The sequence below is a fragment of the Mycobacterium shottsii genome (assembly GCF_010728525.1).
In the GTDB taxonomy this organism is placed as follows: domain Bacteria; phylum Actinomycetota; class Actinomycetes; order Mycobacteriales; family Mycobacteriaceae; genus Mycobacterium; species Mycobacterium marinum.
Genome location: NZ_AP022572.1, coordinates 5,302,252 through 5,532,937, shown reverse-complemented (window position 1 = coordinate 5,532,937; position 230,686 = coordinate 5,302,252). Strand labels below are relative to the sequence as shown.

The 230,686-nt window shown below is 65.8% G+C and carries 195 protein-coding genes, 3 tRNA genes and 27 pseudogenes (3 of these 225 only partly in view); 129 read left to right on the top strand and 96 right to left on the bottom strand.

The genetic code is table 11. From position 1 onward, the window contains the following. Positions 1 to 2 carry a 2-nt sliver of a glutathione S-transferase family protein gene (locus G6N41_RS25580; protein ID WP_198966028.1) on the top strand. 1,003 nt of this gene lie to the left of the window's left edge, so only 2 of the gene's 1,005 nt are visible here; its start codon lies beyond the left edge, outside the window; the stop codon is cut by the window's left edge — 2 of its three bases fall inside, at positions 1 to 2. Here G6N41_RS25580 and G6N41_RS25575 read toward each other — a convergent pair. From G6N41_RS25575 to G6N41_RS25565, 3 genes and pseudogenes are all read right to left on the bottom strand, one after another. Further along, a pseudogene (locus G6N41_RS25575) lies at positions 1 to 853 on the bottom strand (hypothetical protein) (it extends 2 nt beyond the left edge of the window). The gene G6N41_RS25580 and the pseudogene G6N41_RS25575 overlap by 4 nt on opposite strands. A gap of 108 nt (positions 854 to 961) precedes the next feature. Beyond that, complete coding sequence (locus G6N41_RS25570; RefSeq protein WP_020729587.1) at positions 962 to 1,438, bottom strand: DUF2771 domain-containing protein; 477 nt, start codon at positions 1,436 to 1,438, stop codon at positions 962 to 964. Positions 1,439 to 1,446: 8 nt separating this feature from the next. Next, positions 1,447 to 3,123 carry an MFS transporter gene (locus G6N41_RS25565; protein WP_198966027.1) on the bottom strand — a complete coding sequence of 559 codons (1,677 nt, stop codon included), beginning with the start codon at positions 3,121 to 3,123 and terminating at the stop codon, positions 1,447 to 1,449. A 136-nt stretch (positions 3,124 to 3,259) separates the two neighbouring features. Here G6N41_RS25565 and G6N41_RS25560 point away from each other — a divergent pair, with 136 nt between their 5' ends. Then, complete coding sequence (locus G6N41_RS25560) at positions 3,260 to 4,063, top strand: DUF3027 domain-containing protein (protein WP_012396196.1); 804 nt, start codon at positions 3,260 to 3,262, stop codon at positions 4,061 to 4,063. Here G6N41_RS25560 and G6N41_RS25555 read toward each other — a convergent pair. After that, entirely contained in the window at positions 4,060 to 4,515 is a 456-nt protein-coding gene (locus G6N41_RS25555) for an SRPBCC family protein (RefSeq protein WP_198966026.1), read from the bottom strand. The genes G6N41_RS25560 and G6N41_RS25555 overlap by 4 nt on opposite strands. A gap of 20 nt (positions 4,516 to 4,535) precedes the next feature. Next, entirely contained in the window at positions 4,536 to 4,823 is a 288-nt protein-coding gene (locus tag G6N41_RS25550) for a DUF2530 domain-containing protein (RefSeq protein WP_020729592.1), read from the bottom strand. A gap of 258 nt (positions 4,824 to 5,081) precedes the next feature. Between G6N41_RS25550 and G6N41_RS25545 the strand changes: the two genes are divergently transcribed. From G6N41_RS25545 to G6N41_RS25535, 3 genes are read left to right on the top strand one after another with little or no spacing between them, the layout of a single operon-like run. Continuing rightward, entirely contained in the window at positions 5,082 to 5,513 is a 432-nt protein-coding gene (locus tag G6N41_RS25545; RefSeq protein WP_036450529.1) for an Rv0880 family HTH-type transcriptional regulator, read from the top strand. Then, positions 5,510 to 6,349: a TrmH family RNA methyltransferase gene (locus tag G6N41_RS25540; protein ID WP_198966025.1), complete on the top strand. Its 840-nt coding sequence runs from the start codon at positions 5,510 to 5,512 to the stop codon at positions 6,347 to 6,349. The genes G6N41_RS25545 and G6N41_RS25540 overlap by 4 nt, the downstream gene beginning before the upstream one ends. Continuing rightward, positions 6,346 to 6,633: a DUF2537 domain-containing protein gene (locus G6N41_RS25535; protein WP_198966024.1), complete on the top strand. Its 288-nt coding sequence runs from the start codon at positions 6,346 to 6,348 to the stop codon at positions 6,631 to 6,633. Before G6N41_RS25540 ends, G6N41_RS25535 begins: the two co-directional genes overlap by 4 nt. Here the strand turns inward: G6N41_RS25535 and sepH are convergent. The 6 genes from sepH to G6N41_RS25505 all read right to left on the bottom strand — a co-directional run bounded on the left by sepH (position 6,630) and on the right by G6N41_RS25505 (position 10,138). Then, the gene (sepH, locus tag G6N41_RS25530; RefSeq protein ID WP_198966023.1) at positions 6,630 to 7,421 is read right to left on the bottom strand and encodes a septation protein SepH; all 792 of its coding nucleotides are present in this window, start codon (positions 7,419 to 7,421) and stop codon (positions 6,630 to 6,632) included. The two genes, G6N41_RS25535 and sepH, sit on opposite strands and share 4 nt — an antisense overlap. 121 nt (positions 7,422 to 7,542) lie before the next feature. Next, a complete protein-coding gene (serC, locus tag G6N41_RS25525; RefSeq protein WP_198966022.1) occupies positions 7,543 to 8,673 on the bottom strand; it encodes a phosphoserine transaminase in 1,131 nt (376 codons plus the stop codon). Between the two features lie 205 nt (positions 8,674 to 8,878). Further along, positions 8,879 to 9,427, bottom strand: a complete 549-nt coding sequence (locus G6N41_RS25520) for a hypothetical protein (RefSeq protein WP_231608575.1) — start codon at positions 9,425 to 9,427, stop codon at positions 8,879 to 8,881. 10 nt (positions 9,428 to 9,437) lie between these two features. Continuing rightward, entirely contained in the window at positions 9,438 to 9,593 is a 156-nt protein-coding gene (locus G6N41_RS25515; RefSeq protein WP_198965232.1) for a hypothetical protein, read from the bottom strand. Beyond that, complete coding sequence (locus G6N41_RS25510) at positions 9,569 to 9,850, bottom strand: hypothetical protein (protein ID WP_198965176.1); 282 nt, start codon at positions 9,848 to 9,850, stop codon at positions 9,569 to 9,571. Before G6N41_RS25510 ends, G6N41_RS25515 begins: the two co-directional genes overlap by 25 nt. 72 nt (positions 9,851 to 9,922) lie before the next feature. After that, on the bottom strand, positions 9,923 to 10,138 hold the full coding sequence (locus G6N41_RS25505) for a hypothetical protein (protein WP_198965403.1): 216 nt from the start codon (positions 10,136 to 10,138) through the stop codon (positions 9,923 to 9,925). Between the two features lie 363 nt (positions 10,139 to 10,501). On the opposite strand from G6N41_RS25505, the gene G6N41_RS25500 reads away from it, so the two are divergent. After that, positions 10,502 to 12,043 carry an Ig-like domain-containing protein gene (locus G6N41_RS25500; protein WP_198966021.1) on the top strand — a complete coding sequence of 514 codons (1,542 nt, stop codon included), beginning with the start codon at positions 10,502 to 10,504 and terminating at the stop codon, positions 12,041 to 12,043. 58 nt (positions 12,044 to 12,101) lie between these two features. On the opposite strand, the gene G6N41_RS25495 is transcribed toward G6N41_RS25500, so the two are convergent. After that, positions 12,102 to 13,223: a citrate synthase 2 gene (locus G6N41_RS25495; RefSeq protein WP_012396184.1), complete on the bottom strand. Its 1,122-nt coding sequence runs from the start codon at positions 13,221 to 13,223 to the stop codon at positions 12,102 to 12,104. Between the two features lie 70 nt (positions 13,224 to 13,293). Here G6N41_RS25495 and pdxH point away from each other — a divergent pair, with 70 nt between their 5' ends. The 3 genes from pdxH (at position 13,294) to G6N41_RS25480 (ending at position 17,369) form a co-directional block, all read left to right on the top strand. Then, positions 13,294 to 13,953, top strand: a complete 660-nt coding sequence (gene pdxH / locus G6N41_RS25490; RefSeq protein WP_198966020.1) for a pyridoxamine 5'-phosphate oxidase — start codon at positions 13,294 to 13,296, stop codon at positions 13,951 to 13,953. A gap of 263 nt (positions 13,954 to 14,216) precedes the next feature. After that, entirely contained in the window at positions 14,217 to 15,686 is a 1,470-nt protein-coding gene (locus tag G6N41_RS25485; RefSeq protein ID WP_198966019.1) for a flavin-containing monooxygenase, read from the top strand. 387 nt (positions 15,687 to 16,073) lie between these two features. Next, a complete protein-coding gene (locus G6N41_RS25480) occupies positions 16,074 to 17,369 on the top strand; it encodes a citrate synthase (protein ID WP_012396181.1) in 1,296 nt (431 codons plus the stop codon). A 4-nt stretch (positions 17,370 to 17,373) separates the two neighbouring features. Here the strand turns inward: G6N41_RS25480 and G6N41_RS25475 are convergent, their stop codons facing one another. Beyond that, the gene (locus tag G6N41_RS25475; protein ID WP_198966018.1) at positions 17,374 to 18,948 is read right to left on the bottom strand and encodes a phytoene desaturase family protein; all 1,575 of its coding nucleotides are present in this window, start codon (positions 18,946 to 18,948) and stop codon (positions 17,374 to 17,376) included. Positions 18,949 to 18,971: 23 nt separating this feature from the next. Then, the gene (locus tag G6N41_RS25470) at positions 18,972 to 19,235 is read right to left on the bottom strand and encodes a DUF2630 family protein (RefSeq protein WP_011738616.1); all 264 of its coding nucleotides are present in this window, start codon (positions 19,233 to 19,235) and stop codon (positions 18,972 to 18,974) included. A gap of 189 nt (positions 19,236 to 19,424) precedes the next feature. Between G6N41_RS25470 and arfA the strand changes: the two are divergent. The 3 genes and pseudogenes from arfA (at position 19,425) to arfC (ending at position 21,220) form a co-directional block, all read left to right on the top strand. After that, a pseudogene (gene arfA, locus G6N41_RS25465) lies at positions 19,425 to 20,345 on the top strand (channel-forming protein ArfA/OmpATb). Positions 20,346 to 20,357: 12 nt separating this feature from the next. Beyond that, positions 20,358 to 20,582, top strand: coding sequence for a channel accessory protein ArfB (arfB, locus tag G6N41_RS25460; protein ID WP_198966017.1), 225 nt, complete (start codon positions 20,358 to 20,360; stop codon positions 20,580 to 20,582). Continuing rightward, positions 20,582 to 21,220 carry a channel accessory protein ArfC, sunset domain variant gene (gene arfC / locus G6N41_RS25455; protein ID WP_198966016.1) on the top strand — a complete coding sequence of 213 codons (639 nt, stop codon included), beginning with the start codon at positions 20,582 to 20,584 and terminating at the stop codon, positions 21,218 to 21,220. The genes arfB and arfC overlap by 1 nt, the downstream gene beginning before the upstream one ends. A 33-nt stretch (positions 21,221 to 21,253) precedes the next feature. Here arfC and G6N41_RS25450 read toward each other — a convergent pair. The 4 genes and pseudogenes from G6N41_RS25450 to G6N41_RS25435 all read right to left on the bottom strand — a co-directional run bounded on the left by G6N41_RS25450 (position 21,254) and on the right by G6N41_RS25435 (position 26,058). Then, a pseudogene (locus tag G6N41_RS25450) lies at positions 21,254 to 22,125 on the bottom strand (IS5 family transposase). Between the two features lie 46 nt (positions 22,126 to 22,171). Further along, positions 22,172 to 23,512, bottom strand: coding sequence for a two-component system sensor histidine kinase PrrB (gene prrB, locus G6N41_RS25445; protein ID WP_198968024.1), 1,341 nt, complete (start codon positions 23,510 to 23,512; stop codon positions 22,172 to 22,174). Between the two features lie 14 nt (positions 23,513 to 23,526). After that, entirely contained in the window at positions 23,527 to 24,237 is a 711-nt protein-coding gene (gene prrA, locus G6N41_RS25440; protein WP_012396175.1) for a two-component system response regulator PrrA, read from the bottom strand. A gap of 150 nt (positions 24,238 to 24,387) precedes the next feature. Continuing rightward, positions 24,388 to 26,058, bottom strand: coding sequence for an FAD-binding dehydrogenase (locus G6N41_RS25435; protein ID WP_198966015.1), 1,671 nt, complete (start codon positions 26,056 to 26,058; stop codon positions 24,388 to 24,390). Positions 26,059 to 26,156: 98 nt separating this feature from the next. Between G6N41_RS25435 and G6N41_RS25430 the strand changes: the two genes are divergently transcribed. Next, positions 26,157 to 26,768 carry a TetR/AcrR family transcriptional regulator gene (locus tag G6N41_RS25430; protein ID WP_116268150.1) on the top strand — a complete coding sequence of 204 codons (612 nt, stop codon included), beginning with the start codon at positions 26,157 to 26,159 and terminating at the stop codon, positions 26,766 to 26,768. Positions 26,769 to 26,826: 58 nt separating this feature from the next. On the opposite strand, the pseudogene G6N41_RS25425 reads toward G6N41_RS25430, so the two are convergent. The 7 genes and pseudogenes from G6N41_RS25425 to G6N41_RS25395 all read right to left on the bottom strand — a co-directional run. After that, a pseudogene (locus G6N41_RS25425) lies at positions 26,827 to 27,102 on the bottom strand (sterol desaturase family protein); the annotation flags it as partial. A 67-nt stretch (positions 27,103 to 27,169) separates the two neighbouring features. Then, positions 27,170 to 27,981, bottom strand: a pseudogene (istB, locus tag G6N41_RS25420) (IS21-like element helper ATPase IstB). Further along, a pseudogene (locus G6N41_RS25415) lies at positions 27,978 to 28,238 on the bottom strand (IS21 family transposase); the annotation flags it as partial. The pseudogenes istB and G6N41_RS25415, both read right to left, overlap by 4 nt. A 10-nt stretch (positions 28,239 to 28,248) precedes the next feature. Further along, positions 28,249 to 29,122 (bottom strand): annotated as a pseudogene (locus tag G6N41_RS25410) (IS5 family transposase). 47 nt (positions 29,123 to 29,169) lie between these two features. After that, a pseudogene (gene istA, locus G6N41_RS25405) lies at positions 29,170 to 30,430 on the bottom strand (IS21 family transposase); the annotation flags it as partial. Between the two features lie 164 nt (positions 30,431 to 30,594). Continuing rightward, positions 30,595 to 30,687 (bottom strand): annotated as a pseudogene (locus G6N41_RS25400) (PPE domain-containing protein); the annotation flags it as partial. A gap of 328 nt (positions 30,688 to 31,015) precedes the next feature. Further along, the gene (locus G6N41_RS25395; RefSeq protein ID WP_198966013.1) at positions 31,016 to 31,879 is read right to left on the bottom strand and encodes a phytanoyl-CoA dioxygenase family protein; all 864 of its coding nucleotides are present in this window, start codon (positions 31,877 to 31,879) and stop codon (positions 31,016 to 31,018) included. Between the two features lie 140 nt (positions 31,880 to 32,019). Here G6N41_RS25395 and G6N41_RS25390 point away from each other — a divergent pair, with 140 nt between their 5' ends. Both G6N41_RS25390 and G6N41_RS25385 read left to right on the top strand, forming a co-directional pair. Then, a complete protein-coding gene (locus G6N41_RS25390) occupies positions 32,020 to 32,334 on the top strand; it encodes a hypothetical protein (RefSeq protein ID WP_198966012.1) in 315 nt (104 codons plus the stop codon). A 251-nt stretch (positions 32,335 to 32,585) separates the two neighbouring features. Then, positions 32,586 to 33,029: an LppP/LprE family lipoprotein gene (locus G6N41_RS25385; protein ID WP_231608712.1), complete on the top strand. Its 444-nt coding sequence runs from the start codon at positions 32,586 to 32,588 to the stop codon at positions 33,027 to 33,029. Between the two features lie 13 nt (positions 33,030 to 33,042). Here the strand turns inward: G6N41_RS25385 and G6N41_RS25380 are convergent, their stop codons facing one another. Both G6N41_RS25380 and G6N41_RS25375 read right to left on the bottom strand, forming a co-directional pair. Continuing rightward, positions 33,043 to 34,179 (bottom strand): cellulase family glycosylhydrolase, encoded by a 1,137-nt coding sequence (locus G6N41_RS25380; RefSeq protein WP_198968023.1) that lies wholly within the window; start codon positions 34,177 to 34,179, stop codon positions 33,043 to 33,045. Positions 34,180 to 34,439: 260 nt separating this feature from the next. Next, a complete protein-coding gene (locus G6N41_RS25375; protein WP_012393391.1) occupies positions 34,440 to 34,916 on the bottom strand; it encodes a winged helix-turn-helix transcriptional regulator in 477 nt (158 codons plus the stop codon). Positions 34,917 to 34,995: 79 nt separating this feature from the next. Between G6N41_RS25375 and G6N41_RS25370 the strand changes: the two genes are divergently transcribed. Genes G6N41_RS25370 through G6N41_RS25360 form a run of 3 tightly spaced genes read left to right on the top strand, consistent with a single transcriptional unit; the run spans position 34,996 to position 38,134 of the window. Next, positions 34,996 to 36,156 carry an acyl-CoA dehydrogenase family protein gene (locus tag G6N41_RS25370; protein WP_407663693.1) on the top strand — a complete coding sequence of 387 codons (1,161 nt, stop codon included), beginning with the start codon at positions 34,996 to 34,998 and terminating at the stop codon, positions 36,154 to 36,156. Next, on the top strand, positions 36,153 to 37,130 hold the full coding sequence (locus G6N41_RS25365; RefSeq protein WP_198966011.1) for an LLM class F420-dependent oxidoreductase: 978 nt from the start codon (positions 36,153 to 36,155) through the stop codon (positions 37,128 to 37,130). Before G6N41_RS25370 ends, G6N41_RS25365 begins: the two co-directional genes overlap by 4 nt. Next, the gene (locus G6N41_RS25360) at positions 37,127 to 38,134 is read left to right on the top strand and encodes an NADP-dependent oxidoreductase (protein ID WP_198966010.1); all 1,008 of its coding nucleotides are present in this window, start codon (positions 37,127 to 37,129) and stop codon (positions 38,132 to 38,134) included. The genes G6N41_RS25365 and G6N41_RS25360 overlap by 4 nt, the downstream gene beginning before the upstream one ends. Before the next feature lie 21 nt (positions 38,135 to 38,155). On the opposite strand, the gene G6N41_RS29280 is transcribed toward G6N41_RS25360, so the two are convergent. From G6N41_RS29280 to miaB, 11 genes and pseudogenes are all read right to left on the bottom strand, one after another. Further along, entirely contained in the window at positions 38,156 to 38,557 is a 402-nt protein-coding gene (locus tag G6N41_RS29280) for a hypothetical protein (RefSeq protein WP_231608711.1), read from the bottom strand. Beyond that, on the bottom strand, positions 38,535 to 39,341 hold the full coding sequence (locus tag G6N41_RS29275; protein ID WP_231608710.1) for a hypothetical protein: 807 nt from the start codon (positions 39,339 to 39,341) through the stop codon (positions 38,535 to 38,537). Before G6N41_RS29275 ends, G6N41_RS29280 begins: the two co-directional genes overlap by 23 nt. A gap of 8 nt (positions 39,342 to 39,349) precedes the next feature. Beyond that, the gene (locus tag G6N41_RS29270) at positions 39,350 to 39,631 is read right to left on the bottom strand and encodes a hypothetical protein (protein ID WP_231608709.1); all 282 of its coding nucleotides are present in this window, start codon (positions 39,629 to 39,631) and stop codon (positions 39,350 to 39,352) included. 65 nt (positions 39,632 to 39,696) lie between these two features. Then, a complete protein-coding gene (locus G6N41_RS25350) occupies positions 39,697 to 40,677 on the bottom strand; it encodes a nucleoside triphosphate pyrophosphohydrolase (RefSeq protein WP_198968021.1) in 981 nt (326 codons plus the stop codon). An 86-nt stretch (positions 40,678 to 40,763) separates the two neighbouring features. Beyond that, complete coding sequence (miaA, locus tag G6N41_RS25345; RefSeq protein ID WP_198966009.1) at positions 40,764 to 41,708, bottom strand: tRNA (adenosine(37)-N6)-dimethylallyltransferase MiaA; 945 nt, start codon at positions 41,706 to 41,708, stop codon at positions 40,764 to 40,766. Between the two features lie 168 nt (positions 41,709 to 41,876). Next, positions 41,877 to 42,467, bottom strand: coding sequence for an LOG family protein (locus tag G6N41_RS25340; RefSeq protein ID WP_231609051.1), 591 nt, complete (start codon positions 42,465 to 42,467; stop codon positions 41,877 to 41,879). A gap of 173 nt (positions 42,468 to 42,640) precedes the next feature. Continuing rightward, the gene (locus G6N41_RS25335) at positions 42,641 to 43,102 is read right to left on the bottom strand and encodes a nuclear transport factor 2 family protein (RefSeq protein ID WP_198966007.1); all 462 of its coding nucleotides are present in this window, start codon (positions 43,100 to 43,102) and stop codon (positions 42,641 to 42,643) included. After that, the gene (locus G6N41_RS29265) at positions 43,099 to 43,857 is read right to left on the bottom strand and encodes a cytochrome P450 (protein ID WP_231608707.1); all 759 of its coding nucleotides are present in this window, start codon (positions 43,855 to 43,857) and stop codon (positions 43,099 to 43,101) included. The genes G6N41_RS25335 and G6N41_RS29265 overlap by 4 nt, the downstream gene beginning before the upstream one ends. Positions 43,858 to 43,866: 9 nt before the next feature. Beyond that, the gene (locus tag G6N41_RS29260) at positions 43,867 to 44,319 is read right to left on the bottom strand and encodes a cytochrome P450 (protein WP_231608706.1); all 453 of its coding nucleotides are present in this window, start codon (positions 44,317 to 44,319) and stop codon (positions 43,867 to 43,869) included. A 277-nt stretch (positions 44,320 to 44,596) separates the two neighbouring features. Then, positions 44,597 to 45,289 carry an SAM-dependent methyltransferase gene (locus G6N41_RS25325; RefSeq protein WP_231608705.1) on the bottom strand — a complete coding sequence of 231 codons (693 nt, stop codon included), beginning with the start codon at positions 45,287 to 45,289 and terminating at the stop codon, positions 44,597 to 44,599. Between the two features lie 180 nt (positions 45,290 to 45,469). Continuing rightward, positions 45,470 to 46,954: pseudogene (miaB, locus tag G6N41_RS25320) on the bottom strand (tRNA (N6-isopentenyl adenosine(37)-C2)-methylthiotransferase MiaB). A gap of 575 nt (positions 46,955 to 47,529) precedes the next feature. On the opposite strand from miaB, the gene G6N41_RS29255 reads away from it, so the two are divergent. The 8 genes and pseudogenes from G6N41_RS29255 to G6N41_RS25285 all read left to right on the top strand — a co-directional run bounded on the left by G6N41_RS29255 (position 47,530) and on the right by G6N41_RS25285 (position 54,547). Further along, positions 47,530 to 47,745: a hypothetical protein gene (locus tag G6N41_RS29255; RefSeq protein WP_198968097.1), complete on the top strand. Its 216-nt coding sequence runs from the start codon at positions 47,530 to 47,532 to the stop codon at positions 47,743 to 47,745. A 72-nt stretch (positions 47,746 to 47,817) separates the two neighbouring features. Beyond that, positions 47,818 to 48,822: an integrase catalytic domain-containing protein gene (locus tag G6N41_RS25315; protein ID WP_231608704.1), complete on the top strand. Its 1,005-nt coding sequence runs from the start codon at positions 47,818 to 47,820 to the stop codon at positions 48,820 to 48,822. A 47-nt stretch (positions 48,823 to 48,869) separates the two neighbouring features. Continuing rightward, a pseudogene (locus tag G6N41_RS25310) lies at positions 48,870 to 49,193 on the top strand (DUF3556 domain-containing protein); the annotation flags it as partial. Next, the gene (locus G6N41_RS25305; RefSeq protein ID WP_198966006.1) at positions 49,190 to 50,614 is read left to right on the top strand and encodes a phytoene desaturase family protein; all 1,425 of its coding nucleotides are present in this window, start codon (positions 49,190 to 49,192) and stop codon (positions 50,612 to 50,614) included. The pseudogene G6N41_RS25310 and the gene G6N41_RS25305, both read left to right, overlap by 4 nt. A gap of 63 nt (positions 50,615 to 50,677) precedes the next feature. Beyond that, positions 50,678 to 52,351, top strand: a complete 1,674-nt coding sequence (locus G6N41_RS25300; RefSeq protein WP_198966005.1) for an amidohydrolase — start codon at positions 50,678 to 50,680, stop codon at positions 52,349 to 52,351. 113 nt (positions 52,352 to 52,464) lie between these two features. After that, entirely contained in the window at positions 52,465 to 52,914 is a 450-nt protein-coding gene (locus tag G6N41_RS25295) for an SRPBCC family protein (protein WP_020727104.1), read from the top strand. After that, positions 52,907 to 53,629: pseudogene (locus G6N41_RS25290) on the top strand (sulfatase-like hydrolase/transferase); the annotation flags it as partial. The gene G6N41_RS25295 and the pseudogene G6N41_RS25290, both read left to right, overlap by 8 nt. Positions 53,630 to 53,676: 47 nt before the next feature. Beyond that, a pseudogene (locus tag G6N41_RS25285) lies at positions 53,677 to 54,547 on the top strand (IS5 family transposase). A 12-nt stretch (positions 54,548 to 54,559) separates the two neighbouring features. Here G6N41_RS25285 and G6N41_RS25280 read toward each other — a convergent pair. Then, positions 54,560 to 55,159 (bottom strand): annotated as a pseudogene (locus tag G6N41_RS25280) (LLM class F420-dependent oxidoreductase); the annotation flags it as partial. An 8-nt stretch (positions 55,160 to 55,167) separates the two neighbouring features. Next, on the bottom strand, positions 55,168 to 55,566 hold the full coding sequence (locus G6N41_RS25275) for a DUF4267 domain-containing protein (protein WP_020732319.1): 399 nt from the start codon (positions 55,564 to 55,566) through the stop codon (positions 55,168 to 55,170). Between the two features lie 79 nt (positions 55,567 to 55,645). On the opposite strand from G6N41_RS25275, the gene G6N41_RS25270 reads away from it, so the two are divergent. The 6 genes from G6N41_RS25270 (at position 55,646) to G6N41_RS25245 (ending at position 62,240) form a co-directional block, all read left to right on the top strand. Continuing rightward, positions 55,646 to 57,109: a protein adenylyltransferase SelO gene (locus tag G6N41_RS25270; RefSeq protein WP_198966004.1), complete on the top strand. Its 1,464-nt coding sequence runs from the start codon at positions 55,646 to 55,648 to the stop codon at positions 57,107 to 57,109. A gap of 160 nt (positions 57,110 to 57,269) precedes the next feature. Further along, on the top strand, positions 57,270 to 58,160 hold the full coding sequence (locus tag G6N41_RS25265) for an Rv3090 family protease (RefSeq protein ID WP_020732317.1): 891 nt from the start codon (positions 57,270 to 57,272) through the stop codon (positions 58,158 to 58,160). 36 nt (positions 58,161 to 58,196) lie between these two features. Then, positions 58,197 to 59,888, top strand: a complete 1,692-nt coding sequence (locus tag G6N41_RS25260; protein WP_198966003.1) for a patatin-like phospholipase family protein — start codon at positions 58,197 to 58,199, stop codon at positions 59,886 to 59,888. A gap of 59 nt (positions 59,889 to 59,947) precedes the next feature. Then, positions 59,948 to 60,583, top strand: a complete 636-nt coding sequence (locus G6N41_RS25255; protein ID WP_231608703.1) for a DUF732 domain-containing protein — start codon at positions 59,948 to 59,950, stop codon at positions 60,581 to 60,583. A gap of 53 nt (positions 60,584 to 60,636) precedes the next feature. Continuing rightward, a complete protein-coding gene (locus tag G6N41_RS25250; protein WP_038579115.1) occupies positions 60,637 to 61,404 on the top strand; it encodes a TetR/AcrR family transcriptional regulator in 768 nt (255 codons plus the stop codon). Between the two features lie 32 nt (positions 61,405 to 61,436). Continuing rightward, the gene (locus tag G6N41_RS25245; RefSeq protein WP_198966002.1) at positions 61,437 to 62,240 is read left to right on the top strand and encodes an SDR family NAD(P)-dependent oxidoreductase; all 804 of its coding nucleotides are present in this window, start codon (positions 61,437 to 61,439) and stop codon (positions 62,238 to 62,240) included. 16 nt (positions 62,241 to 62,256) lie between these two features. Here the strand turns inward: G6N41_RS25245 and G6N41_RS25240 are convergent, their stop codons facing one another. The 4 genes from G6N41_RS25240 to G6N41_RS25225 all read right to left on the bottom strand — a co-directional run bounded on the left by G6N41_RS25240 (position 62,257) and on the right by G6N41_RS25225 (position 64,698). After that, entirely contained in the window at positions 62,257 to 63,174 is a 918-nt protein-coding gene (locus G6N41_RS25240) for a DUF808 domain-containing protein (protein WP_198966001.1), read from the bottom strand. A 263-nt stretch (positions 63,175 to 63,437) separates the two neighbouring features. Then, positions 63,438 to 63,986 (bottom strand): hypothetical protein, encoded by a 549-nt coding sequence (locus G6N41_RS25235; RefSeq protein WP_231608476.1) that lies wholly within the window; start codon positions 63,984 to 63,986, stop codon positions 63,438 to 63,440. Positions 63,987 to 63,991: 5 nt separating this feature from the next. Beyond that, the gene (locus G6N41_RS25230; protein ID WP_198913147.1) at positions 63,992 to 64,411 is read right to left on the bottom strand and encodes a hypothetical protein; all 420 of its coding nucleotides are present in this window, start codon (positions 64,409 to 64,411) and stop codon (positions 63,992 to 63,994) included. Beyond that, positions 64,387 to 64,698: a hypothetical protein gene (locus tag G6N41_RS25225; protein WP_198968078.1), complete on the bottom strand. Its 312-nt coding sequence runs from the start codon at positions 64,696 to 64,698 to the stop codon at positions 64,387 to 64,389. Before G6N41_RS25225 ends, G6N41_RS25230 begins: the two co-directional genes overlap by 25 nt. 103 nt (positions 64,699 to 64,801) lie before the next feature. Between G6N41_RS25225 and G6N41_RS25220 the strand changes: the two are divergent. Further along, positions 64,802 to 65,152: pseudogene (locus G6N41_RS25220) on the top strand (GNAT family N-acetyltransferase); the annotation flags it as partial. A 10-nt stretch (positions 65,153 to 65,162) separates the two neighbouring features. Here the strand turns inward: G6N41_RS25220 and G6N41_RS25215 are convergent. The 3 genes from G6N41_RS25215 to crcB (G6N41_RS25205) are packed head-to-tail and all read right to left on the bottom strand — an operon-like array spanning position 65,163 to position 67,035. Then, entirely contained in the window at positions 65,163 to 66,269 is a 1,107-nt protein-coding gene (locus G6N41_RS25215) for a DUF190 domain-containing protein (RefSeq protein ID WP_198966000.1), read from the bottom strand. Next, entirely contained in the window at positions 66,266 to 66,640 is a 375-nt protein-coding gene (gene crcB, locus G6N41_RS25210) for a fluoride efflux transporter CrcB (protein ID WP_198965999.1), read from the bottom strand. The genes G6N41_RS25215 and crcB (G6N41_RS25210) overlap by 4 nt, the downstream gene beginning before the upstream one ends. Next, the gene (gene crcB, locus G6N41_RS25205; protein ID WP_198965998.1) at positions 66,640 to 67,035 is read right to left on the bottom strand and encodes a fluoride efflux transporter CrcB; all 396 of its coding nucleotides are present in this window, start codon (positions 67,033 to 67,035) and stop codon (positions 66,640 to 66,642) included. Before crcB (G6N41_RS25205) ends, crcB (G6N41_RS25210) begins: the two co-directional genes overlap by 1 nt. Before the next feature lie 94 nt (positions 67,036 to 67,129). Between crcB (G6N41_RS25205) and G6N41_RS25200 the strand changes: the two are divergent. From G6N41_RS25200 to G6N41_RS25190, 3 genes and pseudogenes are all read left to right on the top strand, one after another. Beyond that, positions 67,130 to 68,001, top strand: a pseudogene (locus G6N41_RS25200) (IS5 family transposase). A 93-nt stretch (positions 68,002 to 68,094) separates the two neighbouring features. Continuing rightward, positions 68,095 to 69,726 (top strand): phosphoglucomutase (alpha-D-glucose-1,6-bisphosphate-dependent), encoded by a 1,632-nt coding sequence (gene pgm, locus G6N41_RS25195; protein ID WP_198968019.1) that lies wholly within the window; start codon positions 68,095 to 68,097, stop codon positions 69,724 to 69,726. 65 nt (positions 69,727 to 69,791) lie between these two features. Continuing rightward, positions 69,792 to 69,864: transfer RNA gene (locus G6N41_RS25190), tRNA-Ala, on the top strand. 356 nt (positions 69,865 to 70,220) lie between these two features. Here the strand turns inward: G6N41_RS25190 and G6N41_RS25185 are convergent. The 6 genes from G6N41_RS25185 to G6N41_RS25165 all read right to left on the bottom strand — a co-directional run bounded on the left by G6N41_RS25185 (position 70,221) and on the right by G6N41_RS25165 (position 77,989). Further along, positions 70,221 to 70,373 (bottom strand): hypothetical protein, encoded by a 153-nt coding sequence (locus G6N41_RS25185; RefSeq protein WP_020732333.1) that lies wholly within the window; start codon positions 70,371 to 70,373, stop codon positions 70,221 to 70,223. A gap of 109 nt (positions 70,374 to 70,482) precedes the next feature. Then, positions 70,483 to 75,858, bottom strand: a complete 5,376-nt coding sequence (locus tag G6N41_RS29665; RefSeq protein ID WP_407663690.1) for a PE family protein — start codon at positions 75,856 to 75,858, stop codon at positions 70,483 to 70,485. Then, positions 75,858 to 76,931, bottom strand: coding sequence for a PE family protein (locus tag G6N41_RS30205; RefSeq protein WP_407663689.1), 1,074 nt, complete (start codon positions 76,929 to 76,931; stop codon positions 75,858 to 75,860). Before G6N41_RS30205 ends, G6N41_RS29665 begins: the two co-directional genes overlap by 1 nt. Positions 76,932 to 77,060: 129 nt before the next feature. After that, positions 77,061 to 77,609, bottom strand: a complete 549-nt coding sequence (locus tag G6N41_RS25175; RefSeq protein WP_231608575.1) for a hypothetical protein — start codon at positions 77,607 to 77,609, stop codon at positions 77,061 to 77,063. 10 nt (positions 77,610 to 77,619) lie between these two features. Next, positions 77,620 to 77,775, bottom strand: coding sequence for a hypothetical protein (locus G6N41_RS25170; RefSeq protein WP_198965232.1), 156 nt, complete (start codon positions 77,773 to 77,775; stop codon positions 77,620 to 77,622). Beyond that, the gene (locus G6N41_RS25165; RefSeq protein WP_198965727.1) at positions 77,744 to 77,989 is read right to left on the bottom strand and encodes a hypothetical protein; all 246 of its coding nucleotides are present in this window, start codon (positions 77,987 to 77,989) and stop codon (positions 77,744 to 77,746) included. Before G6N41_RS25165 ends, G6N41_RS25170 begins: the two co-directional genes overlap by 32 nt. A gap of 67 nt (positions 77,990 to 78,056) precedes the next feature. Between G6N41_RS25165 and G6N41_RS25160 the strand changes: the two genes are divergently transcribed. Beyond that, complete coding sequence (locus tag G6N41_RS25160; protein WP_198968018.1) at positions 78,057 to 78,926, top strand: IS5 family transposase; 870 nt, start codon at positions 78,057 to 78,059, stop codon at positions 78,924 to 78,926. Between the two features lie 10 nt (positions 78,927 to 78,936). Here G6N41_RS25160 and G6N41_RS25155 read toward each other — a convergent pair whose 3' ends face one another. Beyond that, positions 78,937 to 79,248, bottom strand: coding sequence for a hypothetical protein (locus G6N41_RS25155; RefSeq protein WP_198968063.1), 312 nt, complete (start codon positions 79,246 to 79,248; stop codon positions 78,937 to 78,939). A 270-nt stretch (positions 79,249 to 79,518) separates the two neighbouring features. On the opposite strand from G6N41_RS25155, the gene G6N41_RS25150 reads away from it, so the two are divergent. Beyond that, positions 79,519 to 80,049 (top strand): 2-isopropylmalate synthase, encoded by a 531-nt coding sequence (locus tag G6N41_RS25150; RefSeq protein ID WP_020728117.1) that lies wholly within the window; start codon positions 79,519 to 79,521, stop codon positions 80,047 to 80,049. A 27-nt stretch (positions 80,050 to 80,076) separates the two neighbouring features. On the opposite strand, the gene G6N41_RS25145 is transcribed toward G6N41_RS25150, so the two are convergent. Continuing rightward, complete coding sequence (locus G6N41_RS25145; RefSeq protein WP_198965997.1) at positions 80,077 to 81,555, bottom strand: cytochrome P450; 1,479 nt, start codon at positions 81,553 to 81,555, stop codon at positions 80,077 to 80,079. A 113-nt stretch (positions 81,556 to 81,668) separates the two neighbouring features. Between G6N41_RS25145 and G6N41_RS25140 the strand changes: the two genes are divergently transcribed. Then, complete coding sequence (locus G6N41_RS25140; RefSeq protein WP_085979879.1) at positions 81,669 to 82,319, top strand: TetR/AcrR family transcriptional regulator; 651 nt, start codon at positions 81,669 to 81,671, stop codon at positions 82,317 to 82,319. A gap of 72 nt (positions 82,320 to 82,391) precedes the next feature. Then, positions 82,392 to 83,267 (top strand): SDR family oxidoreductase, encoded by an 876-nt coding sequence (locus G6N41_RS25135; RefSeq protein WP_198965996.1) that lies wholly within the window; start codon positions 82,392 to 82,394, stop codon positions 83,265 to 83,267. 40 nt (positions 83,268 to 83,307) lie between these two features. Here G6N41_RS25135 and G6N41_RS25130 read toward each other — a convergent pair whose 3' ends face one another. Further along, positions 83,308 to 83,910, bottom strand: coding sequence for a TetR/AcrR family transcriptional regulator (locus tag G6N41_RS25130; RefSeq protein ID WP_020728120.1), 603 nt, complete (start codon positions 83,908 to 83,910; stop codon positions 83,308 to 83,310). A gap of 90 nt (positions 83,911 to 84,000) precedes the next feature. On the opposite strand from G6N41_RS25130, the gene G6N41_RS25125 reads away from it, so the two are divergent. The 7 genes from G6N41_RS25125 to G6N41_RS25095 all read left to right on the top strand — a co-directional run bounded on the left by G6N41_RS25125 (position 84,001) and on the right by G6N41_RS25095 (position 94,044). After that, positions 84,001 to 84,558, top strand: a complete 558-nt coding sequence (locus G6N41_RS25125; protein ID WP_198965995.1) for an NAD(P)H-dependent oxidoreductase — start codon at positions 84,001 to 84,003, stop codon at positions 84,556 to 84,558. A 483-nt stretch (positions 84,559 to 85,041) separates the two neighbouring features. Then, positions 85,042 to 88,128, top strand: a complete 3,087-nt coding sequence (locus G6N41_RS25120; RefSeq protein ID WP_198965994.1) for a PPE family protein — start codon at positions 85,042 to 85,044, stop codon at positions 88,126 to 88,128. Between the two features lie 518 nt (positions 88,129 to 88,646). Further along, on the top strand, positions 88,647 to 88,886 hold the full coding sequence (locus tag G6N41_RS25115; protein ID WP_012393468.1) for a redoxin NrdH: 240 nt from the start codon (positions 88,647 to 88,649) through the stop codon (positions 88,884 to 88,886). 46 nt (positions 88,887 to 88,932) lie between these two features. After that, on the top strand, positions 88,933 to 89,391 hold the full coding sequence (nrdI, locus tag G6N41_RS25110) for a class Ib ribonucleoside-diphosphate reductase assembly flavoprotein NrdI (RefSeq protein ID WP_198965993.1): 459 nt from the start codon (positions 88,933 to 88,935) through the stop codon (positions 89,389 to 89,391). Further along, a complete protein-coding gene (nrdE, locus tag G6N41_RS25105; protein WP_231608702.1) occupies positions 89,361 to 91,526 on the top strand; it encodes a class 1b ribonucleoside-diphosphate reductase subunit alpha in 2,166 nt (721 codons plus the stop codon). The genes nrdI and nrdE overlap by 31 nt, the downstream gene beginning before the upstream one ends. Before the next feature lie 105 nt (positions 91,527 to 91,631). Beyond that, positions 91,632 to 92,375, top strand: coding sequence for a TetR/AcrR family transcriptional regulator (locus G6N41_RS25100; RefSeq protein WP_198965992.1), 744 nt, complete (start codon positions 91,632 to 91,634; stop codon positions 92,373 to 92,375). Positions 92,376 to 92,493: 118 nt separating this feature from the next. Then, positions 92,494 to 94,044 (top strand): flavin-containing monooxygenase, encoded by a 1,551-nt coding sequence (locus tag G6N41_RS25095; protein WP_020728125.1) that lies wholly within the window; start codon positions 92,494 to 92,496, stop codon positions 94,042 to 94,044. Here the strand turns inward: G6N41_RS25095 and G6N41_RS25090 are convergent. Then, positions 94,034 to 94,573 carry a TetR/AcrR family transcriptional regulator gene (locus G6N41_RS25090; RefSeq protein ID WP_198965991.1) on the bottom strand — a complete coding sequence of 180 codons (540 nt, stop codon included), beginning with the start codon at positions 94,571 to 94,573 and terminating at the stop codon, positions 94,034 to 94,036. The two genes, G6N41_RS25095 and G6N41_RS25090, sit on opposite strands and share 11 nt — an antisense overlap. Continuing rightward, a complete protein-coding gene (locus tag G6N41_RS25085; protein ID WP_198965990.1) occupies positions 94,557 to 95,003 on the bottom strand; it encodes an SRPBCC family protein in 447 nt (148 codons plus the stop codon). The genes G6N41_RS25090 and G6N41_RS25085 overlap by 17 nt, the downstream gene beginning before the upstream one ends. Positions 95,004 to 95,203: 200 nt before the next feature. Between G6N41_RS25085 and nrdF the strand changes: the two genes are divergently transcribed. Then, entirely contained in the window at positions 95,204 to 96,178 is a 975-nt protein-coding gene (gene nrdF, locus G6N41_RS25080) for a class 1b ribonucleoside-diphosphate reductase subunit beta (protein ID WP_012393475.1), read from the top strand. Positions 96,179 to 96,304: 126 nt separating this feature from the next. Then, positions 96,305 to 96,688, top strand: a complete 384-nt coding sequence (locus G6N41_RS25075) for a DUF3349 domain-containing protein (protein WP_036449685.1) — start codon at positions 96,305 to 96,307, stop codon at positions 96,686 to 96,688. On the opposite strand, the gene G6N41_RS25070 is transcribed toward G6N41_RS25075, so the two are convergent. Both G6N41_RS25070 and G6N41_RS25065 read right to left on the bottom strand, forming a co-directional pair. After that, complete coding sequence (locus tag G6N41_RS25070) at positions 96,677 to 97,717, bottom strand: NAD(P)-dependent alcohol dehydrogenase (RefSeq protein ID WP_198965989.1); 1,041 nt, start codon at positions 97,715 to 97,717, stop codon at positions 96,677 to 96,679. The two genes, G6N41_RS25075 and G6N41_RS25070, sit on opposite strands and share 12 nt — an antisense overlap. Positions 97,718 to 97,850: 133 nt before the next feature. Further along, complete coding sequence (locus G6N41_RS25065) at positions 97,851 to 98,930, bottom strand: iron-siderophore ABC transporter substrate-binding protein (RefSeq protein ID WP_198968016.1); 1,080 nt, start codon at positions 98,928 to 98,930, stop codon at positions 97,851 to 97,853. Positions 98,931 to 99,123: 193 nt separating this feature from the next. Between G6N41_RS25065 and ctaD the strand changes: the two genes are divergently transcribed. The 15 genes and pseudogenes from ctaD to G6N41_RS24990 all read left to right on the top strand — a co-directional run bounded on the left by ctaD (position 99,124) and on the right by G6N41_RS24990 (position 115,216). Continuing rightward, positions 99,124 to 100,845 carry an aa3-type cytochrome oxidase subunit I gene (ctaD, locus tag G6N41_RS25060; protein ID WP_198965988.1) on the top strand — a complete coding sequence of 574 codons (1,722 nt, stop codon included), beginning with the start codon at positions 99,124 to 99,126 and terminating at the stop codon, positions 100,843 to 100,845. A 59-nt stretch (positions 100,846 to 100,904) separates the two neighbouring features. Next, a complete protein-coding gene (serB, locus tag G6N41_RS25055) occupies positions 100,905 to 102,134 on the top strand; it encodes a phosphoserine phosphatase SerB (RefSeq protein ID WP_015355083.1) in 1,230 nt (409 codons plus the stop codon). Between the two features lie 181 nt (positions 102,135 to 102,315). Then, positions 102,316 to 102,660: an ArsR/SmtB family transcription factor gene (locus G6N41_RS25050; protein ID WP_198965987.1), complete on the top strand. Its 345-nt coding sequence runs from the start codon at positions 102,316 to 102,318 to the stop codon at positions 102,658 to 102,660. 14 nt (positions 102,661 to 102,674) lie between these two features. Next, positions 102,675 to 103,154, top strand: a complete 480-nt coding sequence (locus G6N41_RS25045; protein ID WP_198965986.1) for an NADH-quinone oxidoreductase subunit B family protein — start codon at positions 102,675 to 102,677, stop codon at positions 103,152 to 103,154. Then, complete coding sequence (locus G6N41_RS25040) at positions 103,151 to 105,127, top strand: proton-conducting transporter transmembrane domain-containing protein (RefSeq protein WP_198965985.1); 1,977 nt, start codon at positions 103,151 to 103,153, stop codon at positions 105,125 to 105,127. Before G6N41_RS25045 ends, G6N41_RS25040 begins: the two co-directional genes overlap by 4 nt. 5 nt (positions 105,128 to 105,132) lie before the next feature. Further along, positions 105,133 to 106,083, top strand: coding sequence for a respiratory chain complex I subunit 1 family protein (locus tag G6N41_RS25035; protein ID WP_198968015.1), 951 nt, complete (start codon positions 105,133 to 105,135; stop codon positions 106,081 to 106,083). 4 nt (positions 106,084 to 106,087) lie between these two features. Beyond that, positions 106,088 to 106,750, top strand: a pseudogene (locus G6N41_RS25030) (hypothetical protein). Beyond that, on the top strand, positions 106,750 to 108,216 hold the full coding sequence (locus G6N41_RS25025) for a proton-conducting transporter transmembrane domain-containing protein (protein WP_198965984.1): 1,467 nt from the start codon (positions 106,750 to 106,752) through the stop codon (positions 108,214 to 108,216). Before G6N41_RS25030 ends, G6N41_RS25025 begins: the two are co-directional and overlap by 1 nt. After that, on the top strand, positions 108,216 to 109,712 hold the full coding sequence (locus G6N41_RS25020) for a hydrogenase large subunit (RefSeq protein ID WP_198965983.1): 1,497 nt from the start codon (positions 108,216 to 108,218) through the stop codon (positions 109,710 to 109,712). The genes G6N41_RS25025 and G6N41_RS25020 overlap by 1 nt, the downstream gene beginning before the upstream one ends. A gap of 98 nt (positions 109,713 to 109,810) precedes the next feature. After that, entirely contained in the window at positions 109,811 to 110,653 is an 843-nt protein-coding gene (locus tag G6N41_RS25015) for an ABC transporter ATP-binding protein (RefSeq protein ID WP_198965982.1), read from the top strand. Beyond that, positions 110,650 to 111,492 carry an NUDIX hydrolase gene (locus G6N41_RS25010; protein WP_116267753.1) on the top strand — a complete coding sequence of 281 codons (843 nt, stop codon included), beginning with the start codon at positions 110,650 to 110,652 and terminating at the stop codon, positions 111,490 to 111,492. Before G6N41_RS25015 ends, G6N41_RS25010 begins: the two co-directional genes overlap by 4 nt. After that, positions 111,489 to 112,262, top strand: coding sequence for an enoyl-CoA hydratase (locus G6N41_RS25005; protein ID WP_198968014.1), 774 nt, complete (start codon positions 111,489 to 111,491; stop codon positions 112,260 to 112,262). The genes G6N41_RS25010 and G6N41_RS25005 overlap by 4 nt, the downstream gene beginning before the upstream one ends. 10 nt (positions 112,263 to 112,272) lie before the next feature. Beyond that, on the top strand, positions 112,273 to 113,256 hold the full coding sequence (locus G6N41_RS25000; RefSeq protein WP_198965981.1) for a class I SAM-dependent methyltransferase: 984 nt from the start codon (positions 112,273 to 112,275) through the stop codon (positions 113,254 to 113,256). Further along, positions 113,253 to 114,458, top strand: coding sequence for a THUMP-like domain-containing protein (locus G6N41_RS24995; protein ID WP_198968013.1), 1,206 nt, complete (start codon positions 113,253 to 113,255; stop codon positions 114,456 to 114,458). The genes G6N41_RS25000 and G6N41_RS24995 overlap by 4 nt, the downstream gene beginning before the upstream one ends. A gap of 74 nt (positions 114,459 to 114,532) precedes the next feature. After that, on the top strand, positions 114,533 to 115,216 hold the full coding sequence (locus G6N41_RS24990) for an esterase (protein WP_116267756.1): 684 nt from the start codon (positions 114,533 to 114,535) through the stop codon (positions 115,214 to 115,216). Between the two features lie 3 nt (positions 115,217 to 115,219). Here G6N41_RS24990 and G6N41_RS24985 read toward each other — a convergent pair whose 3' ends face one another. Beyond that, positions 115,220 to 115,609: a DUF6264 family protein gene (locus G6N41_RS24985; protein ID WP_198965980.1), complete on the bottom strand. Its 390-nt coding sequence runs from the start codon at positions 115,607 to 115,609 to the stop codon at positions 115,220 to 115,222. A 16-nt stretch (positions 115,610 to 115,625) separates the two neighbouring features. Further along, positions 115,626 to 116,942 (bottom strand): PQQ-binding-like beta-propeller repeat protein, encoded by a 1,317-nt coding sequence (locus G6N41_RS24980; RefSeq protein ID WP_198965979.1) that lies wholly within the window; start codon positions 116,940 to 116,942, stop codon positions 115,626 to 115,628. Between the two features lie 176 nt (positions 116,943 to 117,118). On the opposite strand from G6N41_RS24980, the gene G6N41_RS24975 reads away from it, so the two are divergent. After that, positions 117,119 to 117,856, top strand: coding sequence for an acyltransferase (locus G6N41_RS24975; RefSeq protein WP_011739985.1), 738 nt, complete (start codon positions 117,119 to 117,121; stop codon positions 117,854 to 117,856). 20 nt (positions 117,857 to 117,876) lie between these two features. On the opposite strand, the gene G6N41_RS24970 is transcribed toward G6N41_RS24975, so the two are convergent. The 5 genes from G6N41_RS24970 to G6N41_RS24950 form a co-directional block, all read right to left on the bottom strand. Beyond that, complete coding sequence (locus G6N41_RS24970; RefSeq protein ID WP_020728141.1) at positions 117,877 to 118,656, bottom strand: alpha/beta hydrolase; 780 nt, start codon at positions 118,654 to 118,656, stop codon at positions 117,877 to 117,879. A 76-nt stretch (positions 118,657 to 118,732) separates the two neighbouring features. After that, positions 118,733 to 119,278 carry an anti-apoptotic protein gene (locus G6N41_RS24965; RefSeq protein ID WP_198965978.1) on the bottom strand — a complete coding sequence of 182 codons (546 nt, stop codon included), beginning with the start codon at positions 119,276 to 119,278 and terminating at the stop codon, positions 118,733 to 118,735. A gap of 126 nt (positions 119,279 to 119,404) precedes the next feature. Beyond that, the gene (locus G6N41_RS24960; RefSeq protein ID WP_198965977.1) at positions 119,405 to 120,748 is read right to left on the bottom strand and encodes a cryptochrome/photolyase family protein; all 1,344 of its coding nucleotides are present in this window, start codon (positions 120,746 to 120,748) and stop codon (positions 119,405 to 119,407) included. Positions 120,749 to 120,756: 8 nt separating this feature from the next. Then, positions 120,757 to 121,236 carry a TspO/MBR family protein gene (locus G6N41_RS24955; RefSeq protein WP_036455324.1) on the bottom strand — a complete coding sequence of 160 codons (480 nt, stop codon included), beginning with the start codon at positions 121,234 to 121,236 and terminating at the stop codon, positions 120,757 to 120,759. After that, a complete protein-coding gene (locus tag G6N41_RS24950; RefSeq protein ID WP_198965976.1) occupies positions 121,233 to 123,347 on the bottom strand; it encodes an MMPL family transporter in 2,115 nt (704 codons plus the stop codon). Before G6N41_RS24950 ends, G6N41_RS24955 begins: the two co-directional genes overlap by 4 nt. Positions 123,348 to 123,600: 253 nt before the next feature. On the opposite strand from G6N41_RS24950, the pseudogene ampC reads away from it, so the two are divergent. Continuing rightward, positions 123,601 to 124,768: pseudogene (ampC, locus tag G6N41_RS24945) on the top strand (class C beta-lactamase). A 110-nt stretch (positions 124,769 to 124,878) separates the two neighbouring features. After that, entirely contained in the window at positions 124,879 to 125,382 is a 504-nt protein-coding gene (locus G6N41_RS24940) for a MarR family winged helix-turn-helix transcriptional regulator (protein ID WP_198965975.1), read from the top strand. A gap of 2 nt (positions 125,383 to 125,384) precedes the next feature. On the opposite strand, the gene G6N41_RS24935 is transcribed toward G6N41_RS24940, so the two are convergent. Then, positions 125,385 to 125,792: a hypothetical protein gene (locus G6N41_RS24935; protein WP_011739992.1), complete on the bottom strand. Its 408-nt coding sequence runs from the start codon at positions 125,790 to 125,792 to the stop codon at positions 125,385 to 125,387. A 173-nt stretch (positions 125,793 to 125,965) separates the two neighbouring features. On the opposite strand from G6N41_RS24935, the gene G6N41_RS24930 reads away from it, so the two are divergent. Both G6N41_RS24930 and G6N41_RS24925 read left to right on the top strand, forming a co-directional pair. After that, complete coding sequence (locus G6N41_RS24930) at positions 125,966 to 126,607, top strand: SOUL family heme-binding protein (RefSeq protein ID WP_198965974.1); 642 nt, start codon at positions 125,966 to 125,968, stop codon at positions 126,605 to 126,607. Positions 126,608 to 126,837: 230 nt separating this feature from the next. Then, a complete protein-coding gene (locus G6N41_RS24925) occupies positions 126,838 to 127,491 on the top strand; it encodes an Rv1815 family serine proteinase (RefSeq protein ID WP_231608700.1) in 654 nt (217 codons plus the stop codon). Between the two features lie 4 nt (positions 127,492 to 127,495). On the opposite strand, the gene G6N41_RS24920 is transcribed toward G6N41_RS24925, so the two are convergent. Beyond that, a complete protein-coding gene (locus G6N41_RS24920) occupies positions 127,496 to 128,851 on the bottom strand; it encodes a TIGR01777 family oxidoreductase (RefSeq protein ID WP_198965972.1) in 1,356 nt (451 codons plus the stop codon). 66 nt (positions 128,852 to 128,917) lie between these two features. On the opposite strand from G6N41_RS24920, the gene G6N41_RS24915 reads away from it, so the two are divergent. After that, positions 128,918 to 129,895, top strand: coding sequence for an SDR family NAD(P)-dependent oxidoreductase (locus tag G6N41_RS24915; RefSeq protein WP_198965971.1), 978 nt, complete (start codon positions 128,918 to 128,920; stop codon positions 129,893 to 129,895). Here the strand turns inward: G6N41_RS24915 and G6N41_RS24910 are convergent. From G6N41_RS24910 to G6N41_RS24900, 3 genes are read right to left on the bottom strand one after another with little or no spacing between them, the layout of a single operon-like run. Next, positions 129,892 to 131,136 (bottom strand): glycosyltransferase family 4 protein, encoded by a 1,245-nt coding sequence (locus tag G6N41_RS24910; protein ID WP_198965970.1) that lies wholly within the window; start codon positions 131,134 to 131,136, stop codon positions 129,892 to 129,894. The two genes, G6N41_RS24915 and G6N41_RS24910, sit on opposite strands and share 4 nt — an antisense overlap. A 52-nt stretch (positions 131,137 to 131,188) precedes the next feature. Next, positions 131,189 to 132,784, bottom strand: coding sequence for a 1,4-alpha-glucan branching protein domain-containing protein (locus G6N41_RS24905; RefSeq protein WP_407663684.1), 1,596 nt, complete (start codon positions 132,782 to 132,784; stop codon positions 131,189 to 131,191). Next, positions 132,781 to 133,599: a class I SAM-dependent methyltransferase gene (locus tag G6N41_RS24900; protein WP_020728153.1), complete on the bottom strand. Its 819-nt coding sequence runs from the start codon at positions 133,597 to 133,599 to the stop codon at positions 132,781 to 132,783. Before G6N41_RS24900 ends, G6N41_RS24905 begins: the two co-directional genes overlap by 4 nt. Before the next feature lie 272 nt (positions 133,600 to 133,871). Here G6N41_RS24900 and G6N41_RS24895 point away from each other — a divergent pair, with 272 nt between their 5' ends. The 7 genes from G6N41_RS24895 to mnmA all read left to right on the top strand — a co-directional run bounded on the left by G6N41_RS24895 (position 133,872) and on the right by mnmA (position 140,416). Next, positions 133,872 to 134,663 (top strand): electron transfer flavoprotein subunit beta/FixA family protein, encoded by a 792-nt coding sequence (locus G6N41_RS24895; RefSeq protein WP_198968011.1) that lies wholly within the window; start codon positions 133,872 to 133,874, stop codon positions 134,661 to 134,663. Positions 134,664 to 134,710: 47 nt separating this feature from the next. After that, a complete protein-coding gene (locus G6N41_RS24890) occupies positions 134,711 to 135,667 on the top strand; it encodes an electron transfer flavoprotein subunit alpha/FixB family protein (RefSeq protein ID WP_198965969.1) in 957 nt (318 codons plus the stop codon). Between the two features lie 143 nt (positions 135,668 to 135,810). Beyond that, positions 135,811 to 136,671, top strand: a complete 861-nt coding sequence (locus tag G6N41_RS24885; RefSeq protein WP_198965968.1) for a GNAT family N-acetyltransferase — start codon at positions 135,811 to 135,813, stop codon at positions 136,669 to 136,671. After that, a complete protein-coding gene (locus tag G6N41_RS24880) occupies positions 136,671 to 137,507 on the top strand; it encodes a lysophospholipid acyltransferase family protein (RefSeq protein ID WP_038579171.1) in 837 nt (278 codons plus the stop codon). The genes G6N41_RS24885 and G6N41_RS24880 overlap by 1 nt, the downstream gene beginning before the upstream one ends. A gap of 78 nt (positions 137,508 to 137,585) precedes the next feature. Then, complete coding sequence (locus G6N41_RS24875) at positions 137,586 to 138,086, top strand: DUF427 domain-containing protein (protein ID WP_198968010.1); 501 nt, start codon at positions 137,586 to 137,588, stop codon at positions 138,084 to 138,086. A gap of 60 nt (positions 138,087 to 138,146) precedes the next feature. After that, positions 138,147 to 139,328 (top strand): cysteine desulfurase family protein, encoded by a 1,182-nt coding sequence (locus G6N41_RS24870; RefSeq protein ID WP_198965967.1) that lies wholly within the window; start codon positions 138,147 to 138,149, stop codon positions 139,326 to 139,328. Next, positions 139,325 to 140,416, top strand: a complete 1,092-nt coding sequence (gene mnmA / locus G6N41_RS24865; protein WP_198965966.1) for a tRNA 2-thiouridine(34) synthase MnmA — start codon at positions 139,325 to 139,327, stop codon at positions 140,414 to 140,416. Before G6N41_RS24870 ends, mnmA begins: the two co-directional genes overlap by 4 nt. Here mnmA and G6N41_RS24860 read toward each other — a convergent pair. After that, a complete protein-coding gene (locus G6N41_RS24860; RefSeq protein ID WP_198965965.1) occupies positions 140,413 to 141,042 on the bottom strand; it encodes a sensor domain-containing protein in 630 nt (209 codons plus the stop codon). The two genes, mnmA and G6N41_RS24860, sit on opposite strands and share 4 nt — an antisense overlap. A 95-nt stretch (positions 141,043 to 141,137) precedes the next feature. On the opposite strand from G6N41_RS24860, the gene G6N41_RS24855 reads away from it, so the two are divergent. From G6N41_RS24855 to G6N41_RS24830, 7 genes and pseudogenes are all read left to right on the top strand, one after another. Beyond that, positions 141,138 to 142,151 carry a uroporphyrinogen decarboxylase/cobalamine-independent methonine synthase family protein gene (locus tag G6N41_RS24855; RefSeq protein ID WP_012393513.1) on the top strand — a complete coding sequence of 338 codons (1,014 nt, stop codon included), beginning with the start codon at positions 141,138 to 141,140 and terminating at the stop codon, positions 142,149 to 142,151. A gap of 379 nt (positions 142,152 to 142,530) precedes the next feature. After that, the gene (locus G6N41_RS29240; protein WP_231608699.1) at positions 142,531 to 143,124 is read left to right on the top strand and encodes a B12-binding domain-containing radical SAM protein; all 594 of its coding nucleotides are present in this window, start codon (positions 142,531 to 142,533) and stop codon (positions 143,122 to 143,124) included. A gap of 12 nt (positions 143,125 to 143,136) precedes the next feature. Then, positions 143,137 to 143,973, top strand: a pseudogene (locus G6N41_RS29235) (B12-binding domain-containing radical SAM protein); the annotation flags it as partial. A 289-nt stretch (positions 143,974 to 144,262) separates the two neighbouring features. Further along, positions 144,263 to 146,326, top strand: coding sequence for an NAD-dependent DNA ligase LigA (gene ligA / locus G6N41_RS24845; protein WP_198965964.1), 2,064 nt, complete (start codon positions 144,263 to 144,265; stop codon positions 146,324 to 146,326). 57 nt (positions 146,327 to 146,383) lie between these two features. After that, complete coding sequence (locus G6N41_RS24840; protein WP_198968009.1) at positions 146,384 to 146,992, top strand: TetR/AcrR family transcriptional regulator; 609 nt, start codon at positions 146,384 to 146,386, stop codon at positions 146,990 to 146,992. A gap of 172 nt (positions 146,993 to 147,164) precedes the next feature. Continuing rightward, a pseudogene (locus G6N41_RS24835) lies at positions 147,165 to 147,598 on the top strand (MmpS family transport accessory protein). After that, positions 147,595 to 150,505, top strand: a pseudogene (locus G6N41_RS24830) (MMPL/RND family transporter). Before G6N41_RS24835 ends, G6N41_RS24830 begins: the two co-directional pseudogenes overlap by 4 nt. A 10-nt stretch (positions 150,506 to 150,515) precedes the next feature. Here the strand turns inward: G6N41_RS24830 and G6N41_RS24825 are convergent. Both G6N41_RS24825 and G6N41_RS24820 read right to left on the bottom strand, forming a co-directional pair. Continuing rightward, a pseudogene (locus G6N41_RS24825) lies at positions 150,516 to 151,387 on the bottom strand (IS5 family transposase). Between the two features lie 60 nt (positions 151,388 to 151,447). After that, on the bottom strand, positions 151,448 to 152,104 hold the full coding sequence (locus G6N41_RS24820) for an ACT domain-containing protein (RefSeq protein ID WP_094358040.1): 657 nt from the start codon (positions 152,102 to 152,104) through the stop codon (positions 151,448 to 151,450). 157 nt (positions 152,105 to 152,261) lie between these two features. On the opposite strand from G6N41_RS24820, the gene gatC reads away from it, so the two are divergent. From gatC to G6N41_RS24795, 5 genes are all read left to right on the top strand, one after another. Further along, a complete protein-coding gene (gene gatC, locus G6N41_RS24815) occupies positions 152,262 to 152,561 on the top strand; it encodes an Asp-tRNA(Asn)/Glu-tRNA(Gln) amidotransferase subunit GatC (RefSeq protein WP_011740011.1) in 300 nt (99 codons plus the stop codon). Next, the gene (gene gatA / locus G6N41_RS24810) at positions 152,558 to 154,039 is read left to right on the top strand and encodes an Asp-tRNA(Asn)/Glu-tRNA(Gln) amidotransferase subunit GatA (protein ID WP_198965963.1); all 1,482 of its coding nucleotides are present in this window, start codon (positions 152,558 to 152,560) and stop codon (positions 154,037 to 154,039) included. Before gatC ends, gatA begins: the two co-directional genes overlap by 4 nt. Before the next feature lie 99 nt (positions 154,040 to 154,138). Further along, on the top strand, positions 154,139 to 155,170 hold the full coding sequence (locus tag G6N41_RS24805) for an ATP-dependent 6-phosphofructokinase (protein WP_198965962.1): 1,032 nt from the start codon (positions 154,139 to 154,141) through the stop codon (positions 155,168 to 155,170). 58 nt (positions 155,171 to 155,228) lie between these two features. After that, a complete protein-coding gene (gene gatB / locus G6N41_RS24800) occupies positions 155,229 to 156,737 on the top strand; it encodes an Asp-tRNA(Asn)/Glu-tRNA(Gln) amidotransferase subunit GatB (protein ID WP_198965961.1) in 1,509 nt (502 codons plus the stop codon). A 36-nt stretch (positions 156,738 to 156,773) separates the two neighbouring features. Beyond that, positions 156,774 to 157,373, top strand: a complete 600-nt coding sequence (locus tag G6N41_RS24795; RefSeq protein ID WP_407663681.1) for a flavin reductase family protein — start codon at positions 156,774 to 156,776, stop codon at positions 157,371 to 157,373. Between the two features lie 21 nt (positions 157,374 to 157,394). Here the strand turns inward: G6N41_RS24795 and G6N41_RS24790 are convergent. After that, positions 157,395 to 158,266 (bottom strand): annotated as a pseudogene (locus G6N41_RS24790) (IS5 family transposase). A gap of 64 nt (positions 158,267 to 158,330) precedes the next feature. Next, positions 158,331 to 159,452 carry a PQQ-dependent sugar dehydrogenase gene (locus G6N41_RS24785; RefSeq protein ID WP_198965959.1) on the bottom strand — a complete coding sequence of 374 codons (1,122 nt, stop codon included), beginning with the start codon at positions 159,450 to 159,452 and terminating at the stop codon, positions 158,331 to 158,333. A 230-nt stretch (positions 159,453 to 159,682) separates the two neighbouring features. On the opposite strand from G6N41_RS24785, the gene G6N41_RS24780 reads away from it, so the two are divergent. Beyond that, positions 159,683 to 160,531 (top strand): DoxX family protein, encoded by an 849-nt coding sequence (locus G6N41_RS24780; RefSeq protein WP_198965958.1) that lies wholly within the window; start codon positions 159,683 to 159,685, stop codon positions 160,529 to 160,531. Positions 160,532 to 160,539: 8 nt separating this feature from the next. On the opposite strand, the gene G6N41_RS24775 is transcribed toward G6N41_RS24780, so the two are convergent. After that, on the bottom strand, positions 160,540 to 160,899 hold the full coding sequence (locus G6N41_RS24775) for a PH domain-containing protein (RefSeq protein WP_407663847.1): 360 nt from the start codon (positions 160,897 to 160,899) through the stop codon (positions 160,540 to 160,542). A gap of 80 nt (positions 160,900 to 160,979) precedes the next feature. On the opposite strand from G6N41_RS24775, the gene G6N41_RS29660 reads away from it, so the two are divergent. The 4 genes from G6N41_RS29660 to ilvC all read left to right on the top strand — a co-directional run bounded on the left by G6N41_RS29660 (position 160,980) and on the right by ilvC (position 164,685). Then, the gene (locus G6N41_RS29660) at positions 160,980 to 161,102 is read left to right on the top strand and encodes a hypothetical protein (protein WP_020728169.1); all 123 of its coding nucleotides are present in this window, start codon (positions 160,980 to 160,982) and stop codon (positions 161,100 to 161,102) included. A gap of 143 nt (positions 161,103 to 161,245) precedes the next feature. After that, positions 161,246 to 163,102: an acetolactate synthase large subunit gene (locus tag G6N41_RS24770; RefSeq protein WP_198965956.1), complete on the top strand. Its 1,857-nt coding sequence runs from the start codon at positions 161,246 to 161,248 to the stop codon at positions 163,100 to 163,102. Continuing rightward, positions 163,102 to 163,611: an acetolactate synthase small subunit gene (ilvN, locus tag G6N41_RS24765; protein WP_011740020.1), complete on the top strand. Its 510-nt coding sequence runs from the start codon at positions 163,102 to 163,104 to the stop codon at positions 163,609 to 163,611. Before G6N41_RS24770 ends, ilvN begins: the two co-directional genes overlap by 1 nt. A gap of 72 nt (positions 163,612 to 163,683) precedes the next feature. Further along, entirely contained in the window at positions 163,684 to 164,685 is a 1,002-nt protein-coding gene (gene ilvC, locus G6N41_RS24760; protein WP_198968008.1) for a ketol-acid reductoisomerase, read from the top strand. Between the two features lie 86 nt (positions 164,686 to 164,771). Here the strand turns inward: ilvC and wrbA are convergent, their stop codons facing one another. Both wrbA and G6N41_RS24750 read right to left on the bottom strand, forming a co-directional pair. Then, the gene (gene wrbA / locus G6N41_RS24755; RefSeq protein ID WP_198965955.1) at positions 164,772 to 165,374 is read right to left on the bottom strand and encodes an NAD(P)H:quinone oxidoreductase; all 603 of its coding nucleotides are present in this window, start codon (positions 165,372 to 165,374) and stop codon (positions 164,772 to 164,774) included. Next, a complete protein-coding gene (locus tag G6N41_RS24750) occupies positions 165,371 to 166,801 on the bottom strand; it encodes a phytoene desaturase family protein (protein ID WP_020728173.1) in 1,431 nt (476 codons plus the stop codon). Before G6N41_RS24750 ends, wrbA begins: the two co-directional genes overlap by 4 nt. A 30-nt stretch (positions 166,802 to 166,831) precedes the next feature. Between G6N41_RS24750 and serA the strand changes: the two genes are divergently transcribed. Next, positions 166,832 to 168,418: a phosphoglycerate dehydrogenase gene (gene serA, locus G6N41_RS24745; protein ID WP_198965954.1), complete on the top strand. Its 1,587-nt coding sequence runs from the start codon at positions 166,832 to 166,834 to the stop codon at positions 168,416 to 168,418. A gap of 55 nt (positions 168,419 to 168,473) precedes the next feature. Further along, positions 168,474 to 169,493 (top strand): 3-isopropylmalate dehydrogenase, encoded by a 1,020-nt coding sequence (locus tag G6N41_RS24740; protein ID WP_198965953.1) that lies wholly within the window; start codon positions 168,474 to 168,476, stop codon positions 169,491 to 169,493. Here the strand turns inward: G6N41_RS24740 and G6N41_RS24735 are convergent. After that, positions 169,393 to 170,667, bottom strand: coding sequence for an MFS transporter (locus G6N41_RS24735; RefSeq protein ID WP_198968007.1), 1,275 nt, complete (start codon positions 170,665 to 170,667; stop codon positions 169,393 to 169,395). The two genes, G6N41_RS24740 and G6N41_RS24735, sit on opposite strands and share 101 nt — an antisense overlap. A 439-nt stretch (positions 170,668 to 171,106) precedes the next feature. Here G6N41_RS24735 and G6N41_RS24730 point away from each other — a divergent pair, with 439 nt between their 5' ends. From G6N41_RS24730 to G6N41_RS24715, 4 genes are all read left to right on the top strand, one after another. After that, complete coding sequence (locus G6N41_RS24730) at positions 171,107 to 171,904, top strand: fumarylacetoacetate hydrolase family protein (protein WP_198965952.1); 798 nt, start codon at positions 171,107 to 171,109, stop codon at positions 171,902 to 171,904. After that, positions 171,901 to 173,370 carry a glutamate--tRNA ligase gene (gltX, locus tag G6N41_RS24725; RefSeq protein ID WP_198965951.1) on the top strand — a complete coding sequence of 490 codons (1,470 nt, stop codon included), beginning with the start codon at positions 171,901 to 171,903 and terminating at the stop codon, positions 173,368 to 173,370. Before G6N41_RS24730 ends, gltX begins: the two co-directional genes overlap by 4 nt. Before the next feature lie 143 nt (positions 173,371 to 173,513). Further along, positions 173,514 to 173,585: transfer RNA gene (locus G6N41_RS24720), tRNA-Gln, on the top strand. Between the two features lie 72 nt (positions 173,586 to 173,657). Further along, positions 173,658 to 173,730: transfer RNA gene (locus G6N41_RS24715), tRNA-Glu, on the top strand. Here G6N41_RS24715 and G6N41_RS24710 read toward each other — a convergent pair. Further along, complete coding sequence (locus G6N41_RS24710) at positions 173,693 to 174,268, bottom strand: pyridoxamine 5'-phosphate oxidase family protein (RefSeq protein ID WP_198968006.1); 576 nt, start codon at positions 174,266 to 174,268, stop codon at positions 173,693 to 173,695. The genes G6N41_RS24715 and G6N41_RS24710 overlap by 38 nt on opposite strands. A 152-nt stretch (positions 174,269 to 174,420) precedes the next feature. Here G6N41_RS24710 and G6N41_RS24705 point away from each other — a divergent pair, with 152 nt between their 5' ends. After that, the gene (locus G6N41_RS24705; RefSeq protein WP_198965950.1) at positions 174,421 to 175,386 is read left to right on the top strand and encodes an NAD(P)H-dependent flavin oxidoreductase; all 966 of its coding nucleotides are present in this window, start codon (positions 174,421 to 174,423) and stop codon (positions 175,384 to 175,386) included. A gap of 25 nt (positions 175,387 to 175,411) precedes the next feature. On the opposite strand, the gene G6N41_RS24700 is transcribed toward G6N41_RS24705, so the two are convergent. The 4 genes and pseudogenes from G6N41_RS24700 to G6N41_RS24685 all read right to left on the bottom strand — a co-directional run bounded on the left by G6N41_RS24700 (position 175,412) and on the right by G6N41_RS24685 (position 181,419). Next, the gene (locus G6N41_RS24700) at positions 175,412 to 178,273 is read right to left on the bottom strand and encodes an MMPL/RND family transporter (protein WP_198965949.1); all 2,862 of its coding nucleotides are present in this window, start codon (positions 178,271 to 178,273) and stop codon (positions 175,412 to 175,414) included. Then, positions 178,270 to 178,698: pseudogene (locus tag G6N41_RS24695) on the bottom strand (MmpS family transport accessory protein). Before G6N41_RS24695 ends, G6N41_RS24700 begins: the two are co-directional and overlap by 4 nt. Before the next feature lie 251 nt (positions 178,699 to 178,949). Then, a complete protein-coding gene (locus G6N41_RS24690) occupies positions 178,950 to 180,167 on the bottom strand; it encodes an aminotransferase class I/II-fold pyridoxal phosphate-dependent enzyme (RefSeq protein WP_198965948.1) in 1,218 nt (405 codons plus the stop codon). Between the two features lie 550 nt (positions 180,168 to 180,717). Continuing rightward, on the bottom strand, positions 180,718 to 181,419 hold the full coding sequence (locus G6N41_RS24685; RefSeq protein WP_038579190.1) for an IclR family transcriptional regulator: 702 nt from the start codon (positions 181,417 to 181,419) through the stop codon (positions 180,718 to 180,720). Between the two features lie 82 nt (positions 181,420 to 181,501). Between G6N41_RS24685 and leuC the strand changes: the two genes are divergently transcribed. The 3 genes from leuC to G6N41_RS24670 all read left to right on the top strand — a co-directional run bounded on the left by leuC (position 181,502) and on the right by G6N41_RS24670 (position 184,404). Continuing rightward, positions 181,502 to 182,923, top strand: a complete 1,422-nt coding sequence (leuC, locus tag G6N41_RS24680) for a 3-isopropylmalate dehydratase large subunit (protein ID WP_198965947.1) — start codon at positions 181,502 to 181,504, stop codon at positions 182,921 to 182,923. Between the two features lie 24 nt (positions 182,924 to 182,947). Then, entirely contained in the window at positions 182,948 to 183,544 is a 597-nt protein-coding gene (gene leuD, locus G6N41_RS24675; RefSeq protein ID WP_198965946.1) for a 3-isopropylmalate dehydratase small subunit, read from the top strand. Between the two features lie 224 nt (positions 183,545 to 183,768). Then, positions 183,769 to 184,404 carry an HU family DNA-binding protein gene (locus tag G6N41_RS24670; protein WP_198965945.1) on the top strand — a complete coding sequence of 212 codons (636 nt, stop codon included), beginning with the start codon at positions 183,769 to 183,771 and terminating at the stop codon, positions 184,402 to 184,404. 61 nt (positions 184,405 to 184,465) lie between these two features. Here G6N41_RS24670 and mutT1 read toward each other — a convergent pair whose 3' ends face one another. The 3 genes from mutT1 to cofC form a co-directional block, all read right to left on the bottom strand. After that, a complete protein-coding gene (gene mutT1, locus G6N41_RS24665; RefSeq protein WP_198965944.1) occupies positions 184,466 to 185,404 on the bottom strand; it encodes an 8-oxo-(d)GTP phosphatase MutT1 in 939 nt (312 codons plus the stop codon). A gap of 79 nt (positions 185,405 to 185,483) precedes the next feature. Next, positions 185,484 to 187,700 carry an RNA degradosome polyphosphate kinase gene (locus tag G6N41_RS24660; protein ID WP_198968005.1) on the bottom strand — a complete coding sequence of 739 codons (2,217 nt, stop codon included), beginning with the start codon at positions 187,698 to 187,700 and terminating at the stop codon, positions 185,484 to 185,486. A 78-nt stretch (positions 187,701 to 187,778) separates the two neighbouring features. Further along, positions 187,779 to 188,432, bottom strand: coding sequence for a 2-phospho-L-lactate guanylyltransferase (gene cofC, locus G6N41_RS24655; protein WP_036455779.1), 654 nt, complete (start codon positions 188,430 to 188,432; stop codon positions 187,779 to 187,781). A 191-nt stretch (positions 188,433 to 188,623) separates the two neighbouring features. Between cofC and G6N41_RS24650 the strand changes: the two genes are divergently transcribed. After that, positions 188,624 to 189,631, top strand: a complete 1,008-nt coding sequence (locus G6N41_RS24650) for an NAD(P)H-dependent glycerol-3-phosphate dehydrogenase (protein WP_198965943.1) — start codon at positions 188,624 to 188,626, stop codon at positions 189,629 to 189,631. Positions 189,632 to 189,720: 89 nt separating this feature from the next. Then, positions 189,721 to 190,842 carry a D-alanine--D-alanine ligase family protein gene (locus tag G6N41_RS24645; protein WP_198965942.1) on the top strand — a complete coding sequence of 374 codons (1,122 nt, stop codon included), beginning with the start codon at positions 189,721 to 189,723 and terminating at the stop codon, positions 190,840 to 190,842. Here the strand turns inward: G6N41_RS24645 and G6N41_RS24640 are convergent. Beyond that, the gene (locus G6N41_RS24640) at positions 190,839 to 191,423 is read right to left on the bottom strand and encodes a DUF3515 domain-containing protein (RefSeq protein ID WP_198965941.1); all 585 of its coding nucleotides are present in this window, start codon (positions 191,421 to 191,423) and stop codon (positions 190,839 to 190,841) included. The two genes, G6N41_RS24645 and G6N41_RS24640, sit on opposite strands and share 4 nt — an antisense overlap. Positions 191,424 to 191,630: 207 nt before the next feature. Between G6N41_RS24640 and G6N41_RS24635 the strand changes: the two genes are divergently transcribed. From G6N41_RS24635 to G6N41_RS24615, 5 genes are read left to right on the top strand one after another with little or no spacing between them, the layout of a single operon-like run. Beyond that, complete coding sequence (locus tag G6N41_RS24635; protein ID WP_198965940.1) at positions 191,631 to 192,596, top strand: thiamine-phosphate kinase; 966 nt, start codon at positions 191,631 to 191,633, stop codon at positions 192,594 to 192,596. 25 nt (positions 192,597 to 192,621) lie between these two features. Continuing rightward, positions 192,622 to 192,912: a DUF1330 domain-containing protein gene (locus G6N41_RS24630; protein WP_198965939.1), complete on the top strand. Its 291-nt coding sequence runs from the start codon at positions 192,622 to 192,624 to the stop codon at positions 192,910 to 192,912. Next, entirely contained in the window at positions 192,909 to 193,592 is a 684-nt protein-coding gene (locus G6N41_RS24625; RefSeq protein ID WP_198965938.1) for a uracil-DNA glycosylase, read from the top strand. Before G6N41_RS24630 ends, G6N41_RS24625 begins: the two co-directional genes overlap by 4 nt. Before the next feature lie 5 nt (positions 193,593 to 193,597). Further along, positions 193,598 to 194,530, top strand: a complete 933-nt coding sequence (locus G6N41_RS24620) for an NADP-dependent oxidoreductase (protein WP_198965937.1) — start codon at positions 193,598 to 193,600, stop codon at positions 194,528 to 194,530. 49 nt (positions 194,531 to 194,579) lie between these two features. Further along, positions 194,580 to 195,230 (top strand): nitroreductase, encoded by a 651-nt coding sequence (locus G6N41_RS24615; protein ID WP_198965936.1) that lies wholly within the window; start codon positions 194,580 to 194,582, stop codon positions 195,228 to 195,230. Positions 195,231 to 195,385: 155 nt separating this feature from the next. Here the strand turns inward: G6N41_RS24615 and rpmB are convergent, their stop codons facing one another. After that, positions 195,386 to 195,580: a 50S ribosomal protein L28 gene (gene rpmB, locus G6N41_RS24610; RefSeq protein WP_011740047.1), complete on the bottom strand. Its 195-nt coding sequence runs from the start codon at positions 195,578 to 195,580 to the stop codon at positions 195,386 to 195,388. Between the two features lie 282 nt (positions 195,581 to 195,862). Between rpmB and G6N41_RS24605 the strand changes: the two genes are divergently transcribed. The 3 genes from G6N41_RS24605 to G6N41_RS24595 are packed head-to-tail and all read left to right on the top strand — an operon-like array spanning position 195,863 to position 200,509. Then, positions 195,863 to 197,557 carry a DAK2 domain-containing protein gene (locus G6N41_RS24605; protein WP_198965935.1) on the top strand — a complete coding sequence of 565 codons (1,695 nt, stop codon included), beginning with the start codon at positions 195,863 to 195,865 and terminating at the stop codon, positions 197,555 to 197,557. A gap of 2 nt (positions 197,558 to 197,559) precedes the next feature. Further along, positions 197,560 to 199,791: an ATP-dependent DNA helicase RecG gene (gene recG / locus G6N41_RS24600; protein WP_198965934.1), complete on the top strand. Its 2,232-nt coding sequence runs from the start codon at positions 197,560 to 197,562 to the stop codon at positions 199,789 to 199,791. Positions 199,792 to 199,795: 4 nt separating this feature from the next. Continuing rightward, complete coding sequence (locus tag G6N41_RS24595) at positions 199,796 to 200,509, top strand: HNH endonuclease family protein (RefSeq protein WP_198965933.1); 714 nt, start codon at positions 199,796 to 199,798, stop codon at positions 200,507 to 200,509. 4 nt (positions 200,510 to 200,513) lie between these two features. Here the strand turns inward: G6N41_RS24595 and G6N41_RS24590 are convergent, their stop codons facing one another. Beyond that, positions 200,514 to 201,362, bottom strand: coding sequence for an aldo/keto reductase (locus G6N41_RS24590; RefSeq protein WP_198965932.1), 849 nt, complete (start codon positions 201,360 to 201,362; stop codon positions 200,514 to 200,516). Between the two features lie 623 nt (positions 201,363 to 201,985). On the opposite strand from G6N41_RS24590, the gene G6N41_RS24585 reads away from it, so the two are divergent. The 6 genes from G6N41_RS24585 (at position 201,986) to coaD (ending at position 209,181) form a co-directional block, all read left to right on the top strand. Beyond that, entirely contained in the window at positions 201,986 to 203,047 is a 1,062-nt protein-coding gene (locus G6N41_RS24585; RefSeq protein ID WP_269469323.1) for an alpha/beta hydrolase, read from the top strand. Between the two features lie 186 nt (positions 203,048 to 203,233). Beyond that, the gene (locus G6N41_RS24580; RefSeq protein ID WP_198965930.1) at positions 203,234 to 204,001 is read left to right on the top strand and encodes a DsbA family protein; all 768 of its coding nucleotides are present in this window, start codon (positions 203,234 to 203,236) and stop codon (positions 203,999 to 204,001) included. 5 nt (positions 204,002 to 204,006) lie between these two features. Further along, the gene (locus tag G6N41_RS24575) at positions 204,007 to 204,645 is read left to right on the top strand and encodes a vitamin K epoxide reductase family protein (RefSeq protein WP_081650985.1); all 639 of its coding nucleotides are present in this window, start codon (positions 204,007 to 204,009) and stop codon (positions 204,643 to 204,645) included. Between the two features lie 42 nt (positions 204,646 to 204,687). Continuing rightward, entirely contained in the window at positions 204,688 to 208,083 is a 3,396-nt protein-coding gene (locus tag G6N41_RS24570) for a pyruvate carboxylase (protein WP_198965929.1), read from the top strand. Then, positions 208,080 to 208,634: a 16S rRNA (guanine(966)-N(2))-methyltransferase RsmD gene (gene rsmD, locus G6N41_RS24565; protein WP_198968004.1), complete on the top strand. Its 555-nt coding sequence runs from the start codon at positions 208,080 to 208,082 to the stop codon at positions 208,632 to 208,634. The genes G6N41_RS24570 and rsmD overlap by 4 nt, the downstream gene beginning before the upstream one ends. Positions 208,635 to 208,707: 73 nt before the next feature. Next, positions 208,708 to 209,181 (top strand): pantetheine-phosphate adenylyltransferase, encoded by a 474-nt coding sequence (gene coaD / locus G6N41_RS24560; protein WP_020728202.1) that lies wholly within the window; start codon positions 208,708 to 208,710, stop codon positions 209,179 to 209,181. Between the two features lie 73 nt (positions 209,182 to 209,254). Here the strand turns inward: coaD and G6N41_RS24555 are convergent, their stop codons facing one another. Both G6N41_RS24555 and purU read right to left on the bottom strand, forming a co-directional pair. Beyond that, complete coding sequence (locus G6N41_RS24555; protein WP_011740056.1) at positions 209,255 to 209,437, bottom strand: hypothetical protein; 183 nt, start codon at positions 209,435 to 209,437, stop codon at positions 209,255 to 209,257. 156 nt (positions 209,438 to 209,593) lie between these two features. Further along, a complete protein-coding gene (purU, locus tag G6N41_RS24550) occupies positions 209,594 to 210,490 on the bottom strand; it encodes a formyltetrahydrofolate deformylase (protein ID WP_198965928.1) in 897 nt (298 codons plus the stop codon). Positions 210,491 to 210,573: 83 nt separating this feature from the next. On the opposite strand from purU, the pseudogene G6N41_RS24545 reads away from it, so the two are divergent. Next, positions 210,574 to 211,445: pseudogene (locus G6N41_RS24545) on the top strand (IS5 family transposase). A gap of 10 nt (positions 211,446 to 211,455) precedes the next feature. Here the strand turns inward: G6N41_RS24545 and G6N41_RS24540 are convergent. After that, positions 211,456 to 212,637: a permease gene (locus G6N41_RS24540; protein ID WP_198965927.1), complete on the bottom strand. Its 1,182-nt coding sequence runs from the start codon at positions 212,635 to 212,637 to the stop codon at positions 211,456 to 211,458. Between the two features lie 497 nt (positions 212,638 to 213,134). Between G6N41_RS24540 and G6N41_RS24535 the strand changes: the two are divergent. Continuing rightward, positions 213,135 to 214,367: pseudogene (locus G6N41_RS24535) on the top strand (glycosyltransferase); the annotation flags it as partial. Between the two features lie 190 nt (positions 214,368 to 214,557). Next, entirely contained in the window at positions 214,558 to 215,355 is a 798-nt protein-coding gene (locus G6N41_RS24530) for a class I SAM-dependent methyltransferase (RefSeq protein WP_020728204.1), read from the top strand. Positions 215,356 to 215,405: 50 nt separating this feature from the next. Here the strand turns inward: G6N41_RS24530 and G6N41_RS24525 are convergent, their stop codons facing one another. Continuing rightward, positions 215,406 to 216,662 (bottom strand): saccharopine dehydrogenase family protein, encoded by a 1,257-nt coding sequence (locus G6N41_RS24525; RefSeq protein WP_020724656.1) that lies wholly within the window; start codon positions 216,660 to 216,662, stop codon positions 215,406 to 215,408. A 281-nt stretch (positions 216,663 to 216,943) separates the two neighbouring features. On the opposite strand from G6N41_RS24525, the gene G6N41_RS24520 reads away from it, so the two are divergent. The 6 genes and pseudogenes from G6N41_RS24520 to G6N41_RS24495 form a co-directional block, all read left to right on the top strand. Beyond that, positions 216,944 to 218,032 carry an LLM class flavin-dependent oxidoreductase gene (locus G6N41_RS24520; RefSeq protein WP_198965926.1) on the top strand — a complete coding sequence of 363 codons (1,089 nt, stop codon included), beginning with the start codon at positions 216,944 to 216,946 and terminating at the stop codon, positions 218,030 to 218,032. A gap of 948 nt (positions 218,033 to 218,980) precedes the next feature. Beyond that, a complete protein-coding gene (locus G6N41_RS24515; RefSeq protein WP_198968003.1) occupies positions 218,981 to 220,729 on the top strand; it encodes an AMP-binding protein in 1,749 nt (582 codons plus the stop codon). Positions 220,730 to 220,763: 34 nt separating this feature from the next. Beyond that, a pseudogene (locus G6N41_RS24510) lies at positions 220,764 to 221,403 on the top strand (chorismate--pyruvate lyase family protein). A gap of 87 nt (positions 221,404 to 221,490) precedes the next feature. Continuing rightward, complete coding sequence (locus tag G6N41_RS24505; RefSeq protein WP_198965925.1) at positions 221,491 to 223,599, top strand: p-hydroxybenzoic acid--AMP ligase FadD22; 2,109 nt, start codon at positions 221,491 to 221,493, stop codon at positions 223,597 to 223,599. A 16-nt stretch (positions 223,600 to 223,615) separates the two neighbouring features. Then, positions 223,616 to 229,930, top strand: a complete 6,315-nt coding sequence (locus G6N41_RS24500; protein WP_198965924.1) for a type I polyketide synthase — start codon at positions 223,616 to 223,618, stop codon at positions 229,928 to 229,930. A 418-nt stretch (positions 229,931 to 230,348) separates the two neighbouring features. Then, positions 230,349 to 230,686, top strand: partial view of an LppX_LprAFG lipoprotein gene (locus G6N41_RS24495; protein ID WP_198965923.1) — the 5' portion only. The gene runs 352 nt beyond the window's last position; only the first 338 of its 690 coding nucleotides appear in the window; its start codon is at positions 230,349 to 230,351; its stop codon lies off the right edge, out of view.

The window sequence follows — 230,686 nt, the reverse complement described above, 5'->3', positions numbered from 1 at the left end:
AGGTTCTGCGCACGAGCGCGTGTCGAACCTGCGCCACGACGATGTCAGGCCGGTTTTTCAGTGTCTGCGCGTTGACTCGAACAATCGTCCACCCGCGCGCTTCGAGTTCGGCCGATCGATCGACAGCGTCGCTGCTCGCCGCGTTATTCCACTGACCTGCGCTGTCAAATTCGACGCCGACTTTGCATTCCGGCCAGCCCATGCCGATCCGGGCCGCCACCGCGCCCCAATCGTCGAGTACCTTGATCTCGGTTTGGGGCGCTGGCAGGCCAGATCGAATGACTAGCAAGCGAATTCGCGTCTAATAGGGCGAATCGGCGCCGGCGTCGACCAGTGGTAGTGCCTGACGTAGCTGGATCAACCCACGAGCACCGCGATGTCGCTCGGCGAGCATCTCGACGTCGGCCACCTTCGGCTCGGTGGCACGCGTCAGTGCATCGAGCCGAATCACCGCTGTGGTCAGTACTTTTCGCCTTCCGAGGTCGGATGCCGTGCGCGCCGGAGTGGTCAGGGCGATGCCGTCGCGCACGCATACCTCGTCCTCATCGAGGCAGGCGCAGTGGGAAATGATGCCGCGCGCCTTGTCCCGGCCCCGTCGGTTGAGTTCGGCCGGTAGCCAATCGTCGATCCATCCCGTGCGGTGCAACGCCGCGGCGGACAGGCCCACCGCCGTTGCGGACCGCCCCGACCACAACCACGCGGCGATGGCCCGCGCCACCGCCGTCAGCTTCTTCCCGCGGGGGATGTACACGTTGCGGTGAACCATCTCGAAGTGGGTCCGCAACCGGTGTGGTGTGACGGCTCCGGCGGCTAGTGCTTCAGTGCCCCGGAACGGCCAGTCCAAAATCTCCATGGCGACACGGTGCCTGGCCGTACCGACACGTCCGAGCGAATGTCGAGTTGTTGAGGGATCCCGCGAAGATCTGCCGACGGCGCGACGCCCGGTGAGCCGATGAGGTGGCTAGAAGACCACGCGCACCGACCATTCCGCGTGCGGTGCCTCCCGCAGTTCACCGGAGGGATCGACCACCAACGTCAGCAACTGCACGACCACCCCGGTGAGCCGTCCGCGTTGCGGGTCGACGGTGGGGATGGTGACAGCCAACCGACTGTTCGGCCGGAAGATGACGGCGGTGGTATTGGTCGGGTCGTCGTAGAGCTGCAGCAGCCGCCACGGTGCCCGGGAAATGGCCTGCGGGACCGACAGCTGGACCGGATAGCGTTCGGTCACCGGCAGTTCGCCCTGAGTCTGCGGCGTCTGGCACTCGTCGAGCCTGAGCACGTCGCAGTACATGTATGGACCTACCCGGGTCAGGTGCCCGTGCGAGTACAGGCTGATCTCGGGCCGTTGTGGACCGGAATTGCGTGCCAGTAGCCAGGCGCCGACGCCCGCGCTCGCCGACAACCCCAGCACCACGACTGCGATCAGCGCAGTCATCCAGCGTTTCACTGCGGTCCCACTCCCGCCGTTGCGGTCCCCCGGCGCGTGGTCTCCTGCTCGGCCATGACGGGACGGTTGCCCCCGAGGCCGGGTATCAGCGAGTCGCCCCGAAAGCTGACAATTGTTTGTGCCAGACCCAGGATCAGCAGCGCGCTGACCGTGGTGAAGCCGATCCACAGGTCGGTGTAGATCAGCACGCCGACCGCCCCGCCCAGGACCCATGCCAGCTGCAGGGTCGACTCCGAGCGGCCAAAGCCCGATGCCCGCGATTCCTCCGGGAGGTCGTGTTGCAACGACGCATCCAGTGAGGCCTTGGCGATCGCACTCGAGCCCGACGTGACCAAGGTGGCGATGGCGGCAGTCACGAGGTTGCCGGCCACCGCGGCCGCCAGCGCGAAAGCGGTGACCACCACGGTGCAGCGCACAACCAGCACCGCCGGCCTACCCAGCTGTAGGCGAGCGCTGGCGAAGTTTCCGGCGAAATTGCCGATTGCGGCCGCCGCGCCGATCAAGCCCAGCATCCCCAGCTGAACCCACCCGTTGGCATCGTGGGACTTGGCGACAAACGCCGGGTACAAGAACAGGAAGCCGACCATCACCTTGATGGTGCAGTTACCCCACAGCGAGGTAATGATGTTGCGGCCCAAGGGTTGTCGCAATGCTCCGCTGAGATTCTTGACTTCTTCGGGCCAGCTTCGGCGTTGCCTGCCACGGTCGCGGTGGTAGCTCAGTGTCGCGGGCACCTCGCCCGCGGTCACCTCGACCCAGCGCGGAATGCGCATGGACAGCAGCGCACCGGCCACGGTGACCGCGACAACGACGAACAGCGCTCCCGGCGACTCGAACAGGCGGGTGCAGGCGAACTCGACCCCCGCCGCGACGGCACCGCCGACCATGGTCCCGCCGAGCAGGCCGAATACCGTCAGGCGGGAGTTGACTCGCACCAAGTCGATGGACGGCGGCATCACCCGGGGCGTCATGGCACTGCGCAGCACGCTGAAGGACTTCGACAACACCATCATGGCCAGTGCGCAGGGATAGAGCACCCAGGACGGGAAGCTTCCGCTGGCCCCGTCGTAGTTCATGATCAGCACCAAGGCCAACACCGTGCGAAGTCCGAACGAGAGCGCCAACGCGACGCGCCGGCCGTGCTGCAGTTTGTCCAGCGCGGGACCGATCAACGGGGCGACCACGGCGAACGGAGCAATCGTGATCAGCAGGTAGAGGGCCACCTTGGATTTGCTCTCGCCGCTGGCCGCCGCGAAGAACAAGGTGTTGGCCAGTGCCACAGCCATCGAGGAGTCGACCGCGAAGTTAGCCATCGTCGGCCACGTCAGCGCGGTCAACCCCGACTTGTCGGCGCCGTCGGCGGTCGCGGCGCGCTGGACCATCCAGTACATCCGCGAACCCATCTCCCGGCTGCGCATTGCCGCGGCGCGGGTGACGGTGATCCGTTCACCGCTGCTTAGACCGCGCGGGGGTGGTGGGGGCGCCTCGTTCCCCTCCGCGTCGTCTTCGGATTCCGGCTCCCGGTCCAGCGGCGGGAGGTAGCGGTTGGCGCTTGGCATGGGCGGTGGACGGCGCGTGCGACGGTTGCCGGGGCCGTCGGTGGGGTAGTTCGCCATCCCCGGGTGCTCACTGACCGATCCGTTTCGGGTCCGGCGGCCCGGGGACGCGGCCATTCGGCCTTGGTGATCACGCCGCCATCCACACACAAATCAATTCTGTCCTATCTCGCCGCCCCGTGTAGGCAACCGGGTGTGGCTCGCCCCCGTGTCTTCCGGCAGTATGGAGTCGCTTGCAGAAAGGAAAGGGAATGTGACCGGACCCTTTGAGGACTCGACGGAATCCTCCGCGACGGCCGTGGCCGAGTGGCCCGAAGAGCTGGCGCCGACGCTCACGGGTGCGGTTGCGCTTGCCAGGGAGGCTGTCGAGGAGTTCAGCGGCCCCGAGGCTGTCGGAGATTACCTGGGCGTCAGCTACGAAGATCCCAATGCCGCCACCCACCGATTCCTGGCGCATCTGCCCGGCTACCAGGGCTGGCAGTGGGCCGCAGTGGTGGCCAGCTACGTCGGTGCCGATCGGGTCACCGTCAGTGAGGTGGTGCTGGTCCCGGGCCCAACCGCGCTGCTGGCGCCGGCCTGGGTGCCGTGGGAGCAGCGGGTACGGCCGGGGGATCTAAGCCCGGGAGACCTGCTGGCGCCGGCGAAGGACGATCCACGGCTGGTGCCGGGTTACGCCGCCAGCGGTGACGCTCAGGTCGATGAGACCGCGGCAGAGGTCGGGCTCGGCCGGCGCTGGGTGATGAGCGGTTGGGGCCGTGCCGAGGCGGCCCAACGATGGCATGACGGAGACTGCGGCCCCGATTCGCCGATGGCGCGATCGACCAAGCGAGTGTGTCGAGACTGTGGGTTCTTCCTACCGCTGGCCGGATCGCTGGGTGCGATGTTCGGGGTATGCGGTAACGAACTGGCGGCCGACGGACGCGTTGTCGACAAGCAGTACGGTTGCGGCGCGCACTCGGATACCCCCGCTCCGGCGGGCACCGGCTCACCGATGTACGAGCCGTATGACGACGGAGTGCTCGATGTGGTGGAGAAGCCGGCCGAGTCGTCGGACTAGCCTGCTTCGGCGGCAGCCTTGATCCTGGCCAGCGAGGTGTTCATGCCTTCGACCAGCTCACGTTCAAAGTTCGTGTTGTCGCCGAGCAGGGCATTCACCGACATGCTCGAGAATGCGCTGACGCCGTTTTCGGCGTGACGGCTCTCGGTCAGCCGGGTTCCCGCGCCGTGCGGCTCCAGCTCATAGCTCCAGATCGTGCGGTTGGTATCGACCCGGAATGCCAGCTTCTGCTCGGGGATGACCTCCACGATTCGGGAGCTGGTGGGCCAGAACAGGCGGTTGCGGCGGTTGAAGTTCAGGGTGCGGGTGCCCTGGCGCAACGGGCCGAATTGGTGCATCCAGCGGCACTGCGGGCTCCACTCGGGCATTCGTCGCAGATCGGATATCAACGCCCAGACCTTCGAGGGTGGCGCGTCGATATCAATGTGCGTTTGCAACAGCGGAGATGCCATGGGTCCTCCCGGGTAGGCAATTACCGATCGATTTGCTGCTGGTCGAGGTAGGTCTCGAGTCCGGCCTGAGCGCCGCGCGCACCGCGGCGGGCAGCGGCAAGCTGCCAGACGAAAAGGCAGGTACCGAACAATCCCACCCCCAGTCCGGCCACCGTCACTGGACGCCAGCCCTGCAGGCTGGGGACCAGGAACGCCGCCATGGCCGCGCCCAACCAGGCGAGCGCTCCGACCAAGATGACCGGCCACACCTCGAGCAGGACCGCCGGTAGCGGAGGCGGTTCGGGGCTTTGGTCGGGCTCGATACTCATCGTGTCTCCAAGATAGCCAAGTCGTCATCCGGGCGGCCGTGCGGATGCAGGTGGGTTTGCCGTCGCGCCGACGGCGGGGTCGTTCTCGTGTCCGCGAGCGACCCATCGGCCCAGGCCGCCCCGGGCGCGGCCAGGCTTCGGTAAGCGGTGTGCCAATGCGGGCGCGGGCGGTCGTGCCGAATCCTGGCCGTCGGACACGGCGGGCATGGGTTTGCCGTTCTGAACCCGCGCCATTGCGTTCCGATGTAACCTCGCGCTGTGCCTGACAGCGATGGGCGGCTGGCTAGCGACTTGTCGTTGGCAGTTATGCGGTTGGCCCGCCAACTTCGATTTCGGAACCCCTCGTCGCCGGTGTCGTTGTCTCAGTTGTCGGCATTGACCACGTTGGCCAATGAGGGCGCGATGACACCCGGCGCGTTGGCGATCCGCGAGCGGGTCCGCCCACCGTCGATGACTCGGGTGATCGCTTCGCTGGCCGACATGGGTCTGGTGGATCGCACGCCGCACCCCGTTGACGGCCGCCAGGTGCTGGTCTCGGTGTCCGAAGCGGGTGCTGAGCTGGTCAAAGCGGCGCGGCGGGCCCGCCAGGAATGGCTGGCCGAGCGCTTGGCGACGCTGGACGGCGACAAGCGCGAGATTCTGCGCAACGCCGCCGACATCATGATGGCGCTGGTCGACGAAAGCCCGTGACCGCGCACAGCCATGTTCGCGACGTCGATGTGCGAGATGTCAGCGATCCCGACGACCCGTGCCTCGATGATTTCCGCGACCTCAACAGCATCGACCGCCGGCCCGACCTGCCGTCGGGCAAAGGGTTGGTGATCGCCGAGGGTGTGTTGGTGGTCCAGCGCATGCTGGCGTCGCGGTTTTCGCCGCGCGCGTTGCTTGGGACCGATCGCAGATTGCTCGAGCTGAAAGACGATCTGGCCGGCGTTGGGGCACCTTACTACCGGGTCTCCCCGGACGTCATGGCGCAGGTGGTCGGGTTTCACCTCAATCGTGGCGTGTTAGCCGCCGCGAGCCGGGTGGTCGAGCCCAGCGTTGGGCAAGTCGTGGATGGCGCCCGCACCATCGCTGTTCTCGAAGGTGTCAATGACCACGAGAATCTGGGCTCGATCTTTCGCAACGCGGCCGGCCTGGGCGTGGACGCGGTGATTTTCGGCAGCGGCTGCGCGGATCCGCTGTACCGCCGCGCGGTGCGCGTGTCCATGGGGCACGCGTTGCTGGTGCCCTACGCGCGCGCAACCGATTGGCCCGCGGAGCTTGTCGCACTGAAAGAACGCGGATTTCGGCTCTTGGCGCTGACACCCAAGGGCGACGCTGGTGCGCTGCCCGAGGCGATGGACGCCGTGGGCGATCAACCGGTTGCCTTGCTGGTAGGCGCGGAGGGACCGGGACTGACGGCGGCTGCGCTGCGGATCAGCGACCTGCGGGTGCGCATCCCAATGTCGCGGGGCACCGACTCGCTCAACGTGGCGACGGCGGCCGCTTTGGCCTTCTATGAGCGGGCTAGGCTCGGCCAGTGACTGACGAACGCGGTGAATCTGTCCCCTGGGCTGCGGGTTTGGCGGTGGCCGCCTTTGTCGCAGCGGTGGTAGGGGTTGGCGATGCGGTGCTCAGCATCGGGCTCATTCGCGTGCATCCGCTGCTGGCGGTCGGTCTCAACATCGTGGCGGGCGGCGGGCTGGCACCGTCGCTCTGGGGCTGGCGGAACACCCCGGTGCTGCGCTGGTTTGTGCTGGGAGCGGGGGTGGGCGTGGCCGTGGCGTGGTTGGCGCTGATCGGCCTCGCCGGATTGGGCAGCCGCTAGCGCTGGCCGCTCGAACGCACCCCGAGCAGCACGTCCTCCCAGGCCGGGATGGCCGGCTTGCCACGGCGGCTGCTGGCGGGTTGTTCGGCCGGAGCGGGCGGGGTCTGCTTCGCCGGTTTGGCGGGCTTTGCCTGCTTGGCCGGCTTTGCGGGTTCGTCGAAGGCCAGGTGCGAGACCGGCGCCAGGGGCCGTAGCGGTGCCTTGTACTCCGGGTCGATTAGTTCGCTGGCCGCGTCGTCGATCGCGGTGACCGTGCCGCCGTGGGCTCCCGGGGCGAAACGGAAATGCGCAAGGTTGTCCGAGCGGCCGGCCTTCCAGGCAAGCTGTACCGTCCAGCGGCCGTCTTCGTTGCGCCAGGCGTCCCAGTCGAGCCGTTCGGGGTTGAGGCCACGGGTCACCAGCGCTGCGGTGATGGTTTCAAGCAGCGTCAGAACCGCGGGGCCGTCGGCGAGCATGGGGTGCGCGGCCGTCGCCAGTTCGGCGGCGCGCGAGCGTTCCAGCAACACCGGGTGGGCAAAGCGTTGGATGCGCGCGATGTCTGAGCCTGACGCGGTGGCGACCTGTTCGACAGATGCCCCGGCGCGGATGCGAGCCTGAATTTCCTTGGGACTGAGCATGTTGGTGACTTCTATGTCGAGTTGTGGTTGCTCGGGCGGTATCGGTTGGCGCTTGAACGCGGCCCGCAGCCGGTCATCGGCGGGCAGCTTGTATTTCTCGGTTGAGTCGACACCCTCGCAGAGAATGTATTTGCCGTCGGCGTCGAGCCCAACCACTCGCAGTTCCCGCATGGCTTCTCCTCGCAGGCTCCGTGCAGGTCGGCACCGGACCTGTTACGTTGCGAACTTTACGGCAGCGAAAGGCTGCCGCCGCGCTGACACGCTGGACGGTTGCCGGTTGATAACGGCGAGGTTAAAGACGCTCGACAACCCAGTCGATGCACTGGGTGAGTGCGCTGATGTCGTCGGGTTCCACCGCGGGGAACATCGCGACCCGCAGCTGGTTGCGGCCCAGCTTGCGGTACGGCTCGGTGTCGACGATGCCGTTTGCCCGCAGGGTCTTGGCTACGGCGGCGGCGTCCACGTCGTCAACGAAGTCGATCGTGCCCACCACCTGTGAGCGCAGGGCGGGATCGCTGACGAACGGGGTGGTGTAGGGACGTTCCTGCGCCCACGAGTACAACCGCTGCGACGAGTCGGCGGTGCGCTTGACGGCCCAGTCCAGCCCGCCATTGCCGAGCAGCCAGTCGAGCTGTTCGGCCAGCAGCACCAGGGTGGCGATCGCCGGAGTGTTGTAGGTCTGGTTCTTCAGGCTGTTCTCGATCGCTATCGGCAGCGACAAGAAGTCGGGGACCCACCGGCCGGACGCGGCGATGGCCTCGACGCGCGCCAGCGCGGCCGGGCTCATGATGGCCAGCCAGAGGCCGCCGTCGGTGGCGAAGTTCTTCTGTGGCGCGAAGTAATAGGCGTCGACCTCGGTGATGTCCACCGGCAGGCCGCCGGCGCCCGAGGTGGCGTCGATGACAACCAACGCTTCGCCTGAGCCGGCCGGACGATGCACCGGCACCGCCACACCGGTCGATGTCTCGTTGTGGGCCCAGGCAACGACATCCACGGAGGGGTCGGCCTGCGGTTCGGGTGCGCTGCCCGGGTCGGCCTTGATGATGATCGGGTCGCCGATGAACGGGTTCTTGGCGACGGCCGAGGCGAACTTCGAGCTGAACTCGCCGTAGGTCAGGTGCAACGACCGTTTGTCGATCAAGCCGAAGGCCGCGGCGTCCCAGAACGCCGTCGCGCCGCCGTTGCCCAGAATGACCTCGTAGCCGTCGGGCAACGAAAAGAGGTCGGTCAGCCCCGACCGCACCTGGCCGACCAGATTCTTGATCGGTGCCTGACGGTGGGAGGTGCCGAACAGCTCGGCTGCGGTGCTGGTCAGGGCCTGCAATTGGGCGGGCCGGACCTTGGACGGGCCGCATCCGAAGCGCCCGTCGCTTGGCTTGAGGTTGGCGGGAATGTCGAGGGAACTCGCGAGCTGGTCAGCCATGGTAATCAGGGTAATGAGAGGTGGCGCGGTGGTCACCAAGCGGGCCGAAAAATGCCTGGCAGCGCGATCCGATGTGAGCGAGCCCACAGTTGGCCGCCCATTGGGGTGTGGGTCACTGAGTCGTCCGGGGTCCGTGATGCATCGAGTCAAGATGCCTGCGAAACCTGGTTCATGCATCAGGTAAGGAATGCCCGCGAAATCGGGGTCAGGTGGTGGTCTTGCTTTTGATGCGGATGCCGGCTTTGAGGGCGGGTAGAGCGGCGGGTATGGCGGCGGGGTAGAGCTGTTCGGTCTTGTCTTTGGCGAGTCTGAGCAGGGCGGCTTGCAGGTCGGCGATCTGGTGGGCGATCGCGGCGGGGTTGAGGCTGTTGCGGTAGGTGAGCAGCTCTGTTTGTTGGGCCGCTGAGAGGACTCCGGCGGCCAGCAGCCGGTCCAGGGGGGTCTGGGGCTTGTCGTAGAGCCGGCGGCGGTGACCGTCGCGGCTGCAGCCGTAGCTGATGGGTTTGATGGTGGGGGTCAGGTAGTTGAGCCGGTCGTTGACCAGGTGCCACAGCCGGTTGAGCACGGCGCGTTCTTCGTCGGTGTCGTAGCGGTAGTAGAACCCGTAGCGACGCACGAGGTGGTTGTTTTTGGACTCGATGGTGGCCTGGTCGTTCTTCTTGTAGGGTCGTGAGCGGGTGAAGAAGATCTCCATGTCCGCGGCCCACTTGATGACCGCCTTATTGAGGAATTCGGTGCCGTTGTCGAAGTCCAAACCCGTTACCTTATAGGGATTTTAGTAATTCCGGTTTTGAGGGCGCCCAGGATGTGGGGTGGGCGTTGTTGCGCACCGTGCGGGTGAACACCCAGCCGATGTGCATGTCGGTGAGGTTGACCGTGCGGGCGAACTCACCTTTCAGTGTCGGGCCGCAGTGCGCCACGGTGTCGCCTTCGAAGAACCCCGGAGATTCTTCGGCCTCATCGCCTGCTTTGCAGATGGTGATCGAGGACCGCAGCAGCGGGAGGGTTTCGTCGTCGACACACCCGAGATCTGGTCGCGGGCCTTGGCGCCGCGCAGGTAGCGGTCGATCGTGGCGCTGCTCATCGCCAACAGCTCGGCACGCACCGCCGGGCCGTAACGGTCACGGCCGTCCACCAGTTCGCCGTGGCGTTCTAGAGCATCCAACTGAAGTGCCATGGAAGCGGCCAGGTACCGGCCGCACTGCCCGCCTGAGGCCGCCCACACCTTCTGCAACACCTTGAGCGCATCCTAGGAGTACTTCGGATTGCGTTGCCGGCGAGTCCGTTTGGCGACCTGCCGACCCGCTCCCGGCGGCGCGGCCGCCGCCCTCAACCGCCGCCGGGCGTTGTCACGCGACCAGCCGGTGACCGCCACCACCTGATCCAGAATCTGCCCCTTGTCCGCCTTCGGTGCCCCCACATACGCCCTGGCGAACTTCGCGGTGATCTCGGTCCGAGACGACATCGACAGCCCACTTCCCATGCCTGCTGAGGATCGACCGTTTCGCGGGCATTTTTACGTGATGCACCGAGGACGCTTCACGGGCATTTCTCGTGATGCTTGCCGCGGTATTGACAATAGCTCTGGTGGGGCGGCAGACTTCGCTGCACGTTACGGACCTCCCGGTTGCACACCTCGAACATCCTGGTGAGCAGCGCGACACCTCAATACCGCCACTTTGTCAGTCGATGCCGTCGGACGGGCCGTTGGCTTTGCTGGGCCTGGCTCGCATCGAGCTTGCCCGGCAAGCCACCGCGAGCTTGCGCATCGACCGGCAAAGCGTCATCCGACGAAGCCACTTTCCCGGTGGAGGCACAAGGAGAATTTATGGGTTACGCCAGCCATGCGGTCCGGGTCGGGGCGCTGGTGTTCGTTCTGGTGGTGGGTGCTGCGGCGGCAACCGATCAGGCGATCGGCCCTGCCGCACCAACTGATTCGGACGCCTCCAGTGGTGAATCGTGGGCCGACGTCCCCGCGCCGCCGGGCGGCGAGAACACCGCAGCGTCTCTGCTGCCGGGGGCGGCACAGCCGGGTGCGGTGCCCGGTGTGGCGCAGCCGGGAGCGGTACTGCCCGGTACGGCTCTGCCGGGTGCGGCATCGCCAGGGATGGGTACGCCACAGCTTGATCCCAGCAACATCCCCGATGACTTGCTCAACGCCGTGATCAATTTCCTGGCCTCAATCCGCAATGGAGTGGTGCCGATCCTCGAAAACCGCACGCCGGTGGCCACGCCCCAACAACTCAAGATCGACGTCAACGGCTCGACGGGCCTGGTTCCGTTTTCGGCCTACGACCCGGATGGCAACAGGATGACCTTCAAGGTCAATCCCCGCGGCACCCCTGGTGGGCCTCAGCACGGCATGGTGAACATCGACGAGAGCAGGGCCGCCTTCGTCTACACACCCGAGCCGAATTTCGTTGGCATCGACACGTTCACCGTTGCGGTCAGCGATGACACCAGCCTGCACGTGCACGGGCTAGCCGGATACTTGGGCCCGTTTCACGGCCACGACGACGTCGCCACCGTGACGATCTTCGTTGGCAACATCCCGACCGACACGATCAGCGGCGACTTCAGCATGTTGACGTACAACATCGCCGGGCTGCCGTTCCCGCTCTCCAGCGCGATGCTGCCGCGCTTTCTCTACACCAAGGAGATCGGGAAGCGGCTCAACAACCTTTCGGTGTCCAACGTCCAGGAGGATTTCAGCTACCACGAATTCCTGATCAAGAAGTCCAGGATGCCCAGCCAGACACCGCCCAGCCCGCCCACCTTGCTGTGGCCGATCGGTGTGCCCTTCTCCGACGGGCTCAATAGCCTCGCCGTGTTCAAGGTGAAAAGGCTCGACCGGCAGACGTGGTTTCAATGCGATGCCGACAACTGCCTCACCCCGAAGGGTTTTAGCTACTCGCAGCTACAACTGCCGGGCGGAAACACCATGGACCTCTACAACCTGCATGCCAACACCGGTGGTGGGGTGCTTACCAACGCCAACCTCAGGCAGCTTGCCAACTACATCCTGCAGAACTCCGCGGGCCGCGCGGTGATCGTCACCGGCGACTTCAACGCGCTGTACTCCGAGGATCAAGCCGGCCTGCTCGACTTCGCCGGTTCCACCGGGCTCACCGACGCCTGGGTGGAGGTCGAGCACGGCCCCACCACGCCGCCGTTCGCGCCGGACTGCATGGTCGGCAACGAATGCGAATTGCTCGACAAGATCTTCTATCGCAGTGGCACGGGAGTGACGCTGCAGGCCACCGCCTACAGCAATGAGGCGCCCAACTTCAACAATTCCAACGGGCAACCGTTGTCGGACCACAGTCCTCCGGCGGTCGCCTTCCACTACGAGACCACCAACGTCTCTTAACCGAACTAGTTTGTAGCGCTTGGTATTTGGTGCTCGATTCGACCTATCCGGACGCGTTCTATGCGGTGGTCAGCACCCGGTCCCAGCCCGCGACCGACTCCGGGGTGCGCGGCGCCGGACCCACGTAGATCGCGGAGGGGCGGACCAGCTTGCCCAGCCGCTTCTGCTCGAGAATGTGGGCACACCAGCCGGCGGTCCGCCCGCAGGTGAACATCGCCGGCATCATGTTGGCCGGGACGCCGGCGAAGTCCAGAATGACCGCGGCCCAGAACTCGACATTGGTCTCGATGGCTCGGTCGGGACGGCGCTCACGCAACTCGGCCAGGGCCGCCTGTTCCAAGGCCGCCGCGACTTCGTACCGGGGTGCCGCCAGCCGCTCGGCGGTGGCGCGCAGCACCCGCGCCCGCGGGTCCTCCGCGCGGTAGACCCGATGCCCGAAGCCCATCAGCTTCTCGCCGCGGTCCAGAATGCCCTTGACCAGGCCGCGGGCGTCTCCGGTGCGCTCGACCTGCTCGATCATGGGGAGGACTCGAGCCGGTGCACCGCCGTGCAGCGGCCCGCTCATCGCACCGATCGCGCCCGAAAGTGCCGCTGCGACGTCCGCGCCGGTAGAGGCGATGACGCGGGCGGTGAAGGTCGAGGCGTTCATGCCGTGTTCGGCGGCCGACACCCAGTAGGCGTCAATGGCTTCGATGTGCCTGGGGTCCGGTTCGCCTTGCCATCGCGTCATGAAACGTGCCGTGACCGTTGAACATTCGTCGATGACTCGCTGAGGCACGGCCGGCTGATAGATGCCGCGTGCTGATTGAGCGACGTACGACAGCGCCATCACCGACGCACGCGCCAACTGTTCGCGGGCCGTGGCGTCATCGATGTCCAGCAGTGGGGCGTAGCCCCAGATGGGCGCCAGCATCGCCAGCCCAGCCTGAACGTCGACTCGTACATCGCCGGTGTGGATCGGCAGCGGGAATGGCTCGGCGGGCGGCAGCCCGCGGCCGAATTCCCCGTCGACCAGCAGCGCCCACACATCGCCGAATGTCACCCGCAGACTAACGAGATCTTCGATATCGACGCCGCGATAGCGCAGCGCGCCACCGTCTTTATCCGGCTCCGCGATCTCGGTGGTGAAGGCGACTACGCCATTGAGGCCAGGGACAAAATCTTCCGGGACCACAGTCATAGCCAAATTCTTGCACTCCACCTCGGGGCGGAAACTACCGCCTAGTAGCCCCACCGGTAGCGTTGGCGCAATGACAGGGCCAAACGAGCAGCGCCTGGCCGCGATGCGGGTGGAATATGGGTCACCCGAAAAGGATGCCAGTCCCGACCTGGATGCGGACTGGCTCGGCCACGGATGGCTTGCGCTGGTTCGTAAGTGGATCGACGACGCGGAACATGCCGGGATCGCCGAACCCAACGCGATGGTGCTGGCCACCGTTTCGCAGGGGCGCCCGGTCAGCAGGTCGGTGCTGTGCAAGGCGGTCGATGAGGCCGGAATTACGTTTTTCACCAGCTATGACTCGGCCAAGGGCGCCGAGCTGGCCGAGACTCCGTACGCGTCCGTGACGTTTCCGTGGTACCAGCTGGGGCGCCAAGTTCACGTCCGTGGCCCGGTGAGCCGGGTCGCTGCGCAGGTGACCGAGGACTACTGGTCTTTGCGGCCGCGTGGGTCTCGGCTGGGCGCATGGGCGTCGCACCAGTCGCAGCCGATCGCGTCGCGCGCGGCATTGCTCGACAAATTGGCGCAGGTGACGGCGCGCTTTGCCGACGTCGAGCGCATCCCGGTGCCGCCGAATTGGGGCGGCTATCTCATCGCAGCTGAGGTGGTCGAGTTCTGGCAGGGCCGGGAGAACCGGGTGCACAATCGGATTCGGGTCAGCGGCGCACAGATCGAACGTCTGCAACCCTGAGATCGGCAAACCTTTCGCACTAATTGCGGTCGGTGATTTTTGCGCCGGGTGCGTAATGCATTCAATTTCCGCGCGCCACATAAATCAGAATTGGATTCTGATATATGTGGCGCTTTCGGCTTAATTTGACAGCGGCGGGTACTGGACCCTTATCTTGTTGTGTCAACGCAGCCTTTTTGCATGTCGCATTATCGAACGGCATTTTAGAAGGAAGTTTTAGCAGGAAATTTTGGTAGTGCGCGTCTATTGGGAGCAGCTGATCAATGACAAGGCGTGATCCTTCCGTCGCCATCGTTGGCGCAGGTATGGCCGGAATCTGCATGGCAATTACGTTGCTCAACAGTGGAATTACCGATGTCACCATCTACGAGAAGGCCGATGAGGTCGGTGGGACATGGCGTGAGAACACATATCCGGGCCTGGTCTGTGATGTGCCTTCGCGGCTTTATCAGTACTCGTTTGCCAGGAATCCGGATTGGTCGAACTTATTCTCGCCGGGCGGCGAAATTCAATCCTACTTCTGTGGGATTGCCGACCGTTATCGATTGCGGGACCGGATTCGTTTCGGGACCGAAATCGTCAGCGCTCGATTTGAAGACGATCACTGGTCGGTGGTGACGGATAGCGGCGAAGAGACGGCGGTCGACTTCTTGATCGTGGCCACCGGTTTGCTGCACCACCCGCGGGTGCCGGCGATCGCAGGTTTGGACGACTTCGGAGGCAGCGCCTTTCACTCGGCCCGGTGGGATCATCGGGTCGCGGTGCAGGGGCAGCGCGTGGCGGTGATCGGTAGCGGATCAACCGGCGTGCAACTCGTCTCCGCCCTGGCGGGTGTGGCGGCCAAGGTCACCATGTTGCAGCGCACCCCGCAGTGGATCCTGCCGTGGCCTAACAGGCAGTACTCAAAGGTGAGTCGTGCCTGCTACCGCGGGGCGCCGTGGCTCGAATCGTTGGCCTACAAGATATGGGGCCGGGCCTTCGAACAATTCACCGCGGCGCTGACCAGGCCGGGCTGGCATCGCCGCGTAACGGGGATGACGTGCCGTGCCAGCCTGCGCCTGGTCCGGGATCCACACCTGCGCCAGGCTTTGACTCCGGACTACCAGCCGATGTGTAAGCGGCTGGTGATGTCCTCGGGGTTCTACCGTGCTATTCAGCGTGACGATGTCGAGCTGGTTACAACGGGCATCGACCGCATTGAAAACGCGGGCATCGTGACCGACGACGGGGTGCTGCGCGAGGTGGACGTCATCGTGCTCGCCACCGGATTCGATTCGCACGCGTTCTTCCGGCCGATGAAGCTGATCGGCCGCGACGGTGTCGAGATCGACGAGCTATGGCGCGGCGGCCCATATGCGTATCAGACGGTGGCAATGCCGGGCTTTCCGAACTTTTTCATGCTGCTGGGTCCGCATAGTCCAGTGGGGAATTACCCGTTGACTGGCATTGCCGAATCGCAGGCCGATCACATATTGCGCTGGATACAGCGGTGGCGCAGCAGCGAGTTCGACACGGTCGAGCCGACGTCGTGGGCAACCGATGAATTCAATGCCAAGCTGCGGGCTGCCATGCCCAGGACGGTGTGGACGACGGGTTGCAGCAGCTGGTATCTGAACGATGATGGGGTGCCGGAGGTGTGGCCATTCGCGCCGGCCGAGCATCGGGCCATGCTCGCCGATCCCGACCTCGATCAGTATCACTTGCGTCGCCGGCCCGATGTCCTAGCCTGGTAGCCGGGCCACGCGCGATTTCCGGCGCTTCGATCGGTGGACCGGTGGACCGCGTGATTTAACTCTATGAAAATAGTTCCTGCAGAAATATTTGTCGCTGAATATTAATGACTCGCGAGGCGCGGATGGGCGGGGTGTGGCACGGTCGGCAATCCGCTCGATCGCGCGCATTCGGTTGTCTGATCGTTCATCCGGCTTCCGCACGGAATATGCAAAGGGTTTGTCGGGGCATGCCACGGTGGCCCGTCATGGCCACCGGCAGCAGGGTCGCGGAGATCGACCGGGCCAGCAGATACGACCCCGGGCAGGCGCGCCATCGTGTCAACGACTACCTTCAGCTATACGCACCGAGTGGGGCGGTCATATCAGCCAGAACGCAAAGGGGTTCTCGTGTCCGACACCGACGACACCGCAACTCTGAAGTACCCGGGGGGCGAGATCGACCTGCAGATCGCCCATGCCACCGAGGGTGCTGACGGCATTGCGCTCGGCCCGCTGCTGTCCAAGACCGGACACACCACGTTCGACAACGGCTTCGTCAATACCGCGTCGTGCAAAAGCTCAATCACCTACATCGACGGTGACGCCGGCATTCTGCGCTACCGCGGATACCCGATCGACCAGCTGGCGGAGAAGTCGACCTTCATCGAGGTCTGCTACCTGCTGATCTACGGCGAGTTGCCCAACACCGACCAGCTCGCCCAGTTCACCGGCCGGATCCAGCGCCACACCATGCTGCACGAGGACCTCAAGCGGTTCTTCGACGGTTTCCCCCGCAACGCCCACCCGATGCCGGTGCTGTCCAGCGTGGTCAACGCGCTCTCGGCATACTACCAGGACGCGCTGGACCCGATGGACAGCGAGCAGGTTGAGCTCTCGACGATCCGGTTGCTGGCCAAGCTGCCGACCATCGCCGCCTACGCCTACAAGAAGTCGGTTGGCCAGCCGTTCCTCTACCCGGAGAACTCCCTGACGCTGGTCGAGAACTTCTTGCGGATGACGTTCGGCTTCCCCGCCGAGCCCTACCACCCCGACCCTGAGGTGGTGCGGGCGCTGGACATGCTGTTCATCCTGCACGCCGACCACGAGCAGAACTGCTCGACCTCCACGGTGCGGCTGGTGGGTTCCTCCCGGGCCAACCTGTTCACCTCGATCTCGGGCGGCATCAACGCCCTCTGGGGCCCGCTGCACGGCGGTGCCAACCAGGCGGTGCTCGAGATGCTCGAGCAGATCCGCGACAGCGGCGACGACGTGAGCGAGTTCGTCCGCAAGGTGAAGAACCGCGAAGCCGGCGTCAAGCTGATGGGCTTTGGCCACCGCGTCTACAAGAACTACGACCCCCGCGCCAGGATCGTCAAGGAGCAGGCCGACAAGATCCTGTCCAAGCTCGGCGGCGATGACTCCCTGCTGGGTATCGCGAAGGAGCTCGAAGAGGCGGCGTTGACCGACGACTACTTCATCGAGCGCAAGCTCTACCCCAACGTCGACTTCTACACCGGCCTGATCTACCGTGCCCTCGGTTTCCCCACCCGGATGTTCACCGTGCTGTTTGCGCTGGGCCGGCTGCCGGGCTGGATCGCGCATTGGCGCGAAATGCACGACGAGGGTGACAGCAAGATCGGGCGTCCGCGCCAGATCTACACCGGTTACACCGAGCGCGACTATGTCGCGATGGACGGGCGGTAGTCGGTCAGCGGTCTTGCCGCAGGTAGGCCAACACCGCCATAGCGGCGTTGTGCCCGCCAATACCCGACACCGCGCCGCCCCGCCGGGCGCCCGAGCCGCACAGCATGATTTGGTCGTGGTTGGTGGTCACCCCCCATTGCTGGGCGGGGGTGTCCAGGGTGTCGTCGTTTTCGGCGAATGGCCACGATAGCGCGCCATGGAAGATGTTGCCGGCGGTCATGTGCAGCGTGTGCTGTAGGTCTGCGGTGGTCGTGGTCTCGATGCACGGCCGGCCATGGGCGTCGGTCAGCAGCACGTCCTGAATCGGCTCGGCCAGGACCGAGTTCAGTGAGGCCAGCACCGCTGCGGTGAGTTGGTCGCGCAGCACGTCGGGGTCGGCGTTTCCGAACACCGAGTGCGGCGTGTGCAGGCCGAACACCGTCATGGTCTGCGCGCCGGAGTCACGCAACGCGGGCGACAGGATGCTCGGATCGCTCAGCGAATGGCAATACGCCTCGCACGGCAACGGATCCGGCAGATGCCCGGCGGCCGCGCGCTGGTGCGCGGCTTCCAGCTGGGTCCAGGTTTCGTTGGCGTGGAATGTCCCGGCGAAGGCTTGTTCGGGTGTGACGGCGGCATCACGCAACCGAGGTAGTCGCCGCAGCACCATGTTCACCTTGACCTGTGCGCCCGGGGCCAAGGTTGGTTCGGTATCGCCCAGCAGCTTTGCCAGGACCGCTGGGGTGACGCCGGCTAGCACAAAGCGCCCGCGGACCAGGTGTTCGTCGTCGCCAGCGCGATAGCGCACGTCACCGTTCGGGGTGACCGCGACAGCTTCCGCGCCGGTCACTATTTCGGCGCCGTATCCGGTGGCGGCGGCGGCCAGCCCCGCGGTCACCGAACCCATGCCACCGATCGGGACGTCCCAGTCACCGGTGCCGCCGCCGAGCAGGTGATAGAGGAAGCAGATGTTCTGGGTCAAAGATGGCTCGTCGAGCCCGGCGAAGGTGCCGATCAGCGCGTCGGTAGCGATCACGCCACGAACCAGGTCATCGTGCACCGCGGCGGTGATGGCGCGCCCGATCGGTTCCTCGATCATGGCGTGCCAGGCGCCGAGTGCCTCGGGGGCGCCACAGTCCACCACGGTGCGGCGGGCCTGGTCGCGGGTGCGTAGCGGCTCGAGCAGCGTCGGCCACAGGCGTTCGGTCACCAGCCGGCAGCGCCGATAGAACGCGGCAAACCCGGGCTCATCGCCGGCCGCGCCGACCGCGGCAAAGGTGTCGTCGCCGGCGGTCCCGATCAGCAGGCCGGAGCGTCCGTGCGTGTCAGGTTGGGGGGTATAGGACGAAAACTGGCGCCGGGCTAGCCGGACCGGGGCACCCAGGTCTTTGATGATCTGCGGCGGCAGCAGGCTGACCAGGTAGGAATACCGGGATAGACGAACCTCGACGCCGTCGAACGCCTGGATCGAGACTGCTGCCCCGCCGACGTGTCCCAGGCGCTCGAGCACCCGCACGCGCAGACCCGCCCGTGCCAGGTACGCGGCCGCGACCAGGCCATTGTGGCCGCCGCCGACAACGACGACATCGAATTCTTTCATTCTGGTGTCAGTGCGGGGTCGTGTCAGCCGGAGTATCCCTCGACTTGGCCGGCGGGACGCACGCTTGCCTCCCGCGGGTCGCCGCCGGTCTCCCGCAGCGCCCGGCGCTGGCGCAGCAGATCCCAGCACTGGTCGAGTTCGATTTCGATGAGGCGCAGTCGTTCATGCTCCTCTGACTCGGAGATTTCGCGGTGCACAAGCCGCTCACGCAATGCCTTCTCCTCGGCGACAAGGTCGCGGATATGGGCCAGGGTTTCGCTGTCCGTCGGTTTCCGCCCATTAGCCATTGCTCCAGTGTGCCTGACATCGGTAATTGCTCTGGCGGGGAGTCGGTAGGCTGCATATCGCCAGGGGCACCGCGAGGGCTGTGCAACCAACTGACGCTAAGGAGAAGTGCGGGTGGGTAACGACGCGGGCTTGGCGAGGCGCCCGCACCCACCGAGGCGCCGAAGGAACCGAAATTCGAACGGCGCCCGCTGGGCGTTTCCTGGCTAATCGGCGTGGTGGTTATTCCATTGCTGTTGGCGGCCCTCGGTTACGGCGCCTACCAGCGTCCGACGTCGGTCAACGGGCCGACCGGTGAGCTCCCGACCGTTACGGCGAGTTCCGCTAAGCCAGATCGGCCCGAGTTGTCGTTGTCATTGCTGTCGGTGAGCCGCAGTGGCAATACCCTGACGCTAATCGGCGATTTTCCCAATTAAGATGCCAAAGCGGCGCTGATGACGTCGCTCAAGGGCCTGCTGAGTCAAAATGTCACCGTGGTCGATCAGATCCAGATCGATCCCAAGGTCCGCGCGCTTGATTTCTCCAACGCCGAACCTGTTTTCTCCGCCAGCGGGCCGATTCCGGATTTCACCCTCAAGGTGGAACGGGACACCATCACCTTGACCGGAACCGCCGCATCGCCGGACCAGAAGGATGCGGTCGGAAGCGCGGCAACGAGCGTTTGGCCCGACGTGAACGTGGAAAACCAGATCGAGGTCAAGGGGCAGCCTGCTGGCAGCACCCCTCCAACGGGTCCCGCGGCCACCGGCGCATGTGCCGACCTGCAGGCGGCCGTCACGGCGCTGACCGGTGGGGCGATCGCCTTCGGGAACGATGGGGTGAGCCTGACCCCGGACAGCAATAAGGTCCTGACTCAGGTGGTGGACAAGTTGAGGGCGTGTCCGGATGCCAAGGTGACGGTCAACGGCTACACGGACAACAGCGGCAGCGAAGGCCTCAACATTCCGTTGAGCGCTCAGCGTGCCCAGACGGTGGCCGACTTCCTCGTGGCCCACGGCGTTGCCACCGATCACATCACCGCCAAGGGTCTCGGCTCGGCGAACCCGATCGCCAGCAATGACACGGCCGAGGGCCGCATCAAGAACCGCCGTGTCGAAATCGTGGTCAGCTAAGGAGAATCCAGCGTGGATTTCGTGATCCAGTGGTTGTACTACCTGGCTGCCTTCGTTGTGGGCTCGGCCGTTGCCTGGGGGATTGTCACGGTGTCGATCAAACCGGTCGCCACCACAGCGGAGGCGGTAGAGGCCGAGCAGACCGAGCAAACCGAGCAGACCGAGCAGACCGAGCAAACCGTGCAGGCCGAGGAGCCGGATCCAGCCGAGTCCCACCAGACCGAGGTGGCGCAGTGATGGCCCATGTGCACTGGTGGTTGATAATCCTGTCGTTCCTACTCGGACTGGTATTGACCTGCGCCCTGATGGTCCGATCCACCAAATACCAAGTGGCAGCCGCTGCTTCGGGGGCCGGAGCCGACGCCGCAGACGCCGAGACCAAGCCCCCGGCGATGAAGACGGCGACCGCCGAGCCACGCGAAAAGAAGGCTGCCGCAGGCGAGGACGCGCCCAAGAAGAAGGTTCCCGGCGCGAAGAAGAAGACCGCCGCCGCGAAAAAGGCCGCCGCGCGCAAGATTGCTGGGGCCAGGAAGCGCCTAGTGAAGCGCATGGTGGGGGCCAAGCGAGTTCCGAAGAAAAAGGTTGCGCGGGCCAAGAGGGCACCGACCGAAAAGACCGCTGTTGCCGAGGAGTCCTCGGCTGACCGGCTGGCGCCGGGGCGGTTTGCCCCGTACGGCCCGGGTTCGGCCCGAGCCGATGCCGACGGCACTGGGCCCCAGGGCTGGGTCGTTAAGGGGCGCAACGACACCCGCCACTACTACACCCCCGAGGACTCGTCGTACGAGACGACGTGCGCTCAGGTCTGGTTTCAGGACGAAGCGGCCGCCGCGCGGGCATTCTTCACCGCGTGGAGCAAGAGCACGCTCTGGAAGTGACGCTGTTCGCGCTATCGGACTAGGTCCTGTCTGCTAATTGCGGACGCGGTGGTAGGTGATGATGGCGGCCAGGGTGACACCGCCGAGGTAGGTCAGGGCGTATTTGTCGTAGCGGGTGGCGACCGCGCGCCAGTGTTTGAGCCGGTTGAAGCTTCGCTCGACGGTGTTGCGGTGCTTGTAGATTCGGCCTGAGAACCCCGGAGGCCGTCCTCTGTTGCGGCCTTTGGCTTTGCGGCGGGTGATCTGGTCGCTGCGCTCGGGGATGGTATGGGCGATCTTGAGCCGGCGCAGCTGTGCCCGCGTCGAGTCATGGGAGTACGCCTTGTCCGCCAGCAGGCGAAACGGGGCGTATGAGTTGCTGCACCGGGCGGCCAGCAATGGCCAAAGCATCGGATTATCACCGGCTTGACCGGCCGACAGTGCCAGGGTGACCGGACTGCACAGCTGGTCGGTCAAGGCGTGGATCTTGGTAGTCAGCCCGCCGCGGGAACGCCCAATGGCGTGGTCATCGGGCTCATCGAGATATTTCTTGTAATTCGACAGATCCCCCTGTGCGGCGCCCGGGGCGCTCCGGCTGCGTGTTGGTGGGCGCGCACACTGGTCGAATCGACCGACAACAGTGCGCCCAGGTCGGCGTCCTCGGCGTCGAGGTCAGAGGCGATCGCCGCGAAGATCCGCGCGTAGATGCCATCGACCGACCAGCGTAGATGCCTCTCGGCCACCGATTGCCAGGGACCGAAGTGCTCGGGCAGGTCACACCACGGAGATCCCGTACGGTAACGCCAGATAATGCCCTCCAGAGTATGTCGATGATCGTTCCACGGCCGGCCACGCCGCCGCCCCGCAGGCAACACCGCCACGATCAGCGACCACAAATCATCAGAAATCGCATGCGTCCGCATCACCCAAACAGCATCAGCCAAAACACCATTCACATTAAGCAGACACGCCCTAGCTGGGGCCGGGAAGTTTCAGTAGCAGTCGCGCGCCGCCGAGTGGGCTGTTCTGCAGTGACGCGGTCCCGCCATGCAAGTGGGCTTGCTGGGCCACCAGGGCCAACCCGAGGCCGGAGCCCGAATGCGACGCCGTCGACCCTCGGGAGAACCGCTCGAACACCATCTGGCGCTCGGCTTCGGGGACACCGCTGCCGTTGTCGTCGACGGCGATCTCGACCCCGGCCCGTGAACTGACCGCGGACAGCTGGACCCGGGTGGACCCGCCATGTTTGACCGCATTGGCGATGGCGTTGTCCACGGCCAGCCGCAACCCCGCCGGCAAGCCGACGATGATGCAGGTCGGCGAGGGCACCAGCGACACATCGAGGTCGGGGTAAATGCGCATCGCGTCGTGGGCGGCACGGTCGAGCAACTCGGTGATGTCAACCGGCACATGGTCTTCGGATGTCGACAGTTCGCCCTGGGCCAACCGCTCCAGGGCACCCAGGGTGGCCTCGATTCGCGATTGCGTCCTAATCACGTCGTTGAGCACTTCTTTGCGCTGGTCGTCGGGAAGATCCAGGGTGGAAAGCACCTCGAGGTTTGTTCGCATGGCGGTCAGGGGAGTGCGCAGTTCGTGGGAGGACACCGCGGCGAAGTCGCGCGCCGAGGCCAGCGCCTCCTTGGTTCGAATCTGCTCATTCCAGATGCGCTGAAGCATGCCTCGCATGGCCTCGGCGATCTCGATGGCCTCGCTGGCGCCGTGCACTTCTACCCGCGGCGCCTCGTCTCCGGCATCGATCGAGCGGGTTTGCTCGGCGAGTTGTTTGAAGGGCCGCACCGCGAATACGGCCAGCAGCCAGGCAAATACCGTTGCCGCGCCGATGGCGAACGTACAGATCAACAGCACCCGGCGGTGCAGGTTGTTGGTCTCGGCGATGGTCGCGTCGTAGGTCGCGCCCACCGCGACCGATGTTGGCTCCGGTCCGGGGATCTCGACCGTCCGCACCCGGTAACGCACCCCCCGGATGTAGGTGTCGGCGTAGTCCTTTTGCAGCTTGGGCAGCGTGATGTCGGAGTTCGACTTGACCAGGTCGCCCCGGCGGACCGTGATCAGTGCGTCCTGGTCATTGGGGGAGCGCGGTATCTCGTCGAGGCCACGCGGCACGAACGGGATGGCGAAACCCGCGGCCTCGTCCAGCCGGCGGTCCAGCCGTTCCTTGCGGTCGTTGGTGATCCCGACCCAGACCACGATTCCGACGATGAGCACCGGAATCGCGGCGCCGATGGCCGTCGCGACGACCACCCGGGTGCGCAGCGAGGGCGTACGGGCGAAAATTCGCGACAAGATGTTCATCACTGTCATTGCACTCATTGCATCCTGAGCACGAATCCGACCCCGCGGACCGTGTGCAGTAGCCGCGGGCCGCCGTTGGCCTCCAACTTGCGGCGTAGGTAGCCGATGAATACGTCCACGACGTTGGTGTCGGCGGCGAAGTCATAGCCCCACACCAGTTCGAGTAGTTGTGCCCGCGACAGCACCGCCGTCTTGTGCTCGGCCAGGACCGCGAGCAGGTCGAACTCGCGCTTGGTGAGGTCGACGTCGACACCGTTGACCCGGGCCCGTCGGCCGGGGATGTCTACTTCCAGCGGGCCCACCGTGATGGTTTCCGATGAAGATGTCGCGGTGGCCCCGCGGCGACGCAGCAGCGCTTTGACCCGGGCCACCAATTCGGCCAGCACGAATGGCTTGACCAGATAGTCATCTGCGCCGGCCTCCAGACCGGCCACTCGGTCATCGACCGAGCTGCGCGCGGACAGCACACAGACCGGGACGTCGTTGTCCATGGCACGCAGTGCGGTAACGACACTGACGCCGTCCAGCACGGGCATGTTGATGTCGAGCACGATCGCGTCCGGCCGGGTCTCGGTGGCGCTGCGCAAGGCCTCGGCACCGTCGACGGCGGTCGATACTTCGAATCCGGACAGCCGCAGACCGCGCTCCAGCGAGGCGAGCACATCGGAATCGTCGTCGACCACCAAGACCCGAGGTGAGTTCGCACCAGTGTCCATGCCGCCCATTTTGCCTGATTGCCGGCTATGGCGGTGGGAGGGTAGGCGCCGGGTCGCGGCTAGCTATTTGGGAGCCACTGGCGCGAGCAGACGTGGAATCGCATCAAGATCGCAGATCTTGTGCGATTCCACGTCTGCTCGCGAGGGTCAGCGACCCGCTCAGACGGCGTCGGCGGCAGCACGGCCAGCGGCGCGCCCGGAGAAAATGCAGCCGCCCAGGAACGTGCCTTCCAGCGCGTTATAACCGTGCACGCCGCCGCCGCCGAACCCCGCGACCTCTCCCGCCGCATACAGGCCCGCGATCGGTTCGCCGTTGTTGCCTATCGCGCGCGACGACAGATCGGTTTGGATGCCGCCCAATGTTTTTCGGGTCAGGATGTGCAGTTTCGTCGCGATCAGCGGCCCCGCCTTGGGGTCGAGGATGCGGTGTGGCGCCGCGACGCGGCCGAGCCGGTCGCCAAGGGCGCGTCGCGCATTGCGGATCCCCTGAACTTGAACGTCCTTGCAGAATGGGTTGGCGACCTGCAGATCCCGCGCTTCGATCTGCCTGCGGATCGCGGCCGGATCCAGCAGCGGTTCGTCGGTCAGGCCGTTCATCTTCTCGACGAGTTCTTCCAGGCTGTTGGCGACGACGAAGTCGGCGCCGTGGCGCTTGAACGCCTCGACCGGACCGGTCGCGTCCTTGTTTAAAAACCGTTCTTGCAGAACGGCTTTGCGGCTCTTGCCGGTGATGTCGGGGTTCTGCTCGGAACCCGAGAGGGCGAACTCCTTCTTGATGATCTTCTGGTTCAAGATGAACCAGGAGTGGTCGTACTTGGCGATCTCGGGGGTGGTGCGCAGGTGGCGCAGGGTGCCCAAGGTGTCGTAGCCGGGCAGGTAGGGGGCCGGTAGCCGGCGCCCCAGTGCGTCGAACCACATCGACGACGGGCCGGGGATGATGCGGATGGCGTGCTTGGGCCAGATGGGGTCCCAGTTGTTGACGCCTTCGGTGTAGTGCCACATCCGGTCGCGGTTGACCAGGCGTACCCCGCTGTCGTTGGCGATGTCGAGCATCCGGCCATCGACATAGGCGGGCACGCCGGTGATCATCGAGGCTGGCGGGGTGCCCATCCGGTCCGGCCAGTATCGCCGCACCATGTCGTGGTTGCCGCCGATCCCGCCGGTGGTGATGATGACCGCCTGCGCCGACAGTTCGAACTCGCCTACCTCGTCGCGGTTGGACGGAGTGGCGCGCTCCGCGTCATCGGGCGCCAACACGGTGCCTTTGATCCCGGTGGCAACGCCGTCGATGATGACCAGCTCGTCAACGCGGTGCCGATTGTAGAAGGTCACCAGCTTGTCCATGGCGCTCTGTAGAGCGGAGTCGACAAACGGTTCCACGACGCCGGTGCCGGTGCCCCAGGCGATGTGGAAACGGGGAACGGAGTTGCCGTGGCCCTCGGCGCGCAGGTCGCCGCGCTCGGCCCATCCCACGGTGGGCATGAACCGGATTCCGAGGTCGGTCAGATAAGAGCGCTTCTCGCCGGCGGCGAACTCCACGTAGGCGCGCGCCCACTTGGTGGCCCAGAAGTCTTCATCGTCGGGCCGGTCGAACGCCGCGCTGCCGGACCAGTCGTTCCACGCCAACTCCAGGGAATCTTTGATTCCGAGGTGGCGCTGTTCGGGGCTGTCCACCAGGAAGAGTCCGCCGAACGACCAAAAGGCCTGACCGCCGAGGTTCTTCTCGTTCTCCTGATCGACCACCGCGACCTTCTTACCCCGGCGGGTGAGTTCGTGAGTGGCGACCAGCCCGGCCAAACCTGCACCGACGACGATGACATCAGCGTCCATCCGACAGCCTTCCTAGAGTTATGTGTGAGTATGCCCTACGCCCACACATCTGATACATTAATACATCGGATGCTTTGATGTATCGGAGTGTGATGTAGATGACACCGCAAGCCAACACTGCCACGCCGGCGCGCGTGACCAAGCGGCGCGCCGAGACTCGGGCCCGGCTGGTCGATGCGGCGTTCAGGGTGTTCGCAGACAAAGGGTTCGGGCACGTGCGCATCGAGGATGTGTGTGCGGCGGCCGGCTACACCCGGGGGGCGTTCTACTCGCAGTTCGACAGCCTCGAGGAACTCTTCTTCACCCTCTATGACCAGCGCGCCACCTTGATCTCCGAACAGGTCGGCACCGCCATGGCAAGCGTCGACGATCCCACCGACGTGCCCGGGACAGTGGATCGAATCGCCAGCACCTTGTTGCTCGACCGCGACTGGCTGCTCATCAAGACTGACTTCCTGATGCACGCCGCCCGCCACCCGGATCTCGCCCAACGCCTGGCGGCCCACCGGGCGCAGCTGCGTGCCGCAGTGGAAGACCGGCTTGCTGGCAGCGATGTCGAACTACCCGCAGCGATCGGCAGCGTTGCCGACGCCGCCCGCGCCGTGGTCGCCGCCTATGACGGGGTCAGCATTCAACTTCTACTGGACGGCGACCAGGACGCGGCACGAGCTTGGCTCAGTCAACTTCTTGGCGTGGTGTTGATCCGCTGAGACCTGGCGGTGCTGCGCGGGTCGGCTGAGGCGGATTGCCAACTCGACGGCTTGGGGGTCAAGCGGACTTGGGCAGCCTGCCGGTTTCCTGGTTGGCGGGTGTCTGCGGTTTCCAGCCCGGCGGTCCGAAGACGTAGCCGAGTCGATCGCGTAGTCGAGTTGCTGAGCGCCAGTCTCGGACTATCGCCGCGTATTCGTTGGTTTGTAGCTTCCAGATGTTGAAGGTGTGGACCGGTTTTGTGAGTCCGTAGTGTGGGCGGAATTCTTCGGCCTGGAATGTGCCCAGCATGCGATCCCAGATGATGAGAATTCCGCCGAAATTCTTGTCTAGATACTGTCAATGGCCAAGTTGAAGTATCCGCTGGTGGCCAGATAGAAGTATCCACCCCGGGCGGTAGTTCCTAGGTTGGTGTGGGTTGCTCCTTCCGGTGCTGGGCGTCCTTCATGCGGTAGGAGTCGCCGTCGGTGATGACGAGGCTGGCGTGGTGTAGCAGGCGGTTGAGGATGCTGACTGCGGTGGTCTGCTCGGGCAGGAACCGGCCCCATTGTTCGAAGGGCCAGTGTGACCCGATGGCCAGGCTGCGGCGTTCGTAGGCGCCGGCGACCAAGCGGAACAGCAGTTGGGTACCGGTGTCATCGAGTGGGGCGAAGCCGAGTTCGTCCAAGATGATCAGGTCGACCCGCAGCAGCGATTCGATGATCTTGCCGACGGTGTTGTCGGCCAGGCCGCGGTAGAGGGTCTCGACGAGATCAGCGGCGGTGAAGTAGCGGACCCTGAGCCCGGCGTGGATCGCCGCGGTCCCCAACCCGATCAGGGTGTGGGATTTGCCGGTGCCGGCCGGGCCGATGATCGCCAGGTTCTGTTGGGCCCGTATCCATTCCAGACTTGACAGGTAGTCGAAAACCTTCGGCGGGATCGACGAGGCGGCCACGTCGAAGGACTCCAACGTTTTCGAGACGGGGAACGCGGCGGCCTTGAGCCGGTTGACGATGTTGGAGGCATCCCGGGCGGCCAGTTCGGTCTCGACGAGCGTGCGCAGCACTTCCTCAGGAGTCCAGCGTTGGGTCTTGGCGGTCAGCAAGACCTCGGTGCGCTGCGCCGCACCGCGGCCAACTTCAACCGCCGCAGCCCGGCATCCAGATCAGCGGCCAGCGGCGGCAACGACGGCGGCGCCACGGGTTCGACGGCAGTCGTTGGTGATGTCGTGGTCATGAGATCACCTCGTCATCGGCTCCGACGGGTCCGATCTTGTAGGCGTCCAGGGAACGCATCGGGGCGACCGGTAGGTCCAGAATCAGCGCATCCCCGGCAGGGCGGGGTTGTGGGGTTCCGGTGCCCGCGGCCAGGATGGAGCGCACGTCGGCGGCCCGGAACCGGCGAAACGCCACCGCCCGGTGCAGCGCCGCGATCAGCGCGTCGGTGCCGTGGGCGGCCCCCAGGGCGAGCAGGATCTCCAGCTCTGCGGCTAGGTCCTGTCTGCTAATTGCGGACGCGGTGGTAGGTGATGATGGCGGCCAGGGTGGCACCGCTGAGGTAGGTCAGGGCGTATTTGTCGTAGCGGGTGGCGACCGCGCGCCAGTGTTTGAGCCGGTTGAAGCTTCGCTCGACGGTGTTGCGGTGCTTGTAGATTCGGCCTGAGAACCCCGGAGGCCGTCCTCTGTTGCGGCCTTTGGCTTTGCGGCGGGTGATCTGGTCGCTGCGCTCGGGGATGGTGTGGGCGATCTTGAGCCGGCGCAGCTGTGCCCGCGTCGAGTCATGGGAGTACGCCTTGTCCGCCAGCAGGTGAAACGGGGCGTATGAGTTGCTGCACCGGGCGGCCAGCAGTGGCCAAAGCATCGGATTATCACCGGCTTGACCGGCCGACAGTGCCAGGGTGACCGGACTGCACAGCTGGTCGGTCAAGGCGTGGATCTTGGTAGTCAGCCCGCCGCGGGAACGCCCAATGGCGTGGTCATCGGGCTCATCGAGATATTTCTTGTAATTCGACAGATCCCCCTGTGCGGCGCCCGGGGCGCGCTCCGGCTGCGTGTTGGTGGGCGCGCACACTGGTCGAATCGACCGACAACAGTGCGCCCAGGTCGGCGTCCTCGGCGTCGAGGTCAGAGGCGATCGCCGCGAAGATCCGCGCGTAGATGCCATCGACCGACCAGCGTAGATGCCTCTCGGCCACTGATTGCCAGGGACCGAAGTGCTCGGGCAGGTCACACCACGGAGATCCCGTACGGTAACGCCAGATAATGCCCTCCAGAGTATGTCGATGATCGTTCCACGGCCGGCCACGCCGCCGCCCCGCAGGCAACACCGCCACGATCAGCGACCACAAATCATCAGAAATCGCATGCGTCCGCATCACCCAAACAGCATCAGCCAAAACACCATTCACATTAAGCAGACACGCCCTAGGCGGGTGTTGCCGATCGCCGCGGCGCCGACGAGGAATGCCTCGGCGTCCGCGCCGAGGGCGCAGAACTGCTTCTCCACGCTGGTCTTGGGCCGCGGGCCCCGACTCGGTGCCAGCCTTGGCCCGTCGTAGTGCTCATCGAGGATCGACGCTGAGTCTGGGGCGACCAGTTCGTGTTCGGCCACGATCATCCCGGTAGCCGGTTCGACCAGGCAGACCGCGCCGTGATCGACCACCACTGCCACGGTGGTGCCGATCAGCCGGGTGGGTACCGAGTAGCGGGCCGAGCCGTAGCGCACACAGGAGAGTCGGTCGACCTTGTGCAGCACCGTGGGCGCCCCGATCTGTAAGCGCAACGATGGAAGTGGTTGCAGTACTTGGCGTTCGGAGACCAACCGTTCGTCGGGAATCGCCTGAATCTCCGAGTGCGCCAGGGCATTGACCTCGTCGCACCACGCCGCGCAGCGGCGTTGGCGGCCCGGATGTCGATCGGCACGCCGTCGACAGCGGACTGGGTCAGCAGCGGCACCGCCAGGTCGCGTTGGGCATAGCCGCACAGGTTCTCCACGATGCCCTTGGATTGTGGGTCGTTGGCGTGACAGAAGTCCGGGGCGAACCCGTAATGGGTGGCCAGTCGGATGTAATCCGGGGTCGGGACGACCACATTGGCGACTACCCGCCTTTGAGGCAGGCCATCCGATCAGCCAGCACCCACGCCGGGACCCCGCCGATCGCCGACAGGGTTTCGGCGATCAACGCCAGCGTGGTCGAGGCCTTCTGGTCGGCGGCGAAACGCACGAATCGCCACCGGGAGAATGCCAGCACCGCGCAGAACAGGAACAATCCCGGTGCCGCTTGGGCCCAGTCGATCACCAGGTACTGCCCTGGTGACCATACCGCTGGACGGCGCCCGCAGTGATTGGCGCTGCGCCACAACGTCTTCGCCTCGGCAACAAGACGCCGGAAGTTGCGATCCGAGCCTTGGTAGCCTGCGGTGCGGGCGATCGGCAGCAGCCGCTTGGCCGAGATCCGGCCTCCAGATTTCTCGACACGTTCGGCGACCAGCTCGGCCACCGAATCGTAGTTGTGCCCTCGTTCGGCCCGCCGTGCCGGCGGTATGCCGGCCTGGTCGGCCTCGAATTTGTCGATGATCTTCTTGACGGTGCGATGCGTGGTGCCGCACGCGTCGGCGGCGGCCCGGTACGACCCGAGCTGTTGATCGGCAGAAATGATGTCCATGCGGTCCTTCACAGACTTCAATGGAACTCCCCGGTGGTGATGGCCATTGGTTGGCGCCTTCACCGTCACCATCGGGGCCCACAGTTCCTGATCGACACGACGAACACGGGGTGGATACTTTTATCTGGCCAAAACTGGATACCTCGACTTGGCCACCAGTGGCTACTTTTTCATGGCCACGGACACCAGGCGGCTGCGGCCGCCAGCATTGGCCCGGACCCCGTGCCAGCGAATATCCGTAGCGAATTGATCTCTGGCGGCAACACCGAAAAGTTCATCACTGTCGTCCTCGTACCAGTGCCTTCTCAGCGTCGGGGGCAATTGCTCGTTGTCACCGTGGCGCTATTTGAAAGCGTAATTTTAATGACTGACTTGGCGGCATGTTGCCGCCTTTGAAGAGAAAAGCTCGACCGCATCGTCGACGCGGTGGCGTCGGCCGGGCTCGGATGCCCGCGGTTTGCGCGACGCCCGTGACCAGTGTTTCGCGTCAGGGTGGGGACGTGTTCATTTGCGGTCCTTCGCGGTAGTCAGGCCGAAGACGGTTCGGATGATTCGCGAAATATTTGCATTCGCTCGCGGCTACCAATCCCAACCACGCATCCAAACCTAGGAATCAGGCCCGGATTCCAACAGTCGCAACGGGTGCAGGCCATCAACCGCGCCAACGAACGGGGGATGGATGCTGTAGCCGAGCATCCGGCGAATGTCGTCGGAGACCGCTCGGGCAATTTCGCGCGATATTGACAGGGTATAGGCCTCCATCGGGCGCAGCCACGGTTCGCAGTACTGGGCGGTGACGGCCAGACGCTCGCTGGTGCTGGTATTGGCGCCACCACCATGCCAGAGGGTACCGACGAAGAAGACGCACGAGCCGGCAGGCATCACGACGGGCAGCACCTGATCGTCCGGGCCCGGCGGACGTCTGCCCCAACGATGGCTGCCGGGGATGACCACCGTGGCGCCATTGTCGGCGGTGAAGTCGTCGATCGCCCAGATCGTCGCCGCCGCCAAGGGTGCCCTGGGCCGCGGAATCGGGTAGAACCCGTCGTCATGGTGGGGTAGCTGCGCGTCTTCTCCGGGCAGAATGTTGATCGCCTGCAATGCCGAAAGCAGGTAGTTGGGCATCAATATCCGATCGAGCACCGCCAGCACCCGTGGATGATCGGCAAGCCGGTCGCACACTCGCGTCCTGCTCAACACGCTGTAGATGCGTTGGGTGCGCCGGCCCTCAAATGAGTTACGTCCGGTGTGCTCGAGCCAGGGTCGCACGACCTCTCGGATCAGCCGGCACTGCTCGGCACTGAGCAGGTTCTCCCAGATGACGAAGCCGTCGCGGTCGAGGGCCGCCATGTCGGCCTCGATGGTCGCGCTGTCGACCGAGCTTCCGCCGCTTGGCGTCCATTTGTGGCGGTGCGCCAGATCGCCCTTGAGGTCTTCCAAGCTTGTGACGGCTTCGTCATCAATGCTCATTGGCACTCGTCCTTTTCCCGCTGGCACCAACGGCGGCCAGCCCTGCGCGGCGACGGCTCGCACCACCACAGTAAGCCGACGATGGCCGGAAATGGGTCAGACCAGGCGGCGGCTGACGGCTCGATCTGTACCCTGGCGCCATGAAGACGTTGCTGTCAGCCCTGTCGCTGGTGATCGCGCTCGCTGGTCCAGCCGCACTTCCGGGCATTATCGCCATGGCCCAGGCCGAACCGGTCATGTTCGAGCCCGACTGGCCCAATCACCAGGAGCAAGCCGAACAAACGATATGCCTGGCTCTGGCGCAAGGCTGGCCACGCACCCAGATTGTCGACGTCGCCGAACACGCAAACGACATCGACCAGACGGGACTGAGCGTGCCTGAGGCCGCCCGGCTGGCCGACACGTGGATCGACGAGGCGCACAACACCCTTTCCCCAACACTTGCCCTGGATTGACCGTTCGGCGGCGCCGCACCTTCTTACTGGCCAGCTATCAGCTGCATACCAACTTCGACTCAGATCTGCGACATTCCCTCGTCCCGCCCTTGTCGGCCCGTGCAATCGCCTGTGTACTCGGTGAGGTCAGGGCTCATCGAATGCCCGGAGATCGGCCGCGATGAAGTCTGCGACAACGCATTCCGGGGAGAGGAGGCAGTGCTTCCATGCGAATAGTTGGTTGGGCAGCGACGGTCGCTGTCCTGGCCGCCTTGAATCCGCTGGCGCCACCGGCACAAGCGGAACCGACCTGTGGGGTCAACCTCAATGCCCCAGAGATCCAGGCAGCGATCAAGTCATTGCCAACCCTGCCGCAGAGCTACCCGTGGGACACCAATCCGCGCAGCTTCGATCCGAGTAGCAACTACAACCCGTGTTCCACACTGTCGGCTGTCATCATCAGCGTTGAAGGCGCGACGGGCAGCTCACCGGACCTCGTTCTGCTTTTTCACAACGGCACCTCCGCCGGTATTGCCACCACAAAGGCGTATTCGTTTACGACGCTGAATGCGGCGAAGACAACCGATGACACGGTGGCGCTCGACTACAAAGACGGCAGAGACGTCTGCACGGCGTGCCCCGGACCGATCACGACGGTGAGGTACGAGTGGAAGGGCGACCACGTCGCGATGTTGGACCCGGCGCCGGCTTGGTGACCCACGCCTGTCGTCAGTCCTGGTTTCGGGCGCCGGTCAGCGACTGGATGGTCTGTATTTCGCTCTCCCGGTAGGGCCGTCCGTCGGGTTGCAGAAGATCGCTGAACCATACCTTCGGGGGCTTGGTGTACGGATGATCCCAGGAATCCCACGGTAGGTAGGTCTGAGTCTTACCGGCGACCAAACCCCAATTGAAGGCGCCGACGTTGCGACGCTTGGCGATTGGTAGCACCCCCTCGACACTGCTGCCCTGGGAGCGCGCCAGGTACTCGGTGCAGATGATCGGCCGCCCCAGCGGCGCAAGTCCGTCGATACGGGCCTCAAAGCCGGCCGGTGCCGCGTAGCTGTGAAATGTGATGACGTCGGCATTGTCGAGCTGGATGCTGGCGATGGTGGAGCGCTTGCCCGGATCCGACCAATTTCCCTGCCAGACACCGCTTGTCAAGGGCTGGCTGGGATCGACCTCGCGCGCCCACTGGAACACCTGGGGGAGTAGCTCCGCGACCCGCTCCAGCTTGTCCTTTCTCTCCACCTTTCGGTACACCTTCGCCGGATTGTCGGGCTCATTCCACAAGTCCCAGCCCAATACGCGGTTGTCGTTGCGGAACTGGTTCAACACTCCAGTCACGTAGCCGTGCAGAACGGCCTGGTAGCTGGGGTCGCCGAGGTGTTCGGCGCCGGGGCTTTGCACCCAACCCGAGTTGTGCACGCCGGGCCTTGGCGCACGCTGCTGACCCAGCTTGGGGAACGGGTCCCAACAGGAGTCGAACAAGACGAAAAGAGGTTTGATGCCGTGGCGCGCCGCGATGGCGACGAATTGTGCCAGCCGAGTCTGAAAGCCCCTTTGATCCGAGGCCCACAGCTGATCGTGCAGGAAGACTCGCATGCTGTTGAACCCGATCAACCGGGCCAAGCCCAGCTCTCTGTCGATGCGCCGCGGATCGTAGGTGGCGGGCTGAAACATCTCGAGCTGATTGATGGCGTTGGCGGTGATGTAGTTGGCGCCGACGATCCAGCCTTGGGTCTGGTACCAGGTGTTGGCGCGCTCAGCCGACCACCGGCCTGCCGCAGCGGTGGCGCGGGGGGTCTGGGCCAGCGCGGCGCCGGCCGCCAGCAGCAGCGGCAGTTTGAGAGCCGTTCGACGTTGCACCAAGTGACGATAATTTCGCGGGCGATCTGTCCGGTCTTGCGCGCTGACGTGTCTAGGCATGCTTATCGATTCGCAACAACCTGGGATTGCAAATTGTTATCTCCTGAACACCATCCAGGCTACCCGGCCGGCGGGGTGAAGTCTCGGCGCAACGCCGTGGATTGTCTTGTGCCACACCGGCCGAGCGCACTGTGTAGGATGGCGTGAGCGTCTTGTCGAAGACGTCTCGGGAGACTCTGTGGTGCCGCGCGTCTGCGCGCTCAGTTTGGCGCGGCTACCGCGTCGCCGAAGCCGGGCCCGGCTTCGGGTGTGACATTGCGTGCGGTGATCTCCTCGCCGCAGTGGGCGCAGATCAGGCGCGGCTCGACGAACTGGCCGCAATGGTGACGCAACACAATCGGTGGGCCGTCGGGGTTCGGCAAGTGCTTGTCTCCCCACTGCATGAGGACGACGATCGCGGCGAACAGTTCGTGGCCGGTGTCGGTCAGCCGGTACTCGTGGCGCTCCGGATCCTGGGAGTAAGGCACCCGGTCCAGCAGGCCCGCATTGACGAGCATCCGCAGCCGCGATGACAGGGTGGGGCGCGGAATGTTGAGGTTGCGGGCGAGCTGGCCGAAGCGCTGCACGCCGAAGAACGCCTCGCGCAGGATCAATAGGGTCCAGCGCTCGCCGACCAGCTCGAGGGCACGGCCAACCGACTCCCCTTCGAAGCGGTGGGACAGATCGGCGGCGCCCATAGTTCAACAACTGTACCCGGTTCAATTTCTGAACCATGGTGGTAACTTGACGGAACCGCCGTCATTACCAGGAGTCCTGATGAATCAGCCGGACCTGAGCGCCGCACCACTGCGCAGAGCAGATAGCGAGATGGAGAACCTCGCCGAGAAGATCGCCCTGACGGCGCGGGAGATGTCGGCGGAGATCGACCGCGATCGCAGACTGCCCGACGAATTGGTGGCGCGGCTTGGCGAGGCAGGATTGCTGCGCGCCACGATGCCGCGCGAGGTACAGGCGGCGGAGCTGGCCCCCGGACCGGCGCTGCGGTGTGCCGAGGCGGTGGCGCGCGGCGATGCTTCAGCGGGATGGTGCGTGTCGATCGCGATCACCAGCGCGTTGTTGGTCGCCTATCTGCCGGCGTCCAGTCGCGACGAAATGTTTGGTGCCGGGCGAAGTGTCGCCGCGGGTGTGTGGGCGCCGCGCGGTAAGGCGAAGTCGGTCGACGGCGGTGTTGTGGTGTCCGGGCGCTGGCCGTTCTGCAGTGGGATCAACCACGCGGACATGATGTTCGCCGGTTGCTTCGTGGAGGGTCAGCCGGTGCCATCGGTGGTGGCGCTACCCAAAGACGATCTGCGCGCCTTGGACACCTGGAACACCCTGGGGTTGCCCGGTACCGGCAGTCACGATTGCGTTGCCGAGGAGGTCTTCGTCCCCGCCGATCGGGTGTTCTCGGTGTTCGACGGTCCCACCATTGACAGGCCGCTGTATCGCTTCCCGGTGTTCGGCTTCTTTGCGCTGTCGATCGGGGCGGCGGCGCTGGGCAACGCGCGCGCCGCGATTGACGACCTGGTCGAGTTGGCCGGCGACAAGAAAGGGCTGGGGGCCAAGCGCACCTTGGCCGAACGGCCGGCCACCCAAACGGCGGTCGCGACGGCCGAGGCGGCGCTCGGTGCGGCGCGCGCACTGTTTTACGAGGCGATCGACTCGGCCTGGCAAGCTAGCCACAATCCCGACCCGGTGCCGGTGGCGCTGCGCAACCGGCTACGGCTGGCGGCCACCCACGCGGCGCGGACCTCTGCCGACGTCGTGCGCACCATGTATGACCTGGCCGGGAGCAGCGCGATCCACGATGGCTCACCACTGCAACGCCGGTTTCGCGACGCGTTTACCGCCACCGCCCATTTCCAGGTCAACGAGGCATCCCGCGAACTGCCGGGGCGCGTCTTGCTCGGCCAGCACTGCGATACCTCGATGCTGTGACCGATTTAGAAGTCGCCCTACCGTTTTGGCTGGACCGGCCCGACGACGAGGCGATGGAGGTGGCGCTGGCGGCGTCGAAGGCCGGTTTCGACGTGCTTTGGGTTGGGGAAATGGCCACCTACGACGCGTTTGCCCTTGCCACCGCGATAGGGCTGCATGCACCCGGAATGGGCTTGAAGATCGGGCCGCTGGCCGTAGCCGTTCGCGGCCCGGTGGGGCTGGCGCTGGGCGTGAGTTCGGTCGCCTCTCTCACCGGTAGTCGGGTCGATATCGCCCTGGGCGCCTCCAGCCCGGCGATCGTGGCCGGTTGGCATGATCGGCCGTGGGCACACCACGTGCCGGTGATGCGGGAAACCATTGAATGCCTGCGGTCGATACTGGGTGGGGCGCGCGTCGACTACCACGGGCGCCATGTCGCCAGCCACGGCTTCCGGCTGCGCAACCCGCAGCCGGAGGCTCGAATTGCGTTGGGGGCCTTCGGCCCTGGCATGATTCGCCTGGCGGCAAAGCACGCCGATGAGGTGGTGCTCAACCTCGCATCGCCGGCTCGGGTGGCAGAGGTTCGTCACGCCATCGACTCCGTGGCCGCCGCGGCGGCAGTTCGCGCCGCACCGCGGCTGACGGTATGGGTGCCCGTTGCCGTTGATCCCGGTGCCGCCGCGCACGCTCAGCTGGCGGCGCAGCTGGCGGTCTATCTCGGCCCGCCCGGATATGGCGAAATGTTCAGTGCATTGGGCTTTGACCGCCTCGTCGGCGCCGCGCGCGCCGGGGCGAGTCGCCGGGAGCTGGCTGCCGCCATCCCCGTCGAACTGCTCGAGCAGGTGGGGGCATTGGGCACCGCCGAGCGAGTCGCGGCCCGGCTGCGGGACTACGAAGAGGCCGGCGCGGACTGCCTGGCGCTGGTGCCCTGCACTGCCGAAGATCCGGCGGGCCGGGCAACGCTGAACGCACTGTCGAGGAAGGGGGAATCGTGACGCTGGTCAATACCGTGTGCCGGCTGGCCGCGCGCCCGATCGGATTGCCCAAGCCATCGGACTGGGAAGTCGCCGACGAACCCGTTGGCGGTCCGGCCGATGGCGAGTTTTTGGTGCGCGTTGAGTATCTGTCGTTCGATCCGGCGATGCGGACGTGGATGAACGCGGGGCGGTCCTACGTGGCACCGGTGCAGATCGGCGAGGTGATGCGCGCGGGCGGCATCGGGCGCGTGATCGATTCTCGCCACCCGGATTTCGCGGCCGGCGACGAGGTGTACGGAACGTTCGGGGTGCAGCGTTACGCGCATTCCGACGGTAGCGGTGTGACGCGCGTGGACACCACCCTCGCGCCGGCCCCGGTGCATCTGGGCGCCCTGGGCATCAGCGTTATAACGGCCTACTTCGGGCTCCTCGACGTCGGTCGCGCGCAACCCGGTCAGACCGTCGTCGTCTCCGGAGCCGCCGGTTCGGTGGGCAGCATCGTCGGACAGATAGCCCGGATTGTGGGCTGCCGGGCGATCGGCATCGCCGGCGGTGAGCAGAAATGTCGCCGGCTGGTAGAGGAGCTTGGCTTCGACGCCGCCATCGACTACCAAGCCGGGGATCTGCGCCGTCAGCTGAAGATGCATGCCCCTAACGGCATTGACGTCTTTTTCGACAACGTCGGGGGAGAGGTGCTCGAGGCGGGGTTGTCACGTCTGGCCCGCGGAGCGCGTGTCGTAATTTGCGGAGCCATCTCCCAGTACAACGCCGCCGGGGAGCTGCACGGGCCGGCCAACTACATGCAGTTGCTGGTCGCACGCGCCTCGATGACCGGGTTCGTGGTCTTCGACTACGCGGATCGATATGGCGAAGCCGTTGGGCAGCTAGCGAATTGGCTGGCTAGCGGTGAGCTGCGCGCCCGCGAGCAGGTGGTTGCGGGCGATGTCGGCGACTTTCCTGAGGCGCTGTTGGCGCTGTTTCGGGGTGAGAACACCGGCAAACTCGTGCTCGCGCTGCGCTAGCGATCCGGACGGATCGGACCGTCATGATAGCGGCCATTCATGGACTGGGGCCCCGCTGCGCGCGTGCTCGACGTATCGCCGGGTGATCTCGTGCAGCGCCGAGATGCGTTCCAGTCCGCGTTCTTCGAGGCGGCGCACCGTCGCCGTTTGCCAGGCCGCGCCGGTGCGGCCGCTGCGAACCCGCGCTTCGATGACACCGAGGTACCGGTCGCGGTCGTGGGCGTCCACGCCCCACGCGTCGAGTCCGGTCGCGGCGGCGGGCAACAGGACATCTCGGGTGAGCTGCGCTGCGGGCTGGTCGGTGCCCTGCCAACTCAATTGCGCCGCCAGCCCGTCGCGTGCCGCGCGGTGCAGGTCTCGCTCGGCCACCGCGAAGGGGATCTGTTCCCACGGAGTGCGGTCACTGTCTGCGATTGCGCGCACCAGCCCGTAGTAGAAGGCGGCATTGGCGACCATGTCGACGGCGGTGGGCCCGCTGGGCAGCACCCGGTTCTCGATTCGCAGCTGCGGGCTGCCGCCCCTGGACGTCGTAAACGGGGCGGTTCCACTGCCACACCGTGCCGTTGTGCAGCCGAAGCTCATGGAGCACCGGAGCTCGCCCTGCCTCGAGGGCAGCGTCGGGATCTTCTGCCTCCAGGGTTGGGAACAGCGGCGGGTACTCGCGCACCAGGTGGTCGAAGAGGCCCACGGGGTCGCTGATCCACCCCTCCCCGAGCCGGACGCGCGCCGGTGCGCTGGCCTTGACCTCGCTGGGGCGGCGGGAGTCGAGTAGCTGCTCCACCAGCGTGATTCGGGTCTCCTGCCAGGCGTGCCGGCCGAGCAGGAAGGGGGAATTGGCGGCCACCGCGACCTGCGCTCCGGCGATCAGTTGGGCCGCGTTGAAGTAGGCCGCAAATCGGTCCCGGTGCGCCCGCAAGTGCAGCTGCAGGCTGGTTGCGGAGGCTTCGGGCGCGACCGAGTCGGTGGTGAATTCGACCGGCTCGGGTGCGTCGCTGATGTGCACCCGGAACGGCCGGTGTCGAGCGGTGCGGATGCGGCGGCTCAGCAGCTCGTAGCGCGGGTTGGTGGAGAGCCGTTCGGCGGTCATGTGGTCGGCGCTCAGGGTGGGAAGCATGCCAACCGCGATCAGGCGGGTGCCCAGGCTTTCGATCCGCGCGCCGGACCCGTCGAGCACGTCGGCCAGAAGTTGTTCGCTGTCCCGGAGCACGTGGCCCGTTAGCGGGTGGGCGGCAGTTTCAACTCGACATTGAACTGGCCAAGCTCGTGCTGCATATCGGTTCGGTCCAGGGCCTGTAGAACCGCGTCGTTGACCAGTCGCGGCCGGCCCAGCGGGTCCACCAGGTCGAGTTCCACCTCCATGCCGATGGTGTCTTCGTGGCCGGCAAACCAGCCGGCCTCGATCATTTGCCGCAACACCGCGACTGAACGCGTGAGCCGGCGCCGGACGTCATCTCCGTGCCCGAGAATCAACGCGGACGCGTCGATGCGATCACCCACGGGCCTACCTTCCCTCCCGCACACCCGGCCATCAGTTGTTTCTGCCGGTATACCTAATTCGCAAACTAGGCGTCATCGCGGGGTTTGGCGACTCGGACCCAGGATTGGGGGTGGGCGCCCACGGAAGGCCAGCACATACGCCACTCCCGCTCGGTGATCCCGCCGAGCGCCGTGCGGTCGGGTTCTTCGGTGGTATCGGGCGCGCGGCGCCTCGCGGCGATCGTGTCCTCGGCACGGCGCACCGAGTCCATGAACTCCAGGACCGCTGCCCGCAGCTCGCCTTCCGCATCGATGTCAGGTGACACCAGGACGGAGGTGAGCGTCGCCGGGACCAGGTCCATCGGCAGGCCAGCCCTGACTGCGCGTTCGATCACCTTCTGGGCCAGAGCCAACGCGGGCTGACCATGAAACAGATCGTGCATCACCGAGCCCGCCTGTTTGTCTGCCTTTTTGCCCTTCTCCCACTGCGCCACCTGCTCCTGGAATGAGGGCGAATTGCCCGCCAGCACTCCGCGGCGCCGGTTGCCCAGCTTGCGTATCAGGGTGTCGGCCACGTCATCGATGGTGAAGGGTCGTCGCGGTGCGTCCTGCGCGATCCTAGCCTGGAAAAGTACCTGCAGGAGCAAGGCGCCGAGTTCTTCGCGTAGCTGGTCGGCATCTGCGCTACTCAGCGCATCCAGCAGCGCATAGGTTTGGCTCAGCAAATAGTGGCTAACCGAGACGTGGGTCTGCGCGGCTTCCCACGACCCAGCTGTGCGTAGTTCGTCCATTGCCGCAACGGCATCGATCAGGCGCTCACCGCACTGTGGGTGCGGTATGGAGATCAGCCGGTCACCGGCGGCCAAACGTGCCGTAATCGCAGGATGTGTGGGATCGGAGGACAACAACACGGTGGCGTTGCCTCCGGCGCGCACGGGGCGCGCCGCGGGCAGCAGCCGAGTCAACGCGGCCGGTACTTCCTCGGTGTACTGCACCTGCTGCCGCAGCACCTTGAGGGCTTCCATTGGTACCAGCAAATGATGTGGGTCAATCAGTACGACAGTCATCACACAGCCGGCTTCGCGTTCGACGGTGACATGGCAGCCGTTGCGGCCACTGCATTTGGCGCTGATTCAACCCGCGTCGGGGAGCCTCATGATGCCCGCCGCCAGGCGCCCAACACCGCTTCGATGATGGCCGTGCGGTGGGCCGCGGTGGACGCCGTGGCATCGAGCCAACGCACCCTGCGGTCTCGCCGAAACCACGACCGCTGCCGTCGGACATAGCGTCGAGTGGCCAGACAGGTTTGTTGGCGCGCATGATCCAGGGCTTGAGTGTCTGCGCCGGCCTTGAGCGCCTCCATGACTTGGGCGTACCCCAACGCGCGTGCAGCGGTGACCCCCCTGGCCAGGCCGCAGGGGAGCAGCGAGATCACCTCTTCGATCAGACCTCGATCGAACATGGCTTTGGTTCGTGCCGCTAATCGTTCATCAAGAACCTTTGTCTCGCAATCCAATCCGATGATCGCGCTATCCCAGCGAGGGCTGCCGATACGTGGAGCGGAGGCGGCATACGGGCGGCCGGTGATTTCGACCACTTCCAGCGCACGCACCGTACGGCGGGCGTCGTTGAGCGGGATGACCGCGGCCGCGGCAGGGTCGCGGCGGACCAGCTCGGCATGCAACCTGGCCGGCCCGACCTGAGCGAGACGTCGCTCCCAGCGGGCTCGGATCGCTGGGTCTTTCGCCGGAAAAGCCCAGTCATCGAGCAGCGACTGGACGTAGAGCATCGAGCCCCCGACCAGCAGCGGCAGCGCTCCGCGTGAGGCGATCGCTTCGATGTCAGCGGCAGCCGAACGCTGGTAGCCCGCGACAGTGGCGGTTTCGGTGACGTCGAGCACGTCGAGTTGGTGATGCGGTATGCCGCGGCGCTGGGCCAGCGGCACCTTGCCGGTGCCGATATCCATGCCGCGGTAAAGCTGGTACGCGTCGGCGTTCACGATCTCCACGGCGATCTTGCCGCTGAGTCGGTCCGCAATCTCGATCGCTAAGTCCGACTTGCCGGTTCCCGTTGGTCCGATGATCGTTAGTGGTCTCATATCCTCTGCCTGCTATCTCGCCTCAACAGCGCCTGTCGGAGGGTCAGCAGTGGGGCGAATCGATGTCGGCATGCGTGCCATCCCGTGCTCCCCTGCGGTGGTCCTGCTTGCTAGCGGTGACACCACAAGGGTTACGTTCGGCGGCCGCGCTGGGATCAGTCAAATGGCCTAATAATGCGCATGGGTCCGCTCTGAGACGCTGGCCTCCCCAGACGACGCGAACGCCGACCGAGTTGATGGGCAGAGGTTGCTGAATGCGCTGTCGACGTCGGTCGTGACGATGAGCCGATCGATCGCGGCGGTGTGCACGAAGCCTTGCTGCCGCAGTTCTTCGAGCCAGTCGAGCAGTCCGCGGTAGTGTCCGGCAGGGTCCAGCAGGACTACGGGTTTGTGATGTATGCCGAGGCTGGCCGCGGTCCAGCATTCGAGCAGCTCTTCGAGGGTTCCCAGGCCGCCGGGCAGCGTCAGGAACCCGTCAGCGCGTTCGCCCATGAGGTGTTTGCGTTGGGTGAGTGTGTCGGTGACGATCAGCTCGTCGGCACCGAGGTCAGCAAGTTCGGATTGCAGGAGAATTCTCGGGATTACGCCTGTGGTGTGGGCTCCGGCGGTTCTGGCCGCGCGGGCCACCGCGCCCATCATGGCGATGGCGCCGCCTCCAGAGATCAATCGCCATCCGCGTCTACCGATTTCGGTGCCCACGGCGGCGGCCAGGCTCAGGTCGGCGGGGTTGTCGCCGCCGGAAGCGCAGTACACGCAAATCGTCGGACGGTCATCGGTTCGAGCGCGCCAGGCAGCTCTGGGCCCAGCCGCAACGAATCCCGCCTCCTCGAGCAATCCGGTGACCCGCGCGGATTCGTCGGCGTCCGGCAGGGAGCCGCCGCTGTGCAGATCGTAGATTCGGCTGGCCGTGCGTTGTGCCGGCAGGTCTCGAGTCACAGACCGTCCTCCAGTACCTTCCTCGAACTGACCAGAAGTTGTCCGCTGACGCGGGTCAACTTGTCGTGGATCACGCAACTTTGGGCGATCGCCGGCTTGGCACCGGGACGAGTGTTGATTTCGATCAGATAGGCAGATGCCTCGATCACGCGGGCGCTACCCGACACCAAGTCGATCATCGACAGCCAGTGCCGTCGTTGGATCGCATCCCCAGCTCTGCTGTCCCACTTCAGCAGGGCTTTCTCGATTGCTGCGCGTGTCGAGACCGGGCCGGCACCGGGAATGTGCTCGAACGTCGCGTCCTTGGTGAACGTCTTTGCGTGGGAGCCGATGTCGCGGAGGTCCAATAGCCGCATCTGCCGTGCGTAAAACTGCTGTACCTCCGCGTACAGGCAGCTGTGCAGCGCCCTGCCCCGCGGCCAGGAGAACAAGCGCAAGCGATTCGCTGACGGGATCACGCCGCCGTCACTGCCTTCAGGTGCAACAGCGCGGGCAACACGATGTTGGTGTGGCGGTGCAGTTGGCACCTCTCGGTCAATGTCAGCCGTGGTAGCCGACGCATCAGAGTTCCCACTGCGATCTGGCATTCGAGGCGGGCCAAGCGTGCCCCAAGGCAGTAATGAATTCCGGCGCCGAACATGACCGCTGCGCTTCGGGCACGGGTGATGTCGAATCGGTCCGGCTCCTCGAACACCTTCGGATCCCGGTTGGCTGCGCCTACGAAGGCGATCAGCGGTTGTCCCGCACGAATGTGCGCGCCGCCGAGCGTGACGTCTTCGATGGGCTTGCGTGCCGCCGTGGACTGAACCGAGCCGTTGAAACGCAAACTTTCGTTGACCGCAGCTGCCATCAGCTCCGGATGCGCCCGCAGCAATGCCAGCTGGTCAGGGCGCGTCCACAGATCCGCGATCATGTTGCCGATCTGCGCAACCGTCGTCCCGTGCGCGGCGAACATGAGCTGCACACAAAGGGCCAGCAGTTCTTCGTGCGTCAGCTGACCGGCCTCGCGGGCCGCGATCAGGGCGCTGATCAGCCCCGGTCGTGACCGATCGTGGCTGGCCGCGGCGGTCTCGAAGAACCACAGCATGTTCGCGGCGGCATCGTCGGCTCTCGCTATGGCCGCAGGTTCCTTGCGCAGATCGAACCCATCGCCAAACCGAGAGACCCACACCGGAAGGTCCGGATGCAACTCGTCGGCGTTCAAGCCCAGCATCGCTGCTATCTACGTCATTGACAGAGGAACGGCATAGTTGTCTATCACGTCGAACGCAGCCACCTCGTCGAGCCCGTCGATCAGCCGATCGGCGGCCTTGGCCGCGATCATCTGGTAGGCCTCGATTGCCGAAGGTGTGAACGTGGGCGCCACGATGGAACGCAGACGCCCATGATGGGGCGGATCCAGTGACAGCAACAGCCGACCCGACAGTTCTGCGAAACCGAGGGGCGCGCCAAACACTTGCCCGGATGCCAGAGGATCGGCCGGAACCAATTTGCGGCGAAACCGAGGGTCCCTCAGCATCGCAACGACATGATCGTGTCGAAACAGGTACCAGCATCCGTTGTCGCCGGGTTTGAACGGTTGTCCCCAATGCACCGGATCCGCCTGACGATAGGTCGCGTACACCGCGTACGGATCGTCGCGCAGCTGCTGATCGTGTGGGTCGAAACGGGCCAACATGGTGTCTGTCACATGCCGTAGGGCGGGGCCGGTTGCCTACGCGATGGCGTTGATCCCAGCCGGGATGGACAGTCGTGATCGGTCACGGTTCGCCTGGCGTCTTGAACGAAAACAACTCGTATGTCATCAGCCGCTGCGCAAATGCCGAATGCATCAACTCTTCGGTGCCGGTCAGGTGCGCCGACTCCAGCCGTGTCTTCCAGTATGGGACGGTGAGTCCGGTCAAATCCACCTGCCGACAAGTGATCAACCCGGCCTCGTCTGCCGCTCGCCGTTAGTCGGCCGGCTCGTGAATGTTCGTGCAGTATTGGTCATCGACGCGCTGCTTGACGCTTTCGGCGGCCCGACCCCGGCCCGCGCACCACGCGATCACTACGATTTGCCCACCCGCGAGCAGCACTCGGCCAAACGTGGTGAACATCAACCCCAGATCATCGACGTGCTCAGTGCTTTCGCACGCCCACACGGCTTGATAGCGGTGTCGGATCTGGCCGGAACCCAAGCGGCGGTCAACCTCGAGCATGTCGCCGACCCTGAACCTGACCTGGTCTTCCACGCCGCGCACCAGGGCCGTTGCGGCGGCGAACCGCGCCTGCTCAGGCGACACTGTCACGCCTTCCACGGCACACCCGAATCGCTGGTGAATCATGATCGCGCCGCCCCCGGCCCCACAGCCGGCATCTAGCACGGTGCCATCCGAAGGCGGTTTACCGAGGAACTTCAGGCCAAAGCTGACCAGCTCGGCCTTGGAGCGGTGCAACCAGTCCAGCCGATCCTTCTCCTGCATCGGCGCCGGACCGTCCGGCAGGTCGATGCCGTTGTGATTGAAAAACAATCCATCACGCGACGCGAGCATTGCGTTGAGCCCATCGCAATCGCAGGTCTTCCGGTCGTAGAGCGCGGCAATGGACGTCCGCCGCGCTTCACTCAAGCCGGTTACTATCTCACCAGTACTCAAGTCGATCAACCTCCCTCACTTGAAAACACCAATCGCCCAATGATGTTGACTGCAAGAGGAATTCGATGCGGCACTGACCTTGAACAGTCGCCGTCCGTGGTTGTCCACCGATGCGGCCGCACGGGTATCGGGGGAGAAAACGGCGTAGGTGCGGTAAAGGCGAGGCGTTTCATCGGTGGGCCCCCGCCGCTAACGGCACGCGGTGTCGGGATGTCCAGCGGAACTGGGGGTTTGGGCTTGGGCAACCGTGATTCGGGGTAATCCCAGCCCGACTCCACGCGTTGTCGGGGTCTGGCCGCGTTCGCTGGCATCACCTGCGGGGGTCCTACGATGCTGCAGCAGCGGCCCGTCTGCGATCAGATGGTGCGGCGCGGCATCGGTGATTTCGACATCCACCAAGTCACCCGGCCGGACCGAACCGTCGGCGTTGTCCGGACGGAAGTGGACGAGTCGGCCGTCTCGGGCCCGCCCGCTGATTCGCGCCGTGGTGGCGTTTTTGCGGCCCTCTCCTGCGACGACCAGCAGCTCCTGCCGGGTCCCGACCAGGGATCGGTTGCCCTCCAAAGAGATTCGCTCTTGCAGCGCCACCAGCCGCTCGAAGCGCTGCTGGACGACGTTCTTGGGAATCTGGTCGGGCATGTCCGCCGCGGGTGTGCCCGGCCGAGGCGAGTATTGGAAGGTGAATGCGCTTGTGAACCGCGCTTTTTGCACCACGTCGAGGGTCTGCTCGAAGTCATGTTCGGTTTCGCCGGGAAAGCCGACGATGATGTCGGTGGTGATGGCCGCGTCCGGTATCGCGGCACGGACCTTGTCGATGATCCCCAGGTAGCGATCGCGCCGGTAGGAGCGGCGCATGGCCTTGAGGATCTGGTCCGAACCCGATTGCAGCGGCATGTGTAGATGCGGGCACACAGCCGGAGTTTCGGCCATCGCCAGGATCACGTCGTCGGTGAATTCGGCCGGGTGCGGTGAGGTGAACCGGATGCGCTCTAGACCCTCGATCCGGCCGCAAGCGCGTAACAGCTGCGCAAACGCACCTCGATCCCTAGGCAGTGGTGCCTCGCCCGTCGAAGGGTCTGGGTCTGCGAAATTGACGCCGTAGGAGTTGACGTTTTGGCCGAGCAGGGTTACTTCCACCACGCCCTGCTCTACCAGGGCCTGCACCTCGGCGAGGATGTCGCCGGGGCGGCGGTCGGCTTCCTTGCCGCGTAGCGACGGGACGATGCAGAAGGTTCAGCTGTTGTTGCAGCCCACCGAGATCGACACCCACGCGGCATAGGCTGAATCCCGTGCCGCGGGCAGCGCCGAAGGGAATGTCCGCAGTGATTCGAGAATCTCGACTTGCGCGTCTTGGTTGTGCCGAGAGCGTTCCAAGAGCACCGGCAGTGAGCCGATGTTGTGTGTGCCGAAGACGACGTCAACCCACGGTGCCCGGTCGAGCACGATGTGGCGGTCTTTTTGTGCCAGGCATCCGCCGACCGCGATTTGCATGCCGGGCCGACTCGCCTTGATCGGAGCCAGGTGCGCTAGCGAGCCGTAGAGCTTGTTGTCGGCGTTTTCACGCACCGCGCAGGTGTTGAATACCACCAGATCTGCAGGCGCGCCCGGGTCGGCTTTGATGTACCCGGCGTCTTCAAGCAAACCCGCCATGCGCTCGGAGTCGTGAGCGTTCATCAAGCAGCCGAGAGTGCGGACTTCATACGTGCGGGCGGTTGCGTTGCCCGCGGTATCATTCCTGGTCGCAGGCGGCCGCTCAGTCACAATGTGGTCTTGAGTCACAATTCCTCCGGCAATTTCTCGACTGGAGGGGCGACATTTCCATCGCACGCCCAAAAGGATCGGAACAAGGCATAGCCGAAATTGGACTAATCGAATTCCCCAGGAAAGGGGAATTCGACAAGCCATGGCGAGATATAGCCCGTGCAAAACTTTCCGAGCCTCCTTTTGAGGGAGGTGCGAGCTTTGCTGAGTCCGGGCCCCCTTTTTTAGGGGGGTGCGGGGGTTCCCGGGCCTCCTTTTCAGGGAGGTGCGGCTTTGCTGATTCCGGGACTCCTTTTAAGGGAGCTGCGGATCCACTTCGATTTGAATCTCTGAGAAGTGGTGCTGGTAAGTACTGTAAACCCCATCACCTATGCCGCACAAGTCCTCGGCAAGCATCACGAGAAATGCCCGTGAAGCGTCCTCGGTGCATCACGTAAAAATGCCCGCGAAACGGTCGATCCTTGGCAGGCATGGGAAGTGGGCTGTCGATGTCGTCTCGGGCCGAGATCACCGCGAAGTTCGCCAGGGCGTATGTGGGGGCGCCGAAGGCGGACAAGGGGCAGATTCTGGATCAGGTGGTGGCGGTCACCGGCTGGTCGCGTGACAACGCCCGGCGGCGGTTGAGGGCGGCGGCCGCGCCGGCGGGAGCGGGTCGGCAGGTCGCCAAACGGACTCGCCGGCAACGCAATCCGAAGTACTCCTAGGATGCGCTCAAGGTGTTGCAGAAGGTGTGGGCGGCCTCAGGCGGGCAGTGCGGCCGGTACCTGGCCGCTTCCATGGCACTTCAGTTGGATGCTCTAGAACGCCACGGCGAACTGGTGGACGGCCGTGACCGTTACGGCCCGGCGGTGCGTGCCGAGCTGTTGGCGATGAGCAGCGCCACGATCGACCGCTACCTGCGCGGCGCCAAGGCCCGCGACCAGATCTCGGGTGTGTCGACGACGAAACCCTCCCCGCTGCTGCGGTCCTCGATCACCATCTGCAAAGCAGGCGATGAGGCCGAAGAATCTCCGGGGTTCTTCGAAGGCGACACCGTGGCGCACTGCGGCCCGACACTGAAAGGTGAGTTCGCCCGCACGGTCAACCTCACCGACATGCACATCGGCTGGGTGTTCACCCGCACGGTGCGCAACAACGCCCACCCCCACATCCTGGGCGCCCTCAAAACCGGAATTACTAAAATCCCCTATAAGGTAACGGGTTTGGACTTCGACAACGGCACCGAATTCCTCAATAAGGCGGTCATCAAGTGGGCCGCGGACATGGAGATCTTCTTCACCCGCTCACGACCCTACAAGAAGAACGACCAGGCCACCATCGAGTCCAAAAACAACCACCTCGTGCGTCGCTACGGGTTCTACTACCGCTACGACACCGACGAAGAACGCGCCGTGCTCAACCGGCTGTGGCACCTGGTCAACGACCGGCTCAACTACCTGACCCCCACCATCAAACCCATCAGCTACGGCTGCAGCCGCGACGGTCACCGCCGCCGGCTCTACGACAAGCCCCAGACCCCCCCTGGACCGGCTGCTGGCCGCCGGAGTCCTCTCAGCGGCCCAACAAACAGAGCTGCTCACCTACCGCAACAGCCTCAACCCCGCCGCGATCGCCCACCAGATCGCCGACCTGCAAGCCGCCCTGCTCAGACTCGCCAAAGACAAGACCGAACAGCTCTACCCCGCCGCCATACCCGCCGCTCTACCCGCCCTCAAAGCCGGCATCCGCATCAAAAGCAAGACCACCACCTGACCCCGATTTCGCGGGCATTCCTTACGTGATGCATGAACCAGGTTTCGCAGGCATCTTGACTTGATGCATCACGCCGTTGATCGGGTTCAACTTCGGCGACGGTCACCTGCACAACGAAGATCTGATCGCGGCGATGCAGACACAGGCCGCGTTCGAGCCCGGTGAACTCATCGTCGTGTGGGTGGAGTCGCAGGCCTGGGGCAGCAAGGCGCAGCACTACAAGGTCATCGACGCGGCCCTGGGGGTGCTCGAGCGCGGCACCTGGAAGGTTGCCGATGCGGTGGCCGAGCAGCCGTGGCTGCCTAACGGTCCGATCCCAACGCAGGTGACCTGGTCGCTCGGCGGCAGGCGGGAACGGATCCGCGACGGGCAGGACCACGAGCATGGGGCGCTGGCATGAAAGGTGCATCGCAGACCGCGATCGTGGTTGGTGGCGGGCCCAATGGGCTCGCCGCCGCCATCACCCTGGCCAAATCCGGACTGCAGGTCACCGTTCTCGAGGCCGCCGAGGAGGTGGGCGGCGGTGCCCGCAGCAGCGAGGCCATCGTGCCCGGCCTGGTGCATGACCACTGTTCGGCCATCCATCCGATGGCCATCGGCTCGGAGTTCCTCGCCGGCCTGGACCTGGACCGCCACGGCCTGAGCTGGCTGCTGCCCGAGATCGACTGCGTGCATCCGCTCGATGACGGCAGCGCGGGCGTGCTGCACCGTTCGGTAGGCCAGACGGCCGACGGTCTGGGCGGCGATGGTCGCCGCTGGCGGGCCCTGTTCGAATGGACTTCGCAAGGATTCGACATGCTGGCCGAGGACATCATGGGTCCGCTGCTGAGCATTCCCGGGCACCCAATCACCTTGGCCCGGTTCGGGGCACCGACGGTGCTTCCCGCCGCGGTGCTGGCCAGGCTGTTTCGCACCGACCAGGGCTGGGCATTGTTCGGAAGCGTTGCCGCGCATGCGTTTCGGCCGCTGCACTACCCGATGACCTCAGCCATCGGCCTGGGCATCATCACCGCAGGCCACCGGCACGGCTGGCCAGTAGCGGCCGGCGGTTCGCAATCAATCACCAACGCGCTGGTGGCAGCGTTGGACGAGCTGGGCGGCAAGATCGAAACGGGCGTGCGGGTACAGACGGCATCGCAGCTGCCACCGGCGGACGTGACCATGTTCGACCTCGCGCCGGACGCCGTCGCCGGCATCCTCGGTGACCGGATGCCCGGGCGGATTGCCCTCGCCTACGACAAATTTCGGCGCGGGCCAGGCGCATTCAAAGTCGACTTCGCCATCGAGGGCGCCGTCCCATGGACCAATCCGCAGGCCCGCCGGGCGGGAACGGTGCATCTGGGAGGTTCCTACGCCGAGCTCGCCGCCGCCGAACGCGAGGTCCATGCCGGACGGATGCCACAACGACCATTCGTTCTGGTCTGTCAGCAGTACCTGGCCGATGCTGAGCGATCGGTCGGCAATATCCATCCGCTGTGGACCTACGCACACGTCCCCAACGGCTACACCGGCGACGCCACCGCCGCGATCATCGCGCAGATCGAGCGTTTCGCACCGGGATTCCGGGAGCACATCGTCGGGCAGACCGTCCGCAGCACCACCGAGATATCCAGATACAAAACGAATTACGTCGGCGGCGACATAATGACGGGCGCCAAAGATGTCCGCCAGCTGACCTTTGGACCGCGGGTGACATTGTCGCCCTATCGAACCGGGGTGCCGGGCACCTACATCTGCTCGGCCGCGACGCCGCCTGGGCCGGGCGCCCATGGCATGTGTGGCGCCAATGCGGCGAAACTAGCTCTAGCGGAACTGAAATAGCCGACGGCCGCCGATTTCGTTGATTTGTACCGCTGGGGTGAGCCCTTGGAGCAAGCTGGCCATATGTCCGAGGGCCCCACGCATCCGATCACTGTCTTCCCGGCCCGCAAGGTGCTGACGATGACGCCCTCACTACCGGAGGCCTCCGCAGTCGCGGTGGCCGACCGCCGGATTGTCGCCGTCGGTTCGCTGGACTCGATGCGTCCCTGGCTGAATCGCCACGAATACGTCGTCGACGAGCGGCTGTCCGACAAGGTGGTGCTTCCCGGCTTCATCGACCCGCACGTGCACCCTTCATTGCCTGCGGTGCTTACTCAGTTTCCGTTCCTCGCTCCCGAGGATTGGAACCTGCCGACCGGACGTTTTTCCGGCGCGACGACCCCGGACGCGTTCCGCACGCGGTTGCGGGAACTGGTCGACGCCCACCCGGACTGGAGCGTGCCGTTCGTGGCCTGGGGCTACCACCCGCTCTGGCACGGGTCGATCGGGCGCCCCGAGCTGACCGCGATGTTCGGAACCCGGCCCGTCATCCTGTGGCACCGGTCGTTCCACGAACTGATCGCCAACGACGGCGCGATCGACTGGATGGGGCTCAGCGAGCAGCAGTTCGCCGATCTTCCCGAGGTGGACTGGGAGCGCGGACGCTTCTGGGAGAACGGCGCAATGGCCCTGGTCGGCGCCAGCCGCCTGCCGCAACTCCTGTTCGAACCCGCCCGGTATGGGGAAGGCATGTCCAACTTCTTCCGCATGGTCCACCTAGCCGGCGTCACGACCTGTCTGGACATGGGCGTCGGCAGCATGGGCAATCCGGAAAACGAGATCCGGCTGATCAACAGGATCTCGCGCGAGATCGACGCACCGTCCAGGATCGTGCTCACCCCGTTGATCTCTGACTTCCTGGCCCGCGGTGTCAGCCCGCAGGAGGCCGTGGCCGCTGTCGCGGAGTGGGCGCAAATGACCTCCGGACGAGTCGGGTTTGACCACCACTTCAAACTCATGATGGACGGCGCGATCTTCAGCGGAATGGCCCAGTTCGGGTACCCCGGCTACCTCGACGGCCACACCGGGATGTGGATGGCCCCGCTGCAAGTCACGCTGACCTGGGCCGAGGTCTTTTGGCGGGAGGGCTACCAACTGCACGCCCACACCGTCGGCGACCTCAGTGCCGAGGCCTTGATCGACCTGGTACGCCACCTGCAGTGGATCCATCCCCGAATCGGTCACCGCACCGTCCTGGAACACTTCGGCTACACCACCGAGGAACAGAACCTGCAGATGCGGGAGCTGGGCATGGTGGTCTCCGCCAATCCCTACTACCACTACCTACTCAGCGATATCTACAGTTCGGAATGGCTCGGCAGCGACCGCGGCGCCGAGCTGGTGCGCCTGGGATCACTCGAGCGCCTCGGCGTCCCGTTCGGCCTGCACTCCGATTGCCCCATGGCGCCACTGGCCCCACTGACCCTCGCCTGGGTCGCGGCCCGACGAATCACGATCAACGGCAACCTCAACTGTGCGCAGGAGCGGATCAGCCTGCACGCCGCACTGCGGGCCATCACCATCGACGCCGCCTGGATCATGCGCAAAGAAAACGACCTCGGATCGATCCGCGCCGGCAAGTACGCGGACTTCACCGTCCTCGAAGACGACCCATACCAGGTCGGCGTCGACGGACTCAAAGACCTCCCCATTTGGGGAACGGTGTTCGAGGGGCAGGTCCGATCGCTGCCCTCGTGACCCCGCGCCGCCGCATCGCCGACCCGGCCGGGCAACGGTGGCCGCGTCCCGCGTCGAGGTCGCGAACAGACCAACTTGGCGCGCGAGCCTGCCGCATAGTGTTGGATGGCTGAGTGGCAGATATCAGCCGTAGCCGGACCATAGTGGCCGAGCCGCAGGCGATTTGGAACGTACTCGCCGACTTCGGCGCCCTGAGCACGTGGGCTGACGGCATCGACCATTCGTGCGTGTTGAATGAGGGCCCCGACGGGGAGCCGGTGGGCACCACCCGCCGCGTACAGGTGGGCCGCAACACCCTGGTGGAACGCATAACCGCGTTCGACCCGCCCACCTCGCTGGCCTATGACATCGAGGGCCTACCCAACCGCCTCCGCAAGGTCGCCAACCACTGGAGGTTGCGCCGAAGCGGTAACGCCACCATCGTGGAACTCACGAGCACGGTAGAGGTCGGGACCAGCCGGCTGGCTCAGATGGCGGAGCGGGTTGCGCTGCGCGTGCTGGCCAAGCAGTCCGACGCGATGCTTGCCGGATTGGCGAGCCGATTGGAGAAAACGCATGCCTGAGGGCCCCGACATCGTCATCATCATGACCGACGAGGAGCGCGCGGTTCCCCCTTACGAGTCGGCCGAAGTCCTGGGTTGGCGGCAGCGCACCCTTACCGGCCGTCGCTGGTTCGACGAACAAGGGGTGAGTTTCGCCCGGCACTACACCGGATCGCTGGCCTGTGTGCCGAGTCGCCCGACAATTTTCACCGGCCAGTACCCCGACCTGCACGGTGTCACGCAAACCGATGGCATCGGCAAACGGTTCGACGACTCACGGCTGCGCTGGCTGCGGGCGGGCGAGGTACCGACTCTGGGGAACTGGTTCCGCGCTGCGGGATATGACACCCACTACGACGGCAAATGGCACATCTCGCATGCCGATCTTGAAGACCCCGACACCGGCCTCTCGCTGGCCACCAACGACGACGACGGCGAGATCGACCCGGCGGCCGTACAGCGCTACCTCGATGCCGACCCGCTCGGCCCGTACGGCTTTTCCGGCTGGGTGGGCCCCGAGCCGCATGGCGCGGGCAACGCGAACAGCGGTTTCCGTCGTGACCCGCTGATCGCCGACCGAGTTGTTGCATGGCTCGAGGACCGCTATGCGCGCCGCCGTGCCGGCGACGAAGCGGCGCTGCGTCCGTTCTTGCTGGTGGCCAGCTTCATCAACCCGCACGACGTGGTGCTGTTCCCGGCCTGGGCGCGATTCGGCCCGTTGAAGCCGTCGCACCTAGGGCGTGTCTGCTTAATGTGAATGGTGTTTTGGCTGATGCTGTTTGGGTGATGCGGACGCATGCGATTTCTGATGATTTGTGGTCGCTGATCGTGGCGGTGTTGCCTGCGGGGCGGCGGCGTGGCCGGCCGTGGAACGATCATCGACGTACTCTGGAGGGCATTATCTGGCGTTACCGTACGTGATCTCCGTGGTGTGACCTGCCCGAGCACTTCGGTCCCTGGCAATCGGTGGCCGAGAGGCATCTACGCTGGTCGGTCGATGGCATCTACGCGCGGATCTTCGCGGCGATCGCCTCTGACCTCGACGCCGAGGACGCCGACCTGGGCGCACTGTTGTCGGTCGATTCGACCAGTGTGCGCGCCCACCAACACGCAGCCGGAGCGCCCGGGCGCCGCACAGGGGGATCTGTCGAATTACAAGAAATATCTCGATGAGCCCGATGACCACGCCATTGGGCGTTCCCGCGGCGGGCTGACTACCAAGATCCACGCCTTGACCGACCAGCTGTGCAGTCCGGTCACCCTGGCACTGTCGGCCGGTCAAGCCGGTGATAATCCGATGCTTTGGCCATTGCTGGCCGCCCGGTGCAGCAACTCATACGCCCCGTTTCGCCTGCTGGCGGACAAGGCGTACTCCTATGACTCGACGCGGGCACAGCTGCGCCGGCTCAAGATCGCCCATACCATCCCCGAGCGCAGCGACCAGATCACCCGCCGCAAAGCCAAAGGCCGCAACAGAGGACGGCCTCCGGGGTTCTCAGGCCGAATCTACAAGCACCGCAACACCGTCGAGCGAAGCTTCAACCGGCTCAAACACTGGCGCGCGGTCGCCACCTGCTACGACGAATACGCCCTGACCTACCTCGGCGGTGTCACCCTGGCCGCCATCATCACCTACCACCGCGTCCGCAATTAGCAGACAGGACCTAATCGCGATCCATCCGGCACCTAGGCGGGCGATGCGGCCAAAGCTTGCCGGCCCTCCCCCGATGTACAGCGGCGGATGGGGCTTGGTCACCGGCTTCGGCCAGCAGCAAATTGGGTCGAAATCGACATATTTCCCGTGATATTCGGCGTTGTCCTGGGTCCAGATCGCGATCATCGCGCCCAGCCGTTCATCGGTGACCCGTCCTCGCACCGCCGGATCAACACCGTGATTGGCGACTTCTTCTCGCAGCCACCCCACACCCACACCGAAGCAGAACCGCCCGCCGGACACCACGTCCAGCGATGCCACCTCTTTGGCCGTCACGATCGGATCCCGCTCGGGGATCAACGCGATGCCGGTGCCCAAGACGAGTGACTCGGTCGCCACCGCCGCCGCCGTCAACGCCACGAACGGATCCAGCGTGCGGTAATACTTGCGCGGAATTGGCCCGCCGGACGGATACGGGCTCTGATTGTTCACCGGGATGTGAGTGTGCTCGGCGAGGAACAGCGACTCGAACCCACGCTCTTCGAGTGCCGCGCCCAGCTCCGCAGGGCCGATGCCTTCATCGGTGACAAACGTCAGGACTCCGACACGCATGCTTGCTCCTACCCGAGTTGGGGCGCACTGGCTTCGGTGGCCGGCCGCGCGGCACCCCAGAGCCCCACTCCGATACCGACGACTGCGCCGCCGAGGGCGACGATCTGCTGTAGCCGTTTCAGCTCGTCATGCACGCTGATCCCGCCGAGCAGGTCGGCTGCGTCCGCGCCAGCCGAAGCCAGGAACCAGCCACGGGTGTTCTTGCCGCGCACCGCAGCTGTCGCCAGCAGCCCTCCGATGAGGGCGTCGCGATAGCCCATCGACCGCAACAGCAGCCGCGCCGTCGGCGACGACTCCTGCGCACCCGCACCCCAAAGCCGGTTCGCCCGTACTGGGTCGACGAGAAATGAGATACCGGAGGCACAACGCAGACTGCCCGCAACCAGCGCGGCACGATCGATCGACATGGCACGCAAGCCTAGGAGGTAATCATCCGACAGGGAATGGACACGCCCGAGTGGCTGACCCGTCCGTAGGCTTGGTGAGATGAGCGCTGCACCGGATCTGACCATCGCTCTGCAAAGCCACTTCTTGCGGGACTTGCCGGAGCTGGCCGTTCGCTGGCAGGCCGAGGTGCCGCCAGACGCGCGGCTGCTGGTGCTCAACGAACCGTTGGCGGGCGAGCTCAAACTCGACTCCACGTGGTTGCGCAGTTCCGAAGGAGTCCGGTTCCTGGTCGGCAGTCTGCTACCCAGCGGAGCGGTTCCGGTGGCGCAGGCCTACGCCGGGCACCAGTTCGGCGGGTTCGTCCCGCGGTTGGGCGACGGCCGCGCCCTGCTGCTCGGCGAGATCGCCGATACCGATGGGCGCCTGTACGACATTCACCTCAAAGGCTCCGGGCGCACCCCGTTCGCCCGCGGTGGCGACGGCCTGGCCGTGGTTGGGCCGATGTTGCGCGAATACATCGTCAGCGAGGCGATGCACGCGTTGGGCATCCCGACAACGCGGTCCCTGGCCGTCGTGGGTACCGGGCGCCAGGTTCAACGCGAGACACCACTGCCCGGCGCCTTGCTTGTCCGGGTCGCCCGTAGCCACCTGCGGGTGGGCAGCTTCCAGTACACGGCCGCTACCGGCGACGTCGAGTTGCTGCGGCGCCTCGCCGACTACGCCATCGCCCGCCACTACCCCGGCGCCGCGGATGCCGAGCGCCCCTACCTCGCACTGTTCGAAGAGGTGGTCGCGGTCCAGGCCGCACTGCTGGCGCGCTGGATGTTGATCGGGTTCGTGCACGGGGTGATGAACACTGACAACATGACCATCTCGGGCGAAACCATTGACTACGGGCCGTGCGCCTTCATGGAGGCCTACGACCCCGAAACGGTGTTCAGCTCGATCGACCACTGGGGCCGCTACGCCTACGCCAACCAGCCCGTCGTCGCGGGCTGGAACCTGGCCCGCTTTGCCGAGGCCCTGCTGCCGCTGCTCGCCGACGACATGCAGGAGGGCATCGCCCTCGCCGAGAAGTCCTTCGGGGTATTCCGCACCCGCTACGACGCCGTCTGGTGCTCCGGTATGCGAGCCAAACTCGGCTTGCCGGCGGTGACCGAGGCCGAGGTGGTCAAGCCCCTGGCCGACGAGCTGCTGCAGCTCCTGCGGCAGGGCCAGGTCGACTACACCTCGTTCTTCCGGCACCTGGCGGCAGCGGCCCGTGGAGATGGCGACGCGGCCCGCGCAATGTTTGACGCCCCAAGCGGATTCGACGACTGGCTGTCACGCTGGCAGCCCCTGGGGCCGGATGCCGAATTGATGGACGGGGTCAATCCGATCTACATCCCCCGCAACCATCTCGTCGAGGAGGCTCTGGCCGCGGCGACCGACGGCAACCTCGATCCGTTCCGCCGGCTCTTGGATGCGGTCACGGACCCCTATGTCGAAAGGCCTGGGCTCGAGCGCTACGCCGGCCCGGCGCCCGAGGATTTCGGCGCCTACCGGACCTACTGCGGCACCTGAAGCCCGCCGCGGACGCCACATTCTCGGGCGTTGCACCCGGCCAGGTCGCGCCAACGCCTAGTCTGCACGTACCCGGCCGCACCTGGCTGGGCCTGGCTGAACCCAACTGAGCAATGCCGCGCCCGATCGGCATCACCCGAACGGGAGAAGGAGCGTAGGGATGACGTGGGAGATCGTGATGTTGACCATGTGCTTGATCGGCGCCGCCGTGGCGGCGTTGCTGTGGAAGTTCGCTGGCAATGACAAAGCGCGCCTACGCGGCAAGATCGCGACTCTCGGCGCCCTTGGGGCGGCGGTCCTGTTCTTCCTGATGGGCTGCTTCACCATCGTCGGGACCCGGCAGATCGCGATCGTCACCACCTTCGGCCGCCCCAACGGGGTGAGCCTGAACAACGGCTTCCACGGCAAATGGCCCTGGCAGATGACCCACCAAATGGACGGCGCGGTGCAGATCGACAAGTACGTCAAGGAAGGCAACAGCGACCAGCGCATCACCGTGCGGCTGGGCAACCAATCCACGGCCCTGGCCGACGTCAGTATCCGCTGGCAGCTCAAGCAGTCGGCCGCACCCGAACTCTTCCAGCAGTACAAAACCTTCGACAACGTGCGGGTCAACCTCATCGAGCGGAATCTGTCGGTTGCCCTCAACGAGGTGTTCGCCGCATTCAACCCACTGGACCCGCAAAACCTGGACGTGTCCCCACTGCCCAACCTGGCCAAGCGAGCCGCCGACATCATGCGCCAGGACGTGGGCGGCCAAGTCGACATCTTCGACGTCAACGTTCCGACCATCCAGTACGACCAGGGCACCGAGGACAAGATCAACCAGCTCAACCAGCAGCGCGCGCAGACCTCGATCGCCGTGGAGGCGCAACGCACCGCCGAGGCTCAGGCCAAGGCCAACGAGATCTTGTCCCGCTCAATCAGCAACGACCCCAACGTTGTGGTGCAGAACTGCATTACGGCCGCGATCAACAAGGGCATCAGCCCGCTGGGCTGCTGGCCGGGCAGCTCGGCTCTGCCGACCGTCTCGGTGCCCCCCGGACGGTAGCCATGCGCACATGATCGCCATGAGAGGGTTGATCTGATGCACATTCCGTTCGCCGAGTTGATAGGCAGCCGTTTTGCTCGCCGTCACGCCGCACTGGACCTGGTCGACAAGATCGATGCCGAGACTCAGGACATCGATGATTCCCTCGACACCGTCGATCTCCCGTCGGCCGAGCCGGCCCAGCTGCTGCAAAAGATGGAAAGCAGGCTGATCCGGCAGCGCCTGGCCAACCCGGGCGTGTTGAGCGACGAGGAGCTGCGCAAGCTGCGCTACATCCTCAACTTCGCCAGACTCGCCGACTTCGAACCGGGAGCCGCGGGTCCGGGCGGCAGCCGCGGACGCGGTGACATCTCGGTGGGCGCCGAAGTCGCTCCGTGGCGGTCCCGGGTCAGCGACATCCTGTATGGACCGCTGCGCGAAGAGCCAGATCCGATCACCGCGCTCAAGGCCGCACGCACCGCGCTCGACGGTTTGTCCGCCGACCAAGACGACCAACGGCGAGTGCTGATCGAACGCCACGGCAGCGACTTCTCTGCGGCCGAACTGGACTCCGAGGTCGGCTACAAGAAGCTCGTCACCATCCTCGGCGGCGGGGGCGGTGCGGGGTTCGTCTACATCGGCGGCATCCAGCGCCTCTTGGAGGCCGGCCAAACGCCTGACTACATGATCGGGTCGTCGTTCGGGTCGATCATCGGCAGTCTGGTGGCGCGTTGTCTGCCGGTGCCGATCGAAGACTATGTGGAGTGGGCCAAGACGGTGTCTTATCGCGCAATTCTGGGCCCCGAGCGGTTGCGCCGCCGCCACGGCTTGGCCGGGATGTTCGCCCTGCGCTTCGACCAATTCGCGCTATCGCTGCTCAGCCGTGAGGACAACGTCCGGCTCCGCATGTCAGATCTGACGATTCCGTTCGATGTCGTGGTCTCCGGCGTGCGAAAGCAACCGTATTCCGCACTGCCATCCCGGTTTCGCCGTCCGGAACTGGCGGCGCTGCAACTGCGCTCACTGCCCTTCCAGCCCATCGGCATCGGCCCGCTGGTCGCAGCCCGGATGTGGCAGGTTTCCGCCTTCATCGACTTGCGGGTGGTCAAACCGATCGTGGTCAGCGGCGACGATCCCGATCGCGACTTCGACGTCGTCGACGCGGCGTCGTTTTCGTCTGCCGTTCCCGGCGTGCTGCACCACGAAACCAGTGATGACCGCATGCTCGACATGCTCGATGCCCTCTGCGCCGACCAGGACATCGCGGCGATCGTCGACGGCGGCGCGGCCAGCAACGTGCCGGTCGAATTGGCGTGGAAGCGGGTGCGTGACGGAAAGCTCGGCACCCGCAACGCGTGCTACCTGGCCTTTGATTGCTTCCATCCGCAGTGGGACTCCCGGCACATGTGGCTGGCCCCGATTACCCAGGCGATCCAGCTGCAGATGGTGCGCAATTTGCCTTATGCCGACCACTTGGTCAGGTTCCAGCCGACGCTGTCACCGATCAACCTGGCCCCCTCGGCCGGCGCCATCGACCGTGCCTACGAGTGGGGCCGCAGCAGCGTCGAGGACGCGGTTCCGGTGACGACGGCACTATTGCGGCCGACGTGGTGGGAGGGTGATGGACCGCCGGTCGCCGAGCCCGCCGAGCACGCGAGTTCGGTGGCTTCATCGATGAGCTCGGTGATGGCGGCGATACACGCACCGACGGGCCGATTCGCCAGGTGGCGTGACCGTCACCTCACATAAGGCGGGCGCCCGCCGTTGGCCCGCATCGGGTGACGGAGTCGATGGCTACCATGGCCCTCATGGCCGAGCCGGTCCCGGCTTCCGACAAGACCGCCGCACTCGACGGCGACAATACGGCAGCCGTCCCCAGTCCCGCACCCACCGACACGGTCGAGACGGCCTGGTCGCGCGAACAGGACGTCAGCGACGTCCGCGACCCCGGCCCAGACCTCCCCGATGTCCCGGACATCCCCGATGGTCGCGGCGAGGAGCTTGCTGCTGAACCGGCGTCGCTCGTCCAGTCCTGGCGCACCACCTTGGCCAGGGCCGCGGCCCTACTGTTGCTCGGTCTCGGGTTTGCGGCGGTGATCGTGATCGGTGGCTGGGCCCTGTCCACGGAGAGCTCGCCGGGCAAGGCCTCGAAGCCGCGGTCGGTCACCCAGATTGCGCCAACGCCGACGTCCGCCCCAACCACCACGACGACGATCGCCTCAACTCCTGAGCAGGACAGCGCCTACATCGCAGCGCTCAACGACCGGGGTATCTCCTTCGCCAATCCCAACGCAGCGATCTACAACGGCAAGTTGGTGTGCGAGAACTTCCGTCGTGGGCTCACTGTGGACGAGATCGTCGCGGCATTTCGTTCGAGCAATCCGGCCCTCAGCAACCACGCTGGCGACTACGTCGACATCTCGATGCGCACATATTGCCCGTAAAAGGCGGCTCATCCCCCTCACCCACAATGCACTGCCGCGCAGGTAGCTAACACATGTCCGACATTGCAGCGACGATGAAATGTCGGCTGCGGGTGTCCCGGAAGCGCCTGGTGGGTACCTACGGATCTATGACGCATCCGAACAACCCGGGCACCCGCCGCCAGGCGGACCTGAGTAGCCGGCTTACGCGGCGCCGGCACAAGCTTGCTCCGGATCCTGGCATTCGGCGTGCCATCCTGGTCGCCGCGTCGATGTCGGTTCGCGAACATGGGGTTCGTGGACTTAGCGTCGCGACCGTCCTGGACCGGGCCCAACTCAGCACCCGGGCGTTCTACCGGCATTTCGAGTCGAAAGACCAACTGGTAGCCGCGGTGTTCCTCGAGGTCGCCCGGGTCGAAGCGGTGCGGCTCAGAACGCTCATGGCCAAAGCGACAAACCCGATCGAAGGAGTGGCTGCCTGGATCGACGGCCGCCTCGACTTGGCTTTCGACGACGCGGTCAAGGCGGACCTGCGTCACCTGTCCATGGATGCTCAATCACATCTGCTCAACGCCCCCGAGCTGGTCGAACCCGCATACGCCGAAACGCTTGAGCCGCTCATCGAGCAGCTTCACCTCGGCGTGGCCCAGGAAGTGTTCCACGACGTCGACCCGCACAGCGAGGCGCGCTCCATTCAGGGCGTGGTGTGGGCCAACACGGAACAGCAGTGGGCTTCCGGGGATTGCCGACGCAACGAGGTTCGCGAGAGCACGGTGCGATTTTGCCTGCGCGGACTGGGCGTTGCGCCGGACACTATTGCGCAGATCGCCGCGCCAGACTGACATGTGAGGCGCCCGCCCGCAGAGGAGATGCGATGGACCTGGGCTTCAGCGGTTCCAAGGCCGTCGTCACCGGAGGCAGCAAAGGCATGGGCCTAGCCATCGCCGAAACCCTGGCCGCCGAAGGAGCCAGCGTGGCGGTGATCGCCCGTGGCAAGCGGGCACTGGACAGCGCCGTGGAAAGGCTAAGTCAGGCCGGCGCTCCCGACGCGGTAGCGATCAGCGCGGACATGGCCGACGCCGCATCGATCACCAGCGCCTTCGCCGCCGTCTCCGAACGCTGGGGGCAACTCAATTGCCTGGTGCACACGATCGGACCGGGCGACGGGTACTTCGAGGAACTCGACGACGCCGCTTGGGATGCCGCGTTCACGCTGGGCACGATGTCGGGGGTCCGGGCGATTCGCGCCGCGTTGCCCTTGCTGCGCGCCGCGGACTGGGCCCGCGTTGTGACGCTGTCCGCGGACTCGATTCAGCGACAGAACCCACGCCTGGTCGCCTACACGGCCTCGAAGGCGGCCCTGTCCAGCGTGACCAAGAACCTGTCGAAGAGCCTGGCCAAGGACGGCATCCTGGTGAACTGCGTGTGCCCGGGAACCATCGTCACGGCCAGCTTTACCGAACAGCTCAAAGACCTGCTGGCCGCCGACGGACTCGATGCCACCAACCCGTACGACGTCATGGCCTGGACTGACAAATACTTTCACCAGCCGTGCGATCTGGGCCGCGCCGGGCTTCCCGAGGAGGTCGCTTCCATCACCGCCTACCTGGTGTCGCGGCGCAACGGCTATGTGACCGGCGCGACGGTGAATGCCGACGGCGGCTCGGACTTCATTTGACGGCGCACGCCGGCGCCTAACCCGCCCAACGAAACGGCAGCAGGTGCACGAGCGTGACCGCTACTGCCCCGACAATCAGTCCGAGCGCCGCCGACACGCCAGTATTGAACAGCCAGGCCACGACGGTACCTAGGGACCCGACCGCGTGGCGCACTTGTTCATCGAGATGATGCACCAAGCCGTATGGGGTGTGCCAACCGATCTGATCGCTGCCCACCAACAGGATGTGGCCACCCACCCACAGCATCGCAACCGTTCCGACCGCCGCGATCATGGACAACAACCTGGGCATCCCAGCGACCAGGGCGCGACCGAGCCGCTGCCCGACCCGAGACGACGTCTCGGCCAGCCGCAGCCCAACATCGTCCATCTTGACGATCGCCGCCACCACCCCATACACCGCGCCAGTGATCACCAGCGCAACGACGATGAGGACGACAAGCCTTGGCAGAAAAGCCAATTCGGCCACTTCGCTGAGCGCGATCACCATGATCTCGGCGGAGAGGATGACGTCGGTCCGGATCGCCCCGGTCACCACTTGCTGTTCGTCTTTCGGCCTCCTGGCCTGGGAACCGTTGCCGCGCAGCGCACTCCACAGCTTCTCCGCGCCTTCGTAACACAGGTATGTGGCGCCGAGCATCAGGATTGGACTCAACAGCCACGGGACGAACTGGCTAAGCAGCATCGCGCTGGGAAGGATGAACACCAACTTGTTGCGCAGCGAGCCGAGCGCAATGCGTTTGATGATCGGCAGTTCGCGCTCGGCGGTGATGCCGTGAACGAATTGTGGCGTTACCGCGGTGTCATCGACCACTACGCCTGCCGCCTTGGCGGTCGCGCGAGCCGCGGCCGAACCGACGTCGTCCACCGAGGCCGCGGCCAGCCGCGCCAGGACAGCGACGTCATCGAGCAGCCCGAACAGGCCTGCGCTCATCGGCTCTCCCCCATGGCGACCGAGGTTACCGCTTGTTGCCGAAGTCGTCGGTGCGGGCAATCGACCCCTCTGACCGGCGAGTGCGGCCCCAAAGTGCGGCGCGAAATGGCCCAACGCCGCACCTACCATGCCTCTCGCGGGGCTTTTATCTGCTTACCGGGAAATTTTTCGAGGAATCGCCACACGGGACCGTGATGCATCAAGTCAAGATGCCTGCGAAACCTGGTTCATGCATCAGGTAAGGAATGCCCGCGAAATCGGGGTCAGGTGGTGGTCTTGCTTTTGATGCGGATGCCGGCTTTGAGGGCGGGTAGAGCGGCGGGTATGGCGGCGAGGTAGAGCTGTTCGGTCTTGTCTTTGGCGAGTCTGAGCAGGGCGGCTTGCAGGTCGGCGATCTGGTGGGCGATCGCGGCGGGGTTGAGGCTGTTGCGGTAGGTGAGCAGCTCTGTTTGTTGGGCCGCTGAGAGGACTCCGGCGGCCAGCAGCCGGTCCAGGGGGGTCTGGGGCTTGTCGTAGAGCCGGCGGCGGTGACCGTCGCGGCTGCAGCCGTAGCTGATGGGTTTGATGGTGGGGGTCAGGTAGTTGAGCCGGTCGTTGACCAGGTGCCACAGCCGGTTGAGCACGGCGCGTTCTTCGTCGGTGTCGTAGCGGTAGTAGAACCCGTAGCGACGCACGAGGTGGTTGTTTTTGGACTCGATGGTGGCCTGGTCGTTCTTCTTGTAGGGCCGTGAGCGGGTGAAGAAGATCTCCATGTCCGCGGCCCACTTGATGACCGCCTTATTGAGGAATTCGGTGCCGTTGTCGAAGTCCAAACCCGTTACCTTATAGGGATTTTAGTAATTCCGGTTTTGAGGGCGCCCAGGATGTGGGGGTGGGCGTTGTTGCGCACCGTGCGGGTGAACACCCAGCCGATGTGCATGTCGGTGAGGTTGACCGTGCGGGCGAACTCACCTTTCAGTGTCGGGCCGCAGTGCGCCACGGTGTCGCCTTCGAAGAACCCCGGAGATTCTTCGGCCTCATCGCCTGCTTTGCAGATGGTGATCGAGGACCGCAGCAGCGGGGAGGGTTTCGTCGTCGACACACCCGAGATCTGGTCGCGGGCCTTGGCGCCGCGCAGGTAGCGGTCGATCGTGGCGCTGCTCATCGCCAACAGCTCGGCACGCACCGCCGGGCCGTAACGGTCACGGCCGTCCACCAGTTCGCCGTGGCGTTCTAGAGCATCCAACTGAAGTGCCATGGAAGCGGCCAGGTACCGGCCGCACTGCCCGCCTGAGGCCGCCCACACCTTCTGCAACACCTTGAGCGCATCCTAGAGTACTTCGGATTGCGTTGCCGGCAAATCCGTTTGGCGACCTGCCGACCCGCTCCCGCCGGCGCGGCCGCCGCCCTCAACCGCCGCCGGGCGTTGTCACGCGACCAGCCGGTGACCGCCACCACCTGATCCAGAATCTGCCCCTTGCCCGCCTTCGGCGCCCCCACATACCCCCTGGCGAACTTCGCGGTGATCTCGGCCCGAGACGACATCGACAGCCCACTTCCCATGCCTGCCGAGGATCGACCGTTTCGCGGGCATTTTTACGTGATGCACCGAGGACGCTTCACGGGCATTTCTCGTGATGCTTGCCGCGGCCTGGACTATGGATACCTCGAATTATATAGGGCTGCGAAAGATCTCATATCAACGCTATATGAGTCTGACCCCTATGATCTGGGCATCCACGCCGCAACGGCTGAACCGAAGTTCGTTGGCCTGGGAAATGCCCAACTCTTGCTGCCGCACTTCGTGGCCAGCGTGCTCAATGCCGAACCGCAATGCCGCCGGATCATCTTTTCCCCGGACTATCGCAGCAGGGGCACCCGCCGATTCTGCGAGAACGGTGGCTGCACATTCCTGGGCGAACATGACCTGCCGGATCGTCGCGTGGCGCTCTACGTGCTACCGCGCACTCTCGACGACGTGCCCGGACTACGCAGCTGAAGGTTTCGCTTCAGTAGTCGTAGCGAGCCATCGGGGGTTCGCAGGTGCGTTGCGTCCAGTCCAACGACTCGCTGAACGACATTGCGGCAGGAATCATTTCGCTAGTCACCAGCCCGTGACGGGTGGTCAGGTCCTCGACAATCTCGAAGCTGCGCGCGATCGCCTCGGGTGTATCGATGATGATCGTGGTTACCGGCACATCGCGGGTGATCCGAAACAGCTTGTCTCCGTGTGTTCTGCGGTCACCATGAAACCCCCAGATGCCGCGTAGGGCGGTCGCTCCGCGCGCCGCCCCGGACTGCATCAGTCGATGCACCAGGGCACGGTGGATGGGCACCCCCTCGTGGTGACTGGCTTCGGAGGTGTGCACCATCAGCTTCTGCCACAGGTGGCGTCCTTGGTCATCGGTCGGCGGCAGCTGTTGGGGGCGGGCGAACAATCTGCCGTCGTTCTTGCACAGCCGCACCCGTTCGATGGTCAACAGCGGGTTGGTCAGTACGGTGGCGAGTTTGGTGGCGGCGGCGGACACCTGCGCGGCCGTTCCGATGCCGATGATCATGAGCGGAACGTTGACATTGCGGCCAAAAAAGCGGGCCCGGAATCGTTCGCCATCTGCTGTGCCGTCCACACCAAGAAGTACCGTGGCCCCGGCAAATCCATGCTGCCGTAGCAACTCGCAGACGGCATAGGCGGCGGGGGATCCGCCAACCCGGACCTGGCGGCCGACATAGACGGTCAGCTTTGCGGCGTCCGCGGTTTGCTGCTCGATGTCGTTCAATGCTTCGACGCCGTTGTGCCGGGTCACCAGTCGAGCGCGCTCGAGTGTCAACAGCGCCCGGCCGGTCATCGCCGTCACTTCGTCGACCAGCGAGCGGATCTTGGACTCGACATCGACGGCGACGACTGTCACCGGAGGGTCCTCGGACAGGCTCAGCGACTGATCGCTGCGCAGCTCGAGCTTGAGGCCGAAACCGTTGGTACCAAGCAGCATTACGCTCGTGGCGATGCCACGGTTGCCGAACAGATCCAGCATCGTATCGGCCAGGAACCGATTGGTACCCACAACGCGATGCCGCTCACCGAAGTACGCGGTCAACTTGAGGCTCTGCGCGCTCATAGCAGCTGCGCGATCCAGTGCCCCAACAACGCCGCCCCGAGGCCGGCGAGCACGCTGAGCCCAATATTGGCCAGCGCGACCCACATTTGCCGTTCCTCGCTCAGCCGTTGGGTTTCCAGCATCCAAGTGGAGAAGGTGGTGTAGGCGCCCACAAACGCGGTGCCCGCCAACAGGGCCGCGTCCCGGGACAGTGCCAGGCCGGCAAGGAATCCGAGTAGTGCTGCGCCGCTGACGTTTACGGCGAAGGTGCCAAACGGAAACTTCCTGGCCATTCTGCGCGCGATCGTGCGGTCCACCAGAAAGCGCAGCGTCGAACCGAGGCCCCCAATGACCATGACGCCCATCCAAACCACCACGGTGCCTGCGGTCATCAGCGCACCCGCACGCGGCGAACCGCGACTGTCGCCAGTTTGACCGCCAGCAGCCCGAAAGTAACGCTCACGAGCGTGTAGACGAGGGCCAGTGCCCAATGGCCGTACTCGATCATCTTCAGCGTCTCGACTTGCATCGTCGAGAAAGTGGTTAGGCCGCCACACACTCCGGTTCCCAACAGTGGGCGTCGGTAGCTAGACAACGGCAACCGCTCCAGCAGGCGGGTGGTGAAGTAACCCACCAAGAAGGCGCCCACGATGTTCACGGTGAAGGTGGGCCAGGGCCACTTGGCCGGGTCGGGGACCGCCAGAGTGCTCAATGCCGCGCGGGCCAGGGCGCCCAGGGCTCCGCCGGCGAAAATCGCGGCCAGTTCTCGGTAGTCGGGGCGTGCCACCAGTCGCTTCCCTCCCGCGGTACAAGTTCGTGTCCAATAGCAGCCTAGGGCGTGTCTGCTTAATGTGAATGGTGTTTTGGCTGATGCTGTTTGGGTGATGCGGACGCATGCGATTTCTGATGATTTGTGGTCGCTGATCGTGGCGGTGTTGCCTGCGGGGCGGCGGCGTGGCCGGCCGTGGAACGATCATCGACGTACTCTGGAGGGCATTATCTGGCGTTACCGTACGGGATCTCCGTGGTGTGACCTGCCCGAGCACTTCGGTCCCTGGCAATCGGTGGCCGAGAGGCATCTACGCTGGTCGGTCGATGGCATCTACGCGCGGATCTTCGCGGCGATCGCCTCTGACCTCGACGCCGAGGACGCCGACCTGGGCGCACTGTTGTCGGTCGATTCGACCAGTGTGCGCGCCCACCAACACGCAGCCGGAGCGCCCCGGGCGCCGCACAGGGGGATCTGTCGAATTACAAGAAATATCTCGATGAGCCCGATGACCACGCCATTGGGCGTTCCCGCGGCGGGCTGACTACCAAGATCCACGCCTTGACCGACCAGCTGTGCAGTCCGGTCACCCTGGCACTGTCGGCCGGTCAAGCCGGTGATAATCCGATGCTTTGGCCATTGCTGGCCGCCCGGTGCAGCAACTCATACGCCCCGTTTCGCCTGCTGGCGGACAAGGCGTACTCCTATGACTCGACGCGGGCACAGCTGCGCCGGCTCAAGATCGCCCATACCATCCCCGAGCGCAGCGACCAGATCACCCGCCGCAAAGCCAAAGGCCGCAACAGAGGACGGCCTCCGGGGTTCTCAGGCCGAATCTACAAGCACCGCAACACCGTCGAGCGAAGCTTCAACCGGCTCAAACACTGGCGCGCGGTCGCCACCTGCTACGACAAATACGCCCTGACCTACCTCGGCGGTGCCACCCTGGCCGCCATCATCACCTACCACCGCGTCCGCAATTAGCAGACAGGACCTAGGTGGGGACTTGCAAGTGGGTAAACCCTGGGGAATACCTGGGAAGTTCCCGAGTGGTAGGGGGAGGCAGAATTGGTACTCATGGTTGCCAACCCGCGGGCCGGACAGCCGGCCCAGCCCGAAGACCTGGTCGATCTGTCCCACCTGGTGACGGCCTATTACACCATTGAACCCGATCCGGACGACGTCGCCCAGCAGGTGGTGTTCGGCACTTCGGGTCATCGCGGCTCCGCGCTGAACGGAGCGTTCAACGAGGCCCACATTCTGGCCATAACCCAGGCCATCGTCGAGTACCGTGCCGCACGTGGCACCACCGGACCGCTGTTCATCGGCCGCGACACACATGGTCTTTCGCAACCGGCCTGGGTGTCGGCGCTGGAAGTGCTCGCCGGCAACAACGTGGTCACCATGATCGACTCGGCGGACCGCTACACACCGACGCCGGCGGTCAGCCACGCGATCTTGACCTACAACCGCGGCCGCACCGAGGCGCTGGCTGACGGCATTGTGGTCACGCCATCGCACAACCCGCCGCCGGACGGTGGCTTCAAATACAACCCCCCCAACGGGGGCCCGGCCGACACCGAAGCCACTAACGCAATAGCCAAGCGCGCCAACGAAATTCTGCGAGACGGGGCAGGCGTGGCGCGGATGCCATTGGCCCGAGCGCTACGTTCCGCGCAGCGGCATGACTACCTGGGCAACTATGTGGACGACTTGCCCAACGTGGTCGATATCGCTGCCATCCGCGAGGCTGGGGTTCGCATCGGTGCCGATCCGCTGGGCGGGGCGAGTGTGGACTACTGGGGTGAAATCGCCAGTCGGCACGGTCTGGCGCTCAGCGTGGTCAACCCGCTGGTCGACGCGACCTGGCGGTTCATGACGCTCGATCACGACGGCAAGATCCGGATGGACTGCAGCTCACCGGATGCGATGGCCTCGCTGATCGCCAACCGGGACCACTACCAGATCGCGACCGGCAACGACGCCGACGCAGATCGACACGGCATCGTCACCCCTGATGAGGGGCTGCTGAACCCGAATCACTATCTGGCGGTGGCCATCGACTATCTGTACACGCACCGGCCGTCGTGGCCGGCAGGCATTGCCGTGGGCAAGACCGCCGTCAGTTCGTCGATCATCGACCGGGTCGTCGCAGGAATCGGCCGTGAGCTTGTGGAAGTGCCGGTCGGGTTCAAGTGGTTCGTCGACGGCCTGATCGGCGGCACCATCGGGTTCGGCGGCGAGGAGTCGGCGGGCGCCTCGTTCCTGTGGCGCGACGGATCAGTCTGGACCACCGACAAAGACGGCATCATCATGGCGCTGCTGGCCGCGGAGATCCTGGCCGTCACCGGCGCCACGCCTTCGCAGCGGTACCGTGCGCTGGCTGATAAATATGGCGCCCCCACGTATGCCCGGGTAGACGCGCCCGCAAATCGGGACCAGAAGGCCCGTCTGGCCAAGCTGTCGCCCGACCAGATCAGCGCCACCGAACTCGCTGGTGAGCCGATCACCGCCAAGCTGACCCAGGCGCCGGGAAACGGCGCACCGCTGGGTGGGCTCAAGGTGACCACCGCCAACGCGTGGTTCGCGGCGCGTCCGTCGGGCACCGAAGACGTCTACAAGATCTATGCAGAGTCCTTCAACGGGCCCGCGCATCTGGCCGAGGTACAGAAAACCGCGCGCGAAGTGGTGAATCAGGTGATCGGGTAGTCGTTTCGGCCAGCGACTTTGAACCCGTGATGCTAGTGGTGTAGCTTCGATGAGCACGACTTCGCGGGGCTATGGCGCAGCTGGTAGCGCACCACACTGGCAGTGTGGGGGTCAGGGGTTCGAGTCCCCTTAGCTCCACTCGATTTAACTGGGCATTTTGCGTATTTCCACGCTGGATTTGAGTGGTCAGGAGTGGGTTTACGACCGTGTTCGTCCGCGCGCTGACAGCGGGCTCGAACACCGGCCGACTGGGTGGCCAAGGCCCTGCACTCGCAGGCCACTCGGGTACCCCGAGGTGTTGGAAGCGAAGGTCGAGTCGCTCCGCCGTTGCCAAACCGCGGGCGGAGTGTGCGACGGTTACCCGCCGAACCTCCTGTTGACCTTGGCCCTGGCCACGGCTTGGAGCGCGATGAGCCCGTTCGGACCGTCTTTGAAGCCCTTGTCCAGCCAGCAGCTTGCGGTGATGCGGGAGAGTGTTGCGCGTCGGCCAGCCCTTAGCTGATCACCGACACGGTGTCGTCACCCTTATTTGCGACATAGACGTCGCCGGCTTCGGCGCCGGTCGGGCTGACCGCCACCTCGATCGGGTTGGTACCGACGGAGATCGTGCCGATGACGGTGTTGGTGGTGGGGTCGATCACCGACACCGTGTCGCTGCCCCCTGTTGGTGACGTAGATGTCGCCGGCTTCGGGGCCGGTGGGGCTGACCGGCACCCCAAACGGTCCGTTGCCGACGGAGACGGTGGCGGTGACGCTCTAGCCCGCACCTCCGTCACCACCGTCACCGCCGGTGCCCCCGGTGCCTCCTGGGCCGCCGGGGCCGGCGCTGCTGGATCCGCCGGTGCCGCCTGGGCCGCCTTGGCCGCCTTGGGCGCCGGCGCCGCCGTTGATGCCGCTGATGACTCCGTTGGCTCCGGTACCGCCCTGGCCGCCTTGGCCGCCTTGGCCGCCTTGACCGCCGCTGTTACCACTGAAAGTGGAGACGCCGCCGGTGCCGCCCTTTCCGCCTTGACCGCCGAGGCCGGCCGTGCCCCCGGTGCCCGGTGTGCCGGGTCCGGCACCGGCCGTGCCGCCGGCTCCACCCTGGCCGCCATTGCCGCCATTGCCGCCGGTGCCGCCGGTGCCGGCGTTATCGGTACCGGTGTCGAACGCGCCAACACCGCCTTGGCCGCCAACACCGCCCTGGCCGCCATCGCCGCCGTCGCCGCTGGTGCCGTTGGTACCCGTACCGGCAGCGGCGCCGCCGTCACCGCCGGTGCCTCCAGCGGCGCCGACACCGCCGTCACCACCTACGGCGGCTAGTGCGGCTGCTCCGCCTGTGCCGCCGGACCCGCCGCCGCCGGCGTTGCCGCCGTCGCCTCCGCTGCCGTTTCCGCCGGCCCCAGCATCGCCGCCGGTGCCGCCGTTGCCGGCGGCGCCACCCGCGCCGCCCACACCGCCCGCACCGCTACCGGTGGACCGGGCTGCGCCGCCGTTACCACCATCACCAGCGGCCCCACCTGTACCGCCAATGCCACCGGGGCCATTGGAGGCATCGCCGCCTTGGCCCTTGCCGCCGGTGCCGCCGTTGCCCCCGTGGCCCCCGGCTCCGCCGTCGCCGCCGCCACTAGCGCCAATGCCGGCGCCGCCCGCACCGCCGTCACCACCCCTGCCTCCTACGCCGCCAGTTTGGCCGGCTTGGCCGTTGTTAGCGGTGGGAGCGCCGCCAAGCCCGCCCTTCCCGCCGTTTCCCCCCGCTCCGCCGTCTCCAGCGGCGCCGCTAGCCCCGCCGCCCGCGCCGCCCGCGCCGGCAGCGCCACCGGCACCGCCGGTCCCGCCAGATCCACCGTCTCCGCCGACCTGTCCGGCCGAGCCCTGCCGCCCGTTGCCGCCGCCGCCGTCGCCACCGTTTCCGCCGTCGCCGCCGCCGATTCCACCGATTCCCGCGCCGCCGGTCCCGCCGGCACCGCCGTCGCCGCCGTCGAGGCCTGCGGGGAGGGCGGCTCTGGTGCCGCTGCTGCCGCCGCCGGCGTCGCCGCCGTCGCCGCCCGTCCCGCCGTTGCCGGAACTGCCGTCAGCGCCCGTGCCCGTGCCGCTGCCGCCGGCACCGGCTGCGCCTCCGGTGCCGCCGTCGCCGCCTGCGCCGCCGGTCCCGAGAGTCCCGTCGGGAAGCGCCGCGGCGACACCGCCGTTGCCGCCGGTGCCCCCAGTGCCCCCAGTGCCTCCGGTGCCCCCATCGCCGAGGCCGCCGGTGCCACCATCGCCACCGAGGCCGCCGGTCCCTCCGTGACCGCCACCGATCTCGCCTGTACCGCCGACGCCGCCATCACCGGCCGCACCGCCGGCCCCGCCGTCGCCGCCGAGCTCGCCGCCCTGACCGCCGGCGCCGCCACCGCCGCCGGTGCCACCTCCGCCGCCGGTGCCGCCGCCGGTAGCGCCGATGCCGGCCCCGCCGGTGCCGCCAGCGCCGCCGCTACCGCCGGAGCCTGGGTCGCCGCCAGCAATGCCCGACGGGATGCCGCCTCCGGCTCCGCCGGCTCCGCCGTTGCCGGCAGCGCCGCCGTGGCCTCCGGTGCCGCCTCCGGTGCCGCCGTTGCCGGCCCCGCCAGCACCGCCTACGCCGCCGTCGCCGCCAGCGCCACCAGCACCAGCGTGCTGGCTCGGATCTTTGCCGCCGGTGCCGCCGGTACCGCCCGTGCCGCCGGCACCACCAGCCCCGCCGGTGCCGCCGGTACCCGTGGTGCCCGTGACCGATCCGGTGCCGCCTTGACCGGCCCCGCCACCTTCGCCGCCTTGACCGCCGGCGCCGCCGTCGCCGCGATCCACTCCCGTGTTGGCAGTGTTGTTAACGCCAACTCCGCCGGTACCGCCTTTACCTCCGGTTCCGCCGTCGCCGCCTTGGCCGCCGGCGCCTTGGATGCCGCCGGTGCCGGTTCCGGCTGCGCCGCCGGTTCCGCCTGCGCCGCCTGATGCGCCTTGGCCCCCGGTGCCGGCGCCCGCCGTTCCGGTGGTGCCTTGGCCGCCTTTGCCGCCGTCGCCGCCGAGTCCGCCGGTGCCGCCGTCGCCGGAGGAGCCGTCGGCGCCCATGGTGGATCCGGTGCCGCCGCTGCCTGCTGCGCCGCCGGTTCCGCCGGTGCCGCCTTGGCCTCCGGTTCCGCCGGTGCAGCCTTGGCCGCCGGCGCCTTGGGTGCCGCCGGTGCCGGTTCCGGCTGTGCCGCCGGTGCCGCCGGTTCCGCCTGCGCCGCCTGATGCGCCTTGGCCGCCGGTGTCGCCCGGGTTCACGGCGGTGGTACCTTGGCCGCCTTCGCCGCCGGTGCCGCCTTGGCCGCCGGCGCCTTGGATGCCGCCGGTGCCGGTTCCGGCTGCGCCGCCGGTTCCGCCTGCGCCGCCGGTGCCTCCGGTGGCGCCTTGGGCGCCGGCGCTGACCGTTGTGGTGTTGTCGGCGCCTGCGCCGCCGTCGCCGCCGAGTCTTCCGGTGCCGCCGTCGCCGGCGGTGCCCGCGGACCCGCTGGTGGAACCGGTGCCGCCTTGACCGGCTGCGCCACCAGTGCCGCCGGTGCCGCCTTTGCCGCCGGCTTGGCCGGCGAGGGTTGGGTCGGTGCTGTCGGTGCTGTCGGTGCCGGTGCCTCCGGTGCCTCCGGTTCCTCCGGTTCCTCCGGTGCCGCCTTGGCCGCCGGCGCCTTGGATGCCGCCGGTGCCGGTTCCGGCTGCGCCGCAGGTTCCGCCTTGGCCGCCTGCGCCGCCGGTGCGTCCGGTGGCGCCTTGGGCGCCGGTGCTGACCGCGGTGGTGTTGTCGGCGCCTGCGCCGCCGCCGCCGAGTCCGCCGCTGCCGCCGTCGCCGGCGGAGCCCTCGGCGCCGGTCACTGATCCGGTGCCGCCTTGACCGGCCGCTCCGCCGGTTCCTCCGGTGCCGCCTTTGCCGCCGGCTTGGCCGGCGAGGGTTGGGTCGGTGCTGTCGGTGCCGGTTCCTCCGGTGCCGCCTTGGCCGCCGGCGCCGCCGGTTGCTCCTGGGGTGGTGCTGTTGTCGGTGCCGTCTCCGCCGGTGCCGCCTTGGCCTCCGGTTCCGCGGGTTTCGCCTTGGCCGCCGGCGCCTTGGATGCCACCGGTGCCGGTTCCGGCTGCGCCGCCGGTTCCGCCGGTTCCGCCTGCGCCGCCGGTGCCTGCGGCTCCGCCGGTTCCTCCGGTGCCGCCTTGGCCGCCGGCTTGCGCGATTTGCGACGGGCCGGCGCTGTCGGTACCGGCGCCGCCGATACCGCCCGTGCCTCCGGTTCCGCCGGTGCCGCCCTGGCCGCCGGCGCCTTGGGTACCGCCGGTGCCGGTTCCGGCTGCACCGCCCGTTCCGCCGGTTCCGCCTGCGCCGCCGGTGCCTCCGGTGGCGCCTTGGGCGCCGGCGCTGACCGTGGTGGTGTTGTCGGCGCCCGCGCCGCCGGTGCCTGCGGCTCCGCCGGTGCCTGCGGCTCCGCCGGTGCCTGCGGCTCCGCCGGTGCCTGCGGCTCCGCCGGTGCCTGCGGCTCCGCCGGTGCCTGCGGCTCCGCCGGTGCCTCCGGTGCCGCCTTGGCCGCCGGCTTGGCCGGCGAGGGTTGGGTCGGTGCTGTCGGCGCCGGTGCGGCCGGTGCCGCCTTGGCCGCCGGCGCCTTGGATGCCGCCGGTGCCGGTTCCGGCTGCGCCGCCGGTTCCACCGGTTCCGCCTGCGCCGCCTGATGCGCCTTGGCCGCCAGTGCCGCCGTCGACTGCGCCCATAGAACCGGTGCCACCAGCCCCGCCGTCGCCACCTAGCCCGCCGGTACCGCCGTCCCCGGATGACCCGTCGGCACCCGCAACGGATCCAGTGCCACCAGAGCCGGCAGCACCAACCAGTACCGCCGGCCCCGCCGTGGCCGCCCGCTCCGCCTGCGACTCCGGCATTCGCACTGTTGTCGCTACCGGCTCCGCCTTGGCCGCCGGTGCCGCCGACGCCCCCGCCACCGCCGGATCCACCGACTCCCGAGTCGGTGCCTCCGGATCCGCCGGTTCCTCCTGCTCCACCGGCGCCTCCGGTGCCGCCGATGTCTCCGTCGAGTCCGCTGCCGGCAGCTGCGTCGGCGCCGGTGGTTCCGGTGCCGCCAGCCCCGCCTGCGCCGCCGTCGCCGCCGGTACCGATGGACTGGCCGCTAGTGCCGCTGGCGCCGCTGGCGCCGCCGACCCCGCTTGTGGTGCCGGCCGCGCCGCCCTGACCCCCGGCACCCCCAGCGCCGATGTTTCCGCCAGATCCGCCGGCTCCGCCGGTCCCGCCGATCGTGGTGTTGGCGGCTCCGGCGCCGCCGTCGCCAGCTTGGGCGCCGCTGTTGCCGCCCGTCCCGCCGGCTCCGCCATCGCCGTTGTTGCCCGCCTCGCCGGCTCCGGTCCCGGCGTTACCGCCTGCCCGCCGGTCCCGCCGTCACCGCCGGCGCCACTGTCCCCGCCGTCGTGGCCGCTCGCACCGCTGCCGTCCAGTGCGTCCGCGCCGGATCCGCCAGTCCCGCCGGTGCCGCCGTGTCCGCCGGATCCGTTGGTGCCGCCGAGGCCGCTGTTGCCGCCGGCGCCGCCGGCGTATCCGGTGCCGCCGGTGAGGCCGGATCCTGCGGCGGCGTCGGTGCCTTCTCCGCCGGTTCCTCCGGTGCCGCCGTCACCGCCGTCTCCGCCGATGCCCGCATGACCCCTGGATCCGTTGTGGCTGAACAGGTTGCCGGCACCGCCGGCTCCGGCTTGGCCGCTGGGACCGCCGACCCCGCCGTCCCCGCCAGCACCGCCGATACCGGTAAGACTGCTTGCGCCCGTGCCGCCGCCACCGGCGCCGCCAGCACCGGCGTGGCCCCCGGTCCCACCGCAGCCGAACAACAGCGCGGCTTGACCGCCGGCCCCGCCGTGGCCACCCACGCCTCCGGTGGCGCCGACTGTGGTAGCAGCCCCGCCGGCCCCGCCGTCTCCGCCGGAGCCAGCTCGGCCCAACAGCCATCCGGGGTTGCCGCCGTGCCCGAAGAGCAGCGCGGCCTGACCGCCCGCCCCGCCTGTGCCGCCGCCGATGCCGCCGGTGCCGCCGTGCCCGCCGAAGCCCATCACCAGGCCGCCTGCGCCGCCCGCCCCGCCTGTGCCGCCGCCGATGCCGCCGGTGCCGCCGTGCCCGCCGAAGCCCATCACCAGGCCGCCTGCGCCGCCCCGCCTGCGCCGCCGCCGATGCCGCCGGTGCCGCCGTGCCCGCCGAAGCCCAACAGCCATCCACCGTTACCGCCCTCGCCGCCCGCGAAGCCGCCATCGCCGCCGGCGCCGCCGTGCCCGCCGAAGCCCAACAACCACCCGGCATTGCCACCATCGCCGCCACCGAGGCCGCCGTCACCGCCGGCGCCGCACAAAAGTCCGCCGTGGCCGCCGTCGCCACCGGCGAACCCACCGTTGTCGCCGCCAGCCCCACCAGCCCCACCGCGGCCCCACAGCGCCGCCCATCCGCCGGACCCGCCGGTCTGCCCAGTTGCACCGGCGCGGCCAGCGGCGCCGTTGCCATACAGCAGCCCACCGTGCCCGCCGGTGCCGCCGAAGCCGCCACCGGAGCCGCCGGTGCCGCCCATCCCACCTGCGCCGCCGTCGCCAAACAGCCACGCGCCTCCACCGCTACCCCCGCTACCGCCACCAGTGCCGCCCGCACCGCCGATGCCACCGCGGCCAAGCAGCCACCCGCCGCTGCCGCCGTTGCCGCCGGTGCCGCCGCCTATTCCGCCGGAGCCGCCAGAGCCGCCGTTGCCCCATAGGCCCGCGGATCCGCCGGCCCCGCCGGCCTGCCCGGGCGCACCGGCCGCGCCGTTGCCGCCACTGCCGTAGAGCAGCCCACCGTCGCCGCCCGCACCACCGGGGGTTGTCGCATTGGCACCGTTGCCGATCAACGGGCGCCCGAGCAGAGTCTGGACCGGCGCGTTGACCGCGTTCAGCAGATTCTGCTCAACGTTGGTCGCCTCAGCCCACACATACGAACTCGTCCCAGTGTTCAAAGCCGCAACGAACCGGTCGTGAAACGACGCTATCTGTGCGCTGATGGCCTGATACTCGACGCCGTTGGCGCCAAAGAGCGCTGCGATGCGCGTCGATACCTCGTCAGAGCCCGCAGCCAACAACTCTGTCGTGGCGGCGGCAGCCGCCGCGTTGGCCGCGCTGACCGTCGATCCGATGTTCGCCAATTCACCCGCGGCCGATGACACGATTTCCGGTGAGATAGACATGTACGACACAGGGCAGCTCCAAAACACGCTCGGTGACGGCAGTGCACCCGCAGCCACGTGATGCATCAAGTCAAGATGCCTGCGAAACCTGGTTCATGCATCAGGTAAGGAATGCCCGCGAAATCGGGGTCAGGTGGTGGTCTTGCTTTTGATGCGGATGCCGGCTTTGAGGGCGGGTAGAGCGGCGGGTATGGCGGCGGGGTAGAGCTGTTCGGTCTTGTCTTTGGCGAGTCTGAGCAGGGCGGCTTGCAGGTCGGCGATCTGGTGGGCGATCGCGGCGGGGTTGAGGCTGTTGCGGTAGGTGAGCAGCTCTGTTTGTTGGGCCGCTGAGAGGACTCCGGCGGCCAGCAGCCGGTCCAGGGGGGTCTGGGGCTTGTCGTAGAGCCGGCGGCGGTGACCGTCGCGGCTGCAGCCGTAGCTGATGGGTTTGATGGTGGGGGTCAGGTAGTTGAGCCGGTCGTTGACCAGGTGCCACAGCCGGTTGAGCACGGCGCGTTCTTCGTCGGTGTCGTAGCGGTAGTAGAACCCGTAGCGACGCACGAGGTGGTTGTTTTTGGACTCGATGGTGGCCTGGTCGTTCTTCTTGTAGGGTCGTGAGCGGGTGAAGAAGATCTCCATGTCCGCGGCCCACTTGATGACCGCCTTATTGAGGAATTCGGTGCCGTTGTCGAAGTCCAAACCCGTTACCTTATAGGGATTTTAGTAATTCCGGTTTTGAGGGCGCCCAGGATGTGGGGTGGGCGTTGTTGCGCACCGTGCGGGTGAACACCCAGCCGATGTGCATGTCGGTGAGGTTGACCGTGCGGGCGAACTCACCTTTCAGTGTCGGGCCGCAGTGCGCCACGGTGTCGCCTTCGAAGAACCCGGAGATTCTTCGGCCTCATCGCCTGCTTTGCAGATGGTGATCGAGGACCGCAGCAGCGGGAGGGTTTCGTCGTCGACACACCCGAGATCTGGTCGCGGGCCTTGGCGCCGCGCAGGTAGCGGTCGATCGTGGCGCTGCTCATCGCCAACAGCTCGGCACGCACCGCCGGGCCGTAACGGTCACGGCCGTCCACCAGTTCGCCGTGGCGTTCTAGGGCGTGTCTGCTTAATGTGAATGGTGTTTTGGCTGATGCTGTTTGGGTGATGCGGATGCATGCGATTTCTGATGATTTGTGGTCGCTGATCGTGGCGGTGTTGCCTGCGGGGCGGCGGCGTGGCCGGCCGTGGAACGATCATCGACGTACTCTGGAGGGCATTATCTGGCGTTACCGTACGGGATCTCCGTGGTGTGACCTGCCCGAGCACTTCGGTCCCTGGCAATCGGTGGCCGAGAGGCATCTACGCTGGTCGGTCGATGGCATCTACGCGCGGATCTTCGCGGCGATCGCCTCTGACCTCGACGCCGAGGACGCCGACCTGGGCGCACTGTTGTCGGTCGATTCGACCAGTGTGCGCGCCCACCGACACGCAGCCGGAGCGCCCGGGCGCCGCACAGGGGATCTGTCGAATTACAAGAAATATCTCGATGAGCCCGATGACCACGCCATTGGGCGTTCCCGCGGCGGGCTGACTACCAAGATCCACGCCTTGACCGACCAGCTGTGCAGTCCGGTCACCCTGGCACTGTCGGCCGGTCAAGCCGGTGATAATCCGATGCTTTGGCCATTGCTGGCCGCCCGGTGCAGCAACTCATACGCCCCGTTTCGCCTGCTGGCGGACAAGGCGTACTCCTATGACTCGACGCGGGCACAGCTGCGCCGGCTCAAGATCGCCCATACCATCCCCGAGCGCAGCGACCAGATCACCCGCCGCAAAGCCAAAGGCCGCAACAGAGGACGGCCTCCGGGGTTCTCAGGCCGAATCTACAAGCACCGCAACACCGTCGAGCGAAGCTTCAACCGGCTCAAACACTGGCGCGCGGTCGCCACCTGCTACGACAAATACGCCCTGCCCTACCTCGGCGGTGTCACCCTGGCCGCCATCATCACCTACCACCGCGTCCGCAATTAGCAGACAGGACCTAGAGCATCCAACTGAAGTGCCATGGAAGCGGCCAGGTACCGGCCGCACTGCCCGCCTGAGGCCGCCCACACCTTCTGCAACACCTTGAGCGCATCCTAGAGTACTTCGGATTGCGTTGCCGGCGAGTCCGTTTGGCGACCTGCCGACCCGCTCCCGGCGGCGCGGCCGCCGCCCTCAACCGCCGCCGGGCGTTGTCACGCGACCAGCCGGTGACCGCCACCACCTGATCCAGAATCTGCCCCTTGTCCGCCTTCGGTGCCCCCACATACGCCCTGGCGAACTTCGCGGTGATCTCGGCCCGAGACGACATCGACAGCCCACTTCCCATGCCTGCTGAGGATCGACCGTTTCGCGGGCATTTTTACGTGATGCACCGAGGGCGCTTCACGGGCATTTCTCGTGATGCTTGCCGCCCGCTTGCGCCGGTCGCCGACCCCGTCTAATGTCACCGTTCGTGCGTTTTCTCGAGCGTGCCGTAGTAGCCAGCACCCGCAGCGGGGTCTGATCCAGACCGACCCCCCGCTGTGGGTCGGAAGCTACTGCCGTCGGTCGCTCCTGCGAATCAGAGAAGACCGCCACCATGACTCTGCTCACCACTTTCGATCTGGACCTCGACCCCGAACCGATCGACGGTTCGGCGCGCAAGCCAGGCGCGCGAGCGCATTTCGCGGGAATCTTCGGCGTCGACTTGCCGCGCGGACTGCGCGAGCAGGCCGCCACGATGTCATGGGATCGCTTTGTCGCGACCTATGGTCGCACCGCCGGTCCGGTCCGGTTGGGGCACTGGGAGTGCACCGACGCGGATCGGCCATCCGGGCGGCTCGGGCCGCAGGCCCGCAGCTTCCGCGCGATGATCGCCGTCGGGGATCAGATGAGCACCTCGACTGCCGCCGCGGGCGGCCCGATGGCAGCCCTGACCGCGATGCTGCACGACCGCGCGATCATGGTCGAGACGCTGAAATTCCATCAGGTGCAATCCGGCCCACACACCGCGACGTTCATCTACGGAACCGACGGGGTGCGCTTCCAGTGGGCTATGGGCTGGTCGCAGGACCCGACTCAATCCGCGCTGCGTGCGCTGATCGCCTGCGCTAACCGGCTGCTCGACTGATGTCCGGCTCGGCTGGTGGGCGGGTGATCAGAGCGGGCGCAACACGATCGGCATCCCGTCCTTGGGGACGGGCATACCGCCGTAGTCCCAGCACGCACGGTAGTCCGGCCGGGCGAGCTCCAGGCGGTAGCGGCGCAGCAATCGGTGCAGGATCGTCTTGATCTCCAATTGACCGAACACCATGCCGAGGCATTTGTGCGCGCCGCCGCCAAACGGTGTGAACGCGTAGCGGTGCCGCTTGTGCTCGTTGCGCGGCTCGGCGAACCGATCCGGGTCGAATGTCATTGGATCCGTCCAGAATTCGGGCAGGCGATGGTTCATCCCCGGGTATGCGATGACGTTGGTGCCTTTGGGTAGGTAGTAGCCCAGCAGCTCCGTATCCCGCACGGTCTGCCGCATCGCCCATTGGACCGGGGTCACCAAGCGGATCGACTCGTTCATCACCAGATCGAGGGACTCCAGCTTTTCCAGCGCCTCGATGTCGAGTGGTCCGTCACCGAGGCGGTCCGATTCGTCCCGGCAGCGCTGCTGCCACTCCGGATGGGCGGCCAGGTGGTAGGCCATCGTCGTGGCCGTCGACGTCGACGTGTCATGGGCCGCCATCATCAAGAAGATCATGTGGTTGAGGATGTCCTGGTCGGAGAACCGGTTGCCGTCCTCGTCGGCGGTATGGCACAGCACCGTGAGTAGGTCGTTGCCCTCCTGGCCGCGCCGTTCGGTGACCCGGGCGGCGAAGTAGTTTTCCAGAAGCTGCCTTGCCCGTATCCCTCGCCACCAGGTGAACGGTGGCACGCTGGTGCGGATCACCGCGTTGCCCGCGCGGGTCGTCGTGGTGAACGCCCGGTTCACCTTGGTCACCAGCTCGTGGTCGGTGCCCGGTTCGTGGCCCATGAAGACCATGGACGCGATGTCAAGGGTCAGCTTCTTCATCGCGGGATAGAGCAGGAAGCGCGCGTCGTTGGTGGCCCACTCTTCGGCGATGGCTCGCGATGCCACCTCGTCCATGTGCTCGACGTAGCCAACCAGCCGGGACCGGACGAATGCCTCCTGCATGATCCGGCGGTGGAACATGTGTTCTTCGAAGTCCAGCAGCATCAGCCCGCGGCGAAAGAACGGCCCCATCACCGGGACCCAGCCTTGTTGCGAATAGTCCTTGTTGCGGTTGGAGTAGATGACCTGGGCGGCGTCGGGCCCCAGGGCGACGACGGCCGGCAGCACCGGCGAGTCGCCGAATACGACCGGGCCCTTGGTTCGGTACAGGAACATCAAGTAGTCGGGTCCGCCGCGCAACATCTCGATGAGGTGCCCCAGGATAGGCAATCCTGCATCACCGACAACCGGCTTGAGGTCACTGCCCGGTGGGGGATCGGCGAGCGTGGTTTCGGGAAATTGCGTCTTGAGTAGCCAGCGCTCGACCATGCCCATGCCGGGGAAATTGTTGAACGACGGGGTCAGCCGACGCTGGGCTTGGTCGAGGAGGTATGCCGGGGTACTGATAGTGGCCACTGGCGCTCCTTCGTTGTGGCAGCCGTCACTTCCACCTATCCTCAGGACGAACTTGACGGCTGTCAAGTTTCCTTTTCGTGCGGCTTGGTGCATGGTCGGAGGGTGATCGAATGGTGAACGGCCAGGCCGCCGATGAGAAGCAGCGTGGGCCGACGTTGCGACGACGAGGCGACAAGCAGCGACAGGCGATCTTGCAGGCGGTGCGCGAACTCCTCGAGGAGCGGCCGTTCGCGGAGTTGTCGGTCGCCACGATCAGTAACCGCGCCGGCGTGGCCCGCTCAGGCTTCTACTTCTATTTCGATTCCAAGTACTCGGTGCTCGCGCAGCTCATGGCGGAGGCGGTTGAGGAACTCGAAGAGCGCACGCAGTATTTTGCGCCCCGCCAGCCCGGTGAGTCGCCGCAGGAGTTCGCCAAGCGGATGGTTGGTAGTGCGGCGATCGTCTACACGCACAACGACCCGGTGATGATGGCCTGCAATGCCGCGAGACACACCGACATTGAGATTCGCGACATCCTCGATCAGCAATTCGACGTGGTGTTGCGCGAAATTGTCGGTGTCATCGATGCCGAGATGCGGGCCGGCACCGCGAACCCGATCAGTGAAGACCTGCCGACGCTGATTCGCACGCTGACGGCCACCACCGCGCTGATGTTGACCGGGGACGCGCTGTTGGTGGGTCGCGACAGTGACTTGGAGCGCAGGGTGCGGGTGCTCGAGCAGATGTGGCTCAACGCGCTCTGGGGTGGTCCGATCCGGACCTGACGGGGCGGTCGGAAGGATCCCGGTGGTCTGGGCCGAGCGGCGCGCGCCGTTACCGCCGGTATCGTCACCGCCATGGCGCAGCGGCGGTATTTCGCGGGAAAGCGGTGTCTTGTCACGGGGGCGGCCAGCGGTATCGGCCGCGCTACCGCTTTGCGGCTTGCTGAGCAGGGCGCCGAACTGTATTTGACCGATCGCGACGGTGACGGTTTGGCGCAGACCGTGTCGGCGGCCCGCGCGCTCGGTGTGCAGGTGCCCGAGCATCGTGTTCTGGATATCTCCGACTACGACGAGGTGGCCGCCTTCGCGGCCGACATCCACACCAGCCACCCCAGCATGGACGTAGTGCTCAACATCGCCGGCATTTCGGCGTGGGGGACCGTGGACCGGCTGTCACACGAACAGTGGAGCAAGATGGTCGCCGTCAATCTGATGGGTCCGATCCATGTGATCGAGACCTTCGTCCCGCCGATGGTTGCGGCTGGTCGGGGCGGGCATTTGGTCAACGTGTCCTCGGCGGCGGGGCTGGTCGCGCTGCCCTGGCACGCCGCCTATAGCGCCAGCAAGTACGGTCTGCGCGGACTGTCTGAAGTGCTGCGCTTCGACCTGGCGCGCCATCGGATCGGTGTGTCGGTCGTGGTGCCGGGTGCGGTGGACACCCCACTGGTCAATACGGTCGAAATCGCCGGCGTCGACCGCGAAGACCCGCAGGTGAACCGCTGGGTGAACCGCTTCAGCGGCCATGCCGTTTCGCCGGAAAAGGCCGCCGAGAAGATCCTGGCCGGGGTCGCCAGAAACAGGTATCTGGTCTACACCTCGGCTGATATCCGCGCGCTTTACGCGTTCAAGCGGCTCGCATGGTGGCCGTACAGCGTGGCGATGCGCCAGGTCAACGTGATCTTCACGCGCGCGCTCAAACCCAAACCGGTGGCCCTGCCGCAGCGCGAGTAACCTGTCGTCGCGCGCCTGCGTCGCAATGCTGAGCCGCTGGTCATCGGCCGCACAGCTTGCGAGCGAGGTCCTCCCATGCGTCACCGAGCGTGCGCAGGGTGTGGCCGCGATCGTTGAGCTGATGTTCGACATAGTCGACGTCGAGTAGGGCCAGCAGGGCATCGGTTTGGACATCAAGATCACCCGTGGTGTCTGCCGACTCCAAGAGCACCCGCACGTGTCTACGGTGCACCGAGGCCGCCGCGCCGTAGCGGGTCAGCGGATTGCGATTGGCTTCCGAGAGCAGCTCGTGGTGAGCGTGAACGAAGCAGATCCGCTCGCGACCGAACGCAATGAGGCGGTCCAGTGGTGCGGCGTCGGGGCCCAGCGGTGGCGGACCGAACAGGAACGCCTGCTGACTGGCGCGCTCGTCTTCGTCGAGCAGCACCATCATCAGGCCGGCGCGACTGCCGAACCGGCGAAACAGGGTGCCCTTGCCGACGCCCGCCTCGGCGGCGATGTCATCGGTGGTGACGGCTTCCGCGCCGCGCTTGGCGACCAGGCGGCGTGCCGCTTGCAGCAACAGCTCACGATTGCGCGCCGCGTCACCGCGTTCCTGGCGAGCGGATACGGGCAGCTCTCCCAGCCCCTCGACGCCGCTCACCCCAGCACTGTAGCTTGGTTGGAATAAATCGGACCATAGTCCGTTTAGATATTGCAACAATGAAGACCAACCAGTGAGGGGAACGGGCCAGTGGCACAGACAACGTCCGACATCAAAATCTTGGCGCTAGTGGGCAGCCTGCGTGTGGCGTCTATCAACCGCCAGATCGCTCAACTCGCGGCCGACGCTGCGCCCGACGGCGTCAGCGTCACGGTCTTCGAAGGCCTGGGGGACTTGCCCTTCTACAACGAAGACATCGATACGCCCGACCAGGTGCCCGCGCCGGTATCCGCGTTACGCGAGGTGGCCGCGCAGTCCGATGCCGCGCTGGTGGTCACGCCGGAATACAACGGCAGCATCCCCGCAGTCATCAAGAATGCGATCGACTGGCTGTCCCGGCCGTTCGGCGACGGTGCGTTGAAGGACAAGCCATTGGCGGTCATCGGAGGGGCCTTCGGCCGGTACGGCGGGGTATGGGCACATGACGACACCCGCAAATCATTTGGCATCGCCGGCGCTCGCGTCAGCGACGCGATCAAACTCTCGGTGCCGTTCCTGACGCTGGAGGGAAACCCGCCCGCAGACAACTCCGAGCTAACTGCGAACGTACGTGACATCATCGCCAAGCTCGCGGCCGAAGTCGGCTGACCTGGCGGTCGGTGGGATTAGCGGACTGGGCCCGCACGCCGACTCGCACCCCACCGACCGAGCCGCGCTCTAGAATCGGATTCTATTGTCCGCTAGCCATTTTACGTGCCGCGGCCAATTTGAATGATTGTGTCAGGTGACCTCTTTTGGGTGTGGCAAGATTGCTCCCAGGGGTGGTTTCTGGAAGTCGTCCAGAGGCGGCTTCGCGGATATTCACCATCCGCGCACGGCCTGTCGTAGGGTCCTCCGCAAACCACCTCCGGCTCGGCGGCTGCCGGGTTGAGACTGGAGCGATTGCGAGGAGGCGGGGGCTTGAGATGCGCGGCCAGCAAAGCGGTCAGCAACAGGTGGCCACTTGCATCACGGCTTTGGCCGCCTGCCGAGGTGGCGCGGCGGGTGACGCGCAAGAGCGCCTCAGATCGACGCAACGCGATTAGTCTGGCCATTGGGATGGTGCCCGGTCGACCACGGACCGGGTGACGAATGAATTTTGCGGTGCTGCCGCCGGAGATCAACTCGGAGCGATTATTTAGCGGCGCGGGCTCCGGGCCGGTGCTGGCTGCTGCGACCGCCTGGACCGGGTTGGCCGCCGAGTTGCGCTCGGCGGCGGCCGCGTTCTTGGCGGTGACATCGGGCCTGACGGGCGATTCGTGGCAGGGGCCGGCGGCGGCGGTGATGTCGGACGTGGCCGCTTCCTATGTCGGATGGCTGAGTGCGTCCGGGGCGCACGCCGAACAGGCGGCCGAACAGGCCAAAACCGCGGCGCACGTGTTCGAGGCCGCGCGGGCTGTGACGGTCGAGCCGGGGCTGGTGGCTGCCAACCGTGCTCAGCTCGTGTCGTTGGTCGGCTCCAACCTGTTCGGGCAAAACGCCCCGGCCATCGCAACCGCTGAAGCTCAGTATGAGCAGATGTGGGCCCAGGACGTGGTGGCGATGCTTGATTACCATGCCGGGGCCTCCTCGGTTGCCGCCGCGCTGACCCCGTTGAGCTGGCCAACCCAAACCCTGGCGGGCCTGGCGGCTCCCGCCGCGGCCCTTGGTTCGGTCGCCAGGTCGATCAGCTTCAATGTTGGCTTCACAAACGCCGGCCAGGGAAATGTAGGCGCGGCAAATATCGGCGATTTCAATCTGGGCTTGGGCAATATCGGTTCCGGCAACGTCGGTAGCGGCAATATCGGCGGCATCAATGTGGGCTCGGGCAACCGCGGCAGCTACAACATTGGTCCGGGCAACCTGGGTAACTACAACATTGGCCTGGGGAACCTGGGTGATTCCAGTGTTGGTTTCGGCAATGCGGGTGACCACAACGTGGGTGTGGCCAATGCCGGCTTCAACAATTTCGGTTTCGCCAATACGGGCAGCAACAACATCGGGATTGGGCTCAGTGGGGATGGGCAGGTCGGGTTCGGGGCGCTGAACTCGGGCACCGGAAATATCGGGTTGTTCAACTCCGGCACCGACAACATCGGGTTGTTCAATTCGGGGACGGGCAACTTCGGGCTCGGCAACTCCGGTGACTACAACACTGGCATCGGCAACGCGGGCGCCACCAACACCGGCCTGTTGAATGCGGGTCTGGTCAACACCGGTGTGGGCAACGCGGGCAACTACAACTCCGGCGGCTTCAACACGGGCAGCACCAACACCGGCAGTTTCAACCCGGGCGACTACAACACCGGCGGGCTTAACCAGGGTGACTACAACACCGGTTACCTCAACTCGGGTGACTACAACACCGGTTTTGTCAATGCCGGTGACGTCAACACGGGCGCATTCATCTCCGGAAATTACAGCAACGGATTCTTCGCCAGAGGCGATTATCAGAACTTGATCGGTTGGTCCTACTCGATCACGGTGTCCGAGTTCCCCGCATACGGCACCCTCGATATTCCCGTGTACATACCATTCACCGGCGCCATCGGACCCATCACCATACAAGAGTTCACGATTCCAAGTTTGCCCCTGGATGCGTTGGTATATATCAACGGAACCCCCATCCCGATTTTCTATGATTTTGGCCCGATCACCGTCGATGAGACCACCACCGACCCCATTGCGCTGAATTTTGTTTGGGATCAGCTCTATCACTACGAAGTGGGTCCCAGAACGTTCGGTCCCTACGAAATTCCGCTGTTCAGCTTCCCCGGCCCCGGATTCGCCAACTCGACCACCAGCCCCTCGTCGGGCTTCTTCAACTCCGGAACCGGTCCTACCTCGGGCTTCTTCAACTCCGGTGCGGGCAGCCTCTCGGGTCTGATCAACCTCGGAGCCAATAACTCCGGCTTCGCAAACACCGGTATCGGCGGCCTCGGAAACTCCGGCTTCATCAACGATGGCGCACTGCAGTCCGGCATGGCCAACGTGGGCAATACCATATCTGGCATATACAACTCGACCACGCTGGATCCGACAGAGGTGGCCAATGTTTCGGGTATTGCAAATACGGGCGTCGACCTAGCCGGCGTGTTCCGCGGGGCCAGCAGGATTCATAACTTGGGCTTCGCGAACCTTGGGTTTGCAAACCTGGGTAGCGCAAACATCGGCGACCTCAACCTGGGCGGCGCAAACTTCGGCAGTGCAAACATTGGCAGCGGAAACATCGGTTTCGGCAACGTCGGTGGCGGCAATGTGGGCAGCTTCAACCTTGGCTTCGGGAACCTGGGCGACCACAACATCGGTCCGGGCAACCTGGGTGACTACAACATCGGCCTGGGCAACCTGGGTGACTCGAATGTTGGTTTCGGCAATGCGGGTGACCACAACGTGGGTGTGGGCAATGCCGGCTTCAACAATTTCGGTTTCGCCAATACGGGCAGCAACAACATCGGGATTGGGCTCAGCGGGGATGGGCAGATCGGGTTCGGGGCGCTGAACTCGGGCACCGGCAACATCGGGTTGTTCAACTCGGGCACCGGCAACATCGGGTTGTTCAACTCGGGCACCGGCAGCTTCGGGATCGGCAACTCCGGGAACTACAACACCGGCATCGGCAACGCGGGGGCCACCAACACCGGCCTGTTCAACACGGGCCTGGTCAACACCGGTGTGGGCAACGCGGGCAACTACAACTCCGGTGGATTCAACACGGGCAGCACCAACACCGGCAGCTTCAACTCCGGTGATCACAACACCGGTTACCTCAACTCGGGCGACTACAACACCGGCCTGGCCAACAGCGGCGACGTCAACACCGGCGCGTTCATTTCCGGCAACTACAGCAACGGCTTCTTCGTCGATGGCGACCACCAAGGTCTGATCGACGGGACTCCGGGCTTCTTCAACTCGACCACCAACCCACCGTCTGGTCTGCTCAACTCGGGGGAGGGCAGCGAGTCCGGGGTGGGCAACTACGGCGTCGGCAATTCAGGCTTCCTGAACTTCGCCTCGGTTACCGGTGCGGGCAGCTCCGGCCTACTCAATGTCGGCGCACTGCAGTCGGGCATCTTGAACCTGGGCAGTACTATCTCCGGGTTCGGCAACACGGGCTCGGTGACGCCGGCCTTTGTCTCCGGGGTCGCCAACGCCGGAACCAGACTCTCCGGCTTCTTCTTCACGGGGACCGGTCCGTAGTCGCACGTAGCGCGGCCGGCGTTTGCGCCGGTGGCCCGGGCGCCAGGGGCTACGAGCGCAGCGCCGCCGGGCGGCACATCGGCGCGTTTGCTGCTGGTCGGCTCGGTGCGACTGGACCGCGCCGCTGTCGGTGGTCGGTGGTCGGTGGTACACCATTCGTGGACGACGCGGCCGGCGGGTTTGTGATCTGCGACACGCCGTGTCGACGTCCGACACAGCCTTACGACCAGGGAATTTCAAAAATGTCATTCCGAACATCTTGTACCTCTTCTCGTTGTCACCCCCTAGGTGTAGTGTTTCGAGGACCGACAGAACCCAGGTTCACCGGTTCCCAGCAGATTCACGGGATTCGAGGAACTTCCCGGGATCGGCATCGCCAGGTCGACGGACATGGCGGCCGCGCAACGGGAATTTGGGGGCTTGCCGGGCCGCTGAAACATAGCGAAGACGCACAACCCAAATCGTTGCCAGTCCCAACAGGCCAGACTCCCCGACTTCCGCAAAGGAGCGGTACACCCATGACCATCACCGTGTACACCAAGCCCGCATGCGTGCAGTGCAGCGCCACCTACAAGGCACTGGACAAGCAGGGCATCGACTACGACAAGGTCGACATCAGCCTGGATCCGGAGGCGCGCGACTACGTGATGGCGCTGGGCTACCTGCAGGCGCCCGTCGTGGTGGCCGGCGACGACCACTGGTCCGGTTTTCGGCCCGACCGCATCAAGGCGCTCGCCAAGTCGGCGCTGAGCGCATAGCGGCGCCCGGCGCACAGCGGGGCAGACGATAGCGAAGGAGGCTGTGGTGGAGCCGTGCAACCTGGTCTATTTCTCCAGCGTCTCGGAGAACACCCACCGCTTCGTGCAGAAGCTAGGTCTTCCCGCCATGCGGATACCCCTGCACGGCCGTATCGAGGTCGACGAGCCGTACGTGCTGATACTGCCCACCTACGGGGGCGGCCGGGCTAACCCGGACCTCGATCTGGGCTCCAACGCCGGCGGCTATGTCCCCAAACAGGTCATCGCCTTTTTGAACAACGAACACAACCGATCGTTGATCCGGGGCGTGATCGCCGCCGGCAACAACAACTTCGGTGCCGAATTCGCCTATGCGGGCAACGTGGTGTCCCGCAAATGCGGTGTTCCGTATCTCTACCGCTTCGAACTGATGGGTACCGCGGACGACGTCGCCGCCGTCCGCGCGGGACTTGCCGATTTCTGGAAGGAACAGACGTGTCACCAACCGTCACTGCAGAGCCTGTAACCACCAGCGCGCACGCGCTGCCCGGGGAAACGGACTACCACGCGCTCAACGCGATGCTGAATCTGTACGACGCGGACGGCAAGATTCAGTTCGACAGGGACGTTCTTGCCGCGCGTCAGTTTTTCCTGCAGCACGTCAACCAGAACACGGTCTTCTTCCACAACCAGGACGAGAAGCTCGACTATCTGATCCGCGAGAACTACTACGAGCGTGAGGTGCTCGATCAGTACTCGCGCAACTTCGTCAAGACGCTGCTCGATCGCGCCTACGCAAAGAAGTTCCGGTTCCCGACGTTCTTGGGGGCGTTCAAGTACTACACCTCCTACACGTTGAAGACCTTCGACGGCAAGCGTTACCTGGAACGCTTCGAGGACCGCGTGGTCATGGTGGCGCTGACGCTGGCCTCCGGTGATGCGACGTTGGCCGAGAAGCTCGTCGACGAAATCATCGACGGTCGGTTCCAGCCGGCGACGCCGACCTTTTTGAACTCCGGAAAGAAGCAGCGCGGCGAGCCGGTGAGCTGCTTTCTGCTGCGCATCGAGGACAACATGGAGTCGATCGGACGATCGATCAACTCCGCGTTGCAGCTATCCAAGCGGGGTGGGGGAGTAGCGCTGCTGCTGACCAACATTCGCGAGCATGGTGCGCCGATCAAAAACATCGAGAATCAGTCGTCGGGCGTCATCCCGATCATGAAGCTGCTCGAGGACTCGTTCTCCTACGCCAACCAGCTGGGGGCGCGTCAGGGTGCCGGCGCGGTGTACCTGCACGCGCACCATCCCGACATCTACCGCTTCCTGGACACCAAGCGCGAGAACGCCGACGAGAAGATCCGGATCAAGACCCTGAGCCTGGGGGTGGTGATCCCGGACATCACCTTCGAGTTGGCCAAGCGCAACGACGACATGTACCTCTTCTCGCCCTACGACGTCGAACGCGTCTACGGTGTGCCGTTCGCCGACATCTCGGTGACCGAGAAGTACTACGAGATGGTCGACGACTCGCGCATCCGCAAGACCAAGATCAAAGCGCGAGAGTTCTTTCAGACGCTGGCCGAGCTGCAGTTCGAGTCCGGCTACCCCTACATCATGTTCGAAGACACGGTGAACCGGGCCAACCCCATTGAGGGCAAGATCACCCACAGCAACTTGTGCTCGGAGATCCTGCAGGTGTCCACGCTGTCGTTGTTCAACGACGACTTGTCGTATGCCAAGGTGGGCAAGGACATTTCCTGCAACCTGGGCTCATTGAACATCGCCAGGACCATGGATTCCCCGGACTTCGCCCAGACCATCGAGGTGGCGATCCGGGCGCTGACGGCGGTCAGCGACCAGACGCACATCACCTCGGTGCCCTCAATCGAGCAGGGGAACAACGACTCCCACGCCATCGGTCTGGGACAGATGAACCTGCACGGCTACCTGGCCCGCGAACACATCTTCTACGGCTCCGAAGAAGGCGTTGACTTCACCAACATCTACTTCTATGCGGTGCTCTACCACGCGCTGCGGGCGTCCAACCGAATCGCGGTCGAACGCGGCACGCGCTTCAAGGGTTTCGACCAATCCAAGTACGCATCGGGGGAGTTCTTCGACAAGTACACCGAACGGGTTTGGGAGCCGAAAACCGAGAAGGTGCGCCAGCTCTTCGCCGACGCGGGCATCCGCATTCCCAACCAGGACGACTGGCAGCGGTTGAAGGAGTCCGTGCAAGCTCACGGCATCTACAACCAGAACCTGCAAGCGGTGCCGCCGACCGGGTCGATTTCCTACATCAACCACTCGACCTCGTCGATCCACCCCATCGTCTCGAAGGTCGAGATCCGCAAAGAAGGCAAGATCGGTCGCGTCTACTACCCGGCGCCCTACATGACCAACGAGAACCTGGACTACTACCAGGATGCCTACGAAATCGGCTACGAGAAGATCATCGACACCTATGCGGCCGCCACTGAGCATGTGGACCAAGGGCTTTCGTTGACGTTGTTCTTCAAGGACACCGCCACCACCCGCGACGTCAACAAGGCGCAGATTTACGCCTGGCGCAAAGGGATCAAAACCCTGTACTACATCAGGCTGCGGCAGATGGCGCTGGAGGGAACCGAGGTCGCCGGCTGCGTGTCCTGCATGCTCTAGGCCCGCAGAAGGTAAGTCGACCGCGGGTTCGAGGCGTCTCGAGCCGCCCTGGCAGCATGTCATGTCTGCCCAGGTTAGCAACTGCTACACGGTAAGGTATTTGACGTGCGGAGAATAAGCCGACCCGACCCCAATGCAGACGCGGGGGTGAAAGTCGACGCACGCAGCGAACGATGGCGCGAGCATCGCAAGAAGGTCCGCAACGAGATCGTCGAAGCGGCCTTTCGCGCCATCGACCGCTTGGGGCCCGAACTCAGTGTCCGCGAAATCGCTGAGGAAGCCGGCACCGCCAAGCCCAAGATCTACCGGCACTTCACCGACAAGTCCGATCTCTTCGTCGCGATCGGGGAGCGTCTGCGCGACATGTTGTGGACGTCGATCTTCCCGTCGATCAACCTGGCCACCGACTCGGCCCGCGAGGTGATCCGGCGCAGCGTCGAAGAGTACGTCAGCCTGGTCGACAAACATCCCAACGTGCTGCGCGTGTTCATCCAGGGTCGCTTCGCGACCCAATCCGAGGTGACGGTGCGGACCCTCAACGAAGGCCGAGAGATCACGCTGACCTTCACGGAGATGTTCGACAACGAGCTGCGCGAGATGGAGCTGAACCGTGCGGCCTTCGAACTCGCCGCCTTCGCCGCCTTCGGGTCGGCGGCGTCGGCCACCGAATGGTGGTTGGGGCCGGAACCGGACAGTCCGCGGCGCATGCCGCACGATCAGTTCGTCGCGCATCTGACCACGATCATGATGGGCGTCATCGTGGGCACCGCGGAAGCGCTCGGCATTGCGATGGACCCCGACAAGCCGATTCACGACGCGGTACCTGCGCCGACTGCCGACCGCCGTTGACATCGTTGCGGCTATCGATAACACTCATGTTATCCGATACCGGGGGTACCGGGTATTCGCGTTCAGGTGGACGCCTATCGTCGTAACTGCGCGTACTCACACAACAGGAAAGACCGCCATGACCGATGTCGTGATCCCCAGCACAGAAACAACAGCATCCGGGGAACCGCAGGCGCCCACACCGCCAGTCAAGACCCGCGCGGTCATCATCGGCACCGGGTTCTCCGGTCTCGGCATGGCTATCGCGCTCCAACAACAAGGCGTTGACTTCGTCATCTTGGAGAAATCCGATGACGTGGGTGGAACCTGGCGTGACAACAGCTATCCAGGTTGTGCCTGCGATATCCCTTCACACCTGTACTCGTTCTCGTTCGAGCCCAAGCCGGACTGGCGCAACCCGTTCTCCTATCAACCCGAGATCTGGGACTACCTCAAAGGGGTTACCGAGAAATACGGGCTGCGCCGCTACATCGAGTTCAACTCCCTGGTCGACCGCGCCTATTGGGATGACGAAGAGTGCCGTTGGCATGTGTTCACCAGCGATGGGCGCGAATATGTCGCCCAGTTCCTCATCTCGGGGGCCGGTGCGCTGCACATTCCCTCCTTGCCCGAGATCGAGGGCCGCGACGAATTCGCGGGACCGGCGTTCCATTCGGCCGAGTGGGACCACAGCGTGGATCTGACCGGCAAGCGGGTGGCGATCATCGGCACCGGCGCCAGCGCGATCCAGATCGTCCCCGAGATCGTCGAGCAGGTCGGCGAACTGCAGCTCTACCAGCGCACCCCGCCGTGGGTGGTACCGCGTTCCAATCCGGAGATTCCGCCGGCGCTGCGCCGGGCCATGGAGAACGTTCCAGGGCTTCGCGCACTGGCGCGCCTGGGGATCTACTGGGCGCAGGAGGCGTTGGCCTTCGGCATGACCAAGCGGCCGAATGTGCTCAAAGTCGGTGAGGCCTATGCCAAGTACAACATCCGCCGGTCGGTGAAGGATCGTGAGCTGCGCCGCAAACTCACCCCGCATTACCGCATCGGCTGCAAGCGAATCCTGAACTCGTCGAGCTACTACCCGGCCGTTGCGAACCCGAAGACGCGCCTGATCACCGACCGCATCGCGCGAATCACCCGCAATGGCATCGTGACCGCCGACGGTGTCGAACATCAGGCCGACGTGATCGTGTACGCCACCGGGTTTCACGTCACCGACTCCTACACCTACGTTCAGATCAAGGGGCAGCACGGCGAGGACCTGGTCGACCGGTGGAACCGGGAGGGCATCGGCGCTCACCGCGGCATCGCCGTCGCCGATGTCCCCAACCTGTTTTTCCTGCTCGGCCCGAACACCGGATTGGGGCACAATTCGGTGGTCTTCATGATCGAGTCGCAGATCCACTACGTCGCCGATGCGATCGCCAAGTGTGACAAGCGGGGTGCCCAAGCGCTGGCTCCCACTCGGGCTGCGCAGGATCGTTTCAACGAGGAGCTGCAACGCAGGCTGGCGGGCTCGGTGTGGAACAGCGGCGGATGCAGCAGCTGGTACCTCGATGAGCACGGGCGCAACACCGTGCTCTGGTGTGGCTACACCTGGCAGTACTGGCTGGCCACTCGGTCGGTCAAACCCGAGGAGTATCAGTTCTTCAAGGCCGGCGCCAAGAGCTCGGTCAACGGCTGAGTAGTTGGGCGAAGGCCCGTGCGGCCGCGTCCACGCCGGCATCGTCGTCGGTGGCAACGAGGTCGAGCAACAGGCCACGGATGACTGCCAGCCTGAGTCGCACCAGCGCGGGATCGGCCGACCCCTCGGTGACGGCGTTGGCCTCGGCCAGCCAGCCGTAGACCGCGCGGGGAACCATCTGAGCGAATCGCTTTTCGCCCTGCGCGGCGCGGGTGTAGCACTCGAAGAACAGACGCTCGAGCTGGCGCAGCTCGGGCCGACGCACGTCGGCCCACATCGCGGTGAAACTTTCCGCCGGGCTGGTCGGCAACTCGGGCAACAGACTCATCTGTCGACGCTCGACCTCTTCGACCACGGCCACCAGCAGATTGTCTCGAGATCCAAAGTGGTGCAGCAGCATTCGATGGCTTGTGCCGACCGCCGCCGCAACGTCGCGCAGCGATCGGTCGCCGACCCCGTGCGCGGCGAAGTCCTCGACCAGAGCGTCCAGTAGCTGTCTGCGCCGCTGAAGGTCAGGCGTGCGCGCCACGGGCACGCCCGAGTTGCTCGGCTCTGCTCTTCAGGCCGCTGGCCTCCATGTCGAGGTAGCGCTTGGTCATGCTAGTCATCAGCCGGCCGACCAGGGAGCCGAATGCGCCGCGCTGGTCGATTTGCTGGCGCACCAGCGTCCGGCCGCCGGGCAGGGGGGTTACGTCGTGGCGCGCGTAGGCCAGGGCACCGGGGCCGCGCTGTTCCCATGTCCACGAGACGCCCGGATCGATCTCGGTGACCTTCCAGACGAGCTTGGTCATCCGCGGTTGCTTGATCGCGAACCGTTTGCCCACGGCGAGGCCCGGTCCATCCAGTGCGGCCAGCCAGGTCACCGAGGCGGTCCATTCGGGCCAGCGTTCAACATCGCTGAAGACCGCCCAGACGGTTTCTGGTGGCGCATCGATCTCGACACTGTGCTCGGTAATCATGTACCAAACGGTACATGATTGATCGGCTTCTGGATAGGCCCTGGTAGCGCGGCCGCCCTGGATTCCGAGCCGCTTGGTTGGCGACACGCAAACACAACTTCTTGTGTTGCGCCGCCTTGTCGGCCCCTACGGGTAGTGTTTGTGGCCTAAGCAACGCGCTGGCCAATTTGGCCCAATCGCCCTGGAGGAGTGGAGTTCCGGTGACTGGAAATGCAAAGCTGATCGACCGCGTCTCCGCGATCAACTGGAACCGCGTCCAAGACGAGAAAGACGCCGAGGTCTGGGACCGGTTGACCGGCAACTTCTGGCTGCCCGAGAAGGTCCCGGTATCCAACGACATCCCCTCCTGGGGCACGCTGACCGCCGGTGAAAAGCAGCTGACCATGCGGGTGTTCACGGGTCTGACGATGCTGGACACGATTCAGGGCACCGTGGGTGCGGTCAGCTTGATCCCCGACGCGCTGACTCCCCACGAGGAGGCGGTGCTGACCAACATCGCGTTCATGGAGTCGGTACACGCCAAGAGCTACAGCCAGATTTTCTCCACCCTGTGCTCGACCGCCGAGATTGACGACGCGTTCCGCTGGTCGGAGGAAAACTCCAACCTGCAGCGCAAGGCGGAGATCGTGCTCGAGTACTACCGGGGCGACGACCCGCTCAAGCGCAAGGTGGCCTCCACGCTGCTGGAAAGCTTCCTGTTCTACTCGGGCTTCTACCTGCCGATGTACTGGTCGAGCCGGGCCAAGCTGACCAACACGGCCGACATGATCCGGCTGATCATCCGCGATGAGGCTGTACACGGCTACTACATCGGCTACAAGTTCCAGCGCGGGCTTGCGGCCGCCGACGAGGCCCGGCGTACCGAGCTCAAGGACTACACCTACGAGCTGCTCTTCGAGCTATATGACAACGAAGTCGAGTACACCCAGGATCTCTACGACGAGGTCGGGCTGACCGAGGATGTCAAGAAGTTCTTGCGTTACAACGCAAACAAGGCGTTGATGAACCTCGGCTACGAGGCCCTGTTCCCGCGCGATGAGACCGACGTGAACCCGGCGATCCTTTCGGCGCTGTCGCCCAATGCCGACGAGAACCACGACTTCTTCTCCGGCTCGGGGTCGAGCTACGTGATCGGCAAGGCCGTGGTCACTCAAGACGAGGACTGGGACTTCTAGGGCGCCACCAGGCGCCATCATCGGGCCCGCCATATATGTGCGGTCCGTGAACGGCCGGTGAATTGTGCACACGACAGGACCCCACGGTGGCGCTGGCGAGGCGCCTACCGTGACACTGGTGGGGTGATGAAAACCTTGTCTTCTCACCCCCGGTTCGTCCGGTCAGTGGTTCGTTGGCTGCAGGCGGGCTACCCTGACGGCGTTCCGGGGCCCGATCGGGTGCCCCTGTTGGCGTTGTTGCGCAGCACACCGCTGACCGAGGACCAAATCCGGCAGGTGGTGCGTGATATCACCGCGGAGGGTTCACCCGCGACGGCCGACGGGGTGATCAACCGCGACGAGATTGCGGAATTCATTACCGACGTGACTCACCACGATGCGGGACCGGAAAACATCCAGCGGGTAGCCGGCGTGCTCGCCGCCGCCGGCTGGCCGCTGGCCGGCATCGACCTCAGTGAGACCGAGGATGGCGACGCCGAGACACCCGAAGGGCTTTCGTCACAGGCTTGATGTATCGATGACGAATCGATAGCGCACGTCGCTGGCCAGCACCCGCTCGTAGGCTTCGTTTATGTAATCGGGCTCGATGAGCTCGATTTCGGGCGTGACGCCGTGCTCGGCGCAGAAGTCCAACATCTCCTGGGTCTCGGCGATCCCGCCGATGTTCGATCCGGACAGGCTGCGCCGCATCAGCGCCAGCGCGAATGCCGGCACCTCCATGGGGTGCTCCGGGATGCCCAGCTCCACCAGCGTGCCGTCCACGTCCAGCAAGTTGAGGTACTGGCCCATGTCCAGGTTCGCCGACACGGTGTTCAGGATCAGATCGAAGCTGCCGCGCAGCTTGCGGAAGGTGTCCGGGTCCGATGTTGCGTAGTAGTGGCTGGCGCCCAGCCGCAACCCGTCTTCCATTTTCTTGAGTGACTGCGACAACACGGTCACCTCGGCGCCCATCGCGGTGGCCAGCTTCACGCCCATGTGCCCGAGCCCGCCCAGGCCGATCACCGCAATTCGCTTGCCCGGCCCGGCGTTCCAGTGCCGAAGCGGTGAAAACAGCGTGATGCCCGCGCACAACAGTGGGGCGGCCGCATCCAGCGGCAGTGCGTCGGGGATGCGCAGCACGTAACTCTCGTCGACGACGATCGCCTTGCTGTAGCCGCCCTGCGTCGGTTGGCCGTCTTTGCCGACCGAGTTGTACGTGAATGTCGCGCCGCGCTTGCAGTATTGCTCGATGCCGCGCTCGCAACAGCTGCACTCGCGGCAGGAGTCCACGAAGCAGCCGACACCGACGTGGTCGCCCACCTTGTGCTTGATTACCTGCGAACCTACCGCGCTCACCACGCCGGCGATCTCGTGGCCCGGAACCACGGGGTAGTTCGGCTGGCCCCACTCGGCTTTGACGGTGTGGATGTCGGAGTGACAGATGCCGGCGAACTTGATATCGATTGCCACATCGTGCGGGCCGGGGTCGCGACGGGTGATCGTGGTCTTGGTCAGCGGTTCGGTGGCTGACAGGGCGGCGTATGCGGAGACGGTGTTCATGGAAGTCCTCTTCGAATCCTCGGGAGCATCGCTTTTTGTAAAGATTAGCTAAGTTAAAGTTCTGGGGCCAGGTGAGGGCGCTCACTCACCAGCCTATGACTCGGCCGGCGGTCCGGTCTGACCGGTCGAGCGTTCAGTTGATCGGTGCGTTCACCCAGCGCAGGTCATCGACAATGCCCCGAGCGGCAACCAAACCCTCACCCGTCTGCCATATCTCGTCGTTGACGATCAGGACCCGGTTGTCGTGGTTGGCGGACAGATTGCGCCACGGACCGCTGTCCAGCACGGTAGCGGCTCGTTCGGCGGCCGCGGGGGAGGCGCAGGACACGTAGATGATGTCGGCGTCAGCGGCCGAAAAGTCCGGTCCGTTGGCAAGTTCGGCGTCGGTGGTGCCCATCTCGAGATAAGGCTTGTCGGTGAACCGCTGCGATGCGGGCCGATCCACCCCGACCGCGGCGAGCACACTGGCCGCAAAGTTGCGGGACCCATAGATCCGCATGCTGTCACGGGTCAGCTGGACGATCGACGCTTGGAAATGGGTTGCGTCATGTTTGGTCCCCACCTGTCTGGCCCGCTGGGTGAATCCGCTGAGCAGCTCCTCGACCGCGGCGCTGCGGGCGGTCGCGGCCCCGACGCCGCGCAGATTGTCCTCCCACGCCGCCCCCGGTGCCGCCGTGAACACGGTGGGGGCGATCGCCGCCAACTGCGCATACAAATTCGGTGTCAGCGCTTCTGAGCCCAGGATCAGATCCGGGTGGGCCGCATCGATCGCCTTCAGATCCGGTGCGGTCCGGCTACCGACCCCCGGCTGGTCGTGCACGGCGGTGCCGAGGTAGGAGGGCTGGCTATTGGAACCGTCCGGGAAGGCGGCACCGACCACCCGGGATTGCAGTCCCAGCGCACACAGCGCGTCGAGCTGGTCGCCGGAGAGCACCACGATGCGCTGCGGTTCTGCGGAGATCTGGGCGACATCCGGGGTGACGCCCGCGGCGTTGTGCGCCGGGCGGGTTGCCGGCCCCGGGTCGGGTGCGGCCGCCTCGCGCGCGCACGACTCATCGGCCTTGCGGTCGTTTCCCAGCACCCCGGCGCCCGCGATCTGGGTGGTAGGAGTGGCCACCGAACGCGCCGCTTTGGTGGCGGGTTGGCTTGACCCGCAACCGGAGCACACCACGATTGCCACACTCAGAGATACAGCGACCAGACCCAGTCGCATCCGGCCGAATTGCACGCGTTCGACGTTAACATCTGCCCAGGTGCGGGCGATCCGCCCGAGCTCGATGGGCGCCGCCGGAACTCAATTACGACAGTTTGTAGGACCAGGCCTGCCGGCCGGCTGATAGCGGGCTAAGATTCGTATCAGTGTTGGGTAAAGCGACCCTGTCCGCGCTGGATGTTTGGAGGAGCTGTTGACAGCCGAAGCGCCCCCTTTGGGAGAACTCGAGGCCATTCGTCCGTATCCGGCCCGTACCGGTCCCAAAGGGAATCTGGTCTACAAGCTGCTGACGACGACCGATCACAAGCTGATCGGCATCATGTACGTCGTCACCTGCTTCATCTTTTTCCTGATCGGCGGGTTGCTGGCGCTGCTGATGCGAACGGAGCTGGCCACGCCGGGCCTGCAGTTCTTGTCGAATGAGCAGTTCAACCAGCTGTTCACCATGCACGGCACGGTCATGCTGCTGTTCTATGCGACCCCGATCGTGTTCGGCTTCGCGAACCTGGTGCTTCCGCTGCAGATCGGGGCGCCCGACGTCGCGTTCCCGCGGCTGAACGCCTTTTCGTTCTGGCTGTTCCTGTTCGGCGCCACGCTGGGTATGGCCGGCTTCATCACGCCCGGTGGCGCCGCCGACTTCGGCTGGACCGCCTACACCCCGTTGACCGACGCCATCCACTCACCCGGCGTCGGCGGTGACCTGTGGATCATGGGCATCGCGGTCGGTGGTCTGGGCACCATCCTGGGCGCGGTCAACATGATCACGACCGTCGTGTGCATGCGTGCGCCCGGTATGACGATGTTCCGGATGCCGATCTTCACCTGGAACATCCTGGTCACGTCGATCCTGGTGCTGATCGCGTTCCCGTTGCTGACCGCGGCGCTGTTCGGGCTGGCTGCCGATCGCCACCTGGGCGCCCACATCTACGACCCGGCCAATGGCGGGGTGCTGTTGTGGCAACACCTCTTCTGGTTCTTCGGTCACCCCGAGGTGTACATTCTCGCGCTGCCGTTCTTCGGGGTGGTCTCCGAGATCTTGCCGGTGTTCTCGCGCAAGCCGATCTTCGGCTACACCACGCTGGTCTACGCGACCTTGTCGATCGCGGCCCTGTCCGTTGCCGTGTGGGCGCACCACATGTTCGCCACCGGTGCGGTGCTGCTGCCGTTCTTCTCCTTCATGACCTTCCTCATCGCGGTACCGACCGGGATCAAGTTCTTCAACTGGGTCGGCACCATGTGGAAGGGGCAGTTGACCTTTGAGACGCCGATGCTGTTCTCGGTGGGCTTTGCCGTCACGTTCCTGCTGGGCGGTCTGAGTGGGGTGCTGCTGGCCAGCCCGCCGCTGGACTTCCACGTGACCGACAGCTACTTCGTGGTCGCGCACTTCCACTACGTGCTGTTCGGCACCATCGTGTTCTCCACCTTCGCCGGGATCTACTTCTGGTTCCCCAAGATGACCGGTCGGCTGCTGGACGAGCGGCTGGGCAAGCTGCACTTCTGGTTGACGTTCATCGGGTTCCATACCACGTTCCTGGTGCAGCACTGGCTCGGCGACGAGGGCATGCCTCGCCGGTACGCCGACTACCTGCCCACCGACGGCTTCCAGAGCCTGAACATCGTCTCTACCATCGGGGCGTTCATCCTGGGCGTGGCGATGATCCCGTTCGTGTGGAACGTGTTCAAGAGCTGGCGCTACGGCGAGGTGGTGACCGTCGACGACCCGTGGGGCTACGGCAACTCGCTGGAATGGGCGACCAGCTGCCCGCCGCCGCGGCACAACTTCACCGAGCTGCCCCGCATCCGTTCGGAGCGCCCGGCGTTCGAGTTGCACTACCCGCACATGGTGGAGCGTCTTCGGGCCGAGGCCCACGTGGGTCGTCACCACGACGAGTTGGCCAAGGCAACGTCGAGCTGATGGAAACGCAACCGCCTGGGCCGGTGCTCGGCGTGGCTGGGTGGTAATCGCCAGTGAGCGTGCCCGCCAAAGTGTCGGTGTTGATCACTGTCACCGGCATCGACCAGCCGGGTGTGACCTCCGCGCTCTTCGAGGTGCTCTCCAAGCATGGCGTGGAGCTCCTCAACGTCGAACAGGTCGTCATCCGGCGCCGGCTCACGCTGGGAGTGCTGGTGTCCTGCGCACCGGAAGTCGCCGACGGCGCCGCGCTGCGCGAGGACGTCGAAGCCGCCATCCATGAGGTGGGCCTGGACGTAACGGTGGAGCGCAGCGACGACCTACCGGTCATCCGGGAACCGTCGACGCACACCATCTTCGTGCTGGGCCGCCCGGTGACCGCCGGGGCATTCGGTGCGGTGGCCAAAGAGGTGGCGGCGCTGGGCGTCAACATCGACTTCATCCGCGGCATCTCCGACTATCCGGTCACCGGCCTGGAGCTGCGGGTCTCGGTGCCGCCCGGCACCTATCGACCCTTGCAGACGGCCCTGACCAAGGTCGCCGTCGACGAGCGGGTCGATGTCGCCGTCGAAGACTACGGGCTGGCCTGGCGGACCAAGCGACTGATCGTGTTCGATGTCGATTCGACACTGGTTCAGGGTGAGGTCATCGAGATGCTCGCGGCCCGGGCCGGCGCCGAGGGCACCGTGGCGGCGATCACCGAGGCCGCCATGCGCGGGGAACTGGACTTCGCGCAGTCGCTGCAACAGCGGGTGGCCACCCTGGAGGGCTTGCCGGCCACGGTCATCGACGATGTCGCCGCACAACTGCAACTGATGCCCGGCGCGCGTACCACGCTGCGCACCTTGCAGCGGTTGGGTTTTCGCTGCGGCGTGGTCTCCGGTGGGTTCCGCCGGATCATCGAGCCACTGGCGCAAGAGCTGAACCTGGACTTCGTCGCCGCCAACGAGCTGGAGATCATCGACGGCACACTGACCGGCCGGGTCGTCGGCTCCATCGTCGATCGGCCGGGCAAGGCCGCGGCGTTGCGAGAATTCGCCGGGCGCTTCGGCGTTCCGATGGAGCAAACCGTCGCGGTGGGCGACGGAGCCAATGACATCGACATGCTGGCCGCCGCCGGCCTGGGTGTCGCGTTCAACGCCAAGCCGGCCTTGCGCGCCGTGGCCGACGCGTCGTTGAGCCATCCATACCTGGATACCGTGCTGTTTCTGCTGGGGGTGACTCGCGGCGAGATTGAAGCCGCCGACAACGTTGACGGTGTGATGCGCCGCGTCGAGATCCCCGAGGACTAAACCGCCGCGCGCAATCGCGCTGAGCAGACGCAGACTCGCAGCAAAATCACCGATTTTGTGCGAGTCTGCGTCTGCTCGCGGGTGGGGGAGAGGGTAGCGCGCGAGTCTGTCGAACACCTGATAAAGTTTTCAATTGATAAATTCACAGAAACTGAAATTGTGGAATTTTAAGCGAGGTCGGGTGACGGAGCGGCTCTACAAGCTCAAGGCCGAGTTCTTCAATACGCTGGGGCATCCGGCCCGGGTCAGGATTCTCGAACTGCTCTCCGAGCGGGATCACACGGTAGCCGAGCTGTTGCCCGAGGTGGGCCTGGAGTCGTCCAATCTGTCTCAGCAGCTCGGCGTCCTGCGCCGGGCTGGAGTGGTGAGCGCGACCAAGGATGGCAACACGGTCAGCTACTCGATCACTTCGCCATTGATCGCCGAACTGATGGCCGTGGCGCGCCGGGTGTTGACCGGGATGCTCAGCGGTCAGGTCGCCATGCTCGAGGATCTGCGGGCCGGCGTTCCGGGCGCGGACAACTAGCGGGGCGGCGGGCAATGGGTTGGATCGCCAGAATCATGCGACTGGGCCGGGTGGCCGAGAAGCTGGGGCACGAATCCACCCCGGCGGTGGCGGCGCCGGCCGGGTTGCGGGGGTCCCTTCAGGTGCGCCACGTCGATGCCGGGTCCTGCAATGGCTGCGAGGTGGAGATCTCCGGAGCGTTCGGGCCGGTCTATGACGCCGAGCGGTTTGGGGCTCGGCTGGTGGCCTCGCCGCGGCACGCGGATGCGCTGCTGGTCACCGGGGTGGTGACCAGGAACATGGCGCAACCTTTGAAGAACACCTTGGCGGCCACACCCCAACCGCGGGTGGTGATCGCGTGCGGCGACTGCGCCCTCAACCGTGGGGTGTTTGCCGACGCCTATGGGGTGGTGGGTGCGGTCAGCGAGGTCGTCCCCGTCGATGTCGAAGTCCCGGGCTGTCCACCCACGCCCGACCAGGTGGTTGCCGCGCTGCGATCGGTGACCGGCCGGTGACGGCGACACTGTCGGACGCACCGCCCGAGCATCAGGTTGCGCTGTCGGGCAACGGTTTCGGGGCGGTGCTGAGCGGCGCGACCACGGCGGGCATCGGCGCGTGCGGTACCGCCCAGGGGCTCACCGCGGTCTTCGGCGTGGTGCGGCAGGTTCACATTGCCTGGCTGGTGCCGCTGATCGGCGTCGATTTCGATATTGGGCGCCTCGGTGGGTTCTTCATTGCCCTCACGGGTGCGGTGGCCGTGGTCGTCGGCATTTACAGCATCGGGTATGCGCGCCGTGAGCACCTCGGTGCGGTCGCGCTGACCATGCTGCCGGTGTTTGTCACCGCGATGCTGCTGGTGCCCGCGGCCGGATCGGTGAGCACGTTCCTGCTGGCGTGGGAGCTGATGGCGATTTCCTCGCTGGTGCTGGTTGCGACGGATCATCGCCGCGCTCAGGTTCGTTCGGCGGCGGGCTACTACGCGGTGATGACCCAGCTGGGCTTCGCGACACTGCTGCTCGGACTGATGGTGCTGGCCGCCGCGGCCGGTACCGATCGCTTCGCCGACATGGCGGTGCCGTCGGAGGGGGTACGCACCTTCGTTTTCGTTGCGACATTGCTCGGATTCGGATCGAAGGCGGGCTTGCTGCCGTTGCATGCATGGTTGCCGCGGGCACACCCGGAGTCGCCCAGTCCGGTGTCGGCGTTGATGAGTGCCGCCATGGTCAACCTCGGCATCTATGGTCTGCTGCGGATTGATCTGCAGTTGCTCGGGCCGGGGCCCAAGTGGTGGGGCGTGACACTGCTTGTGATCGGCGCTTTTTCGGCCATGTACGGGGTGCTGCAGGCGTCGGTGGCCACCGATCTCAAGCGTCTGCTCGGGTATTCGACGATTGAAAACATGAGCCTGGTGACCCTCGGGCTGGGGGCGGCCACGCTGTTGTCGGCGGCCGGTGCCGGCCCGGCGGCCGTCATCGCGATGACCGCGGCCCTGCTACACCTGATCGCCCATGCGGCGTTCAAGAGTCTCGGATTCTTGGCCGCCGGTTCGGTTCTGGTGGCGACCCAACAGCGCGACCTGGACATGCTGGGCGGCCTTGCGCATCGGATGCGCTGCACCACCACATTCTTCGGTATCGCCGCACTCGGCGCTTCCGGATTGCCGCTCGGCGCCGGCTTCGTCAGCGAATGGCTGCTGGTGCAGTCGCTGATTCACGCCCGGCCCGAACACAACACCATCGTGGGCTTGGCCACCCCACTGGGAGTCGGTGCCGTCGCACTGACGACAGGGCTGGGGGTGGCCGCCATGGTGAAGGCATTCGGTACCGGGTTTCTGGCGCGACCCCGCTCGGGGTCGGCCGAGCGGGCGCGGGAAGCCCCGGCCACCATGCTCGTGGGCATGGCGGTCGCCGCCCTCGGGTGTGTGGTCATCGCGATCGCGCCGGCGGTCGTCACGGGACCGCTGCAATCGGTGCTGGACACCCTGCCCGCATCCAGGAATGCCGATCTGACCGACCTGGGCACGGTGTTGCGACTACCGGGGATGGACGGCTCGATCTCACCGGCACTGCTGGCCGCGGCCCTGGTGGCGGCCCTGCTGGTGGTGCTGGTGCTGGCTCGCTGGGGGTCACGTCACCGCCCGGAGCCGGTGACCTCGCCGCTATGGGCATGCGGCGCAGACGAACTCACCGCCCGGATGGAATGCACGCCGACCTCCTTTGCGCAACCGCTGCAACGCGTCTTCGACGACGTGCTGCGGCCCGATACCGGCATCGAGGTGACTCACCTGGAAGCAACCCGCTATCACGTCGAGCAGATCGCCTATCGCGCCCATCTCAGCGATGCCATCGAAGACCGCGTCTACGCCCCGGTGTTGCGGGCACTGGCGTGGTGCGCGCAGGTGATCCGTCTCGCGCACAACGGAAGCGTGCACCTCTACCAGGGCTACGGCGCCCTGGGCGTGCTCATCTTGCTGGTGGTGGCGCGATGAACCTGATGTCGGCGATGGCCGGGGCGGCGCAGATCGGCGCCGTCATTCTCGGTGCCCCGTTGGTGATCGGGCTGATGCGACAGATCCGGGCGCGATCCGAAGGGCGCTGCGGCGCGGGAATTCTGCAGCCCTGGCGCGATCTGCGCAAGCAGTTGCGCAAGCAGCAGGTCACCCCGGAGGGGACCACGGCGGTGTTTGCCGTGGCACCGGCGGTGGTGGCGGCAACCACCCTGCTGATCGCGGCGATCGCACCGCTGGTCGCCACCGGCTCACCGCTGGACCCGGTGGGCGACTTGTTTGTGGCGGTGGGCCTGCTGTTCTTGGGTACCGTCGCGTTGACCCTGGCCGGAATCGACACCGGGACTTCCTTCGGCGGCATGGGCGCCAGCCGTGAGATCACCATCGCCGCCTTGGTTGAACCCACCATCCTGTTAGCGGTCTTCGCGCTGTCCATTCCCGCGAAATCGGCCAATCTTGGCGCCATCGTCGCCTTTAGCCTCGAGAACCCGGCCGAAGTGGTGTCGCTGGCCGGAATACTGGCCTTCGTAGCCTTGGTGATCGTCGTCATCGCGGAGACCGGCCGGCTCCCGGTCGACAACCCCGCCACCCACCTGGAGCTGACCATGGTGCACGAGGCGATGGTGCTGGAATACGCGGGACCACGGCTGGGCGTCATCGAGTGGGCCAGCGGCATGCGGCTCACCGTGCTACTGGCACTGCTGGCGAATCTCTTTGTGCCGTGGGGGATCGCGGGTGCGGACCCCAGCCTGATCGGGATTGCGGTCGGCATCGCGGCGATCAGTATCAAGGTCGCGATTGCCGCCGGTGTGCTGGCTACCGTGGAGGTGCTCATCGCCAAGCTGCGATTGTTCCGGGTGCCCGAATTGCTGGCGGGCTCGTTCCTGCTGGCGCTGCTGGCGGTCACGTCAGCCAATTTCTTTACGGCCCAGGTGTGATGCGATGACCGATCTCAACTACGCCGGTGTGCTTGACCTCGCCCCAGGAGGGCTGGTCCTGACCGCGGTGCTGATCGTGTGGCGGCGCGACCTGCGCTCGATCGTGTGGCTGCTGGCGGCGCAGGGTCTTGCGCTGGCCGCGATCCCGATGATTCTTGGTGTGCACTCCCATGACTGGGAGCTCGTTGGCATCGGTCTAGCCCTGTTCGCGCTGCGCGCAGTGGTCCTGCCGTGGCTGCTGGCCCGTGCGCTGGGAGCCGAGAAACATGAGCAACGGGAGGCGACCCCGCTGATCAGCACTACCGCGTCACTACTGATTGCGGCGGTGCTGACGGTGGTCGCGTTGGCGGTCACCCGCCCCATCGTGGACCTGGACTCCAGCGCGGCGGTCAGCGCCGTACCGTGAGGTCTGGCGGTGGTGCTGATCGCGCTGTTCGTGATGGTGACCCGGCGCCACGCCATCTCGCAGGCCGCGGGATTTCTCATGTTGGACAACGGGATCGCGGCCACGGCGTTTCTGCTGACGGCTGGGGTGCCGCTGATTGTCGAAATGGGTGCTTCGCTGGACGTGCTTTTCGCGCTGATCGTGCTGGGTGTGCTCACCGGACGACTGCGGCGGACGTTCGGCGGCACCGACCTGGACCGGCTACAGGAACTGCGAGACTGATGACTGCTTTGATTCTGGTGCCGATCGTGGCGCCACTGGTGGCGGCAGCCCTCGCACTGGCACGTGGCTGGCGACGCGCAACCGCGGTGCTCACCGTGCTGTCGGCGGTCGCTGTGCTCGGATCGGGCATTGCGCTTGGTCTTCAGACAACGCCGCAACCACACCTGGTGCTGGGCGGCTTCCTGCGCGTCGACGCGTTGTCGGTGATCATGCTGATCGTCATCGGGGCCGTCGGCACCTTGGCGACCTGGGCGAGCATCGGCTACATCGATGCCGAACTCGAACACGGCCACACCGATCGCCGCGATGCCCGGCTGTACGGGGCGCTGATGCCGGCGTTCTTGGCGGCAATGGCGATCGCGTTGTCCGCCAACAACATCGGGTTGATCTGGGTCGCGGTGGAAGCTACCACGGTTGTCACCGCGTTTCTGGTCGGACACCGTAGGACGCGCACCGCGCTGGAAGCCACCTGGAAGTACGTGGTGATCTGCTCGGTCGGCATCGCAGTGGCATTTCTGGGCACGGTGCTGTTGTACTTCGCGGCGCAACACGCCGGCGTCGACGGTGCCAACGCGCTCAACCTCGATGTCCTGACGGCCTGTGCGGCACATCTCAACCCGGCCGTCACGCGGCTCGCCGGTGGTCTGCTGCTGATCGGGTATGGCGCTAAAGTCGGCCTGGTGCCCTTTCACGGTTGGCTGGCCGACGCGCACAGCCAGGCCCCGGCACCGGTCTCGGCATTGATGAGCGGGGTGTTGCTCTCGGTGGCCTTCTCGGTGCTGATCCGCCTACGGCCGGTCATTGATGCCGCGGTGGGGCCGGGTTACCTGCGCGCCGGGCTATTGACGGTTGGGCTCACCACGGTGCTCATCGCGGCCTTCCTGCTCACCGTGGTCACCGATCTCAAGCGGATGCTGGCCTACTCCTCGATGGAGAACATGGGCCTGATCGCGATTGCGGCCGCGGCGGGAACCAAGCTGTCGATCGCGGCCCTGCTGTTGCATGTGCTTGCGCACGGCATCGGCAAGACGGTGTTGTTCCTGGCCGGTGGGCAGCTGCAGTCCGCACATGACTCGGCGAGCATCGCCGACATCACCGCGGTGTTGTCGCGGTCGCGGGTGGTCGGCGTTTCGTTTGCCGTCGGTGTCGTTGTGCTGCTCGGGTTGCCGCCGTTTGCGATGTTTGCCAGCGAGGTGTCGATCGCCCGGTCGCTGGCCAACTCCGGGCTGGCCTGGGTGCTCGGTGTGACGTTGCTGTTGATGGTGGTGGCTTTCGCTGCGCTGGTGGCGAATTCGCGGCGGATGCTGCTCGGCGCCGCCAGCGAGGGTGCTCCGCGGATCGCGGTGCCCGCGACGGTGGCGGCGGCCCTGGTGACCGGCGTCGTGGCCTGCAACGCGTTGGGGGTCACCGCGGGACCGCTGGGCGGGCTTTTCGATGCGGCCGCGGGTCAGTTCGGAGCGAACTGATGGCGCACAAGACGGTCAGCCGCACGGTTTCGGATGCCGAACTCGCCGAATCGGTGGCGGAACTGCTGGCCGAGGGCTACCGGCTTGCGTTGGTCGCGGCGCACGACGATGGCGACGCACTGCGGGTGGTCTACCTACTGGTGGCGGGACAGCCGGATCGGCGAGTCGAGCTGACGCTACGCACCGGCGCGGCGAATCCGTCGGTGCCGTCGCTGGCGGAGTTATCCATCCCGGCGGGCCGCTTCGAGCGGGAAATGATGGACCTGTGCGGGATTTCGCCAGTGGGGCATCCTCAGCCGCGACGGCTGGTGCGCCACGCGCACTGGCCGCAGGATTGGCATCCGATGCGCCGCGACGCCGGTGACCCGCCGCTCTTCGATGCGGTGGGACGCTTTCCATTCGTGACCGTTGAGGGCCCGGGGGTCTACGAGATCCCGGTCGGGCCGGTCCATGCCGGCCTGATGGAGCCGGGGCACTTCCGGTTCTCGGTGATCGGTGAATCGATACTGCGGCTCAAGGCGCGACTATGGTTCGTACACCGGGGCGTCGAGAAGCTCTTCGAGGGGCGAAATGCGCTGGGCGCCAGGGAGGCTGTGGAACTCGCCGAACGAATCAGCGGGGACAGTTCGGCGGCGCATTCGCTGGCGCACTGCCTGGCCGTCGAGGACGCGCTGGGATTGGATGTGCCCGAACCGGTGCACCGGCTGCGCGCCCTGCTGGTGGAATTGGAGCGGCTTTACAACCACGTGACCGATCTGGGTGCGCTGGCCAACGATGTGGGATTTGCCCTGGCCAACGCCCATGCGCAGGGCATCCGCGAGCGGGTGTTGCGGATCAACCGGCGGGTCACCGGACATCGCCTGCTGCGGGCCGCGATGGCCCCTGGAGGCGTTGTGCTGCAGGAGCTTCCGGATCCGGCGGAGCTGCACGCGGTGGCCGCAGACGTTGCCGAGATCAGCGAGCTGACGCTGCGAAATTCGGTCGTCTACGACCGGTTCGCCGAGACCGCGGTGCTGCACATCGAGGATGCGCGCGCGCTCGGGTGCCTCGGCTACGTTGCGCGCGCCAGCGGCATCGCTACCGATGCCCGGCTGGATCACCCGACGGCCGAGCTGCCGGTCACCGTGGTTACGGCCGGCGGTGGTGACGTCCTGGCTCGCTACACGATTCGGCGCGACGAGTTCGCCGCATCGGTCGCGTTGGCCTGCCACCTGGTCGAGAACCACCACGGTCGAACCCGGTTCGCGTCGCCGCCGGCGGCCAACGGCGCGCGGTCGGGCCTGACATCGGGCGTGGGGATCGTCGAAGGCTGGCGCGGCGCGGTGCTGCATCGGGTCGAAGTCGACGGCGCGGGCCGCATCACCCGATGCAAGATCGTCGATCCCTCGTGGTTCAACTGGCCCGCGTTGCCGGTCGCCATGGCCGACACCATCGTCCCGGACTTTCCGTTGGCGAATAAGAGCTTCAATTTGTCCTATGCCGGCAATGACCTCTAGTGCGGTGTAGGCCGCTCGCGGGGCCCGGACCGGCGAACCCGGGCGGGGCGAGACGACCCGGCAACGGTTGCGGTGGCGCGGTACGGCACGATGGTCGAGTGTCTGAAGCTGGGCCTGATACAGCCGATCCCGACCTGTTGATCGACTTCAGAGACGTTTCGCTGCGTCGCGGCGGACGCACCTTGGTCGGTCCGCTGGACTGGGCCGTCGAACTCGACGAGCGTTGGGTGATCCTGGGCCCCAACGGCGCCGGCAAGACCTCGTTGCTTCGGATGGCCGCCGCCTCCGAGCACCCGTCCTCGGGGGTTGCTTTCGTCCTGGGCGAACGGCTGGGCCGGGTCGACGTGTCGGAGCTGCGCGCGCGCATCGGGCTGAGTTCCTCGGCCCTGGCGCAGCGCATACCCGCCGACGAAGTCGTGCGAGACCTCGTCGTATCGGCCGGCTACGCGGTGCTGGGCAGGTGGCGGGAGCGCTACGAGGACGTCGACTACCGCCGGGCCGTCGACATGCTGGAGAGCCTGGGCGCCGAGCATCTGGCCGACCGCACCTACGGAACCCTGTCCGAGGGGGAGCGCAAGCGGGTCCTGATCGCCCGAGCGTTGATGACCGACCCCGAACTCTTGCTGCTCGACGAGCCCGCGGCCGGCCTCGACTTGGGCGGCCGCGAGGAATTGGTGGCGCGGCTGGCCGATCTGGCCGCCGACCCGGATGCGCCCGCCCTGGTGCTGGTCACCCACCATGTCGAAGAGGTTCCTCCCGGCTTCAGCCACTGCCTGCTGCTGGCGGAGGGCCACGTCGTGGCATCGGGCCTATTGTCCGACGTGCTCACCGCCGAAAACCTGTCGGCCGCATTCGGCCAACAGATTGCCGTCGATTTCGTCGACGGGCGATATTTCGCCCGCCGGATCCGCGCCCGCGCAGCCCACCGGAGGCAGCAATGAATTCCCCACCAGACCCCGTTCCATTGCTGGCCAGGCCCGCAGCAACCGTGATGCTGGTCCGCGACACCGGGCTCGACACCGGACTCTCGGTATTCCTGATGCGACGGCACGCGGCGATGGATTTCGCTGCCGGGGTGATGGTGTTTCCCGGCGGCGGCGTCGACGACCGGGACCGCAACGCCGACCTGGGCGGGCTGGGGGCCTGGGCCGGCCCGCCGCCGTTGTGGTGGGCCCAGCGCTTCGGCATCCAACCCGATCTGGCTGAGGCGCTGGTCTGCGCCGCGGCGCGCGAGACGTTCGAGGAATCCGGGGTGTTGTTCGCCGGACCGGCCGACGACCCCGACGGCATCGTCGGTGACGCCTCGATATACAGCGAGTCCCGCGCGGCGCTGGCCGACCACACACTGTCCTTCGCGGACTTCCTGCGCCGCGAAAACCTGGTGCTGCGCGCCGATCTGCTGCGGCCCTGGGCGAACTGGATTACCCCGGAGGCGGAACGGACCCGTCGCTACGACACCTTTTTCTTCGTCGGAGCCCTGCCGGAGGGGCAGCGCGCCGACGGCGAGAACACCGAATCCGATCGGGCGGAGTGGATGCTGCCCCGTGATGCCATCGCCGACTTCGCGGCGGGCCGAAACTTCCTCTTGCCGCCGACCTGGACTCAGCTGGACGCGCTGGCCGGCCATACCGTCGCCGATGTGCTCGCCGTGGAACGCAAGATCGTGCCGGTGCAACCCAACCTCGCGCTCAAGGGCGACAACTGGGAGATCGAGTTTTTCGACTCCGATCGCTACAACCAGGCGCGGATCTCCGGCGGATCGACCGTTTGGCCGTTATGAACGAGTTCGTCAGCGTCGTGGCTGACCAGGGACTGGCCACCTTGGTGGTGTCCAGGCCACCCACCAATGCGATGACCCGCCAGGTCTACCGGGAGATCGTCGCGGCCGCCGACGAGCTGGGACGCCGCGACGACATCGGCGCAGTTGTGCTCTTCGGCGGCCACGAGATTTTCTCCGCCGGCGACGACATGCCCGAACTGCGGACCCTCAACGCCCCGGAGGCCGACACCGCCGCCCGGGTCCGGCTGGAGGCCATCGATGCGGTGGCGGCGATTCCGAAACCAACCGTGGCGGCCGTCACCGGATACGCGTTGGGCGCGGGGCTGACCCTGGCGCTGGCGGCCGACTGGCGGGTCAGCGGTGACAACGTGAAGTTCGGCGCGACCGAGATCCTCGCCGGCCTGATTCCCGGCGGCGGCGGCCTGGGGCGCCTGACCCGCGTGGTCGGGTCCAGCAGAGCCAAGGAGCTGGTTTTCAGCGGGCGATTCTTCGACGCCGAGGAGGCCCTCGCGTTGGGCCTGATCGACGACATGGTGGCCCCCGACGACGTCTACGACTCCGCCGTCGCGTGGGCGCGCCGCTTTCTGGAATGCCCGCCGCGCGCCTTGGCCGCCGCCAAGGCGGTCATCAACGACGTCTTCGAACTGGAAGCGACCGAGCGGGCCGCCGCGGAACGGCGCCGCTATGTCCAGCTGTTTGCCGCTGGTCAGCGCGGTCCTGACGGCCGTGGGCCGGGCGGTCGTAACACGGGCGACCAAGACGGTCGTTAGGCTGCCCTGCATGACGAGGAGCTCGGAGATACCTGCCGACGCGGCGCCCAACCCGCACGCCACTGCCGAAGAGGTGGAGGCCGCCCGGCACGACAGCAAGCTCGCCCAGGTGCTCTACCACGATTGGGAAGCCGAGAACTACGACGAGAAGTGGTCGATCTCGTATGACCAGCGTTGCGTCGAGTACGCCCGGGGCCGCTTCGACGCCATCGTGCCCGCCCAAGTCCACGCAGATCTGCCGTATGAGCGGGCGTTGGAGCTTGGCTGTGGTACCGGGTTCTTTCTGCTCAACCTGATCCAGGCGGGAGTCGCCCGGCGCGGCTCGGTGACCGACCTATCCCCGGGCATGGTCAAGGTCGCCACCCGCAACGGGCAGTCACTGGGGCTCGACATCGATGGCCGAGTGGCCGACGCCGAGGGCATCCCCTACGACGACGACACGTTCGACCTGGTGGTCGGTCACGCCGTGCTACACCACATCCCCGATGTCGAGTTGTCGCTGCGTGAAGTGATGCGTGTGTTGAAACCGGGCGGCCGGTTCGTGTTCGCGGGGGAGCCGACCACGGTGGGCAACGAGTACGCCCGCACGCTGTCCACCCTGACCTGGCGAATCGCCACCAACGTCACCAAACTGCCCGGCCTGGGCGGCTGGCGGCGGCCGCAGGAAGAGCTCGACGAATCCTCGCGGGCCGCGGCCCTGGAGGCCATCGTCGACCTGCATACATTCGCCCCCGAGGACCTGGAACGGATAGCGAAAAACGCCGGGGCGATCCGGGTCGAGACGGCCAGCGAAGAGTTCAGTGCCGCCATGTTCGGCTGGCCGGTGCGCACGTTCGAATCCTCGGTGCCGCCCGGGCGACTGGGCTGGAACTGGGCGAGGTTCGCCTTCAACGGCTGGAAGGCACTGAGCTGGATGGACGCCAACGTCTGGCGGCATGTGGCGCCCAAAGGCTGGTTCTACAACGTGATGGTCACCGGGGTTAAGCCCTCCTGAGCCCTGCGGGCACCGGCGTCGTTTTCGGCGTCGACGACGTCGCCTACCTGCGCTCCGACGCAGGTACCGCCGCCCTTCGCGCGGTCGCCGATCTGGAACTGCGGGACGCGACCCGAATCGCCGACATCGCCGCGGCGCGCGCCCGCTTCGGCGAGCGCAACCCCATGCTGATCGAGACGACCCTGCTACGACGCCGGGCCGTGGCAAAACTGGGTGGGCTGTGCCCGAGTACGCCGGTGTCGGACTGGCTGTTCACCGACACCGCCTTGCAGCAGGCCACGGTGGCGGCGGTGGCCCTGCACCGGGCCAGGCGATTGGCCGATCTGACGGTGCACGACGCGACCTGCTCCATCGGCACTGAGCTGGCCGCGCTGTGCCGATCGGCGGCGACGGTGATCGGCAGCTACATCGACCCGGTACGGCTGGCGATGGCGCGCCACAACCTGGGGGGCGCGGTCGGGTTGTGCCGTGCCGACGCGCTGCGGCCGGTGACCCGGGACACGGTCGTCCTGGTCGATCCGGCGCGTCGCAGCAAGGGGCGCCGGCGCTTCAGTCCGGCCGATTATCAGCCCGGGCTGGGGCCCGTTCTCGACGTCTACCGCGATCGGCCGCTGGTGGTGAAGTGCGCGCCCGGGATCGATTTCGACCAGGTGAGTCGCCTGGGCTTCGACGGCGAAATCGAGGTGACGTCCTACCAGGGCTCGGTTCGCGAGGCGTGCCTGTGGTCGCGAGGCCTGGCTGCATCTGGGGTGCGCCGTCGGGCCAGCATCCTCGACACCAGCGAACAGATCACCGATTCCGAGCCCGACGGCTGCGACGTGCGTCCCGCCGGGCGCTGGATCATCGATCCCGACGGAGCGGTGGTCCGGGCCGGCCTGGTGCGCCATTACGGCGCCAGGCACCGGCTGTGGCAGCTCGATCCCAATATCGCCTATCTGTCCGGCGACACCCTGCCAGAAGGGATACGGGGCTTCGAGGTGCTCGAGGCGCTACCGTTCGACGAGCGGCGGCTGCGTCAGGCCCTGAACGCGCTGGACTGCGGAGCGCTCGAGATTCTGGTCCGGGGCGTACAGGTCGATCCTGACGCCCTGCGCCGGCGGCTACGGCCGCGTGGCGGCCGCGCGCTGTCGGTGGTGATCACGCGCATCGGTGCCCGAAGCGCCAGCCACGTGACGGCATACGTTTGCTGTTCGTCGCGGTAGCGTCCGGGTACGCTGGCGGCGGTCACCCCTTTGCAACGCCACCGCCCGTTTTGGTCTGCGAGGAAAAATCAACGATGCGTTTAATGATTGCGGCCGCAATGCTTGTCAGTGCGGTCCTATTGGCTTGGCCGGCTGCCGCCGAGCCGCCGTCCTGTGCCAGCCTCGGCGGCAACGTCGAAGCCGCTCAGATGTGCCACATCCACGCGACGGGATCCACGTACACGTTGGACATCACGTTTCCCCAGGACTATCCGGATCAGCAGGCGCTGACCGACTACATCACCCAGAACCGGGACGGGTTCGTCAGCGTGGCGACCGGGTCCGGGCGACGTGATCAGCCCTATCAGATGGACGCCACCACCGAACAACACACCGCCGGCCAGCCGCCGCACAACACCCGCAGCGTGGTGCTGAAGTTCTTCCAGGATCTCGGTGGCGCACACCCCTTCACCTGGTACAAGGCTTTCAACTACAACCTCGGGACCAAACAGCCGATCACCTTCGACACCTTGTTCGCGCCGGGGACCACCCCGCTGGACGCCATCTACCCGATCGTCCAGCGCGAGCTGGCGCACCAGACCGGGCTCGGTGTGGCGATCCTGCCCTCCAATGGTCTGGACCCGACGCACTACCAGAACTTCGCCATCACCGACACCGACGTGATCTTCTATTTTGCTCAGGGTGAGCTGCTGCCGTCGTTTGCCGGCGCTACCCAGGCCCAGGTGCCGCGCAATGCCATCCCGCCCCTGGCGATCTGAGGTTCACACGGGGCCGGCCAGCGATTCCATCGCCGCGGCGCCGATGCCCAGCGTCAGCTGGGCCACACACCCGATGATCGGCACCGCGAAGGCCACGTTGTGCCGCGCGAGCCGGTACACGCTGATGATGAGATCGGCGAGAAATATCACGATGCCGCCCCAAAAACCCAGCCCGATCGCTTTGTCGACCCAGGAGGGATCACCGCAGGTCTGGTAGCCGCACGCATCGGTACCCATGACGAGCAGGCCCAACACCAACATCGTCACCACGAATAAGAAGGCGTGCAGGACCAGCAGGGCGATGGTGAGGGTGACATTCACCGCTCGATGGGTTTTGGCGTGACGGCTGCCGGCGCCGCCGGTGTGCACCGGGGCGAGATCGTCGGTAGACACCCAACAAGTATGGCCGCTAGGCCGGCGCGAAGCTGTATACCTGGCCGTCGCTGGTCGCAGTTACCACGCGGCCGTCGACGGCGATCGACACCCCGACCGGATATCCGGTCGCCGCGGGCAGCGAATAGCTGTTGATCGTGTGGCCGTCCGCCGGGTTGAACACCAGCAACGACATACCGGGTCCGCCTTCGTGGGGCGGACCCGCGACGATCGTGTAGCCGACGTTTCCGGCCGCCAGGCTGGACGTCGATAGGGGCGTGACGTCATCGCGGCGCCAGGCCTGGTCGGCATGGTCGCCCGCGTCGCGAAACGCCGCCAGCCGGGTGTCGGGGCCGCCGCCGGAAACGATCAGGCCCTCCGGGGTGACCGTCGGCGGTGTCTGAGCCAGAAATCCCAACGGCACCGACCACTTCACCTTGCCGTCCGTTGCGTGCAGGGCCCACAGCCGTTGGTCGCGGCCGTTGACGTACACGGTTTCGCCGTCGGCCGACAGCACCGGACTGGCAAGCACGCCGTCTTTGACGGCGTCGCTGGTCCACTCCCGAACCAGTTGCTGCGCGTGGTACTTGAGCCCGACCAGCCCCGCCGCTGGCGCTCCGGGTTGCCAGACGCCGACCACCACCATGCCGTTGACCTTCGAGAACGCCGGGGCCGCCGCCACCGGGCAGCCCTGTCGTGCCGGAGCGCAGTCGGCCAGACCACGCGCCGGATCAGTCGGGTCGACGCCCTCCACCAGATCTATCGGACTGCCCACGATCTTGCCGCGGTGGGCGTCGAACACCAGTATCTGTCCCAGATGGGTGGCCACGAGTAGCTGGCCGTTGCCCAAAAATCGCGGGGTGGACGGCATGCCGATCACCGGTTGGCGCCAGCGCGTCCACTGGGTGACGGGGAAGGCAACGATCGCGCCCGGCTGGCCGACGTAGAGGTTGTCGAATCCGTCGAACAACGGACCGGCGAAGCCGCCGCCCTGGACCAGCCGAACACACCAGCGTTGCCGGCCGTTATCGTTGTTCTCCCACTCAATCAGCGAACACCCGGCCGGGGTCTGCGGGTTGAGCGCGAGGTAGCCGCGCCCGCTCAACGCCGGCCCGGCGGCCAGACTTCCCTTGACCGAACGCGTCCACTTCAGCGCCAGCTTGCTGGCGCCGGCGGTGGTGGTGTAGCTGCTGTTGGCGGCATCGCCGTACTGTGCGGGCCAACCTAGCGCGGGTGCGGCGTCCACCCACGAATCGGTATTGCCGCAGCCGCCCAGCCCGATCGTGAGTGCAGCCGCGAGAGCGGTCGTCAGGAGACGTCGGGCAAACACCGGATGATTTCGCAGGGTTCCCAAATCCTTCCGCTACGCGGTAGCTCACGGGGTCCGGCCCGTCTGCATGAGCAGCGATCGAGTACAGGTGAGGGTAACGCGTGGCGGTGTCCTCGTGGCGATTGCCCGACGTCCCTCGGGGTGGTCAGGCCTCGGGACGCTGTGCGTCGTGCATCGGCGTCACGCTAGGCTTTCCGCCCATGACGACCATGTGGGGTGCGCCGCTTCATCGCCGCTGGCACGGGTCGCGGTTGCGGGACCCCCGCCAGGCCAAGTTCCTGACGCTGGCATCGCTGAAATGGGTGCTGGCCAACCGCGCGTACACGCCGTGGTACCTGGTGCGGTACTGGCGGCTGCTCAAGTTCAAACTCGCCAACCCGCACATCATTACCCGGGGCATGGTCTTCCTCGGGAAGGGCGTGGAAATCCATGCGACACCTGAGCTGGCGCAGCTCGAGATTGGCCGCTGGGTGCACATCGGGGACAAGAACACCATTCGCGCCCACGAGGGATCGCTGCGCTTCGGCGACAAGGTGGTGCTGGGCCGCGACAACGTCATCAACTGCTACCTCGACATCGAGTTGGGGGACTCGGCGTTGATGGCCGATTGGTGCTACGTCTGCGACTTCGATCACCGGATGGACGACATCAACGTCCCGATCAAAGACCAGGGCATCATCAAGTCGCCGGTGCGGATCGGGCCTGACACCTGGGTCGGTGTCAAAGTGACGGTGCTGCGTGGCACGTCGGTGGGGCGCGGTTGTGTGCTGGGCGCGCATGCGGTGGTCCGTGGTGACATCCCCGACTATTCGATCGCGGTGGGATCACCGGCCAAGGTGGTCAAGAACCGCCAGCTGTCCTGGGAGACCTCGGCGGCTCAGCGCGCGGAGCTGGCCGCGGCGCTGGCCGACATCGAGCGCAAGAAGGCGGCTCACTAGCCGGCGGTGCGCCTGGCGCCTCAGGCGGTGGCGAACAGCTGATTGTGTGCGATCCACTCGCTGATCCGAGCCATGGTGGCCGGTAGCACTCGCGCCGAGAACACGAGATGGTCGGAGCCGGGAATCTCGACGTAGGTGCCGTTGCGGTACCGGCTGGCCGTTTGGCGTGCGATCGCGCTCCCCACGATGCGGTCGTACTCGCCGCCTAACACCAGAACCGGACCCGTGACCGCAGGGTAGTCGACGCGCGCGACCTTGGAGCGGTCCAGCCAGGGCAGGGCCAGCTCAAAGAACAACACGCGTCCGGATTCGCAGACCAGATCATCGAACATTTCGCGGGCCGCGCCGGCCGACTGGGCTCCGGCAATACCGGTCCGAAACCGGGGCCACGACGGGGGCGCTACTGGCTTGGTCCATGGCCGCGGCCGCAGCGCGTGCCGCATCGAAAGGCCCGCCGTTGTGCGGTTCAGACCAACGGGTCCCACCGGCGAGGGGCAGGCGGCGACCACGCCGATGTGGCGGGTTCGCGCTGCGACCAGCTGGACCAGCAGGCCGCCCAGGGAGTGTCCGACCAGCAGGGGCGCGGAGTCGAGCGAGGCCACCAGCTCGACCAGGTCATCGGCGTAGTCACGCAGGCTCAGCGTGGCAATGCGGGCCGCGCCGTCGGGCAACGGCAATTCGTGATGGCGCAACGTCGGAGTGTGGACCGTGAAGCCGTGGTGTTCGAAAGCGGACCGGGCGTCGGCCAGCTGCCTGCCGCGGCTCCATGCGCCATGAATCAGGACGACATGTTTGCGCACTCCTGCAGTATTGCCGTCGCGGTCATCGTGCTGCGCGATTATCGGGCGTCTCGCGCGGCCTGCGGCTGGCGCGGTCCTACTCGGGGTGGTCGTCGACCTTGAAGTCGAACCGGACATCGCCGGCGTCGATGCTGGTCACGGTCACATTGACGCCATAGGTCTTGCTGCCGTCGATGAGCTGACACCGCAGTGTCGCGCCCACCACGCCCTTGAGGTTGTCGGGGCAGCTCACCGAGTCGGGTCGTTGGCCCACCTTCTGATACAGCTTGTTGCTGATGATGTGTGCGACCTTGTCCTTGTCGACGGTCTCCACCATGTCGAACTTGACGTCTTTGCCGTCGACGCTGGTCACGGTGACGTTGACGTTGTATGTGGAGTCTTTGACCTTCATTTCGTAGTTGAGCTGAGCCCCGACCTTGGCCGGGAGATCTCCCGGGCAGGTCACCGACTCGGGCTTGTTGCCGGAAGCGTCGGTCATCTTGGCCTTGATCTGCTCGGCCACATCGCTTTTGCTCACCGAATGCGATCCGGTTCCGATCGAACAGGAACAGGCGCCGGCGCTGGCCATCAGGCCCACCGCGGCGCCTGAGACCAGAAACGTCCGCACGATCGAATGAGCCATATCGCCTCCCTGGCGTCGACAACTGGGAATCGGCTGATAATTACATGTCAAACAGCTCCGGAAAGGCGAATCAGCCAAACACCAAGCAAACGCTACTGTTTGGCAAAGAGATCCGGCGCCCGCAGGTCAGCCGATGTCGTGATAGCGGCGCAACGCCTCGGCGCGCTCGGTGCCGTGATCCACGATCGGCGCCGGATATGTTGACGGGCATGGGCCGCCGCGCCGCTGAATCCGATGCACGTTGTCGACATCGCGCAGTTCGGGGACCCAACGTCGAATGTAATCGCCCGCAGGATCGAACTTTTCGGCTTGTGCGCTCGGATTGAAGATCCGAAAGTACGGCGCGGCGTCGGTGCCGCATCCCGCCGACCACTGCCAGCCGTGCTGATTGCTGGCCAGGTCACCGTCGGTGAGTTGGTCAAGGAACCAGGCGGCCCCCCATTGCCAGGGCAGGTGCAGGTCTTTGACCAGGAAGGATGCGGCGATCATCCGGACCCGGTTGTGCATGAACCCGGTTTCGCGCAACTGACGCATCCCCGCATCGACCAATGGATATCCGGTTTCTCCGGCCTTCCAGCACTCGAAAAGGCGTCTGGCGTCGGCGTCGGTGTCGGTCACGATGCCGTCGAAGTTGCTGTTCCAGTTGTGCCAGGCGCTGGCCGGCCAGTGGTGCAGGACGGCGCCATAAAAGTCCCGGAACGCCAACTCACGTAGGTAACTACGCGCTCCCGTGCCGGTCAGGTCCATGCCCGCGACCATGGTCCGGGGATGGATGGTGCCGAACTTCAGGTGCGCCGACATCCGGCTGGTGCCCTCGATGTCCGGCCGGTCGCGGTCATGCTCATAGCGGTCCAGCTTGGCGGTGCGGAATGCTGTCCATTCCCGGATGGCCGCGGACTCACCGGCGGCCAGGTCAAGCTCAGTGCCCGGATCGGGGATCTCGCACTGCTCGATGTCGGTCTGCGCCGGATCCAGCCAACACGCCGATCCGGGCCCCGTGCCAGCCGGTGCTCGCCATCGCGCGTCCTGCCATTTGTGGAAGAACGGTGTGAACACCTGGTAGGTGCTGCCATCGTTTTTGACGACTCGACCCGGTGAAACCAGATACGGCGAGCCCGTCGCTACCAGTGGCACGCGGCCCAGCCCCGCCGCAACCCGTTCGTCGCGACGCCGCCCAAACGGCGCGAAATCGCCGGTAACGTGCACCGATGATGCGTCGATTGCTTTGGCTATCAGCGGAATCCGCTGCTCGGGCCGACCGCGTGTCACCAGTAGGCGGCCCTGCAGTGCATCGTTGAGTTGGCGAAGTGAGTCGCCGAGGAACTGGAGGCGGCGCAGGCCTGCGGAAGCTTCCAGGCGCGGGTCGACCACGAAGCAGGCGAGCACTTCCTGGCTATCGGCGGCAGCGGCCAGTGCCGGATGATCGCCAAGCCGCAGATCGCGGCGAAACCACAACAGCGCCCTTGTCATTGGGTGGTTCAGCGGTTGAGTCGCCAGACGTGGGTGGCCAGCACGGTGGCGAACGCGCACCACACGGCGTAGGGGAGCATCGCCAGCCCGGCGCGCCGATCGGCGTCGGCGGTTCGCCGCACCAGGTCGGCGCTGCTGGTCGCCAGGACCGCGGCACCGAGCGCTGACGCTCCCAGCCGGTGGAACCGGAAGAACAGCCAACTCCACCCGGCGTTGAGTACCAAGTTGATGCTCAACGCGCCGATGTAGCGGCGTGCCTTGTCGCGCTGGCCAGTTGCGTTCAACCGGTCGATGGCCACTGCCGAACTGGCGGCGATATCGCCGTAGAGCGCGGTCCACACCATGGGGAAGGCGACCGAAGGTGGCTGGTAGGACGGTTTGCGCAGTCGCGCGTACCAGTCTGAGGTTCGTGGCGGGCTGGCAATGCTTCCGCTGCCGGCCGCCGCGGTCACCGCAAGTGCGGTGCCGGCCAGTGTCGATTTGTTCATTCTGATCCTCCGTCCGCGTGCGAATACGCTAAATCAGGTTGGTGAGCAGTGGTTTTGGGATCACGGGGCCACCAGATGCGATCGCCGATCAAGGTGAACAGCGCCGGAATTACCAGGGTACGTACGACGAAGGTGTCCAACAGAATTCCCAGGCCGACGATGATGCCCAACTGGGTCAGCACGATCAGGGGCAGCACAGCGAGCACGCAGAAGACGGCGGCCAGAAAGATTCCCGCGCTGGTGATGACCCCGCCGGTGGCGGACACCGCCCGGACCATCCCGGCGCGCGCGCCATTTCGTGCCGACTCCTCACGGGCTCGGGTGACCAGGAATATCGTGTAGTCCACCCCGAGGGCGGCCAGGAACAGGAACGCGAACAGTGGGGTGCTGTTGTCCAGGGCGGGAAAGCCGAATACGTGGATGCTGGCCCAGCCGCCGAGTCCCAACGCGGCCAGCGCGCCGAGAATGGTGGCGGCCAGCAGGATCAGCGGAGCCAACGCGGAGCGCAGCAGCGCGTAGAGCACCACCAAGATGACGGCAATGATGGCCGGAATCAGCAGGGCACGGTCGTGTTCGGCCGCGTCGCGTACGTCAAGTGCCTGCGCATCCGGCCCGCCGACCAACGCGGAGGGGGACGCTTGGCTGGCCGAATGTCGAAGCGCTGCAATCGTTGTGAACGCCCGTTCGGAGGATGGTGGGGCGTCGATCACCACCGACCACTTGGTCAGTCCGGCCCCGAACTTGCCGGAGCGGCCAGACTCGGTAACCGAGACCACGCCCGGTGTTGCGCTAATGGCTTGCCGCACTTGCGTCGCCTGCGCCGAGGGGGCTACCACCAGTGTGGGGTTAACCAGGCCGGCGGGGAAGTGCTGGGCCACGATGTCGTAGCCGGAAACCGAATCAGCTTTGACCCGGAACTGCTCGGTCTGAGACAGCCCGATGCGGGTGCCGAGTAGCCCGGTAGCCAACCCGATCAACAGGGCGACGGTGACCAGGGCGACCGGAGCGGGTCGGCGAGCCACCCGTTGGGCGGCCGCATGCCAAAAGCCGGAATCGAGCGCCGTGGTGTCCTCGGCGCGGGGAATGAAGGGCCAGAACAGTCTTCGCCCACACAGCGCCAGCAGCGGTGGCAGCACCACTAGCACCGATACCGCCGCGACGACCAGCCCGCACGCCGCCAGGGCGCCCAGGCTGCGGGTGCTGGGGGCTGCCGCGAAGACCAGCGTGAGCAGCGCCAGCACCACGGTGGCATTGCTGGCGGCGATCGCCGGTCCGGCCATGCGCACCGCCCGGGCCAGCGCGTCGCGGTGATCGCGGTGAACCGGAAGTTCCTGCCGGTATCGAGAAATCAGCAGCAGCGCGTAGTTGGTCCCGGCGCCGAAGACCAGCACACTGGTGATCCCCGAGGTGGATCCGTCGAAGTTCAGCCCGGTGAGGGCGGCGACCGCGGTCCCGACTGTGGTCGCGACCCGATCGGCGAAGGCGATCACCAGCAATGGCAGCAGCCATAGCACCGGCGAGCGGTAGGTGAGGATGAGCAGCAGCGCTACCACCGATGCCGTCACCGCCAGCAGGGTGATGTTGGCGTTGGTGAATGCATTGGCGATGTCGGCGCCGAAGGCCGGTCCTCCGGTGACATGGGCGTCCAGGTCCGCCGGCAGTCCCTGGTGCGCCGCCTCGCGCAACGCCTTGACAGCGTCGTTGAGGGCCAGGCCCGACAGGTTCGCGCTGATGGGCACCACCGAGATTGCCGCTTTTGTGTCGGCCGAGATCAACGGTGCTGCCGGTCGCGGGTTCGCGCCGGGGTGTGCCGCGGCCTGCATGCGCTGTGCCGCCTGTTGTGCCGCGCGGCGATCGGCGGCGTCCAGCGTGGTCCCGTTCGAGCGGGTGACGACCAGAATCAGTGGGGCCCGGTCGCCGCCGGGGAAGCGGCCCAGCTCGGATTCGACTTTCGCCGACTCCGCGTCGGCGGGTACCGACTGCGGTGCTTGCCCGGCCGTGGAGTTTCCGCCTACCAACACCATGAACACCGTGGCCAGTGCGACGACACCCACCGAGATCAGCCACGACCTCTTGGCCGCTAGTGCCGCCGCAAGTCTGTCCCAAACCACGTGCGCAAGTATTTCAGTTATTTAAGTAATTTTCAATAAAGGGTGCACCCGGTGTGCTCCGCTGGTGCCGCACCAAATGCCAAAAGCTATGGGGAATAGCGTAATTCATGCAGATCGTCTGATCGCATGCGGGTCGGCGCCGGGTAGCGCCGCTCGAGGAGCCGGTGCTGACCGCCGGGTTTGGCCAGTAGTGTCGTCGGCTTAGCGGGCAGTCATGCCTGTTAAGGGGATTCGGGCCGGCGAAGGGACTCCGTTGGGCATCATCACCAGGGCGGCCACACCGCTAATCCTGGCCATCGCCTCGCTGTGCGCGCTGGTCGCCACCCCGGCGGTAGGGGCGCCCGATGCGCTGTCCGCGGCCGTGGACAGCGCATCGGGCGCTGCTGGTCCAGTACGACATACCCGGTATGGCCGTAGCGGTGACGGTCAACGGCCAACAGCGCTACTTCAACTATGGAGTTGCCGCCAAGCAAAGCGGTGCCCCCGTGACGGCGGACACCATCTTCGAGATCGGTTCGGTGAGCAAGACGTTCACCGCAACGCTGGCCTGCTACGCGCAGGAACTCGGCAGAATATCGCTGGCGGGGCACCCCTCCGCGTACATGCCGCAGCTCGCGGGCAGTGCCATCGACAAGGTCACCCTGCTGAACTTGGGTACCTACACCGCCGGCGGACTGCCCCTGCAATTTCCGCCCGAGATCACCGACGACGCCCAGATGCAGGCCTACTTTCAGCAATGGACACCCGATGACGCCCCGGGCCAACAGCGGCGCTACTCCAACCCGAGCATCGGGCTGCTGGGCCACCTCACCGCGCTGGCGATGAACAGCGATTTCGCCGATCTGGTCCAAACCCGGGTCTTTCCCAAGCTGGGGCTGTCCCACAGCTTCATCCGGGTGCCGCAAGCCCAGATGGACGACTACGCGTGGGGGTACAACGCCAGCAACGAACCGGTTCGGGTGAACCCGGGGGTTTTTGCTGCCGAAGCCCACGGCGTCAAGGCATCTGCACCTGACATGCTGCGCTTTGTCGAGGCCAACATCTCACCCGAGGGCCTACCGGTGTCGATGCGCCGTGCCGTGGAAGCAACGCACCTCGGATACTTCAATGTCACTGACATGGTCCAGGGGCTTGGCTGGCAGCAGTATTCCTACCCGGTCACCCTCGATCAGCTGCTGGCCGGCAACTCCAACACCATCGCCATGCAGCCAAACCCGGTTACCCCGGTCACCGGGGCACCCCCGTCCGGCCCGTGGCTGTTCAACAAGACCGGTTCCACCGACGGGTTCGGCGCCTATGCCGCGTTCGTGCCCGACAAACGGATCGGCATTGTGATGCTGGCGAACAAGAACTTCCCCAACGCCGCGCGCATCACGGCGGCCCATGCGGTGCTCGAAAAACTCGCGGCCGAGTCGCGATAAACCGGATCAACGGTCGAGCCCGCACCGGACTTCGCGAACCGGCGCCAGCCTCCGTCAGCTACTTCAACTAATTAAAGATTAATGAACTGAAATTAATTGCCGATGCGGATATGCTGCACATTGCCATGGATGCGGATGAACAGGCCTGCAGCCGCCAGGGGCTCGAGTCGGCGATTTCGGCCGATCTGCGGGAGTTATCGACCGAATCCGATCAGATCGGCCACTTGTTTGCGGTGTCACACAGCGTGCGCCCCAACGATTTTCGGGCGCTGCTACACATCATGGTCGCCGAAACCGGCGGTCGGCCGCTGACCTCGGGTCAACTCGGGGAGCGGATGGGTCTATCGGCCGCCGCGATTACCTATTTGGTGGGTCGGCTCATCGAATCCGGCCACATTCGCCGCGATAATCACCCCGACGACCGTCGCAAGGTCGTCCTGCGGTATTCCGAACCCGGCCTGGCGACCGCCCGGTCTTTCTTCACTCCGCTGGGAATGCACACCCATGCCGCGCTGGACGGCGTTCCCGACCCGGATCTGGTGGCGGCGCATCGAGTCTTTACCGCCCTTATCGCCGCGATTCGCCTGTTTCGGACCGATCTGAGCTCGCCGTAGCGCTAGGGCGCGCTCTGGCCGATCTTCTTCAGGGCGGCCACAAGGCCCGCGGGATCGGCGACGGTCACGGTCAGTGCCGAGTGATCCCGCAAACCCAACACCCGGTGGATCCGCGGCTCGAAGTGGACACACGCCCCGGCCTGCGCATTGGTGCCAAAGGTAAGGCCGTCGTCGACCATCGACAGTCGCGGGCCTACCGCGGTCCACCATCGGTATGGCCCGGTGACGTGGGAGTCGGTCACGCTCGACAGTGGCGCTTCGGCATGAAAGGGCCCATAGCGGGCCACGAAACGGCCGTCGTCGGTCAGCGTGACGCCTTGGCGGCCCGGCCACCGGAACGGGAGCCACATGGGGGCCAGGCGGGCGTCGTAGCGGTAGGGAAAGTACTCGCCCCGGTCTTGCGGCGTCATTGCATGGCTCCGATCGTTGGCGCCCCACCTGCCTGTGTCCCCTCAAGGCTACTGGTCGCACCGCATGGTTTCGACGTGGTGGTTGGGTCGGTGGCTGTTCCACAATTGACGGGCCGGCGGGCTCGACTTGCCGGGGCGTAGCGTCGACAGACACACGAAAGGTAGATCCCCAGATGCTGGGATGCATTGTGCCGCGTTTGGCCCAACTCCTGGAGGCGGTCGGTCTCGTCGTTGGGGTGCGGGTTACCGAAGAACCGGCCCACACCGTCGAACAACTCGGCAAGGGCCTAGAGGTCCGTCGTTATGGTCCGCGCGTTGCGGCCGAAACCGTGGTCGACGACACCGATGAAGGCGCCCGAAATCGCGGATTCCGCGTCCTGGCCGGCTATATTTTCGGCGCCAACCACGCCAAGTCGAAACTGGCGATGACGGCTCCCGTGAGCCAACACCGCGATCAGACCGGCGCGGGCGAACCCATCGCGATGACAGCGCCGGTGGCGCAGCAAGCCGGCGACGGCGGCATGTGGACGATACGGTTTTTCATGCCGGCCAAGTGGACCCTGGATACCCTGCCGGTGCCGAACGACGACGCCGTCGCCCTGGTAGCGGTGCCGGCGGATACCTACGCGGTGCTGCGCTTCAGCGGTGATCGCGGCCCGGGCGCGGTGGCGGAACGCACCACGGAGCTACTCGGCTTGCTCGACGGCACCGATCTGCAACCGGTTGGTTCGCCGGTGGCATGGTTCTACGATCCGCCGTGGACAATTTCGTGCCTTCGTCGCAACGAGATCGCCGTTCCGGTGACCAGGCGCTGACCAGGCCTTCGGTAGAGTCATAACTTCTGCATCGAGCGTGGCTTTTGCACTGTGGTGATCGACCGAGCTGCGATTGAGCAGTAGTGTTTGACCACGCCAAGAATGGGTAACCGGTTTCCGCCGGATAATGTCGTTGCCAATAGAAGTGGGGTTGGTCGCGGCTGGATTGCCGTGACCGGTTGGAAATCATGTATCACCGATGGTGTCGCGCAGCGTTCGCGGTCGTTTTCGTGCTGGTGAGCGTTGAGACGCCGGCACTGGGGCGGGCCGCCGTCGGAGTGACGGCATATCCCGGATTGGAAATTCATCAGGGCTCGGTGGTGTGCGTGATTGGATTCGTGGAACCGCAGATGCGGATAGCCTTCAGTGCCGGTCGATGCGATGGCGATCCGATGGTGACCGACCGCTACGGCAATGCGGTCGGTGCCGTGACGCTGGCCGGCCAGGCGACGGTCAATGAAGTGGCGGTCGACGGTGCGGCTGCCGGTGTCGACTATGAAGTCATCACCTTGGCCCCCGAAGTGGCCGCTACCGACCTGCTGCCTACCGGACTTCGATTGCAGTCGAAACCAGGGTTTCGGGTCCAGCCCGGTGCACGGGTGTGTGAGGCCACCGCGGCGAGGCAAAGCTGCGGCCGCGTCGACACCGTCACCGAGAGCCCCTTCGTCATTGCCGGCATGGACTCGGATCAGCACGAGATTGGTGCACCCGTATACGTGCTGGACGACGACAACCACGCCTTGATCGCCGGCTTGCTCGACGGTGTGCGCGGCTCGACATCCGAAGCCCAGTCCTGGCCGGCGGTCATGCGGCAGGTCTACCTCGATTCACGCTCGGTGGACTCCACGCAGCCACCCCCGCAGGGGTGCACGATCGGCAGCTAGCTGATCACCGATGACGCCCCAGCAAGTGGCGCAGGGCCGTGTCGAGGTCGGGCTGGCGGAACCGGTGCTCAGCCAGCGCCAGCCGCGCCGGCAGGACGCGCTGACTGGCACACGCGAGTTCGCGGGCGCCCTGATCGCCCAGCAATAGCCGCGGTCCCAGTGCCGGGACCGGCAACACCGCGGGTCGGTGCAAGACCTGAGCCAGGGTGCGCGTGTACTCGGCGTTACGCACCGGTTGTGGTGCAACAGCGTTCACCGGACCCGATAGCGCGGTGTCCCACAAGGCGCGGTGATAGATGTCGACCAGGTCGTCGATCCCGATCCAGGACAGCCACTGACGACCGTCGCCAAGGCGGCCGCCCAGCCCGGCGCTGAACAGGGGGCGCAGCAACTGCAGGGTGCCGCCGCGGGGAGACTGCACGATGCCGGTGCGTACCAGCACCACTCGCACGCCGTCTTGTCGGGCGGGGCCGGTCGCCGCTTCCCACTCGGCGACGACATCGGCGAGAAACCCCTCACCGCGACCGCTTTCCTCGGTCAGCATCTCGTCGGCACGGTCGTAACCGTAATACCCGACAGCCGAGGCCGAGATCAGCACGCGAGGCCCGTCAGCGCCGCGGCCCAGTAACTCGGCAAGCCGACGCTTCGGACCAATTCGGCTCTCGCGTATAGCTTTTCGATGCGCTGAGGTGAACCGCCCGGCGATTGAGGCGCCGGCCAGATGAATCACCGCGTCGATCCCCGTCAGTAACTCGGGGTCAGGATCGTGCGGGTCCCAGTGCCGCTCGTCGGCGCCGCGTGGGGTGCCCCGAACCAAGCGCACGACCCGGTGCCCGCCAGTGCTCAAAAAGGCGGTCAGCGCCGAACCGACCAGCCCGGAGGACCCCGTGACCGCAATCGTTGTGGAACCCAGGCCAGCAGCGGCGGCCAGTTTGTGCGCGGCCAGATCATCGGCAAGCTGTTGGTGGCGGTATACGAACATCGGCCGCAATGCCGATGGCGGTATCGGGGTGTCGACCCGGTCGATCACCCGGGTCCGGCCCGCGCCGGCGTCCTCGAAGTCGTGAGTGTGCCGCCACCGCACCGCGATTCGGGCCGGCAGCGAAGCCAGCCCGTCGCTTGCGATGGTGTCGACGAAACGCCTTGGGGGATCGTAGGAATCGGGCTGGTGCTGGGCCAACCAGCGCAGGCCGCCGGGAAGCGCCAGCGTCGCGCGACCATCTTCGAGTGATCGGGCCTCGGTCACCAACCGCATGGGTTGCCAGGGCGGTGACAGTCGGCTGAATGCTCCAGGCCTGCTGTGCCACTCGAATACCTCATCGCGTGGCGCGTCGACCACGCTGGAATACACCACACCCATCGTTGCACGTTACCGCCGCGGGCGGCCGCGCGGCGACGGCGTGCCCGATAGCGGATAGTGATCAGCATGAGCGTTGTCGATGGCATCCGTTCTTTGCTGGATACCACCCTGGATCGGGCACTCGATCGCACCATCGTTGGGGGATACACCCGTGTCGGCTATCAGCTTCGCCATTCGGGCTGGTCCGACGATCCCTCACCGGCAGCCCTGCGGGGCCGCACCGCGATGGTCACCGGCGCAAATCGCGGCCTGGGTAAGGCCATTGCCGCCGGGTTGGCCGAGCTGGGAGCCACCGTTGTGTTGACCGTGCGCGATCGCGACAGTGGGCAGCGCGCACGCGACGAGATCGCCGCGGCCTCCGGCGCCGACGTGCGGGTGGAGGTCTGCGATGTCTCCAGCCTCAGTGCCGTTCGGGCCTTCGCGGCAGACCTGCGCACCCGGGTGTCCCGGCTGGACGTGCTGGTCCACAATGCCGGGTTGCTGCCCGCGGCCCGCGCCGAGACCGACGAGGGCCATGAGATCACGCTGGCCACCCACGTCTTGGGGCCGATACTGCTGACCGAACTGCTGGTTCCGATGCTTGCCGAGTCCGACGACCCGAGAGTGATCCTGATGTCTTCGGGCGGCATGTACACCCAATCGCTGCCGATCGGGGATCCCGAATACCGTGCCGGTGGCTACCGCGGGGCCGTCGCATACGCCCGCACCAAGCGCATGCAGGTGGCATTCACACCGCTGCTTGCCCGGCGCTGGGGCGGCGAGCGCATCCGCGTCTACTCCATGCATCCCGGCTGGGCCGACACTCCGGGGGTGGCCACATCACTGCCGGGTTTTCGCGCGGTCACCGGGCCGCTACTGCGCACCGCCGAGCAGGGCGCCGACACCGCGGTGTGGTTGGCGGCCACCAGACCAGCACCGCTGAGCGGCACCTTCTGGCATGACCGTCGGACTCGCCGGGAGCACTACCTGCCGTGGACCCGATACAGCGACGATGACCGCCAACGGCTGTGGCGGTACTGCGCGGACGCGATCGGCATCGACTAGCGATCAGGCAGCGCGTGCTCGACGATCGGCAACCGGGGCAGCGGCTGCCGTTCTCCGCGCTTGGCCGCCAGGTACACCTGCGCGGTCTGCTCGGCCACGGTCTGCCAATCGAAGTCGGAGTTGAGCCGTTCCCGCGCGGCCCGGGCACGTTGCTGCGCGGCGGCCGGATCATCGAGCACACCGCACACCGCGGCGGCCAGCGCCGCCACGTCGCGGGGTGGGCAGGATACCCCGGTGACCCCGTCGATCACCGCTTCGCCCAACCCGCCGATATTCGACGTCACCAACGGTGTTCCGGCCGCGGCGGCCTCCAGCGCGACCAGTCCGAACGGCTCGTAGTGGCTGGGGAACACCGCGGCGTCGGCCCGATGAAGCAGGGTCAGCAGTTCGGCGTGCTCGAGGTGGCCCAGGAACTTGGTGGCCTTGAGCACCCGGTGTTTGCGTGCCTGCTCGACCAGCCAATCCTGTTGGGTGCCTTCGCCGGCGATGGTAAGTGTGGTGCCTGGGTGCGCGCGCCTGATCCGCGGCAGTGCGGCAATGGCATTGTGCACACCCTTCTCGTACTCCAGCCGGCCGACGTAGAGCAGTTCCGGTGGCCCGGTGCGTGGTTTACGGACCGCAAAAGGCCAGCGCGCCGCGTCGATACCGTTGCGAATCACCGCCGTTTCGGCCAGCCCTGGGCCGAACAGCTCGGTGATCTCGTCGCTCATCGATCCCGAACATGTGATCAGCGAATCGGATTCACGCACCAGCCAGGATTCGACCGCGTGCACCTGACGACTCAGATCTCCCGAAACCCAACCGGAATGCCGCCCGGCTTCGGTCGCATGAATCGTGGAAACCATTGGCACGTGGTAGTAGTCGGCGAGCGCAATCGCCGGATGTGCCACCAGCCAGTCGTGCGCGTGCACGATGTCGGGTTGCCAGGGTTGCTCCGCGCCGGGACCGCTGAGGGTAAGACCGGCCCGGACCATGGCGTGACCCATGGCCAGGGTCCAAGCCATCATGTCGCTAACGAAGCTGAATTCGTGCGGATCCTGCGCGGCCGCGATCACCCGGACTCCCTCGCTGATCAGATCAGACGATGGGTGGGTGCTGGGGTCGGTGCCCGAGGGCCGGCGGGACAGCACCACGACTTCGTGGCCGTCCGCGACCAATGCGGTGGCGAGGTGGTGGACATGGCGGCCGAGCCCGCCGATCACCACCGGTGGGTACTCCCACGACACCATCAGGATCTTCATGAACGTGGCCCCCTCCACGAACCTGCACAAAATGCCGGCCCCAGCGGCGCGCTCACTTGGGCAGCCTTCGTGCGTCCAGAGCCCCGAACAGGCCATCGGCGCGGTTCCAGCCTTGGGCCAGTCGCTGGGCGTTGTCGCGCCGGCCCGACGCCAGCGCCCCGGCGATCTCTCGGGTGGCGTGCGCATGCAAGTGCGCGCGATAGCGCGCATAGTCGGCGGCGGAGTCCTTGCTCACCATGAACGGCCAGTCGCTCGAGACGGTCAGCAGCGTCTCACGCAGGATCTGATCGGCGACGTGATCGCGGGGGATCGGGCCATCCAGGGACGCGGTCTGGGCCAGCGCCTTGTCGACGGTGGTCAGCGCGGTGTCGACCACCTCGGAGTTGAGCTGGACCAGATCGGACACCTTGGGGCCGTTCCAGACTTGCCAGTCCTTGCCGGAACCCCAAGAGCTGGGGGGCAATTCGACCGGAGCGCCCACGAATCCGTTGACCATGGCATCGTGCAGCGTCCCCACCCCCACGCCAGCGGCAGGCAGGGCGCGTAGCACCCGCTGCAACCAGGTCGGCCCCTCGTACCACCAATGGCCGAACAACTCGGTGTCGAACGCGGCGACCACGTGCGCGGGCCGGCCGATGCGCTGTGACTCGGCAATCAGCCGGCCGCGCACCACCTCGACGAAGTCGGCTACGTGGACGTCGATCGCGCGGTCGGCGCGCTGCGGGTCGTAGGGGGCTTTGGCCTCCGATGCCACATTGCGGCCGGTGACGCGGGCCGGTTTGAGGCCGGTCAGGTGATCGTAGGTGTGGAAATCGCGGTATGCGGCATGCCCGGGGTAGCCGGATTTCGGTGACCACACCCGGTAGCTGACCTGCAGATCACGCCCGAACGCGACCACGTCGGTGTCGCCGACCGGTCGGCCCAGTGCGGTGTCGCCGTGCAGGGATGGGCCGTCCACCATGAAATGGCTGACCGCGGCGGCCGCGTAGTCGTGCTCCATGCCGGGGGCGTATGCGCATTCGGGTGCCCAGATCCCCGATGGGCTGTGTGCCATCCGCAGCCGTGCATCGGCCAAACCTTCGCGCAGCGCGAATTCCCGCAGCCGCGGATTCAGCAGTGGTTGGAACGGGTGGGCCAGTGGGCCGCCGAGCAACTCGACGGTGCCGGCGTCGATCAGGGCGCGCAGCAGCGGGCTTGCGCCATGGCGCCAGGCGGTGGCGAAGTCGTCAAGCGCCTGATCGGCCTCGGCGCACTCGCGGGTTCCGAAGTCGCGTAGGGCCTCCGGTGTGCAGGAGAGGTGTTTGGCCGACTTCGATGCGGGCGCAGACCGGACGCTGGTGGCCTCGGCCGCGCGCAGCCGCCAATTGGCCAACCAGTGGTGCATCCCGTCCAGGCAATAGGGGTCATCGAGTTGGGCGTTGACTACCGGAGTCATCCCCAGCGTGATGAGCCCGCGGCGCCCCTCGTCGTCGAGGGTGCGCAGCACGCGGAACAACGGCAGGTAGGCGGCCGACCAGGACTGGTAGAGCCACTCCTCGCCGACCGGCCATCGGCCGTGGTGGGCAAGCCAGGGCAGATGGGTGTGCAGCACCAGGGTGAACAACCCGGGCACCCGGTCTGGCGAATTGGTGTTGTCCCAATTGGTCAATGCCGCACCGCGATCGCAATCAGATCCAGGCTGTCGTCAATTTCGTGGGCGGGTTCCAGCCCCGCCACGATGATGTCGAAGTCCGCGGTGGTCACCGCCGCGACATCGGCGGCCAGTTCGGGTGACCACGGTTGTTCGGCGACCGCGCGGGCGATCTGGGCGTCGATGATCGAGCCGCCATGGCGCTCATCTATCGCACGCAGCTGCGGCGCGTGAAACAACCCGTACATCGTCACCTCGGCAAAACCCGCTTCTAGCAGCAATTCGGTGAGTTCGGCGGCGTTGAGTTCGCGGGTGTGGAAGGGGTTGATCGGGGTGTCGCGGCCGGGGGAGAAGGTGATCCGGTTCGGCGTGGATACCATCAATACGCCCGACGGGCGCAGCACCCGCGCGCATTCGCGGACGAATTGCCCCTGGTCCCATAGGTGCTCAATGACCTGGAAGTTGACCACCACGTCCATCGATGCGTCGGGAAGCGGCAAGTCCGCCAGGTTTGCCTGCATCACCTCGACCCGGGGGTAGCGGTGGCGGACATGCGCCACAGCGGCCTCGTCGTAGTCCACGGCCACAACGCGGCGCGCGACACCGGCGATCATGTCGGCGCCGTAGCCTTCGCCGCAGCCCGCTTCCAGCACGTCGCGCCCCGCGCAACGAGGCGCCAAGCGTTCGTATACGACCTCGTGGCGACGGAACCAGTAGTTCTCGATGTCCAGATCGGGGATGGTGCGTTCGCCCGTCAGCATCAACACCGCATCGACCGGCGGCGCACTGGCGGTCGGGATCTGGTCGGGAACGTCGGGGACGAATGAGCTCATTGCTAACGCAGGCTAGTGCCTAGCGCCCGATTCGCGAACCGTAGCCAGAAATGCCCGGAATGCTCGAGCCCCCGACGCGGGGGTCTGGCGGGGTGGGATAGCCGCGGGTTATGGGGGGTGAGCGGGCAATTGAGCAACTGCCACCCGCTAAGGTGTGAGGGCAGACCGCGAGAAGTTACCGCCTAGTAACATGCCGTGCGGTTGCGAACCGCGTGACCGAAGTCCTGCAGTCGACGGCTGCGGGACTCCTTCGAGGAGGACGAGCCACACCCATGACAAACATTGTGGTCCTGATCAAGCAGGTCCCAGACACCTGGTCGGAGCGCAAGCTGACCGAGGGCGACTGGACGCTAGACCGCGAGGCCGCCGATGCGGTCCTGGACGAGATCACCGAACGAGCGGTGGAAGAAGCGCTGCAGATCCGCGAGCGCGAAGGCGGCGAGGGTTCGGTGACCGTGCTGACCGCGGGTCCCGAGCGCGCCACCGAGGCGATCCGCAAGGCCCTGTCCATGGGCGCGGACAAGGCCGTCCACCTCAAGGACGACGGCATGCACGGCTCGGACGTCATCCAGACCGGGTGGGCGCTGGCACGTGCGCTGGGCGCCATCGAGGGCACCGAGCTGGTGATCGCGGGCAACGAGTCCACCGATGGCGTGGGCGGCGCGGTGCCGGCCATCATCGCCGAGTACCTGGGCCTGCCGCAGCTCACCCACGTGCGCAAACTGTCGGTCGAGGGTGGCAAGGTCACCGGCGAGCGTGAGAGCGACGAGGGCCTGTTCACCCTGGAAGCCTCTCTTCCGGCTGTGGTCAGCGTCAACGAGAAGATCAACGAGCCGCGCTTCCCGTCCTTCAAGGGCATCATGGCCGCCAAGAAGAAGGAAGTCACCGTGCTGACCCTCGCCGAGATCGGGGTTGAAGCCGACGAGGTGGGCCTGGCCAACGCCGGGTCGACGGTGCTGTCGTCGACCCCGAAGCCTGCCAAGACTGCCGGTGAAAAGGTCACCGACGAAGGTGAAGGCGGCAACCAGATCGTGCAGTACCTGGTTGCGCAGAAAATCATCTAGCGAGTGCCCTGCATTTCAGGCCCAATGACGAAAGAGCGATAAACCCCATGGCTGAAGTATTGGTGCTCGTTGAGCACGCGGAAGGCGCGCTGAAGAAGGTCAGCGCCGAATTGATCACCGCCGCCCGTGCGTTGGGCGAGCCGGCCGCCGTTGTGATCGGCGCCTCCGGCACCGCCGCGCCGCTGGTCGACGGACTGAAGGCGGCCGGTGCCGCCAAGATTTACGTCGCTGAGTCCGACGTCGTCGACCAGTACCTGATCACCCCGTTCGTCGACGTGCTGGCGGGACTGGCCGAATCCTCGGCCCCGGCGGCCGTGCTGGTGGCTGCCACTGCCGACGGCAAGGAGATCGCCGGGCGGCTTGCTGCCCGGATCGGGTCGGGTCTGCTCGTCGACGTGGTGGGGATCAACGACGGTGGCAAGGCCGTCCACTCCATCTTCGGTGGCGCGTTCACCGTCGAGGCCCAGGCCACCGGTGACACCCCGGTGATTTCGGTGCGCGCCGGTGCGATCGAGGCCGAGCCGACCGATGGCGCCGGTGAGCAGGTCAGCGTGGACGTCCCGGCCCCTGCCGAGAACGCCACCAAGATCACCTCGCGTGAGCCGGCGGTCGCCGGCGACCGCCCCGAGCTGACGGAAGCCACGGTGGTGGTGTCCGGTGGCCGTGGTGTCGGCAGTGCCGAGAACTTCAGCGTGGTCGAGGCGCTGGCCGACTCGCTGGGGGGTGCGGTCGGTGCTTCGCGTGCCGCGGTCGACTCCGGCTACTACCCGGGTCAGTTCCAGGTGGGGCAGACCGGCAAGACGGTTTCGCCGCAGCTCTACATCGCGCTGGGTATCTCCGGGGCGATCCAGCACCGCGCGGGCATGCAGACGTCCAAGACCATCGTTGCGGTCAACAAGGACGAAGAGGCGCCGATTTTCGAGATCGCCGACTACGGCGTGATCGGCGACCTGTTCAAGGTTGCCCCGCAATTGACCGAGGGGGTCAAGGCTCGCAAGGGCTGATCGGCCGATTCAGTAGTAGTAACGGCCCCGCAGGCTTGCCTGCGGGGCCGTTATCGTCGGCTGCGACATTTCGTCATCTGACGTGCACCGACATGTCACAGCGCTGATGCCGGTTAGCTGACCGGTTAGGCCACGTTGGTGGCATGAGCATCGCTTCTGTCCTCATACCCAGCGACAAGCTGCGTGGCCCGGCGACCGATGCGGGTGCCGGCCCACGCTATTCCCTAGTGCTGTCCACCGATTCCGCGCTGATCGAGGCCGCTCAGCGCCTGCGCTATGACGTGTTCGCCGCCACGCCGGGCTTCGCGCTACCGGCGGCCGACGACCGCAGGGATGTCGACCGGTTCGACGAGTACTGCGATCACCTGCTGGTCCGCGACGACGACACCGGTGAGCTGGTGGGGTGCTACCGGATGTTGCCACCGGCAGGGGCCATCGCCGCGGGAGGCCTCTATACCGCTACCGAGTTCGACGTGGGTGCCTTCGACCCGCTGCGGCCGTCGCTGGTGGAAATGGGTCGCGCCGCGGTGCGTGACGGGCACCGCAATGGCGCGGTGGTGCTGTTGATGTGGGCGGGAATTCTTGCCTACCTGGACCGCTGTGACTACGACTACGTAACCGGCTGCGTGTCGGTGCCGATCGTCGAGCCAACCGGCCGGGGCGGCATCACGCCGGGCCGCGAGCTGCGGGGCGTGCGTGACTTCTTGCTGAGGCGCCACCCGGCTTCCTACCGGGTGGACCCCTACCGGCCGGTGCGCATCTACGGCAAGAGCCTGGATGACATCGCCCCACCGCCGCGGCCGGCGATCCCGCCGTTGCTGCGTGGCTATCTGCGGCTGGGCGCGCAGGCCTGCGGCGAGCCCGCCCACGATCCGGACTTCGGGGTGGGGGATTTCTGTGTGCTGCTCGGCAAGCGTGACGCCGACATCCGCTACCTCAAGCGGCTCAGATCGGTGTCCGCGGCCGCGGAAATGGCGGGCGAGCTGGCGGGCGGAGCGGCCTGATGAACGCTGAGGCCGGGCACTCCTGGCTGCCTCGCACCTCGTGCGACATCAGCTGCGTCAGCCTCGGCCACCCGGCGGTGCCCCGCCGGGTACCGGCCACCCTGCGGGTGGCGTTGCGCATCGTCTGGGCGCTGCTGCTGATGCCGGGGCTGCCGCTGCTCGGCGTGCCGGTGCCCGGCCGCAGCCACGCACAACGCGCATACTGCCGCCTGGTCCTGCGTTGTTTCGGTGTCCGGATCACGGTGTCGGGCAGCCCGATCCGCAACCTGCGCGGGGTTCTGGTGGTCAGCAACCACATCTCCTGGCTGGACGTCTTTGCCATCGGCGCGGTACTGCCAGGTTCATTTGTGGCCCGCGCGGACATGTTCACCGGACCCGGGGTCGAGATTGTGGCCCGACTGCTGAAAATCATTCCGATCGAGCGGACCAGCCTGCGCCGGCTGCCGGGCGTGGTCGACACCGTCGCCCGCCGGCTGCGCGCAGGACAGACCGTGGTGGCCTTTCCGGAAGGAACCACCTGGTGCGGGCTGGCGTCGGGCAGCTTCTATCCCGCGATGTTTCAGGCCGCGATTGACGCCGGCCGTCCGGTGCAGCCGCTGCGGCTGACATATCACCACGTCAACGGTGCCATCTCGACCACCCCGGCCTTCGTCGGAGACGACACCCTGGCGCGCTCGGTTCGCCGGGTGCTCGCCGTGCGTCGCATCGTGGCGTCGGTGCATGTCGATTCCCTGCAACTGCCGGGCCGCGATCGCCGGGCCCTGGCCAGCCGCTGCCAGTCCGCAGTGCACGCTGGGGCGGCGCACCCGGCACACCGGCCCGCGCTGGTGGCCTGAAAAGCCTCTCACCCTGCGGCAACGTGTCTGTGGACAATGGGTGACAGGGACCGTCAGCCCAGCGTGCAGGAGGCCGTCATGACAACATGGCCAACACCCGATCCGCCCGCCGGCGGCCAGGAGTCGGTGTGGGACTATCCCCGGCCGCCGCGGTTGGAGCCGTTCGCCGGTTCGATCACCATCGAGCTGGGCGGCCAGACGATTGCGTCGGCGACCCGAGCCTGGCGCGTGCTGGAGACCAGTCACCCACCCACGTACTACCTGCCCGAAGATGCGTTCGGCGACGGTGTGCTGCGCCCGGCGGCGGGCGGTTCATGGTGCGAGTGGAAGGGCCGGGCGAGCTACTTCGACCTGGTAACCCCGGCGCGACAGGCCGCGCGCGCGGCATGGACCTACTCAAACCCCACCCACCCCTTCCAGCCCATCGCTGGTGCGATCGCGGTGATGGCGGCCCAGGTGGACCGCTGCACGGTCAATGGCGAGCCGGTGGTGCCCCAACCCGGCGGTTTTTACGGCGGATGGATCACCAGCTGGATTGTCGGCCCGTTCAAGGGCATTCCTGGATCGATGGGGTGGTAGGCGCGGCCACCGGCTCAGGAGTTTGGGGTCGCTGACCTGGCCGGTATCGTGGGGCGAGTCATGGTCTACCTCGATCACGCCGCCACCACCCCGATGCATCCAACCGCCATCGAGGCGATGACGGCTGTGCTGGCCACCGTGGGCAACGCGTCGTCGCTGCACACCACCGGGCGGGCTGCGCGCCGGCGCCTCGAGGAATCCCGCGAGCTGATCGCGGCCAAGCTGGGGGCACGCCCCTCGGAGGTGATTTTCACCGCGGGGGGCACCGAGAGCGACAACCTGGCCGTCAAGGGAATGTACTGGGCGCGCCGGGACGCGCAGCCCGCCCGTCGGCGCATCGTCACGACGCGGGTGGAGCACCACGCCGTTTTGGACACGGTGGACTGGCTGGTTGAGCACGAAGGCGCCGAGGTGACCTGGCTGCCCACCGACGCCGATGGCTCGGTGTCGGCCAGCGCGTTGCGCGATGCGCTGGAGAGCCATGACGATGTCGCGTTGGTATCGGTGATGTGGGCCAACAACGAGGTCGGCACGATCATGCCGATCGCCGAACTGGCCGGGGTTGCCGCCGAGTTCGGTGTCCCCATGCACAGTGACGCCGTGCAGGCCGTCGGCCAGATACCGGTGGACTTCGGTGCCTGTGGCCTGGCGGCGATGAGTGTGACGGCACACAAGTTCGGCGGCCCGCCCGGAGCCGGGGCGCTGCTGATGCGACGCGACGTCAGTTATGTGCCGCTGCTGCACGGTGGTGGCCAAGAGCGCGATATCCGGTCCGGCACTCCCGACGTCGCCAGTGCGGTCGGTATGGCGGCGGCGGCGCGGATCGCGGTGGACGGGCTGGAGGCCAACTGTGCGCGGCTGCAGACGTTGCGGGACCGCCTCGTTGCCGGGGTGCTCGCCGAAATCGACGACGTTCGTATCAATGGTGCCCGCGATCCGCTACGGCTGCCCGGCAACGCGCACTTCACCTTCCGCGGTTGCGAAGGTGATGCGCTGCTGATGCTGCTGGACGCCAACGGAATCGAGTGCTCGACCGGATCCGCCTGCACCGCCGGTGTCGCGCAGCCGTCGCATGTGCTGATCGCGATGGGCGCCGATCCGGCCAGCGCGCGCGGCTCGCTTCGTCTTTCGCTGGGGCACACGACAGTCGAGGCGGACGTCGATGCGGCGCTGCAGGTGCTGCCCGCAGCGGTGGCTCGCGCCCGCTCTGCCTCCGTGGCTGCCGCGGGAGCGGCCTGGTGAAAGTTCTAGCCGCAATGAGCGGAGGCGTCGACTCATCGGTGGCGGCCGCCCGCATGGTCGATGCCGGCCACGACGTCGTCGGCGTGCATCTGGCGCTGTCGACCGCGCCGGGCGCGCTGCGTACCGGCTCCCGGGGTTGTTGCTCCAAAGAGGACGCATCCGACGCGCGCCGCGTCGCCGATGTGCTTGGAATCCCATTCTATGTATGGGATTTCGCCGAGAGGTTCAAAGAGGATGTGATCGACGACTTCGTGTCCTCCTACGCCCGCGGTGAGACCCCCAACCCCTGCATTCGCTGCAATCAGCGCATCAAGTTCTCGGCGCTGTATGCCAAAGCGTTAGCTCTGGGCTTTGACGTGGTGGTTACCGGCCACTATGCCCGGCTATCCGAGGGGCGGCTGCGCCGCGCTGTGGACCAGGACAAGGACCAGTCCTACGTGCTGGCGGTGCTGACCGCCGAGCAGCTGCGCCACGCGATGTTCCCGATCGGGGACACCCCCAAGCCGCAGATTCGGGAAGAGGCGTCCCGGCGCGGCCTGGCGGTGGCCGACAAGCCGGATAGCCACGACATCTGTTTCATTCCGTCGGGCAACACCCAGACGTTTCTGGGCGAGCGGATAGGGGTTCGTCGCGGCACCGTGGTGGACGCGGCCGGTGCGGTGCTGGCCACCCATGACGGCGTGCACGGTTTCACCATCGGGCAACGAAAGGGCCTGGGAATCCCCGGGCCGCGACCCGACGGCCGCCCGCGCTACGTGACGGCGATCGACGCCGAAACCGGCACGGTTCGGGTCGGTGACGTGGCCGATCTGCAGGTGCACGCGCTGACGGGGCGGGCGCCCATCTTCACCGCGGGGACCGCTCCGACGGGCCCGCTCGAATGTGCGGTTCAAGTGCGTGCGCACGGTGAAACCACCAGTGCGGTAGCCGAATTGGTCGGCGACGAACTGTCGGTTCGGTTACATTCCCCGCTGCGGGGGGTGGCACGGGGTCAGACGCTGGTGTTGTACCGCCCCGATCCGGACGGCGATGAGGTGCTGGGCAGTGCCACCATCACCGCAACCTCGGCGTGCTCGCCGGTGTCCTAGCCCGGCACGTTGGCGGCGATGTTGGTCAGCACGATGTCAGAGACCGAATCCGGGAACCCGCAGAAGGTGACTTCCAGCAGGGCCACCGAAAGCACCCGGTAGTCGCGGCCGCAGTCACCGGGGCGCATGCGCAGCGAGTCGGCGTCGGCTTTCCAGCTGCTTACGAACAACCAGCCGCTGGAACTGTCTGCGCAACTTCCGACGGCGCCCACCAGATCGTCGAAGGCTCGTCGGGCGATGTCGGCATCCGGATACACCGCCGCGGCTTCGGAGATCAGAGCGCTATCTGGCGGATCTTGGAAGGTGGTCTTGTGGAACCCCGCGATGTCGGGTCCAAAGGTGGTGCTCTCGGAGAAGATGAACCGGCATTCCACCGGCGCGGTCTTTGCCAGGGCATCGATATCCACCGGATAGCTGCCGTCCATCGCCGGAATGATCGTCAGGTCTTCGCCGGCGCCGGTGATCGCGCGCATCCGGGATTGGTCCAACAGCAGGGCGCCGGCCTGCCGCTCCTCCGGGGCAGACGCGCCGAACGCGGGCAGCGCTTCGCCGTCCACCACTCGCGTACACGCCGCTGCCAGGAGCGTGGCGCAACACATCGACAGCGGTCGAATAAGTCTGGCCATCTGCCACCCCTTTGTGCTTGCAACCTACCCCGGCGGTCCGTCGGTAAACACCCCTGGCTGTGTGCCACCGATGTGATGTCGAATACGGTTGGCAAGTGAGTGTTTTCGCAACGGCGACCGGCGTCGGGTCCTGGCCGGGCATCCTTGCGCGGCCGGCCGCCGAGGTCGTCGTTGGCGAGTTGGCGGATGCGCTGGCTTATCTGGTGGAGTTGCCCGCCAGGGGAGTGGGTGCCGACATGCTCGGGCGGGCGGGCGCGCTGCTGGTCGACTTGGCCCTGGACACGGTGCCGCGCGGCTACCGCATTGTGTCGCGGCCCGGCGCGGTGACCCGCAGGGCCATCAGCATGCTCAACGAGGACATGGACGCCCTGGAAGAAGCCTGGGAGACCGCGGGCCTTCGGGGCGGCGGGCGGGTGGTCAAGGTGCAGGCTCCCGGGCCGATCACCCTGGCGGCCGGGGTGGAGTTGAGCAACGGGCATCGGGCCATCACCGACCCCGGGGCCGTGCGTGATCTGGCCGCCTCGCTCGGCGAGGGAGTGGCCGCCCACCGGGCGGAATTGGCGCGCCGTCTCGATACACCGGTGGTGGTGCAGTTCGACGAGCCGACGCTACCGGCGGCCCTGGAGGGGCGGCTGACGGGCGTGACTTCGCTGGCCCCGGTCGCCGCACTCGACGAGGCGGTGGCGCTGGGGCTGCTCGATACCTGCGTCGAGGCCGCCGGCGCCGACGTGGCGCTGCATAGCTGCGCGGCGGCGCTGCCGTGGGATCTTTTGCAGCGCAGTGGTATCAGCGCGGTGTCGGTGGATGTCGCAACACTGCGCGCCGCGGACTTGGACAGCATCGCGGCGTTCATCGACTCGGGCCGCACGGTGGTGCTCGGCGTCGTGCCCGCCAGCGTTCCCGACCGCCGGCCTTCGGCCGAAGAGGTCGCCGCCGACGTGGTCGCGGTGACCGACCGGCTTGGCTTCGGCCGCACGGTGCTGCGCGACCGTGTTGGGGTCGCGCCGGGCTGCGGTCTGGCCGGCGCGACGCCGCAATGGGCCCGCACCGCGATCGGCCTCGCCCGCAAGGCCGCCGAAGGCCTGGCTCGAGATCCCGATGCCATCTGAGGGTGCGATGTTCGGGGCCTGTGGCCCTGGCGGAGACCTCACCCTGTTCCGCTGATTGGTGGACATGCGGGTCGACGGGTGTATGCATCCGATTGGCGGACAGACCGCACTCGTTCGCGTGAGTAGGGTTCGGAAATATCCCATACGGAACGGAATGGGTGAGTGATCGATTCGCGAGACAACGGCGATTCTGCGAGCCGAAAGCCATTCCTGATTTTTTTCGCGAGTGTGGGTTAAGCTCGCGCGAAGTCTGTTGGTTCGGGCCATGCAGACCGTGAGTGAAAATCAGGTTATCAACTGCTGATTTCGGTCGTGGGGTCCAGAAGTGACGATATTGCTTGTCAATCCTCCCGGTGCCCGCCGTAATGGGCGCTCCTATTTGAGCGAGCAGAAGCTTGGCGACCCGTGGGTGTATTCCACCATGCCGATGGAGCACCTCGGCATGATGTCGATCAAGCCTTACGCCAAGACCCAGGGGATCGAGATTGCCACCGTCAACGGGCTCGTTGCCGGGCACAGTTCGGTACAGGAAACGTGGTCGGCCATCGAGAACGCCGTGCGTTGCAGCGGTAAGCCCCGGCTGGTCGGCTTTTCGTGCATCGACACCCTTCCTGAGGTGCTGTGGCTAGCGCAGCGCGTCCGCGAGACCTGGGACGACGTGCAGATCGCCCTGGGAAATGCGATCGCGACATTGAATTACGAGCGGATTTTGCGCCAGCATGACTGCTTTGACTTCGTGATCGTTGGAGACGCCGAGGTCGGATTCACCAAGCTCGCCAATGCCGTGGCCAATGGCGCTGCGCTCGACGACGTTCCCGGGTTGGCCCGCCGGGACGATCGCGGGCAGATCATCTGCTCGCCGTCGCGCCTGATCGACCTCGACGAGCTGCCCCGTCCGGCCCGCGACGAGTTGCCGAGCGTTCTTGCCGATGGCTTTTCCGCCGCGGTCTTTTCGACCCGTGGCTGCCCCTAACGCTGCACGTTCTGCGGCACCGGAGCCATGTCGGCGATGCTCGGGCGCAACAGCTACCGGGCCAAGTCGGTTGACGCGGTGGTCGACGAGATCGCGTACCTGAAATCCGATTTCGACATTGGCTTTCTCTGCATCACCGACGACCTGTTCATCTCCAAGCATCCCAGCTCGCAACAACGCGCGGCCGAGTTTCCTGACGCCATGATCAACAGCGGCGTTGACGTCAAGTTCATGATGGATATCCGCCTGGACTCCGTGGTGGATCTAGAACTGTTCAAACACCTGCACAAAGCGGGTTTGCGCCGGGTTTGCGTCGGCTTGGAAACCGGTTCTTATGATCAACTCCGCGCGTACCGCAAACAGATCATCAATCGCGGACAAGATGCCGCCGCCACGATCAACGCACTGCAGCAGGTGGGCGTTGACGTAATACCGGGCACCATCATGTTTCATCCCACGGTGCAGCCGGATGAATTGCGCGAGACCGCGCGGCTGCTACGGGCCACAAAATTCATCTCCACCTATAAGTTCATGGGCAAGATCACCCCGTATCCGGGAACACCCCTATACCAGGAGTATTCGGATCTGGGCTATCTACGCGAGGAATGGCCGCTGGGTGAATGGGATTTCGTGGACCCGGAGGCCGCGCGTGTTTATGCCGATGTCTGTTCGCTCATCGCGCCACGCCCGGACCTGCCCTACGACGATGCCGAGAAGTTCTTCCTGGCGCGCCTTGACGAATGGGACGACGTCATCGCCGCCCGAATTGAGCAAACGGCAGCCGACGGCACCGGCACTCTCGAGCCGCCCGGCGGCCCTCAGACGCCGGAACTGCTGTCGTTGACCTGACAATCCCGGGCCTTGCGGGCTGATTGGCGCGCCAACCGAGCCGGGGCCGACTGGAATCGAGCGGGTCAGGACTGAGAACCCACGGGCAGACCGATAGCTGCCCGAGGACCCCGCCACCCCACGTCCCCGAATCGGCAACTACGTATTGTGGCTGCGTTGCGCCTGATAATCGAGATGTCGGCGGTCCGGGTGGACGTCGCAAGGCCGTGTGCGGCGAGGCCGCACGCACGGATGGGAAGGGGGATGGGGCGCCGGGTCCGCCGCGCGGACGTCGTGCCCCTGATCGCCAATGACTCCTGAGGTTTTGCGGCAGTGGCAGGAACTGGCCGAGCAGGTGCGTGAACACCAGTTTCGCTACTACGTGCGCGACGCGCCGGTGATCACCGACGCGGAATTCGACGAATTGCTGCGCCGGCTGGAGGCGCTCGAAGAACAGTATCCCGAGCTACGCACACCCGATTCGCCCACTCAGCTGGTCGGTGGCGCCGGTTTCGCGACCGAGTTCGAACCCGTCGAGCATCTGGAAAGAATGCTCAGCCTCGACAACGCGTTCAACACCGAGGAACTCACCGCCTGGGCCGGCCGCATCCACGCCGATGTCGGCGACAGGGCGGCCTACTTGTGTGAGCTCAAGATCGACGGCGTGGCGCTGTCGCTGGTGTACGAAGGGGGGCGGCTGACCCGGGCCTCCACCCGGGGCGACGGCCGCACCGGCGAAGATGTCACGCTCAATGCCCGCACCATCGAGGACGTTCCGGAACGGCTTTCCCATAGCGAGGACCACCGCATGCCCGAGGTGCTCGAGGTCCGCGGTGAGGTGTTCTTTCGGGTGGCTGATTTCCAGGCGCTCAACGCGAGCTTGGTCGAGGAGGGCAAGGCACCGTTCGCCAACCCCCGCAACAGCGCGGCCGGGTCGTTGCGGCAAAAGGACCCGGCGGTCACGGCCCGGCGCAGATTGCGGATGATCTGCCATGGGCTGGGCCACACCGAAGGCTTTCGCCCGGCGACGCTGCACCAGGCCTACCTGGCGTTGCAGGCCTGGGGGCTGCCGGTTTCCCAGCACACCACGTTGGTCGCCGACCTGGCCGGGGTACAGGAGCGCATCGACTACTGGGGCGAGCATCGCCACGAGGTCGACCACGAAATCGACGGCGTGGTGGTCAAAGTCGACGATGTCGCCCTGCAGCGGCGGCTCGGTTCCACCTCACGGGCACCGCGCTGGGCGATCGCGTACAAGTACCCGCCCGAGGAAGCCCAGACCAAGCTGCTCGATATTCGCGTCAACGTCGGCCGAACCGGGCGAGTCACGCCCTTTGCGTTTATGACGCCGGTGAAGGTCGCGGGCTCGACGGTGGCACAAGCCACCTTGCACAACGCGTCGGAGGTCAAGCGCAAGGGCGTGCTGATCGGCGACACGGTGGTGATCCGCAAGGCCGGTGACGTGATCCCCGAAGTGTTGGGTCCGGTGGTCGACCTCCGTGATGGGTCCGAACGCGAATTCGTCATGCCCACAACGTGTCCGGAGTGCGGCACGCCGCTGGCCCCGGAGAAGGAGGGCGACGCCGACATCCGTTGTCCGAATACCCGCAGCTGTCCGGGGCAGTTGCGGGAGCGGGTTTTCCATGTCTCCAGCCGCAATGCCCTCGACATCGAGATGCTGGGCTATGAGGCTGGCGCCGCGCTGCTTTCGGCGCAGGTGATCGGCGATGAAGGCGACCTGTTCGGACTCACCGAGGAAGAGCTGCTGCGCACCGACCTGTTCCGCACCAAGGCCGGTGACTTGTCCGCCAACGGCCGGCGGCTACTGGCCAATCTGGACAAGGCGAAGGCGGCGCCACTATGGCGCGTGCTGGTGGCGTTGTCCATCCGCCATGTCGGACCGACAGCGGCACGCGCACTAGCCACCGAGTTCGGCAGCATCGATGCGATCGTCGCCGCGACCACCGAACAGTTGGCCGCCGTTGAGGGAGTGGGACCGACGATCGCCTCCGCCGTTTCGGAGTGGTTCACCGTCGACTGGCACCGCGAGATCGTCGAGAAGTGGCGGGCCGCCGGTGTGCGGATGGCCGATGAGCGCGACGACAGTGTGCCGCGCACACTGGCCGGGGTAACCGTGGTGGTCACCGGCTCGTTGCCCGGATTCTCACGGGACGAGGCCAAGGAGGCGATCGTGACCCGTGGCGGCAAAGCCGCCGGTTCGGTATCGAAAAAGACCTCCTACGTCGTCGCCGGTGACGCACCCGGCTCGAAGTACGACAAGGCGGTCGAACTCGGCGTGCCCATCCTCGACGAAGATGGGTTTCGAAAGTTGTTGGAGCAGGGCCCCCCGGCCGAAGTGGGGGAGCCGACCTAGCGGTCGCAACCCCCGACGACCGGGCCGCGGCGATTGTGGCTACCACCGGCGAGTTCTATCGTGGGCGCTATGACGCAGACTGCCGACCGGTCCGCGCAGGTATCACCGTGGTCGCCGCGTGAGGCGGAGTTGCTTGCGGTGACGTTGCAGTTGCTGCAAGAACATGGCTACGACCGGTTGACTATAGACGCCGTTGCCAACACCGCCCGGGCCAGCAAAGCCACCGTGTACCGGCGCTGGCCGTCGAAGGCCGAATTGGTGCTGGCGGCATTCATCGAGGGGGTGCGACAGGTCGCCGTCGCGCCGAATACCGGCTCGCTGCGCGACGATCTAGTGAAGATCGGGGAGGGCATTTGCGGCCAGGCCCACCAACAAGCCAGCACCATCCGCGCGGTGCTCGTCGAGGTGTCGCGGCACCCCGCGCTCAGTGACGCGCTGCAGCGTCAATTCGTGGATCAGCTCAAGGCGTTGATCCAGCAAGTGCTGCAACAGGCCGTCGACCGGGGTGAGATCACCCAGGCGGCCATCACCGACGAACTCTGGGACCTGTTGCCCGGCTATCTCATCTTCCGGTCCATCATCCCCAACCGGCCGCCGACCCCTCACACGGTGCAGCTTCTGGTTGACGACTTCATCATGCCCGGCCTGACCCAAGCCACCGGGTGACCGTTGAGCCCCGGCGAGATCCGCGCGCGCCAGGAGGATACAGGCACGTTTCTTGTGCAGTACGGTCCAGTACCGTACTGTCATAGCAGTCAAACTCACTTGAAGTGCACCGCCACCCGGGCACGGGTGCTTCGGCCCCTCGTCGAAAGGCCAACGAGTGAAGGAGATTTGAATGGCAGCCCTCGTCAGGAGGGGGTGGATGATGATTGTCGCGGTGGCCGTCGTCGTGATCGCGGGATTTGCGATCTATCGTTTGCACGGGATTTTCGGGTCGCACAACAACGCTTCGGGCGCCAACGGCCTCTCGAATGAAATCGTCCCCTTTTCAACCCCAAACAGGTAGTTCTGGATGTGTTCGGCGCCCCGGGGGCCGTGGCGACCATCAACTACCTCGACGTGAACGCTCAACCCCAGCAAGTCGTGGATGCGCCGCTGCCCTGGTCCTTCACCATCACCACGACGGAGCCGGCGGTTCTAGGCAACGTGGTGGCGCAGGGCAACGGCGGCACCATTGGCTGCCGGATCACGGTCAACGGTGAAGTCAAGGACGAGCGGATCGTCAACACCCCCGATGCCTACACCTTCTGTCTGGACAAGTCCGGATGAGTGACCAGCAGCCCACGCCGCCTCGCATCCCGCACGCCATCCGCCGGCTCGCGGTTCCCATCGTGCTGCTGTGGCTGGCCCTTGCCGCGATAACCAACGCTTCGGTGCCACAGCTGGAGGACGTCGGCAAGACCCACAACGTGGCGATGAATTCCCCCGATGCGCCGTCGTTGCAGGCGACCAAGCGAATCGGCAAGGTGTTCGGTGAGTTCGACTCCGACAGCTCGGCCATGGTGGTGCTCGAGGCGACAATCCGCTCGGCGCCGACGCCAACAAGTTCTACGACACCCTGATTCACAAGCTCGAACAAGACACCAAGCACGTCGAGCATGTACAAGACTTCTGGGGCGACACGCTCACCGCGGCGGGCGCGCAGAGCACCGACGGCAAGGCCGCCTACGTGCAGGTCTACCTGACGGGAAACCTCGGTTCGGCGCAGGCCAACGAGTCGGTGGACGCGGTCCGTGACGTCGTCGAGCACACCCAGGCGCCGCCGGGCATCAAGGCATATGTCACCGGCGCCGCGCCCCTGATCGCGGATCAGTTCGAGGTGGGCAGCAAGGGGAACGCCAAGGTCACCACGATCACCGTCGGGGTGATCGCGGTGATGCTGTTCTTCGTTTACCGCTCCGTCCTCACCACGCTGCTGGTGCTGCTCACCGTGCTCATCGAGATGGCCGCCGCCCGCGGCATCGTCGCCGTGCTGGGAAATGCCGGAATCATCGGGCTCTCAACCTACGCAACGAATCTGCTCACGCTGCTGGTCATCGCCGCCGGAACCGACTACGCGATCTTCGTGGTCGGCCGCTATCAGGAGGCCCGCTCTGCCGGCGAGGAACGAGATACCGCGTTCTACACGATGTTTCGCGGTACCGCCCACGTCGTCCTGGGCTCGGGCCTGACCGTTGCCGGTGCCGTGGCATGTCTGAGCTTCACCCGGTTGCCCTATTTCCACAGCCTGGGTATCCCTGCCGCACTGGGCATTCTGGTTGCGCTGCTGGCCGCGCTGACCCTGGGGCCTGCGGTGCTGACGCTGGGCTCGGCGGTGGGCGTCTTCGAGCCCAAACGCGCGATGCGAACCCGCGGCTGGCGGCGGATCGGCACCGCGATCGTCCGGTGGCCCGGCCCCGTTCTGGTGGTGGCATGCGCGTCGTTGGCGCTGGTGGGTCTGCTGGCCCTGCCGGGATACAAGACCAGCTATGACACGCGCCCCTACATGCCCTCCAGCGCCGCGGCCAACGTCGGATACGCGGCCGCCGAGCGGCACTTTTCCCGCTCCCGGTTGGAGCCCGAGCTGCTGATGATCGAAACCGATCACGACCTGCGCAACCCGGCCGACATGCTCATCCTGGACCGGGTGGCCAAGGCGGTTTTTCATGTACCCGGCATCGCCCAGGTGCAGTCGATCACCCGGCCGTTGGGCACCCCGCTTGATCACAGTTCGCTGGCGTTTCAGATGAGCGCGCAAAGCGCCAATCAGATCGAAAACCTCACCTACCAAAGAGATCGCGCGAACGACTTGCTCAAGCAGGCCGGCGAACTATCGACCACGATCGACCTGCTGAACAAGCAATACGCCCTGCAGCAGGAACTCGCGGCCACGACGCACGGCGAGGCCGAGAACTTCCACGACACCATCGCGACGATGAAAGAGCTGCGCGACAAGATCGCGAATTTTGACGACTTCTTCCGGCCGATACGCAGCTACTTCTATTGGGATTCTATTGGGAGAAGCATTGTTATGACATCCCGGTCTGCTTTGCGCTGCGGTCGATCTATGACGCGCTCGACGGGATCGACCAGCTCACATCGAAATTCGAGGACCTCACGGCGACCCTGGACCGGCTCGACGCGCTGCAGCCCAAACTGGTGGGCTTGATCCCACCCCAGATCGCCAGCCAGGAGACCAATCGCGAACTGCTGATGGCGAACTACGCGACCCTGTCGGGCATCTATGCGCAGACGGCGGCAGCGATCGAAAACGCCACGGCACTGGGCCGGGCTTTCGATATGGCCAAAAACGACGACACCTTCTACCTGCCGCCCGAGGTCTTCAACAATCCCGACTTCAAACGCGGTCTGAAGCTTTTCCTTTCGCCTGACGGCAAGGCGGCCCGCATGATCATCACCCACGAAGGCGATCCCGCCACCCCCGAGGGCATCTCGCACATCGACCCGATCAAGAAGGCCGCCCACGAAGCCGTCAAGGGCACCCCGTTGGCCGGGGCGCAGTTTTTCCTCGGCGGCACCGCGGCCACCTACTACGACATCCAAGACGGCGCCAAGTACGACCTGATCATCGCCGGGATCGCGGCGCTGAGCCTGATCTTGCTGATCATGATGTTTCTCACCCGAAGCCTGGTTGCCGCGCTGGTCATCGTAGGCACGGTTGCGCTGTCGCTGGGGGCCTCATTCGGCCTGTCGGTGCTGGTGTGGGAGTACCTCTTTGGCATCAAGCTGTATTGGGTGGTGCTTGCCCTGGCCGTGATCCTGCTCTTGGCCGTGGGGTCCGACTACAACCTGCTACTCATCTCACGGTTTAAAGAGGAGATCGGTGCCGGACTCAAGACCGGGATCATCCGTGCCATGGCGGGCTCCGGCTCGGTGGTCACCTCGGCCGGCCTGGTGTTCGCCGTCACCATGTGCGCCTTCGTGTTCAGCGGTTTTCAGGTGCTCGGTCAGATAGGAACCACCATCGGTCTTGGCCTGTTGTTCGACACCCTGATCGTGCGCTCGTTCATGACACCGTCGGTCGCCACGCTGCTCGGGCGCTGGTTCTGGTGGCCGTTGCGGGTGCGCCCCCGTCCGGCCAGCCAGATGCTGCGCCCCTACGGTCCACGGACGGCCGTTCGTAAACTGCTGCTATGGGAAGACGACGACCCGGTGGTTGCCAAAGAATCGCACTAGGTCCTGTCTGCTAATTGCGGACGCGGTGGTAGGTGATGATGGCGGCCAGGGTGACACCGCCGAGGTAGGTCAGGGCGTATTTGTCGTAGCAGGTGGCGACCGCGCGCCAGTGTTTGAGCCGGTTGAAGCTTCGCTCGACGGTGTTGCGGTGCTTGTAGATTCGGCCTGAGAACCCCGGAGGCCGTCCTCTGTTGCGGCCTTTGGCTTTGCGGCGGGTGATCTGGTCGCTGCGCTCGGGGATGGTATGGGCGATCTTGAGCCGGCGCAGCTGTGCCCGCGTCGAGTCATAGGAGTACGCCTTGTCCGCCAGCAGGCGAAACGGGGCGTATGAGTTGCTGCACCGGGCGGCCAGCAATGGCCAAAGCATCGGATTATCACCGGCTTGACCGGCCGACAGTGCCAGGGTGACCGGACTGCACAGCTGGTCGGTCAAGGCGTGGATCTTGGTAGTCAGCCCGCCGCGGGAACGCCCAATGGCGTGGTCATCGGGCTCATCGAGATATTTCTTGTAATTCGACAGATCCCCTGTGCGGCGCCCGGGCGCGCTCCGGCTGCGTGTTGGTGGGCGCGCACACTGGTCGAATCGACCGACAACAGTGCGCCCAGGTCGGCGTCCTCGGCGTCGAGGTCAGAGGCGATCGCCGCGAAGATCCGCGCGTAGATGCCATCGACCGACCAGCGTAGATGCCTCTCGGCCACCGATTGCCAGGGACCGAAGTGCTCGGGCAGGTCACACCACGGAGATCCCGTACGGTAACGCCAGATAATGCCCTCCAGAGTACGTCGATGATCGTTCCACGGCCGGCCACGCCGCCGCCCCGCAGGCAACACCGCCACGATCAGCGACCACAAATCATCAGAAATCGCATGCGTCCGCATCACCCAAACAGCATCAGCCAAAACACCATTCACATTAAGCAGACACGCCCTAGCCGCGCCGCGCTAGCGCAGCATGGTGGCCACGATCCCGGCCAGATAGCCCAGCCGAGCCACCTCCGAGGGCCGAAATTCCGGGCCGGGCCGCCCCAGCACGACCGCAGTGTGCTGGTCGCCCAGCGGCGCGGCCACCATCCTGGTGTCCATATCGCGCCAGACCTTTGGCACCCACTCGGCGCTTCCGTCCAGCGGTGTGGCTTGCTCGATCGGAAGCCACGGTGCCGAAGCGGCACGCGTCTCCGGGGCGCCCGGGCTTCCGGCCAACCGCTGCAACTCGCCCTCGACGCTGCGCAGCACCGTGCACCAGCTGACCCGCAGCACTCGGGGCGCCTCGTTGGCCAGAACCTGCAGCCGGGACGTGTTGTCCCGCGCCGTGGCGACGTGGTCAAGAAGCTCCAGCTCACGGTGGGCTTCCAAGAGGCCGGTATGCGGACGCACGCTGTCCACTCGGACGCCGTTGAGGGATTCCGCGGCGGTGATCAATGCGTCCGGCATGGCGCCCGGAGCAAGTTCGACGACCAGATCATCGATTGCATATCCACAGCCGCGCTCGACGACGTCGAGCGACAAGATGTCAGCACCTACCGAACCGAGTGCGACCGCGAGCGACCCCAGGCTGCCTGGACGGTCCAGCAGTTCGATGCGCAACAGATACGAAGGCACGCGCATCACTGTTGCACAGCGATGCGCGTGGGGCATTTCGGCAGGACACGATCGGGCCGCATCACGGCCGCCTCGAACTGCTCGGGAGACGGGCATCGCGTCGCATTCGGTGACGCGCGTGAAACCGGCCCGACGGGCGCGGTTAGGCTTTTCGCTCGTGTCCCAGATCTCCCGCGACGAGGTGGCCCACTTGGCCCGGCTTGCCCGTCTGGCGTTGACCGAAGATGAGCTTGACAGCTTCGCTGGTCAACTCGACGCCATCCTGACGCACGTCAGCCAGATCCAGGCCGTCGACGTCACCGGCGTCGAAGCCACCGATAATCCGCTCAAAGACGTCAACGTGATGCGCGCAGACCAGACGGCGCCGTGTCTGACGCAGGAAGAGGCGCTGGCCGAGGCGCCCGCAGCGGTTGACGGCCGCTTCGCCGTTCCGCAGATTCTGGGGGATAGCGAATGACCGACCTCATCCGATCCGACGCCGCCACGCTGGCCGCCAAGATTGCCGCAAAAGAGGTGTCCGCGACCGAGCTGACTCAGGCCTGCCTGGACCAGATCGAGGCGACCGATGACAGGTACCACGCCTTCCTGCACATCGGGGCGCACGAGGCGCTGTTTGCGGCGGCGGCCGTCGATACCGCCCTGGCCGCGGGGGAGCGGCTGCCGTCGGCGCTGGCCGGGGTGCCGCTGGCGCTCAAAGACGTGTTCACCACCGTCGACATGCCCACCACCTGCGGGTCCAAGATCCTCGAAGGCTGGCGCTCCCCGTACGACGCCACGCTCACACTGCGGCTCCGCGCGGCCGGAATCCCGATTCTGGGCAAGACCAACATGGACGAGTTCGCGATGGGCTCCTCGACGGAGAACTCCGCCTATGGCCCGACCCGCAACCCGTGGAACCTCGACCGGGTACCCGGCGGCTCCGGCGGTGGTAGCGCCGCGGCCTTGGCCGCCTACCAGGCTCCACTGGCCATCGGCTCGGACACCGGCGGGTCGATCCGCCAGCCGGCCGCGCTGACCGCGACAGTCGGTGTCAAACCCACCTACGGCACCGTTTCCCGATACGGGCTGGTGGCCTGTGCCTCCTCCCTGGATCAAGGGGGGCCGTGCGCGCGCACCGTGCTGGACACCGCCATGCTGCACCAGGTGATCGCCGGTCACGACGCCAAGGACTCCACCTCTTTGGAAACCGAGATACCCGATGTGGTCGGCGCGGCCAAGGCCGGCGCGTCCGGTGACCTGCGCGGCGTGCGCATCGGGGTGGTCAAGCAGCTGCGGGGCGACGGCTACCAGCCCGGAGTGCTGGCCTCGTTCGAGGCCGCGGTAGCGCAGCTGACCGCGCTTGGCGCCGAGGTGAGCGAGGTCGACTGGCCGCACTTCGACCATGCGCTGGCCGCCTACTACCTCATCCTGCCGTCGGAAGTGTCGAGCAACCTGGCGCGCTTCGACGCGATGCGCTACGGGCTTCGGATCGGCGATGACGGGACCCACAGCGCCGAAGAGGTGATGGCCATGACGCGGGCCGCCGGGTTCGGGCCCGAGGTCAAACGCCGCATCATGATCGGCGCGTACGCGTTGTCGGCGGGCTACTACGACGCCTACTACAACCAGGCGCAGAAGGTTCGCACCCTGATCGCCCGCGATCTGGACGAGGCCTATCGATCGGTCGACGTGTTGGTTTCGCCGGCGACCCCGACCACCGCGTTTCCGCTCGGGGAGAAGGTCGACGACCCGCTGGCGATGTACCTGTTCGACCTGTGCACGCTGCCGCTGAACCTGGCGGGGCACTGCGGCATGTCGGTGCCGTCGGGATTGTCTCCGGATGACGGGCTGCCGGTGGGGCTGCAGATCATGGCGCCGGCGTTGGCCGACGACCGGCTCTACCGGGTGGGCGCGGCCTACGAGGCCGCCCGAGGCCCGCTACCCAGCGCCATCTGATTCCGCGCGAGCAGACACAGAATCGCGCCAATCCAGCCTATTTCGGCCGATTTTGCGTCTGCTCGCGCCAATGGTCGCCGCCCCAGGCAAGATGAAGGCATGCGGATTGGAGTTCTCACGGGAGGCGGCGACTGTCCAGGGCTGAATGCGGTGATCCGGGCGGTGGTGCGTACTTGCGACGCCCGGTACGGCTCATCGGTGGTCGGATTTCAGGACGGATGGCGCGGGCTGCTGGAGAACCGGCGGCTGCAGTTGCGCAACGACAACCGCAACGACCGGCTGCTGGCCAAGGGCGGAACGATGCTCGGCACCGCCCGCGTACACCCCGACAAACTGCGGGCCGGTTTGCCCCAGATCAAACAGACGTTAGACGACAACGGCATTGACGTGCTCATCCCGATCGGCGGCGAAGGCACGCTGACCGCCGCGCACTGGCTGTCCGAAGAGAACGTTCCGGTGGTCGGCGTGCCCAAGACGATCGACAACGACATCGACTGCACCGATGTGACTTTCGGCCACGACACGGCCTTGATGGTGGCAACCGAGGCTATCGACAGGCTGCACAGCACCGCGGAGTCCCACCAGCGGGTGATGCTGGTCGAGGTGATGGGTAGGCATGCGGGCTGGATCGCGCTGAACTCCGGGCTGGCATCTGGCGCACACATGACGCTCATCCCTGAGCAGCCCTTCGACATCGAAGAGGTGTGTCGTCTGGTCAAACAGCGCTTCCAGCGAGGCGATTCGCACTTCATCTGTGTGGTCGCCGAGGGCGCCAAGCCCGTTTCGGGCTCGATGCAGTTGCGCGAGGGCGGACTCGACGAATTCGGTCACGAACGATTCACCGGTGTCGCCGCTCAGCTCGGCTGGGAAGTGGAAAAGCGCATCAACAAGGATGTCCGGGTGACCGTGCTGGGCCACGTGCAACGGGGCGGACAGCCGACGGCCTACGACCGGGTGCTGGCCACCCGGTTCGGCGTCAATGCCGCTGACGCCGCACATGCGGGCGAATACGGCCAGATGGTGTCGCTGCGCGGTCAGGACATCGGACGCGTACCCCTGGCCGACGCCGTTCGACAGCTCAAGCTGGTACCGCAGAGCCGCTACGACGACGCCGCTGAATTCTTCGGCTGAGGCCGGCCCGCTTCGCCCGGCTTCGCCGGTTTCGCGACCACCACTAGGATCGAACGACATGACGGTCACTAGCGCCGAGCTGCTCGATTACGACGAGGTCATTGCACGCTTCGATCCGGTGCTAGGCCTCGAGGTACACGTGGAGCTGTCCACCGCGACGAAGATGTTCTGCGGCTGCGCGACCACGTTCGGCGCCGAGCCCAACACGCAAGTTTGCCCGGTCTGCCTGGGTCTGCCCGGATCGTTGCCGGTGCTCAACCAGGTCGCTGTCGAGTCGGCGATTCGCATCGGGTTGGCGCTCAACTGCGAGATCGTTCCCTGGTGTCGCTTCGCGCGGAAGAACTACTTCTACCCGGACATGCCCAAGAACTACCAGATTTCGCAGTACGACGAGCCGATCGCCATCAACGGCTACCTTGAAGCGCCGCTCGAAGACGGCAGCACCTGGCGGGTAGAGATCGAACGTGCCCACATGGAAGAGGACACCGGCAAACTCACCCACCTCGGCAGCGAGACGGGCCGTATCCACGGAGCGACGACCTCGCTCATCGACTACAACCGCGCCGGTGTGCCGCTCATCGAAATCGTCACCAAGCCCATCGAAGGTGCCGGTGCGCGGGCACCACAGGTCGCGCGCGCCTATGTGACGGCGTTGCGAGACCTATTGCGGGCATTGGACGTATCCGACGTGAGAATGGATCAGGGTTCGATGCGCTGCGATGCGAATGTGTCGCTAAAGCCTTCAGGCGCAGCGGAATTCGGTACTCGGACCGAGACCAAGAATGTCAACTCGCTCAAGAGCGTTGAAGTTGCCGTCCGCTACGAAATGCAGCGCCAAGCTGCCGTCCTGGAGGCCGGTGGGCAAATCACCCAGGAGACGCGGCACTTTCATGAGGCCGGCTACACGAGCCTGGGACGGGTCAAGGAGACGGCGGAGGACTATCGGTACTTCCCCGAGCCCGACCTGGAGCCCGTCGCACCCAGCCGCGAATTGGTGGAGCAATTGCGCCACACCATTCCCGAATTGCCGTGGTTGAGCCGCAAGCGAATTCAGCAAGAGTGGGGCATCTCCGACGAGGTGATGCGCGATCTGGTCAATGCTGGCGCGGTGGACCTGGTGGCCGCAACCATTGCGCATGGCGCTTCGAGCAAGGAGGCGCGCTCGTGGTGGGGCAACTTCCTTGTGCAAAAGGCCAATGAGGCCGGCATCGGCCTGGACGAATTGGCCATCACCCCGGCTCAGGTCGCGGCCGTCGTGGCATTGGTGGAAGCGGGCAAGTTGTCCAACAAGCTGGCCCGCGAGGTCGTGGAGGGCGTGCTGGCCGGGGAAGGTGAGCCCGACCAGGTGATGTCCGCCCGTGGCCTGGAACTGGTCCGCGACGATTCGTTGACTCAGGCGGCGGTTGATGAGGCCCTGGCCGCCAATCCGGAAGTGGCGGAAAAGATTCGCGCCGGCAAGGTCGCGGCCGCCGGCGCGATCGTCGGGGCGGTGATGAAGGCCACCCGCGGCCAGGCCGATGCGGCTCGGGTGCGGGAGTTGGTGCTGGTGGCCTGCGGCCAGGCCTAGCCTCGCTGAGTGTTCGCTGACCAATCGTGAGAAAGAGTGTCACAACCGGCGTTGTGCATCCATGATGTTGATGTGGTCGGTGAACCGTTCGAAGACATGATGGCGATGCTGGACGCGCCGGTGTTTGTGGTGACAACCCAGGCCGACGCGGTCCCGTCGGGTTGTATGGTCAGTTTTGCCACCCAGACCAGCGTGCAGCCACCAAGTTTCATGATCGGGATGCCCACCACCAGCCGCATGGTGGAGCCGGCGAGCCGCTCCGACTGTGTCGCGGTGCACGTGCTGGCCCGTCGGCACCAGGCCCTGGCCGAACTCTTCGGCAGCCAAGCGGGCGAGGAGGCTGACAAATTCGAACGTTGCTCGTGGCGCGCCGGTCCCTACGGCATGCCGATTCTCGACGATGCTGCCGCGTGTTTCGTCGGCAGGATCTTGAGCCGCAGCGACGTTGGCGACCACGTGGCCTACCTGCTGGAGCCGATTGCTGTCTGGGCTCCCGATGCCCCGGAAGAACTGCTCTACCTGTCCGACCTCGATGTTGAAGACTTCGAACCCGGCCAGGAGGAGCCGACCCGGTTCCACAAACCCGCTGAGGTGACGCGCCGATACGGCGTGCGATTCACCCTCGATTATCCTTAGTCGCGCCCTAGGTCCTGTCTGCTAATTGCGGACGCGGTGGTAGGTGATGATGGCGGCCAGGGTGACACCGCCGAGGTAGGTCAGGGCGTATTTGTCGTAGCGGGTGGCGACCGCGCGCCAGTGTTTGAGCCGGTTGAAGCTTCGCTCGACGGTGTTGCGGTGCTTGTAGATTCGGCCTGAGAACCCCGGAGGCCGTCCTCTGTTGCGGCCTTTGGCTTTGCGGCGGGTGATCTGGTCGCTGCGCTCGGGGATGGTGTGGGCGATCTTGAGCCGGCGCAGCTGTGCCCGCGTCGAGTCATGGGAGTACGCCTTGTCCGCCAGCAGGTGAAACGGGGCGTATGAGTTGCTGCACCGGGCGGCCAGCAATGGCCAAAGCATCGGATTATCACCGGCTTGACCGGCCGACAGTGCCAGGGTGACCGGACTGCACAGCTGGTCGGTCAAGGCGTGGATCTTGGTAGTCAGCCCGCCGCGGGAACGCCCAATGGCGTGGTCATCGGGCTCATCGAGATATTTCTTGTAATTCGACAGATCCCCTGTGCGGCGCCCGGGCGCGCTCCGGCTGCGTGTTGGTGGGCGCGCACACTGGTCGAATCGACCGACAACAGTGCGCCCAGGTCGGCGTCCTCGGCGTCGAGGTCAGAGGCGATCGCCGCGAAGATCCGCGCGTAGATGCCATCGACCGACCAGCGTAGATGCCTCTCGGCCACTGATTGCCAGGGACCGAAGTGCTCGGGCAGGTCACGCCACGGAGATCCCGTACGGTAACGCCAGATAATGCCCTCCAGAGTACGTCGATGATCGTTCCACGGCCGGCCACGCCGCCGCCCCGCAGGCAACACCGCCACGATCAGCGACCACAAATCATCAGAAATCGCATGCGTCCGCATCACCCAAACAGCATCAGCCAAAACACCATTCACATTAAGCAGACACGCCCTAGTAGGGGCCCGATCGTCAGGTCTTGTCGTCGTTGTTGCGGGGGAATCCGCCGCCCTGCGGGAACAGCGGAAACACCACGTCATCAAGCTTCTCGGCATCGCCGGCGGTCCTGTTGACCGTGGCGCCCCAGACGTTGCCGTCCGGTGACATGCGCAATGCCCAGGCATGTGCGTGCGTGTCTTTGCGCACCACATCCGGCTCACCGGTGACTGCCCCGGTCGACGCCGCGAGCCGGACCGCCACCGTCAGCTTGGTTTCAATCAGGTTGACCAGCACGGTCCCGTCCATCGCCGCGCACCCGGCTACGCCGGGTTTGTCCGGCCAGGTCCACACCGTGGAAACCTCTGAGTTCTTGGTAATGCGCTGCAACCTATCCGCGGTCGGCGTGCGATCGGCGATGTAGAGCGAGCCGTCGACGGGGTCGATGCACATGCCGCCCCCCGAGCCGATGCCGGCCAGCGCCGTGGTGGGCGGGGCTTGCCCGATCGTGGTGGGCTGCTCGATCCGCAGCACCTTGCCCGCCAGCGAATTGGGATCGGCGGCCATCTCTGGGCTACCCGCGTCTCCGGTCATGACGACCAGCGTGGTGGGGCTGGTGAAGATCAACGCGCCGGTATTGCCGGTGGGGCCCTTGGGGATACCGGTCAGGATGTCCTTGGGGACGTCGCCGTCGGCGATGCGGATCACCCGGTTGTCGGTGGGCGTGCTGATGTAGGCGTACATCAACCGGTCCTGCGAATAGGTCGGCGAGAGCACGATATCCATCAAGCCGCCATCACCGGCCGGGTCGACCGGGATGACCACCTTCACCTTGGGTTCTGCGCTGACCGACACCTCCTTGACGGCGCCGGTGGTGCGCTCGGCCACCAGTGCGGACTTGCTGTCCCAGCCCATGATCAAGCCGCTGGTGCTGTCCAGGCAGCCCTGCATCACTCCGGGGGCCGGGCATTCCTTGGGGAATGGTGTCGGAGGCAGCGGCGGCGGGGGAGGAGGCGTCGAACTGGGCTGAGGCCGCAGTTCGGGGTTGGTGGTGAACGGCTGGGATTGGGCGTCGTTGAACCGCGCGCAGCCGCTCGATACCAACGTCACCGCGCACAACGCAGCGAGCGCGTACCGAATCGACCGCCGTATCCGCATGACCGACAGGCTACGGACATTGTCTGCGGCGCCGCCACCGGCCGCCACCGTGCGCCGTCGAGGCTGTTGTGCTCAGAGGCCCGCCGCACTGGTTTGGATGACCGCGGTCCCTCGGCTGAGGGCCGATTTGAGGGTACCGGCGGACCCGTCGGGTACGAAGTGCGGATTTAACAGGCGAAAGCGCCGCTCAAATCCCCAATTCAGGTCTAGTTGCCCTTACCCTGGCACGAGTGACCAGTTCGAATGACTCACGTTGGCAACGACCGGACGATTCCCCTGGACCGATCCCGGGACGCCCCGTCACGGCGAGCCTGGTCGACCCCGAAGACGACTTAACCCCTGCGAAGTACTCGAGTGACTTTGGCAGCGCCGGAACCACCACCGTCATCCCGCCCTACGACCCGACTAACTCCGGAGCTGTGCCTTCGGGATACAACCTGATGGACGCGCAGGAACCGTTGCCCTACGTCCAGCCCCAGCCGGGCGCGCGCCACATCCCGGCGACGCCCGCAGCTCTGGACATGGACGAGGAAGACGAGCGGATACGCGCCGCCAGCCGGCGCGGGACCCAAAACTTCGGCCTTCTGATCCTGCGGGTTGGGCTGGGGGCGGTGCTGATCGCGCATGGATTGCAGAAGTTGTTCGGCTGGTGGGGCGGCTCCGGGGTGACCGCGTTCAAGAACTCGCTCTCAGATGTGGGCTTTCAGCATGCCGACATCCTGGCCTACGTAGGCGCCGGCGGCGAGATCGTCGTGGGAGTGCTGCTGGTTCTGGGCCTGTTCACGCCGCTCGCCGGGGCGGGCGCACTGGCCTTCCTGATCAACGGCACGCTCGCCAACGTTTCGGCGCGGCCGCATTCACAGTTCTCCTACTTCCTGCCCGACGGCCATGGGTACCAGATCACCCTGGTTGTGATGGCCGTCGCCGTCATCCTGAGCGGTCCCGGCCGCTATGGCCTCGACGCGGGCCGCGGCTGGGCGCACCGGCCGTTCATCGGGTCCTTCGTCGCCCTGCTAACGGGCATCGCCGCCGGTATCGCGATATGGGTGTTGCTCAACGGCGTGAATCCAGTCGCCTGAGCCCGGCCTCACCGGTACGGATTGGGGACGCGCCCTGAGCTGGCTTCGGTCAGCTGCGGCAGAGTCGCGAAGGTAACCGCGGGCAACCGCAGTTCACCGCCATTTCTGAGTTGGGCCCGCGCCCAGGAACCGCGGTTAAACCGCAAACCTTCGATGTCATCCCAGGCCACGGTGGTACTGCCCAGCAATGTCCGCGCGGTCACCCCGTTCTCGTCGGCGACCGTCCGCAGCCGGATGATCAGCGCCGAAACCAGCACCGGGAGAAGGAGCAGCGGAGCGCTTGGCGGCCAGGTCAGCACCGGTATCAGCAGACCCAGCGTCGCAAAGCCAACCGCAAGGTGCGCAATGGGCGACACCCTGATCACCACCGCCGTTTGAGTAGTCACCCTCGTATCATTCCATCGCCGCGCAATCGGGTCCGTCTGGCCATGTCGGGGCGGTGGCGCCGGTGCGGACCGGCGCCGAAGCCGACGGTGAGCACCAGCTCGAGGCCTCGGATTTGACGGTTGAGCTGTGCGAAGGCTACCGTCAGACGCTATGGATACCGCCGGAACCCCCGGAAAGCTTGTAGTACTTGGTTGGCGCGTTGTTGCCTGACTAGGTCAATCGAGCACCAACGCGCAACCCTCGTGCAGCAGCTGAGCTGACGGGGGTTTTTTGTTGCCTAACCAACGAGACTTCGACAGCGAAGCGGGACAAAGGACTAGAAGGACAGTGAGCGCACCAACCAAGCGACACTCCCCGACATCAGAGCCGCAGCAGCGCGGCGTGGCAGCTGGCGTGAACTCCTCGCCGGTTCACTCGAAACATGTTGCACCGGAGCAGCTTACCGGCGCCCAGTCGGTCATCCGGTCGCTGGAAGAACTCGACGTCGAGATCATCTTCGGGATTCCCGGCGGTGCCGTCCTGCCGGTGTATGACCCGCTGTTCGACTCGCAGAAGCTACGTCACGTGCTGGTCCGTCACGAACAGGGCGCCGGTCACGCGGCCAGCGGCTACGCGCATGCCACCGGCAAGGTCGGGGTGTGCATGGCGACCTCGGGCCCGGGCGCGACGAACCTGGTGACTCCGCTGGCCGACGCCCAGATGGACTCGATCCCGGTGGTCGCCATCACCGGTCAGGTTTGCCGCGGGTTGATCGGCACCGACGCCTTCCAGGAAGCCGACATCTCTGGCATCACGATGCCGATCACCAAGCACAACTTCCTGGTTCGCACCGGTGACGACATCCCTCGGGTGCTGGCCGAGGCCTTCCACATCGCGGCCTCGGGGCGCCCCGGAGCCGTGCTGGTCGACATCCCCAAGGACGTGTTGCAGGCCCAGTGCACGTTCAGCTGGCCGCCGCAGATGGATCTGCCGGGTTACAAGCCGAACACCAAGCCGCACAACCGGCAGATCCGTGAGGCCGCCAAGCTGATCGGGGCCGCGCGCAAGCCCGTGCTGTACGTGGGCGGCGGCGTCATTCGTGGCGAGGCGACCGAGCAGCTGGCCGAGTTGGCCGAACTAACCGGCATTCCGGTGGTCACCACCCTGATGGCGCGTGGCGCGTTTCCTGACAGCCACCGCCAGAACATGGGCATGCCGGGTATGCACGGCACGGTGGCCGCGGTGGCGGCCCTGCAGCGCAGCGACCTGCTGATCGCCCTGGGCACCCGCTTCGACGACCGGGTCACCGGAAAGCTCGACTCCTTCGCCCCCGAGGCCAAGGTGATCCACGCCGACATCGACCCTGCCGAGATCGGCAAGAACCGCAACGCCGATGTTCCGATCGTGGGTGACGTTCAGGCCGTTATCACCGAGCTGATCGCGATGCTGCGCCACTACGACATTCAGGGCAACATCGAGATGTCCGAATGGCTGGCGTACCTGGAGGGTGTGCGGGCGACGTATCCGCTGAGCTACGGACCTCAAAGTGACGGCAGCCTGGGCCCGGAATACGTGATCGAGAAGCTAGGCGAGATCGCCGGCCCGGACGCCATCTATGTCGCCGGAGTCGGGCAGCACCAGATGTGGGCGGCGCAGTTCATCAAGTACGAGAAGCCGCGCACCTGGCTCAACTCCGGCGGGCTGGGCACGATGGGCTTCGCCATCCCGGCGGCCATGGGTGCCAAGATCGCGCTGGCCGACACCGAGGTCTGGGCGATCGACGGCGACGGATGCTTCCAGATGACCAATCAGGAACTGGCCACCTGCGCGATCGAGGGCATCCCGATCAAGGTCGCACTGATCAACAACGGCAACCTGGGCATGGTGCGGCAGTGGCAGAGTCTGTTCTACGAGGAGCGCTACTCACAAACCGACCTCGCCACCCACTCACACCGCATCCCAGACTTCGTCAAGCTGGCCGAGGCCCTGGGCTGTGTGGGATTGCGTTGCGAGCGAGAAGAAGATGTCGCCGACGTGATCAACCAGGCCAGGGAGATCAGTGACCGGCCAGTGGTCATCGACTTCATCGTCGGTGCCGATGCGCAGGTCTGGCCGATGGTTGCCGCCGGAACCAGCAACGACGAGATCCAGGCGGCCCGCGGCATCCGCCCGCTGTTCGACGACGAGAGCGAAGGGCACGCCTGATGAGCACGAAGACTCACACCTTGTCGGTGCTGGTCGAAGACAAGCCCGGTGTGTTGGCGCGCGTCGCGGCGCTGTTCTCGCGGCGTGGTTTCAACATCGAGTCGTTGGCTGTGGGTGCTACCGAGCAGAAGGACATGTCACGGATGACCATCGTGGTCTCCGCCGAGGCGACTCCGCTCGAGCAGATCACCAAGCAGCTCAACAAGTTGATCAACGTCATCAAGATCATCGAGCAGGATGACGACCACTCGGTGGCCCGGGAACTGGCGCTGATCAAGGTTCGGGCGGATGCGGGCACCCGCAGTCAGGTGATTGAAGCGGTAAATCTGTTCCGTGGCAAGATCATTGACGTATCGCCGGAATCGCTGACCATCGAGGCCACTGGTGACCGCGGCAAGCTGGAAGCGTTGCTTCGAGTACTGGAGCCGTTCGGCATCCGCGAAATCGCCCAGTCCGGAATGGTGGCGTTGTCCCGCGGTCCGCGCGGCATCGGCACCGCCGCCAAGTAAATTCGTACGTTTCGAAAAGACAAGTAAGAAGGAGATATTCACGTGGCAGACGTGTCATCCCAGGCATTGGAGATGTTCTACGACGATGACGCCGACCTTTCGATCATCCAGGGCCGCAAGGTCGGTGTGATCGGCTACGGCAGCCAGGGACATGCGCACTCGCTGAGTCTGCGCGACTCGGGTGTCCAGGTGCGGGTCGGGCTCAAAGAGGGCTCGAAGTCGCGGGCCAAGGTCGAGGAGCAGGGCATCGAGGTCGATACGCCGGCCAAGGTGGCCGAGTGGGCTGACGTCATCATGGTGCTGGCACCCGACACCGCCCAGGCCGAGATCTTTGCCAACGACATCGAGCCCAACCTCAAGCCTGGTGACGCCTTGTTCTTCGGTCATGGCCTCAACGTCCACTTCGGCCTGATCAAGCCGCCGGCCGACGTCACCGTGGCCATGGTGGCCCCGAAGGGGCCCGGCCACCTGGTGCGCCGTCAATTCGTCGACGGCAAGGGCGTGCCGTGTCTGATCGCGGTCGACCAGGACCCGACCGGCAAGGGTGAGGCGCTGGCGTTGTCCTATGCCAAGGCGATCGGCGGCACTCGGGCCGGCGTCATCAAGACCACCTTCAAAGACGAGACCGAGACCGACCTGTTCGGCGAACAGGCCGTGTTGTGCGGTGGCACAGAGGAACTGGTGAAGACCGGTTTCGATGTGATTGTTGAGGCGGGCTACCCGCCGGAGATGGCCTACTTCGAGGTGCTGCACGAGCTCAAGCTGATCGTCGACCTGATGTACGAGGGCGGCATCGCCCGGATGAACTACTCGGTGTCGGACACCGCGGAGTTCGGCGGCTACCTGTCCGGTCCGCGCGTGATCGACGCGGGCACCAAGGAGCGGATGCGCGCCATCCTGCGCGACATCCAGAACGGCGACTTCGTCAAGAAGCTGGTCGCCAACGTCGAGGGCGGCAACAAGCAACTCGAGGCGCTGCGCAAGGAGAACGCCGAGCACCCGATCGAGGTCACCGGTAAGAAGCTGCGCGACCTGATGAGCTGGGTGGACCGCCCGATCACCGAGACGGCCTAGCCCTTTGCGGCTCACGGCGCCGAGCGTCACACCAGCGTGGCGCTCGGCGTCGACCGTCACCCTGGCGTGACGCTCGGCGTCCGGGCTTAGCCGGAGGCGAGCCGATCGGCGGTGCGCACCACGCGGCGCGCCAGGTGGTCCAAAGCGTTGGCGGTCGGCTCGTCGATGTCGGTGATGTTGTCGTGGGTGGCCACCAGGCTCGCTCCGTAGGGATTGCCGTCGACGAACTTGAGCGCGTCGGTGTATCCCGGCGCCACGATGATGCCCCCGAAATGCATCAGCGTGACGTACAGCGTGAGCAGGGTGGTCTCTTGGCCGCCGTGGGCGGTGTTGGTTGAGGTGTAGGCCGCGTAGATCTTGTCGGCCAGCTTGCCTTCGGCCCACAGCCCGCCGAGTGAGTCGAGGAACTCGCGCAGCTGTGCCGCGACCGATCCGAAACGGGTGGGTGAACCGAAAATGACCGCGTCGGCCCACACGATGTCGTCTCCGGTGGCAGCCGGAAGGTCTTTGGTCGCTTCGTAGTTGGCCGACCACGCGGGATTGTGGGCGAACGAATCGGGGTCGCGGGTTTCGGCGACGTGTCGCACCCGTACCTCGGCGCCGGCGGACTCGGCCGCGGCGGCGACTTGCCGCGCCATCGTTGTCCCGTGGCCGGTGGCCGAGTAGTAAATGACCGCGAGTTTTGTCATAGCGATAGCTTAGGCATTTCGGCAATCCCAAACTCGCGACGCAAGAGCGTGCGCGCACAGTAGTAGCCGGCCATGCCATGGACCCCGGCGCCGGGTGGGGTTGCGGCCGAACACAGGTACACCTTCGGAATCGGCGTGCGCCAAGGATTTAGCCGTGGGGTGGGGCCAGCCATCGCTCGCCAGACGGAGTTTGCCCCCACCGCGATGTCGCCGCCCACGTAGTTGGCGTTGTGCGCGGCCATCGCGGCCGCGGGCACGCTGCGAGCCGCCACCACGACGTCACGGAAGCCGGGCGCGAACCGTTCGACGACACGACACACCGCCTCGGTGGCATCGACGGAAGACCCCGCCGGCACATGGGCGTAGGTCCAAAATGGTCGGTGGCCGCCGTCGTCGACGCGGCCGGGATCGGACGTGTGGGGCGAGGACGCCAGCACCATCGGCCAATCGGCGTGGCGCCCGGCGGCGATTTCTGCTTCGGCGTGCGCCATCTGCTCGCGGGTACCGCCGAGGTGAAATGTCGGGGCCGTCGCGATCCGGTAATCCGACCACGGGATGTCGCCGTTGAGCACGAAGTCGACCTTGGCTACCCCGGATCCAAATCGGTACCGGCGCAATGCGGTCGCGTACCGGTTGGGGATCGTGTCCCGATACACCTGCAGCAATGCCGTGGGTGCGGTGTCGAAGACGGCGACGCCCTGGGGCGGTTCGGTCACCTCGATCCCGGCGGTCAGCTCGCTGCCGTGCGCGCGCAGATCGGCGATCAGCGCGTCGGTAATCACCTGGCTGCCGCCGATCGGGATGGGCCAGCCGACCCTATGGGCCAGGGTGGCCAGCATCAGCCCCGCGCCGGCCGACACCAGCGAAGGCAGCGGCGAAATAGCGTGGGCAGCAACGCCGGTGAACAATGCGCGGGCATCTTCGCCAGCGAGTCCGCGCCATGCTGGGGTGCCCTGCGCCAGCACGCGTAGACCCAGATGCATGGCGGGGCGCAGCGCGGTGGGTACCGACCGCTTGTCGCCGAGTAGCAAATCGACCGCGGCGTCGCAGTTCTCTACGAGCGGGCCCAGCAAGCGCTCCCAGGATGGGCCATGCTCGAGTTCGGCGCAGGTTTGCCGCAGATCGCGGTAGGCGATCGCCGCTGGGCGGTCCGGCAGCGGGTTGGCATAGGAGATGTGCGGCACGGCCAGCCGCACGCCCCGGGCGGCCAGATCGAACTCGACAAAAAACGGCGACGCCAGCGCCAGTGGGTGCACCGCTGAGCACACGTCGTGCAGGACTCCGGGAAATTCGAAGTCAGCTGCCGTGCGGGCGCCGCCACCGAAGGTCTGTTGGGCCTCTATGACCTGCACTCTTAGACCTGCACGAGCACAGATCACCGCTGCGGTCAACCCGTTGGGCCCGCTGCCGACGACGGTGACGTCCACCCCATGATTACAGCCGACTACGCTGGCCGCGTGAACCTCCCTGTTGTGTTAATAGCCGACAAACTTGCTCAATCAACAGTCGCTGCCCTGGGAGACCAGGTCGAGGTGCGCTGGGTGGACGGTCCTGACCGGGAAAAGCTGCTGGCCGCGGTGCCCGAGGCCGACGCGTTGTTGGTGCGTTCGGCCACCACGGTCGACGCCGAGGTACTTGCCGTGGCGACCAAGCTCAAGATCGTCGCGCGCGCCGGCGTGGGGCTGGATAACGTCGACGTGGATGCGGCTACCACGCGCGGTGTGCTGGTGGTCAACGCTCCCACATCCAACATTCACAGCGCCGCCGAGCACGCGATGGCGCTGCTGCTGGCCGCCGCTCGCCAGATCCCGGCCGCCGACGCCTCATTGCGCGAGCACACCTGGAAGCGGTCATCGTTTTCCGGTGCGGAGATCTTCGGCAAGACCGTCGGGGTGGTGGGTCTGGGCCGGATCGGGCAGTTGGTCGCACAGCGCGTCGAGGCGTTCGGTGCCCATGTGGTCGCCTACGACCCCTACGTGTCGCCCGCGCGCGCGGCTCAGCTGGGCATTGAGCTGCTGCCCCTGGACGACCTGCTGGCCCGTGCCGACTTCATCTCGGTGCACCTGCCCAAGACGCCCGAGACGGCCGGCCTGCTCGGCAAGGAGGCGCTGGCCAAGACCAAGCCCGGCGTCATCATCGTCAACGCCGCACGCGGTGGATTGATCGACGAGTCAGCGCTGGCGGAGGCCATCACCAGCGGCCACGTCCGTGGGGCCGGGCTCGACGTGTTCGCCACCGAACCGTGCACCGACAGCCCGCTGTTCGAGCTACCGCAGGTCGTGGTCACACCGCATTTGGGGGCCTCCACCGCCGAGGCCCAGGACCGGGCCGGAACCGACGTCGCCGCCAGCGTGAAGCTGGCGCTGGCCGGTGAGTTCGTTCCCGACGCGGTGAACATCGCCGGTGGTGCGGTCAACGAGGAGGTGGCCCCGTGGCTGGATCTGGCCTGCAAACTCGGGGTACTGGCCGCCGCGCTGTCCGATGAACCACCGGTGTCGCTGTCGGTTCAGGCCCGTGGCGAGCTGGCGTCTGAAGACGTCGAGGTGCTCAAGCTGTCGGCACTGCGCGGTCTGTTCTCGGCGGTCGTCGAAGGCCCGGTGACCTTCGTCAATGCGCCGGCGCTGGCTGCCGAACGCGGTGTTTCCGTCGAGATCAGCAAGGCCTCCGAGAGCCCCAACCACCGCAGCGTCGTCGACGTGCGTGTCGTCGGGGCGGACGGCTCGGTGGTGAGCGTCTCGGGCACGTTGTACGGCGCGCAGTTGACCCACAAGATCGTTCAGATCAACGGCCGGCACTTCGACCTGCGGGCCGAGGGGACCAACCTGATCGTCAACTACGTCGACCAGCCGGGGGCTTTGGGCAAGATCGGCACGCTGCTGGGTGCGGCCGGGGTGAACATCCATGCCGCGCAGCTCTCCGAGGACGTGGAGGGCCCGGGCGCCACCGTTCTGCTGCGCCTGAACCAGGATGTGCCTGAGGACGTGCGTTCGGCCATCGCCGCCGCGGTGGGCGCCAACAGGCTTGAAGTGGTCGATCTCTCGTGAGCCGCAGCGGTGACGGCGTGGCGCGAAACGACGTGGGGGCAGGAGAGCGATACCGATGAAATTAGCGATCGTTGCCGGTGACGGGATCGGTCCCGAGGTGGTGGCCCAAGCGGTCAAGGTCCTCGACGTGGTCCAGCCGGGTGTCGATAAGACGAACTATGACCTGGGTGCACGGCGTTTTCATGCCACCGGCGAGATATTGCCGGATTCGGTGATCGCGGAGTTACGCGAGCACGATGCCATCTTGTTGGGCGCGATCGGTGACCCGTCGGTGCCCAGCGGCGTGCTCGAGCGGGGTCTGCTACTACGGCTTCGATTCGAGCTGGACCACCACATCAATCTTCGTCCGGGTCGGCTGTATCCGGGAGTGAAGAGCCCGTTGGCGTTGGAGCCGGGCAATCCCGAGATCGACTTCGTGGTGGTGCGTGAGGGAACGGAAGGCCCTTACACCGGAAACGGCGGCGCGATTCGGGTCGGCACGGCCAATGAGGTTGCCACCGAGGTCAGCGTGAACACCGCCTTCGGGGTGCGCAGAGTTGTGCGGGACGCCTTCGAACGAGCCATGCGGCGGCGCAAGCACCTGACCCTGGTGCACAAGAACAACGTGCTGACCTTTGCGGGCTCGCTGTGGTGGCGGACCGTGCAGGAGATCGGCGAAGAGTATCCCGATATCGAGTTGGCCTACCAGCACGTCGATGCGGCGACCATCCACATGGTTACCGATCCCGGCCGCTTTGACGTGATCGTCACCGACAACTTGTTCGGCGACATCATCACCGACCTGGCGGCGGCCGTGTGCGGTGGAATCGGCCTGGCCGCCAGCGGAAACATCGATGCGACCCGGACCAACCCGTCGATGTTCGAGCCGGTGCACGGAAGTGCGCCCGATATCGCCGGTCAGGGCATCGCCGATCCGACCGCGGCCATCATGTCGGTGTCGCTGCTGCTTGCCCACCTGGGCCTGGACGACGCGGCTAGCCGGGTGGATCGGGCGGTCGAGGGTTACTTGGCAACTCGCGGGAACGAACGGCTTGCCACCGCCGCAGTCGGCGAGCGGATTGCGGCCGCTCTCTAGGCTCCAACCCGGGCGGACGTAGCCGGGTGGGAACCAGCGGTATCGCTGCCAGCGGGAACAACCCGCACAGTCCCCAGGCCAGTGGGTAGGCAGCCGTGGTGATCAGCGCACCGAAGATGGGAGGCCCGGCGGCCGCCATCAGGCGCTGAGTGGTGTTTAGAACGCCCAATGCGCGTCCGCTCCAGTACGGCCCGGCGTATTCCGTGATCGCGGTTGCCTGCAGTCCATTGTCGAGCACTGCGATCACCGTGATCGTGATCATCAGTAGGACGTCATACCGGGAGCCCTCGTCGTCGACGAGCGCGAGCAGGAACAGGGCGGCGGCCGACGCGATCGCGATGACGCGCACCGGTCGCATCCGCGAACCCACGCGGTCGGACCAGCGGCCTACCGCGATGCGGCCCAGCGCGCCCAGCAGCTGCGAGACGGTCACCAGGATTCCGGCAGTGGCAACCGGCCAGCCGTGATGATTCATCAGCCAAACCAGCATGAACGTGACGGTCACGGTCTGGGGCATCATCAGCAGCGCCGAGGACGCATGAATTCGCCACAACACCGCCGAACCCCGATACGGGCTGGCAAGTTCTTCCTTGCTGGCCACCTTGCGGGACTTGCGGGGCGGGTCGACCACGCCGACCAGGCTGGCTACCGCGGCGATCGTGCAAAAGGCAGCGGGAAACATCAACGCGTTGTGAATGCTGTGTTCGGCCAGCTCGGGGATCACCAGCGCACCTAGGGCGATTCCCAGTGGTTGCGCTGTCTGACGGATACCCATCGCCAACCCACGTTGATGGGGCGGAAACCAGCCCGACACCAACCGGCCGCCGGCGCTGTTACAGCTGGCGGCCGCCATGCCGCCGAGGAACAGATAGATGCCCATCAACAACAGCGAATCCACCGATGCCGCGGCATAGGCGGCGATCGCGGTGAGCGCCGAGCCCACGGTCATCACGATCTGCTCGCCGACGTGGTCCAACACATAGCCCCAGGCGACCAGCGTTACCACCATGCCCCAGCTGGGCATCGAGGCCAGCAGACCCGCCTCGGCCAGCGGGGTGTCGCGCGCGTTTTCCAACCGGGGGATCAGGAAGGCGACACCGTTGATGAATAGAAATGAGCTTGCTGTGACGATCAGCGAGACGATCACAATCCACCACCGCGCGGAAAGACTCAGTTCCTGTGTGGCGCTCGACTCATCAGGCACTAGCTAATGCTTGCACACCTCTGCGCTGTCGGGTGGCGCAGCGGGATCGGCGGACTCGGCGCAGGGCGCCATCGAATCGCTTTCCAGTAGGATCGCCGGGCCGCAGCGCGCCCAGGCCCGCTGAGTGGGATTGCGGGGCTTCTCATCGGGCCGTGCCAGCCCGAATCGTCGCCCCGCTAGGTGGGATTGCGGGGCTTCTCATCGGGCCGTGCCAGCCCGAATCGTCGCCCCGCTGGGATTGCGGGCTTCTCATCGGGCCGTGCCAGCCCGAATCGTCGCCCCGCTAGGTGGGATTGCGGGGCTTCTCATCGGGCCGTGCCAGCCCGAATCGTCGCCCCGCTAGGTGGGATTGCGGGGCTTCTCATCGGGCCGTGCCAGCCCGAATCGTCGCCCCGCTAGGCTCATCCGAATGCGACTTGGACGTATTGCCAGCCCTGACGGGGTCGCCTTCGCCAGCATCGAAGGCGAGTTAGACAATCCGGGTGCGATGACCGCCCGGGAGATCGCGGAGCACCCTTTCGGGACGCCGAACTTCACCGGCCGCTCGTGGCCGTTGGCCGATGTGCGGCTGCTGGCCCCGATACTTGCCAGCAAGGTGGTCTGTGTCGGCAAGAATTACACCGATCACATCGCGGAGATGGGCGGCCAAACCGGTCCGACGCCGGCGGATCCGGTGATATTCCTCAAGCCCAACACGGCGATCGTCGGTCCGAACGTGCCGATTCGGTTGCCCGCCAACGCATCACCAGTCCACTTCGAAGGCGAACTGGCGATTGTGATCGGCCGGCCGTGTAAGGACGTGTCGGCCGCGCAGGCGGTCGACAACATCCTCGGCTACACCATCGGCAATGACGTGTCCGCCCGCGATCAGCAGAAATCCGACGGGCAATGGACCCGGGCCAAAGGCCATGACACATTCTGTCCGGTCGGGCCATGGATCGTTACCGAAGTCGACCCTGCCGACCTCGAACTGCGCACCGAAGTCAATGGTGCGGTCAAGCAGCACGCGCGTACCTCGCTGATGATCCACGATGTGGGTGCCATCGTGGAGTGGATCTCGGCGGTAATGACATTGCTGCCCGGTGATCTCATCCTCACCGGAACACCCGCGGGGGTCGGTCCCATCGAAGACGGTGACACCGTCTCCATCACCATCGAGGGGATCGGCACCCTGACCAACCCCGTAGTCCGTAAAGGAAAGTCGTGACTTCATCCAGCGTCCGGGTCCGATTCTGCCCGTCGCCCACCGGTATCCCTCATGTTGGAATGGTTCGCACCGCGCTGTTCAACTGGGCCTATGCCCGGCACACCGGTGGCACCTTTGTTTTTCGCATCGAGGACACCGATGCCGCACGCGATAGTGAGGAAAGCTATCTCGCCCTGCTCGACGCGTTGCGCTGGCTGGGCTTGGACTGGGATGAGGGGCCCGAGGTGGACGGGCCCTACGGGCCCTATCGGCAGTCGCAGCGCACCGAGATCTATCACGACGTGGTGGCCAAGCTGTTGACGGCGGGTGAGGCCTATTACGCCTTCTCGACGCCCGAGGAGGTCGAAGCCCGCCACATCGCCGCCGGCCGCAACCCCAAGTTGGGTTACGACAACTTCGACCGTCAGCTGACCGATTCCCAGCGCGCGGCCTACCTGGCCGAAGGCCGTAAGCCAGTGGTGCGGCTGCGGATGCCCGATGCCGATCTGGCTTGGCATGACCTGGTGCGTGGGCCGACCACCTTCGCGGCGGGCTCGGTGCCCGACTTCGCGTTGACCCGGGCAACCGGAGATCCGTTGTACACCTTGGTCAACCCCTGCGACGACGCGCTAATGAAGATCACCCACGTGCTGCGCGGCGAGGACCTGCTGCCGTCCACGCCGCGCCAGATCGCCCTATACCAGGCGCTGATGCGCATCGGGATTGCCGAGCGCGTTCCGGAATTCGCACACTTGCCAACGGTATTGGGGGAGGGGACCAAAAAGCTCTCCAAGCGGGACCCGCAGTCCAATCTGTTTGCCCACCGCGACCGGGGCTTCATTCCCGAAGGCTTGCTCAACTACCTTGCGCTGCTCGGCTGGGCCATCGCCGATGACCACGATCTGTTCAGCCTGGATGAGATGGTGGCCGCGTTCGATGTGGCCGACGTGAATTCCAACCCGGCGCGCTTCGATCAGAAGAAGGCTGACGCGATCAATGCCGAGCACATCCGGATGCTCGACGTCGCGGATTTCACCGCCAGATTGCGCGCGTACCTGGATACCCACGGCCATCAGCTCGCGCTGGACGACGCGGCGTTCGCCGTCGCCGCGGAGTTGGTGCAGACCCGCATCGTGGTACTCGAGGATGTGTGGGCATTGCTGAAGTTCCTCAATGACGACCGGTACGCGATCGACCGCAAAGCCGCGGCCAAGGAGCTGGGGCCCGACGCCGGCCCAGTGCTAGACGCCGCTATCGCGGCGCTTGACGGTGCGGCCGACTGGACCACTGCTGACATCGAGGCGGCCCTCAAGACCGCGTTGATCGAGGGTATGGCCCTCAAACCGCGCAAGGCGTTCGGCCCGATCCGGGTTGCCGCCACCGGCACCACGGTTAGCCCGCCGCTGTTTGAATCAATGGAACTGCTCGGCCGCGAACGCAGTTTGGGCAGGCTCCGATCGGCGCGCGATCAGGTCGGTTCGCCCTAGTGTGACGAGAATCGAAGGCGCCATGCGCAATACCGGCTGAGTCTTTGGTAGTGTGCACGTCGGCCGACAATGGTTGGCAGTAGTGGGTTCGCGATGCGGGTAAATCTCGCAGATCCGCTCTGACCAGCTGTTTTAGGCCAAAATGGGGTATGGTGTAATTGGCAACACAGCTGATTCTGGTTCAGCCATTCTAGGTTCGAGTCCTGGTACCCCAGCAAAAGCCCACCAGTGCAAGCGATTAGGTGGGCTTATCCGGGTGAGCTATGCTGACTGCTCGGATTGGTTCTGGCCCCGTCGTCTAGCGGCCTAGGACGCCGCCCTCTCACGGCGGTAGCGTGGGTTCGAATCCCATCGGGGCTACAACAGAACAAGTGCGGTACCGGTCGGTCCGACCGGTACCCAGCACAGCCGGCCCGGTGCTGCCTCCGACCGGCATGGGCGGCAGCCCGAGCTTGCGGTGGTCCCAGGATCGGGTTCGGTGGCTGAGGATCCGAACGCCGACGCGTTTGTTCATCATCTGGTCGACCATGGGCTTCACGTCGTCGGTGTAGGGCCCGGTGTAGCGTTCCCACACGCTGACCCCCACCCGGTGCAGGGCCTCGGGATCGTCGATTATCTCGGCGACACCCTCGAAGGAAACCCCGCGCAACGTGTCATAGGTATTGCCGTCTTCGAGCAGGAAGCTCACCCGCGGATCCCGTTTGAGATTGACGGCCTTTTGTGACTTGGCCTTGGTCTCCAGCCAGATCTCGCCGTCGACCACGGCGTACCACATCGCGGTCAGGTGGGGCTGGCCGTCCGGCCCGATCGTGGCCAGTGTGCCGGTGCGACTGGTGGTGACGAAGTTGGCGATTTCAGACTCGGACATGACGATGTCTGCGCGCTGCTTTGTTCCCATTCGGTCAGTGTGGCAGGCACGGGCTCGATCCCTACCGGTGGACGGCCTGCCAGCAGCGACCGCGGCGCCGCGAACTTCGGTGACCGCCCCGGCCACGGGCCATGTTAGAAAGCCGAAACAGCAGCTCAACAATTCTCTGAAGGGGGCTAGCGGTGTCGCTAAATACCCGTCTCACAGAATTCCTCGGAGTCCAACACCCGATCCTGCTGGCACCGATGGCAATGACGTCGGGGGGCCGGCTCGCTGCGGCGGTGACCGCCGCGGGTGGCCTGGGCCTGATCGGTGGAGGCTATGGCGAGGCCGAGTGGCTGCAGCGCCAGTTGGAGCAGGCGCAGGGGCAACGGGTCGGATGTGGGTTCATTACCTGGAGCCTCGCCCGCAATCCCGAGCTCCTCGACCTGATCCTGGCCGCGAACCCGGCGGCGATCATGTTGTCGTTCGGTGATCCACACAACTTCGCCGGCCCCATCCACGATGCCGGCATTCCGTTGATCTGCCAGATACATACCCGCGAGCAGGCGCTGCGTGTGCTGGAAGTCGGTCCGAACATCATCGTGGCCCAGGGCAGCGAGTCAGGTGGACACGGAATGAGTGTGCGCTCCACTTTCACGCTGGTTCCCGACGTGGTGGACTTGGTTGCCCAACGCTCGGCCGAAACGCTGGTCGTGGCGGCCGGGGGGATCGCCGATGGCCGCGGGCTGGCAGCAGCGCTGGCGCTGGGCGCAGACGGCGCCCTGGTGGGTACCAGATTCTGGGCTTGCCCAGAGGCGCTGGTATCGCCGCGAGCCCACCAGCGGGCGGTGGAGGCCAGCGGGGACGACACCATCCGTACCCGCGTCTACGACATTGTGCGGCAGCGGGATTGGCCGGCGGAATACGATCTGCGGTTGCTCAGCAACTCGTTGATCCAGGCATGGCATGGCAACGAATCCGAACTGATACGGCGACTGCCGGACCTGCTGGGCGCCTTCGAAAACGCAGTCGCGGCAGAGGACTTCGAGATCGCCACGGTGCTGGTTGGCGAGGCGGTAGGTCTGATCTCGAGAGTTGGCCCCGCCGCTGACATCGTGTCCGAGATGGTCTGCGATGCCACCCGGATACTGAACCGGTCGGGTTAGCCGCCGGCGGCGGGCACGTTCGACGTCAAGCCAGCACAGACGTCGCGGCCGCACCGGGATTGGCCGTAACGGCCGGCGGCGAAGCGGCGTGCGTGGGTACCCGGCGCGGCCACCAGAACCAGCGGCCGAGCAGGGCCGCGATGGCGGGCATCATGAAAGAGCGGACAACCAGGGTGTCGAACAACAGTCCGATCATGATGGTGGTGCCGACCTGGCCGACCACGCGCAGGTCGCTGGTGAGCATGGAGCCCATAGTGAAGGCAAACACCAGTCCGGCGATGGTGACGACGTGGCCGGTGCTGGCCATGGCTCGGATCATGCCGGTCTTGAGGCCGGCGCCGATCTCTTCCTGGAATCGGGCGACCAGCAGCAGGTTGTAGTCCGATCCGACGGCCAGCATGACGATCACGGCTATGGGCAGCACCAGCCAGTGCAGCGGCATGTGCAAGATGTGCTGCCACAACAGGACCGAGAGTCCAAAGGCGGCGCCCAGCGAGAGTGCCACCGTGCCGACGATGACCGCGGAGGCCACAACGCTTCTGGTGATGGCCAGCATGACCACGAAGATCAGACACAGGGTGGCCACGACCGCGATCAGTAGGTCATAGGTGCTGCCCTTGCTGATGTCCTTGTAGGTGGCCGCGGTGCCGGCCAGGTAGATGTTGGCGGTTGCTAGTGGGGTTCCTTTCACCGCCTCGCTCGCGGCCAGCAGGATCGGGTCGATGTGGGCGATTCCCTCGGCGGTGGCGGGATCGCCCTTGTGGGTGATGATGAACCGGGCCGCGGTGCCGTCGGGGGATAGGAACAGGGTCAGACCCCGTTGAAAGTCGGGATTGTCGAAGGCTTCCGGCGGCAGATAGAAGGAGTCGTCGTTCTTAGAGGCGTCGAGGGCCTGCCCCATGGCGGTGGCGTTGCGGGTCATGTCGTCCATTTGGGTGATCAGTGCCGAGAAGGTGCTGGCCGTGGTTTGGGTGAGGCTCTTCACGGTTTGCATGGTGGCGATCATCGGGGGCAGCAGGGCGAGCAGTTTGGGTTGGAGTTCGTCGATGCGATCTAGGTCGTCGGTGAGCGTGCCGACGTCTTCGCTGAGCTTGTCGACGCCGTCGATCGCGTCGAACAGGGACCGCAGTGACCAACAGATCGGGATGTCCAAACAGTGGCGTTCCCAGTAGAAGTAGCTTCTGATGGGTCGCCACAGGTCGTCGAATTCGGCGATCTGATCACGCAGTTGGTCGGTGTTGGCCTGCATCTGCTTGTTGTGGGTGAGCATGTCGTGGCTGGCGTCGTTGAGCTGTTGAGTCAGTTCTTGTTGGCGCGCCGCGATATCGATCATGTGTTGCAGCTCATCGATCATGGTGTACATGTCGGCGACGCGGGCTTTGAGGTAACCCATGTTCTGGATGGTCATGGCGTTTTGCATGTTGAGCTGAAACGGGATCGAACTGTGGTCGAGCGGTGAGCCCAGTGGCCTGGTGATGCCTTGGACACGTGCGATGCCGGGAAGGTGGAACACGCCTTTGGCGATCCGGTCCAGCAGCATCATGTCGGTGGGATTGCGCAGATCGTGGTCGGCCTCGATCATCAGCACTTCGGGTTCCATGCGGGCCGGGGGGAAGTGGCGGTCCGATGCGCGGTAGCCGATGTTGGAGGGGGCGCCGGCCGGGATGTAATGGCGCTCGTTGTAGTTGGTTTGGTACTTGGGCAGGGCGAGCAGTCCGATCAGCGAGATCAGTGCCGCGGCGACCAGGACCGGGCCCGGCCAGCGCACCACGATGGTGCCGATGCGGCGCCAACGCCGGGTTGTGGTGGCGCGTTTGGGTTCGAATACGCCGAATTTGGTTGTTAGGGCGATGACTGCCGGCGCCAGGGTCAATGAGGCCAGGATCACCGCCAGCAGACCGATCGAGCATGGTGACCCGAGGGTTTGGAAGTAGGGGAGCCTGGTGAAGCTCAGGCAGTACATCGCTCCGGCGACGGTCAGCCCGGATCCCAAGACGACGTGACTTGTCCCGCGGAACATGGTGTAATATGCGAGCTCTCGGTCCTGGCCGGCCATCCGGGCCTCTTGGTAGCGGCCGACCAGAAAGATGATGTAGTTCGTCGACGCCGCGATCGTCAGTGCCGTCAAGACATTGATGGAGAAGGTCGATAGGCCAATCAGGTCGTTGGCGGCCAGCGTAGCGATCACGCCGCGTGCCGCAAGCAGCTCGATCCCGACTGTGAGCAGCATCACCACAACGGCCGCAATCGATCGATAGGCGATCAACAGCACGATGGTGATCACCGCAATCGTGACCGCGGTCAACCGTTGCAGACTGCTGTTGCCGGACGTGTCTTGATCGGCGCCGAGTGCACCGGGGCCGGTCAGGTAGGCCTTGATTCCGGGTGGCGGCGGCACATCGTCGAGGATCCGCGCAACTGCGGCAACGGAATCGTTGGCTCTGGCACTGCCCAGGCCACCGGTGAGGTACAGCTGCACATAGGCGGCCTTGCCGTCGACGCTTTGCGAACTCGCGGCCGTGAGCCTGTCGCCCCAGAAATTGTCGATGTGTTGGATGTTCGTCTTGTCCTGCGACAGCTTGGCAATTAGTGCGTCGTAGTAGCGGTGGGCTTCGTCGCCGAGTTTGGCATTGCTCTCCAGCACGATCATCGTGGTGTTGTCGGAGTCGAACTGCTGAAAGTCTTTGCCGATGCGCCGCATCGCGATCAGTGACGGAGCATCACTGGGGCTCAACGACACCGAATGCTCTTTGGCGACCTCTTCTAGTTGTGGTGCCAGCAGGTTGGCGCCGACGGTGAGCGCGATCCAGAGCAAAATGACCGGTAGCGAAAATTTTTGGATAGTCCGGGCGATAAAGGGGCGCCCCGCGCTGTGTTCGGGCGTCACGCAGATTTCACTAGGCAGCTAGTCGCGGCATCGTGGGCATCGGCCGTGCGCTCGGCGCGGACCACGCCGTTGACGGTGTTGCGACAGCTCAGGGTTGCGCTGTTGCCCTGCGCCACGAGGTGGGCAACCACCTAGGTCAGTGTGGTCACGATGGTCAACGACCATGGGATCGCGGCGTTGGCGACTTCGTGTGGTTCGGCCTGGGCATCGAGGTAATTGACCGTGACGACCGTTCCCGGAGGACCAAGAACCTCGTAGCGAACGTACTTCGGGTTGAACGCGACAATGGCGTCGGAGTTGCCCGCATCCGGCACATATCGATGTGAGCCGAAGACGCCATGCAAGCGCATTACCACCGATGCCCCGACAATTGCGACGAGGATCATCACGATCGGCACCCACATCCGCCGAAAAAGGCTGACCATTGAACCCCCGTTCGGTATCGCCCGGTCGTCGCGTTATGCGACGAACCCATCGTGACCATGAGGGCACCGTGATTGCGCCGCGAGGCGGGTAAATTCTTGCATTTCATCGGACCGGCTCGCGCCCGAATCCTGGGAACAAAGCGGGTGAAATTACGCGCCGGGGCGGGTCCGCCGCCGAGAGGGCGTCATCGGGTCGCGGTGCCCGGAGGCTACATCGCTCAGGTGGGCGCATCATCGAGCTGCGGCATGGTCTAGTTTCCGGTCAATTCCTTGTAGACGGCCGCGATGGCTTTTACCGTCGGCTCGACATCAGCGATGTCGTGGCCCGCGGTTGAGATCAAGCGCAGTTGAACGATCCCGGGCGGTACCACCGGATAGGTCACCGCCGAGTAGAATATTCCGTGCTTATGGCGCAATTCGGTCAAGAATGCGAGAGCCGACAGCGGGTCCATCGGCAGGTACACCGGCGTGATGAGAGAGTTCGCTTTCCCGATGTTGAGACTTTCTTCGGTCAGCGAGGCCTGAAGTTTGCCGGCCACCGCGTGCGCTCGTCGGCGCAGGTCGTCGCTACGCCGCAGCAACCCCAAACGCACCCGGTTACCCGCGACGATCGGCCAGGGCAAGCCGCGGGAGAAGATCTGGGACCGCATCGTGTAGCGAAGCTTCCAAATGACATCGGCCTGTGATGCGACGAATGCTCCGGCGCCCGCGGCGGCCTTGGTGAAGGTGCCGAAATAGAGGTCGATATCGTCCTGGACGCCCTGTTGTTCCCCGGTGCCGCCGCCGTTGGGGCCGAGAACGCCGAATCCATGTGCGTCGTCAACGAGCAACCGGAAGTCGTACTGCTGCTTGAGTGCCGCGATTTCGCGCAATGCGCCCTGATCGCCGGACATTCCGAAGACGCCCTCTGTGACCACCAACACCCCGGAGTCGGGGCCCCGCACCCGGTTGATTTCGGCCAGGTGTGTCTCGAGTTGGTCAATGTCGTTGTGGGCGAACATTCGGGTCCGTTCACCGCGTTTACGGTGCAATCGAATCCCATCGATGATGCAGGCATGGTTTTCCGCATCCGACACGATCCAGTCCACCTCGGTGGTCAGGGAGTCAATCAGCGAGATCATGCCTTGATAGCCATAGTTGAGGACCAGTGCTGCCGGCTTTTGCGCATAGTCGGCCAGTTCGCTTTCGAGTAGCTCGAGATCGTCGGTTTCGCCGGACATCATTCTCGAGCCCATGGGAGTCGCCAGTCCGTAGCGGCCTGCGAACTCGGCATCGGCCGCCCGGACTTCGGGATGGTCGGCCAGCCCAAGGTAGTTGTTGAGGTTCCAGATGATGTATTCATCGTCGCGCCAAGTCATTCGCGTGCCGGCGGCTCCGCCTAACTTGGGAAATGTCGCTATCCCGTGGATGGCACGTGAAAGTTGAAACAGCGGATCCTGATCTGCGACAAGTTTGGCGAATAGATCCATGGTTCCCCCATGATTGGTTGGCTCTGCGAGCTACGAGGATGTCGAGGAGACAGCGGCTTGGCGCCCGGCGGTAACGGATCAGGTTGCCGACGGTGGAGCCGGGTAATGCTTGGTGGTTGCGGCCCGAGGCGGTCGGGGATTGCTCACCGCCCAGCGCCCGAACCGTGCCGCGTCAGGGGAGCGTGGCCGGTAAGCCGCTCGCGTTTCGCCAAAGCGCGGATTCGGCAAAATTGTGCGCACCCGAGCGTCGTTGCAGCGCCGGCACTCCGGCGCAGATGGCGCCACATCCTGGATCGCCGCTACGAGGATCGAGCGCATCTGATTGGTCCTGACCTAATGTGCGAACGGTCGGCGAGCGCGGCCGTGTGGTTCCGGTTACAGACAGGATTACGGTCGCGACAATAACCTAGCGCGCCCGGGGCTGCGGCGTTTCGGGAATGAATCGATTGCCGCAGGCAGGGGCGCGGCGATCGCCACCAGGCCTCGACGCGCGGGCGGCTGAACCGGGTGGTGTGTCACAAGATTGGGGCCGCCGGCCAAACGGGTAGCGCTACAGCCGGCGCGCGAGTTCGTCGGCCGCGGCCAACAGGTCGGCGGCCCAACGCGCCCCGGGCCGTCGACCGATCCGGTCGATCGGACCGGATACCGATATGGCGGCGACGACGACACCGCGGCTATCGCGCACCGGCGCCGAGACGCTTGCCACTCCGGGTTCGCGCTCGGCCACGCTCTGCGCCCAACCCCGGCGGCGTACTTCGGCCAGCACCCGGTCGGTGAATTTGGCGGTTGGTAGGACGGCTTGCTGGGTGGCCGGGTCGCTGTGGGCCAGTAGCACCTTGGCTCCGGAGCCCGCCGTCATCGGTAGCCGGGCGCCGACCGGAACCGTATCGCGAAGGCCCGCAGGTGGTTCCAGCGCCGCCACACACACCCGTGACGTGCCTTCGCGGCGGTACAGCTGCACGCTTTCGCCGGTGGTCTCGCGCAATCGGGGCAGCACGGTCGCGCCGGCGGTCAGCAGGGGATCGTCGACATGGGCCGCGAGCTCGGTGATCGCGGGGCCCAGGCCCCAGCGTCCGTCCTCGTCCCGCCCCAGCAGGCGATGGACCTCTAGGGCCGCCGCCAGCCGGTATGCGGTGGCTCTGGGCAGGCCGGTCCGTTCGCATAGTTCGGCCAAACCGCAGGGTGATTCCGCGGTGGCGCGCAACAGACCCACCGCTTTGTCGATGACGCCGATGCCGCTATCCTGTCTCACAAGGAGATACTAGCGTCTTGCATTATGAGATGGAACCCTCATTGATCGCGAGCCGCGGATACACGAATCGAGGCAATTCGAGATGGCACTGCAGACGCGCGAGGCGCGCACGCTGGCTGAGAAGGTCTGGGACGACCACGTCGTGGTGTCCGGTCGGAACGAGGCTCCCGACCTGATCTACATCGATCTGCATCTGGTGCATGAGGTCACCAGCCCGCAGGCATTCGATGGTCTGCGCCTGGCCGGCCGCCCGGTGCGACGGCCCGATCTGACCATCGCCACCGAGGATCACAATGTGCCGACCGTCGATATCGATAAGCCGATCGCCGATCCGGTGTCTCGGACCCAGGTGGAGACATTGCGGCGTAATTGCGCGGAATTCGGCATCCGGCTGCACCCAATGGGTGATGTCGAGCAGGGCATCGTGCACGTCGTGGGACCTCAGTTGGGCCTCACTCAGCCGGGAATGACCATCGTCTGTGGTGACAGCCACACTTCGACACATGGCGCGTTCGGTGCCTTGGCGATGGGCATCGGCACTTCCGAAGTCGAGCATGTGCTCGCAACACAGACGCTGCCGTTGCGGCCGTTTAAGACGATGGCGGTCAATGTGGATGGGCAACTACCCGCAGGAGTGTCGGCCAAGGACATCATCCTTGCGCTGATCGCCAAGATCGGCACCGGCGGTGGGCAGGGGCACGTCATCGAATACCGGGGCAGCGCCATTGAATCGCTGTCCATGGAAGGCCGAATGACGATCTGCAACATGAGCATTGAGGCCGGCGCCCGAGCCGGGATGGTGGCGCCGGACGAGACCACTTACGAGTACTTGCGAAACCGGCCACACGCCCCAACCGGTGCCCAGTGGGATGCCGCGCTTGGGTACTGGCAACAACTGCGGACCGATCCTGGCGCCGTCTTCGACACCGAGGTCCATCTCGACGCCGCCGAGCTGAGCCCCTTTGTTACGTGGGGAACCAATCCCCGCCAGGGCGTGCCGCTTTGCGCCACGGTGCCCGATCCCGAGCTCATCGGCGATGACGGCGAGCGCCAGGCCGCCGAGAAAGCATTGGCGTACATGGACCTTGAGCCAGGAAAAGCCATGCGCGATATCGCGGTCGATGCCGTGTTCGTCGGGTCGTGCACCAACGGCCGGATCGAGGATCTGCGGGTCGTGGCCGAAGTGCTGCGTGGCCGCAAGGTCGCCCCAGGGGTGCGAATGCTCATCGTTCCCGGCTCCATGCGGGTGCGTGCCCAGGCCGAGAAGGAGGGTCTGGGTGAGGTCTTCACGGTCGCGGGCGCCGAATGGCGGCAGGCGGGATGCTCTATGTGCCTAGGGATGAACCCCGATCAGCTCGCGCCGGGGGAGCGCTGTGCGGCGACGTCCAACCGCAACTTCGAGGGGCGCCAGGGCAAGGGCGGGCGGACACATTTGGTCTCGCCGGCGGTGGCCGCTGCAACCGCGGTTCGCGGCACCCTATCCGCGCCTGCCGATTTGAATTGAACTCAAACAAACAGAGGAAGAGTCATGGAAGCCTTTGACACCCACACCGGAATCGGTGTACCGCTGCGCCGGTCCAATGTCGACACCGATCAGATCATTCCCGCGGTTTTCCTGAAGCGTGTCACGCGAACCGGTTTCGAGGACGGGTTGTTCGCCAGCTGGCGCTCGGATCCGTCATTCGTGCTAAACCTCAGCCCCTTTGACCGGGGCTCGGTGTTGGTGGCCGGGCCGGATTTCGGCACCGGATCCTCCCGCGAGCATGCCGTCTGGGCGCTCATGGACTACGGATTCCGGGTGGTCATCTCGTCGAGGTTCGGCGATATCTTTCGCGGGAACGCGGGCAAGGCGGGTCTGTTGGCCGCCGAAGTCGACCAAGATGGCGTTGAACTTCTTTGGAAGCTCATCGAGCAGAGTCCAGGTTTGGAAATCACTGTCAATCTTCAAGATCGAAATGTGATTGCGGGAACAGTGTTGCTGCCGTTCAGGATTGACGACCACACCGCGTGGCGACTCCTTGAAGGTCTTGACGATATAGCCCTTACGCTGCGGAAACTCGATGCAATCGAGGCATATGAGGCTGGTTATCCGGCGTGGAAACCGCGCACTTTGCCTACCTCCTGAAGGCCCTTGGGGCGGGGAATTTTCCCTTCCGTGAGCCGCTGTGGTGTGGGCAAGCAACACCCATTTTGGGGTCACTCCACCGGTCAAGGGCGGCAATCGGATTGCCGAAATTGCGTTCGACGGGTCCTGAAATTGCGCGTGGCTCTTGGAAATCAGGCAGGTGAGGGTTTACCGTGTCCACTAGTCGGTTCCATAAACGAGGACCGCTAGCTTCGGAGGGTTGGATGAACAAAGCAGAGCTCATTGACGTGCTCACACAGAAATTGGGCTCGGACCGTAGGCAGGCAACCGCGGCCGTCGAGAATGTTGTCGACACCATTGTGCGCGCCGTACACAAGGGCGACAGCGTCACGATTACCGGATTTGGGGTGTTTGAACAGCGTCGCCGTGCGGCCCGGGTGGCCCGCAATCCGCGTACCGGTGAGACGGTGAAGGTCAAGCCGACGTCCGTCCCGGCATTTCGCCCAGGCGCGCAATTCAAAGCGGTTGTCTCTGGTGCACAGCGTCTCCCGGCGGAGGGCCCGGCGGTCAAGCGTGGCGTGATGGCGAGCGCCGCTGCCAAGAAGGCAGCAAAGAAGGCTCCCGCCAAGAAGGCCGCGACCAAGACCGCTGCCAAGAAGGCCGCGACCAAGGCTTCCGCCAAGAAGGCCGCGACCAAGGCTCCCGCCAAGAAGGCCGTGACCAAGGTCACCAAGGCTCCGGCCAAGAAGGTGACCAAGGCAACAGTGAAGAAGACTGCCGCCAAGGCTCCAGTCCGCAAGGCTGCGACCAAGGCACCCGCCAAGAAGGCTGCGGCAAAGAGGCCGGCCACCAAGGCTCCCGCCAAGAAGGCGACGAGCACCCGGCGCGGTCGCAAGTAAGTCAGCTCACACGCAGATACCCTTCGGGTGGCAGCGATGCCCCCCAAAGGGTATTCGCGCGTTAGGCCCGCACGTTGGCTGCCAGCGCGCCGCCGATGTGGTCGGCGGCGATGACGCGGCCGCCGGATAGCGACAGCACCCACGTACTGCCTTTGTGGTTGCGCGATCTGTCGGAGCGGACGCCGTCGCGTTCGCACCACCAAGCGATCAGGTCCGGAATCACCTTGCCCTGCGAGCAGATCACGGGTGTGCCGTCGCGCGTAGCGATCTGCAGTAGCCGTTGCCGACCGCGCTTGGCGTTCTTGGCGTAGGCCTCTTCGGTGAGGGTGCGCTCGTTGTGGATGACCACTCCCAATTCCTCGGCTAGTGGCTGCACCGTCTGATGGCAGCGCAGCCGGTCGGCCGCGAACACCGTGTCGGCGCCGAAAGCCAGCAGCTGTGGCACGAGTGCCTCGGCCTGGGCTCGTCCCTTCTTGTCGAGTGGCCGTTGGGTGTCATCTCCGGAGAAGCGTGACTTGCTGCCAGCGCTGCCGTGCCGGACCACCAGGACGGTCTTGGTATCCGCCGGCTTTTTGCCGAACCGCCGCAAGACCTTTCGATCCTGTGCGTAGTCAAGCTTGGTCATCGCGTCGGCGACCGGTAACCAGATCAGCTTGTCGACCTCGTTTCCGGCGGTGAACTCCCCGCCGAGGCTGCGCGCGGCCCAGTAGTAGACCTTCTTGAGGCCCTGCTCGACGGGATAGCTCACCATGATCAGTCGCCTGCCGAGATGGGCGTGCTGGCCCGTCTCCTCGCACACCTCACGCGCGGCCGCAACCGCTGCGGTCTCGCCGGGATCCACTTTGCCTTTGGGCAGCGACCAGTCGTCATAGCGAGTGCGGTGGATCAATGCAATCTCGATTGCCCCCTTGGCCTTTCCCGGGCGCCACAGCACCGCACCGGCGGCGTATACGATTCGGTCTCCCGAGCGTCGGCGGACAGACGAGCTGGGGATCGACAAGTTAACTCCTGCAGGTCAATTTGGCCTGGGCCGCACGCGGTCGGTTAGGTGGCACAAAACTCGCCGGAGTTTCACAGTGTTAGGGGCTGCGGTGCCGCTCCATCAGTGATACCTGATGGTCCCGAACGGTACGGCCTTCCTGAGGCGACGCGGTCCATTGACCGTCGGGCCCCAGTTCCCAGCAGCGGGTGGCAGGGTCGAGTGCGGACTCGAATAAGTCGTCCAACTGCGCGGTCAGCCGCGGGTCCTTGACCTGAGCCATCACCTCCACCCGCCGATCGAGATTGCGGTGCATCATGTCGGCGCTGCCGATCCAGAATTCGTCAATCGCGCGGAAATGCAGGATTCGCGAATGCTCTAGAAATCGGCCGAGAATCGAGCGGGCGGTGATGTTTTCCGAGAACCCCTTGGCCCCGGGGCGCAGCGCGCAGATGCCACGAACCACGACCTCGATCCGGACCCCCGCTTGCGAAGCGCGGTAGAGCGCGTCGATGACCTGTTCGTCGACGAGGGCGTTCATCTTGAGCCGGATGTGGCCCTTTCCAGCCTGGGGGCCGTGTTCAAGGTGTGCGGCCACCTCGCGTTCGACGCGTTCAATGATGCCGGCACGAATCCCGTGCGGGGCCACCAACAGATTGCGGTAGGACAGCTTTCGCGAGTAGCCGGTCAACGAATTGAACAGGTCGGTGAGGTCTGCGCCAATGTCGGGCGCGGCGGTCAGCAGGCCGACATCCTCATACAGGCGCGCGGTCTTGCTGTTGTAGTTTCCCGTCCCGATGTGGCAGTACCGCCGGATCACCGGGCCCTCACGACGCACGACCAGTGCTGTCTTGCAGTGCGTTTTGAGCCCGACGATGCCGTAGGCCACGTGCACGCCCGCCTGCTCCAGCGCGCGGGCCCAGCGTATGTTGGCCTGCTCGTCGAAGCGGGCCTTGATCTCGACCAGCGCCACTACCTGTTTGCCCGCCTCGGCCGCGTCGATCAGGGCCCGAACAATCGGCGAATCCCCGGAGGTGCGATACAGCGTCTGTTTGATCGCCAGCACGTTGGGGTCTGCGGCGGCTTGCTCGATGAACCGCTGCACGCTGGTGGAAAACGAATAGTAGGGATGGTGCACCAAAACGTCACCCTCGCGCAGCGTCGCGAAGATGCTCTTGGGCGTTTCGCGCTCGGCGAAGGCGGGATGGGTGGCCGGAACGAAGGTCCGATCCTTGAGGGCTGGGCGGTCCAAACCGTAGATCTGCCACAGCGATGAGAGATCCAGCAGCCCCGGCACCTCGATGACATCCCCGGGATGCACGTCGAGCTCACGCAGCAGCAACTCCAGCATGCCTTCGGTCATGTCGTCGGCAACTTCTAGCCGCACCGGCGAACCGAACCGTCGGCGAGCCAATTCCCGCTCGAGCGCCTGCAGCAGGTCTTCGTCGCGATCCTCCTCGACTTCGAAGTCTGCGTTGCGCGTGATGCGAAACGCGTGATGCTCGACGATTTCCATCCCGGGGAAGAGCACCGGAAGAAAGGCCGCGATGAGTTCCTCCACGGGCAGGAACCGGTATACGGCCGCCCCTTCGGCTACGTCGGTATCTGTTCCGCCCAGTTCGACGAAGCGATCGACGTTGTCGGGCACCTTCACCCGGGCGAAGTGCTGGCCACCGTCTTCGGGTTGGCGCACCGTGACCGCCAGGTTCAGGCTCAACCCGCTGACAAATGGGAACGGGTGCGCGGGGTCGACGGCCAGCGGAGTCAGTACCGGAAATACCTGCTCGTGGAAATAGGTCGACAGTTGCTCGCGCTCAGCCTGATCCAGGTCAGCCCACGTGACAACGTAGATGCCTTCCTCGCCGAGCGCGGGCAACACCGAATCGCGAAACACCCGCGCATGGCGGCTTGCGATACGCTGCGTCTGCTCGCCGATGCGGCCCAGCTGCTCCCGTGGGGTGAGGCCGTCGGCGGACAGAGCCGACAACCCCATCTGGTGGCGGCGTTTGAGACCGGCCACCCGAACCATGTAGAACTCGTCGAGATTGGAAGCGAAGATGGCCAGGAACTTTGCCCGTTCGAGCAACGGCATCGAGTCGTCGGCGGCGAGCGCGAGCACCCGGGCGTTGAACTCCAGCCAGCTCAGTTCGCGGTTGAGGTAGCGGTCCTCGGGCAGCTGATCGGTGGTCGCGGCCGGCGTCGCGGCCGGCGGTGCCGCCGGGGTCCCGTCGCCTGGCTCCCGTGCGTTCGTGTCTGGCCGTGCCTCTGTGACTGGGCCGGTTTCGATTTCGGTCACCCAGCGATCATTGCCTATCACCGGGTGACGTTGCCAGCGCTGAACCGACATCCGTTTGCTGTTTTTGTTCCGTTCATCCCCGCACAGCCGCCATGCGGGCTAGCGATGGTGGGCGACGACTCGTGCAGTCGCCGGTCCGACCCCGAGGCGGCGGGCGGCCGCCAAGTCCGCCGGAGTGTCGACGTCGCAACGCAGGCCGGGCCACGCGCCGGTCAGCTCGACGGCCCCGGAACGGCGATGTCGGGCGCTGGAATCCGGCCCGAACTGGGGATCGAGTGCGCTTCCGAAGGCGCACAGGGCCGCGGTGCCGGTGCCGAGCCGATCGGCGACGAAGCTGCGCTGGTGAACGCGTGCGGCGCAGATCGCATCGGCGAGCTCCTGGGTCTGCATCGCAGGCAGATCGCCTTGCAGCACAACAATATTTGGCACGGAACCGGATACCACCTGTTCGGCGGTGAGGATGGCGTTGTTCAGCGGGTCGGGATCACCTTGGCGAGTCGGGTCGGCCAACACCTCGGCGCCGAGCTCGGTTGCCGCGGCCGCGGCGGATTCGTCCGGTGTGATGACGGTGATCGAGCGCAGGTCGGCTACCCGCGCCGCGGCGGTCAAAGTGTCCATCAGCATGGCCAGCACCACACTTTCCCGGGCCGCCGCGGAGAACACCGGGGCCAATCTCGTCTTGGCCGCACCCAATCGCTTGACGGCGATGATCAGGCCGACATCACCCGTACCGTCGGCCCGTATGCCGCTCATGAAGGCCATCCTGCCAGCGCTGGTTTCGGTGCTACCCAGCTGCCACCCCGCCGCCACCCGCTTTCACTGGGCTGGCGCCTGCCGCAGTGACCCCCGCCGCAACAGCGTGACGGCGGCCCCTGCCGGGGTCTACTGTGTAGCGGCTACCGGTGCCGTCGCACACGACAAATGGGACAAATAGGGGTGTGGGGATGGCCAGCACGGGAACCGTCACGGTGATGGGAGCCGGTGCCTGGGGCACCGCCCTGGCCAAGGTGTTGGCCGATGCCGGGGGCGAGGTCAAGCTGTGGGCCCGGCGCGCCGACGTTGCCAACCAGATCAACGACAGCCGATACAACCCCGACTACCTGCCCGGTACGTTGCTGCCGCCGGGGATCCGGGCCACCGCCAACGCGGCAGAGGCGCTCGCCGGCGCGGATACGGTGCTGCTGGGTGTACCCGCGCAGACGATGCGGACCAATCTCGAGCACTGGACAACCCTGATTCCACGTGGCGCGACCCTGGTGAGTCTGGCCAAGGGCATCGAGCTGGGCACCCTGATGCGGATGAGTCAGGTGATCGTCTCGGCCACCGGAGCAGACCCGGCCCAGGTCGCGGTGATCTCGGGCCCCAACCTGGCTAGCGAGATCGCCGAGTGCCAGCCCGCTGCCACCGTCGTGGCCTGCAGCGACTCCGGCCGGGCCGTCGCGTTACAACGTGCGCTCAATAGCGGCTACTTCCGTCCCTATACCAACACCGATGTCGTCGGCACCGAGATCGGGGGAGCGTGCAAAAACGTCATCGCGCTGGCGTGCGGTATGGCCGCGGGCGTTGGCCTGGGGGAAAACACCGTGGCAACCATCATCACCCGCGGATTGGCGGAGATCATCCGGCTCGGTATCGCCCTGGGCGCCAAGGGGGCGACGCTGGCCGGGCTGGCCGGGGTAGGTGACTTGGTAGCGACCTGCACGTCGTCGCGCTCCCGCAACCGGTCGTTGGGCGAGTGCCTAGGCCGCGGCGAGATCCTGCAATCGTCACTGCACAGCAAGGAAGGCCACGTCGTGGAAGGGGTGACGTCGTGCGAATCGGTGCTCGCGCTTGCGTCCAGCTACGACGTCGAAATGCCGCTCACCGACGCCGTACACCGGGTCTGCTACAAGGGCCTGTCGGTAGACGACGCGATCGCGCTGTTGCTGGGGCGTAGTACCAAACCCGAATAGGTCAGAACCGTTCTGTCGGCGCCGCCCGATTGCCCTGGTAAGCGGGTAGTCCGGCCTGGTCGCTCAGCACCCGGTAGCCTCTCCAGGTTGTGAGTGGCAGCAGCCGGCGTGGCGAACGTCTCCGGGTTGCCGTCGTGTTCGGCGGACGCAGCAACGAGCATGCGATCTCATGCGTGTCTGCGGGCAGCATTCTGCGCAATCTTGACCCGCGACGCTTCGAGGTGATCGCGATCGGGATCACCCCGCAAGGCTCGTGGGTGCTCACCGACGGCAACCCGGATGCGCTGGCAATCACCGACCGGCGGCTACCCGAGGTGAGCTCGCAGTCCGGCATCGAGCTGGCTTTGCCGGCAGATCCGCGCTGGGGCGGCCAATTGGTCTCGTTGCCGCCCGGTGCCGGAGAGGTGCTGGCCTCGGTCGACGTGGTGTTTCCCGTGCTGCATGGACCGTACGGCGAGGACGGAACGATCCAGGGACTACTCGAACTCGCCGGCGTTCCCTATGTCGGCGCCGGGGTGCTGGCCAGCGCGGCCGGTATGGACAAAGAGTTCACCAAGAAACTGTGGAGTGCGGCGGGGCTACCGATCGGCCCGCATGCCGTGCTGCGCCCATCGCGACAATCGCTGGACCGCGAGGAACTGCAGCGGCTGGGGTTGCCGGCTTACGTCAAACCCGCGCGCGGCGGCTCCTCGATCGGTGTCAGCCGGGTCTCGAGCTTCGATGAGCTGCCCGCCGCGATCGCCGCCGCCCGGCGACACGATCCGAAGGTGATCGTCGAGGCCGCGATCAACGGTCGCGAGCTGGAGTGCGGCGTGCTCGAGTTCCCCGACGGCAGATTGGAAGCCAGCACCCTGGGAGAGATCCGGGTGGCCGGGGTGCGTGGACGCGAAGACGGTTTCTATGATTTTGAGACCAAATACCTCGACGACGCTGCCGAATTGGACGTGCCGGCCAAGGTCGAAGACGACGTCGCTGACGCGGTGCGCCAGTTGGCGATTCGCGCTTTCGAGGCCATCGACTGCCAAGGCCTGGCCCGAGTCGACTTCTTCCTCACCGACGACGGCCCGGTGATCAATGAGATCAACACGATGCCGGGGTTCACCACGATCTCGATGTACCCGCGGATGTGGGCGGCCAGCGGGGTCGACTATCCCACCTTGCTGGCCACCATGGTGGAGACCGCGTTGGCGCGGGGCATCGGCCTGCGCTAACCCGCCGGGGCCGGGTCGATCGGCACCGGCGCAATGGCGCGGTCGACGATCTCGGACAACTCCTGGATGGGGGTGGGCCCCGACCCCGCGGGCAAGGTCAGCGCCACGTAGACCGGACGGTCCACGGTGTACCAGGTGGATCTGCTCCCCGCCGTCGCGGTGCCGGCGGCCTCGGTTTGGTCGCTGACCCGAAACCACTGCACCCGGTCGACGACCTGAATCGGCGACCCCACCACGAAGTCGGCCGGGCGGTCCAGCCCGCAGCGCAATATCACCGGCTCATCGGCGGCCGCGGAGCTCCAGGCGCCGGTGCCTTGCGGTGCGGGTTGCACCATGGGCGCGCGCTGATAGTCGCCGAGACGCTGCGGCAACGCGGTCAGCAGCGCGTGGCACGCAGGACTGGCCGCCTGCGGGGCCGGAACCGAGGGGACGGCGATCGGTTGTCGCGGTACCTCGCGGTTGGCCGCGATCACCAGAATTGTCCCGAGGGCGGCCACGGCCAGCAGTGCGGCGGCGATGATCAGGACTCGTGGCGGACCATCGGGATCGGGTTGGGGGTTGGCCGGGGTGTCGCCTGTCACCGCGTCGGATACCTCCGGTTCAACTCGACTCTCCTGTCCAACCCGGTCCGCCCCGCAACCGCAACCGGCCCGCGCGGGTGTTTCGGGTCGTCAGGGCTCATACACTAACGCGGTCCGCCCGGGCGGGCAGGAACCCCAAAATTACCGCAGACCGCTCTCGGTTCGCGGGTATGCAAGTCCGGGCCGGTAAACCACGAAGGAGGTGGCGTGGGTCAGGACACGTCGGGACAGACACCGACCCTGCGCGAGCTCGGGGAGTTCGCCGTGATCGACCGTTTGGTGCAGGGGCGCAACCAGCCCGCTGTCGTTGAGCTGGGGCCAGGCGATGATGCTGCGGTGGTGGCTGCCCCCGACGGCCGTACGGTGATTTCCACCGACATGCTGGTCCAAGATCGCCACTTCCGGCTGGACTGGTCGAGTCCCCACGACGTCGGTCGAAAAGCGATCGCCCAGAACGCCGCCGACATTGCCGCGATGGGCGCCAGGCCTACCGCGTTCGTGGTGAGCTTGGGCGCACCCGCCCACACGCCGGTGGCCGAGGTGACTGCGTTGCTCGACGGCATGTGGGAGGAGGCCGGACGGATCGGCGCCGGAATCGTCGGCGGCGATATGGTCCAGTGTCCGCAATGGGTGGTGTCGGTCAGCGTTCTGGGTGACCTCGAAGGTCGTCCGCCGGTCACCCGTGGCGGCGCCGAGCCGGGCTCGTCGGTCGCGGTCGCTGGCGAACTGGGCCGTTCGGCGGCCGGATATGAGCTGTGGCACAACGATATTGCCGGGTTTGACGAACTTCGCCGCCGCCATCTGGTACCTGACCCGCCCTACGGCCAGGGTGTGGCGGCGGCGGTGGCCGGGGCTCAAGCGATGATTGACGTCTCCGACGGCTTGGTCGCCGACCTGCGCCATATCGCCGATGCCGCTGCGGTCGGCATCGACATCGCCACGGCGGCGTTGGCCCAAGACCATCGTGCGGTGATCGCAGCCGCGGATGCGGTGGGCGCCGATCCGTGGGGGTGGGTGCTCGGTGGGGGTGAGGACCACGCGCTGGTGGCGTGTTTTCCCGGTGCGGTGCCCGATGGCTGGCGGGGAATCGGGCGGGTGTTGGACGGGCCGGCCTGGGTGCTGGTCGACGGCCAGCAGTGGAGCGGTCACGCCGGCTGGCAGTCATTTGACTAGCGCGGCAATTGAGTAGGGTGACGCGGTGACCGTCTACGCGATCGCCCAATTGAGATTCACCGACCGGCCCGCCTATGACCGGTACCAGGCAGCGTTTATGGAGGTCTTCGATCGCTACGCGGGAACGCTGCTCGCTGCCGACGAGTCACCGACGGTGGTGGAGGGGCAGTGGGACCGCGAGAAGGTGGTGCTGATGTCGTTCCCTGACGAAGCGGCATTTCGCGACTGGGCGCAGTCGCCGGATTACCAGGACATCGCCAAGGATCGCCGGGAGGGCGCCGATACGGTCGTGTTGCTGGCTCTGGGGTTGCAGTGACCGCGCGGGCGCTCGATGAACTGGTCGAGTCGGGGTGGGCGAAAGCTCTCGAGCCGGTCGCCGACCAGGTAACTGCGATGGGGCAGTTCTTGCGGGCCGAACTCGCGGCGGGCCGTAAGTACCTGCCCGCGGGGCCGAACGTCTTGCGCGCGTTTACTTTTCCCTTCGACCAGGTGCGAATTCTGATCGTTGGCCAAGATCCCTACCCGACACCCGGACACGCGGTGGGACTGAGCTTTTCGGTAGCCCCCGATGTCCGCCCGCTCCCACGCAGCCTGTCCAACATTTTCCAGGAGTATGCGGACGATCTGGGCTATCCGATGCCCGCCTGCGGCGACTTGACGCCGTGGGCGCAGCGCGGTGTCATGCTGTTGAACAGGGTGCTCACGGTTCGGCCCAGCAACCCGGCGTCACATCGGGGCAAGGGCTGGGAAGCGGTGACCGAGTGCGCCATCCGGGCTTTGGCCGCGCGGTCGCAGCCGATGGTTGCCATTCTCTGGGGGCGCGATGCGTCGACCCTGAAGCCGATGTTGGCCGACGGCGATTGTGCTTCGATCGAATCTCCACACCCATCGCCGCTATCGGCGTCTCGTGGTTTCTTCGGTTCACGGCCGTTCAGCCGGGCCAACGAATTGCTTACCGGCAGGGGAGCCGACCCGATTGACTGGCGCTTGCCCTGAGCGCCATGAGGGCGTTGCGTGCGCACCGGCGCGGCGGCCCGGAAACGCTGGCCGTCGAGCGCGCACCGGTGCCGGTGCCGGCGGCGGGCGAGGTCGTGGTAGCCGTGCGCGCTGCCGGTATCACGTTCGGCGAGTTGACCTGGGACCAGACCTGGACCCGCGATGGTGTCAGCCGGACACCGGTGATCCCGTCACACGAAGTCTCCGGAGTGATCCATGAAATCGGATCGGGTACCGAAGATTTCCATTGTGGTGATGAGGTCTACGGGCTGATCGGTTTCGATCGAGACGGTGCGGCAGCCGATTTCGTCGCGGTGCCCGCCGCGCACCTGGCCGTTAAGCCTGCGACGATCAGCCATACCGTGGCGGCGGCGCTGCCACTGGCCGGGTTGACCGCGCTGCAGGCACTTGTCGATCACGCGGCGGTACGGCCCGGCGAAGCGGTATTGGTGCACGGAGGGGCCGGGGGAGTTGGGGCCCTGGTGGTCCAACTGGCGGCCATCCTCGGCGCCAACGTCACCGCTACCGTTCGCAGCGATGCCGGCGAGCTGGTCGGCCGCCTGGGTGCCCAGCGGGTAATCGACACCCGCACCGAAGCATTCGAGCGGACCGCCACCGATTTCGACGTCGTCATCGACACGGTGGGCGGGGACACATTGGACAGATCCTTCGCGGTGTTGCGCCCAGGCGGACGGCTGGTCACCCTCTCGCCGCCGCCGCCCGCCGGCAAGGCCGACGAACATGGCGTTACCGCAATGTTTTTTATCGTGACGCCCAACCGCGATCAGCTCAACAGGCTCGGCGAGCTGGTCGGCAGTGGGCGGCTGCATGTCGAGATTGCGCAGAGTTTTCCGCTGGCCAAGGGGCGCGAGGCGTTCGAAAGCGGACGGGGTGCCGCTCGGCGAGCGGGCAAGACCGTCATCACGGTGGGACAGTGACAGCGGCCGGCTCGCCGCGGATTGCGCTACGGCCTGAGACCATCGAGGCATGTACGACTTGGATGAGACCATCCGTCTGCGGCGTTCGACGCGCATGTTCCTGCCCCGCCCGGTGCCGCGGTGGTTGGTGCAGGAAGCGCTCGAACTTGCGATGTGTGCCCCCTCGAACTCCAATGTGCAGCCCTGGCATGTCGTGTTTACCAGCGGTGCGGCATGCGACCGATTGGTTGCGGCGATGCTGGAAAGGGCGCGCTCCGAGCCGCCCAATGTTGCGCGATTGCCGCCGGCATTCACCCACCTACGCAGCGCACTGGGAGCACAGGTCTACGGGGCGATGGGCATTGCTCGCGATGACACGCAGGCCCGACAGACCGCTGTGCTGCGCAACTGGGAGTTCTTCCGGGCCCCGCTGGGCGGCATCGTATCGATGCACCAGGAGCTGGGGCTGGTCGACAGCATGGGTGTCGGCATGTTCCTGCAGAACCTGATGCTGGCGCTGACCGCGCGCGGTCTGGGCACCTGCGTACAGGTCTCCATCGCCGGCTATCCCGAGATCGTCCGCAAGCAGGTGCGCATACCTTCACACCTGACCATCCTGTGTGGCCTGGAGATCGGCTATCCCGACCCGGACTTTGCCGGCAATCAGCTGCGCGTTGGTCGCGACTATGTTGCTGAACACGTCGTTTTTCTCGACGATTGACTGGCCAGCGGGCGCGAGAAGAGCTTGCGGTGACCGGAGTTGGGCGGGCCCGTACACGCCAAATCGCCCGGCTCTATCGAGCCGGGCGAACAGGCGCGAGCAACCACGAACTCGGTGGCGCCGCCACTGGCTGGGCCGAACCCGCCGGTGGCTGTTCAGCCGCGGCTGACCTTACCGGCCTTGATGCACGAGGTGCAGACGTTGAGGCGCTTCTTGTTGCCGCCAGGGCGGGTCACGGCGCGCACGGTCTGGACGTTGGGGTCCCACCGGCGACTGGTGCGGCGGTGGGAGTGCGACACCGACTTGCCGAAGCCGGGGCCTTTCCCGCAGATATCGCACACAGCGGCCATTGTTGCACTCCTCAAGTCTGTTGGGTTCCGGCGACCCGGCCGGGACAGCCTAGATCTACCCAGGCCGTCCTAGGATACCGACGTCCCCGGCAAGCACCAAAACGAGCCACCGCTAAGGGTGGCGTCAGGGCCGGTCTCGTCGGACCGCCTGGCTAGGCTCGATGGGCCGGGTCCCCGGTGGCCCGGGGTGTTCCCTCGCGCATGAACCGACGCAAACTATCCGCAACGTCACCGGAGCTACGCTGGCGCCCACCGGGGCTAGGCAGAGGAGGTGGGGGCAGGTTGGGCACGACTGAACGCCCGCTGGATGCCTTGGCCCTGCGAGACTGGGCGCACACCGGCGTCAGCGACCTGATCACCCACCTTGACGAGATCAACCGGCTGAACGTGTTTCCGGTCGCCGATTCCGATACCGGCGCGAACATGCTGTTCACCATGCGATCCGCGCTTGCTCAGGTCGATCCGACGGGTGGTGCGGGGCGCGAACACCCCGAAGACCCCGAGCACAGGGATGTCGCCCAGGTCGCGGCCGCGTTGGCGGCCGGCGCCCTCAACGGCGCACGCGGCAATTCCGGGGTGATCCTGTCACAGATCCTGCGCGGTGTTTCCGATGTGACCGATAGCGCCGCGGCCGGTCAACCGTTGGCCGCAATCGAGGCGGCACTGCTGGCCGCGGCCCTGTGGCGCGGCGTCGAGCTGGTCATCACGTCGATGGGCGGTGAGGAAGTGCCGGGCACCATCGTCTCGGTCCTGCGCGCCGCCGCGGTCGCGGTCCGGCAGTGTGCTGACGCCGGCGAAGGGTTGGCCGCCGCCGTCGTCGCGGCGGGGGACGCGGCGGTGGTTGCGCTGGAGAAGACCCCCGAGCAGCTCGACGTGCTGGCCGACGCGGGTGTTGTCGATGCCGGCGGACGAGGATTGTTGGTCCTGCTGGACGCGCTGCGCTCGACCATCACCGGTCAGACTCCCGCGCGATCGGTCTACGAGCCGGCCCCGCGCTCGCCGGCGCTTGGGGCGGGGGTGCCGGCACCCGTACCGCAGTTCGAGGTGATGTACCTGCTGGCCGGTTGCGATGCCGCGGCGGCCGACACGCTGCGCGATCGGCTCTCGGAGCTGGGGGATTCGGTGGCAATTGCCGCCGCACCATCGGAGAGCTATTCGGTGCATGTGCACACCGACGACGCGGGCGCGGCCGTCGAGGCCGGGCTGGCGGCGGGGCGGCTGAGCAAGATCGTGATCTCGGCGCTCAGTTCCGGGACCACTGCACTGGCGGCCGGCGGTTGGACCCGCCAGCGCGCCGTGCTGGCCATTGTCGACGGCGACGGTGCCGCCGAACTGTTTGCCGCCGAAGGTGCGTGTGTGTTGCGTCCCGGCGCGGGGGCCGCGGCGCCCGCGTCCGACCTGAGCGCACACCAGTTGGTGCGCGCGGTGGTCGACACCGGTGCCGCGCAAGTCGTGGTGTTGCCCAACGGCTACGTCGCCGTCGAGGAACTGGTGGCCGGCTGTACGGCGGCCATCGGCTGGGGCGTTGACGTGGTCCCGGTGCCGACGGGGTCGATGGTGCAGGGCCTGGCCGCGCTGGCCGTGCACGACCCGGCCAGTCAGGCGGTCGACGACGGCTACACCATGGCCCGGGCCGCTGGGGCCGCCCGGCACGGATCGGTACGTATCGCCACCGAGACGGCACTGACCTGGGCTGGAACCTGCAAACCGGGCGATGGTCTGGGTATCGCCGGCGATGAGGTGCTGATCGTCGCCGATGACGTCGCCGCGGCGGCGATCGGGTTGGTCGATCTGTTGTTGGCGCCGGGAGGAGACTTGGTGACGGTGCTGATAGGCGCCGGTATCGATGATGATGAACGGATTGCCAGGCTGGTTGAGAGCCTGGAAAAACACATGCACGACCATCACCCGGGGACCGAGCTGGTGATCTACCGCACCGGTCATCGCGGTGACGCGCTGCTGATCGGGGTGGAGTAGCCATGGTGGCATTGAGCGATCGGCTCGACTTCGTTCTGGGTGCCAAGGCGGCCGAGGCTCTCGACGAGGAGTTCGGCATCCGGACTGTCGACGACCTCTTGCGGCACTACCCGCGCAGCTATGTCGAAGGCGGGGCACGCCGCGGCACCGACGATGAGCAGCCCGAAGTGGGGGAGCACATCACCATCGTCGATGTCATCACCGAAACCAAGTCGTTTCCCATGAAGAAGACCCCGAGGCGGTTGTGTCTGCGGATCACCCTCGGGTCGGGGCGCAACAAGGTGACCGCCACCTTCTTCAACGCCGACTACATCAAAAAGCGCCTCACCAAGAACACCCGGGTGATGCTGTCCGGCGAAGTCGGGTACTTCAAGGGCGTCATGCAGCTCACGCACCCGGCGTTTCTGATCCTGGATTCGCCGGACGGCCAGCATCACGGCACCAAATCATTGAAGAGCATCGCCGACGCCTCCCAGGCCATCAGCGGCGAACTGGCGATGGAGGAGTTCGAGCGGCGCTTTTTCCCGATCTATCCGGCCAGCACCAAGGTGCAGAGCTGGGACATCTTCAAGTGTGTGCGCCAGGTGCTCGAAGTGCTCGACCCGGTGGACGAGCCCCTGCCAGCGGCGTTACGCGCCGAGCACGGCCTGATTTCCGAGGACGACGCCTTGCGCGCGATCCACCTCGCCGAGGATGAGTCCGAACGCGAACAAGCGCGCCGGCGGCTGACCTTCGACGAAGCCGTCGGGTTGCAGTGGGCGTTGGTGGCCCGCCGGCACGGTGAGCTATCCGAGTCGGGGCCGCCGGCCCCGGCCCAATCCGACGGCCTGGCCGCCGAGCTGTTGGCACGGTTGCCTTTCGAGCTCACCGCGGGGCAGCGCGAAGTGCTCGACGAGTTGTCCGACGGGCTGGCGGCGACCCGTCCGATGAACCGCTTGCTTCAAGGCGAGGTGGGCTCGGGCAAGACGATCGTGGCGGTGCTGGCGATGCTGCAGATGGTCGATGCGGGCTACCAGTGTGCGCTGCTGGCTCCTACGGAAGTGCTTGCCGCACAGCATCTTTTGTCTATCAACGATGTTCTGGGTCCGCTGGCGATGGGGGGCCAGTTGGGCGGCGCCGACAACGCCACCCGGGTGGCGCTGCTGACCGGCTCGATGACAGCGGGGCAAAAAAAGCAGGTTCGGGCCGAAATCGCCAGCGGTCAGGTCGGCATCGTCATCGGTACCCATGCGCTGCTGCAGGACGCGGTGGAATTCCACAATCTCGGCATGGTGGTGGTCGATGAACAACACCGCTTCGGCGTCGAGCAGCGAGACCAACTGCGGGCCAAGGCTCCCGCCGGCATCACACCGCATCTGCTGGTGATGACGGCCACGCCGATACCGCGCACCGTAGCGCTCACCGTCTACGGCGACCTGGAGACCTCCACCCTGCGTGAGCTTCCGCGCGGGCGTCAGCCGATCACCACCAACGTCATCTTTGTGAAAGACAAACCCGCCTGGCTCGATCGGGCCTGGCAGCGCATCGTCGAAGAGGTTGCCGCGGGTCGCCAGGCCTACGTGGTGGCCCCGCGCATCGACGAGAGCGACGAGAGCGACAAAGCCGAAAACGGCGCCCGCCCGTCGGCGACCGCCGTGGGGCTCTATTCCCGGTTGCAGGCCGCCGAACTGGCGGGGCTGCGATTGGCGTTGATGCACGGACGCCTGTCGGCCGACGAGAAGGAAGCCGCGATGGCGGCCTTCCGCGCCGGCAACGTTGATGTGCTGGTGTGCACCACGGTCATCGAGGTGGGTGTCGATGTCCCCAACGCCACGGTGATGCTGGTGATGGACGCCGACCGCTTCGGCATCAGCCAGCTGCACCAGCTGCGCGGCCGCATCGGGCGTGGCGAACATCCCAGCCTTTGTCTGCTGGCCAGCTGGGTTTCGCCGGGCTCGCCGGCGGGGCGACGGCTGCGCGCGGTCGCTGAGACCATGGACGGCTTTGATCTTGCCGAGCTGGACCTCAAGGAGCGCCGGGAAGGAGACGTGCTGGGCCGCAACCAGTCCGGCAAGGCGATCACCCTACGCTTGCTGTCGCTGGCCGAGCATCGGGTATTCATCGAGGCCGCCCGGGACTTCTGCAACCAGGCTTATCAGCAGAGCACTGGCGGCGGTGGCCCACATCCCGGGTTGGCTCTGATGGCGGCGCGCTTCACCAACACCGATCGTATCGACTACCTGGACAAGTCATAACGTCGTGAACCGAAAGATGCTGCTGTGGCTGTCGGTGGCCGCGCTGCTTGCGGTGCTGGTCGCCTATCAGAGCGTGCGGGCGTCGACGGCCAGGCACGCAGAGGAGTTCGCCGCGCGGGCCGACGTTCCGACGGTCCAACCCGGGACCGACGTGCTCGCCGGGATCGGCGTGCTGCCGCGGCGAATGCACCGCTACGACTACCGCAGGGCCGCATTCGGCGCGGCCTGGGACGACAACAACGACGCCCCCGGCGGCCACAACGGGTGTGACACTCGTGACGACATCCTCGACCGCGATCTCGTCGACAAGACCTATGTGGTGACCAAGCGGTGTCCGAATGCGGTGGCCACCGGCACGCTGCACGACCCGTATACCAACACCATCGTCGTCTCCCAGCGTGGCGCCAGAGTGGGGCAATCGGTGCAGATCGATCACATCGTCCCGCTGTCGTATGGGTGGGACATGGGCGCATCGGACTGGCCGGCGGCGCGGCGGCTGCGGTTCGCCAACGATCCGGCCAACTTGCTGGCCGTGCAGGGGCACGCCAATCAGGACAAAGGTGACTCCCCGCCGGCCGGGTGGATGCCGCCCAACGCCGCGTTTGCGTGCCAATACGCCATGCAATTCATCGCCGTGCTGCGCGGATATGCGCTGCCGGTCGACCGGGCGTCGAGCGACGTCCTGCGCCAGGCCGCGGCGACCTGCCCGACCGGGTAGCCGGTTACACCCCGGCGAAGATCATCGGGTCCTCACGCAGGCGGGTCCCGTCGTTGAGGCCGTTGATGGCGTCCATGTGCTGGGAGGCCAGCTCGAACTCGAACACGTCCAGGTTAGTGGCGATGTGCTCGGCATTGGAGGAACCGAAGATGACGGCATTGCCCAGTTGCAGGTTCCAGCGCAGCAGCACCTGGGTGGGCGTCTTGCCGTACTCGCCCGCGATCGAGGTCACGGTCGGGTTGTCGGCCAGCCGGCCGAGCGCCAGCGGGGTGTAGGACTGCGTCACCACGTTGTGCTGGGCATTTGCCTTGCGCAGCTCGTCCTGGTTGAGCAGCGGGTGCAACTCGACTTGGTTGACCGCGGGGGTGACGAAGGTCAGGTCGATGACGTTGGAGACGTGTTCCTCGGTGAAGTTGGACACCCCGATGGAGCGGGTGAAGCCTTCACCGCGGGCCTGGATGAGGCCGCCGAACGCGTCCACGTACTTGCCCACCGCCGGGGCCGGCCAGTGAATCAGGTACAGGTCGACGTAGTCCAAGCCCAGCCGGTCCAGGCTGGCCTTGCAGGCCTCGCGGGACGCGGTGAAGCCGTGGTCAGCGGTGGCGACTTTGGTGGTGACGAACAACTCCGCCCGGGGAATGCCGGATGCGGCGATGGCCCGCCCGACTGCCGCCTCGTTGCCGTATGCGGCGGCGGTGTCGATGAGCCGGCAGCCGATTTCCAATGCCGCGGACACCGCGCGCTCGGTCTCGTCATCCGACAACCCAGCGACGCCCATGCCGAGGACCGGCATGGTGTTCTCGTCATTGAGCGCTATCGATGGGGCAGAGGGGCTGGGGGCGCCCGGCATCATCTCACCTACCTGTGAAAATTGAACGTTCGCGGATTTTGACTAAGTCGGGTTCGAACCTCTGGCGACCAGGCCACCGTTATTTTATCGGCGCTCAGTTCAAAGTCGAACACGTTGGAAGTCGCTCGCAATCTGTCTGGGGGTTTACCGACTCAGGGGATCACGATATTACCGAGTTGTATATGTCACCTAATCAACGCCCGTGCCGCTGCTTCGTCGCAGGTGACGGCGATGGCGTTGCGCCCTGTGACGCTCGGTGTCGGGGGCGCTTCGGGTGAACTTGTCCGGCGGTGGCCAGCGCCGATGCGTGGAAGATGGTCGGATGGCTGCCGCGCATCCGGCCCGCGGCTGCAACCGTGGTCCAGATTCGGCAACAGGGCTACCACGTACAGTTGGTCGCAGGGCACGTCGGACTCGCCGACCGCGCGCCGGGTTTCCCGTTCACTGCGGTTTAGCTCGGGGGTTGTCGGGATCCAGCAGTTGCCGAGCCCGACGACGGCTACCGAATGATCGTCGTCCAGCAAGACGAGGCAAGACGAGGCTTGTCTAGCGATTCTAGGGAGTAGCCCATGACAAATAGCTTGCCAGGTGAGACGGACCTCCATCCTGAAACGGTGCACGCGACGATGAGCTGGCTGAGTCGCGTGCAGAACACCGTCACCGTCGTCGGCGCCAAGGTCATCCCATGGGTTCCGGATGTCGCCAAACGGCTGATCACACGGGGGCGCTCGGTCATCATCGACGGAAACACCCTCGATCCCGCATTGCAGCTGATGTTGTCGGGCATGCGGGTCGTGGGTCTGGACGGGCTGGTGATCGATGACGACCTGGCCGCTTCCCGCGCCCACATGCGCGAGGCGATGTTGGGATTTCCCGGTCCGCAGATCCATGTCGATGTCGAGGAATTAACCCTGCCCGGACCTGCCGGCGACATCAGCGCCAGGCATTACCGTCCGCCCGGCGATGCGGCCGCGCCGTTGCTGGTCTTCTACCACGGGGGCGGGTGGGCGCTCGGCGACCTCAACACCCACGACGCGGTCTGCCGACTGACTTGTCGCGATGCGGGCATCCATGTCCTGGCGATCGACTACCGGCTGTCGCCCGAGCATCGCGCCCCCGCCGCGATCGACGATGCGTTCGCGGCCTTTGAGTGGGCGCACGCGCACGCCGCCGAGCTTGGTGCTCTGCCGGGACGGGTTGCGGTCGGTGGCGACAGTGCGGGGGGCAACCTGGCGGCCGTGGTGAGCCAGCTGGCCCGAGACAGCGGAGGCCCGGCCCCGATTTTCCAGTGGCTCATCTACCCACGAACAGACTTTGCCGGGCGGACCCGTTCCGCGAGCCTGTTCGCCCGAGGGTTCTTGCTGACCAAACGCGACATCGACTGGTTTCACTCCCAGTACCTGAAGGGCTCCGGCATCGAGCCCGCGGACCCGCGGGTATCGCCGTTACGAGCCGAATCACTGGCCGGGCTGGCGCCGGCGCTGATCGCGGTGGCAGGCTTCGACCCGTTGCGTGACGAAGGCGAGAACTACGCGACCGCCCTCCGGGCCGCCGGCACCCCGGTTGACCTGCGCGCCATGGGGTCGCTGACGCACGGGTTCCTCAATCTGTTTCCGCTCGGTGGTGGTTGTGCCGCCGCAACCAGCGAGCTGATTTCTGCGCTGCGTGCACACCTGACCCGGGTTTGAGCGGTGCCGGTGGGGTGGCTTCGCGCCGTGGGTGCGGACCGTTGCGGGCACCATCGGTCAATATCGTCGTGGGTCTCAGCTGCGGCTGGCCGGCCGCCGGTACTCTAGAGGCGCCCGACCACCGGAGGCTGAACGAGCCCGCAAGCGAAGCGCAGCCGACCAATACATGTGAGGATCAGCAAACCTGTGGCCGACAAAAACAAGCGTCCCCCGCGGATCGACCTGAATTCGCCCGACGGCAAGTTCGGCTGGCTCATCCAGATCGGTGGCACCGCGTTCGTCGTGTTCTTCGCGGTCGCCCTGGTCTTCTACATCGTGACCTCGCATCAGAAAAAGGGCGGCAGTGCCGCCGGTCCCGACGACTCGGTCCGGGTGACGTCGAGCAAGCTGGTCACCCAGCCGGGGACCCAGGACCCCAAGGTCGTGATGACCTTCTACGAGGACTTCCTGTGTCCGGCGTGCGGCATGTTCGAGCGCGCGTTCGGCCCGACGGTGTCCAGGCTGGTCGACATCGGGGCGGTCGCCGCCGATTACACGATGGTCGACATTCTCTCCAGCCCGCGCAACCAGAACTATTCGGCGCGAGCCGCCGCCGCGGCGTACTGCGTCGCCGATGAGTCCATCGATGCGTTCCGGCGGTTCCACACCGCGATGTTCAGCAAGGACATTCAGCCGTCCGAGGTCGGCAAGACATTCCCCGACAACGCGAAGTTGATCGAAATCGCGCGTGAGGCGGGTGCGGCGGGAACGGTGCCGGACTGCATCAACAGCGGCAAGTACCTCGACAAGGTCAACGGGTTGGCGGTGGCAGCCAATGTACATGCCACCCCGACGGTCAAGATCAATGGCGAGGAATACGAATGGTCGACGCCGGAAGCGCTGGTGGCCAAGATCAAAGAGATCGTGGGCCCCATTCCGGGCATTGACGCGGTCGCAGCCAACGCGACATCCTGACCACTGTGGTGTCAGCTGACTCCGCCGAGCGATCCAGCGACCTGACGTCAGGCGCCGTTCGCCAGGTGCACGTGCCCATGCCCAGCGCATGGTGGGTGCTGATCTGCGGTGTGACGGGCCTGCTTGCGTCCGGAGCGCTGACCGTGGAGAAGGTCAGGATCCTGCTCGACCCCAGCTATGTTCCCGCATGCAACATCAACCCCATCGTGTCGTGCGGCTCGGTGATGACGACCGCGCAGGCCTCGCTGCTGGGCTTTCCCAACCAGCTGTTCGGCATCGCGGCGTTCACCGTGGTGGTGGTCACCGGCGTGCTGGCGGTGACGAAAGTACCCCTGCCACGTTGGTATTGGGTGGGGCTGACGATCGGTGTCCTGGTCGGAACGGTGTTCGTGCACTGGCTGATTTTCGAGAGTCTCTACCGCATCGGGTCGCTGTGTCCGTACTGCATGGTGGTCTGGATCATCACCGCGACTTTGTTAGTCGTGGTTGGCTCGATAGCATTCCGTCCGGACCCGGACAGCACCAGCGGCGCTGCTGTGCGGGTGCTTTTCCAATGGCGGTGGTCGATTGCCACGCTGTGGCTCACCGCAGTGTTTCTGCTGATCATGGTTCGCTTCTGGAACTATTGGTCGACACTGCTCTAGGTGTCGAGTTTGCGTTGCGACGGGTGAAGTAAGGGGTCAATCATGATCTCAAAAGTGCTGGTGGCCAACCGCGGTGAGATCGCGATCCGCGCGTTTCGCGCCGCCTACGAATTGGGCGTCGGCACCGTTGCCGTCTACGCGTACGAGGACCGCAATTCGCTGCACCGGTCCAAGGCCGACGAGTCCTACCAGATCGGCGAGGTCGGGCACCCGGTGCGCGCCTACCTGTCGGTGGACGAGATCGTCGAAACCGCCCTCCGTGCGGGTGCGGATGCCATCTACCCGGGCTATGGGTTCCTGTCGGAGAACCCGGATCTGGCTGGGGCGTGTGCGGCGGCGGGCATCACCTTCGTCGGCCCCCGCGCCGAGCTGCTCCAGCTGACCGGAAACAAGTCCCGCGCGGTCACCGCGGCCAGGGAGGCCGGGCTGCCCGTGCTGAGGTCGTCGGCGCCGTCGGCCTCGGTGCAGGAGCTGGTGGCTGCGGCGCAGTCGGAGACCACCGGCCTGCGCTTTCCGCTCTTCGTCAAGGCGGTTGCCGGCGGTGGTGGCCGTGGCATGCGCCGGGTCAACGACATCTCCGCGCTGGCCGAAGCGATCGAGGCCGCCAGCCGCGAAGCCGAGTCCGCATTCGGTGACCCGACGGTGTATCTCGAACAGGCGGTGTTGAACCCCCGTCACATCGAGGTGCAGATCCTGGCGGACACGCAAGGCAACGTGATTCACCTCTACGAGCGCGACTGCAGTGTGCAGCGCCGTCACCAGAAGGTCATCGAGTTGGCGCCGGCGCCTAACCTGCCCGGTGAGCTGCGCGACAAGATCTGCGCGGATGCGGTCGCCTTCGCCCGTCACATTGGCTACACCTGCGCCGGTACCGTCGAGTTCCTGCTGGACCAAAGTGGTGAATACGTCTTCATCGAGATGAATCCGCGGATTCAGGTGGAGCACACCGTAACCGAGGAGATCACCGACGTCGACCTGGTTTCCAGCCAGATGCGGATCGCCGCGGGGGATTCGCTCGAAGATCTGGGTTTACGACAGCAAACCGTCCGGCCGCACGGCGCCGCCCTGCAATGCCGGATCACCACCGAGGATCCGACCAACGGTTTCCGGCCCGACACCGGGCGGATCAGCGCCCTGCGCGCCCCCGGCGGCGCGGGCATCCGCCTGGACGGCAGCACCAACCTCGGTGCGGAGATCAGCGCGCACTTCGATTCCATGCTGGTCAAGCTGACCTGCCGGGGACGGGATTTCTCGACGGCGGTGAACCGGGCACGCCGGGCGATCGCCGAGTTCCGGATTCGCGGCGTATCGACCAACATTCCCTTCTTGCAGGCGGTTCTGGATGACCCGGACTTCCAAGCCGGGCGCATCACGACGGCGTTCATCGACGAACGCCCCCAGCTGCTGACCGCGCGCACCTCGGCCGACCGCGGCACCAAGATTCTGAACTACCTGGCTGATGTCACGGTCAACAAGCCGCACGGCAGCCGCCCGTCCAAGGTCTACCCGAACGACAAGCTGCCCCATGTTGATCTGGATGCCCCGCCGCCGGCCGGCTCCAAGCAGCGCCTGGTCGAATTGGGGCCGGAGGGTTTCGCGCGCTGGCTCCGGGAATCGCCGGCGGTGGGGGTCACCGACACGACCTTCCGAGACGCCCACCAGTCGTTGCTGGCCACTCGGCTGCGCACCAGCGGATTGAGCCGGGTGGCGCCCTATCTGGCGCGGACCATGCCGCAGCTGCTCTCGGTGGAGTGTTGGGGTGGTGCGACCTACGACGTGGCGCTGCGCTTCCTCAAAGAGGACCCGTGGGAGCGGCTGGCCACGCTGCGCGCGGCGATGCCCAACATCTGCCTGCAGATGCTGCTGCGTGGCCGCAACACGGTGGGGTACACGCCCTACCCCGAGGTGGTTACCTCGTCCTTCATCGAGGAAGCGACCGCGACCGGCATCGACATCTTCCGGATCTTCGATGCGCTCAACAACCTGGAGTCCATGCGGCCCGCGATCGACGCGGTGCGCGAAACCGGTTCTGCGATAGCCGAAGTCGCGATGTGCTACACCGGCGATCTGAGCGACCCGGCCGAGCAGCTCTACACGCTGGACTACTACCTGCGGCTGGCCGAGCAGATCGTGGAGGCGGGCGCTCATGTGCTGGCCATCAAGGACATGGCCGGACTGTTGCGGGCCCCGGCGGCTCACCAGCTGGTCACCGCACTGCGCACTCGCTTCGACCTGCCGGTGCATGTGCACACCCACGACACCCCGGGCGGCCAGCTCGCCAGCTATGTCGCCGCCTGGCATGCGGGGGCCGACGCCGTCGACGGCGCCGCCGCCCCGCTCGCCGGTACCACCAGCCAGCCCGCGCTGAGTTCGATCGTTGGCGCCGCCGCGCACACCGAATACGACACCGGTCTGTCACTGGCGGCGGTTTGCGCGCTCGAGCCTTACTGGGAGGCGGTGCGAAAGGTCTACGCGCCCTTCGAGTCCGGGTTGCCGGGTCCGACGGGTCGGGTCTACCACCATGAGATTCCGGGCGGCCAGCTGTCGAACCTGCGCCAGCAGGCGATTGCGCTGGGGCTGGGGGACCGGTTCGAAGAGGTCGAAGAGGCCTACGCCGGAGCCGACCGGGTGCTGGGCCGCTTGATCAAGGTCACCCCATCCTCGAAGGTGGTCGGCGATCTGGCCCTGGCGCTGGTTGGTGCCGGGGTGAGTGCGGACGAATTCGCTGCCGAGCCCGCACGATTCGACATTCCGGACTCGGTCTTGGGCTTCTTGCGTGGCGATCTGGGCGACCCGGTCGGGGGGTGGCCGGAACCATTGCGGAGTGCGGCCCTGGCCGGGCGCGCACCGGCGAAGCCCGTTGGTCAGCTCACCGGCGAGGACCACAGCGCGCTGGCCGCGCCGCGACCCAAACGCCAGGCGACCTTGAACCGGTTGCTGTTCCCGGCGCCGACAAAGGAGTTCGAGGAGCACCGCGAAGCCTACGGCGATACGTCCCAAATGTCGGCCAACCAGTTCTTCTACGGCCTGCGACAGGGCGAGGAGCACCGGGTCAAGCTGGAGCGCGGGGTGGAACTGTTGATCGGCCTGGAGGCCATCTCCGAACCCGACGAGCGTGGAATGCGAACCGTCATGTGCATCATGAACGGTCAGCTGCGGCCGGTACTGGTGCGTGACCGCAGCATTGCCAGTGCGGTCCCGACCGCCGAGAAGGCCGACCGCGGCAATCCTGGACACATCGCCGCGCCGTTCGCCGGCGTGGTCAGCGTGGGCGTCGCGGTCGGGGATCGGGTGAGCGCCGGGCAAACCATCGCCACCATCGAGGCGATGAAAATGGAGGCCCCGATCACCGCGCCCAACGATGGCACCGTCGAACGGGTTGCCGTGTCGTCGACCGCCCAGGTGGAGGGCGGCGACCTGCTGGTGGTGGTGAGCTGACCCGGATCATCGTTGGCGTCGCCGGCGGCCGTCGCCTCGTTGTCCCGCAGCGTGGTACCAGACCCACCACCGATCGGGTGCGCGAGTCGCTATTCAACATTCTTGCGGCGCGACGCGCGATGACCGGCCTGGCCGTGCTGGACCTGTATGCCGGTTCGGGAGCACTGGGACTGGAGGCACTCTCGCGCGGCGCGGCCGCCGCGCTGTTCGTGGAGTCCGATCAGCGCACCGCGGCCGTTCTGGCCCGCAACATCGAGGCGCTGGGGCTCGCCGGCGCGACACTGCGCCGGGGTGCGGTTGCTGCGGTCCTGGCGGGTGGCACCGCGTCGCCGTTCGACCTGATCCTGGCCGACCCGCCCTACGATGTCTCGTGCGCCGAGATCGAAGCCGTCTTGGCGGCTTTGGACTCCCACGGGTGGGTGCACCAGGCAACGGTGGCCGTCGTGGAGCGGCCGGCCACCGGTGCGGCGTTGACCTGGCCGGCCGGCTGGTCGGTGTGGCCCGAGCGGGTTTACGGCGACACCCGTTTGGAGCTGGCCGACCGGTCGTAGGCCAGCGTGTACCGTCATCGGTCATGACCGCCGGCGACCAGGCAGGCCGAAGCGACGAGGAGAAGCGGCGCAGATGACGGGCGCGGTATGTCCGGGTTCGTTCGACCCGGTGACGTTGGGGCACGTCGACGTCTTCGAACGCGCCGCCGCTCAGTTCGACGAGGTGGTGGTGGCGATTCTGGTCAATCCCGCCAAGAAGGGCATGTTCGACCTCGATGAGCGGATCGCGATGATCAAGGAGTCGACGGCTCACCTGCCCAACCTGCGGGTCGAGGCCGGGCAAGGCTTGGTGGTCGACTTCGTCAAGGCCCAGGGGATGAACGCCATCGTCAAGGGGTTGCGCACCGGCACCGACTTCGAGTACGAGCTGCAGATGGCGCAGATGAACAAACACATCGCCGGCGTCGACACATTCTTCGTCGCGACGGCGCCGCGGTATTCGTTTGTGTCGTCGTCGCTGGCCAAAGAGGTGGCGATGCTCGGCGGCGACGTCTCCGAACTGCTGCCGGAACCGGTGAACCGCCGACTGCGGGAGCGGACAAAATAGCAGCGGACCTAGCCGCGGTTGGCGACTAGGTCCGCTCACCTGTCCACAGTGTCGAGCGACGATGCGGCCCCGACTAGCGTGGGTCGAAGCAGCCGTAGAAGGTTTGCGTCGCCGTGTCGTAGCAGGTGTAGGTGCCGTAGTCGGGCTGGTGGCTGGGGGCCGCGCTGGCGGCTCCGGCCGCTGCGAAGGCGGCCAGGCCGATGGCCGAGGCCAACAGCGACATCCCGGCGAGGGCACGGATTCGGGCAGCGATCATAGATGCCTTTCTGTTCGGTCATCGGATGCGGGTGAGGCGAATGTCGCCGTCCAAGCAAGGTTGATGGCGCGCGCTTGGCGAAACCTTGGCACATTCTTGGTGCCCCGGGGTGCATCGGTGTCGCGGGTATGCCGGCGTTGACGGCCGGCCGCGGCGTCAGAAGATGATGGTCTGGTTGTGGTGCACGATGACGCGGTCCTGGCAGTGCCACAGCACGGCACGCGACAGCACGGCGCGCTCCACGTCGGCGCCGACTCGCACCAGGTCGTGCACGGTGTCATTGTGGTCGACCCGAACGACGTCTTGTTCGATGATCGGCCCCTCGTCGAGAGCTTCGGTCACGTAGTGTGCGGTGGCGCCGATCAGCTTGACGCCACGTTCCCGGGCGCGTTTGTAAGGAGACGCGCCGGTGAAGGCGGGAAGAAACGAGTGATGAATGTTGATCAACGGGCAACCGATGGCGTCGAGAAACGTGGGGCTGAGGATCTGCATGTAGCGAGCCAGGATCACCAGATCCACGTTGCCGCTTAACAACTGAAGTTGACGCTGTTCGGCGTCGGCGCGAGTGTCCCGAGTCACGGGGATGTGGATGAACGGCACACCGAACGGGCGCACATGGTCGGCCAGATCAGGGTGGTTGGCGAGCACCATTGCAACCGACATCTCGAGTTCGCCACGTCGGTTGCGCCACAGCAGATCTAACAAGCAGTGGTCTTCCTTGGAAGCCATGATCGCGACTCGTTTGGGTTTGGCCGCTTCAGTGAACCGGTAGTCGATGTCGAACTTGTCGGCGACGGCACTGCCGAACTCGCGCTGCAGTTCGTCGATGGCAGCGGTGAGCCCGGGTAGGTGAAAGATCGCCCGCTGCAGTAATGTTCCGCCCTCGGGGGCGGTGGAGTGCTGGTCCAGGGAAATGATGTTGGCGCCGGCCTGGGTCAGGAACGTGCTGACGGCGGCGATGATCCCAGGGTGGTCGTGGCAACGCAGTAGTAGCCGACCGATATCGGCCGGCGGCGGTGGACCGCCAGGCGGCGGTGGAAAATTCTGAGACATTGCCGCCGGAAAGGATACCGCCGGCGCCCTCGGCTAGGGCGTGTCTGCTTAATGTGAATGGTGTTTTGGCTGATGCTGTTTGGGTGATGCGGACGCATGCGATTTCTGATGATTTGTGGTCGCTGATCGTGGCGGTGTTGCCTGCGGGGCGGCGGCGTGGCCGGCCGTGGAACGATCATCGACGTACTCTGGAGGGCATTATCTGGCGTTACCGTGCGGGATCTCCGTGGTGTGACCTGCCCGAGCACTTCGGTCCCTGGCAATCGGTGGCCGAGAGGCATCTACGCTGGTCGGTCGATGGCATCTACGCGCGGATCTTCGCGGCGATCGCCTCTGACCTCGACGCCGAGGACGCCGACCTGGGCGCACTGTTGTCGGTCGATTCGACCAGTGTGCGCGCCCACCAACACGCAGCCGGAGCGCGCCCGGGCGCCGCACAGGGGATCTGTCGAATTACAAGAAATATCTCGATGAGCCCGATGACCACGCCATTGGGCGTTCCCGCGGCGGGCTGACTACCAAGATCCACGCCTTGACCGACCAGCTGTGCAGTCCGGTCACCCTGGCACTGTCGGCCGGTCAAGCCGGTGATAATCCGATGCTTTGGCCATTGCTGGCCGCCCGGTGCAGCAACTCATACGCCCCGTTTCGCCTGCTGGCGGACAAGGCGTACTCCCATGACTCGACGCGGGCACAGCTGCGCCGGCTCAAGATCGCCCATACCATCCCCGAGCGCAGCGACCAGATCACCCGCCGCAAAGCCAAAGGCCGCAACAGAGGACGGCCTCCGGGGTTCTCAGGCCGAATCTACAAGCACCGCAACACCGTCGAGCGAAGCTTCAACCGGCTCAAACACTGGCGCGCGGTCGCCACCTGCTACGACAAATACGCCCTGACCTACCTCGGCGGTGCCACCCTGGCCGCCATCATCACCTACCACCGCGTCCGCAATTAGCAGACAGGACCTAGTGACACTGATGGCCGTGTTGGTGGCCTTCGGCTTCGGGAGAGCCGCCCATCATACGCAGCATCGGCATGCCGCCACTGGTGATGAAGCGAGTCACCAGCACTGCCGCGATTCCGAGAAAGATGATGTTGAGCCAGGTGGTGTAGTTCCACGAAATGCCCGCGTGCAGGACCGTGGCGCTGCGCTGTCGAGGAATCAAGTTCGCCGCGCCAAAGATGAGTTCGATCAGGTATCCAGCGACGACCATCGAGACATAGAAGGTGCCCAGCAGGGTCAGCATCATCTTCGTCCCGTAGTACTTCCGGTAGATGTTCAAGATCGGCAGGATCAGCAGGTCGGCTAAGATGAAGGCGATGACACCGCCGAAGCTGATGCCACCGTTCCACAGCACCGCGGCAAGTGGCACATTGTCGATCGAGCAGACGAAAGAGACGATCGCGACGACGGGGCCAACGAGCGGTCCCCACACCACCGACAAGTTCGGATGATTCGCCAAAAAGAAGTTCTGCCAGAAAGTTTCGGGAACCCAAGCCGCGATTGCGCCGGCGATCACCAGACCGAGAACGAGGTCGCGCAGAATTGCCGCCCACTCCATCACGAACACGTGCGACACCGAGGTGAAGGCGCGGCGGGAGAACAGCCGGCGCAGAAACGAGTCCTCGCCGCCCACCGACATGGCCATGGCGGCGTGACCTTCCATGGAGCCAGCGATCCCGCGTTCGGCCTGCTCGCGGGCCGCGTCGATGAGCCGGGTGCGTACGAACAGCCGGAACAACACGGCCAACACGATGATCATCAGCGGGCCACCGACGAACTCCGCGGCGGTGAACTGCCAGCCCATCAACAACGCCAGGATGATGCCCAGCTCGACGACCAGGTTGGTGGAACCTATCTCAAACGCCATGGTTGCGGTGAAGTTCGCGCCCTTGCGAAACAGTGATCGTGCCAGCGCCACCGCGGCGTAGGAGCAGGACGACGAAGCGGCGCCCAGTCCGGCGGCAACCGCAAGCGTGCGCGGTTTGTCGTTGCCCATCAAAGCAACGATCGTCGAGCGTCGCACCACGGCCTGCACCATCGCCGACAACGTGAAGCCCAAGATCAGCGCCCACAAGATTTCCCAGGTCATCGATCCGGTCAGGGCCAGTGCATGGCCGACCGCTCCCAATACTGTGCCCGCCACCCGGTCCTCCGTTTCGCATCATCCATACGGCAAGTCTTCATTCTGGGCCGACCCGCTCCCTTGCGGCAACATATACCCTATGGGGGTATAAGCGCAAGGGGGTGCCGTGGCCGGAATCCGCAGGATATGCGGCTGTTTTGGGGGGCGCATGCGGGTTCGCCTCCCGCTTGCTGGCGACCGGGCGTCCCGGCCGTCAGTGAACCGGTTGGCGGCAGCGTCGCATTGGCTGGCGATAGAGTTCCGGACGGCTGCGCAAAAGCGTTGGTACACAATGAAACACGATGTTCGAGATGGGCAATGAAGCGCGGGCGCCCGGGTGGATGTCATCGCGACCGGGCGCTGCGGTGAACGAGTCGACCGGATTGGCATCGCCCACGCCATTTTGGCCCGATCTTCCAGACCGCGGGCGTCCAGGGGTACGCTACGGCGTTTGGGTGGGGCGTAACGAACAACGGTTACCGACAACTTGCCGACAAACGTCGTGAAGGGACGCGGTCATGAGCATCGCAACAAACGCACCGCAGCCCGTCAGGAGGCAGCGGGTCCTGTTTGTCGCCGAGGCAACGACGCTGGCCCACGTCGTGCGACCGTTCGTCGTCGCGCTGTCGCTGGACCCGAGCCGCTATGAGGTGCATTTCGCGTGTGACCCGCGGTTCAACAAGCTGCTGGGGCCGATCCCGTTTCCCCATCACCCGATCTACACCATCCCCAGCGAGCGATTTCTTGGCAACCTGGTGCAGGGCCGTTTCTATACGACCCGGACATTGCGCCAGTACGTCGAGGAGGACAGCAGGGTGCTGGCCGAGGTTGCGCCGGATCTGGTCGTCGGTGACCTTCGCATTTCCCTATCGGCCAGCGCCCGACTGGCCGGCATTCCCTACGTCGCCATCGCCAACGCCTACTGGAGTCCCTACTCGCGCCGTCGTTTTCCGCTGCCCGAGGTGTTCTGGAGCCGCCTGTTCGGTGTTCGGCTGGTCAAGCGCGCCTACCGGCTGGAGCGACCGTTGTTCTTCGCTCTGCAGTGCATGCCGCTGAATCGGGTCCGGCGCAAGCACGGATTGCCGAGCCTGGGTTTGAACCTGTGCCGCATTTTCACCGATGGCGACCAAACCCTGTACGCGGATATCCCCGAGCTGCAGCCGACCTACAACCGGCCGGACAACCACCAGTATCTCGGCCCGGTTCTCTGGTCGCCGTCGGGGGAGACGCCGGACTGGTGGGATTCGCTGCCGGCGGACCGGCCGATCGTCTACGCGACCCTGGGTACCTCCGGGGGGCGGAATCTGTTGCAGGTGGTGTTGAACGGCCTGGCCGATCTGCCGGTGACGGTCATCGCTGCCACCGCCGACCGTAGCGACCTGGACAATATCCCGGCCAATGCCTATGTGGCGGACTATCTGCCGGGCGAGGCGGCCGCGGCTCGCTCCGACGTGGTGATTTGCAACGGGGGCAGCCTCACGACGCAGCAGGCCCTGGTGGCTGGGGTGCCGGTGCTGGGGATCGCTAGCAACCTGGACCAGCACCTCAACATGCAGGCCATCGAGGCAGCCGGAGCGGGCTTGCTGCTGCGCACCGAGCGGCTCAAGGCTCGCTCGGTGTCGGCGGCCGTGCGCCAGCTGCTCGACCGACCTGGATACCGGCAATCCGCTCAGGAGCTCGCCGAGGTGTTCGGGCGCGAATTGGCTCGCTTTCCTCAGCATGTGGAGAGCGCTTTGCGGCGCGTATCCGAGGGCGCGGTCGCGAAATCGGTGGCCGGCGAGCAGGGGACGCGCCTGTCAATCAGGTCAATTAGTAGGTTTGGACCAGCAGTCGGCTCATCGGCGGTATCGGACGATTCGGTCCCCACAGATCCTCGATTCAAACGTTAGTTCGATGCCGCACTGCGGCTAACGTTTCTCCTCTCGGCGAAAGGAACCCTTCATGGGAGCAACCGAAACTTCAAAGGCGCTGGTGTGGCGCCTCACCGAAGAGTCATGGAACTACGGTCAGTTCCACTTCGGGAAGGATCGTCGGATGAACCGGGTCAGGGCCGTGCAACGGGCGCTCGCCGGTAGGGCGGCGCCTGTTTACCTCGAGATCGGTGTCTCCCATGGGTTTGCGTTCCGGCGAATAGCTGCCGACGAGAAGACGGCAATCGACCCCGAGTTCAAGCTGTCGGCGCGGACCCGCAAGCTGGCCTCGGCCAAGGCGCGTGTCACCCATTACTTCGAGACGACCAGTGACGCCTTTTTCTCCAATGATGCCGGCTATCTCGAGCACAACGGTGTCGATGTGGCCTTGGTCGACGGGCTGCACACCTACAAGCAGGTAGTGCGTGATGTCGAGAATATCCTGCGCTACCTCAAGGACGACGGGGTCATCGTCCTGCACGACTGCAACCCCACGCATCCTTCGATCGCCTATCCGGCGGCGTCCTATGAAGACTTTCGTGCCGAGAACCGCTGGTGGCAGATGTTGTGGAGCGGCGACGTCTGGAAGGCGATCGTTCATCTGCGCAGCACTCGGGCGGATCTGCAGGTCGCGGTGCTCAACTGCGATTTCGGCGTCGGGATCGTGCGTAAGGGCTCGGCGGAATCGCAGTTGTCCTACACGGCGGACCAGATCGAGGCCCTCGACTACGCGGATCTGGTCGCCGACCGCGAGCGCCTACTCAACCTGAAGCCGCCCACGTATTTCGACGACTTTCTCGCATCCGACGGAATCAGCCCGAAGATCTGATCGGCCGGCGACCGCCGCTCGGGCGCTGACCTGAGCGGCGGCGCCAGGAGTCAGTGCAGTCGGGTCGCGCTCACAACGACGCCGGTCTGGGGCAGCCGCGCCAGCAGTGCATCCCCCATGGCGGCGGCGGGGGTCAGCACACCGCGCAACTCGGAGAGCCGATCGCGGTCCAGCGCCAGGGCCAGACCGCTTTCGCCGAGCAGCACGGCCGTCGAGGCATACGCGTCGACGTTGTGTGCGAACGTCGCCAGGTAGCGGGCACCGGTGGTCGTGGTGGTGTACGTCTCACAGCGGTAATGGCCGCGTTCCCGGCTTTTTTGGCTCGGGCCGGTGCCTGGTTTCGGAGTGACCCGCTCTAACGCACGTTGCGGTAGGCGACTGAAGTACTTGTTGCCCAAACCGATGCCGCCGGCGATAGCGCCCGTGACGGCAGCGGAGGCGATTGGTGCCGCAAACGACCGACCGAGACTCATCGTCTCCGAGTAGCGGAATTGCTTGCCATAAGCCCAATCCTGTAATGCATTGCTACGTCGGACAATTCGAGTGTTGAATGGGCCCTGTACGAATGCGCCGGTCCAGAAGCCCGCGAGCTCAGGAGCTAGGTCGCGTCCGCGCCGCATGGAAAAGTCCGGCTGCGGACCGAGATCGGGTTCGGCACTGCGGTCGGTGGTCAGCGTATAAGGGTCGTTGACCAACCGGTACGCCTCGGGATCGCTCGATGCGGTGCGCATCGCTTCGGAATAGGTTGCCACCGAGCCGCCGGAGGCCCAACGCTGGGAGAACGAGCGGAGCACCAGGTTGGTCTCGGCCAATTCTCCGGTGCCGTCTTCGGCGGCACGGCGGTACAAGTGGTGGACGTTCAGATCCGATGGAATTGAATCGAATCCACACGCGAGCACTATTCGGGCGCCGGTGTCAGCGGCCTGTTTGTGGTACAGGTCGATGCTGTTGCGGCAGAACATCAATTCGCCGGTCAGATCGGCGTAGTCGGTGCCAGCCTTGGCGCAGGCCGCCACCAGGGGCAGGCCATAGCGTGTGTAGGGGCCAACGGTGGTGAGGATGACCTGTGCCCGGGTGGCCATCTCCTCGAGCGTCGCCGGTTGTGATGCGTCGGCGACGACGAGTGGCCAGTCGCTGGCTAGTGGGCCCAACTTGTCCCGCACGGCCCGCAGCCGTTGGGGCGAACGGCCGGCCAGGGCGATCCGAGCGTTCGTGTCACGTTGCGCAAGGTGTTGGCCGGTCAGCATGCCGGAGAAGCCGGTTGCGCCGTATAAGACGATGTCGAACTCGCGTTGCGCTGAACTCATCGGGCGAGACTACCTGAGCGGGCTGGGGAGGCTGAGTTGCGGGCGACCAGCGATGAATGCAATTGCGTAGGAACGCAGTCGCCGCGTCATCGGCGCGAGATGGTAGGGCCGGCCGGCGATCCGCAGGCCGCCAGTTGGCTGCGGCATGTCCACAGAAACGTCAGGTAACCTCGCCGCAGTCACACCGCGACGGACGGCAAGGTAGGCGGATTTTGAAGAAATCGAGCGGCTTTCGTTACGGCTTTGTCGACGCTCCGGTGCACTCGCGCCTTCCACCGAGCATGATCGCGCGGTCGAGCATGATGGCCGGCGCAGTGATGGGCGCCGACTCGTATTGGATCGGTGACCATCTCAACGCGCTGGTGCCACGGTCGGTGGCGACCCCCGAATTTCTCGGTCTTGGGGCGCGGCTGGTGCCCAAGGTTGATGCCAACTACGAGCCTTGGACGATGCTGGGAAACCTCGCCGCGGGCAACCGGATCAACCGCTTGCGGCTCGGTGTGTGCGTGACCGATGTCGGCTGTCGCAATCCAGCGGTTACCGCGCAAGCCGCGGCGACTGTGCATCTGCTGACCAGAGGCCGAGCCATTCTTGGTATCGGTGTTGGAGAACGTGAGGGCAACGAGCCCTACGGGGTGGAGTGGAGCAAGCCCGTTGCGCGGTTCGAAGAGGGCCTCGCGACGATTCGTGCCCTGTGGGATTCGAACGGGGCGCTGGTCACGCGTGAGTCGCCGTACTTTCCACTGCGCAATGCCCTGTTCGACCTGCCGCCCTACAAGGGAAAGTGGCCCGAAATCTGGCTCGCGGCGCACGGTCCGCGGATGCTGAGGGCTAGCGGACGCTACGCGGACGCCTGGGTGCCCATCGTCATCATCCGGCCCACCGACTACAGCCGCGCGCTGGAAGCGGTGCCTGCCGCGGCATCCGATGTCGGTCGTGACCCGATGTCCATCACCCCTTCGGCAGTGCGCGGCGTGGTCACCGGGTGTAGTCGCGACGACGTGGATGAAGCGCTGGACTCGGTGATCGTCAAAATGAACGCGCTCGGAATGCCCGCGGAGGCCTGGGCGCGCCACGGTGTCGAGCACCCGATGGGAGCCGACTTCACCGGCGTGCAGGATCTGATCCCCCAGACGATGGACAGGGAAACGGTCCTCTCCTACACCGCGAAGGTTCCGCCCGGCCTGATCCGCGAAGTGGTGGCCAGCGGCACGCCGGACGAGGTCATCGATCAGGTCGCCGAGTGGCGGGACCACGGTCTGAGGTATCTGCTGGTGATTAATGGCAGCCTGGTCAACCCGAGCCTGCGCAAGACCGTCACTGCGGTGCTGCCGCACGCCAAGGTGTTGCGGGGGCTGAAGAAGCTGTGACCGGCCACCGGCGAATCCGCTCGGCGCCGGTTCGCGGCTAGCCTGGGCTAGTTGCGGCCGCAGATCGATCAAAGCCATTGCTGAAGTTAGCTATTCGGGTCGCTTAGCGATCGGCCGGAAGTCGTTGCGGGCACTTTGTTGGATGGATCCGCAACGCTGAATCGGTGGCCCCGGGGGCGCGGCGAGTTGGCCCCAACCCGTTGCCTGGTAACGACTTAGCGGCAACGCCTCAGCGCACCGCCGCGCGACACCGCGTGCCCGAGATGCCACATTGCCTTTGTTGCAACGGTTTTGCCGCGACTGGTTACGGCTTGCTCGGGGCTAGGGGAGTGGGGCGATCACCGCCGGGCGTGGTTACCGCAGCTGCGTGTATCGCCAAACGTTGCGCGCGCCAAACTTATTTAGCAGTGCTCGTACTTAGCACTTCTCATGAAAATCGGCTGTTGGTTGGTTATCCAGAGATGATTTGCCGAGGTGATTGTCGTAGACCCCTCGATGCTTCAGATTGCACCCGGCGTCCGGGCCCTGGGAAGGGTGATTGGATGGCCCAAATTTTCCCAGGACCGTCGGTCCCAACATCTCACCTATCGCTGATCCTTAGTAACCTCAAAGCTCATGTCCACCAAACGGGTTCCAGCAAGAGCCATGGTCGTGAGTGACGACCATGTTAAATCTTGCTGCGAGCCGGTGGCGCGAGGGCTGTTATGGCGGTGCGGCCATATCGATTTCGAGTTGCGGCGCGGCTTTGCGCGGCACGCCGGCCCGCTGATTCGGGTTTCGACTGACACAGCAGCGAAACGCCCGTAGTCTCTTCCGTAGAGAGCAAGGATGATCATGGATACCAACGCCGTTTCGTTTCGTGCCCGGGACGAGGTGACGACGCAACTGGCACCGGGAACGGGTGGCCAAGCAGTACCAACGTACAATGGGATGATGACGCGATTCGCGATGAGCGAGTCCTCGCTTACCGATCTGCTGCACAAGGCGGCCACCCAGTACCCCAATCGCGCGGCCTACAAGTTCATCGACTACGACGTGAACCCGGACGGGTTCACCGAAACGCTCACCTGGTGGCAAATCTATCGGCGCGCCAAGATCGTGGCCGAAGAGCTGCGCGGCTACGGGGCCAGCGGTGATCGGGTCGCGGTATTGGCTCCGCAAGGCCTTGAATACATCATCGCTTTTCTAGGCGTGCTAGAAGCCGGACTTATCGCTGTCCCCCTTCCAGTGCCCCAGTTCGGCATTCACGACGAACGAATCTCGGCAGCGCTGCAGGATTCCACGCCGAGCGTCATTCTTACGACTTCGTCGGTGATCGACGAGGTCACCAAATATGCGCCACACGCACGCGCCGGGCAGGGCGGCACACCCATTGTGGTGGCGGTCGACTTGCTGGACTTGGATTCCGCGCGGGAGCTCGATCTCACGCCGCCGGCCCATTCGAGCACCGCGTATCTGCAATACACGTCGGGGTCGACCCGTTCGCCCGCCGGTGTGGTCCTCTGCCACAAGAACGTTATCACCAACTGCGTCCAGTTGATGTCCGATTACCTTGGGGAGACGGAGAAAGTTCCCTCGACCGCGGTGTCGTGGCTGCCGTTCTATCACGACATGGGGCTGATGCTCGGCATCATTCTGCCGATGATCAATCAAGACACCGCGGTGTTGCTGAATCCGATGGCATTCCTGCAGCGGCCGGCTCGCTGGATGCAATTGATGGGCAAATTTCGTGGACAGATTTCCTGTGCGCCAAACTTCGGTTTTGAATTGGCGGTCCGCCGCACGTCGGACGAAGATATGGCCGGATTGGATCTCGGACACGTCCGGGGGATCGGTAGCGGTGCGGAGCGCGTGAATCCGGCGACGCTGCAGCGCTTCATCGACAGGTTCGCCCCCTTCAACCTGCGCGACACGGCGATCCGACCCTCCTACGGGCTCGCCGAGGCGACGGTGTTCGTGGCCACTGCGGAACCGGGACGCCCGCCCAGAAGCGTCAACTTCGACTACCAGAGCTTGTCGGTCGGTCGGGTCGAGCGGTGCGCGAATGAAGCCGACGACGGTGCCAAGCTGGTCAGCTACGGTTCGAGCTGGACATCTGAGGTGCGGATCGTCGACCCCGAGGCCAGGACGGAATGTCCGGCGGGGACGGTCGGCGAAATTTGGGTGCAGGGGGATAATGTTGCCATGGGCTATTGGCGTAACCCCCAGCTCACCGAGCGCACGTTCGATGCGAAGCTGACCGATCCCTCGCCGGGCACCTCGATCGGTCCGTGGCTTCGAACCGGAGACCTCGGGGTGATGTTCGAAGGCGAGTTGTTCATCACGGGCCGCATCAAGGATCTGCTGATCGTGGACGGATCCAATCACTATCCCGACGATATTGAGTCGACGATTCAGGAAATCACCGGTGGCCGGGTGGTGGCGATAGCGGTGCCCGATGCCGACGGTGAGAAGTTGGTCACCATCGTGGAGTTCGCCAGCTGGGGCCACTCGGGTCAGGAGGCCATCGACAAGCTGCGCTCGGTCAAGCGGGAGATCACCTCCGCGATATCGCGGGCACACCGAGTGCGGGTCGCAGATGTCGTGTTGTTGGCGACCGGTTCGATTCCGGTCACGACCAGCGGCAAAGTTCGACGTTCATCCTGTGTGGAACGTTACCGAAACGACGGATTCACCCGTTTGGACCGGTCCGCATGACGGCATGTTGGCGGCATTACCCGAGAAACAAGAAATGACCGAGTGTCATCTGTCTGATGAAGATATCCGAAAGCTCAACCGCGACCTTCGGATACTGATAGCGACGAACGGCACCCTCACTCGGATTCTGAACGTGCTTGCCAACGACGAGATCGTCGTAGAGATAATCAAGCAGCAGATTCAGGATGCCGCGCCGGAAATGGATGGGCGCGACCATTCTTCGATCGGTCGCGTCTTGCGGCGCGATATCGTGCTGAAGGGCCGCAGGTCGGGAATTCCGTTCGTCGCCGCAGAATCATTCATTGCCATCGACTTGCTGCCTGCCGAAATCGTGGCGAGCCTGCTGGAAACGCATCGTCCTATTGGCGAGGTGATGGCCGCCAGCTGTATTGAAACCTTTAAAGAAGAGGCGAAGGTCTGGGCGGGAGAGTCACCGGCCTGGCTCGCGCTCGATCGGCGTCGTAACTTGCCGCCGAAAGTTGTCGGCCGTCAGTACCGCGTCATCGCGGAAGGCCGGCCGGTGATTATCATCACCGAGTATTTTCTCCGAAGTGTATTCGAAGATAATTCGCGCGAAGAACCTATTCGTCACCAACGATCCGTCGGTACCAGTGCAAGGAGTGGGAGATCGATTTGTACCTAATGGCCGGTTCCCCGTGGGTTTATGGGGGTGACGATGCCAGAGGTCGCAGAATTTGTATCCATGGATCCAATTCAGTCGGCAAGCCAGAAACAGCATCGGCTAGGGCGGTCATCCAATAATGCGGAATGAGAATGTAGCGGGACTGCTCGCCGAGCGGGCATCGGAAGCGGGATGGACTGACCAGCCTGCCTATTACGCGCCGGATGTGGTGACTCATGGTCAGATCCATGATGGAGCCGCACGGCTTGGCGCGGTGCTAGCCAATCGTGGCCTTTGCAGGGGGGATCGTGTCCTGCTGTGTATGCCGGATTCGCCGGAGCTGGTGCAGGTTTTGCTGGCATGCCTGGCGCGCGGGATCCTGGCGTTTCTGGCAAACCCGGAGCTGCACCGTGACGAACACGCGTTCCAGGAGCGGGACACGCAGGCGGCGCTGGTAATCACCTCCGGTCCTCTTTGTGACCGATTTGCGCCGTCGACGGTGGTGGATGCCGCGGATCTGTTTTCCGAGGCGGCCCGGGTCGGGCCGGCGGCCTACGAGATCTTGGGCGGTGACGCCGCCGCGTATGCCACCTACACCTCCGGCACAACGGGTCCGCCCAAGGCGGCGATTCACCGGCACTGCGACGTGTTCGCGTTTGTCGAGGCCATGTGTCGCAATGCGTTGCGGCTGACTCCCGCCGACATCGGGCTGAGCAGCGCGCGCATGTATTTCGCCTATGGCCTGGGAAATTCGGTCTGGTTTCCGCTGGCCACCGGTAGTTCGGCGGTGGTCAATACGCTACCGGTGGGCGCGGAAGTCGCGGCGACGCTGAGCGCCCGATTCGAGCCCTCGGTGCTCTACGGTGTGCCGAATTTCTTTGCCAGAGTTGTCGACGCGTGTTCTGCGGATTCGTTCCGTTCGGTGCGATGCGTGGTATCGGCGGGCGAGGCCCTGGAAGTGGGGCTGGCCGAGCGGCTCACCGAATTCTTTGGCGGTATCTCGATCCTGGACGGGGTCGGATCGACCGAGGTCGGGCAGACGTTCGTATCCAATACCGTCGACGAGTGGCGCCCGGGGAGCCTGGGCAAGGTTCTTCCGCCCTACGAGATTCGCGTCGTGGCACCGGACGGTGCGGCCGCCGGGCCCGGGGTGGAGGGTGACCTCTGGGTCCGCGGACCGTCGATTGCCGAGAGCTATTGGAACTGGCCGGAGCCGCTGCTGACAGATGAGGGTTGGCTGGAAACGCGTGACCGGGTCTGCATCGACGACGACGGATGGGTCACCTACGCCTGCCGCGCGGACGACACCGAAATCGTCGGGGCGGTCAATATCAATCCACGCGAGATCGAGCGGCTGATCGTCGAGGAGGACGCCGTCGCCGAGGTCGCGGTGGTTGGAGTCAAGGAAGCCACCGGCGCATCGACACTGCAGGCATTTCTCGTTCCGGCGAGCGCCGAGGGCATTGACGGGTCGGTCATGCGCGACATCCACCGACGATTGCTCACCCGCCTGTCTGCATTCAAGGTGCCGCACCGATTTGCCGTTGTTGAGCGACTTCCCAGAACCGCCAACGGGAAGTTGTTGCGTAGCGCGCTGCGTGGCCAGACCCCGGCCAAGCCGATCTGGGAACTCGCTTCGGCCGAGCACCGGTCCGACGCGCCCGGCCAACTCGATGATCTGTCGGCGTCTGCCCTGGTTTCGGGCACCCGCGAAGTGAGCCTCAAAGAGCGGCTGGCCGCGCTGCAGCAGGAACGTCACCGGCTGGTACTCGACGCCGTATGCGGGGAGACCGCGAAGATACTCGGTGAGCCGGATCCGCGCTCGGTCAATCGCGATCTCGCCTTCTCGGAGCTCGGCTTCGACTCGCAGATGACCGTCGAACTCTGCCACCGATTGGCCGCGGCCACCGGGTTGCGCGTGCCCGAGACGGTTGGGTGGGACTACGGCTCGATATCGGCACTGGCCCAGTACCTGGAGGCCGAACTGTCCGGCGCGGACCGGCGGGTGACGCCGCAGTCAGCGCGCAGCGGTGCTCGGGCGCTGCCACTGATCGAAGCGCAGCTGAACAAGGTCGAAGAGCTGACCGCGGCCATCGCCGACGGTGAGAAGCCGCGAGTGGCCGAACGGTTGCGTGCCCTGCTCGGCACGATCACCGAAGGGCAGGAGCACTGGGGCCAGCGCATCGCCGCCGCCTCGACCCCCGACGAAATTTTCCAGCTGATCGATTCGGAATTTGGCGAATCATGAACAGGAGCAACTGAGTATGACCACCAGCGGTGAAAGCGCCGACCAGCAGAACGACAAGCTCTTCCGCTACCTGAAGAAGGTCGCTGTCGAGCTCGACGAGGCACGCGCGCGACTGCGGGAATACGAACAACGCGCAACCGAGCCGGTGGCGGTGGTAGGAATCGGCTGCCGGTTTCCCGGCGGCGCGGATGGCCCGGAAGGGCTGTGGGATCTGGTTTCGCAGGGGCGCGACGCCGTAACGGAGTTCCCGAATGACCGAGGGTGGGACACCGACGGGTTGTTTGACCCGGATCCGGATGCCGAGGGCAAGACCTATACGCGGTGGGGTGCGTTTGTCGAGAACGCCACCAACTTCGATGCCGGGTTCTTCGGCATCCCGCCAAGTGAGGTCCTGGCGATGGATCCCCAGCAGCGGCTCATGCTGGAGGTCTCCTGGGAGGCGCTCGAGCATGCCGGGATCGACCCGATGTCGTTGCGCGGGTCCTCGACGGGGGTCTTCACCGGAATTTTCGCGCCCAGCTACGGCGGCAAGGACGTCGGTGCGTTGCAGGGGTACGGGCTGACCGGCTCGCCGGTGAGTGTGGCCTCGGGACGGGTCGCTTACGTGCTGGGGCTGGAAGGCCCGGCGCTGTCGGTGGATACGGCGTGCTCGTCGTCGTTGGTGGCGATCCATTGGGCGATGGCCTCGTTGCGTTCCGGGGAATGCGACATGGCATTGGCCGGTGGTGTGACGGTGATGGGGCTGCCGTCGATCTTCGTCGGGTTCAGTCGGCAGCGGGGGTTGGCCGCAGATGGGCGATGCAAGGCATTTGCCGGGGCGGCCGACGGGACCGGCTGGGGCGAAGGTGCCGGGGTGCTGGTGCTCGAGCGGCTATCCGATGCGCAACGCAACGGGCACAACGTATTGGCGGTGGTGCGGGGCAGCGCGATCAATCAGGACGGCGCGTCCAACGGCCTGACCGCGCCCAATGGGCTCGCCCAGCAGCGCGTGATCCAGGCGGCATTGGCAAATTGTGGGTTGACATCCGCCGATGTCGACGTGGTCGAGGCCCACGGGACCGCAACCACATTGGGTGATCCCATCGAAGCCGAGGCGTTGTTGGCCACCTATGGGCAGGGACGCCCGACGGATCAGCCGCTCTGGGTGGGCTCGATCAAATCGAACATGGGTCACACTCAGGCCGCCGCGGGTGTGGCCGGGGTGATCAAGATGGTGCAGGCCATGCGGCACGGCCGGATGCCGGCGTCGCTGCACGTCGATGAGCCTTCCAAACGAGTGGATTGGGAAAGCGGCGCGGTGTCGGTGCTGGCCGAGGCTCGGGACTGGCCGGATGCCGGGCGCCCGCGCCGGGCCGGTGTGTCCTCGTTCGGGATCAGCGGCACCAACGCGCACGTGATCCTGGAAGAGGCTCCGGCACCGGAAGCGGTGCCGGACGGCGAATCCAACAAGGGCGAGCCGAGTTTGCCGGTGGTGCCATGGGTGATTTCGGCGCGATCGGCCGAGGCGCTGACGGCGCAGGCCGGCCGACTGTTGGCCCATGTCCAAGCCGACCCGCAGTCCAACCCGGTCGACATCGGGTTCTCGTTGGCGGGCCGATCGGCGTTCGAGCACCGGGCCGTGGTGGTCGGCGCCGATCGCCAGCAATTGCTGACCGGGCTGGCGACGCTGGCCGACGGCGCGCCGGGCGCGGGCGTGGTGACCGGGCAAGCGGGGTCGGTAGGCAAGACCGCCGTGGTATTCCCCGGGCAGGGCTCGCAGCGCATCGGCATGGCCCGGGAACTCCATGACCAACTTCCAGTGTTTGCTGAAGCGTTTGACGCGGTGGCCGACGAGCTGGATCGTCATCTGAGAATCCCTCTGCGTGAAGTTATGTTGGGATCCGATGCGGCGCTGCTGGATAGCACCGAATTTGCTCAGCCGGCATTGTTCGCGGTGGAGGTGGCGTTGTTCGCGGCGCTGCAACGCTGGGGACTGCAGCCCGACTTCGTGATGGGCCACTCGGTGGGAGAGCTGTCCGCGGCCTACGTCGCCGGGGTGCTGACATTGGCCGATGCGGCCATGCTGGTGGTTGCGCGCGGCCGGTTGATGCAGGCCCTGCCGGCCGGCGGAGCCATGGTGGCGGTGGCCGCCGCCGAAGACGAGGTGTTGCCGTCACTGACCGACGGTGTGGGCATCGCCGCGATCAACGCCCCCAAATCGGTGGTGATCTCCGGGGCCGAGGCCGCGGTGACCGCCATCTCCGACCAGTTCGCCCAGCAGGGTCGGCGGGTGCATCGGCTGGCGGTCTCGCATGCGTTCCATTCGCCCCTGATGGAGCCGATGCTCGAGGAGTTCGCGCGGATCGCCGCCCAGGTTGAGGCGCGGGAACCACAGATCGCGCTGGTGTCGAATGTGACGGGCGAATTGACCAGTGCCGATGGCGGTTTCGGATCTGCGCAGTATTGGGTCGAGCACGTTCGGCGGGCGGTGCGCTTCGCCGACAGCGCGCGGCAGCTGCACACACTCGGGGCGACCCATTTCGTGGAGGTCGGACCCGGTAGCGGATTGACCGGCTCCATCGAGCAGTCGCTGGCCCCCGCCGAGGCGGTCGTGGTGTCGATGCTGGGCAAGGACCGTCCCGAGGTGGCCTCGGTGCTCACCGCGTTCGGCCAGCTGTTCAGCACCGGGATGTCGGTGGATTGGCCGGCGGTATTTGCCGGCTCGGGTGCCACCCGGGTGGACCTGCCGACGTACGCCTTCCAGCGCCGGCGGTTCTGGGAGGTACCGGGCGCCGATGGGCCCGCCGACGCGACCGGATTGGGTCTCGGCGGTGCCGAGCATGCCCTGTTGGGTGCGGTGGTCGAGCGTCCCGATTCCGGTGGCGTGGTGTTGACCGGCCGGCTGGCGCTGGCCGATCAGCCTTGGCTGGCCGATCACGTGATTGGCGGAGTCGTGCTGTTCCCCGGGGCGGGCTTTGTGGAATTGGCCATCCGCGCCGGTGACGAGGTCGGCTGTGCCGTCGTCGAGGAGTTGGTGCTGGCCGCGCCGCTGGTGCTGCACCCCGGAATGGGCGTGCAGGTGCAGGTGATCGTGGGAGCCGCCGATGACTCCGGGAACCGGGCGCTGTCGGTGTATTCGCGCGGTGATCAGAGCGAGGACTGGCTGCTCAATGCCGAGGGCATGTTGGGGGTCGAGGCGGCAAGCTCCGGTGGGGATCTGTCGGTCTGGCCGCCGGAGGGCGCCGACAGCGTCGATATCTCCGATGGCTATGCGCAGCTGGCCGACCGCGGCTATGCCTACGGTCCGGGATTTCAGGGGCTGGTGGGGGTCTGGCGGCGCGATTCCGAGCTGTTCGCCGAGGTGGTCGCTCCCTCCGGAATGGCCGTCGACAAGATGGGAATGCACCCGGTGGTACTGGACGCGGTGCTGCACGCGCTGGGGCTGACCGCCGAGCAGAACCCGGATTCCGATGAGACAAAGCTGCCGTTCTGCTGGCGGGGCGTGTCGCTGCACGCCGGTGGTGCCGGCCGGGTGCGGGCGCGCCTGACCATGTCCGGGCCGGATTCGATCGCGGTGGAGATCGCCGATGCCGCGGGGCTGCCGGTGTTGACGGTGGGCGCGCTGGTCACCCGGGCGATGTCGGCGGCCCAGCTGCGCGCCGCGGTTGCGGCGGCCGGTGGTGGTGCACACGACCAGGGGCCGCTGGACGTGATCTGGTCGCCGATACCGCTGAGCGGCGGCGGCACCCACGGGTCTGCTCAGCCCGCCGTGGTGTCGTGGGCGGACTTCTGCGCCAGCGGTGACGGTGGCGCGGCCGGCAATGCCGGTGTGGTGGTGTGGGAGCCCAACCGCGCGGGCGAGGATGTGGTGGGGTCGGTGTACGCGGCCACCCACGCCGCCCTGGAGGTGTTGCAGTCCTGGTTCGACGGGGACCGCGCGGGCACCTTGGTGGTGTTGACCCACGGCGCCGTGGCGATGCCCGGCGAGAACGTCAGCGACCTGGCCGGCGCTGCGGTATGGGGAATCGTGCGGTCGGCGCAGGCCGAGAATCCCGGCCGGATCGTGCTGATCGACGCTGACGCCGCGGTGGAGGCGGCGGAGCTGGTCGCAGTTGGGGAACCCCAACTCGTAGTGCGCTCCGGCGCGGTACACGCCGCTCGGCTGGCCCCGGCCCCGCCGCTGCTGGCGGTGCCGGCGGATGAGTCGGCGTGGCGGTTGGCCGCCGGTGGCGGCGGAACGTTGGAGGACCTGGTGATCGAGCCTTGTCCAGAGGTCCAGGCGCCCTTGGCCGCCGGACAGGTCCGGATGGCGGTCCGTGCGGTCGGGGTCAATTTCCGCGACGTAGTGGCGGCATTGGGGATGTATCCCGGTGAGGCCCCGCCGCTGGGGGCAGAGGGCGCGGGGGTGGTCCTCGAGGTAGGTCCGCAGGTATCCGGGGTGGCCGTCGGTGACTCGGTAATGGGTTTCCTTGGTGGTGCCGGTCCGCTGTCGGTCGTGGACCAGCAGCTGATCACCCGGATGCCACAAGGGTGGTCGTTCGCCCAGGCCGCCGCCGTACCGGTGGTGTTCCTGACGGCCCTGTTCGGGTTGCAGGACCTGGCCAAGATACAGCCCGGCGAATCGGTGTTGATCCATGCCGGAACCGGTGGCGTGGGCATGGCAGCGGTGCAGCTGGCTCGCCACTGGGGCGTCGAGATCTTCGTCACCGCCAGCCGCGGCAAGTGGGACACGCTGCGCGCCATGGGATTTGACGATGACCACATCGGCGACTCCCGCACGCTGGACTTCGAGGAGAAGTTCCTCGCGGTCACCGACGGCCGTGGGGTCGATGTGGTGCTCGACTCGCTGGCCGGTGATTTCGTGGATGCTTCGCTGCGACTGCTGGTACGCGGCGGGCGTTTCCTCGAGATGGGCAAGACCGATATCCGCGACGCCGCCAAGATCTCCGCCAACTACCCCGGCGTGTGGTACCGGGCCTTCGACCTGTCTGAGGCCGGCCCGGTGCGCATGCAGGAGATGCTGGCCGAGGTGCGGGAGCTGTTCGACACCGCAGTGCTGCATCGGTTGCCGGTCACCACCTGGGACGTGCGCTGCGCGCCGGCGGCCTTCCGGTACATGAGCCAGGCCCGCCACATCGGCAAGGTGGTGCTGACCATGCCGTCGGCGCTGGCCGACGGGCTTGCCGACGGAACGGTGCTGATCACCGGTGCCACCGGGGCGGTCGGTGCGGTGCTGGCCCGCCACATGCTCGATGCCTACGGCGTGCGTCATCTGGTGTTGGCCAGTAGGCGAGGCGATCGGGCCGAGGGGGCTGCCGAACTGGCCGCCGAGTTGTCCGAGGCCGGCGCCAATGTGCAGGTGGTGGCCTGCGATGTGGCGGACCGCGACGCGGTGGAGGCGATGCTGGCCCGGTTGTCGGGGGAGCGCCCGCCGGTGCGTGGCGTGATTCACGCCGCCGGTGTGCTCGATGACGCCGTGATCAGCTCGTTGACGCCGGAGCGGATCGATACCGTATTGCGGGCCAAGGTGGATGCGGCCTGGAATCTGCACGAGGCCACCTTGGATCTGGATTTGTCGATGTTAGTGCTGTGTTCCTCGATCGCGGCGACCGTGGGCTCGCCGGGGCAGGGCAACTACTCGGCAGCAAACTCGTTCCTGGACGGGTTGGCGGCGCATCGGCAAGCCGCGGGGTTGGCCGGGATATCGGTGGCGTGGGGGCTGTGGGAGCAGTCCGGCGGCATGGCTGCACATCTGAGCAGCCGCGACTTGGCTCGGATGAGTCGCAGTGGGCTGGCTCCGATGAACCCGGAGCAGGCGGTAGGGCTGCTCGATGCGGTACTGGCGATCAACCACCCCCTCATGGTGGCTACGCTCTTGGATCGGCCCGCCCTGGAGGCCCGGGCTCAGGCCGGCGGCTTGCCGCCGTTGTTCGCCGGGGTGGTGCGCCGTCCGCGGCGGCGCCAGATCGAGGACACCGGGGATGCCGCCCAGTCGAAGTCGGCGCTGGCCGAGCGCCTCAACGGGCTGAGCGCAGGCGAACGCCAAGACGCCCTGGTTGGTCTGGTGTGTTTGCAGGCCGCAGCGGTGCTGGGCCGGCCGTCCCCCGAGGACATCGATCCGGAGGCAGGGTTCCAGGACCTCGGCTTCGACTCGATGACCGCGGTAGAACTGCGCAACCGCCTCAAGAGCGCCACGGGTCTGACGTTGCCACCCACGGTGATCTTCGACCATCCGACACCGACTGCGATCGCCGAATATGTCGGCCGGCAGATTCCGGACAGCCAGGCAACCCAAGCCGATGAGGAAAAGCTGCCCGAATCCGACGGCGAGATGGTTTCGGTAACTGCGTAGCAGGGACGAGCGCCGGTTGCCGGTGAGTTGGTGGGACGCGACGGATCGCTGGAAAGGACTGAAGCGCTTGCTAACTCACCGGCGTGGCCGGTATCTGCATCGGGGTAGTCGATGAGCCACGTCGGCCGCGGCCGCGAGGCCATGCGGATGCACGCTAAGATCGGGTACGCCAGCAAGCGCATGATGTTCGGGTCCGCCGTAGGCGCGGCGAATGTCTTGTTGGCCAATGTGATGGATGACGCGTGGCCAATGGTGCTGCGCCGTAGGGCCGCCAGAGGGCACAGTGCGGGGCACCACAACGGTGATCGGCATTGCTGTCGGCCCGCTCATGACCGACCTGTGTGCTGGGTTCGGTGCTGTCCGCGGGTGCAAAGCGAGCTTGAGCCAATATCGGCCAATATCAGCGAGGTGGTAGGCAGTGAACCAAAGGAAACCGGCGGTCATCTCCGCCCTTCTGGTAGCGCTTGGTCTGGTCTTGTGGGTGTCCGGATGTTCTTCCGACAAATCGCAACCCGAGGCCCAAAGCTCGACCACCGTACCGGCCGATCCGGCGTTGATGGCCGAGGTTGAGCAATCGCTCGACGCGACAAAGGCGTTGACCAGCGCGCATCTGGCGATCCGCACAACCGGGAAAGTCGACAGCATGCTCGGGATCAGTAGCGCCGATGTCGATCTCCGGGCCAAACCGCTCGCCGCGAAGGGTGACTGCACCTATAACGGCGAGGCGGGTGTCCCGTTCCGCGTCAAGGACGACAA

What these genes read in the sequence shown, in the direction of transcription:
- G6N41_RS24615 (WP_198965936.1), top strand. Translation starts at nt 194,580, where the DNA reads ATGTACGACTTGGATGAGACCATCCGTCTGCGGCGTTCGACGCGCATG.
- leuC (WP_198965947.1), top strand. Translation starts at nt 181,502, where the DNA reads ATGGCACTGCAGACGCGCGAGGCGCGCACGCTGGCTGAGAAGGTCTGG.
- ligA (WP_198965964.1), top strand. Translation starts at nt 144,263, where the DNA reads ATGACTCCTGAGGTTTTGCGGCAGTGGCAGGAACTGGCCGAGCAGGTG.
- ilvC (WP_198968008.1), top strand. Translation starts at nt 163,684, where the DNA reads ATGTTCTACGACGATGACGCCGACCTTTCGATCATCCAGGGCCGCAAG.
- G6N41_RS25485 (WP_198966019.1), top strand. Translation starts at nt 14,217, where the DNA reads ATGACAAGGCGTGATCCTTCCGTCGCCATCGTTGGCGCAGGTATGGCC.
- G6N41_RS24590 (WP_198965932.1), bottom strand. Translation starts at nt 201,362, where the DNA reads ATGATGCCGGGCGCCCCCAGCCCCTCTGCCCCATCGATAGCGCTCAAT.
- G6N41_RS25225 (WP_198968078.1), bottom strand. Translation starts at nt 64,698, where the DNA reads ATGTCGTCTCGGGCCGAGATCACCGCGAAGTTCGCCAGGGGGTATGTG.
- G6N41_RS24620 (WP_198965937.1), top strand. Translation starts at nt 193,598, where the DNA reads ATGAGGGCGTTGCGTGCGCACCGGCGCGGCGGCCCGGAAACGCTGGCC.
- G6N41_RS24570 (WP_198965929.1), top strand. Translation starts at nt 204,688, where the DNA reads ATGATCTCAAAAGTGCTGGTGGCCAACCGCGGTGAGATCGCGATCCGC.
- G6N41_RS24935 (WP_011739992.1), bottom strand. Translation starts at nt 125,792, where the DNA reads ATGACGCCGCAAGACCGGGGCGAGTACTTTCCCTACCGCTACGACGCC.
- G6N41_RS25240 (WP_198966001.1), bottom strand. Translation starts at nt 63,174, where the DNA reads ATGAGCGCAGGCCTGTTCGGGCTGCTCGATGACGTCGCTGTCCTGGCG.
- G6N41_RS25120 (WP_198965994.1), top strand. Translation starts at nt 85,042, where the DNA reads ATGAATTTTGCGGTGCTGCCGCCGGAGATCAACTCGGAGCGATTATTT.
- G6N41_RS25505 (WP_198965403.1), bottom strand. Translation starts at nt 10,138, where the DNA reads ATGTCGTCTCGGACCGAGATCACCGCGAAGTTCGCCAGGGCGTATGTG.
- G6N41_RS25135 (WP_198965996.1), top strand. Translation starts at nt 82,392, where the DNA reads ATGGCGCAGCGGCGGTATTTCGCGGGAAAGCGGTGTCTTGTCACGGGG.
- G6N41_RS24520 (WP_198965926.1), top strand. Translation starts at nt 216,944, where the DNA reads ATGATCGCGCGGTCGAGCATGATGGCCGGCGCAGTGATGGGCGCCGAC.
- G6N41_RS25435 (WP_198966015.1), bottom strand. Translation starts at nt 26,058, where the DNA reads ATGGACGCTGATGTCATCGTCGTCGGTGCAGGTTTGGCCGGGCTGGTC.
- serC (WP_198966022.1), bottom strand. Translation starts at nt 8,673, where the DNA reads ATGGCTGACCAGCTCGCGAGTTCCCTCGACATTCCCGCCAACCTCAAG.
- G6N41_RS25095 (WP_020728125.1), top strand. Translation starts at nt 92,494, where the DNA reads ATGACCGATGTCGTGATCCCCAGCACAGAAACAACAGCATCCGGGGAA.
- G6N41_RS25395 (WP_198966013.1), bottom strand. Translation starts at nt 31,879, where the DNA reads ATGAGCATTGATGACGAAGCCGTCACAAGCTTGGAAGACCTCAAGGGC.
- G6N41_RS24955 (WP_036455324.1), bottom strand. Translation starts at nt 121,236, where the DNA reads ATGAACAAATCGACACTGGCCGGCACCGCACTTGCGGTGACCGCGGCG.
- G6N41_RS25495 (WP_012396184.1), bottom strand. Translation starts at nt 13,223, where the DNA reads ATGACTGTGGTCCCGGAAGATTTTGTCCCTGGCCTCAATGGCGTAGTC.
- G6N41_RS24960 (WP_198965977.1), bottom strand. Translation starts at nt 120,748, where the DNA reads ATGACAAGGGCGCTGTTGTGGTTTCGCCGCGATCTGCGGCTTGGCGAT.
- G6N41_RS24500 (WP_198965924.1), top strand. Translation starts at nt 223,616, where the DNA reads ATGACCACCAGCGGTGAAAGCGCCGACCAGCAGAACGACAAGCTCTTC.
- G6N41_RS25260 (WP_198966003.1), top strand. Translation starts at nt 58,197, where the DNA reads ATGCACATTCCGTTCGCCGAGTTGATAGGCAGCCGTTTTGCTCGCCGT.
- G6N41_RS25570 (WP_020729587.1), bottom strand. Translation starts at nt 1,438, where the DNA reads ATGACTGCGCTGATCGCAGTCGTGGTGCTGGGGTTGTCGGCGAGCGCG.
- G6N41_RS24900 (WP_020728153.1), bottom strand. Translation starts at nt 133,599, where the DNA reads ATGAGCTCATTCGTCCCCGACGTTCCCGACCAGATCCCGACCGCCAGT.
- gatA (WP_198965963.1), top strand. Translation starts at nt 152,558, where the DNA reads ATGACCGACCTCATCCGATCCGACGCCGCCACGCTGGCCGCCAAGATT.
- G6N41_RS25155 (WP_198968063.1), bottom strand. Translation starts at nt 79,248, where the DNA reads ATGTCGTCTCGGGCCGAGATCACCGCGAAGTTCGCCAGGGCGTATGTG.
- G6N41_RS25270 (WP_198966004.1), top strand. Translation starts at nt 55,646, where the DNA reads ATGAGCGCTGCACCGGATCTGACCATCGCTCTGCAAAGCCACTTCTTG.
- G6N41_RS25025 (WP_198965984.1), top strand. Translation starts at nt 106,750, where the DNA reads ATGACTGCTTTGATTCTGGTGCCGATCGTGGCGCCACTGGTGGCGGCA.
- G6N41_RS24530 (WP_020728204.1), top strand. Translation starts at nt 214,558, where the DNA reads ATGGGAGCAACCGAAACTTCAAAGGCGCTGGTGTGGCGCCTCACCGAA.
- G6N41_RS25300 (WP_198966005.1), top strand. Translation starts at nt 50,678, where the DNA reads ATGTCCGAGGGCCCCACGCATCCGATCACTGTCTTCCCGGCCCGCAAG.
- G6N41_RS24895 (WP_198968011.1), top strand. Translation starts at nt 133,872, where the DNA reads ATGACAAACATTGTGGTCCTGATCAAGCAGGTCCCAGACACCTGGTCG.
- G6N41_RS25510 (WP_198965176.1), bottom strand. Translation starts at nt 9,850, where the DNA reads ATGGCACTTCAGTTGGATGCTCTAGAACGCCACGGCGAACTGGTGGAC.
- G6N41_RS25475 (WP_198966018.1), bottom strand. Translation starts at nt 18,948, where the DNA reads ATGAAAGAATTCGATGTCGTCGTTGTCGGCGGCGGCCACAATGGCCTG.
- G6N41_RS24585 (WP_269469323.1), top strand. Translation starts at nt 201,986, where the DNA reads ATGAGCTGGCTGAGTCGCGTGCAGAACACCGTCACCGTCGTCGGCGCC.
- G6N41_RS25245 (WP_198966002.1), top strand. Translation starts at nt 61,437, where the DNA reads ATGGACCTGGGCTTCAGCGGTTCCAAGGCCGTCGTCACCGGAGGCAGC.
- G6N41_RS24740 (WP_198965953.1), top strand. Translation starts at nt 168,474, where the DNA reads ATGAAATTAGCGATCGTTGCCGGTGACGGGATCGGTCCCGAGGTGGTG.
- G6N41_RS24650 (WP_198965943.1), top strand. Translation starts at nt 188,624, where the DNA reads ATGGCCAGCACGGGAACCGTCACGGTGATGGGAGCCGGTGCCTGGGGC.
- G6N41_RS24860 (WP_198965965.1), bottom strand. Translation starts at nt 141,042, where the DNA reads ATGGCCAGACTTATTCGACCGCTGTCGATGTGTTGCGCCACGCTCCTG.
- G6N41_RS24870 (WP_198965967.1), top strand. Translation starts at nt 138,147, where the DNA reads ATGGTCTACCTCGATCACGCCGCCACCACCCCGATGCATCCAACCGCC.
- G6N41_RS25375 (WP_012393391.1), bottom strand. Translation starts at nt 34,916, where the DNA reads ATGGGCGCCGCCGATCTGTCCCACCGCTTCGAAGGGGAGTCGGTTGGC.
- G6N41_RS25550 (WP_020729592.1), bottom strand. Translation starts at nt 4,823, where the DNA reads ATGAGTATCGAGCCCGACCAAAGCCCCGAACCGCCTCCGCTACCGGCG.
- cofC (WP_036455779.1), bottom strand. Translation starts at nt 188,432, where the DNA reads ATGAGCGGCATACGGGCCGACGGTACGGGTGATGTCGGCCTGATCATC.
- purU (WP_198965928.1), bottom strand. Translation starts at nt 210,490, where the DNA reads ATGTCTCAGAATTTTCCACCGCCGCCTGGCGGTCCACCGCCGCCGGCC.
- G6N41_RS25430 (WP_116268150.1), top strand. Translation starts at nt 26,157, where the DNA reads ATGACACCGCAAGCCAACACTGCCACGCCGGCGCGCGTGACCAAGCGG.
- G6N41_RS25470 (WP_011738616.1), bottom strand. Translation starts at nt 19,235, where the DNA reads ATGGCTAATGGGCGGAAACCGACGGACAGCGAAACCCTGGCCCATATC.
- pdxH (WP_198966020.1), top strand. Translation starts at nt 13,294, where the DNA reads ATGACAGGGCCAAACGAGCAGCGCCTGGCCGCGATGCGGGTGGAATAT.
- G6N41_RS24920 (WP_198965972.1), bottom strand. Translation starts at nt 128,851, where the DNA reads ATGGGTGTGGTGTATTCCAGCGTGGTCGACGCGCCACGCGATGAGGTA.
- G6N41_RS24875 (WP_198968010.1), top strand. Translation starts at nt 137,586, where the DNA reads ATGACAACATGGCCAACACCCGATCCGCCCGCCGGCGGCCAGGAGTCG.
- ilvN (WP_011740020.1), top strand. Translation starts at nt 163,102, where the DNA reads ATGAGCACGAAGACTCACACCTTGTCGGTGCTGGTCGAAGACAAGCCC.
- G6N41_RS24940 (WP_198965975.1), top strand. Translation starts at nt 124,879, where the DNA reads ATGCTGCACATTGCCATGGATGCGGATGAACAGGCCTGCAGCCGCCAG.
- G6N41_RS24505 (WP_198965925.1), top strand. Translation starts at nt 221,491, where the DNA reads ATGCGGAATGAGAATGTAGCGGGACTGCTCGCCGAGCGGGCATCGGAA.
- G6N41_RS24670 (WP_198965945.1), top strand. Translation starts at nt 183,769, where the DNA reads ATGAACAAAGCAGAGCTCATTGACGTGCTCACACAGAAATTGGGCTCG.
- G6N41_RS25370 (WP_407663693.1), top strand. Translation starts at nt 34,996, where the DNA reads ATGAATCAGCCGGACCTGAGCGCCGCACCACTGCGCAGAGCAGATAGC.
- recG (WP_198965934.1), top strand. Translation starts at nt 197,560, where the DNA reads ATGGTGGCATTGAGCGATCGGCTCGACTTCGTTCTGGGTGCCAAGGCG.
- G6N41_RS29265 (WP_231608707.1), bottom strand. Translation starts at nt 43,857, where the DNA reads ATGCTGGGCTTGAACGCCGACGAGTTGCATCCGGACCTTCCGGTGTGG.
- G6N41_RS25315 (WP_231608704.1), top strand. Translation starts at nt 47,818, where the DNA reads ATGGCACTTCAGTTGGATGCTCTAGAACGCCACGGCGAACTGGTGGAC.
- G6N41_RS25035 (WP_198968015.1), top strand. Translation starts at nt 105,133, where the DNA reads ATGTCGGCGATGGCCGGGGCGGCGCAGATCGGCGCCGTCATTCTCGGT.
- crcB (WP_198965999.1), bottom strand. Translation starts at nt 66,640, where the DNA reads ATGACCGCAGGCACCGTGGTGGTTTGGATGGGCGTCATGGTCATTGGG.
- G6N41_RS24515 (WP_198968003.1), top strand. Translation starts at nt 218,981, where the DNA reads ATGAGCGAGTCCTCGCTTACCGATCTGCTGCACAAGGCGGCCACCCAG.
- G6N41_RS25265 (WP_020732317.1), top strand. Translation starts at nt 57,270, where the DNA reads ATGACGTGGGAGATCGTGATGTTGACCATGTGCTTGATCGGCGCCGCC.
- G6N41_RS25555 (WP_198966026.1), bottom strand. Translation starts at nt 4,515, where the DNA reads ATGGCATCTCCGCTGTTGCAAACGCACATTGATATCGACGCGCCACCC.
- G6N41_RS29665 (WP_407663690.1), bottom strand. Translation starts at nt 75,858, where the DNA reads ATGGGCTTCGGCGGGCACGGCGGCACCGGCGGCATCGGCGGCGGCACA.
- G6N41_RS25070 (WP_198965989.1), bottom strand. Translation starts at nt 97,717, where the DNA reads ATGAACACCGTCTCCGCATACGCCGCCCTGTCAGCCACCGAACCGCTG.
- rpmB (WP_011740047.1), bottom strand. Translation starts at nt 195,580, where the DNA reads ATGGCCGCTGTGTGCGATATCTGCGGGAAAGGCCCCGGCTTCGGCAAG.
- G6N41_RS25305 (WP_198966006.1), top strand. Translation starts at nt 49,190, where the DNA reads ATGAAAGGTGCATCGCAGACCGCGATCGTGGTTGGTGGCGGGCCCAAT.
- G6N41_RS24730 (WP_198965952.1), top strand. Translation starts at nt 171,107, where the DNA reads ATGCGACTTGGACGTATTGCCAGCCCTGACGGGGTCGCCTTCGCCAGC.
- G6N41_RS25150 (WP_020728117.1), top strand. Translation starts at nt 79,519, where the DNA reads ATGACTCTGCTCACCACTTTCGATCTGGACCTCGACCCCGAACCGATC.
- G6N41_RS24555 (WP_011740056.1), bottom strand. Translation starts at nt 209,437, where the DNA reads ATGATCGCTGCCCGAATCCGTGCCCTCGCCGGGATGTCGCTGTTGGCC.
- G6N41_RS25350 (WP_198968021.1), bottom strand. Translation starts at nt 40,677, where the DNA reads ATGACTGTCGTACTGATTGACCCACATCATTTGCTGGTACCAATGGAA.
- G6N41_RS24990 (WP_116267756.1), top strand. Translation starts at nt 114,533, where the DNA reads ATGCGTTTAATGATTGCGGCCGCAATGCTTGTCAGTGCGGTCCTATTG.
- G6N41_RS25500 (WP_198966021.1), top strand. Translation starts at nt 10,502, where the DNA reads ATGGGTTACGCCAGCCATGCGGTCCGGGTCGGGGCGCTGGTGTTCGTT.
- prrB (WP_198968024.1), bottom strand. Translation starts at nt 23,512, where the DNA reads ATGAACATCTTGTCGCGAATTTTCGCCCGTACGCCCTCGCTGCGCACC.
- G6N41_RS25075 (WP_036449685.1), top strand. Translation starts at nt 96,305, where the DNA reads ATGAAAACCTTGTCTTCTCACCCCCGGTTCGTCCGGTCAGTGGTTCGT.
- pgm (WP_198968019.1), top strand. Translation starts at nt 68,095, where the DNA reads ATGGTTGCCAACCCGCGGGCCGGACAGCCGGCCCAGCCCGAAGACCTG.
- G6N41_RS25010 (WP_116267753.1), top strand. Translation starts at nt 110,650, where the DNA reads ATGAATTCCCCACCAGACCCCGTTCCATTGCTGGCCAGGCCCGCAGCA.
- wrbA (WP_198965955.1), bottom strand. Translation starts at nt 165,374, where the DNA reads ATGACAAAACTCGCGGTCATTTACTACTCGGCCACCGGCCACGGGACA.
- G6N41_RS25000 (WP_198965981.1), top strand. Translation starts at nt 112,273, where the DNA reads ATGACGAGGAGCTCGGAGATACCTGCCGACGCGGCGCCCAACCCGCAC.
- G6N41_RS29255 (WP_198968097.1), top strand. Translation starts at nt 47,530, where the DNA reads ATGTCGTCTCGGGCCGAGATCACCGCGAAGTTCGCCAGGGCGTATGTG.
- sepH (WP_198966023.1), bottom strand. Translation starts at nt 7,421, where the DNA reads ATGCGGGAACTGCGAGTGGTTGGGCTCGACGCCGACGGCAAATACATT.
- G6N41_RS25020 (WP_198965983.1), top strand. Translation starts at nt 108,216, where the DNA reads ATGGCGCACAAGACGGTCAGCCGCACGGTTTCGGATGCCGAACTCGCC.
- G6N41_RS25215 (WP_198966000.1), bottom strand. Translation starts at nt 66,269, where the DNA reads ATGAGCGCGCAGAGCCTCAAGTTGACCGCGTACTTCGGTGAGCGGCAT.
- coaD (WP_020728202.1), top strand. Translation starts at nt 208,708, where the DNA reads ATGACGGGCGCGGTATGTCCGGGTTCGTTCGACCCGGTGACGTTGGGG.
- G6N41_RS30205 (WP_407663689.1), bottom strand. Translation starts at nt 76,931, where the DNA reads ATGTCTATCTCACCGGAAATCGTGTCATCGGCCGCGGGTGAATTGGCG.
- leuD (WP_198965946.1), top strand. Translation starts at nt 182,948, where the DNA reads ATGGAAGCCTTTGACACCCACACCGGAATCGGTGTACCGCTGCGCCGG.
- G6N41_RS24880 (WP_038579171.1), top strand. Translation starts at nt 136,671, where the DNA reads ATGAACGCTGAGGCCGGGCACTCCTGGCTGCCTCGCACCTCGTGCGAC.
- G6N41_RS24975 (WP_011739985.1), top strand. Translation starts at nt 117,119, where the DNA reads ATGACGACCATGTGGGGTGCGCCGCTTCATCGCCGCTGGCACGGGTCG.
- G6N41_RS24805 (WP_198965962.1), top strand. Translation starts at nt 154,139, where the DNA reads ATGCGGATTGGAGTTCTCACGGGAGGCGGCGACTGTCCAGGGCTGAAT.
- G6N41_RS24965 (WP_198965978.1), bottom strand. Translation starts at nt 119,278, where the DNA reads ATGGCTCATTCGATCGTGCGGACGTTTCTGGTCTCAGGCGCCGCGGTG.
- G6N41_RS25275 (WP_020732319.1), bottom strand. Translation starts at nt 55,566, where the DNA reads ATGTCGATCGATCGTGCCGCGCTGGTTGCGGGCAGTCTGCGTTGTGCC.
- G6N41_RS25390 (WP_198966012.1), top strand. Translation starts at nt 32,020, where the DNA reads ATGAAGACGTTGCTGTCAGCCCTGTCGCTGGTGATCGCGCTCGCTGGT.
- G6N41_RS24525 (WP_020724656.1), bottom strand. Translation starts at nt 216,662, where the DNA reads ATGAGTTCAGCGCAACGCGAGTTCGACATCGTCTTATACGGCGCAACC.
- G6N41_RS25250 (WP_038579115.1), top strand. Translation starts at nt 60,637, where the DNA reads ATGTCCGACATTGCAGCGACGATGAAATGTCGGCTGCGGGTGTCCCGG.
- prrA (WP_012396175.1), bottom strand. Translation starts at nt 24,237, where the DNA reads ATGGGCGGCATGGACACTGGTGCGAACTCACCTCGGGTCTTGGTGGTC.
- G6N41_RS25005 (WP_198968014.1), top strand. Translation starts at nt 111,489, where the DNA reads ATGAACGAGTTCGTCAGCGTCGTGGCTGACCAGGGACTGGCCACCTTG.
- G6N41_RS25230 (WP_198913147.1), bottom strand. Translation starts at nt 64,411, where the DNA reads ATGGCACTTCAGTTGGATGCTCTAGAACGCCACGGCGAACTGGTGGAC.
- G6N41_RS25255 (WP_231608703.1), top strand. Translation starts at nt 59,948, where the DNA reads ATGGCCGAGCCGGTCCCGGCTTCCGACAAGACCGCCGCACTCGACGGC.
- gatB (WP_198965961.1), top strand. Translation starts at nt 155,229, where the DNA reads ATGACGGTCACTAGCGCCGAGCTGCTCGATTACGACGAGGTCATTGCA.
- G6N41_RS24890 (WP_198965969.1), top strand. Translation starts at nt 134,711, where the DNA reads ATGGCTGAAGTATTGGTGCTCGTTGAGCACGCGGAAGGCGCGCTGAAG.
- G6N41_RS24710 (WP_198968006.1), bottom strand. Translation starts at nt 174,268, where the DNA reads ATGGGAACAAAGCAGCGCGCAGACATCGTCATGTCCGAGTCTGAAATC.
- G6N41_RS24885 (WP_198965968.1), top strand. Translation starts at nt 135,811, where the DNA reads ATGAGCATCGCTTCTGTCCTCATACCCAGCGACAAGCTGCGTGGCCCG.
- G6N41_RS24910 (WP_198965970.1), bottom strand. Translation starts at nt 131,136, where the DNA reads ATGAAGATCCTGATGGTGTCGTGGGAGTACCCACCGGTGGTGATCGGC.
- G6N41_RS24785 (WP_198965959.1), bottom strand. Translation starts at nt 159,452, where the DNA reads ATGCGGATACGGCGGTCGATTCGGTACGCGCTCGCTGCGTTGTGCGCG.
- G6N41_RS25565 (WP_198966027.1), bottom strand. Translation starts at nt 3,123, where the DNA reads ATGGCCGCGTCCCCGGGCCGCCGGACCCGAAACGGATCGGTCAGTGAG.
- G6N41_RS25115 (WP_012393468.1), top strand. Translation starts at nt 88,647, where the DNA reads ATGACCATCACCGTGTACACCAAGCCCGCATGCGTGCAGTGCAGCGCC.
- G6N41_RS24690 (WP_198965948.1), bottom strand. Translation starts at nt 180,167, where the DNA reads ATGGATCTATTCGCCAAACTTGTCGCAGATCAGGATCCGCTGTTTCAA.
- G6N41_RS24915 (WP_198965971.1), top strand. Translation starts at nt 128,918, where the DNA reads ATGAGCGTTGTCGATGGCATCCGTTCTTTGCTGGATACCACCCTGGAT.
- G6N41_RS25085 (WP_198965990.1), bottom strand. Translation starts at nt 95,003, where the DNA reads ATGATTACCGAGCACAGTGTCGAGATCGATGCGCCACCAGAAACCGTC.
- G6N41_RS25065 (WP_198968016.1), bottom strand. Translation starts at nt 98,930, where the DNA reads ATGCGACTGGGTCTGGTCGCTGTATCTCTGAGTGTGGCAATCGTGGTG.
- G6N41_RS24930 (WP_198965974.1), top strand. Translation starts at nt 125,966, where the DNA reads ATGCTGGGATGCATTGTGCCGCGTTTGGCCCAACTCCTGGAGGCGGTC.
- G6N41_RS25045 (WP_198965986.1), top strand. Translation starts at nt 102,675, where the DNA reads ATGGGTTGGATCGCCAGAATCATGCGACTGGGCCGGGTGGCCGAGAAG.
- arfC (WP_198966016.1), top strand. Translation starts at nt 20,582, where the DNA reads ATGGCCCATGTGCACTGGTGGTTGATAATCCTGTCGTTCCTACTCGGA.
- miaA (WP_198966009.1), bottom strand. Translation starts at nt 41,708, where the DNA reads ATGAGACCACTAACGATCATCGGACCAACGGGAACCGGCAAGTCGGAC.